181 protein-coding genes, 8 tRNA genes, 3 rRNA genes, 15 pseudogenes and 1 riboswitch (2 of these 208 running past the window's edge) are annotated in these 230,686 nt (G+C 52.0%); of the genes and pseudogenes, 93 read left to right on the top strand and 114 right to left on the bottom strand.

Annotation, left to right across the window (positions count from 1 at the left end; translation table 11 throughout):
• A protein-coding gene (gene pldB / locus RVY89_RS20665) for a lysophospholipase L2 (RefSeq protein ID WP_484826327.1) crosses the window boundary here: on the bottom strand, positions 1-858 show its 5' portion. 135 nt of this gene lie to the left of the window's left edge; only the first 858 of its 993 coding nucleotides appear in the window; the start codon lies at positions 856-858; the stop codon falls past the left edge of the window.
• 110 nt (positions 859-968) lie between these two features.
• Between pldB and rhtB the strand changes: the two genes are divergently transcribed.
• On the top strand, positions 969-1,589 hold the full coding sequence (gene rhtB, locus RVY89_RS20660; protein ID WP_111963537.1) for a homoserine/homoserine lactone efflux protein: 621 nt from the start codon (positions 969-971) through the stop codon (positions 1,587-1,589).
• Here rhtB and rhtC read toward each other — a convergent pair.
• The 3 genes from rhtC to pldA form a co-directional block, all read right to left on the bottom strand.
• Positions 1,586-2,206 (bottom strand): threonine export protein RhtC, encoded by a 621-nt coding sequence (gene rhtC, locus RVY89_RS20655; RefSeq protein WP_025757538.1) that lies wholly within the window; start codon positions 2,204-2,206, stop codon positions 1,586-1,588. The genes rhtB and rhtC overlap by 4 nt on opposite strands.
• 61 nt (positions 2,207-2,267) lie before the next feature.
• Entirely contained in the window at positions 2,268-4,097 is a 1,830-nt protein-coding gene (recQ, locus tag RVY89_RS20650; RefSeq protein ID WP_484826326.1) for an ATP-dependent DNA helicase RecQ, read from the bottom strand.
• A gap of 90 nt (positions 4,098-4,187) precedes the next feature.
• Positions 4,188-5,057: a phospholipase A gene (pldA, locus tag RVY89_RS20645; protein ID WP_133295316.1), complete on the bottom strand. Its 870-nt coding sequence runs from the start codon at positions 5,055-5,057 to the stop codon at positions 4,188-4,190.
• A 163-nt stretch (positions 5,058-5,220) separates the two neighbouring features.
• Here pldA and yigI point away from each other — a divergent pair, with 163 nt between their 5' ends.
• Entirely contained in the window at positions 5,221-5,688 is a 468-nt protein-coding gene (yigI, locus tag RVY89_RS20640) for an acyl-CoA thioesterase YigI (RefSeq protein ID WP_008501538.1), read from the top strand.
• Between the two features lie 51 nt (positions 5,689-5,739).
• Positions 5,740-6,636 carry an EamA family transporter RarD gene (gene rarD, locus RVY89_RS20635; protein WP_484826325.1) on the top strand — a complete coding sequence of 299 codons (897 nt, stop codon included), beginning with the start codon at positions 5,740-5,742 and terminating at the stop codon, positions 6,634-6,636.
• Between the two features lie 77 nt (positions 6,637-6,713).
• Here rarD and corA read toward each other — a convergent pair whose 3' ends face one another.
• The 8 genes from corA to lptM form a co-directional block, all read right to left on the bottom strand.
• A complete protein-coding gene (corA, locus tag RVY89_RS20630) occupies positions 6,714-7,664 on the bottom strand; it encodes a magnesium/cobalt transporter CorA (RefSeq protein WP_008501540.1) in 951 nt (316 codons plus the stop codon).
• A 151-nt stretch (positions 7,665-7,815) separates the two neighbouring features.
• On the bottom strand, positions 7,816-7,872 hold the full coding sequence (ysgD, locus tag RVY89_RS20625; protein ID WP_212743980.1) for a YsgD/CorL family protein: 57 nt from the start codon (positions 7,870-7,872) through the stop codon (positions 7,816-7,818).
• A 149-nt stretch (positions 7,873-8,021) separates the two neighbouring features.
• Positions 8,022-10,184: a DNA helicase II gene (uvrD, locus tag RVY89_RS20620; RefSeq protein ID WP_023333805.1), complete on the bottom strand. Its 2,163-nt coding sequence runs from the start codon at positions 10,182-10,184 to the stop codon at positions 8,022-8,024.
• A 76-nt stretch (positions 10,185-10,260) separates the two neighbouring features.
• A complete protein-coding gene (gene yigB, locus RVY89_RS20615) occupies positions 10,261-10,977 on the bottom strand; it encodes a 5-amino-6-(5-phospho-D-ribitylamino)uracil phosphatase YigB (RefSeq protein ID WP_484826324.1) in 717 nt (238 codons plus the stop codon).
• Positions 10,977-11,879, bottom strand: coding sequence for a tyrosine recombinase XerC (gene xerC, locus RVY89_RS20610; RefSeq protein ID WP_484826323.1), 903 nt, complete (start codon positions 11,877-11,879; stop codon positions 10,977-10,979). Before xerC ends, yigB begins: the two co-directional genes overlap by 1 nt.
• Positions 11,876-12,583, bottom strand: coding sequence for a DUF484 domain-containing protein (locus RVY89_RS20605; RefSeq protein WP_048989630.1), 708 nt, complete (start codon positions 12,581-12,583; stop codon positions 11,876-11,878). Before RVY89_RS20605 ends, xerC begins: the two co-directional genes overlap by 4 nt.
• On the bottom strand, positions 12,580-13,404 hold the full coding sequence (gene dapF, locus RVY89_RS20600) for a diaminopimelate epimerase (protein WP_008501545.1): 825 nt from the start codon (positions 13,402-13,404) through the stop codon (positions 12,580-12,582). The genes RVY89_RS20605 and dapF overlap by 4 nt, the downstream gene beginning before the upstream one ends.
• Before the next feature lie 35 nt (positions 13,405-13,439).
• Positions 13,440-13,643: an LPS translocon maturation chaperone LptM gene (lptM, locus tag RVY89_RS20595; RefSeq protein WP_024907980.1), complete on the bottom strand. Its 204-nt coding sequence runs from the start codon at positions 13,641-13,643 to the stop codon at positions 13,440-13,442.
• 135 nt (positions 13,644-13,778) lie between these two features.
• Between lptM and cyaY the strand changes: the two genes are divergently transcribed.
• Positions 13,779-14,099 (top strand): iron donor protein CyaY, encoded by a 321-nt coding sequence (cyaY, locus tag RVY89_RS20590; RefSeq protein WP_484826322.1) that lies wholly within the window; start codon positions 13,779-13,781, stop codon positions 14,097-14,099.
• Positions 14,100-14,190: 91 nt separating this feature from the next.
• On the opposite strand, the gene cyaA is transcribed toward cyaY, so the two are convergent.
• A complete protein-coding gene (cyaA, locus tag RVY89_RS20585) occupies positions 14,191-16,734 on the bottom strand; it encodes a class I adenylate cyclase (RefSeq protein ID WP_023309629.1) in 2,544 nt (847 codons plus the stop codon).
• Between the two features lie 350 nt (positions 16,735-17,084).
• Between cyaA and hemC the strand changes: the two genes are divergently transcribed.
• The 5 genes from hemC to RVY89_RS20560 all read left to right on the top strand — a co-directional run bounded on the left by hemC (position 17,085) and on the right by RVY89_RS20560 (position 22,572).
• Positions 17,085-18,026: a hydroxymethylbilane synthase gene (gene hemC / locus RVY89_RS20580; protein WP_032667978.1), complete on the top strand. Its 942-nt coding sequence runs from the start codon at positions 17,085-17,087 to the stop codon at positions 18,024-18,026.
• On the top strand, positions 18,023-18,763 hold the full coding sequence (gene hemD, locus RVY89_RS20575) for a uroporphyrinogen-III synthase (RefSeq protein ID WP_484826321.1): 741 nt from the start codon (positions 18,023-18,025) through the stop codon (positions 18,761-18,763). The genes hemC and hemD overlap by 4 nt, the downstream gene beginning before the upstream one ends.
• 20 nt (positions 18,764-18,783) lie before the next feature.
• Positions 18,784-19,986 carry a uroporphyrinogen-III C-methyltransferase gene (gene hemX, locus RVY89_RS20570; protein ID WP_484826320.1) on the top strand — a complete coding sequence of 401 codons (1,203 nt, stop codon included), beginning with the start codon at positions 18,784-18,786 and terminating at the stop codon, positions 19,984-19,986.
• A 2-nt stretch (positions 19,987-19,988) separates the two neighbouring features.
• The gene (hemY, locus tag RVY89_RS20565) at positions 19,989-21,188 is read left to right on the top strand and encodes a protoheme IX biogenesis protein HemY (RefSeq protein ID WP_334756097.1); all 1,200 of its coding nucleotides are present in this window, start codon (positions 19,989-19,991) and stop codon (positions 21,186-21,188) included.
• A 172-nt stretch (positions 21,189-21,360) separates the two neighbouring features.
• Complete coding sequence (locus tag RVY89_RS20560) at positions 21,361-22,572, top strand: MFS transporter (protein ID WP_484826319.1); 1,212 nt, start codon at positions 21,361-21,363, stop codon at positions 22,570-22,572.
• 507 nt (positions 22,573-23,079) lie between these two features.
• Here RVY89_RS20560 and RVY89_RS20555 read toward each other — a convergent pair.
• From RVY89_RS20555 to trxA, 17 genes are all read right to left on the bottom strand, one after another.
• Positions 23,080-23,156 (bottom strand) — tRNA-Pro (locus RVY89_RS20555).
• Positions 23,157-23,201: 45 nt separating this feature from the next.
• Positions 23,202-23,287 (bottom strand) — tRNA-Leu (locus RVY89_RS20550).
• A 22-nt stretch (positions 23,288-23,309) separates the two neighbouring features.
• Positions 23,310-23,385 (bottom strand) — tRNA-His (locus RVY89_RS20545).
• A gap of 67 nt (positions 23,386-23,452) precedes the next feature.
• Positions 23,453-23,529 (bottom strand) — tRNA-Arg (locus RVY89_RS20540).
• A gap of 102 nt (positions 23,530-23,631) precedes the next feature.
• On the bottom strand, positions 23,632-25,017 hold the full coding sequence (gene thrP / locus RVY89_RS20535) for a bifunctional threonine/serine APC transporter ThrP (RefSeq protein WP_032662815.1): 1,386 nt from the start codon (positions 25,015-25,017) through the stop codon (positions 23,632-23,634).
• Positions 25,018-25,214: 197 nt separating this feature from the next.
• Positions 25,215-25,955, bottom strand: coding sequence for a lipopolysaccharide N-acetylmannosaminouronosyltransferase (gene wecG / locus RVY89_RS20530; RefSeq protein WP_371899692.1), 741 nt, complete (start codon positions 25,953-25,955; stop codon positions 25,215-25,217).
• A 12-nt stretch (positions 25,956-25,967) separates the two neighbouring features.
• Positions 25,968-27,320 carry an ECA oligosaccharide polymerase gene (gene wzyE, locus RVY89_RS20525; protein ID WP_484826318.1) on the bottom strand — a complete coding sequence of 451 codons (1,353 nt, stop codon included), beginning with the start codon at positions 27,318-27,320 and terminating at the stop codon, positions 25,968-25,970.
• Positions 27,317-28,396: a TDP-N-acetylfucosamine:lipid II N-acetylfucosaminyltransferase gene (locus RVY89_RS20520; RefSeq protein ID WP_484826317.1), complete on the bottom strand. Its 1,080-nt coding sequence runs from the start codon at positions 28,394-28,396 to the stop codon at positions 27,317-27,319. The genes wzyE and RVY89_RS20520 overlap by 4 nt, the downstream gene beginning before the upstream one ends.
• Positions 28,393-29,643 (bottom strand): lipid III flippase WzxE, encoded by a 1,251-nt coding sequence (gene wzxE, locus RVY89_RS20515; protein ID WP_484826316.1) that lies wholly within the window; start codon positions 29,641-29,643, stop codon positions 28,393-28,395. Before wzxE ends, RVY89_RS20520 begins: the two co-directional genes overlap by 4 nt.
• A 1-nt stretch (position 29,644) precedes the next feature.
• Positions 29,645-30,775: a dTDP-4-amino-4,6-dideoxygalactose transaminase gene (gene rffA, locus RVY89_RS20510; RefSeq protein WP_484826315.1), complete on the bottom strand. Its 1,131-nt coding sequence runs from the start codon at positions 30,773-30,775 to the stop codon at positions 29,645-29,647.
• A gap of 3 nt (positions 30,776-30,778) precedes the next feature.
• Positions 30,779-31,456, bottom strand: a complete 678-nt coding sequence (gene rffC, locus RVY89_RS20505; protein WP_484826314.1) for a dTDP-4-amino-4,6-dideoxy-D-galactose acyltransferase — start codon at positions 31,454-31,456, stop codon at positions 30,779-30,781.
• Positions 31,453-32,715, bottom strand: coding sequence for a UDP-N-acetyl-D-mannosamine dehydrogenase (gene wecC, locus RVY89_RS20500; protein ID WP_484826313.1), 1,263 nt, complete (start codon positions 32,713-32,715; stop codon positions 31,453-31,455). Before wecC ends, rffC begins: the two co-directional genes overlap by 4 nt.
• Positions 32,712-33,842 carry a non-hydrolyzing UDP-N-acetylglucosamine 2-epimerase gene (gene wecB / locus RVY89_RS20495; RefSeq protein ID WP_484826312.1) on the bottom strand — a complete coding sequence of 377 codons (1,131 nt, stop codon included), beginning with the start codon at positions 33,840-33,842 and terminating at the stop codon, positions 32,712-32,714. The genes wecC and wecB overlap by 4 nt, the downstream gene beginning before the upstream one ends.
• A gap of 56 nt (positions 33,843-33,898) precedes the next feature.
• Positions 33,899-34,945 carry an ECA polysaccharide chain length modulation protein gene (wzzE, locus tag RVY89_RS20490; RefSeq protein ID WP_484827965.1) on the bottom strand — a complete coding sequence of 349 codons (1,047 nt, stop codon included), beginning with the start codon at positions 34,943-34,945 and terminating at the stop codon, positions 33,899-33,901.
• A gap of 13 nt (positions 34,946-34,958) precedes the next feature.
• Entirely contained in the window at positions 34,959-36,062 is a 1,104-nt protein-coding gene (gene wecA, locus RVY89_RS20485) for a UDP-N-acetylglucosamine--undecaprenyl-phosphate N-acetylglucosaminephosphotransferase (protein ID WP_024907962.1), read from the bottom strand.
• A gap of 242 nt (positions 36,063-36,304) precedes the next feature.
• Positions 36,305-37,564, bottom strand: a complete 1,260-nt coding sequence (rho, locus tag RVY89_RS20480) for a transcription termination factor Rho (RefSeq protein ID WP_008501566.1) — start codon at positions 37,562-37,564, stop codon at positions 36,305-36,307.
• 345 nt (positions 37,565-37,909) lie between these two features.
• Complete coding sequence (trxA, locus tag RVY89_RS20475; RefSeq protein WP_006179218.1) at positions 37,910-38,239, bottom strand: thioredoxin TrxA; 330 nt, start codon at positions 38,237-38,239, stop codon at positions 37,910-37,912.
• Between the two features lie 144 nt (positions 38,240-38,383).
• Between trxA and rhlB the strand changes: the two genes are divergently transcribed.
• Both rhlB and gppA read left to right on the top strand, forming a co-directional pair.
• Positions 38,384-39,652 (top strand): ATP-dependent RNA helicase RhlB, encoded by a 1,269-nt coding sequence (gene rhlB / locus RVY89_RS20470; RefSeq protein WP_023309646.1) that lies wholly within the window; start codon positions 38,384-38,386, stop codon positions 39,650-39,652.
• Between the two features lie 6 nt (positions 39,653-39,658).
• Positions 39,659-41,143, top strand: coding sequence for a guanosine-5'-triphosphate,3'-diphosphate diphosphatase (gppA, locus tag RVY89_RS20465; protein ID WP_484826311.1), 1,485 nt, complete (start codon positions 39,659-39,661; stop codon positions 41,141-41,143).
• Between the two features lie 57 nt (positions 41,144-41,200).
• Here gppA and rep read toward each other — a convergent pair whose 3' ends face one another.
• A complete protein-coding gene (rep, locus tag RVY89_RS20460; RefSeq protein ID WP_484826310.1) occupies positions 41,201-43,225 on the bottom strand; it encodes a DNA helicase Rep in 2,025 nt (674 codons plus the stop codon).
• Positions 43,226-43,337: 112 nt separating this feature from the next.
• On the opposite strand from rep, the gene ppiC (RVY89_RS20455) reads away from it, so the two are divergent.
• Both ppiC (RVY89_RS20455) and ppiC (RVY89_RS20450) read left to right on the top strand, forming a co-directional pair.
• A complete protein-coding gene (gene ppiC / locus RVY89_RS20455) occupies positions 43,338-43,619 on the top strand; it encodes a peptidylprolyl isomerase PpiC (RefSeq protein WP_004886860.1) in 282 nt (93 codons plus the stop codon).
• Between the two features lie 50 nt (positions 43,620-43,669).
• The gene (ppiC, locus tag RVY89_RS20450) at positions 43,670-43,951 is read left to right on the top strand and encodes a peptidylprolyl isomerase PpiC (protein ID WP_008501570.1); all 282 of its coding nucleotides are present in this window, start codon (positions 43,670-43,672) and stop codon (positions 43,949-43,951) included.
• A 93-nt stretch (positions 43,952-44,044) separates the two neighbouring features.
• On the opposite strand, the gene ilvC is transcribed toward ppiC (RVY89_RS20450), so the two are convergent.
• Positions 44,045-45,520 (bottom strand): ketol-acid reductoisomerase, encoded by a 1,476-nt coding sequence (ilvC, locus tag RVY89_RS20445; protein WP_484826309.1) that lies wholly within the window; start codon positions 45,518-45,520, stop codon positions 44,045-44,047.
• Positions 45,521-45,672: 152 nt separating this feature from the next.
• Between ilvC and ilvY the strand changes: the two genes are divergently transcribed.
• Positions 45,673-46,563: an HTH-type transcriptional activator IlvY gene (gene ilvY, locus RVY89_RS20440; RefSeq protein ID WP_008501572.1), complete on the top strand. Its 891-nt coding sequence runs from the start codon at positions 45,673-45,675 to the stop codon at positions 46,561-46,563.
• A gap of 45 nt (positions 46,564-46,608) precedes the next feature.
• Here ilvY and ilvA read toward each other — a convergent pair whose 3' ends face one another.
• From ilvA to ilvL, 7 genes are all read right to left on the bottom strand, one after another.
• On the bottom strand, positions 46,609-48,153 hold the full coding sequence (gene ilvA / locus RVY89_RS20435) for a threonine ammonia-lyase, biosynthetic (protein WP_025912232.1): 1,545 nt from the start codon (positions 48,151-48,153) through the stop codon (positions 46,609-46,611).
• Between the two features lie 2 nt (positions 48,154-48,155).
• Positions 48,156-50,006: a dihydroxy-acid dehydratase gene (gene ilvD, locus RVY89_RS20430; protein WP_484826308.1), complete on the bottom strand. Its 1,851-nt coding sequence runs from the start codon at positions 50,004-50,006 to the stop codon at positions 48,156-48,158.
• A 60-nt stretch (positions 50,007-50,066) separates the two neighbouring features.
• Complete coding sequence (gene ilvE / locus RVY89_RS20425; protein WP_023309654.1) at positions 50,067-50,996, bottom strand: branched-chain-amino-acid transaminase; 930 nt, start codon at positions 50,994-50,996, stop codon at positions 50,067-50,069.
• Positions 50,997-51,014: 18 nt separating this feature from the next.
• Positions 51,015-51,278, bottom strand: coding sequence for an acetolactate synthase 2 small subunit (gene ilvM / locus RVY89_RS20420; RefSeq protein ID WP_006179206.1), 264 nt, complete (start codon positions 51,276-51,278; stop codon positions 51,015-51,017).
• A complete protein-coding gene (gene ilvG, locus RVY89_RS20415; protein ID WP_484826307.1) occupies positions 51,275-52,921 on the bottom strand; it encodes an acetolactate synthase 2 catalytic subunit in 1,647 nt (548 codons plus the stop codon). Before ilvG ends, ilvM begins: the two co-directional genes overlap by 4 nt.
• A 2-nt stretch (positions 52,922-52,923) precedes the next feature.
• Positions 52,924-52,974, bottom strand: a complete 51-nt coding sequence (gene ilvX / locus RVY89_RS20410) for a peptide IlvX (RefSeq protein WP_166792073.1) — start codon at positions 52,972-52,974, stop codon at positions 52,924-52,926.
• An 86-nt stretch (positions 52,975-53,060) separates the two neighbouring features.
• Positions 53,061-53,159: an ilv operon leader peptide gene (gene ilvL / locus RVY89_RS20405; protein WP_001311244.1), complete on the bottom strand. Its 99-nt coding sequence runs from the start codon at positions 53,157-53,159 to the stop codon at positions 53,061-53,063.
• A 342-nt stretch (positions 53,160-53,501) separates the two neighbouring features.
• Between ilvL and RVY89_RS20400 the strand changes: the two are divergent.
• The 5 genes and pseudogenes from RVY89_RS20400 to RVY89_RS20380 all read left to right on the top strand — a co-directional run.
• Positions 53,502-54,637 (top strand): annotated as a pseudogene (locus tag RVY89_RS20400) (YifB family Mg chelatase-like AAA ATPase); the annotation flags it as partial.
• Positions 54,638-54,727: 90 nt separating this feature from the next.
• Positions 54,728-55,900, top strand: coding sequence for a tyrosine-type recombinase/integrase (locus RVY89_RS20395; protein ID WP_484826306.1), 1,173 nt, complete (start codon positions 54,728-54,730; stop codon positions 55,898-55,900).
• A complete protein-coding gene (locus RVY89_RS20390) occupies positions 55,887-57,893 on the top strand; it encodes a hypothetical protein (protein WP_484826305.1) in 2,007 nt (668 codons plus the stop codon). Before RVY89_RS20395 ends, RVY89_RS20390 begins: the two co-directional genes overlap by 14 nt.
• The gene (locus RVY89_RS20385) at positions 57,890-60,448 is read left to right on the top strand and encodes a hypothetical protein (protein ID WP_484826304.1); all 2,559 of its coding nucleotides are present in this window, start codon (positions 57,890-57,892) and stop codon (positions 60,446-60,448) included. Before RVY89_RS20390 ends, RVY89_RS20385 begins: the two co-directional genes overlap by 4 nt.
• Complete coding sequence (locus RVY89_RS20380) at positions 60,445-60,951, top strand: hypothetical protein (protein WP_484826303.1); 507 nt, start codon at positions 60,445-60,447, stop codon at positions 60,949-60,951. Before RVY89_RS20385 ends, RVY89_RS20380 begins: the two co-directional genes overlap by 4 nt.
• A gap of 153 nt (positions 60,952-61,104) precedes the next feature.
• On the opposite strand, the gene RVY89_RS20375 is transcribed toward RVY89_RS20380, so the two are convergent.
• Entirely contained in the window at positions 61,105-61,416 is a 312-nt protein-coding gene (locus tag RVY89_RS20375; RefSeq protein WP_426019219.1) for a helix-turn-helix domain-containing protein, read from the bottom strand.
• A 97-nt stretch (positions 61,417-61,513) separates the two neighbouring features.
• On the opposite strand from RVY89_RS20375, the gene RVY89_RS20370 reads away from it, so the two are divergent.
• Complete coding sequence (locus RVY89_RS20370; RefSeq protein ID WP_484826302.1) at positions 61,514-62,083, top strand: hypothetical protein; 570 nt, start codon at positions 61,514-61,516, stop codon at positions 62,081-62,083.
• On the top strand, positions 62,077-63,465 hold the full coding sequence (locus tag RVY89_RS20365; protein WP_484826301.1) for a DEAD/DEAH box helicase: 1,389 nt from the start codon (positions 62,077-62,079) through the stop codon (positions 63,463-63,465). Before RVY89_RS20370 ends, RVY89_RS20365 begins: the two co-directional genes overlap by 7 nt.
• Positions 63,466-63,867: 402 nt before the next feature.
• Here RVY89_RS20365 and RVY89_RS20360 read toward each other — a convergent pair.
• A pseudogene (locus tag RVY89_RS20360) lies at positions 63,868-64,046 on the bottom strand (transposase); the annotation flags it as partial.
• 811 nt (positions 64,047-64,857) lie between these two features.
• Here RVY89_RS20360 and RVY89_RS20355 point away from each other — a divergent pair.
• The 7 genes from RVY89_RS20355 (at position 64,858) to RVY89_RS20325 (ending at position 71,663) form a co-directional block, all read left to right on the top strand.
• Positions 64,858-65,700: a LysR family transcriptional regulator gene (locus RVY89_RS20355; RefSeq protein WP_484826300.1), complete on the top strand. Its 843-nt coding sequence runs from the start codon at positions 64,858-64,860 to the stop codon at positions 65,698-65,700.
• A 1,067-nt stretch (positions 65,701-66,767) separates the two neighbouring features.
• Positions 66,768-67,079, top strand: a complete 312-nt coding sequence (locus RVY89_RS20350) for a putative quinol monooxygenase (protein ID WP_484826299.1) — start codon at positions 66,768-66,770, stop codon at positions 67,077-67,079.
• Between the two features lie 369 nt (positions 67,080-67,448).
• Entirely contained in the window at positions 67,449-68,093 is a 645-nt protein-coding gene (locus tag RVY89_RS20345) for a helix-turn-helix transcriptional regulator (protein ID WP_484826298.1), read from the top strand.
• 323 nt (positions 68,094-68,416) lie between these two features.
• On the top strand, positions 68,417-68,878 hold the full coding sequence (locus RVY89_RS20340) for a lysozyme (RefSeq protein WP_484826297.1): 462 nt from the start codon (positions 68,417-68,419) through the stop codon (positions 68,876-68,878).
• A complete protein-coding gene (locus tag RVY89_RS20335) occupies positions 68,875-69,420 on the top strand; it encodes a DUF2514 family protein (protein WP_484826296.1) in 546 nt (181 codons plus the stop codon). Before RVY89_RS20340 ends, RVY89_RS20335 begins: the two co-directional genes overlap by 4 nt.
• Before the next feature lie 408 nt (positions 69,421-69,828).
• A complete protein-coding gene (locus RVY89_RS20330; RefSeq protein ID WP_484826295.1) occupies positions 69,829-71,052 on the top strand; it encodes a phosphoadenosine phosphosulfate reductase in 1,224 nt (407 codons plus the stop codon).
• Positions 71,025-71,663: an IbrB-like domain-containing protein gene (locus RVY89_RS20325; protein WP_484826294.1), complete on the top strand. Its 639-nt coding sequence runs from the start codon at positions 71,025-71,027 to the stop codon at positions 71,661-71,663. The genes RVY89_RS20330 and RVY89_RS20325 overlap by 28 nt, the downstream gene beginning before the upstream one ends.
• Positions 71,664-71,990: 327 nt before the next feature.
• Here RVY89_RS20325 and RVY89_RS20320 read toward each other — a convergent pair whose 3' ends face one another.
• The 3 genes and pseudogenes from RVY89_RS20320 to RVY89_RS20310 form a co-directional block, all read right to left on the bottom strand.
• Positions 71,991-72,668, bottom strand: coding sequence for a helix-turn-helix transcriptional regulator (locus RVY89_RS20320; RefSeq protein ID WP_484826293.1), 678 nt, complete (start codon positions 72,666-72,668; stop codon positions 71,991-71,993).
• 482 nt (positions 72,669-73,150) lie between these two features.
• Positions 73,151-73,315, bottom strand: a pseudogene (locus RVY89_RS20315) (DDE-type integrase/transposase/recombinase); the annotation flags it as partial.
• Positions 73,316-73,455: 140 nt separating this feature from the next.
• Positions 73,456-74,567 (bottom strand): annotated as a pseudogene (locus RVY89_RS20310) (IS3 family transposase); the annotation flags it as partial.
• Positions 74,568-74,645: 78 nt separating this feature from the next.
• Here RVY89_RS20310 and RVY89_RS20305 point away from each other — a divergent pair.
• The 3 genes and pseudogenes from RVY89_RS20305 to RVY89_RS20295 form a co-directional block, all read left to right on the top strand.
• Positions 74,646-74,747 carry a transposase gene (locus RVY89_RS20305; protein ID WP_484827964.1) on the top strand — a complete coding sequence of 34 codons (102 nt, stop codon included), beginning with the start codon at positions 74,646-74,648 and terminating at the stop codon, positions 74,745-74,747.
• Positions 74,748-76,800: 2,053 nt separating this feature from the next.
• Positions 76,801-78,474 carry an autotransporter outer membrane beta-barrel domain-containing protein gene (locus tag RVY89_RS20300; protein ID WP_484826292.1) on the top strand — a complete coding sequence of 558 codons (1,674 nt, stop codon included), beginning with the start codon at positions 76,801-76,803 and terminating at the stop codon, positions 78,472-78,474.
• 134 nt (positions 78,475-78,608) lie between these two features.
• Positions 78,609-78,857, top strand: a pseudogene (locus tag RVY89_RS20295) (transposase); the annotation flags it as partial.
• Positions 78,858-78,866: 9 nt separating this feature from the next.
• Here the strand turns inward: RVY89_RS20295 and RVY89_RS20290 are convergent.
• Entirely contained in the window at positions 78,867-80,018 is a 1,152-nt protein-coding gene (locus RVY89_RS20290; protein WP_484826291.1) for an IS30 family transposase, read from the bottom strand.
• A gap of 64 nt (positions 80,019-80,082) precedes the next feature.
• Here RVY89_RS20290 and RVY89_RS20285 point away from each other — a divergent pair.
• The 5 genes and pseudogenes from RVY89_RS20285 to RVY89_RS20265 all read left to right on the top strand — a co-directional run.
• Positions 80,083-80,681: pseudogene (locus RVY89_RS20285) on the top strand (IS3 family transposase); the annotation flags it as partial.
• 283 nt (positions 80,682-80,964) lie between these two features.
• Entirely contained in the window at positions 80,965-82,005 is a 1,041-nt protein-coding gene (locus tag RVY89_RS20280) for an IS110 family RNA-guided transposase (RefSeq protein ID WP_484826290.1), read from the top strand.
• A gap of 58 nt (positions 82,006-82,063) precedes the next feature.
• A pseudogene (locus RVY89_RS20275) lies at positions 82,064-82,360 on the top strand (integrase core domain-containing protein); the annotation flags it as partial.
• Between the two features lie 637 nt (positions 82,361-82,997).
• Complete coding sequence (locus RVY89_RS20270; protein WP_484826289.1) at positions 82,998-84,098, top strand: hypothetical protein; 1,101 nt, start codon at positions 82,998-83,000, stop codon at positions 84,096-84,098.
• An 88-nt stretch (positions 84,099-84,186) separates the two neighbouring features.
• Positions 84,187-85,389 carry a hypothetical protein gene (locus RVY89_RS20265; protein WP_484826288.1) on the top strand — a complete coding sequence of 401 codons (1,203 nt, stop codon included), beginning with the start codon at positions 84,187-84,189 and terminating at the stop codon, positions 85,387-85,389.
• A 100-nt stretch (positions 85,390-85,489) separates the two neighbouring features.
• Here RVY89_RS20265 and RVY89_RS20260 read toward each other — a convergent pair.
• Positions 85,490-86,588 (bottom strand): annotated as a pseudogene (locus RVY89_RS20260) (IS3 family transposase).
• 354 nt (positions 86,589-86,942) lie between these two features.
• On the opposite strand from RVY89_RS20260, the gene RVY89_RS20255 reads away from it, so the two are divergent.
• The gene (locus RVY89_RS20255) at positions 86,943-89,954 is read left to right on the top strand and encodes an autotransporter outer membrane beta-barrel domain-containing protein (RefSeq protein ID WP_484826287.1); all 3,012 of its coding nucleotides are present in this window, start codon (positions 86,943-86,945) and stop codon (positions 89,952-89,954) included.
• A 453-nt stretch (positions 89,955-90,407) separates the two neighbouring features.
• Here RVY89_RS20255 and RVY89_RS20250 read toward each other — a convergent pair.
• A pseudogene (locus tag RVY89_RS20250) lies at positions 90,408-90,929 on the bottom strand (transposase); the annotation flags it as partial.
• 138 nt (positions 90,930-91,067) lie between these two features.
• Positions 91,068-91,365, bottom strand: a pseudogene (tnpB, locus tag RVY89_RS20245) (IS66 family insertion sequence element accessory protein TnpB).
• Positions 91,366-91,637: 272 nt separating this feature from the next.
• On the opposite strand from tnpB (RVY89_RS20245), the pseudogene RVY89_RS20240 reads away from it, so the two are divergent.
• Positions 91,638-91,730, top strand: a pseudogene (locus tag RVY89_RS20240) (IS3 family transposase); the annotation flags it as partial.
• Positions 91,731-91,878: 148 nt separating this feature from the next.
• Here the strand turns inward: RVY89_RS20240 and RVY89_RS20235 are convergent.
• Positions 91,879-94,848, bottom strand: coding sequence for a S8 family serine peptidase (locus RVY89_RS20235; protein WP_484826286.1), 2,970 nt, complete (start codon positions 94,846-94,848; stop codon positions 91,879-91,881).
• Between the two features lie 107 nt (positions 94,849-94,955).
• On the opposite strand from RVY89_RS20235, the gene RVY89_RS20230 reads away from it, so the two are divergent.
• Positions 94,956-95,207: a DUF6685 family protein gene (locus RVY89_RS20230; protein WP_484826285.1), complete on the top strand. Its 252-nt coding sequence runs from the start codon at positions 94,956-94,958 to the stop codon at positions 95,205-95,207.
• A gap of 43 nt (positions 95,208-95,250) precedes the next feature.
• Here the strand turns inward: RVY89_RS20230 and RVY89_RS20225 are convergent, their stop codons facing one another.
• The 3 genes and pseudogenes from RVY89_RS20225 to RVY89_RS20215 form a co-directional block, all read right to left on the bottom strand.
• Positions 95,251-95,667, bottom strand: coding sequence for a hypothetical protein (locus RVY89_RS20225; protein ID WP_484826284.1), 417 nt, complete (start codon positions 95,665-95,667; stop codon positions 95,251-95,253).
• A gap of 298 nt (positions 95,668-95,965) precedes the next feature.
• Complete coding sequence (locus RVY89_RS20220; RefSeq protein ID WP_484826283.1) at positions 95,966-97,000, bottom strand: hypothetical protein; 1,035 nt, start codon at positions 96,998-97,000, stop codon at positions 95,966-95,968.
• Between the two features lie 255 nt (positions 97,001-97,255).
• Positions 97,256-98,244 (bottom strand): annotated as a pseudogene (locus tag RVY89_RS20215) (IS3 family transposase).
• A gap of 251 nt (positions 98,245-98,495) precedes the next feature.
• On the opposite strand from RVY89_RS20215, the gene RVY89_RS20210 reads away from it, so the two are divergent.
• Complete coding sequence (locus RVY89_RS20210; protein ID WP_484826282.1) at positions 98,496-99,176, top strand: hypothetical protein; 681 nt, start codon at positions 98,496-98,498, stop codon at positions 99,174-99,176.
• Positions 99,177-99,189: 13 nt separating this feature from the next.
• Positions 99,190-99,801 (top strand): hypothetical protein, encoded by a 612-nt coding sequence (locus RVY89_RS20205; RefSeq protein WP_484826281.1) that lies wholly within the window; start codon positions 99,190-99,192, stop codon positions 99,799-99,801.
• Positions 99,802-99,844: 43 nt separating this feature from the next.
• Here the strand turns inward: RVY89_RS20205 and RVY89_RS20200 are convergent, their stop codons facing one another.
• The 6 genes from RVY89_RS20200 to fimA form a co-directional block, all read right to left on the bottom strand.
• Positions 99,845-100,387, bottom strand: a complete 543-nt coding sequence (locus RVY89_RS20200) for a response regulator transcription factor (protein WP_484826280.1) — start codon at positions 100,385-100,387, stop codon at positions 99,845-99,847.
• 28 nt (positions 100,388-100,415) lie between these two features.
• Positions 100,416-100,973: a fimbrial protein gene (locus RVY89_RS20195; RefSeq protein WP_484826279.1), complete on the bottom strand. Its 558-nt coding sequence runs from the start codon at positions 100,971-100,973 to the stop codon at positions 100,416-100,418.
• The gene (locus RVY89_RS20190) at positions 100,973-101,986 is read right to left on the bottom strand and encodes a fimbrial protein (RefSeq protein WP_484826278.1); all 1,014 of its coding nucleotides are present in this window, start codon (positions 101,984-101,986) and stop codon (positions 100,973-100,975) included. The genes RVY89_RS20195 and RVY89_RS20190 overlap by 1 nt, the downstream gene beginning before the upstream one ends.
• 135 nt (positions 101,987-102,121) lie before the next feature.
• Entirely contained in the window at positions 102,122-104,707 is a 2,586-nt protein-coding gene (locus tag RVY89_RS20185) for a fimbrial biogenesis usher protein (RefSeq protein ID WP_484826277.1), read from the bottom strand.
• Positions 104,708-104,740: 33 nt separating this feature from the next.
• Complete coding sequence (locus tag RVY89_RS20180) at positions 104,741-105,463, bottom strand: fimbria/pilus periplasmic chaperone (protein WP_484826276.1); 723 nt, start codon at positions 105,461-105,463, stop codon at positions 104,741-104,743.
• Positions 105,464-105,545: 82 nt separating this feature from the next.
• A complete protein-coding gene (gene fimA / locus RVY89_RS20175; RefSeq protein WP_484826275.1) occupies positions 105,546-106,100 on the bottom strand; it encodes a type 1 fimbrial major subunit FimA in 555 nt (184 codons plus the stop codon).
• Between the two features lie 897 nt (positions 106,101-106,997).
• Between fimA and RVY89_RS20170 the strand changes: the two genes are divergently transcribed.
• Positions 106,998-107,159, top strand: coding sequence for a hypothetical protein (locus RVY89_RS20170; RefSeq protein WP_484826274.1), 162 nt, complete (start codon positions 106,998-107,000; stop codon positions 107,157-107,159).
• A gap of 57 nt (positions 107,160-107,216) precedes the next feature.
• Here RVY89_RS20170 and RVY89_RS20165 read toward each other — a convergent pair whose 3' ends face one another.
• Positions 107,217-107,471 (bottom strand): hypothetical protein, encoded by a 255-nt coding sequence (locus RVY89_RS20165; RefSeq protein WP_484826273.1) that lies wholly within the window; start codon positions 107,469-107,471, stop codon positions 107,217-107,219.
• Between the two features lie 32 nt (positions 107,472-107,503).
• Between RVY89_RS20165 and RVY89_RS20160 the strand changes: the two genes are divergently transcribed.
• Positions 107,504-108,400: a PAAR domain-containing protein gene (locus RVY89_RS20160; protein ID WP_484826272.1), complete on the top strand. Its 897-nt coding sequence runs from the start codon at positions 107,504-107,506 to the stop codon at positions 108,398-108,400.
• A gap of 1,466 nt (positions 108,401-109,866) precedes the next feature.
• Here RVY89_RS20160 and RVY89_RS20155 read toward each other — a convergent pair.
• Positions 109,867-110,979 carry a hypothetical protein gene (locus RVY89_RS20155; protein ID WP_484826271.1) on the bottom strand — a complete coding sequence of 371 codons (1,113 nt, stop codon included), beginning with the start codon at positions 110,977-110,979 and terminating at the stop codon, positions 109,867-109,869.
• A gap of 758 nt (positions 110,980-111,737) precedes the next feature.
• On the opposite strand from RVY89_RS20155, the gene RVY89_RS20150 reads away from it, so the two are divergent.
• The 3 genes from RVY89_RS20150 (at position 111,738) to RVY89_RS20140 (ending at position 114,246) form a co-directional block, all read left to right on the top strand.
• Complete coding sequence (locus RVY89_RS20150) at positions 111,738-111,908, top strand: hypothetical protein (RefSeq protein ID WP_484826270.1); 171 nt, start codon at positions 111,738-111,740, stop codon at positions 111,906-111,908.
• Positions 111,898-112,392 carry a transposase family protein gene (locus tag RVY89_RS20145; protein ID WP_484826269.1) on the top strand — a complete coding sequence of 165 codons (495 nt, stop codon included), beginning with the start codon at positions 111,898-111,900 and terminating at the stop codon, positions 112,390-112,392. The genes RVY89_RS20150 and RVY89_RS20145 overlap by 11 nt, the downstream gene beginning before the upstream one ends.
• Before the next feature lie 885 nt (positions 112,393-113,277).
• Positions 113,278-114,246 (top strand): HvnC protein, encoded by a 969-nt coding sequence (locus RVY89_RS20140; protein ID WP_484826268.1) that lies wholly within the window; start codon positions 113,278-113,280, stop codon positions 114,244-114,246.
• Positions 114,247-115,628: 1,382 nt separating this feature from the next.
• On the opposite strand, the gene RVY89_RS20135 is transcribed toward RVY89_RS20140, so the two are convergent.
• Complete coding sequence (locus RVY89_RS20135) at positions 115,629-116,096, bottom strand: hypothetical protein (protein ID WP_484826267.1); 468 nt, start codon at positions 116,094-116,096, stop codon at positions 115,629-115,631.
• 1,242 nt (positions 116,097-117,338) lie between these two features.
• On the opposite strand from RVY89_RS20135, the gene RVY89_RS20130 reads away from it, so the two are divergent.
• Positions 117,339-118,004: a helix-turn-helix transcriptional regulator gene (locus RVY89_RS20130; protein ID WP_484826266.1), complete on the top strand. Its 666-nt coding sequence runs from the start codon at positions 117,339-117,341 to the stop codon at positions 118,002-118,004.
• 135 nt (positions 118,005-118,139) lie between these two features.
• Here the strand turns inward: RVY89_RS20130 and RVY89_RS20125 are convergent, their stop codons facing one another.
• Entirely contained in the window at positions 118,140-118,790 is a 651-nt protein-coding gene (locus RVY89_RS20125) for a helix-turn-helix domain-containing protein (protein ID WP_484826265.1), read from the bottom strand.
• A 937-nt stretch (positions 118,791-119,727) separates the two neighbouring features.
• Here RVY89_RS20125 and RVY89_RS20120 point away from each other — a divergent pair.
• The 4 genes from RVY89_RS20120 (at position 119,728) to tnpC (ending at position 123,707) form a co-directional block, all read left to right on the top strand.
• Positions 119,728-120,129: a type II toxin-antitoxin system PemK/MazF family toxin gene (locus RVY89_RS20120; protein WP_484826264.1), complete on the top strand. Its 402-nt coding sequence runs from the start codon at positions 119,728-119,730 to the stop codon at positions 120,127-120,129.
• Between the two features lie 971 nt (positions 120,130-121,100).
• Positions 121,101-121,709 carry an IS66-like element accessory protein TnpA gene (gene tnpA, locus RVY89_RS20115; RefSeq protein WP_484825541.1) on the top strand — a complete coding sequence of 203 codons (609 nt, stop codon included), beginning with the start codon at positions 121,101-121,103 and terminating at the stop codon, positions 121,707-121,709.
• The gene (gene tnpB, locus RVY89_RS20110) at positions 121,706-122,053 is read left to right on the top strand and encodes an IS66 family insertion sequence element accessory protein TnpB (protein WP_484825540.1); all 348 of its coding nucleotides are present in this window, start codon (positions 121,706-121,708) and stop codon (positions 122,051-122,053) included. The genes tnpA and tnpB (RVY89_RS20110) overlap by 4 nt, the downstream gene beginning before the upstream one ends.
• Positions 122,054-122,072: 19 nt before the next feature.
• Positions 122,073-123,707, top strand: a complete 1,635-nt coding sequence (tnpC, locus tag RVY89_RS20105) for an IS66 family transposase (RefSeq protein ID WP_484825539.1) — start codon at positions 122,073-122,075, stop codon at positions 123,705-123,707.
• A 277-nt stretch (positions 123,708-123,984) separates the two neighbouring features.
• Here the strand turns inward: tnpC and RVY89_RS20100 are convergent, their stop codons facing one another.
• Both RVY89_RS20100 and RVY89_RS20095 read right to left on the bottom strand, forming a co-directional pair.
• Entirely contained in the window at positions 123,985-125,550 is a 1,566-nt protein-coding gene (locus RVY89_RS20100) for an EAL domain-containing protein (protein ID WP_484826263.1), read from the bottom strand.
• 81 nt (positions 125,551-125,631) lie between these two features.
• Positions 125,632-126,432, bottom strand: a complete 801-nt coding sequence (locus RVY89_RS20095; RefSeq protein ID WP_484826262.1) for a PhzF family phenazine biosynthesis protein — start codon at positions 126,430-126,432, stop codon at positions 125,632-125,634.
• Between the two features lie 658 nt (positions 126,433-127,090).
• Here RVY89_RS20095 and RVY89_RS20090 point away from each other — a divergent pair.
• From RVY89_RS20090 to RVY89_RS20080, 3 genes and pseudogenes are all read left to right on the top strand, one after another.
• The gene (locus RVY89_RS20090; protein WP_484826261.1) at positions 127,091-129,994 is read left to right on the top strand and encodes an inverse autotransporter beta domain-containing protein; all 2,904 of its coding nucleotides are present in this window, start codon (positions 127,091-127,093) and stop codon (positions 129,992-129,994) included.
• Positions 129,995-130,136: 142 nt separating this feature from the next.
• Positions 130,137-130,740, top strand: a pseudogene (locus RVY89_RS20085) (IS256 family transposase); the annotation flags it as partial.
• Between the two features lie 79 nt (positions 130,741-130,819).
• A pseudogene (locus RVY89_RS20080) lies at positions 130,820-131,878 on the top strand (integrase core domain-containing protein).
• Positions 131,879-131,973: 95 nt separating this feature from the next.
• Here the strand turns inward: RVY89_RS20080 and RVY89_RS20075 are convergent.
• A complete protein-coding gene (locus tag RVY89_RS20075; protein ID WP_484826260.1) occupies positions 131,974-135,129 on the bottom strand; it encodes an inverse autotransporter beta domain-containing protein in 3,156 nt (1,051 codons plus the stop codon).
• Between the two features lie 624 nt (positions 135,130-135,753).
• Here RVY89_RS20075 and RVY89_RS20070 point away from each other — a divergent pair.
• Positions 135,754-136,266, top strand: a complete 513-nt coding sequence (locus tag RVY89_RS20070) for a C40 family peptidase (RefSeq protein ID WP_484826259.1) — start codon at positions 135,754-135,756, stop codon at positions 136,264-136,266.
• Positions 136,267-136,497: 231 nt separating this feature from the next.
• Here the strand turns inward: RVY89_RS20070 and RVY89_RS20065 are convergent, their stop codons facing one another.
• The 3 genes from RVY89_RS20065 to RVY89_RS20055 form a co-directional block, all read right to left on the bottom strand.
• On the bottom strand, positions 136,498-137,376 hold the full coding sequence (locus RVY89_RS20065) for a hypothetical protein (RefSeq protein WP_484826258.1): 879 nt from the start codon (positions 137,374-137,376) through the stop codon (positions 136,498-136,500).
• A 1,028-nt stretch (positions 137,377-138,404) separates the two neighbouring features.
• Positions 138,405-138,614 (bottom strand): hypothetical protein, encoded by a 210-nt coding sequence (locus tag RVY89_RS20060; RefSeq protein WP_484826257.1) that lies wholly within the window; start codon positions 138,612-138,614, stop codon positions 138,405-138,407.
• Between the two features lie 688 nt (positions 138,615-139,302).
• Positions 139,303-139,611 carry a VOC family protein gene (locus RVY89_RS20055; protein WP_484826256.1) on the bottom strand — a complete coding sequence of 103 codons (309 nt, stop codon included), beginning with the start codon at positions 139,609-139,611 and terminating at the stop codon, positions 139,303-139,305.
• A gap of 457 nt (positions 139,612-140,068) precedes the next feature.
• Between RVY89_RS20055 and RVY89_RS20050 the strand changes: the two genes are divergently transcribed.
• The 3 genes from RVY89_RS20050 (at position 140,069) to RVY89_RS20040 (ending at position 142,424) form a co-directional block, all read left to right on the top strand.
• Positions 140,069-141,271, top strand: coding sequence for a hypothetical protein (locus tag RVY89_RS20050; RefSeq protein ID WP_484826255.1), 1,203 nt, complete (start codon positions 140,069-140,071; stop codon positions 141,269-141,271).
• A gap of 188 nt (positions 141,272-141,459) precedes the next feature.
• The gene (locus RVY89_RS20045; RefSeq protein ID WP_484826254.1) at positions 141,460-142,011 is read left to right on the top strand and encodes a hypothetical protein; all 552 of its coding nucleotides are present in this window, start codon (positions 141,460-141,462) and stop codon (positions 142,009-142,011) included.
• Positions 142,012-142,106: 95 nt separating this feature from the next.
• The gene (locus tag RVY89_RS20040; RefSeq protein ID WP_484826253.1) at positions 142,107-142,424 is read left to right on the top strand and encodes a phage holin family protein; all 318 of its coding nucleotides are present in this window, start codon (positions 142,107-142,109) and stop codon (positions 142,422-142,424) included.
• 244 nt (positions 142,425-142,668) lie between these two features.
• Here the strand turns inward: RVY89_RS20040 and RVY89_RS20035 are convergent, their stop codons facing one another.
• From RVY89_RS20035 to RVY89_RS19975, 13 genes are all read right to left on the bottom strand, one after another.
• Complete coding sequence (locus RVY89_RS20035) at positions 142,669-146,058, bottom strand: ImpA family metalloprotease (protein ID WP_484826252.1); 3,390 nt, start codon at positions 146,056-146,058, stop codon at positions 142,669-142,671.
• Positions 146,059-146,697: 639 nt separating this feature from the next.
• Complete coding sequence (locus tag RVY89_RS20030; protein WP_484826251.1) at positions 146,698-147,069, bottom strand: hypothetical protein; 372 nt, start codon at positions 147,067-147,069, stop codon at positions 146,698-146,700.
• Entirely contained in the window at positions 147,069-148,007 is a 939-nt protein-coding gene (locus RVY89_RS20025) for a type II secretion system protein L (RefSeq protein WP_484826250.1), read from the bottom strand. The genes RVY89_RS20030 and RVY89_RS20025 overlap by 1 nt, the downstream gene beginning before the upstream one ends.
• A complete protein-coding gene (locus tag RVY89_RS20020; RefSeq protein ID WP_484826249.1) occupies positions 148,004-148,804 on the bottom strand; it encodes a hypothetical protein in 801 nt (266 codons plus the stop codon). The genes RVY89_RS20025 and RVY89_RS20020 overlap by 4 nt, the downstream gene beginning before the upstream one ends.
• Positions 148,791-149,375, bottom strand: a complete 585-nt coding sequence (locus tag RVY89_RS20015; RefSeq protein WP_484826248.1) for a prepilin-type N-terminal cleavage/methylation domain-containing protein — start codon at positions 149,373-149,375, stop codon at positions 148,791-148,793. Before RVY89_RS20015 ends, RVY89_RS20020 begins: the two co-directional genes overlap by 14 nt.
• Positions 149,347-149,679, bottom strand: a complete 333-nt coding sequence (locus tag RVY89_RS20010; RefSeq protein WP_484826247.1) for a type II secretion system protein — start codon at positions 149,677-149,679, stop codon at positions 149,347-149,349. Before RVY89_RS20010 ends, RVY89_RS20015 begins: the two co-directional genes overlap by 29 nt.
• 22 nt (positions 149,680-149,701) lie before the next feature.
• Entirely contained in the window at positions 149,702-150,109 is a 408-nt protein-coding gene (locus tag RVY89_RS20005) for a type II secretion system protein (RefSeq protein ID WP_484826246.1), read from the bottom strand.
• Positions 150,099-150,473 (bottom strand): type II secretion system major pseudopilin GspG, encoded by a 375-nt coding sequence (gene gspG, locus RVY89_RS20000; RefSeq protein WP_484827963.1) that lies wholly within the window; start codon positions 150,471-150,473, stop codon positions 150,099-150,101. Before gspG ends, RVY89_RS20005 begins: the two co-directional genes overlap by 11 nt.
• 79 nt (positions 150,474-150,552) lie before the next feature.
• Complete coding sequence (locus tag RVY89_RS19995; protein ID WP_484826245.1) at positions 150,553-151,749, bottom strand: type II secretion system F family protein; 1,197 nt, start codon at positions 151,747-151,749, stop codon at positions 150,553-150,555.
• Entirely contained in the window at positions 151,746-153,215 is a 1,470-nt protein-coding gene (locus RVY89_RS19990) for a GspE/PulE family protein (RefSeq protein ID WP_484826244.1), read from the bottom strand. Before RVY89_RS19990 ends, RVY89_RS19995 begins: the two co-directional genes overlap by 4 nt.
• The gene (locus RVY89_RS19985) at positions 153,215-155,128 is read right to left on the bottom strand and encodes a secretin N-terminal domain-containing protein (RefSeq protein WP_484826243.1); all 1,914 of its coding nucleotides are present in this window, start codon (positions 155,126-155,128) and stop codon (positions 153,215-153,217) included. The genes RVY89_RS19990 and RVY89_RS19985 overlap by 1 nt, the downstream gene beginning before the upstream one ends.
• The gene (locus RVY89_RS19980) at positions 155,125-155,973 is read right to left on the bottom strand and encodes a PDZ domain-containing protein (RefSeq protein ID WP_484826242.1); all 849 of its coding nucleotides are present in this window, start codon (positions 155,971-155,973) and stop codon (positions 155,125-155,127) included. The genes RVY89_RS19985 and RVY89_RS19980 overlap by 4 nt, the downstream gene beginning before the upstream one ends.
• A 39-nt stretch (positions 155,974-156,012) precedes the next feature.
• Positions 156,013-156,450 (bottom strand): lytic transglycosylase domain-containing protein, encoded by a 438-nt coding sequence (locus RVY89_RS19975; protein WP_484826241.1) that lies wholly within the window; start codon positions 156,448-156,450, stop codon positions 156,013-156,015.
• A gap of 1,172 nt (positions 156,451-157,622) precedes the next feature.
• Here RVY89_RS19975 and RVY89_RS19970 point away from each other — a divergent pair.
• The 3 genes and pseudogenes from RVY89_RS19970 to RVY89_RS19960 form a co-directional block, all read left to right on the top strand.
• The gene (locus RVY89_RS19970) at positions 157,623-158,378 is read left to right on the top strand and encodes a prepilin peptidase (protein WP_484826240.1); all 756 of its coding nucleotides are present in this window, start codon (positions 157,623-157,625) and stop codon (positions 158,376-158,378) included.
• Positions 158,379-158,963: 585 nt separating this feature from the next.
• Positions 158,964-159,569, top strand: coding sequence for a hypothetical protein (locus RVY89_RS19965; RefSeq protein ID WP_484826239.1), 606 nt, complete (start codon positions 158,964-158,966; stop codon positions 159,567-159,569).
• Between the two features lie 751 nt (positions 159,570-160,320).
• Positions 160,321-160,704: pseudogene (locus RVY89_RS19960) on the top strand (magnesium chelatase subunit ChlI family protein); the annotation flags it as partial.
• Positions 160,705-160,734: 30 nt separating this feature from the next.
• Here the strand turns inward: RVY89_RS19960 and RVY89_RS19955 are convergent.
• Positions 160,735-161,073 carry a MaoP family protein gene (locus RVY89_RS19955; RefSeq protein ID WP_023309658.1) on the bottom strand — a complete coding sequence of 113 codons (339 nt, stop codon included), beginning with the start codon at positions 161,071-161,073 and terminating at the stop codon, positions 160,735-160,737.
• A 118-nt stretch (positions 161,074-161,191) separates the two neighbouring features.
• Here RVY89_RS19955 and hdfR point away from each other — a divergent pair, with 118 nt between their 5' ends.
• Positions 161,192-162,013, top strand: coding sequence for an HTH-type transcriptional regulator HdfR (gene hdfR / locus RVY89_RS19950; protein WP_484826238.1), 822 nt, complete (start codon positions 161,192-161,194; stop codon positions 162,011-162,013).
• A gap of 99 nt (positions 162,014-162,112) precedes the next feature.
• On the opposite strand, the gene RVY89_RS19945 is transcribed toward hdfR, so the two are convergent.
• The 9 genes from RVY89_RS19945 to btuB all read right to left on the bottom strand — a co-directional run bounded on the left by RVY89_RS19945 (position 162,113) and on the right by btuB (position 170,465).
• Positions 162,113-162,188 (bottom strand) — tRNA-Trp (locus RVY89_RS19945).
• Between the two features lie 53 nt (positions 162,189-162,241).
• A tRNA-Asp gene (locus RVY89_RS19940) sits at positions 162,242-162,318 on the bottom strand.
• Positions 162,319-162,374: 56 nt separating this feature from the next.
• Positions 162,375-162,490, bottom strand: a 5S ribosomal RNA gene (gene rrf / locus RVY89_RS19935).
• Between the two features lie 69 nt (positions 162,491-162,559).
• Positions 162,560-165,463 (bottom strand): 23S ribosomal RNA (locus RVY89_RS19930).
• Between the two features lie 171 nt (positions 165,464-165,634).
• Positions 165,635-165,710 (bottom strand) — tRNA-Ala (locus RVY89_RS19925).
• Positions 165,711-165,752: 42 nt separating this feature from the next.
• Positions 165,753-165,829, bottom strand: a tRNA-Ile gene (locus RVY89_RS19920).
• 69 nt (positions 165,830-165,898) lie between these two features.
• Positions 165,899-167,438: ribosomal RNA gene (locus RVY89_RS19915) — 16S ribosomal RNA — on the bottom strand.
• The 16S, 23S and 5S rRNA genes sit together here with 4 tRNA genes alongside, the layout of an rRNA operon.
• A gap of 383 nt (positions 167,439-167,821) precedes the next feature.
• Positions 167,822-168,673 (bottom strand): glutamate racemase, encoded by an 852-nt coding sequence (gene murI, locus RVY89_RS19910; RefSeq protein ID WP_484826237.1) that lies wholly within the window; start codon positions 168,671-168,673, stop codon positions 167,822-167,824.
• Positions 168,618-170,465 (bottom strand): TonB-dependent vitamin B12 receptor BtuB, encoded by a 1,848-nt coding sequence (gene btuB / locus RVY89_RS19905; RefSeq protein WP_484826236.1) that lies wholly within the window; start codon positions 170,463-170,465, stop codon positions 168,618-168,620. Before btuB ends, murI begins: the two co-directional genes overlap by 56 nt.
• A 66-nt stretch (positions 170,466-170,531) precedes the next feature.
• A riboswitch (cobalamin riboswitch) is annotated at positions 170,532-170,707 on the bottom strand.
• Positions 170,708-170,811: 104 nt separating this feature from the next.
• On the opposite strand from btuB, the gene trmA reads away from it, so the two are divergent.
• Positions 170,812-171,912 (top strand): tRNA (uridine(54)-C5)-methyltransferase TrmA, encoded by a 1,101-nt coding sequence (trmA, locus tag RVY89_RS19900; RefSeq protein ID WP_371899675.1) that lies wholly within the window; start codon positions 170,812-170,814, stop codon positions 171,910-171,912.
• Positions 171,913-172,002: 90 nt separating this feature from the next.
• Here trmA and RVY89_RS19895 read toward each other — a convergent pair whose 3' ends face one another.
• On the bottom strand, positions 172,003-172,362 hold the full coding sequence (locus tag RVY89_RS19895; protein WP_008501783.1) for a YijD family membrane protein: 360 nt from the start codon (positions 172,360-172,362) through the stop codon (positions 172,003-172,005).
• Positions 172,363-172,371: 9 nt separating this feature from the next.
• Complete coding sequence (gene fabR / locus RVY89_RS19890) at positions 172,372-173,010, bottom strand: HTH-type transcriptional repressor FabR (RefSeq protein ID WP_008501784.1); 639 nt, start codon at positions 173,008-173,010, stop codon at positions 172,372-172,374.
• 196 nt (positions 173,011-173,206) lie between these two features.
• Here fabR and sthA point away from each other — a divergent pair, with 196 nt between their 5' ends.
• Positions 173,207-174,607, top strand: a complete 1,401-nt coding sequence (gene sthA / locus RVY89_RS19885; protein ID WP_484826235.1) for a Si-specific NAD(P)(+) transhydrogenase — start codon at positions 173,207-173,209, stop codon at positions 174,605-174,607.
• Here sthA and oxyR read toward each other — a convergent pair.
• Complete coding sequence (gene oxyR / locus RVY89_RS19880) at positions 174,581-175,507, bottom strand: DNA-binding transcriptional regulator OxyR (RefSeq protein WP_484826234.1); 927 nt, start codon at positions 175,505-175,507, stop codon at positions 174,581-174,583. The genes sthA and oxyR overlap by 27 nt on opposite strands.
• Positions 175,508-175,995: 488 nt before the next feature.
• On the opposite strand from oxyR, the gene ppc reads away from it, so the two are divergent.
• From ppc to gldA, 4 genes are all read left to right on the top strand, one after another.
• Positions 175,996-178,647, top strand: coding sequence for a phosphoenolpyruvate carboxylase (ppc, locus tag RVY89_RS19875; RefSeq protein WP_047653049.1), 2,652 nt, complete (start codon positions 175,996-175,998; stop codon positions 178,645-178,647).
• A gap of 94 nt (positions 178,648-178,741) precedes the next feature.
• Complete coding sequence (locus RVY89_RS19870) at positions 178,742-179,506, top strand: helix-turn-helix transcriptional regulator (protein WP_484826233.1); 765 nt, start codon at positions 178,742-178,744, stop codon at positions 179,504-179,506.
• Positions 179,507-179,634: 128 nt separating this feature from the next.
• Positions 179,635-180,297: a fructose-6-phosphate aldolase gene (gene fsa / locus RVY89_RS19865; protein ID WP_484826232.1), complete on the top strand. Its 663-nt coding sequence runs from the start codon at positions 179,635-179,637 to the stop codon at positions 180,295-180,297.
• Between the two features lie 12 nt (positions 180,298-180,309).
• Positions 180,310-181,413, top strand: a complete 1,104-nt coding sequence (gene gldA, locus RVY89_RS19860) for a bifunctional L-1,2-propanediol dehydrogenase/glycerol dehydrogenase (protein WP_024909184.1) — start codon at positions 180,310-180,312, stop codon at positions 181,411-181,413.
• 83 nt (positions 181,414-181,496) lie between these two features.
• Here gldA and katG read toward each other — a convergent pair whose 3' ends face one another.
• The 3 genes from katG to argE form a co-directional block, all read right to left on the bottom strand.
• Complete coding sequence (katG, locus tag RVY89_RS19855; RefSeq protein WP_484826231.1) at positions 181,497-183,677, bottom strand: catalase/peroxidase HPI; 2,181 nt, start codon at positions 183,675-183,677, stop codon at positions 181,497-181,499.
• 209 nt (positions 183,678-183,886) lie between these two features.
• On the bottom strand, positions 183,887-184,777 hold the full coding sequence (gene metF / locus RVY89_RS19850; RefSeq protein ID WP_010436968.1) for a methylenetetrahydrofolate reductase: 891 nt from the start codon (positions 184,775-184,777) through the stop codon (positions 183,887-183,889).
• Positions 184,778-185,004: 227 nt separating this feature from the next.
• Complete coding sequence (gene argE / locus RVY89_RS19845) at positions 185,005-186,156, bottom strand: acetylornithine deacetylase (RefSeq protein ID WP_484826230.1); 1,152 nt, start codon at positions 186,154-186,156, stop codon at positions 185,005-185,007.
• An 88-nt stretch (positions 186,157-186,244) separates the two neighbouring features.
• Here argE and argC point away from each other — a divergent pair, with 88 nt between their 5' ends.
• The 3 genes from argC to argH all read left to right on the top strand — a co-directional run bounded on the left by argC (position 186,245) and on the right by argH (position 189,507).
• Positions 186,245-187,249: an N-acetyl-gamma-glutamyl-phosphate reductase gene (gene argC / locus RVY89_RS19840; protein ID WP_484826229.1), complete on the top strand. Its 1,005-nt coding sequence runs from the start codon at positions 186,245-186,247 to the stop codon at positions 187,247-187,249.
• 6 nt (positions 187,250-187,255) lie between these two features.
• Positions 187,256-188,032, top strand: a complete 777-nt coding sequence (argB, locus tag RVY89_RS19835) for an acetylglutamate kinase (RefSeq protein WP_090420882.1) — start codon at positions 187,256-187,258, stop codon at positions 188,030-188,032.
• A gap of 101 nt (positions 188,033-188,133) precedes the next feature.
• Entirely contained in the window at positions 188,134-189,507 is a 1,374-nt protein-coding gene (argH, locus tag RVY89_RS19830) for an argininosuccinate lyase (protein WP_484826228.1), read from the top strand.
• Between the two features lie 55 nt (positions 189,508-189,562).
• On the opposite strand, the gene RVY89_RS19825 is transcribed toward argH, so the two are convergent.
• A complete protein-coding gene (locus RVY89_RS19825) occupies positions 189,563-191,995 on the bottom strand; it encodes a bifunctional aspartate kinase/homoserine dehydrogenase II (protein ID WP_033146932.1) in 2,433 nt (810 codons plus the stop codon).
• A 2-nt stretch (positions 191,996-191,997) separates the two neighbouring features.
• Positions 191,998-193,158 carry a cystathionine gamma-synthase gene (gene metB, locus RVY89_RS19820; protein WP_484826227.1) on the bottom strand — a complete coding sequence of 387 codons (1,161 nt, stop codon included), beginning with the start codon at positions 193,156-193,158 and terminating at the stop codon, positions 191,998-192,000.
• Positions 193,159-193,434: 276 nt separating this feature from the next.
• On the opposite strand from metB, the gene metJ reads away from it, so the two are divergent.
• Positions 193,435-193,752, top strand: a complete 318-nt coding sequence (gene metJ / locus RVY89_RS19815) for a met regulon transcriptional regulator MetJ (RefSeq protein ID WP_015966498.1) — start codon at positions 193,435-193,437, stop codon at positions 193,750-193,752.
• A 48-nt stretch (positions 193,753-193,800) separates the two neighbouring features.
• Here metJ and rpmE read toward each other — a convergent pair whose 3' ends face one another.
• Positions 193,801-194,013, bottom strand: coding sequence for a 50S ribosomal protein L31 (gene rpmE / locus RVY89_RS19810; protein ID WP_003862040.1), 213 nt, complete (start codon positions 194,011-194,013; stop codon positions 193,801-193,803).
• A gap of 200 nt (positions 194,014-194,213) precedes the next feature.
• On the opposite strand from rpmE, the gene priA reads away from it, so the two are divergent.
• The 7 genes from priA to rraA all read left to right on the top strand — a co-directional run bounded on the left by priA (position 194,214) and on the right by rraA (position 202,179).
• Entirely contained in the window at positions 194,214-196,409 is a 2,196-nt protein-coding gene (priA, locus tag RVY89_RS19805; RefSeq protein ID WP_484826226.1) for a primosomal protein N', read from the top strand.
• A gap of 119 nt (positions 196,410-196,528) precedes the next feature.
• A complete protein-coding gene (cytR, locus tag RVY89_RS19800) occupies positions 196,529-197,554 on the top strand; it encodes a DNA-binding transcriptional regulator CytR (RefSeq protein ID WP_023309683.1) in 1,026 nt (341 codons plus the stop codon).
• Positions 197,555-197,647: 93 nt separating this feature from the next.
• Positions 197,648-198,643 carry a cell division protein FtsN gene (gene ftsN / locus RVY89_RS19795; protein WP_484826225.1) on the top strand — a complete coding sequence of 332 codons (996 nt, stop codon included), beginning with the start codon at positions 197,648-197,650 and terminating at the stop codon, positions 198,641-198,643.
• A gap of 94 nt (positions 198,644-198,737) precedes the next feature.
• Positions 198,738-199,268, top strand: coding sequence for an ATP-dependent protease subunit HslV (gene hslV / locus RVY89_RS19790; RefSeq protein ID WP_008501802.1), 531 nt, complete (start codon positions 198,738-198,740; stop codon positions 199,266-199,268).
• A 9-nt stretch (positions 199,269-199,277) separates the two neighbouring features.
• Positions 199,278-200,612, top strand: a complete 1,335-nt coding sequence (hslU, locus tag RVY89_RS19785; protein WP_484826224.1) for an ATP-dependent protease ATPase subunit HslU — start codon at positions 199,278-199,280, stop codon at positions 200,610-200,612.
• A gap of 68 nt (positions 200,613-200,680) precedes the next feature.
• Positions 200,681-201,601 (top strand): 1,4-dihydroxy-2-naphthoate polyprenyltransferase, encoded by a 921-nt coding sequence (gene menA, locus RVY89_RS19780; protein WP_484826223.1) that lies wholly within the window; start codon positions 200,681-200,683, stop codon positions 201,599-201,601.
• Positions 201,602-201,693: 92 nt separating this feature from the next.
• Entirely contained in the window at positions 201,694-202,179 is a 486-nt protein-coding gene (gene rraA, locus RVY89_RS19775) for a ribonuclease E activity regulator RraA (RefSeq protein WP_023309687.1), read from the top strand.
• A 567-nt stretch (positions 202,180-202,746) separates the two neighbouring features.
• On the opposite strand, the gene zapB is transcribed toward rraA, so the two are convergent.
• The gene (zapB, locus tag RVY89_RS19770) at positions 202,747-202,986 is read right to left on the bottom strand and encodes a septal ring assembly protein ZapB (RefSeq protein ID WP_010436935.1); all 240 of its coding nucleotides are present in this window, start codon (positions 202,984-202,986) and stop codon (positions 202,747-202,749) included.
• 410 nt (positions 202,987-203,396) lie between these two features.
• On the opposite strand from zapB, the gene RVY89_RS19765 reads away from it, so the two are divergent.
• The 4 genes from RVY89_RS19765 to fpr all read left to right on the top strand — a co-directional run bounded on the left by RVY89_RS19765 (position 203,397) and on the right by fpr (position 207,732).
• Positions 203,397-204,242 (top strand): MIP/aquaporin family protein, encoded by an 846-nt coding sequence (locus RVY89_RS19765; protein WP_014885705.1) that lies wholly within the window; start codon positions 203,397-203,399, stop codon positions 204,240-204,242.
• Between the two features lie 21 nt (positions 204,243-204,263).
• A complete protein-coding gene (gene glpK, locus RVY89_RS19760; RefSeq protein ID WP_311391547.1) occupies positions 204,264-205,772 on the top strand; it encodes a glycerol kinase GlpK in 1,509 nt (502 codons plus the stop codon).
• A gap of 106 nt (positions 205,773-205,878) precedes the next feature.
• Positions 205,879-206,889 (top strand): class II fructose-bisphosphatase, encoded by a 1,011-nt coding sequence (gene glpX, locus RVY89_RS19755; RefSeq protein WP_219940332.1) that lies wholly within the window; start codon positions 205,879-205,881, stop codon positions 206,887-206,889.
• A gap of 96 nt (positions 206,890-206,985) precedes the next feature.
• Positions 206,986-207,732: a ferredoxin--NADP(+) reductase gene (gene fpr, locus RVY89_RS19750; RefSeq protein WP_484826222.1), complete on the top strand. Its 747-nt coding sequence runs from the start codon at positions 206,986-206,988 to the stop codon at positions 207,730-207,732.
• On the opposite strand, the gene RVY89_RS19745 is transcribed toward fpr, so the two are convergent.
• Positions 207,733-208,152 (bottom strand): DUF805 domain-containing protein, encoded by a 420-nt coding sequence (locus tag RVY89_RS19745; RefSeq protein WP_023293600.1) that lies wholly within the window; start codon positions 208,150-208,152, stop codon positions 207,733-207,735.
• Between the two features lie 112 nt (positions 208,153-208,264).
• Between RVY89_RS19745 and RVY89_RS19740 the strand changes: the two genes are divergently transcribed.
• Both RVY89_RS19740 and tpiA read left to right on the top strand, forming a co-directional pair.
• Complete coding sequence (locus RVY89_RS19740) at positions 208,265-208,861, top strand: DUF1454 family protein (RefSeq protein ID WP_484826221.1); 597 nt, start codon at positions 208,265-208,267, stop codon at positions 208,859-208,861.
• Positions 208,862-208,972: 111 nt separating this feature from the next.
• Positions 208,973-209,740, top strand: coding sequence for a triose-phosphate isomerase (gene tpiA, locus RVY89_RS19735; protein WP_014172206.1), 768 nt, complete (start codon positions 208,973-208,975; stop codon positions 209,738-209,740).
• Positions 209,741-209,821: 81 nt separating this feature from the next.
• Here tpiA and RVY89_RS19730 read toward each other — a convergent pair whose 3' ends face one another.
• From RVY89_RS19730 to cpxP, 6 genes are all read right to left on the bottom strand, one after another.
• Positions 209,822-211,126: an SLC13 family permease gene (locus RVY89_RS19730; protein WP_484826220.1), complete on the bottom strand. Its 1,305-nt coding sequence runs from the start codon at positions 211,124-211,126 to the stop codon at positions 209,822-209,824.
• Positions 211,127-211,199: 73 nt separating this feature from the next.
• Entirely contained in the window at positions 211,200-211,943 is a 744-nt protein-coding gene (locus RVY89_RS19725; RefSeq protein ID WP_371899658.1) for a CDP-diacylglycerol diphosphatase, read from the bottom strand.
• Positions 211,944-212,051: 108 nt separating this feature from the next.
• Positions 212,052-213,041: a sulfate ABC transporter substrate-binding protein gene (locus RVY89_RS19720; RefSeq protein ID WP_024909198.1), complete on the bottom strand. Its 990-nt coding sequence runs from the start codon at positions 213,039-213,041 to the stop codon at positions 212,052-212,054.
• 231 nt (positions 213,042-213,272) lie between these two features.
• Entirely contained in the window at positions 213,273-214,235 is a 963-nt protein-coding gene (gene pfkA, locus RVY89_RS19715) for a 6-phosphofructokinase (protein WP_023309696.1), read from the bottom strand.
• A gap of 174 nt (positions 214,236-214,409) precedes the next feature.
• Positions 214,410-215,303 carry a CDF family cation-efflux transporter FieF gene (gene fieF, locus RVY89_RS19710; protein WP_252034499.1) on the bottom strand — a complete coding sequence of 298 codons (894 nt, stop codon included), beginning with the start codon at positions 215,301-215,303 and terminating at the stop codon, positions 214,410-214,412.
• Positions 215,304-215,456: 153 nt separating this feature from the next.
• The gene (gene cpxP / locus RVY89_RS19705) at positions 215,457-215,963 is read right to left on the bottom strand and encodes a cell-envelope stress modulator CpxP (protein WP_371899657.1); all 507 of its coding nucleotides are present in this window, start codon (positions 215,961-215,963) and stop codon (positions 215,457-215,459) included.
• Positions 215,964-216,113: 150 nt separating this feature from the next.
• Between cpxP and cpxR the strand changes: the two genes are divergently transcribed.
• Positions 216,114-216,812, top strand: a complete 699-nt coding sequence (cpxR, locus tag RVY89_RS19700) for an envelope stress response regulator transcription factor CpxR (protein WP_006179159.1) — start codon at positions 216,114-216,116, stop codon at positions 216,810-216,812.
• Positions 216,809-218,182, top strand: a complete 1,374-nt coding sequence (gene cpxA, locus RVY89_RS19695; RefSeq protein WP_023309731.1) for an envelope stress sensor histidine kinase CpxA — start codon at positions 216,809-216,811, stop codon at positions 218,180-218,182. Before cpxR ends, cpxA begins: the two co-directional genes overlap by 4 nt.
• A 36-nt stretch (positions 218,183-218,218) precedes the next feature.
• On the opposite strand, the gene yiiM is transcribed toward cpxA, so the two are convergent.
• Positions 218,219-218,893 (bottom strand): 6-hydroxyaminopurine reductase, encoded by a 675-nt coding sequence (gene yiiM / locus RVY89_RS19690; RefSeq protein ID WP_484826219.1) that lies wholly within the window; start codon positions 218,891-218,893, stop codon positions 218,219-218,221.
• A 70-nt stretch (positions 218,894-218,963) separates the two neighbouring features.
• On the bottom strand, positions 218,964-219,584 hold the full coding sequence (sodA, locus tag RVY89_RS19685) for a superoxide dismutase [Mn] (protein ID WP_004203668.1): 621 nt from the start codon (positions 219,582-219,584) through the stop codon (positions 218,964-218,966).
• A gap of 288 nt (positions 219,585-219,872) precedes the next feature.
• Here sodA and rhaT point away from each other — a divergent pair, with 288 nt between their 5' ends.
• Positions 219,873-220,907, top strand: coding sequence for an L-rhamnose/proton symporter RhaT (gene rhaT, locus RVY89_RS19680; RefSeq protein ID WP_484826218.1), 1,035 nt, complete (start codon positions 219,873-219,875; stop codon positions 220,905-220,907).
• Here rhaT and rhaR read toward each other — a convergent pair whose 3' ends face one another.
• Both rhaR and rhaS read right to left on the bottom strand, forming a co-directional pair.
• A complete protein-coding gene (rhaR, locus tag RVY89_RS19675) occupies positions 220,908-221,756 on the bottom strand; it encodes an HTH-type transcriptional activator RhaR (protein ID WP_484826217.1) in 849 nt (282 codons plus the stop codon).
• Positions 221,757-221,829: 73 nt separating this feature from the next.
• Positions 221,830-222,666, bottom strand: a complete 837-nt coding sequence (rhaS, locus tag RVY89_RS19670; protein WP_484826216.1) for an HTH-type transcriptional activator RhaS — start codon at positions 222,664-222,666, stop codon at positions 221,830-221,832.
• A gap of 301 nt (positions 222,667-222,967) precedes the next feature.
• Between rhaS and rhaB the strand changes: the two genes are divergently transcribed.
• The 5 genes from rhaB (at position 222,968) to rhaM (ending at position 228,144) form a co-directional block, all read left to right on the top strand.
• Positions 222,968-224,437 (top strand): rhamnulokinase, encoded by a 1,470-nt coding sequence (gene rhaB, locus RVY89_RS19665; protein ID WP_484826215.1) that lies wholly within the window; start codon positions 222,968-222,970, stop codon positions 224,435-224,437.
• Positions 224,434-225,693: an L-rhamnose isomerase gene (gene rhaA, locus RVY89_RS19660; protein ID WP_484826214.1), complete on the top strand. Its 1,260-nt coding sequence runs from the start codon at positions 224,434-224,436 to the stop codon at positions 225,691-225,693. Before rhaB ends, rhaA begins: the two co-directional genes overlap by 4 nt.
• Before the next feature lie 119 nt (positions 225,694-225,812).
• The gene (gene rhaD / locus RVY89_RS19655) at positions 225,813-226,643 is read left to right on the top strand and encodes a rhamnulose-1-phosphate aldolase (protein ID WP_484826213.1); all 831 of its coding nucleotides are present in this window, start codon (positions 225,813-225,815) and stop codon (positions 226,641-226,643) included.
• Positions 226,644-226,684: 41 nt separating this feature from the next.
• Complete coding sequence (gene fucO / locus RVY89_RS19650) at positions 226,685-227,833, top strand: lactaldehyde reductase (protein ID WP_484826212.1); 1,149 nt, start codon at positions 226,685-226,687, stop codon at positions 227,831-227,833.
• A complete protein-coding gene (gene rhaM / locus RVY89_RS19645; RefSeq protein WP_484826211.1) occupies positions 227,830-228,144 on the top strand; it encodes an L-rhamnose mutarotase in 315 nt (104 codons plus the stop codon). Before fucO ends, rhaM begins: the two co-directional genes overlap by 4 nt.
• Here rhaM and RVY89_RS19640 read toward each other — a convergent pair.
• Together RVY89_RS19640 and RVY89_RS19635 are read right to left on the bottom strand one after the other, a co-directional pair.
• A complete protein-coding gene (locus tag RVY89_RS19640) occupies positions 228,132-229,409 on the bottom strand; it encodes an oligosaccharide MFS transporter (protein ID WP_484826210.1) in 1,278 nt (425 codons plus the stop codon). The genes rhaM and RVY89_RS19640 overlap by 13 nt on opposite strands.
• Before the next feature lie 44 nt (positions 229,410-229,453).
• Positions 229,454-230,686, bottom strand: the 3' portion of a protein-coding gene (locus RVY89_RS19635) for an alpha-galactosidase (protein WP_484826209.1). Its footprint extends 891 nt past the window's final position; only the last 1,233 of its 2,124 coding nucleotides appear in the window; its start codon lies beyond the right edge, outside the window — the gene reads right to left on this strand; the stop codon is at positions 229,454-229,456.

Raw genomic sequence — 230,686 nt, 5'->3', positions numbered from 1 at the left:
AGCGCGCAGTTCACAATACCGGTCATGCATGCGGTTATCCACCACACGCTCTTCTTCCGCCTGAATCAGAAGCGTCGGCGTGTCATCATCGCCTACGCCCGCCAGCACCTGCTCACCGGCCAGAATACCCTCCCGCACCCAATGCCAGGTCGGGCCGCCGACGCGTAAGCGTGGTTCATCGGCATAAAAGCGCAGGTTGCGGCGATAACGCTGCCGACTGTGGGTTAAGACGTTGATGGCGAACGGCAGCGCGCGCCAGCGTCCTGTGCCTATGGCGTAACCTTCACGAATGCGCTGATAGCCCTCAGCCCAGTCAAGAAGATGACGCACCATCCAGTCGGGGAATCGGATGACGATACCGTACATCGGCGCGGTGAGCGCAATGGCGTCGCACTGATGCGCGTAACGCTGCAAAAACAGCGTCGAAATGGCGCCGCCCATGGAGTGCGCAAGGATGTACCGTTTACGCCAGGGACCGGGCTGAACGTCCTGCTGCCAGAACGCGGCAAAATCGTCGACGTAATCGCTGAAGCGATCGACGTGCCCACGGTGAGTGTCCGGAAGCATGCGCCCGGATAGCCCCTGCCCACGATGGTCGATGATCAATACATCGAACCCCATATGGACCAGGTCATAGGCCAGCTCGGCATATTTAACGTAGCTTTCAATACGCCCAGGGCAGACCACAATCACCCGGTCATTTTTTTCATTTCGGAAACGAACGAAACGCACCGGGATGCCCCCGACGCCCGTAAACTCATCTTCCTCACGCTGCCGCCAGAAATCGGTCAGCGGCCCCATAGAGAAAGCAGCAAAAGCGTTTTCTCGTGTTTCCCAGTCCTTTTTCTGCTGAAACATTGGGTTTCCACTCACGTAATCCAGGGAATATCGTTTTTTTCGTCACCGGTCACAAAATGACTCAATAATAGCGTATTGTGGCATAAAAATAGACGGTTCGGGAGTTTCAAATGACCTTCGAGTGGTGGTTCGCCTACCTGCTGACATCCATTATCCTCAGCCTTTCTCCGGGGTCGGGTGCTATTAACACCATGACGACCTCCATCAACCACGGCTATCGCGGTGCGGTGGCGTCGATTGCCGGTTTGCAGGCCGGGCTGGGCATCCATATCGTGCTGGTCGGGATTGGTCTGGGTACCCTGTTCTCCCGCTCGGTGCTGGCGTTTGAAGTACTGAAATGGGCCGGGGCGGCGTATCTGATTTGGCTCGGCATCCAGCAGTGGCGCGCGGCAGGCTCCATCAACCTGAATACGCTCGCGCAGACGCAAAACCGCGGCCATCTGTTTAAGCGTGCGGTGTTCGTCAACCTGACCAACCCGAAGAGCATTGTGTTCCTCGCCGCGCTGTTCCCGCAGTTTATCGTACCGCATCAGCCCCAGGTGATGCAGTACGTGGTGCTGGGCGCGACCACCATTATCGTCGATATCATCGTGATGATTGGTTACGCGACGCTGGCACAGCGAATTGCGGCGTGGATTAAAGGGCCTAAGCAGATGAAGGCCCTGAATAAAGTCTTTGGCTCGCTGTTTATGCTGGTCGGCGCGCTGCTTGCGTCAGCGCGTCATGCTTAGCGAGAAATGATGAGATGAATGCCGAAGCCGGCGAACAGCGCGCCGGCGAAGCCGTCAATCCACTTCGCGATACGCTGGTAGCCTCGGCGCATCGCCGGTAAGGCGAACAGGCTGGCCACGATGGTAAACCAGGCAAAGGTTTCCACGACGATCAGCAGGAAGATGCCCCAGCGTGCGCCCGCACCGACGCTATCGCCGACAAACAGCGAGAACACCGATCCGAAATAGATAATCGCTTTTGGGTTTGCCAGATTAGTCAGCAGCCCTTTTACAAAGCTGCGGCCGCCCGTTGCCAGCTCCACCTTTGGCTCTTGCGGTTTTTTCTCTTCTTTCTTCAGCGCCCCGCGCAGCATCTGGTAGCCCATCCAGCACAGGTACAGACCGCCGCCGACCATAATGATGTTATGCAGCCAGGCCATCTTCGCCAGGATAAGGTTCAGACCGAGCAGCGCAACGGCCGCCCAGACCATAACGCCCATGGTGATACCGAGCACGCCCATCATCGCCTCTTTGCGGGAGCGGCTTACGGCCGTTTGGGACACGAAGAAAAAGTCTGGGCCAGGGCTCATCAGCGCAACGATGTGCACTAATGCCACGGTGAGAAATAGCATTAACATAATTAGCTCGCGGGGAAATAATTTAGTGAGTCATCATCCTGACACTTTTTCGCCCGGCTGACTACTCCTCATCGTCTCCGTCGGCGTGAGAGCGGATGAGTGCCATAAACTCTTTACCGAAGCGCTCCAGCTTGCGCGTGCCGACGCCGTTGACGCTGAGCATCTCGCTGGCGCTGAGCGGCATCTGCTCGGCCATCTCAATCAGCGTCGCGTCGTTGAACACCACGTAAGGCGGGATGTTCTCTTCGTCGGCGATGGCTTTACGCAGCTTGCGCAGTTTGGCGAAAAGCTTGCGGTCGTAGTTGCCGCCGTAGGATTTCTGCATCACGCGTGGCTTCAGAGCGATGACGCGCGGCACGGCGAGCTTCAGTTCAACGTCACCGCGCAGCACCGGACGCGCGGCCTCCGTAAGCTGAAGCGCGGAGTGCTGAGCAATGTTCTGCGTGGCAAAGCCGAGGTGAATGAGCTGGCGAATGATACTCACCCAGTGCTCGTGGCTCTGCTCCTTGCCAATCCCATAAACCGGCAGCTTGTCGTGGCCCATGTCGCGTATACGCTGGTTGTTGGCACCGCGCAGCACCTCCACCACGTAGCCCATCCCGAAGCGCTGGTTCACGCGGTAAATGGTCGAGAGCGCCTTACGCGCGTCCATCAGGCCATCGTACTGTTTCGGCGGATCCAGGCAGATATCGCAGTTGCCGCACGGTTCCTGTCGCCCTTCGCCAAAGTAGTTGAGCAGCACCAGACGACGGCAGGTTTGCGCTTCGGCAAACGCGCCCATCGCGTTGAGCTTGTGTCGCTCGATATCCTGCAGCTGTCCCTGCGGTTTTTCCTCCAGACAGCGGCGCAGCCACGCCATATCGGCCGGATCGTAAAACAGCATCGCTTCCGCAGGCAGGCCGTCACGCCCGGCGCGGCCAGTTTCCTGATAGTAGGATTCGATATTGCGCGGAATGTCGAAGTGCACCACAAAGCGCACGTTCGGCTTGTTGATACCCATGCCGAATGCCACCGTCGCGACCACAATTTGCAGGTCATCGCGCTGGAATTTCTCCTGCACGTCGGCGCGGATGTGGTTCTCTAACCCGGCGTGATACGCGGCGGCGCTAAAGCCGCGGTTTTGCAGCCGCGCGGCGGTGTCTTCCACCTTTGCGCGGCTGTTGCAGTAGATGATGCCGGACTTGCCGCGCTGCTCCTGGACGTAGCGCAGGAGCTGATCCAGAGGCTTGAACTTTTCCATCAGCATGTAGCGGATGTTCGGGCGGTCGAAGCTGCTGACCTGAATATAGGGGTCGTTCAGCCCCAGCAGACGAACAATATCCAGACGCGTGGTGTCATCCGCCGTGGCGGTAAGCGCCATAAAGGGCAGCTCGGGGAAGCGCTGACGGAGCTGGCCGAGGGCGGCGTATTCCGGGCGGAAATCGTGTCCCCACTGGGAGATACAGTGCGCTTCATCCACCGCCAGCAGAACCGGATTCCAGTGCGCAAGATGATCGAGGAAGTTATCCAGCATCAGGCGTTCCGGGGCGATATACAGCAGGCGGATCTGCCCGGTGCGGCACCCGGCCATCACCTCTTGCTGCTGCTCCCGGGTTTGGGTCGAGTTAAGACAGGCCGCCGCGACGCCGTTGGCGAGCAGCTGGTCGACCTGGTCTTTCATCAGAGAAATGAGCGGGGATACCACGACCGTCAGGCCGTTAAGCACCAGCGCGGGCACCTGATAACAGAGGGATTTACCGCCGCCGGTCGGCATCACCACCAGGCAGTCACGGCCTTCCAGCACCGTTTCAATGATGGTTTCCTGGCCAGGGCGGAACTGCTGGTAGCCAAAGGTTTCATGCAAAACCTGTTTAGCCAGCGACTCCTGATTCAATACTTCCACCTGCGCCACGTTAACCCCATATGCCTGAAATGAAACAGGCGCTATTTTCAGCGCCTGAGAGAGAAACTTCAACGTTTAACGCAAAAACATTCGAGCAACTTAGAGAATATCGTTCAGCATCACGCCCACGCCGACGCGGGTCTGGTTGAAGTTGTAATCGATAAGCGACTCGCCGTAACCGCTGTAGACTTGCGTATAAAGGCGAACATGCTTGCTTACCGGATAGCTTAAGCCCACTTCCGCACCGCCGTAGCCGGTGTTCCAGTTGTACTGGCCTTTCGCACTCAGCACGGCATCACCCAACTGGTAGCCGACTTTAAGCTGGTAGTAGCCCATATATTTGGTGATATCCGGGTTGTCATCCGTGCTGCCGACCACATACCACGGCTTCACTTCCACCATCCAGTTACCGTTCTGCGCCATCAGGCGCGTATAGGCGCGGTTCCAGCTACGGGATGTCGGATCGGAACGTCCGTTAGAATCATGGTTAAAGCCCACTTCTACATCGCGAAGCGTCCACCCGGCAAATTCATAATCCGTTGCGAAGCCGAGGAAAAGCTGCGGCTCATAGTTGGTTTCGCGGAACGGCGAGGATTCCCCGCTGTTAGAGAGCTGCCACCAGGACTTCTGCGTATAAGAGGCACCAAACACCGAGTTCGGCCCCAGAATGCCGCGCCAGAACGGGAAGGCGAGGCTGAGCTGGAATTTCACCTCATCTTTACGCGCATTATCAGACCAGTTATAGGAGCTTATCGCCTCTTTGTTGAGATCGCTGGTCTGTGTATAAATCACGTAGTTGGTGTCATACGGATAGAGCGTGAACGGATTGTCATGCTCCTGAAGAAGGTTTGCGATAATGCTACCGTGAACGGCAGGCTTATCGTGCACCTCTTTGATTGTCGCTTCCTGCGCATATGCTGTGAGGGGCAGCGCAACCGCCGCCAGTAACCAGGCCAGATACGTCCGCATCGGTGGTGTTCTCCTGCAAAAGAGTAAAATTGATTGAATAGTTATGTGGCGGACATTCTACAGACTTCTGCGACAACTGCTGCATCCTCGTTTCTGAAAGTGGCATTCCTTGTTGCCGCGGCATAAAATCAACATTTCGTTAACAATAAGGATGTGATGCCTCATGTCAGCCATGCTTACCGCCGAAGAAGTGTTAAAACTCGTGGGCGAGATTTTTGTTTACCATATGCCGTTTAACCGCGCGCTGGGACTGGAGCTGGAGCGTTACGAGAAAGACTTTGCTCAGCTGAGCTTCAACAACCAGCCGATGATGGTGGGTAACTGGGCGCAAAGTATTTTGCACGGCGGCGTGATTGCCTCCGCGCTTGACGTGGCGGCAGGTCTGGTCTGCGTGGGCAGCACGCTGACGCGCCATGACACCATCAATGAAGACGAACTTCGCCAGCGCCTGGCGCGCATGGGCACCATTGATTTGCGCGTCGACTATCTTCGTCCGGGGCGCGGAAATCGCTTTACCTGTACCAGCAGCCTGCTGCGCGCGGGGAATAAAGTTGCCGTGGCGCGCGTTGAGTTACACAACGAAGAACAGGTTTATATCGCCAGCGCAACCGCCACTTATATGGTGGGTTGAGGCGGCAAAATCGGGTAAAATTGATTCACTTTTTTGTAACGGATTTTCCCGATGGATGCTAAACAGACGCGGCAGGGCGTTTTACTCGCCCTTGCCGCTTATTTTATTTGGGGTATCGCCCCGGCGTACTTCAAGCTTATCGCCTACGTTCCGGCTGACGAGATCCTGACTCACCGCGTTATCTGGTCATTCTTCTTTATGATTGCGCTGATGAGCCTCAGCCGTCAGTGGTCGGGCGTCAAAACACTGCTGCAAACCCCGAAGAAGATCTTCCTGCTGGCACTTTCTGCCGTGCTGATTGGCGGCAACTGGCTGCTGTTTATCTGGGCGGTGAATAACCATCACATGCTCGAGGCGAGCCTGGGGTACTTCATTAACCCGCTGGTGAATATTGTGCTGGGGATGATTTTCCTCGGCGAACGCTTCCGCCGGATGCAGTGGTTAGCGGTGATTCTGGCCTTCTGCGGCGTGCTGGTGCAGCTGTGGACATTCGGCTCGCTGCCGATTATCGCCCTCGGTCTGGCGTTCAGCTTTGCCTTCTACGGCCTGGTACGCAAGAAGATCGCGGTGGAAGCGCAGACGGGGATGCTGTTTGAAACCCTGTGGCTGCTGCCGGTGGCGGCGATTTATCTCTTCGGCATTGCCGACAGCCCAACCAGCCACATGGGCAACAACCCGTGGTCGCTGAACCTGATGCTGATGGCGGCGGGCGTGGTAACCACTATTCCACTGCTGTGCTTCACCGGCGCAGCGACACGTCTGCGTCTCTCCACGCTGGGCTTCTTCCAGTACATTGGCCCGACGCTGATGTTCCTGCTGGCAGTGGTGTTCTACGGCGAAGTGCCGGGTGCGGATAAGATGGTGACGTTCGCCTTTATCTGGGTAGCGCTGGCGATTTTCGTCGCCGATGCGATTTATACCCAGCGCAGGGTGCGCAAAGGGCTGTGATGTTGCCCTCCCCCTCTCCCACAGGGAGAGGGAATTCGATCGTAGGGCGGGTAAGCGCGGCGCCACCCGCCAGATTTTTACAGCCAGTTCCGGCGTTTGAAATAGAGATACGGCGCCAGGCCCGCGAGGATCATAAAGATAATCGCCCCCGGGTAACCAAAGCTCCACTTCAGCTCCGGCATAAACTCGAAGTTCATCCCGTAGCTGGATGCCACCAGCGTCGGCGGCAGGAACACCACGGACACCACCGAGAAGATCTTGATGATGCGGTTCTGCTCGATGTTGATAAAGCCCATCGCCGCCTGCATCAGGAAGTTGACCTTCTGGAACAGGGATTCGTTGTGAGGCAACAGGGATTCGATATCTCGTAAGATCTCACGCGCCTGCTCCAGCTGACCGCCCGGCAGACGCGCCTTGCGCACGAGGAAGTTCAGCGCGCGCTGGGTATCCATCAGACACAAACGCACCTTCCAGCCGATATCTTCCAGCTCCGCCAGCGTGGAAAGCGCTTCGTCGTACTCATCGCCCTGATGGCCTTCCATGATCACGCGGCTCAGCTTTTCCAGATCGCTGTAGATGTTTTCAATTTCATCCGCCAGCTGTTCAATTTTGGTCTCGAACAGATCGAGCAGCAGCTCGTACGCGTTGCCGTCTACCATCGCCTGGCTGCGGGCACGCATGCGGTAGAGGCGGAATGCCGGCAGCTCGCGCTCGCGCAGGGTAAACAGACGACCGTCACGAATGGTAAACGCCACGGTGGAGTTGCCCGCGTGGTCTTCGGCATCTTCAAAGAAGAAGAAGGAGTGAATATGCAGACCGTCTTCGTCTTCAAAAAAACGCGCAGAGGCTTCGATGTCTTCCAGTTCAGGGCGCGTTGCCAGGCTTTGCCCCAGCTCAGATTGTACGCGAAGGCGCTCATCGTCGTCCGGCTCGACCAGATCCACCCATACGGCATCAATGAGGGGCTGTGACTCTTCGGCTTCAAGCCGAGTCAGTCGGTTATTTTCGAGTTGAAATGCGCTCAACATGACCGGGACTCCCAATGCAAAAAAATATCGGACAGTTCGGTGGGCACACAGAAACAAATTGGGTTTCAGACCATTAAACAGCCTGACTCAGCGCGACGGGAATAGAGCAGTCGCTGACAACCACTAAGGCCATCAGCAAGAGGAGATAGCCTTAGGAGTTGTTCCTGGATGACAGGGAATTGAGCCAGTATCTACTGGGTGTGTCCAAGGCGAATGTCCTCTTAGCGTAATCGTGCGCGCATGTTACGCCAGCTATAACTGTGGCGTCAACACGCAACGGAACGCTGAAGGGCATTAATTGACCTTCACTGTATAAGGCTAGCAGATTATTGCAAAATAATGATATTTTTCTGAATGTTAGACTGTTTCCAGCTTCGCGTAGGCCGCCACCAGCCATTTGATCCCCTGCCCCTGGAACGCCACCTGCAGGCGGCTGTGCTCGCCGCTGCCTTCCAGATTCACAATGGTGCCTTCGCCGAACTTCGAATGGCGCACGCGCTGGCCCAGCTTGTAGCCGGTGTCGGTTTCCGCAATTGGCGAGCCCATGCGCTGATGGCTGACCGGACGGCTGATGCTCGCCCGCAGACGTACCTCTTCCACGCACTCTTCCGGCAGTTCACCGATAAAGCGCGACGGACGGTGATAGACCTCTTTACCGTACAGACGGCGGGTTTCAGCGTAGGTTAGCGTCAGCTTTTGCATCGCGCGCGTCACGCCCACGTAGGCCAGACGACGCTCCTCTTCCAGACGGCCGCCCTCATCCAGCGACATCTGGCTCGGGAACATCCCCTCTTCCATCCCGACGATGAACACCTGCGGGAACTCCAGGCCTTTGGCGGAGTGCAGGGTCATGAGCTGAACCGCATCCTGCCAGGTGTCCGCCTGCCCTTCGCCCGCTTCCAGCGCGGCGTGGGAGAGGAACGCCTGCAGCGGCATCAGGTCTTCGTCTTCTTCGTTGTAGCTGAACTGGCGCGTTGCCGTCACCAGTTCCTCTAAGTTCTCAATACGGGTCTGGCCCTTTTCACCTTTCTCCTGCTCGTACATGGTGCGCAGGCCGGAGTCTTTAATCACCCGGTCGGTCTGCACGTGCAGCGGCATGTCGGCGGTTTCCTGCGCCAGGGCGTCAATCAGCTCAAGGAAGCGCTGTAATGCGCTGGCGGCACGTCCGGCAAGGGCTTTTTCCTGCAGCAGCTCGCGGCACGCCTGCCAAAGCGTCAGCTGGCGATCGCGCGAGGCCTGTCGCACCACGTCCAGCGTGCGATCGCCAATCCCGCGGGTTGGCGTGTTCACCACGCGTTCAAACGCTGCGTCGTCGTTACGGTTGGCAATCAGACGCAGATACGAGAGCGCATCTTTGATTTCCTGACGTTCGAAGAAGCGCATGCCGCCGTAAATGCGGTACGGCATGCTCACCTGCAGCAGCGCCTCTTCCAGCACGCGCGACTGGGCGTTGCTGCGATAGAGAATGGCGCACTGCTCCAGCGCGCCGCCGTTGTCCTGCCAGGTTTTGATGCGGTTGACCACGAAGCGGGCTTCGTCGAGTTCGTTGAACGCACAGTAAATCGAAATCGGTTCGCCATCGACGCCGTCGGTCCACAGCTTTTTACCCAGACGCCCGTTGTTGTTCTCAATCAGGGCGTTAGCCGCGCTCAGAATGTTGCTGGTTGAGCGGTAGTTCTGCTCCAGTCGGATAGTTTGCGCGCCGGGGAAATCGTTGAGGAAGCGCTGGATGTTCTCCACCTGCGCCCCGCGCCAGCCGTAGATAGACTGGTCGTCATCGCCAACGATCATTACCTTGCCGGTATCACCGGCCAGCAGGCGGATCCATGCGTACTGGATGTTGTTGGTATCCTGGAATTCGTCCACCAGGATATTGGTGAAGCGTTCACGGTAGTGCTGCAGGATGTGCGGCTTGTTGAGCCACAGCTCGTGGGCGCGCAGCAGCAGCTCGGCGAAATCCACCAGACCGGCGCGATCGCACGCTTCCTGATAGGCCTTGTAGACGTTCTGCCAGGTCTGCTCGACCGGGTTGCCGAAGCTCTGAATGTGGTGCGGGCGCAGCCCCTCGTCTTTCTGACCGTTGATGTACCACATCGCCTGACGCGGCGGCCACTGCTTCTCGTCGAGGTTCATCGCCTTGATCAGGCGCTTCAGCAGACGGAGCTGGTCTTCGCTGTCGAGGATCTGGAAATCCTGCGGCAGGTTGGCGTCCATGTGGTGCGCACGCAGCAGGCGGTGCGCCAGACCGTGGAAGGTACCGACCCACATGCCGCCCTGGCTGGTGCCCATCAGCTGCGCGATGCGGTGGCGCATCTCCGCCGCCGCCTTGTTGGTAAACGTGACCGCCATGATGGAATACGGCGAGCAGTTCTCCACGCTCTGCAGCCAGGCGATACGGTGAACCAGCACGCGCGTCTTACCACTGCCCGCTCCAGCCAGCACCAGCAGGTTGGTGCGCGAGGCGGCAACCGCGTCACGCTGTTTGTCATTAAGGCTGTCGAGCAGGTAAGAAACGTCCATTGGCACCGTCACGTCATGTCGGGCAGGCGAATCGCATTCGCCAAAACCCTGTTAATTTATACAGAACAATTGATGATTATATCAGCGTCGTGAGGGATGCCAACCGCGAAATTTCCACGTGCGGCAGAAGACGGCTATCGTAGGCGATCATCAGGTCAGCGTTTTCCGGCTTGATCCAGCAGGCCTGCATGCCGCAGCGGATGGCGCCAGCCACGTCCGTGGTCAGGTCATCCCCCACGTGCAGGATCTCACCCAGCGGCAGGTTAAGCTTATCCGCCGCCAGATGGTACATGTCACTGAACGGCTTCGCGCGCCCGTGAGGACCCGCACGCAGCACGAATTCAAAGTAATCGCTGAGGCCAAACAGCTCCGGCTGGGCATTGCCGTTGGTGATAGCCACCAGCGGCCACTTTTCGGCAAGCTTCGCCAGCGTGTCGTGGGTTTCCTGCGGCACGTCGATACGGCTGCGCCATTTGGCGAAGTTTTCCATGGCCGCTTCCGCCCCAATGGCGGCATCCTGCGCGCTCAGCCCAACGTTCAGCATCGCCTGCTCAACCGCGCGACGACGCCATTCGGTCACGTCGTGGTAAATGTCCGGCTCGGTCTCCCGCAGGGACTGGCGCAGCTTCTGGAAGTCCTTGTTCTGTATCGCCTTCAGCGCGGGATGGTAGTTCTGCACAAACGCCAGCGACTCCTGCTCGGTACGCAGGATCACCTCGCGGTTGTCATAAAGAGTGTCATCAAGGTCAAACGTCAGGGCCGAGATCTGACCGAGTGGGCGGTAAAAACGCATTATTTCCCCCGTTTGGCGCGTGGATGCGCCGCGTCATACACCGAGGCAAGGTGTTGGAAGTCTAAGTGGGTATAGATTTGAGTGGTCGACAGGTTCGCGTGGCCAAGCAGTTCCTGCACGCCACGCAGATCGCCGCTCGATTCAAGCATATGTGTTGCAAAGGAGTGGCGCAGCTTGTGCGGGTGCACGTGGCTATTCAGCCCCTGCTTAATGCCCCACTCCGCAAAGCGCTTCTGCACGTTACGCGCCGAGATCCTTTTACCGAGTTTCGACAGGAACAGCGCATCCTCTTCGGTGCCAAACAGCCCGCGCAGGTCAAGCCAGTGTTCAATCCAGGAGACCGCATTGCGGCCAATCGGGAGGCGGCGCTCTTTGCTGCCCTTACCCATCACCCACACTTCACCCGATTCCAGATCGAGATGCTTGAGGTCAAGGTTGACGAGTTCAGACAGACGCAGCCCTGCGCCGTACATCACCTCCAGCATCGCGCGGTCGCGAACGGCCAGCGGATCGTTAAGGTCGATATCCAGCAGGCGGTTTACGTCATCGACGTCGATATTTTTAGGCAGATGGCGCGGCGCTTTCGGCGTGGCGATCCCCTTTGCCGGGTTGGCTTTTAAGCCACCCTTGCTGACCAGCCAGTCGAAGAAACTGCGCAGCGCGGAGAGCCTGAGCGCCAGGCTCGCCGGGCTGAGATTTTTTTTACGGCTACGCACGACGAACCCGCGTACCGTCGCAGCGTCACATTGTTGCCAGCTTTTCAGGCCGATTTCGTCGGCAATCTGCATGATGGCATCAAGCTGACGCTGGTAGTTGAGCAGGGTAATGGGGCTAAGCTGACGCTCCACGCCGAGATAGCGCAGAAAGCGCGAGACGTCAGTGGCGAGAAGTTCGTCCGTCATACGCGCTCAATCCAGCGCTCCAGCAGCTCGGGCAGCATCAGGGCGATCTCCTGCAGCAGGTGCGTGGCTTGCCCCTGCTCATAGTGATGCGCGTCGCGGCTGGTAAATAACATGACCCCCAGATCGCCATCGCGCCCCATCAGCGACATCGCTACCGAGCCAATCGCTTTGGCTTCAGGTAACACCACCAGCAGCTCAGGCCCGTTCAGCGGCCCCAGATAGTGGTGCTCATGGCCCAGACGCTGAATGCGCAGCGGTTCAAATGCCTGACGGCTGAGCGCCAGATGGGTAAACCCCGACGGCGCGCCAATACGCCAGCGGTCAGGGAACAGACGAATCGTTGCGCCTGCCAGCCCCAGCTCCCGGGCCCAGCGGTGAAAGCGGCTGAGGAACTCGTCAAGGCTGTGCGCCGACGCCAGACGCGCCTGCAGATGCAGCAGACGATAGAACAGGCTTTCGTTGGTGCTGGCCTGCTCCATCAGCAGAGTCATGTTCTCTTCAAGCTGATTGATATGGTTGCGCGCGCGCGCCATGTGCCATTCCACCAGCGACACGGTCCCGCGAACCGGATGCGGCACGCGCATCTCTTCGACGACGCGTGCATTGCGAATAAAAAACTCAGGATTGCGCAGCAGATAATCAACAACAGCTCTGTCGTCCAGTTCCGTCACTGTTTCCTGCAGTTCTTCCCCTGGTTGTTTCATAGATGGATAAACCCGTCATAGACATGTGCCGCCGGGCCAGTCATATACAGTGGATGACCCGGTCCTTTCCAGGCGATATCAAGCCGACCGCCCGGTAATTCCACGCGAACCTCTTCTGCCAGTAACCCCTGGGAGATGCCCACGGCCACCGCCGCACAGGCGCCGCTTCCGCAGGCCTGAGTCTCGCCCGCGCCGCGCTCGTAAACCCGCAGGCGAATGTGCTCGCGCTTCACCACCTGCATAAAGCCGATGTTCGCGCGCTCCGGGAAACGCTCGTGGCTTTCCAGCACCGGGCCAAGCGTTTCGACCGCGGCGGTTTCCACATCATCAACCTGAATCACGCAGTGTGGGTTACCCATTGAGACGACGCCGCACAATACTGTCTGCTCGGCCGCACGCATAATATAGGTCTTTTCCGCTTTGTTTGCGCGAAACGGCACGACGGAGGGCTCGAAGTTAGGTTCGCCCATGTTCACGCGCACCAGCTCATCATCGGTGACGCTGAGCACCATGCGACCATTGGCCGTGCTGACGCGAATATCACGCTTGTTGGTCAGCCCTTTCAGGCGGACAAAGCGGGCAAAACAGCGCGCGCCGTTGCCGCACTGGTTAACTTCGCTGCCGTCCGCGTTAAAAATACGGTAGTGGAAATCGAGGTCGGGATCGTACGGCGGCTCGACCACCAGCAGCTGATCGAACCCCACGCCCAGATGCCGATCCGCCAGGCGACGGATCAGTTCCGGGGAGAAAAACACATTCTGCGTTACCGCGTCGACGACCATAAAATCGTTGCCAAGGCCATGCATTTTAGAGAACTGCATCATTTGCTCCATTGCGCGGGTACAGAACGTTGTCGTCAGAGATTAACCTGAGTCGGGCCACCGTTGTCGCCACGGTCGTTAGTATTTGGCGTGGTAGACTCAATGCCGCTGTTAACCGGTTTCGTCGGCGGCGGTGCGGTTTTATCCGCAGGTGGGAAGTACAGTGGTCCCTTCAGTCCGCAGCCAGTCAGGCTAAACAGCGTGATGAGAACGGCAAGCGTTCGGAAAGCGTTTTTCATTATAAAGTTGCCCGTAAGTTCAAATCTGTTTCTATCATCGCAGGAGAAGACACAAAAGCAAGAGTTTGCCGCTTTCCTGCAACGGGAATTATTTAGGGTTATACTGCCGGCATCACGAAAAACAGGAACAAAACCATGAACGACAGTGAATTCCATCGCCTTGCCGACAACCTGTGGATGACCATCGAAGAGCGTATTGACGACTGGGACGGCGACAGCGATATCGATTGTGAAATCAACGGCGGTATTCTGACCCTGAGCTTCGAAAATGGCAGCAAAATTATTATTAACCGCCAGGAACCGCTTCACCAGGTCTGGCTGGCCGCGAAACAGGGCGGCTATCATTTCGATCTGAAAGACGGGAAATGGGTTTGCGACCGCAGCGGCGTAACATTCTGGGATCTGCTGGAACAGGCGGCGACCGCGCAGGCGGGTGAGGCGGTGAGTTTCAGGTAGTTTTGTCGCCCGGTGGCGGCTACGCCTTACCGGGCCTACCACGGTTCAAACCGTAGGCCGGGTAAGCGTTAGCGCCACCCGGTGAAAAGGCTCAGGAGAAATACTGCTGCAACAGCGGCGCGGTGTCCTGATTGGCAGGCGCGGCAGGCGTGACGGCCTGGGTACGGAACGGGATCACCTGCGTACGACCGTCGACGTTCACAATCTGGTAGAACTGCGGCAGGTTAAAGTTGATAAAGCTTGAGCCGTAGGTGAAACGGTCATGCGAAGAGGAGTAGAAGCGGCTGACGTCGCGCACCAGCTCCTCTTTACTGCCTTCACAATGGTGATACACCTCGGCGCGGTTGGTCTCATCCAGAATGTAGATGTTGAACCCGGCATCGTCGCCCGACTCTTCAAAGAAGAACTGAATAATCCCTTCGCTGGCAAAGCCGTCCACCACCTGCGGGAGCTTAACGTGGTTGGTTTCCACCTGCACCGACAGACCGTGCAGCTTGTTATGCGAAATCGCGCCGTAGAATTCGATGGCGTTTTCCAGCTTCTGTACCGACACGTTGAGACGCTCAAAGAACAGGCCCCAGGTCTGGCCGGAGACGCGCAGCGCTTTAAAGCGCCCGGTTTCCTGACGGGTACTGGAGAGACGCAGCTCGATACATTCCGAGACCAGCTGCTGCACGCGGGTACGAATCAACCCACGCAGATGCTGGCTGTAGCAGAACACTTCGACGCTATCCGGCGGCGCGGCATCCTGGTGCATCTTGCCGAGAATGGTTTTCAGCGCCTCGATCATCGCCTGCTCGCCGTTGAAGTGCAGGGTACGCACTTCGTTCCACGAGTTGCGGTAGAGCAGGTCCACGCTGCCTACCAGACAGTTTTGCTGCTCGCCAAAGCTAAAGACGTCCAGCTTGCGGAAGTCAAAATGGACCACCTGATTGCGGAAGGCCGCCGTCGGGTCGTATTCCAGGTTGACGATGATCGCCAGATGGCGAATCTCGCACGGGCTGTAGAGCGCTTTCGGCGTTGGGGCAGGCAGACGCAGCGGGAAGTGGTGCGACACATCCGCGACCATCTCCTGCAGCTTAGCGAGATCGACCACCTCGTTGCCTTTGATAAACAGGCGCGTGCGCGAGGTCAGCAGGCCGTTAAACCAGGCCCAGGCCACCAGCTTGTTCAGATAGCGGTTATATTCCAGCGGCTGATGGCTGATGATTGAATCCATGCTTGGCGCACGGTTGTACAGATACCACCCGGTGCGGTTCGCGCGGCCCGGCGGTACGTAGATAAAGGTCAGGTTTGGTTCTGACAGATCTGGCGAAATCTGCGGGTTAACCAGGGTGACTTTACCCGGCAGCGCTTCAAACGCGGCGTACAGCTTACGGGTCAATACCCCGATGTCCTGCGGGCTGGCGGAAACGCTGAGGTTGTTACGGCGCGCAAAGCGGATCAGGTTACGGTAGCTTTGCATCATCGCATCGAGCAGTTCGTTGTGCGCTTCACGCACCTGATCGATTTTCCAGTTGGCCCGGTTGTCGAGCATGGACAGACGCGCTTCGTCCCATCCCCACTCTTTCACTAACTGACTGACCACTTCACGACGCCAGCCCACGCAGGCGCGCTCGCGGCTCAATTTCTCACAGACTTTGAGATAGAAACATCGACGCACCAGGTCAAGACGCGTGGTGTCATCAATGGCTTTCAGGTACTCGGTTACGCGCTCAAGCATCATGCAGTAGGCGTCCAGCCCGAAGGAGACGATTTCCCCGTCGTGCAGGCGCTGCTTGATATCTTTCGCCAGCAGGCGCGGCGTAGGGTATTCCCATGAATAGGCTTCAAGCAGCAGCGTTTTCAGCACCGCTTTGTACGGTGAGTCGATACTTTTATAGAGCTGCCAGAGACTTGCGCCAAAGTACTCTTCTGCAGACAAAGAGCTCAGGCCGCCAAGGTCCAGCCATTCGTTTGGCGTCAGTACGCCCTGCGCATAAAGCGACATGACGTAGTCATCGTAATGCTCTTCTTCTTCGCACGGGACCATATTCCACAGAATACGCTTTCCGGCCAGACGCACAGCAGTACGGTAAAATTCATCCAGCAATAAGATGTGCTGAGTCGAGCCGCAGTCCTCACCACCCAGACTGCCGCTTTCGTTATGGCGGAAACGGTTTTCATCAATCAGGAAGAAGCTCACTTCCACGCCGAGCGATGCCGCCCAGCTCTCCAGCAGGCTGCATTTACGCTGCAGCAGCTGACGCTCGTCGTTATCGAGCCAGGACTGATGGCAGACCCAGATGTCCAGGTCCGAAGAACAGCTTTGCCCTACCGATGAGGTGCTCCCCATTGAATAAACGCCGGTAATCGGCAGTTCGCCTTTTGGGGACTCCTGTGGCGGCATGCCGCGGTAGAGTTCCAGCTCGTTAAGATAATGCTGTTGGGTTTCATCAGGCGTGAAAAGGCAAATGCCCTGGGGAACGTTACCATCAAGGTAGCCAGGCATCAGCGGGTGGTGATAGTGCAATAATGTCGGCAGCAGACTGTATACCTGCTGGAATGCAGGGCCCATAGCAGCAAGCGCGCGATCCACACGCAGTTGATTTATGGCATCCAGTCTCTGTTTCAGAGTCTCAATATAGAGGTACAAGACGTATCGCCTGATGTTTCCGGGTGTCGCAAGCTATTCAAAACACGAATGACAGCGGACCCGCAGTATTTCAAAAAGATAACCGTTACCCTTTTTCGCCCTTATCATTTTTGGTGGTACCGACGAAAAAATGGTCTAAAACGTGATCAATTTAACACCTTGCCGGTTGACCGTAAAGAAAGATGCACTACATACAAGTGTAGCACCGTTCTGTACGTGTAAATTCCTGAATACGGCTATGGCTGACGAATACGCCGCCTTGTCCCTCTCACGCTTCATCAACCGTAAAACTGCCATCCCAGAGTCAACAATGTTAGGATGGTTAGCGATTGATAATGACGGTAACAAGCATGTTAGACAATGTTTTGAGAATTGCCACACGCCAAAGCCCTCTCGCGCTCTGGCAGGCACATTATGTGAAGCAGCGCCTTGAAGCCTGCCACAGTGGATTGCGCGTCGAGCTGGTGCCGATGGTCACGCGCGGTGACGTGATCCTCGATACGCCCCTGGCGAAAGTGGGCGGCAAAGGCCTGTTTGTCAAAGAACTGGAACTGGCATTGCTTGAGAACCGCGCCGATATCGCCGTACATTCGATGAAAGACGTACCCGTCGAGTTCCCGGAAGGGCTGGGGCTGGTGACCATCTGCGAGCGCGAAGATCCGCGCGATGCGTTTGTCTCTAACCACTATGACTCCCTCGACGCGCTGCCAGAAGGTAGCGTGGTTGGCACGTCCAGTTTACGCCGTCAATGTCAGCTGGCGGAACGTCGCCCTGACCTGATCATTCGCTCGCTGCGGGGTAACGTCGGCACGCGTCTGGGCAAGCTGGATAACGGCGATTACGATGCCATTATCCTCGCCGTTGCCGGCCTGAAGCGTCTTGGGCTTGAGTCGCGCATTCGCGAGGCGTTGCCGCCAGAGCTGTCGCTCCCGGCCGTGGGACAGGGTGCCGTCGGCATCGAGTGCCGTCTGGACGATGCGCGTACCCGCGAACTGCTCGCACCGCTAAACCATGACGAGACAGCTATCCGCGTAAAAGCCGAGCGTGCGATGAATACCCGCCTCGAAGGAGGATGCCAGGTTCCGATTGGCAGCTATGCTGAATTAACAGAAGGTGAACTTTGGCTGCGCGCGCTGGTGGGCGCCCCTGACGGTTCGCAGATGGTGCGCGGCGAACGTCGCGGTAAAGCGCAAGATGCCGAGCAGCTTGGCGTGTCGCTGGCGGAAGAATTACTGGATAACGGCGCCCGCGAGATTCTGGCTGACGTTTACAACGGAGAACCCCCTGCATGAGTATTCTCGTCACCCGCCCTTCTCCCGCAGGAGAGCAGTTAGTGAGCCGTCTGCGCGCACTGGGGCAGGTGGCCTGGAGTTTTCCGCTCATTGAATTCTCCCCCGGTCGGGAGCTCTCTGCGCTCGCCGACCAGATGAATACCCTTCAGGACGGCGACCTGCTGTTTGCGCTGTCGCAACATGCGGTGGAATTTGCCCATGCGCAGCTGCAACAGCAGGGTTTGGCCTGGCCAGTTGCCCCCCGCTATTTTGCGATTGGCCGCACAACGGCACTGGCGCTGCATACCGTAAGCAGCGTGGACGTTCGTTACCCGTTAGATCGGGAAATCAGTGAAGTCTTGCTACAATTACCTGAATTACAAACCATTGCCGGAAAGCGTGCGCTCATTTTGCGCGGTAATGGTGGTCGCGAGCTGCTGGGCGAAACGCTGCGTGAACGTGGTGCAGACGTGACGTTCATTGAGTGCTATCAGCGCTGTGCAAAACACTACGATGGCGCGGAAGAGGCGATGCGCTGGCACGCGCGCGGCATTAATACGCTGGTGGTCACCAGCGGTGAAATGTTACAACAGCTTTGGTCGCTGATACCGCTTTGGTATCGCGAAAACTGGTTACTCCGCTGTCGGCTTCTGGTCGTCAGTGAGCGTCTGGCGAACCAGGCCCGGGAACTGGGCTGGCAGGATATTCGGATCGCTGATAACGCCGACAACGATGCGCTGCTGCGCGCATTACAATAACTCTCAAATGGGAAGCCATAATGACGGAACACGACAAATCCTCCGCCGTGGTTGAAGAGACCAGGGAGACTGTGGAGACGACGCCACAGCCAGAGACGACAGAGAAAACCGCTGAGAAGAAAAACGGCAGCAACAAAACGAGCCTCACGCTTAGCGCGATTGCCATCGCCATTGCGCTGGCTGCGGGGGTTGGCCTGTACGGTCTGGTGAAACAACAGGGCGCTAATCAGACGTCTACCAGCGATGCGCTGGTGAATCAGCTCACTGCCCTGCAAAAAGCGCAGGAGACGCAGAAAACCGAGCTGGAAGCCGTGATTAAGCAGCAGTCCGCCGCGCTTGCCGAAGCGAACAGCAAACAGGAAGAGCTGACCAAACAGCTGGGTGAAGTTCAGCAAAAAGTCGCTACCATTTCCGGCACCGATGCCAAAACCTGGCTGCTCTCGCAGGCTGACTTCCTGGTGAAGCTCGCCGGACGTAAGCTCTGGAGCGATCAGGACGTCACCACCGCCGCCGCGCTGCTGAAAAGCGCCGATGCCAGCCTGGCAGACATGAACGATCCAAGCCTTATTACCGCCCGTCGCGCGATTACCGAAGATATCGCCAGCCTCTCTGCCGTTTCGCAGGTGGATTACGACGGCATTATCCTCAAGGTGAACCAGCTTTCGAATCAGATTGATAACCTGCAGCTGGCGGATAATAACGACGACGACTCCCCGATGGATTCCGACGGTACTGAGCTTTCCAGCTCCCTGAGCGAATGGCGCATAAACCTGCAGAAAAGCTGGCAGAACTTTATGGACAGCTTTATCACTGTCCGCCGTCGCGACGAAACTGCCGTACCGCTGCTCGCACCGAACCAGGACATCTATCTGCGCGAGAACATTCGTTCCCGCCTGCTGGTGGCGGCTCAGGCCGTGCCGCGTCATCAGGAAGAGACCTACAAACAGGCGCTGGATAACGTCTCAACGTGGGTACGCGCCTACTACAACACCGACGATGCGACGACCACCGCCTTCCTCGAAGACATTGATAAGCTAAGCCAGCAGAACATCACCATGAACGTGCCGGACAAGCTGGCCAGCCAGCCGATTCTGGAGAAACTGATGCAGACGCGCGTACGTAACCTGCTGGCGCAGCCGGGCGTACCGGCAGAGCAGACGAGCGGAGCGGCACCTGCTCCGACTCCGACTCCTGCGCCTGAAAGCGCACCGCAGGGAGAGTAATGATGCTAAAAGTCCTCTTACTCTTCATCCTGCTGATCGCCGGGATCGTGCTGGGACCCATGCTTGCGGGCCATCAGGGTTACGTCCTGATCCAGACCGATAACTACAACATTGAAACCAGCGTAACGGGCCTGACGATCATTCTGATCCTCGGCGTGGTGGTGCTGTTTGCGATCGAGTGGATCCTGCGCCGTATTTTCCGTACCGGTGCCCATACGCGCGGCTGGTTCGTTGGCCGTAAGCGCCGCCGCGCCCGTAAGCAGACCGAGCAGGCGCTGCTTAAGCTTGCCGAGGGTGACTATCAGCAGGTTGAAAAGCTGATGTCGAAAAACGCCGACCACGCCGAACAGCCGGTGGTGAACTATCTGCTCGCTGCCGAAGCGGCGCAGCAGCGCGGTGACGAAGCCCGCGCCAATCAGCATCTGGAGCGGGCGGCAGAGCTGGCTCATGGCGACCCGATTCCGGTAGAAATTACGCGCGTTCGTCTGCAACTGGCACGTAATGAGAATCACGCGGCTCGCCACGGTATCGACCGTCTGCTGGAAGTCGCGCCGCGTCATCCGGAAGTGCTGCGTCTTGCCGAGCAGGCGTATATTCGTACCGGTGCCTGGGGTTCACTGCTGGACATCATTCCGTCAATGGCGAAGGCCGAGGTAGGCGACGATGAACATCGTGATGAGCTTCAGCGTCTGGCATGGATTGGCCTGATGGATCAGGCGCGCGCCGACCTGGGCAGCGACGGTCTGAAAGCGTGGTGGAAGAATCAGAGTCGTAAAACGCGCCAGCAGGTTCCTCTGCAGGTAGCGATGGCGGAACATCTGATTGAATGCGACGATCACGATACCGCACAGGAGATCCTCCTGGATGGTCTGAAGCGCCAGTACGACGATCGTCTGGTGATGGTGATCCCGCGCCTGAAAACCAATAATCCTGAGCAAATCGAAAAAGTGCTGCGTCAGCAGATTAAAACCGTCGGTGACCGCCCGCTGCTGTGGAGCACGCTCGGTCAATCGCTGATGAAGCACGGCGAATGGCAGGAGGCGAGCCTCGCCTTCCGCGCGGCGCTGAAGCAGCGTCCGGATGCGTTTGACTACGCATGGCTTGCCGATACGCTGGACAAGCAGCATAAGCCGGAAGAGGCGGCCGCCATGCGGCGTGATGGGCTGTTGCTGACGCTGCAAAACAACGGTACGCAGCAGTAATTAATCAGGAGGCCAAATGGCCTCCTTTTTTTATCGCCTTTCTCCTGCTACATTCTTTACACCCGCATCTGCAAACGAACCCGCCAATGTAACGATGTCTTTTCATTAACTTTTTTTCACACACGCGCACTTTCTGCAGCGTGGACTAAATCGTTTTTGAAAGGAAATCGTCATGAACTCGCTTTTATATGCGCTTATTGAAGCGCTGCGCTACCACCGCTGGCTGCGCCTGCTTGCCTGTGCTTTTATCTTTTCTTCGCTGGGGAATGGCTTAACCCAGGTTGTGGTCTTCGGCTTGCTGTTAGCATGGTCAGCTCCGCCCACCCTGCTAACCCTTGCTTTTCTTTTCGCTACGGTACCGGGATTTATCGGCAGTACGATCGGCGAAAAGCTGTGCTCACGCTGTTCTCCAATATCCCTGCTGATACTGACCGAAGGGCTGGGCCTGCTTGCCCTGCTCTTTCCCCTGCTTGGCGTGGGTTACCACAGCGTTACCGCGTTACTCGCCTTACAATCCACCGAGGCGCTGCTCAGCGGGATGAGCTGGCCCGCGTTGACGTTGCTCTTCAAGCGCGGGCTCAGCGAAGCAGAGTTGCCCGCTGCAACCTGTCTGGAAAATGTGATTTTTGCTTCTCAGGTTTTGTTAGGGACCGGCCTGGGCGTGGTGCTGTTTCAAAAGGCGTCCGTGTTTACCCTGCTGGCCATAGATGCCGCCAGCTTTCTCGCGTCACTGCTCATGCTATGGCTGGCTGGACGCCGCTTTTCTCCTGCACAAGGCTCCACCACTATGGAAAAGGGAGTTTCTGCAACATTACGCTGGCAGGCGTTGACCGTTCGGCAGAAACGCAGCCTGCTCATCCTGCCGGCGCTGGCTGCCGTCGGCTCACCGGCCATGGCGCTGCTTCCGGCACTGGCCCAGCAGCTCCGTCCTCAGGATGCGGCGGGCCTTGCTCTGCCGCTGCTTTTCGCAAGGAGCATGGGACAGCTTTGCGGCCCGCTGCTGCTAAGAAAAGAGAGCCTGACGCGCGTTGCGGCTCATACGCCGCAAATAATCATTTGCCTCAGCATCTTTCTGACCGCTTATGGCATGCTGCCGTTTTTGTCCGGGTGGACGGCATGTGCGCTGGGGGCGATCTTTATCGCGCATCTGGCCTCGAATATTCTCTTCGCAGCCGGGACGTTTGGGGTACTCAGTAGCTTTCATCTCACGCAAACCGCTTCAGCCAGTGGGAAAGCCTGGCGCTGGCAAACGCTCAGCGCCTCTCTTTTCACCGGCATTGCAGCGGCGGTGGCTTCAGGGTTTGGCTCAGTACAGGCGCTCTATGCTGTCTCTGCATCAGCCCTGCTAATGGTTGCCCTGATCATGCGCCTGTATCGGGAATAAGGCATAAAAAAACGCCTGCTATAAAAGCAGGCGTTAAAACAGGTCTGTAAGACAACATATTTGGTGCTTCACTCAACGTTGTGTCCATGGTGTCTGATGAGGCCGAAGCGACATCTGTCAGTGGACGATAAGCACCGTAAATGGCTCTGCGTCATTCCTGAGTTTATGAGGCACTAAGGCGAACATAAGAGATGGAATGAGCATCTACACGCATATTATTGCACGTAACGTGCCAACATAACACCCAGAACTTTTACATGACGCAACATTTTAAGATAAAAGGAAAATATGCTGTTAAGCGCCGTCTTAAGCTCTACAACGTATCGGGAAAAGGCAGGAATATGTCGCCAGGAGGAGACAGCAAAACCCATAAATGGTTATTTATTTAATTTTCAATGAGTTGTATGTCGCTGGATTGCGACAAAGAAAAAGGACGCTGTCGGAGAATGGCTACAGGGATGAGGAAGTACAGAAAACAAAAAACCCCGCCGAAGCGGGGTTCAAAATTGGTCGGCGAGAGAGGATTCGAACCTCCGACCCACTGGTCCCAAACCAGTTGCGCTACCAAGCTGCGCTACTCGCCGATGTACTGCTTTTTGAATTTTTAGTTCAATTCATTTAAAAAGTCGTGGTGCGAGGGGGGGGACTCGAACCCCCACATCCAAAGGACACTAACACCTGAAGCTAGCGCGTCTACCAATTCCGCCACCTTCGCAATTCACAACTCTTTCAAATAATGGGGTGGCTAATGGGATTCGAACCCACGACAACTGGAATCACAATCCAGGGCTCTACCAACTGAGCTATAGCCACCACTGTATTCTTTCACGCGGTACTGACTACTTCTCAGACCACCGCAGCTCTAGCGCCGGGACTAAAATGGCGCGCCCGACAGGATTCGAACCTGAGACCTCTGCCTCCGGAGGGCAGCGCTCTATCCAGCTGAGCTACGGGCGCTTAGCGCCGTTGCGGGGCTGGATATTACGTACCTCCGTCCCCGCTGTCTAGTGCTTTTTTGAAAAAAATGCGCGTTTGGTTATGGTTTGCACATTTTGCCGCTTATTCCTCCACTTTCTGCGTGGTGGCACGGCGACCCAGGCCAAAAAGCTTATATGCAGCCGTTACGGCCGCAAGGAAGATCACCCCGACAAACAGCGACATGCGGGTATCTTCATTAAAGTACATGCCGATTAATACGCAAATCAGAAACGCCATCGTCAAATAGTTCGCATAGGGGAACAGAATTGAGCGGAACGGATGGCTTTCAATCGCCTTTTTATGCGCATGACGGAAACGCAGCTGGCTGATGAGGATAACGAACCACGGCACCATGCCCGGCAGGACGCTGGCGCTATAGACGTAAACGAACACCCGCTGCGGGTTAGGAATGATGTAATTCAGGCAAGAGCCAATCAGCAGGATCACGATGGAGACCGCCACCCCCGCCACCGGTACCCCGGCACGTGAGACTTTGCTCATCGCCGCAGGCAGCTGGTTGTTCTTCGAGAGCGCATAGAGCATACGTCCGCAGCTGTACATCCCGCTGTTACAGCCTGACAACGCTGCAGTCAGGACCACAAAGTTGATGATACCCGCCGCCGCCGTGATACCAATTTTGGCGAAGGTTAATACAAACGGGCTACCGGTCGTGCCAATTTCGTTCCACGGGAAGATGGTCACGATGACGAAGATCGCGCCCACATAGAAAATCAGGATACGCCACAGCACTTTGCCTACCGCGCTACGCAGCGTGACCTGAGGGTTTTTCGCTTCACCGGCGGTAATACCGATCAGCTCCACGCCCTGATACGAGGCCACAACGATACACAGCGCCGTCAGGAAACCCTTCCAGCCTCCGGCGAAGAAGCCGCCGTTTTCGGTCAGATTGCCGAAGCCAATGGCGTGTCCGCCGTTGCCAAAGCCGAAGAAAATAACGCCCAGGCCGACGACAATCATTACGATAATCGTGGTGACTTTAATCATTGCGAACCAGAACTCAATTTCACCGTACAGGCGCACGGCAGCCAGGTTTGCCAGCGCCACCAGCCCCACGGCAATGAGCGCGGGTATCCACTGGACCATATCCGGGAACCAGAACTGGACGTAGACCCCTATCGCGGTGATCTCTGAGATGCCCACCGCCATCCACATAAACCAGTATGACCAGGCCGTCAGGTAGCCGAAGAACGGGCTCATATAACGGTGCGCGTAAACGGCGAAGGAGCCGGTTACCGGCTCCAGGAAGAGCATTTCGCCCATGGAACGCATAATGAAGAAAACAAACAGCCCGGCGATAATATACGCCAGTAATACGGAAGGTCCTGCCCACTTGAGCGTGCTTGCTGAGCCCATAAACAGACCCACGCCGATAGTGCCGCCCAGCGCTATCAGTTCAATATGACGAGCTTCCAGCCCACGCTGTAGCTCCGGTTTTTTCTCTGCCATAGATCCTCGATTGTGTTTGCTGTTTCCCGGCTTAAGACCGGGTATTGTTTTTTAGGGGTACTAAAATACGGAGCGAATGGTTTCTTAAAATCTGCCAAATGGCAAACGATGCATTAAAAAAATGAATGCATTGCACAGATTATCAGCAGTTTTGCAGGCGAGTTGCAGCGCGAATAGCATATCGCGCTACATTTTGATTACATTTTCCCGGTGTAATGCCAGGCGAGGTAGCGAAGCAGACGGATCTGTCGTTTAATGCGCGTCGGTTGCGATAGCAGGCGGTACAGCCACTCCAGCCCCAGATTTTGCCAGACCCTGGGCGCACGCTTAACGTGGCCGGTAAAGACGTCGTACGTGCCGCCGACGCCCATGTAGAGGGCATCCGGACAGACCAGACGGCAGTCACGCATCAGGATCTCCTGGCGCGGGGACCCCATCGCCACGGTGACAATTTTCGCCCCGCTGTCACGAACGCGCTCAAACAGAGCCTGCCGATCTTCCGGTTTAAAGTAACCATCCTGGCTGCCGACGATATTAACATTCCATTGACGACGCAGTTTCTCCTCCGTCTGGGCCAGTATTTCCGGCTTTCCGCCAATCAGGAACACGGGCGTGCCCTGCGCACCTGCGCGGGCCATAAGCTGCTCCCAGAGATCGGCCCCCGCCACGCGAGATACATTAGCGTCAGGATACTTTTTACGGATAGAGCGGACCACGCTGATCCCGTCCGCGTATTTAAATTCAGCCGCTTCAATCAGGCTTTTGACTTCAGCATTGTCCTGAACCGCCAGCATTTTTTCCGCGTTGATGGCCACCAGCGTACCGGATTTCATCTGGCCGTCGGCGAACAGAAAGTCCAGCGCGTGCTGCATGTCGCGCCAGCCAATAAGCTGCAGGCCACGTAGCGCATAGCGCGGTGCAGAAATTTTATCAGTCATTACTATCCTTACTCAGACTTGTGACAGCGTTGTGCTGCCTTGCCGCTCGCGCTTGTGCACAAGCCCTGCGCTGTCAAACAGCCAGTACAGCAGTTTGGCCAGTAACAGGCAGAGGCCGAAAACAACCATGAAGAACACCACGCGCGAAACGAACGAATCCAGCCCTTCGCGCGCCAGCACGATCATATTGAAAATGGCACCAAAGCAGAAACTGTGCAAAATGGCGGCTTTATAGCGGTTGGTCTCTTCATTGCCGCGCAGGTAAAGCCAGTCGAACCACTTGATAATCAGCCCCACGGCAACCGCACCGGGCAAAATGAACCACGCCCCCCCCATCACCACCAGGGAACCAATCAGCGTTGGGGAGATTGCCAGGCCGGAATGGTTGTTCAGCACTTCCCAGGTAAAGTAATTCGCCGTGTTAAGCACCACGCCGGGCCGGTCCGGCCATAGCCAGGAAGGGATAAAGACGTAGAAGTCGCGAACAATCGGCGCCAGCCCCTGGAAATCAATCTTGTCGTAGTTTTGCAGCAGTAACGCCAGGTTTTCCCACGGCGAGAAGGTATCGCGCGTCAGATAGAGGAACGTGTAAAACGCCTCATCACCCGCCACGTTCATCCCGTAGCGCTTCAGCGCCAGCCAGAACATCCCCACGATGCCAAACACGCCTGCTGCAACCAGCATCCACAGCGAGATCCAGCCGCGGATGATGCCGATAAACAGGAAGATGGCGAAGGCGATGATAATGTTCGCGCGCGTCCCGCCAACAATCATGTAGGTCAGGATGCCAAACGCGACGGTACTGACCAGGAAGAACAGCCACGCTTTGCTGTCCTGGCGCAGGAAGAAGATCACCAGCATCGCCGGAATGAAGAAGTAGAAGAAACGCTTAAGCGCCACGCCCGAGACTTCGGCCGAAAAGATCTGGCTATAGGAGTGGAGCTTAAACAGCAGAAAGCCGTTATGCATGAAGAAGATACCGACGCTGACCAGGGCGATCGTCATCAGCATCACCCACGTCAGGTGGGTTTCCACCCGATTCATGGTAAAGAGCGCCCGACGCGGGGCTGCGGCCTGCGCTGAACGCAGACGCGTTTTATAGGTGACGTAGTAAACCGCGTAGAAGCAGGTCGCCGCCAGAAGCGCCTGGAGCAGAATTTCCGGCGGCGCGACGCTCACGTCAAAACGGAAGACCAGAATGCTGGTGAGCGGGAAGCCGAAAAAGAACGTCAGTAGAAACAGTAACGAGAAGAAAACGTTAAAGTTGAAGCGCACGCGGCGGAATTCAAACCAGGTGAGCGTGGCGATAAACAGGGTGCTCAGAAGCCAGACAACCAGTAAGCCGCTGAATTGCAACTGACTCATGATTTGACTCCTGAAGCGATACGCAGCGCGCGGTGCCACGGCGTGAGGTAATTCGGGCTGAAAAAATCGATGCTATTTTTATCCACCAGCGTGAGCTGGCGCTGAGCTTCACGTACCACCTCGACGTTCAGGGTGTCTGAGGTAAACAGCACCGGAATATTCTGTTCGGCCATGTCCTGCCAGAACGGGTTGTCGCGGTTGAGCACGCACGGTATCCCCGCCTGAATCAGCAGACACAGCGTGCCAATTCCCTGCTGTCGGGCAAAAATGAAATAGCCGAGATCGCATTTTCTCAGCAGCGCAAGATATTCATCAAATTCCAGCTTATGGCTGAGGATGTGCAAATTTTCAGCGCAAAACAGCGCAAGCCCCTGTTGGCGAACTTCAGCAATATAGGCGTCGTTGTTGGCAGGATAGCCCATCGGCACTACCACGTTCACCGTGTCGCCAAACTGCTGATGCACCGCCCTGAGCGCCGCGACGTGTTCGTTACTGCGATCGCCGGAATTCCCCACCAGGATCGTCAGCTTGCCTTCACGCACCGTATCATTCGCCATGGCGTTCAGCGCCGGATCCATGCGGGTTGGGAAATAGAGGAGTTCTCCGCGCACGTTCGGGTGCTGTTTAGCAAAGTAGTTGAGATCGCCGCGGGTGGCAAACACACAGCCCACGCGCCCCTGCGCCATGCGGCGCAGCGGATAGAAAAGACGGAATTTCCAGCCGCGGGAGACTTCATAGAGATCGGCTCCCCAGATATGCCAGCTGCACTGGGAGGGTTTAATCCCCCCGCTGAGCAGTGCCAGCCACAGGCCGGTATTGAACTGTCCGTGGAAAAAGAAACGTTGCTTACGATCCGCTTTGGCTTTGGCAACGACCGCCTTCGCCAGCGCGGCCTTATCCGGCCAGAAGCGAATCGTCAGCGCCGGAAACGCCTCGCTCAGGCCCTTATCCTGACCTGCAACCATAAACTCACGCGCATCAGAATTACCCGATGCCAGCTCGTCGTTGAAGAACCGCAAAACGGTCTGGTTATGGTGTGGGATATCCGATCCCAGGATGTGAATCAGTGCAGTCATGCGCGTTTACGCCACAATAAAAATACGCCGCAACAGGCGGCGAAATAAACGATATAGGTTGCCATGTAGGCCTGAGCCGCCCCCAGCGCACCGTGTGCGGGTATCAGCCAGTGTGAAAATGCTGTCAGTAACGCAAACTGGCTTATTTCCGCCAGGATATACAGCCGCAGGGACGCTTTTGCTATCACCAGATAGCCGAAAACGTAAGCACCCACTTTCAGCACATCACCCACCAACTGCCAGGCAAAGAGATCGCGCATGGCGGTGAACTTCGTCGAAAACAGCAGCCAGATGGCGACATCGCGCAATAACCAGACGGTAAAGCTGGCCGCCGCGACGGCTGGCAACACAAAGCGCAGCGATCGGAAAATCTCGCGGGTAATATCCTGCCTGGACGTCAGACGCGATAATGTTGGCAGCAAATAAACGCTAAAGGAAGCCGTAATAAACTGGAGGTAGGCGTCGGAAATGCTGCTTACGCCCTGCCAGATCCCGACTTCATCCCAGCTATAATGCGCCGCCAGCAGGTTTCGCATCATCACGTAGGCCACCGGCAGCGTGACGGAGGTGATGAGCGCCATCAGGGTAAATTTACCCAGCTGGCTGGCAAGCACGTTATCCCATTGCGGCTTCAGGTAGCTCAGCGGGATGACGCCCCGACGCATCAGCATAAATGCCGCAGGCACAACAACCAGCGCCGGGACCAGCGCCAGCCCCAGCAGTGCGCCTTCATATCCACCCAGGCGATAGCAGAAATAATAGGCAATCACGCCGATAACGCTGCCCAGGATTAAGGCAAGCGCGTTCCCGGCAGCATCACGAAACCCTTTCATCAGCGCCAGCAGCAGGTTAGCCCAGGCAATACCCATCTGAACCAACGCGACCAGACGCACCAGCCCCTGATAATGGGTGTGCCCGAACAATCCCTGGCTGATGGGCACCGCCGCCAGCAGAAAGATAATCGCCATCAGGGTCGAAAAACCCGTGACCATCGCCGAGGAGGTACCCACTACCCTGCGCAGCTGAGCTGCATCATCGTGATACTGCGCAACGTATTTGGTCACGCCGTTGAAGATACCGGCACCTGCCAGCACTCCAAGGACGGTGACGAGCTGGCGGAAATTCCCCGCCAGCCCCACGCCAGAGGGGCCAAATGAGACGGCCAGCAGCTTGACGACCAGCAGCCCGGCGCCAATTTTTACAAGCGTGGACGCGGCGGTCCACACCGATGCTTTTGCCAGAGACATATCAGCCGAAATAACTCAGAAGGGTATTAATCACCGTACGCTGGTTAACTGGCGCGAGGTTGTAGAACAGTGGCAAACGCAGCAAACGCTCACTTTCTTTTGTGGTGTAACGGTCTTCACCCGCGAACACCCCAAACGCTTCGCCCGCCGGGCTGGAGTGCAGCGGGATATAGTGGAACACCGCCATAATTTCGGCTTCTTTCAGCCAGGCGATGAGCTCGCTGCGGTCGTCGTTGTCACGCAGCTTGATGTAGAACATGTGCGCGTTGTGGACGCAATCAGCCGGAATGGTTGGCAGCTCAATACGCCCGGCGTTGGCCAGAGGCTCAAGCGCATCGTAATAGGTTTGCCACAGGGAGAGACGCTGCAGGTTGATACGCTCCGCGGCTTCCAGCTGCGCCCACAGGTACGCGGCCTGGAGATCCGCCATCAAATAGCTGGAGCCGATATCGCGCCAGGTGTATTTATCTACCTGGCCCCGGAAGAACTGGCTGCGGTTGGTGCCTTTTTCGCGGATCACTTCCGCACGCTCCACGAGCGCCCGGTCGTTAATCAGCGTCGCGCCACCTTCTCCACCCGCCGTGTAGTTTTTAGTTTCGTGGAAGCTAAAGCAGCCGATATGGCCGATGGTGCCCAGCGCGCGTCCCTTGTAGGTGGACATCACGCCCTGCGCGGCATCTTCCACCACGAACAGATTATATTTTTTGGCGATGGCCATGATGGTGTCCATTTCACAGGCCACGCCCGCATAGTGAACCGGCACGATCGCGCGTGTTTTATCGGTGATCGCCGCTTCAATCAGCGTCTCATCAATGTTCATGGTATCCGGGCGGATATCCACAAAGACGATTTTTGCCCCGCGCAGAACAAACGCGTTCGCGGTGGAAACGAAGGTGTAGCTTGGCATGATCACTTCATCGCCGGGCTGGATATCCAGCAGCAGCGCCGCCATTTCCAGCGATGCCGTACAGGATGGGGTCAGCAGCACTTTGGCGCTGCGAAAACGCTGTTCCATCCACTGCTGACAGCGGCGGGTATAACCGCCGTCACCGCAGAGTTTGCCGCTGCCCATGGCAGACTGCATATAGTCGAGTTCAGTTCCGACAACGGGTGGTGCGTTAAATGGAATCATTTGTCACCTGTATAACCAGTAGGCGGTGGCGTCGATGTTGGCACCACTCGCAATATAACGTTTAAGCGCGGCGGTGTTGCCCAGTTGGGTCGCTACCCGCAGCGTCACAAGCTGTTGCTCTTGCGCCCAGTGCAGCGCCGCCTGCATGAGTTTCTCACCCATGCCGCGCCCGGCTAATAAGCCAATACGCGCCTCGCGCTCGTTGAGCTTACGCAGCGAGACGAACCCCTGGACCTGATCGTCCCCTACACGGAAAACCAGGCAGACGTGGTCAAAGGTGCCTTTGACCGCATTCTCTATCCACTGGGCATAGAAACGTCCGCTGTCGTCAGGTGCATACCAGGGCTCACGAAAGCGGCTCTGCGCAAATGCCTGGGCCGCCATCTTACGCAGCACGGGGATGTCCTGATCCGTTGCAATTTCCGCGCCGGACGCATCGTGTCGGGTGAGGGTAATGGAAAGGTCTACCTCACCTTCAACCAGCTGAAAGCCGTGTTGCTGGAGCGCGTCAAGCAGATCGGCACGCTCCGCCGGGATCTTAGCCTGCACCCGTCGCCAGGCGATAAAATCCGATTCAGCCAGCACCGGAGCGTCATCGCGCAGACGCACGATGGCCGAAGGCAGGCCGAAAAAGGCACTCTCCCACTGCAGGGACTCAAGCATCCCATTCAGGCTATTCAACGCCAGACACCTTTGGTATCCACAATATACTGCTGACGAACAGCATCACCGGACGTTGCTTTAAACTCTTTATGATCTACCAGCAGCACCAGCACGTCCGCCGTCGCCAGCGCGTCGTCCAGCGCCGTCAACGTGCAGTGTCCCGCCAGTTTTGCCGGCAATTCATGGATATTCGGCTCAACCACCAGCGTTTCACCCTTGTGCCATTCGGCAATCATCTCAGCAATTTCCATCGCCGGGCTTTCACGCAGATCGTCAATATTGGGTTTAAATGCCAGACCAAAGCAGGCAATTTTCAGCTCGCTGGCGCGCTTTCCGCTCTCCGCCAGGCAATCCGCTACCGTCGCTTTAACCTGGTTGAGCACCCAGTGAGGCTTGCTGTCGTTCACTTCACGCGCGGTGCGAATCAGACGCGCCTGCACCGGATTTTGCGCCACGATAAACCACGGATCGACGGCGATACAGTGACCGCCCACGCCCGGGCCAGGCTGGAGAATGTTGACGCGAGGATGGCGATTCGCCAGGCTAATCAGCTCCCAGACGTTAATCCCCTGATCGGCACAGATCAGCGACAGTTCGTTCGCAAAAGCGATATTGACGTCGCGGAAGCTGTTTTCAGTCAGCTTGCACATCTCGGCGGTGCGGGAGTTGGTCACCACGCACTCGCCTTCCAGGAAAATCTTGTACAGCGCGCTGGCGCGTTCGGAACAGACGGGCGTCATACCGCCAATGACGCGGTCGTTTTTAATCAGTTCGACCATAACCTGCCCCGGTAGCACGCGCTCCGGGCAGTAGGCGATATTGATATCCGCCTGCTCACCCGCCTGCTGCGGGAAACTTAAATCAGGGCGCGCGTCGGCCAGCCACTGTGCCATCTGCTCGGTCGCACCGACGGGAGAGGTCGATTCCAGAATCACCAGCGCCCCTTTCTTCAGCACAGGGGCGATGGACTTCGCCGCCGCCTCGACGTAGACCATGTCGGGCTCATGGTCGCCTTTAAACGGGGTGGGGACGGCAATCAGGTAGGCATCTGCTTCAATTGGCTTCGTGCTGGCACGCAGGAAGCCTCCTTCCACCGCCTCTTTCACCACGCGGTCAAGATCGGGCTCAACAATATGAATCTCGCCACGGTTAATGGTTTCTACCGCCCGTGCGTTGATATCCACACCGACAACCTGTTTCTGACGAGAGGCAAACGCGGCCGCAGTAGGCAAGCCAATGTAGCCAAGACCAATGACAGAGATGGTAGTAAAACTCATAGCGATACCCGATTGTGTTTAAGTGCATGCAAAATACGACCACAAGCCTGCCCGTCTCCATACGGATTATGGGCCCGGCTCATCGCCTGATACGCTTCATCGTCATGCAGAAGGCGCGTGACCTCTTCGACGATGAGCTGCGCGTTGGTGCCGACCAGACGCACCGTACCGGCTTTGACGGCTTCCGGACGTTCGGTCGTTTCACGCATCACCAGCACCGGTTTGCCGAGGGATGGCGCTTCTTCCTGAATTCCGCCGGAATCGGTGAGGATCAGCCAGGCGTGGTTCATCAGCCAGACAAACGGCATGTAGTCCTGAGGTTCAATCAGCAGAACGTTTTCGACGTGGCCCAGAATACGATTGACCGGCTCGCTGACGTTAGGGTTAAGGTGTACTGGATAGACAATTTGCACATCGTCGTTCTGCGCGGCGATTTCAGCCAGCGCATGGCAGATTTGCTCAAAACCCCGGCCAAAGCTTTCGCGTCGATGACCAGTGACCAGAATGGTTTTTTTGCCGTTGTGGAGGAACGGATAGCGGGCAGCGAGCTCTTTCTGGAGATCGCTGTTTGCCAGGACGCGGTCACGTACCCAAATTAACGCGTCAATGACCGTATTGCCGGTCACAAAGATTTTGTTATCGGAGATATTTTCACGCAGCAGGTTCTGACGAGAGTTTTCCGTTGGCGCAAAGTGGTACATCGCCAGATGGCCCGTTAACGTGCGGTTGGCCTCTTCCGGCCACGGCGAATAAAGATTGCCGGTACGCAGACCCGCCTCAATATGCCCCACGGGAATTCGCTGGTAAAACGCGGCCAGGCTTGTCGCCACGGTAGTGGTGGTGTCACCGTGTACCAGCACGACGTCGGGCTTAAATGACTCCAGGATCGGCTTAAGTTCTTGCAGAATGCGGCAGGTTATCTCCGTTAACCCTTGCCCCGGTTTCATAATATTGAGGTCGTAATCCGGGACGATGGAGAAGAGCGTTAAAACCTGATCGAGCATCTCACGGTGCTGAGCCGTGACGCAGACTTTCGCTTCAATATCAGGATCGCTGGCCAGCGCATGAACCAGAGGTGCCATCTTAATGGCCTCCGGCCTGGTGCCAAATACGGTAAGTACTTTCACATCGATTCTCTTCGATTAGGCGATGAAGGCCGCAGCCTTCATCGTAGACGGCGTTCTTAGTTTTTGCGACGACGCGTTAACGCCACGCCAGCGCCCGTCAGTGCGCCTACAATCCCCCACATGATCATCAGGAATGCACGACGCGGACTATCGCGTTTTACAGGTTCTTCAGGCGTTCGCAAATAACGATAGGTCTGAAAACGCGGGTCCAGGGATGGGCCAACATTAAGCGTATTTAGCATCGCACGATTTTGATCGTAATCGAGGTCAAAATCAGGCCCAACGGCCTTCAGGTTTTCCAGACGCGCCTGCAGCATAGGGCGGCCAAGAAGGAACATCTCTGAATCAGGCAGTTCATCGGCTGGCACGTCCGTCTCAGTGCGGGAAATATTGTGCTGTTCCGCAATTTTCAGCGCCTGCTCAATGTTATGCACGCGGCGACCGAAAATGGTATTCGCCACCTCTTCCTGACGTTTCACCTGTGCTTTCATCTGGATGGTACGAGCCGCCCAGGCACCTTTAAGCTCTTCGTTAAGATGGCTTGCGGCACGCTGGCTGGCAAACGCGACATACTGACGCAACAGGTTGTTGGCATCCGGCGCGGTTTCTGCAATGAGCTTGACGCTGTCATTCACGTTACGCAGCGCGTCGCCCGGCATAAACTGAATATTGTTTATCAGATCGTCCAGCAGGGCGGCATCGGCTTTTGTATTATCAACCCGACGCTGCTTGTAGTAATCCGTCTGGGACCAGAAATCGCGGCGGGTATCCCACGATGCCAGCTGCATCACAAACTCTTTATAGGCTTCATCCATAACGGAGGCCTGGTCAGGTGTGGCAAGACTGGCTTTGATATCCAGGTTTCGCAGGAATTGCTGCTGTGAAAAGTATCCCCCGAGCATGTTAACCGTTGGCTTGTCCGTGATTGCCGTGGCGCTCCACTCTTGTTTTGCAAAGAACGTATAGGCCAGCGCTAACAGTGCAAACCCCAGCGCGATCCCCACAATCCAAAGTTTGCCTGCCCATAACACGCGAAACAAACCCCGAATATCCAGTTCATTCTCAGTTACCACTGATTTCGCTCCCGCCAACGGTTGAGTCATCATAGTCCCGGTTTTACTTAGTTAATGTTGTATTTTTGCCACTGTTACGACGCATCCGGCGTTTAAGACGTTTAATAAATCGCGCCACTTTCCATGCGCGCTTAATGCAGTAGCCGTACAGGAAAAATGCCAGCAAGAATAATGCCAACATAACCCACTCAGGAATAATATGAGAATATTCTGCAGCTACACCAATCGCGGCCAAAATAGCGGCAGCCAGAGTAATCAGCACAAACGCCTGACGAGAAGTAAAACCCGCACGCATGATGAGATGATGAATATGTTGGCGGTCAGGAGAGAAAGGACTCATCCCTTTGCGCAAGCGACGATACATAATCGCCACCATATCCATCAATGGAATGGCAATGATCCACAGTGCGGTTACCGGACTTATCGGATGGGTTTGACCCTGTGTGGTTTCAAGCAGGATCCAGATAACCGTAAAACCAATCAGCGTACTGCCCGCGTCTCCCATAAAGACTTTATAGCGACGGCCCAGCACACCGAGGTTTAAAAGGATATAAGGCAGAATGGCGGCAATCATGGCGAAACACCACATTGCCAGACTGTACTGGCCATCAAACCATAAAATAATGCCGATAGCGGCGAACGAAACGGATGACAACCCACCGAGCAGGCCGTCAATGCCATCCACCATGTTGAAAGCATTGATTGCCGCCCAGACGGCAAAGAGTGTCAGGAAGAAGCCAAATGGACCCAGGACTAACTCCCATGGGCCAAACACATAGCCGAGGCTTCGCAGATACAGTCCGCCCACAACCATCATCACCACGCCAATGCCAGCCTGCACGGTGGCACGTATTTTCACCGCGATATCGAACCGGTCATCAAGGGCCCCGACTAACACCAGAACACCGGCGCAGGCAATGTAGAGGGCGGCATGCGGGATATAATAATCGGCGATACCAAACGTGAAGCAAATTCCTGCGTAAACAGAAATCCCGCCAACTAAAGGAATAAGTCCCTGATGGCGTTTACGAAAATTAGGCTTATCCACCAACCCTATTCGTTTTGCCACCTTGCGCGCAATGAACAAAAAACAGGTTGTGAATAAAAAAATACTGATCAGTTCAGTAACGGCGGTGAATAGATTCACAATGGATTGCTCTCAACAAATGTTAGTCCCGGAAGTATAACCATGAAGCCACATCCTCAGAAGTAATAAAGAAGGCTTCTTACAACTCCCTTTGTATATTTTTCAATCAATTATTTCTTGTGCTGCACAAACGGCCCTATTGTCGCACCGCCCGGTCAAAATTGGGAGTAGATGGTACTAGCGTATAGTCCATAAAAGAAAAACGCCACGTAAAAACGTGGCGTTCGCTGGCTTTATTTGCGTTACGAGCGTTTCATCATGTCGAAGAAATCGTCGTTGGTTTTGGTCATTGCCAGTTTATTAATGAGGAACTCCATCGCGTCAATTTCACCCATTGGATGGATGATTTTGCGCAGGATCCACATTTTCTGCAGCTCTTCCTGCGTGGTGAGCAGCTCTTCTTTACGGGTACCGGAACGGTTGTAATCGATAGCCGGGAAGACACGTTTTTCAGCGATTTTACGGGAAAGGTGCAGTTCCATGTTACCTGTACCTTTAAATTCTTCGTAAATCACTTCGTCCATTTTAGAACCGGTATCGATCAGCGCCGTCGCGATGATGGTCAGGCTGCCGCCCTCTTCCACGTTACGTGCGGCACCGAAGAAGCGTTTCGGACGATGCAGGGCGTTAGCATCCACACCACCGGTCAGCACTTTACCAGACGCCGGAACCACGGTGTTGTAGGCACGCGCCAGACGGGTGATGGAGTCAAGCAGGATGATCACGTCTTTCTTGTGCTCAACCAGGCGCTTCGCCTTCTCGATAACCATTTCCGCAACCTGAACGTGGCGAGATGCTGGCTCGTCGAAGGTAGAAGCAACCACTTCACCTTTAACCAGACGCTGCATCTCGGTCACTTCTTCCGGACGTTCGTCAATCAGCAGCACCATCAGCACGCAGTCTGGGTGGTTATAGGCGATGCTCTGCGCGATGTTCTGCAGCAGCATGGTTTTACCCGCTTTTGGCGGTGCCACAATCAGACCACGCTGGCCGCGACCAATTGGTGATGCCAGATCCAGAACACGCGCGGTTAAGTCTTCAGTAGAACCGTTACCACGCTCCATGCGCAGGCGAGAGTTCGCGTGCAGCGGCGTTAAGTTCTCAAAGAGGATCTTATTACGCGAGTTTTCCGGTTTGTCGAAGTTAACTTCATTGACTTTCAACAGCGCAAAGTAGCGTTCACCCTCTTTAGGAGGACGAATCTTACCTGAAATGGTGTCACCAGTGCGGAGGTTGAAACGGCGGATTTGGCTGGGGGATACGTAGATGTCGTCAGGGCCGGCGAGGTAGGAGCTGTCTGCAGAGCGGAGGAAACCAAATCCGTCTTGCAATATCTCCAGCACACCGTCGCCAAAGATATCTTCGCCACTCTTAGCGTGCTGCTTCAGGATGGCGAAAATGATGTCCTGCTTGCGCATACGAGCCTGGTTTTCCAGCCCCATATTTTCGCCGAGAGTGATCAGCTCAGAAACCGGCGTATTCTTTAATTCGGTAAGATTCATAATGGTGTGGGTTCTTAAACTCGGGGTGATTCTCGAACTTAATGTTGTGAATGGTATGGCAGGGTCATCCATGCCTGTTTAGCGGCCATCAACTCATGTCTGTTCGCTGTCTGGTCACAGGGAAAGAACGCAGAACTGAAACGACAAGACGGATTGAGTGACAAGCCCGGAATTTAGCCACTTCACGCACTGTTCATGTTAACAACGGGAAGTATCGGGTAAAACAAGATTCAAACAACAAGATATGTTTAAAACGAAGTCATAGCTAACTTAGCACGACTTAAGCCGGGCGTCCAGAGTTCCACATCATTTAGCCGGGAGCTCTGAACGCACAGCGGAGAAACCTTACGCCAGGTTAGCGTCCAGGAACTCTTTCAGTTGACCTTTGGACAGCGCGCCCACTTTGGTCGCCGCCACTTCGCCGTTTTTGAACAGCAGCAGGGTCGGAATGCCACGGATACCGTATTTTGGTGCGGTGCCCGGGTTCTGGTCGATGTTCAGCTTGGCAACGGTCAGTTTGCCCTGATATTCGTCGGCGATCTCATCCAGAATCGGGGCGATCATTTTGCAAGGACCACACCATTCAGCCCAGAAATCGACGAGGATCAGCCCGTCAGCCTTAAGTACGTCCGTGTCAAAACTGTCGTCAGTCAGGTGAATAATTTTATCGCTCATATATAACTCCACAGGAATAAGCCTGGTACGTTGGTTTTGTCTCCACCAACGACGTGTTGATGTCGCATTAACCAACTAAAGGTTGACTTTATTTCACCGGATACGCTTTCGTAAAGCAATAGTAAGCTGATATTCTACCACACTATGAGCAAAACACATTTAACAGAACAGAAGTTTTCCGACTTCGCGCTGCACCCGAAGGTGATTGAAGCCCTTGAAAACAAAGGGTTTCATAACTGCACGCCCATTCAGGCCCTCGCGCTGCCGCTAACGCTGGCCGGTCGCGATGTTGCCGGGCAGGCGCAAACCGGTACCGGCAAAACGATGGCGTTTTTAACGTCAACGTTTCATTATTTACTTTCTCACCCAGCGATTGCAGACCGCAAAGTTAACCAGCCGCGCGCGCTAATTATGGCCCCGACGCGAGAACTGGCGGTACAGATCCACGCAGACGCTGAACCCCTGGCGCAGTCTACCGGCCTGAAGCTTGGCCTGGCCTATGGCGGCGACGGCTACGATAAACAGCTGAAAGTGCTGGAAAGCGGTGTGGATATCCTGATCGGTACCACCGGCCGTCTTATCGATTACGCCAAACAGAACCACATTAACCTCGGCGCAATCCAGGTTGTAGTGCTCGATGAAGCTGATCGCATGTACGATCTGGGCTTCATTAAAGACATCCGCTGGCTGTTCCGCCGTATGCCTCCGGCTAACCAGCGCCTGAATATGCTGTTCTCTGCAACCCTCTCCTACCGCGTGCGCGAACTGGCGTTCGAACAGATGAACAACGCCGAGTACGTGGAAGTGGAACCGGAGCAGAAAACGGGTCACCGCATTAAAGAAGAGCTCTTCTATCCTTCCAATGAAGAGAAGATGCGTCTGCTGCAAACGCTGATTGAAGAAGAGTGGCCAGATCGCGCCATTATCTTCGCGAACACCAAACACCGTTGTGAAGACATCTGGGGCCATCTGGCTGCAGACGGTCACCGTGTTGGCCTGTTGACCGGCGACGTGGCGCAGAAAAAACGCCTGCGTATTCTTGAAGAATTTACCCGTGGCGATCTCGATATTCTGGTCGCAACCGACGTGGCGGCTCGTGGTTTACACATTCCGGCCGTGACGCACGTCTTTAACTACGATCTGCCAGACGACTGCGAAGACTACGTACACCGTATCGGTCGTACCGGTCGTGCGGGCGCAAGCGGTCACTCGATTAGCCTTGCGTGTGAAGAGTATGCGCTGAATCTTCCAGCCATTGAGACTTATATCGGTCACTCTATTCCGCAGAGCAAATACAATCCGGAAGCGCTGTTAAGCGAACTGCCGCCGCCTAAGCGTCTGACACGCCCACGCTCCGGCAATGGACCGCGTCGTTCAGGCGGCGCACCGCGTAATCGTCGTCGTTCAGGTTAAGAAAATATGCTCAGTTCCACCTCGCTTTATGCGGCAATTGATCTCGGTTCGAATAGTTTTCATATGCTGGTTGTGCGCGAGGTGGCGGGAAGCATACAAACGCTGACGCGCATTAAGCGCAAGGTCCGCCTCGCGGCGGGCCTGAGCAGCGACAATCACCTCTCACCTGAAGCCATGGAACGTGGCTGGCAGTGTCTGCGACTCTTTGCGGAGCGTCTGCAGGATATCCCGCATGCCCAAATCACCGTTGTCGCCACTGCGACACTTCGCCTGGCGGTTAACGCCGTGGATTTTATTGCCAGAGCGCAGGAAATTCTCGGTTGTCCGGTTCAGGTTATCAGCGGTGAAGAAGAAGCTCGCCTGATTTATCAGGGAGTTGCACACACCACAGGGGGTGACGATCGCCGCCTGGTGGTGGATATCGGAGGTGCCAGTACCGAACTGGTGACCGGCACCGGCGCACAGGCAACGTCGCTGTTCAGTCTGTCGATGGGCTGCGTGACCTGGCTTGAGCGCTACTTTACCGATCGTAATCTGGGGAAAGAGAACTTCGACGAGGCAGAAAACGCCGCGCGCGAGGTGTTACGCCCGGTGATGGACGAGCTACGCTATCACGGCTGGAAAGTCTGCGTGGGAGCGTCCGGGACCGTGCAGGCCCTGCAGGAAATCATGATGGCGCAGGGAATGGACGAGCGGATTACGCTTGCCAAGCTTCAGCAGCTGAAACAGCGCGCTATTCAGTGCGGACGCCTGGAAGAGCTGGAAATTGAAGGCCTGACGCTGGAACGCGCGCTGGTCTTCCCGAGCGGGCTGGCCATTCTGATCGCCATTTTCACCGAGCTGAATATTCAATGTATGACCCTGGCCGGCGGCGCGCTGCGCGAAGGTCTGGTCTACGGGATGCTGCATCTGTCGGTCGATCAGGACATCCGCAGCCGTACTCTACGCAACGTGCAGCGTCGTTTTCTGGTTGATATCGATCAGGCAGGACGCGTCTCGCAGCTGGCGTCACGCTTCGCCGATCGGGTCGCTAACGTCTGGGATCTTGAACCTCTGAGCCGGGATTTACTGCTGAGCGCCTGTGCGCTACATGAAGTGGGGCTGAGCATTGATTTTAAGCAGGCTCCTGCTCATGCAGCGTATCTGGTACGCAACCTGGATTTACCAGGCTATACACCCGCGCAAAAAAAATTGCTTGCCACGCTGCTGCTGAACCAGACTAATGCCGTCGATCTCTCGTCTTTGCATCAGCAAAACGCCGTACCGCCGCGCGTGGCCGAGCATCTGTGCCGCCTCCTGCGTCTTGCGATTCTGTTTGCCAGCCGCCGTCGCGATGATTTGCTGCCTGCGATCGGCCTGGTGGCCGATGAAGAAAAACTGTCGCTGACGCTGCCGGAAAACTGGATTGATCGTCACCCGCTTGGGGCAGAGATGATCGAGCAGGAGTGCCAGTGGCAGAGCTATGTGCACTGGGTGCTGGAAGTAAAATAACATTGTGAAAAAATGCCGGGTGGCGCTGCGCTTACCCGGCCTACAAGCCCTTAGGAGTTATCCTTTCTCTTTGGCTTTTGCCAGCATGGCGCGAATGTTCGCCACGTTAGCCTGCCCCTTATGCATCCGCTCTTCCGCGGTAATCACTTTGCGCTCCTGTTCCCAGATCAGGTCATCCTGCGGCAGCTCCAGCAGGAAACGGCTCGGCTCCGGGCGGACCAGTTCACCATACTGGCGGCGCTCTTTACACAGCGTGAACGTCAGCTCTTTCTGCGCACGGGTGATCCCCACGTAGGCCAGACGGCGCTCCTCGTCGACGTTGTCTTCATCAATGCTGCTCTGATGCGGTAACAGCCCCTCTTCCATACCGACAAGATAGACATACGGGAACTCCAGCCCTTTTGACGCGTGCAGCGTCATCAGCTGTACCTGGTCGGCCTCTTCTTCACTCTCGCCGCGCTCCATCATGTCGCGCAGGGTAAAGCGAGTAACCACCTGCGTCAGGGTCATCGGCTCGTCGATTTCAGAGCCTTCCAGCATTTCGGTCATCCAGCTGAAGAGCTGGTTAACGTTTTTCATGCGCATCTCAGCCGCTTTCGGGCTGGCCGAAGTTTCATACAGCCATGACTCATAGTCGATGCCGTGAATGAGATCGCGCACCGCCGCCACAGGCTCGCGCTCCGCAAGGCGCTGCACTTCGCCGAGCCAGTGGGTGAAGCGGGTTAACGAGTCATACCCGCGTCCGGTTAACGTCTGGCTTAGCCCCATGTCGAAGCTGGCGGTAAACATACTTTTGTTGCGCGTCATCGCCCACTCGCCGAGCTTTTGCAGCGTCGCCGGGCCAATCTCGCGTTTAGGCGTATTCACGATGCGCAGAAACGCGCTGTCGTCATCCGGGTTGGTGAGCACGCGCAGATAGGCCAGCAGATCTTTGATTTCTGGTCGTGAGAAGAACGACGTGCCGCCCGAGATTTTGTACGGAATGCGGTTTTGCATCAGCATCTTTTCAAAGACGCGCGACTGGTGATTGCCGCGATAGAGGATCGCGTAATCCTTATATTCGGTTTTGTTGACGAAGTGGTGAGCGATGAGTTCGCCCGTCACGCGCTCCGCTTCATGATCCTCATTGTTGGCGCTGAGCACTTTCAGCTCCGTACCGTAGCCCAGTTCGGAGAAGAGACGCTTCTCAAACACGTGCGGGTTATTGGCAATCAGGATGTTTGCTGCCTTCAGGATGCGCCCGGAGGATCGATAGTTCTGCTCCAGCTTTATCACCTGCAGAGCGGGGAAATCTTTGCTCAGCAGCACCAGGTTTTGCGGGCGCGCGCCGCGCCAGGAGTAAATTGACTGGTCGTCATCACCTACCACGGTGAAACGCGCGCGCTGCCCCACCAGCAGCTTCACCAGCTCGTACTGGCTGGTGTTGGTGTCCTGATATTCATCCACCAGCAGGTAGCGGATTTTGTTCTGCCAGCGCTCGCGCACCTCTTCATTGCGCTGCAGCAGCAGCGTAGGCAGCAGAATCAGGTCATCAAAGTCCAGCACGTTACACGCTTTCATATGTGCATCGTACAGACCGTAGCAGTGGGCGAAGATCCGATCCCGTTCGCCTTTGGCGATCGCCGCGGCCTGGGCCGGCGTCATCAGATCGTTTTTCCAGTTCGAGATCGTCGAGATCAGCTGCTGCAACAGCACCTTGTCATCTTCGATCAACCCCTCGGTGAGCTCTTTGAGTAGCGCCACCTGATCGGTATCGTCAAAAAGAGAGAAGTTGGACTTCATTCCCAGCGCCGCATACTCGCGTTTAATGATATCCAGCCCCAGCGTGTGGAAGGTGGAGATCATCAGGCCGCGCGCTTCTTTTCGCCCCAGCGTCTGACTGACGCGCTCTTTCATCTCGCGCGCCGCTTTATTGGTAAAGGTGACTGCCGCAATGTGACGCGCCTGATACCCGCAGTTGTGGATCAGATGGGCGATTTTGTTGGTGATCACGCGGGTTTTACCCGAACCGGCCCCTGCCAGCACCAGGCATGGTCCAGTAACGAATTCGACCGCTTGTTGTTGTCCAGGGTTTAAACGCATGGGAATGTTGCTCAATCTTCGAACGGGGTGTGGATTGTAGCAGAAAGCCGGGCGCAGATTTACCGGCTAATGATAAAGTGGAGAAATCGCGTTTAACCCGTAGAGCAGAACCATGAAAAAGACCGCAGCAGCCCTGCATATTCTGGTAAAAGAAGAGAAACTGGCTCAGGAGATCCTGGCCAAGCTGGAGCGCGGCATCAGCTTTGATCATCTGGCAAAGCGCTACTCTAAATGCCCATCCGGTCGCAATGGCGGGGATCTCGGCGAGTTTCAACAAGGTGCGATGGTCGGCCCGTTCGATCAGGCGGTCTTTAGCTGCCCGCTTCTGAAGCCCTACGGCCCGGTAAAAACCAAATTTGGCTACCATATCATTAAGGTGCTTTATCGCCGCTGACGCGTGGTATATTGCGCCCCGATTTATCTCAACCTATTCAAGGCACGATCATGGCAAAAACAGCAGCAGCACTGCATATTCTTGTTAAAGAAGAGAAACTTGCTCTGGACCTTCTGGAGCAGATCAAAAACGGCGCCGACTTCGGCAAACTGGCGAAGAAGCACTCCATCTGTCCGTCAGGCAAACGCGGCGGCGATCTGGGTGAATTCCGTCAGGGTCAGATGGTACCGGCGTTCGATAAAGTGGTCTTCTCCTGCCCGGTGCTGGAGCCAACCGGCCCGCTGCATACCCAGTTCGGCTACCACGTGATTAAAGTGCTGTATCGCAAATAAACAGCAAGGCCTTCTCTAAGAGAAGGCCTTTAAGGTTTGCACCCTCTCCCCGTGGGAGAGGGTCGGGGTGAGGGCATCAGCCCGCACCTGCTGTTAACCCGCTACCGCGATACGCTTCATATCGGTCATGTAGCCACGCAGTTTGTGGCCCACTTTCTCGATCTGGTGGCTGCGAATCGCTTCGTTAACATCGCGCAGCTGCGCGTTATCCACAGCACCTTCGGCAATCGCTTTACCCAGATCGCCCGTCTGCAGAGTAGTCATAAACTCTTTCAGCAGCGGTACGCAGGCGTAAGAGAACAGGTAGTTACCGTATTCTGCGGTATCAGAGATAACTACGTTCATTTCGTACAGACGCTTACGGGCGATGGTGTTCGCAATCAGCGGCAGCTCGTGCAGTGATTCGTAGTACGCAGACTCTTCAATGATGCCGGAATCCACCATGGTTTCGAACGCCAGCTCAACGCCTGCTTTCACCATCGCGATCATCAGGACACCTTTATCGAAGTACTCCTGCTCGCCGATTTTACCGTCATACTGCGGCGCGGTTTCGAATGCGGTTTTACCGGTCTCTTCACGCCAGGTCAGCAGGTTTTTATCATCATTCGCCCAGTCCGCCATCATGCCGGAAGAGAATTCGCCGGAGATGATATCGTCCATGTGTTTCTGGAACAGCGGTGCCATGATGGTTTTCAGCTGTTCAGACAGCGCGTAAGCACGCAGTTTTGCCGGGTTGGACAGACGGTCCATCATCAGCGTAATACCGCCCTGCTTCAGCGCTTCGGTGATGGTTTCCCAGCCGAACTGAATCAGTTTTTCCGCGTATGCCGGGTCGGTACCCTCTTCCACCAGCTTGTCGAAGCACAGCAGAGAACCGGCCTGCAGCATGCCGCACAGGATGGTCTGTTCGCCCATCAGGTCAGATTTCACTTCCGCAACGAAGGACGATTCCAGAACGCCCGCACGGTGGCCGCCGGTCGCCGCTGCCCATGCTTTGGCAATCGCCATACCTTCGCCTTTCGGATCGTTTTCCGGGTGAACCGCGATCAGGGTCGGCACGCCGAAACCACGCTTGTACTCTTCACGAACTTCGGTACCCGGGCACTTCGGCGCCACCATCACCACGGTGATGTCTTTACGGATCTGCTCGCCCACTTCAACGATGTTAAAGCCGTGGGAGTAACCCAGCGCGGCACCGTCTTTCATCAGCGGCTGTACGGAACGCACAACGTCGGAGTGCTGCTTGTCTGGCGTCAGGTTAACCACCAGATCCGCCTGCGGGATCAGCTCTTCGTAGGTACCCACTTTGAAGCCGTTTTCGGTCGCTTTACGCCAGGAAGCACGCTTCTCAGCAATCGCTTCTTTGCGCAGAGCGTAGGAGATATCGAGACCGGAGTCACGCATGTTCAGGCCCTGGTTCAGACCCTGTGCGCCACAGCCGACGATGACCACTTTTTTACCCTGAAGGTAGCTCGCGCCATCGGCAAATTCGTCGCGCTCCATGAAGCGACATTTGCCCAGCTGCGCCAGCTGCTGGCGCAAGTTCAGTGTATTAAAGTAGTTAGCCATGGGTGATACCTCGTGATGTTGTGTGTCTTATTGTTCGGTTCGCGTTTCAGCGAGAATGTACCCACATTACAACAGGAAATTTATTGCGGAAATTGATATATTCACAACGTCACATTGCAATTTTTGCAATGTAAAAAGAGGGAGTGGAATCGGTGGATTTACGCGATCTGAAAATGTTTCTTCACCTGGCGGAAAGCCGCCATTTTGGCCGCAGCGCGCGGGCGATGCACGTTAGCCCTTCCACGCTTTCACGCCAGATCCAGCGCCTTGAGGAAGACCTCGGCCAGCCGCTGTTCGTGCGCGATAACCGCACCGTCACCCTCACGGAAGCGGGTGAAGAGCTGCGCATTTTTGCCCAGCAGACGCTATTGCAGTACCAGCAGCTGCGGCACTCTATCGATCAGCAGGGGCCGTCACTCTCCGGCGAGCTGCATATTTTTTGCTCCGTGACCGCCGCCTATAGCCATCTGCCGCCCATTCTCGACCGCTTCCGCGCGGCGCATCCGTCGGTTGAAATTAAGCTCACCACCGGCGACGCCGCCGACGCAATGGAAAAAGTGGTGACGGGGGAAGCGGATCTCGCCATTGCCGGGAAGCCGGAAACCCTGCCGGGCGCGGTAGCGTTCTCGATGCTGGAGAATCTGGCGGTTGTACTCATTGCCCCGGCGCTGCCCTGCCCGGTGCGTAATCAGGTGTCGGTGGAAAAACCGGACTGGTCAACGGTACCGTTTATCATGGCCGATCAGGGGCCGGTGCGACGTCGCATTGAGCTGTGGTTTCGCCGCCAGAAAATCAGCAACCCGTCGATTTACGCCACGGTCAGCGGCCATGAGGCGATGGTGTCGATGGTGGCGCTCGGCTGCGGCGTGGCGCTACTGCCGGAAGTGGTGCTGGAAAATAGCCCGGAACCGGTGCGCAATCGCGTGATGATACTGGAGCGCAGCGACGAGAAGACGCCGTTTGAGCTTGGCGTATGCGCACAAAAAAAGCGGCTGCATGAGCCGCTTATTGATGCGTTCTGGACGATATTGCCGAACCACTGAAGCCGGGTGGCGCTGCGCTTACCCGGCCTATACGCATTTCAACCCTTAGCCCGCGAGGAAGAAACGGAACGCCGGGTTATGGGTTTCGTCGTGACACTCATAGCCCAGCTCGTTAAGCCGCGTTTCGAAATCCGGCTCATGTTCACCCAGTTCAAACGCCGCCAGCACTCGCCCGTAGTCGGTACCGTGGCTGCGGTAGTGGAACAGAGAGATGTTCCAGTGCGTGCCCAGCGTATGCAGGAACTTGAGCAGCGCGCCCGGCGATTCAGGGAACTCGAAGCTGAACAGGCGTTCCCTGAGCGGCTTCGATGGACGCCCGCCGACCATGTAGCGCACGTGCAGCTTCGCCATCTCATCGTCAGAAAGATCGACCACGCTATAGCCGCCCTCATGCAGCAGGCTGAGGATCTCTTTGCGCTCCTCCACGCCACGGCTGAGACGCACGCCGACAAAAATGCAGGCGTCTTTGGCATCTGCAAAACGGTAGTTAAACTCCGTCACCGAACGGCCACCCAGCAGTTGACAGAACTTCAGGAAGCTGCCCTTCTCTTCCGGAATGGTCACCGCCAATAGCGCTTCCCGCTGTTCGCCCAGCTCGCAGCGCTCGGACACGTAGCGCAGACCGTGGAAGTTCACGTTGGCACCGGAAAGCACGTGTGCCAGACGCTCGCCGCGAATGTTGTGCTGTGCGATGTATTTTTTCATCCCCGCCAGCGCCAGCGCGCCGGAGGGTTCCGCCACCGCACGCACGTCTTCGAACAGATCTTTCATCGCCGCGCAGATAGCATCGCTATCCACCGTGACGATATCGTCGAGATATTCCCGGCACAGGCGGAACGTTTCGTCGCCAATACGCTTCACCGCCACGCCCTCGGCAAACAGCCCGACCCGCGGCAGGTCGACCGGATGACCGGCGTCCAGCGCCGCTTTCAGGCAGGCAGAATCTTCCGCCTCCACGGCAATGACTTTGATCTGCGGCATCAGCTGTTTGATCAGCACCGCCACGCCTGCGGCTAAGCCACCGCCGCCCACCGGGACGAAGACGCGGTCGAGATGGGCATCCTGCTGCAGCAGTTCCAGCGCCAGCGTGCCCTGCCCGGCAATCACCATCGGGTGATCGAACGGCGGCACCCAGGTGAAACCCTGCTGCTGCGCCAGCTCGATCGCTTTGGCTTTCGCTTCGTCAAAGTTGGCGCCGTGGAGCAGTACTTCGCCGCCGAAACCGCGCACCGCGTCAACCTTGATGTCTGCGGTAGCAACCGGCATCACGATCAGCGCTTTTAGACCCAGACGAGCAGACGAGAACGCCACGCCCTGCGCGTGGTTGCCCGCCGAGGCGGTAATCACGCCGCGCGCTTTTTGCTCGTCGGTCAGGCCAGCCATCATCGCGTAGGCGCCGCGCAGCTTAAAGCTGTGCACCGGCTGCCTGTCTTCACGCTTCACCAGGATAACGTTGTCGAGGCGCGAAGAGAGTTTTTCCATTTTCTGCAGGGGTGTGACCTGCACGGCTTCATAGACTGGCGCGCGCAGCACCGCCCGGAGATATTCCGCCCCCTCGGGGGCGGCGGATAAGGGTTGCGACTCGGCCATCGTTAGCCCCCAAGTTTCGATTTATCGCGCACCGCGCCTTTATCTGCACTGGTGGCAAGACTCGCATAGGCGCGCAGGGCGAAGGAGACTTCGCGCTGGCGATCTTTCGGCGTCCAGGCTTTGTCGCCGCGCGCTTCCTGCGCTTCACGACGGGCCGCGATCTCCTGGTCGCTCAGCTTGAGCTGAATGCCGCGATTCGGAATGTCGATTTCGATCAGGTCGCCGTCTTCGATGATGGCAATGTTGCCGCCGCTTGCCGCTTCCGGCGAAACGTGACCGATGGAGAGACCGGAAGTCCCGCCGGAGAAACGCCCGTCGGTGATCAGCGCGCAGGCTTTACCGAGGCCCATCGATTTCAGGAAGGTGGTTGGGTAGAGCATCTCCTGCATGCCCGGGCCGCCTTTTGGCCCTTCATAACGGATGACCACCACGTCGCCTTCCACCACTTTACCGCCCAGGATAGCGTCTACCGCTTCATCCTGGCTTTCGTACACTTTCGCCGGACCGGTGAATTTCAGGATGCTGTCGTCCACGCCAGCGGTTTTCACGATGCAGCCATTTTCCGCAAAGTTACCGTACAGCACGGCCAGGCCGCCGTCTTTGCTGTAGGCGTGTTCCAGCGAGCGGATGCAGCCTTCGGCGCGGTCATCGTCCAGGGTATCCCAGCGGCAATCCTGCGAGAACGCCTGGGTGGTACGAATACCGGCAGGGCCAGCGCGGAACATCTTTTTCACCGCCTCGTCTTTGGTCAGCATCACGTCGTACTGGTCCAGCGACTCAGGCAGCGTCAGGCCAAGCACGTTTTTCACTTCACGGTTCAGCAGCCCGGCGCGGTCCAGCTCACCCAGAATACCGATTACGCCACCGGCACGGTGCACGTCTTCCATATGGTACTTCTGGGTACTCGGCGCGACCTTACACAGCTGCGGCACTTTGCGGGACAGCTTGTCGATGTCGCTCATGGTGAAGTCGATTTCGGCTTCCTGTGCGGCGGCCAGCAGGTGCAGAACGGTGTTGGTGGAGCCGCCCATAGCAATATCCAGGGTCATGGCGTTCTCGAACGCCGCTTTGCTGGCGATGTTGCGCGGCAGCGCGCTGGCGTCGTCCTGCTCGTAGTAGCGTTTGGTCAGCTCAACGATGCGCTTACCGGCGTTAAGGAACAGCTGCTTACGGTCGGCGTGGGTCGCCAGCAGCGAGCCGTTGCCCGGCTGAGACAGGCCCAGCGCTTCGGTCAGGCAGTTCATGGAGTTCGCCGTGAACATCCCGGAACAGGAGCCACAGGTCGGACACGCGGAGCGTTCCACCTGGTCGCTTTGCTCGTCAGAAACCTTCGGGTCCGCGCCCTGGATCATCGCATCGACCAGGTCGAGCTTGATGATTTTGTCGGAGAGCTTGGTTTTCCCCGCTTCCATTGGGCCACCGGAGACGAAGATCACCGGAATGTTCAGGCGCAGGGAGGCCATCAGCATCCCCGGGGTGATTTTGTCGCAGTTGGAGATACAGACCATCGCATCGGCGCAGTGGGCGTTAACCATGTACTCCACCGAATCGGCGATCAGCTCGCGCGACGGCAGTGAATAGAGCATGCCCCCGTGGCCCATCGCGATACCATCATCCACCGCAATGGTGTTGAACTCTTTCGCCACGCCGCCAGAGGCTTCGATTTGCTCGGCAACCAGCTTACCGAGATCGCGCAGGTGCACGTGGCCCGGTACGAACTGGGTGAAAGAGTTCACTACGGCGATAATCGGCTTGCCGAAATCGGCGTCGGTCATCCCGGTGGCGCGCCACAGTGCGCGGGCACCCGCCATATTACGGCCGTGGGTGGTGGTGGCTGAACGATACTTAGGCATGCTTTATTTACTCCCGTCTGACTATTTAATGGGACGGTGCGTGCCGTCCCAAATTTATGCTTAGTGATTAACCTGATCCAACCAGCCGTATTTATCTTCTGTTTCGCCGGTGAAGAGGCCAAAGAACGCTTGCTGAATACGTTTGGTGACCGGGCCACAGCGGCCTTCGCCCACCTGGATACCGTCTACGCTGCGCACCGGCGTGATTTCAGCCGCCGTACCGGACATAAACACTTCATCCGCCAGATACAGGGATTCGCGGGACAGCACCTGCTCGCGCACTTCGATACCCAGATCTTTCGCCAGCTTGATGATGGCGTCGCGGGTAATGCCCGGCAGCGCGGACGAGGTGAACGGCGGCGTAAACAGAATGCCGTCTTTCACTTCAAACAGGTTTTCGCCCGCACCTTCAGAGATGTAGCCGTTTACGTCCAGGGCGATACCTTCCTGATAGCCGTGACGGCGCGCTTCGCTACCGACCAGCAATGAAGAGAGGTAGTTACCGCCTGCTTTAGCGGCAGTCGGGATGGTGTTTGGCGCAACGCGGTTCCAGGAAGAGACCATTGCGTCGATCCCCTGCTCCAGGGCTTCTGCACCCAGGTAGGCACCCCACGGGAACGCGGCAATGATCACATCTGTGGTATAGCCAGCGGGCGGGTTAACGCCCATACCGACGTCGCCCACGAAGACCAGCGGACGGATATAGGCGCTGGTCAGGTTGTTCTTGCGAATCACGTCGCGGCAGGCTTCCATCAGCTCGTCGACGCTCTGGGAAACCGGGAAACGATAAATTTTGGCTGAGTCATGCAGACGCTGCATGTGTTCGCGATGGCGGAACACCACTGGCCCTTTGTGAGAATCGTAGCAGCGGATGCCTTCAAATACGGAGGTACCGTAGTGCAGCGCGTGGGACATCACGTGGACCTTCGCGTCCTCCCAGCGAACCATCTCACCGTTGAACCAAATGTAATCAGCTTTTTTTGTAGTCATTTTTTCGTCCTGTCGCGCTTAAGCGCGGATTTGTTGTGATGTGGTTGTGCTCTGGCAGATGGCAACATGGGCAACGTCTACCAGCTTTGATAACTGACTAAACAGTAAGTCGACCGACCGCGGGCTGGCAACGGTTAATTCGATACTGATGTTTTGGGCGTCAGTGGCCGTCTCCATATTCATAGAGCAAATCTGAAAACCACGATGACGCACTACACGCAAAACGCGTTCTAAGGTTTCCGGGTTGAAGCGAGCCTGTACGGCGACCTGATGCTGCATCATGATAATTTCTCCATCATTTGTGAGTTACTGGCACCAGGCGGCACCAGCGGCCAGACGTTCTCGAGTTCATCGATTGAGACATGAAGCAGGTAAGGCCCATCGCTGTTCAGCATGGTGTCGAGCGCCGCTTCAACCTGATCTTTACGGGTGATGTGCTGGCCAGGGATGCCGAAGGCGCTGGCCAGAGTGAGGAAATCGGGGTTATCGGTGAGCGTCGTTTCGCTATAGCGCTCCTGGAAGAACAGCTGTTGCCACTGGCGAACCATCCCTAAACGCTGGTTGTCGAGCAATACGATTTTCAGCGGTAACTGCTTGCGCTTAACGGTGCCGAGCTCCTGAACGTTCATCATGAAGGAGCCGTCACCGGAGATACAGATAACGGTATCGTTCGGGCGGGCAACCTGCGCGCCAACGGCGGCAGGCAGACCGAAGCCCATCGTCCCTAACCCGCTGGAGGTGATGAAGTTTTCCGGGCGCGTGTAGGTCATGTGCTGCGCGGACCACATCTGGTGCTGACCGACGTCGGTGGTGACGACGCTGTCAGCCGGTTTACGGTCCGACAACTGCTTCAACAGCAGCGGCGCGTAGATGGCCTCGCCGGGATGGTCATAACGCCAGGCGTGCTCGGCGCGCATATCTGCGGTGTACTGACGCCATGCGTTGATATCCAGCGGCTGCTGCAATGCCGGTAACAGCGCGTTGAGATCGCCCTGCAAGGCGACATGCGCCTGACGCAGCTTGTTCATCTCCGCTGGGTCGATATCCATATGGATGACTTTGGCGTTCGGCGCAAAGGTATTCAGCTTGCCGGTGACGCGGTCGTCAAAACGGGCCCCTACGGCGATGAGCAAGTCGCACTCCTGCACCGCCAGGTTTGCCGCTTTGGTGCCGTGCATCCCCAGCATGCCCAGATAATATGGGTAATTCGCGTCGACAGCACCGAGACCTTTCAGCGTGCAGGTCGCTGGCATCTGCGTTGTTGCGATAAATTCACGCAGGGCTGGAACGGCCTGTGCCATGCCTACGCCACCGCCGACGTACAGCATCGGCTGTTTCGCCTGCGCCATCATCTGACGGGCCTCTTCAACTTCCGCATCCGGAAAAGCATCGTCGCTTTCAACGGTAGAGAAGTGCGGTTCCAGATCGCCGACTGCCACCTGGATATCTTTCGGGATGTCTACCAGAACCGGACCAGGACGGCCGGAGCTTGCCACTTCGAAGGCTTCTGCCATTACGCGCGGCAGCTCTTCCAGAGACTGGACGAGGAAGCTGTGTTTGGTGCAGGCCAGCGATAAACCGAGGACGTCCACTTCCTGGAAAGCATCGGTACCGATGAACGGAGACGCCACCTGCCCGGTGATGGCGACAACGGGAACGGAATCCAGCAGCGCGTCAGCCAGGCCGGTGATGAGGTTAGTTGCGCCCGGGCCTGAAGTCGCCATACACACGCCGGTTTTACCCGTCGCTCGGGCATAGCCGATGGCTGCCATCGCTGCGCCCTGCTCGTGTCGGCACAAGAGATGTTCCACGCCGCCGTCATACAGTGCATCGTAAATCGGCATAATTGCGCCACCCGGATAACCGAATACTGTTTCGACTCCCTGCGCGCGCAACGCATGTACTACCCACTGTGCCCCATTCATAGTTAGTTCCCCGTCATAAATCGGGAGAAACAGAATTTTGTGCTAGTCGTCATTCTCTGCTCCTCATTTACGTTTTTTAGTCATAAAAAAACCCCCGGACCTTTCGGTGCGGGGGTCTTAGTTCGTTAAGGCTTGATTTCTAAGCCTTTCCTCGTCCAAGTGCAGCCCCGCACGGTGGGATAATAATCACCACCACGCTAATCACGACCAGGCTAATCACTCGTAGAAGGGCTGTCATTTTCAGTTCTTTTTGCATCTTGTTCGAAGGAATACCTAAAGAGTTATCACAGTTTTTAAATCAAACACAAGATTTATTTATGACGGATTTGATTAGGCAGCGAATCACATTTCTTAAAACCGTTGTTTTATATACAGAAATTAGAAAATGAATATTTTTCATTTTTTTACAGCGGTTCTTATCGTCAAAACGGGGGCTTTTTACGTTCTGCGAGGAGGCTTCCACGGTTATGCAAGGGTTTCAGTATGCGCTTAAAATCTCTGAACAGGCGGTGTAAATCCGCAAAATGACGCTAAACAGAAAAAACAGGCGCTGGCATAGTCACACCAGGAGGTAGTGCAAATGTCACTGTCAGTTGTTTATACGCGTGCGGCTCTCGGGGTAAAGGCACCGCTTATTTCCGTCGAGGTTCATTTGAGTAACGGGCTACCCGGACTCACGCTTGTCGGGTTACCTGAAACGACGGTTAAAGAAGCCAGGGATCGCGTTCGCAGCGCAATAATAAATAGCGGTTATGCCTTCCCCGCGAAGAAGATCACTATCAACCTTGCGCCCGCCGATCTGCCTAAAGAGGGGGACGATACGATTTACCTATCGCAATTGCCCTTCTGGCGGCTTCTGAGCAGCTTAATACGACACGGCTAGGCTCGTATGAGTTCGTGGGTGAACTCGCGCTCACAGGCGCGTTAAGAGGCGTTCCCGGTGCGATATCGGGAGCGCTGGAAGCCATACGTGCAGGGCGGCAAATCATTGTGGCCAATGAAAATGCATCAGAAGTGAGTCTTATCGCGGAAAAAGGATGCCTCATCGCGGGGCATTTACAGGAAGTTTGTGCCTGGCTGGAAGGACGACATGAACTGTCCGAACCTGAGGAGTGTGACGAGGTTTTAGCCGACGTTCCGGAGGATCTCAGCGAGATTATGGGGCAGGAGCAAGGGAAGCGGGCGCTGGAGATTACGGCCGCAGGTGGACACAATCTTCTGTTGATTGGTCCGCCAGGGACGGGGAAAACGATGCTGGCGAGCAGGCTGAGTGGGTTGCTTCCACCGCTCAATAACCATGAAGCGCTGGAAAGCGCCGCCATATATAGCCTCATCAGCTCTGCCTCGTTGCAAAAACAGTGGCGCCGCCGTCCTTTTCGTTCCCCACATCATAGCGCTTCACTGACGGCAATGGTCGGCGGCGGGTCTATCCCCGGGCCGGGTGAGATCTCACTGGCACACAATGGCATTCTGTTTCTTGATGAGCTGCCCGAGTTTGAGCGCCGCGTGCTGGATGCGCTGAGAGAACCTATTGAATCTGGCGAAATACATATCTCGCGCACGCGGGCCAAAATAAGCTATCCCGCGCAGTTTCAGCTGGTCGCTGCGATGAATCCCAGCCCGACGGGTCACTACCAGGGAAACCATAACCGCTGTACGCCAGAGCAGACGTTGCGCTATCTGGGTAAGTTATCCGGCCCGTTCCTCGACCGTTTCTATTCCTCATATACATCTAAAAGTGAAAATATGTAGTGCCAGCAAAAGACGTCTAAAATAAGTGAACAATGTCTTTTGGAACGCAAAAAGATGATGAAAATTATTGGGCTTACCGATTGTTTAATCGGGGGTAATCACCTTCCGAGGCTTTACGTCATCAAGGAAGACAACTGGCAGCTCCCGCTCCTTCCGCTACTGTACTCTGTGTACACAACGCTATACGGCACCGTTTATGAAATTTTCACTGATGCTTATCAATCTGAACATAGCTCAAATACCCATTTCACTGAACGATATGTGACTGATAATACGATCAGAACGTACATATATTGCCTGGCAAAATTTTTCGACCACCTAAAACTAACCACTAGTGGGCCCAGCTACACCGTCTCAGACTTCACCGTCAGCCACTACCTGAACAACGAACTCCCCACCAGGAACATCTCACGATGCTCAGCCATGACGCACAGAGCTGCAATCACTTCCTACTGTAATTTTCTGACGTATTTCGGGCTATCACCTTACATAAAGCTGAGGCTATATCGAAAAACAATTCAGCTAATCGAAAGCAATGACAGTACTCCTTTCCATATAAACTACATATCCTCATATAACAGAACGCAGTTATTGATGGCGTGCAAGACACTTGCCGAAAAACTCATCATCAGACTCGGATATGAAGTAGGCCTTCGGACTTCTGAAGTCGCAGGCCTTTGCCTCCAGGGTAAAGATGAACTTATCTCTCTCTTTCAGAAGCTCAACAGCAGCACATATGCAAATCAGGATTACTTCTCTTACTGGCTAAAAGGACGATATACCAAAAGAGGCCGCTCTCGCTGGATATACTTCTCTCGGGAACTCCTGACGGATATGGAACGTTACTACAATTCAGAGAGAAAGTTACTTTTACAGTCCACTGATATCGATCCTGACAACCTTTTTTTGCGTACAGATAAGCGGTTTTGCGGCACAGCAGTCGGCAAAGAATACGCATCAAGAATTTTTCGTCGTCGGGCCATGGCCGCAGGTCTGTCACCAGTGCTTAGCTTTCATGACCTGCGACACACCTTCGCCACTGAGCTCTACCACCAGGAACTGACCGGTCATTCCGGCAGGGAAACCCGGTCGGAATCTGCTGCGTTGCTCGTTGTTGCCCAGCGCCTGGGTCATAAACTGAGTCGCAACGGAACACCGCAGGCAACTACAGTGCGCTATATCCGAATGCGCCTGGAAATGCTCGAGGTGGAAAATGGTTCATCGTAAATCCAGAGGGGGAACCAGCGCGCTGAATCTGAATATCAGCCAAGACGAAATCAGCTGGTACAGGGGAAAATCTCAGGCAAAAACAACAACCGTCACGTCCATTTCCGAAGGATTTTACCATCGGGCAATATTTAACTGCATTGCCGGAGCATTACAGTCCGAATGGTTTTCGGAGCACGGGCTACACACACAGACCGGGCGATTGTATAAAGTACGGCATTTCTTCGGATGGCTCCGGAGTGAGGGCTATAAGATAACCGAGGAGAAGAAATACCTGCCCCTGAAAGATTACGCTAAATATAACGCTCAACTAAATTCTACAAATGAAAATGCACGCGCTGTCAGGCTCATTCTAAAAATAGGGCTGACCTCAGATTCACTTTCCACCCGGGAATATCAGTACATATCGCGCCTTATAAAAGTGAAGCTGGATATACCTTTTCTGACTCCCCGAAGTTATACACTCACCGACTGGTTTTCTGCTCCGCAGTTAAAGAATTTGTTAACCGAAGATGAAATCCTCAGTCTTGAAAGCCCCAAAAAGCTCATTCTGAGTATGAAAGTCACGATTGCAGCTACGCTGTTATTTCTGCACTTGTGTCGTACACAGTGGACAGGTTCTGACATCGCACCCCTATCATGGCCGCGCAGAAAGTATTGCTGGCATTTTGACTGGAACCTTTCACAGATGCGACAGTATGCTAAGTTTGATAACTCAGGTCGTCCTTGTGATTTCCTGTCAGAGCTGATGATTATTGATTTCATCAACCCTGCAGTAAAAGCAAAAGCCCTGCAGGATCTTCCCGAAAAAATCCGTTCATCATACCGAATGCCTTCCGTTGATGGCGGGAAACGTCTGAACACATGGTGGATGCCCAATTTCTTTCATCCGTCATTTATTAATGCTCACTCTGCTGTTGAAGAGAGGCTTCTTTCGTGGCTGATTGCTTGTGAAGCAGTCCAGCCATGGTGCATTCATAAGCTCACTAAACGTAATTTCATTACAGAACGTACCCAGGGAGGGGAGTTGAAGATGATGCAAATAAAGTACTTCAAGGGACGGTCCGGTACGCTAAAAGAAACAGGTTTCATGCCCGGTAATGCGCTGTGGACAAAAATGGTTGATCTCTATGTCACGCGCTGTCCGGATGACGGTCCGGTATTTAAAACCGCTGTCCAGTCGCCCCTGAAAACGGTAACCATGCATGACTCATCGACATGTAATAACGAAATATCCCTGATGAGATGCATCTGGAGCCTTAATTCATTTCAGGCACTGCTATCTGATGAGCTGGCTAAGCATAAAGCATCCAATATTTTCCATCGTTCGATGATGATGATTTACAAATATCTCAATGAAAACATCGATACCGTGCGTTCTGACCCTTCATTTCCCTGGTTAATATTCAGGCTTTCACACATAAAAACCAGCGCAGTACATGCCGGAAGCGACACCTATCGTGAAGGCGATCTTATCAATCATCACTCTCACTCCTCGCTGACGGAGAAGATAAGTTATCTTACGGATGCAAACAAAGACTGGGTTAATCGCTTAGGCAGGATCACCCGCAGTATTCTTAATGACCTTGAAAAAGCGGCGTTCAGACCTTTTACGGGAGACATCCTCAAAGAGCTCCACCAGCGGGAAACCCGGACACGGATTGTCGGGCAGGCATCGGATAATAATCTTGTCCTGCCTTCAGCGAGTGAAATTCATTCAGGCCTGAATTATGAAGGCAGAGAAATCATCATTCATGACTGCATCGATACTGCCCTGATTTTTCTTCATTACCTTTCTGAAGCCGAAAAATACTTTCCGGTTTTAGTGGAGCGCAGACCTGACTTTGTTGAAAAAACATTACTGGTAAATGTGGAGTGGATATCCCGCCTGCTACCGCGTATGCGATGCACATATGATGCAAAGAAACAATATCAGCGATTAAAAAACCACCTACCCTCTCTCTTTGATCACCTTCTGGAAAGCATTATATGAAGAGTGCACATTTGTCAGACAGTCATTTTACTCATACGGAGTTACAGGCGCGCCTTAACGCTGTTGCCGGCTCAATGAACAACCAGATTGAGAGCCACGAGTGGCGTTTCAGCGATGAACGAAAAGGCCATACCATAACCATTGATTTCAACGTATTCAGACATATCTGGCCTGAAACCATGCTGAATTACTTCAGCTCTTCGGAGCAGTTTATTCTATGCAATAAAATCCTATGGCTTGGTGCAGCGAAATCTAACTCCCCTCATCATCTCCGAGAGTCGTTTATTGGGCTGACATTGTTCTGGAACACATTTCTTGGCGCGAACACAGGCTGTCTGACACGTGTAAAATTACCTGAATTCCTTCATCACTTTATGCTCAGTAGCCTCAACAATTTCAGCGTTTCGCGAAGAAGAAGCATTATGTCATTCAGCCACTTTAAGCTTTTGTGGCTCATTGATGACTGGAGAATGGCAGCACAGGAAATATGCTTCAGCATTATCGCTCCCGGAATTTCCGGTGCCTTTTGTTTCCATGTACTGAAAACGCTGATACCGCAATTTACCCATAACGAACTGACATACGCTGACTGGGTGGAAGGTGCCTCATTCAACTCACTGACTCTGGACACCGGGCAGTACTACACTGAACACTGTATCAGCTATTTTGAAAAACATATCGCTACAGCCATCGCGCTCAATGATACCATTCAGAATGGCCATCGGCTGTTCACTCACCTCCCGATTAAGCAGGACACGCTGAAGAAGTATATTTCCCTGGTTACATCAGGGAAGATACACTTTTCCGGCAAAAACGCCCCATCTGACAACAGATACAAAATCAGCACCATTGCGCAGGAACTGCTTAAGTATTATCAGGCCGTAAGTAAAAAAATAAACGCAATCCTCCTCATGCAGACATCAGAAAACATCAGCAGACTTGCAGTACTTCTGAACCTGGATAATGACCAGCCCGTACTGGACAGGCTACAAATCATCCTGTGGGAATGGTCGCAGGGTGAAAACCGGGACGAGGTTATCGCACAACTCGCGTCTTTCAGACCCGCCATTTCGGGGGATTCTTTTCAGACAGCGTTGAACGCTTTACAACTCGAATCAGATAAGGCGGCCACGATTAAGACGCCATATGACTTTGCATTACCTGAAAACGCCGGACTGACTGCTGCAGTATCAGCGCCTGAATTTATCAGAAATGTTCAGGCTGCCGGACTCGTCGGGTTTGTTGCATTAACAGGGTGGAGAAGAAGTGAATATGATTTCCCCTATTCTGCACTCAGGAAATCGGAAAACAACGATATCCTGGACAGGTTTGCATTCCCATGGCGATATCAAATCCACGGGTTCACCCGTAAAACAAGTGGAGATATTCCCGTACTGCGCGAAATCACATTCTACTGCGCGCGACTGATGACACTCATGAATATTCTGTCGGCGCCTCCGGCAGACGCTCCCTGTCTGTTGCCTGCGGGAAAAAAATCAGCCTGCGCAGGGACGACGGGCTACCACATTACTCAGGCCGTCCGGCTTCTCTGGGCGCATCATATTACGCACTATGAGCCCTTCATCGCACTTGAGAAAGGATTTTATCGCGACAATCCGACCCTGGCACGTGCCAGTCAAACTGGCAAAACTGAGCTCCCTGCACTCATTTTTTACTTCACGCCATCAGTGCATGAGAAAAAGAAAAACTGGCTCGCCCGATATGCCAGGGGGACACTGGATGCTGAATGGAAAACGTTGCTGGATGCCGGACTCTCTACTGAGACCAAAGCCTGGGTCAGTACACTCTCTGATGCGGAATTGTGCTTTAATATTAATTCCCGGAAGGTTGCTTCTGAGCTGGTTGCCGGATTTACTTACCCTACACCTCATGCTTTCAGACATATGTGGGCGGAAGCAATATATCGTCGTTTCGATGGTGACGTCGGCTGGATGATAAGAAGCCAGTTTAAACATATATCGAAAAATATGTGGCTAGCATACATTAAAAATAAGGACAATCAGAATCTTTGTCTGGCGGCCCGACAGGACATAATCAGCTCACTGGTGAAGAACTACCTGTTCAGAAAAGGGGAAGGCTATGCCGGGCAAATGACGGTCTGGCTCAGAAAATTAATAAACATGACGGTGCTGGCCGATCCTCAGGAACAACAAAGAATTATCAACGAGATTTCTCAGGCAGAAATTACCGGCATTAAGGCTAATCCCTGGGGCTATTGTCTTCTGAGAAAACGCTCATCGGCCAAGGCCAGATGTGCGAATCAGGGTATCCCCCGGCGTTACAACGCGGCCCCTGGACTGTGTATGTCCTGCACACACAATCTTATGGGAAAAGAGAACGTTAGCTGGATGGTCATGTACATTCAGTCTCATTTATCAGCCCTGCAGGATCCTGCAGTTCCCCATCCTTTCAGGCAGGCATCCTTTGAACTGCTGACGAAGGCATTTATGAACATCCGGCAATACGATAAAAATCACCCTGCACTGCAGGAACTTCAGGAAGCGCTGGATTCTTACAGGAAGACACCGTCATGATAATGAAATATCTGCTTGAACAGCCACCTCAGGGGCCGGAAGAAACCCCGCCAGACTGGGTGTCAAAAAATAATGTCTCCTGCAGGGCATGGCAGCTGACCTTGAAGGTTTACGCAGAAAAGCGAGAATACATCGATCGGTGTCATCGTAAATCTGAACTCTCACGCAAGAACAGCTTTTTCATTTCAGGGGCCTGCCTGGCGAAAGAGCTGGGAATAAAACGAACAACGCTGATGCACACCTCCTCTTATTCCTCCTCGTTCACTGCATTTCTCAACCAGATTAATGCCGAGCTGCTGGACATAGCAAATAAGCGCATTGGTGCATTCCACAAACCCTCTGCCAGAGGCACGATAAGGGACAGAAAGGACGAATTACTCAACGTAAATAAGGCCCTCAGGAAAAGCCTGGAGGAACTGGAGCAGCTTAAGGTTGCTGAAATCGTCAACACAACACTTGCTGCATTGCCTCTGAATATCAGGCGAAAACTGGGCCTTATGTAGAAGCAGACTAACGTATGCTTGCTCCGGTTTATTTTGCGCCGCGATAGTCATATCCTGCCGCTATCGCAAAACACTCATTTGGCCATGAGTGTATTCGGATCAGGTGAACAAACACATGCCTACCACACCGGTTTTACATGTTCCGACCTGGCGCTACGACTGATTTTTCTTCAACGTTGCAATCAGTTCCGTTTGCTGAGCTTCTGTCAAACCCGCAATCAGGCAAGCCAGTTCAGCAGTCGTTTCATTTTCACAAAAGAAGTAGTTCAGGGGTACACCCAGTTCATCCGCCATTCGCTTAAGCGTATCAATATCGGGTATATGTCTTCCTTTTTCGTAATGGTTCATACGGCCACTCGCTGAACCAGGTTCCATGCCAATACGGATCCCCAGTTCACGCTGAGTAATTCCGGCTTTGGTTCTTGCCGCTTTGAGTCGGTCTGGTATTGGATTTGGATGAGCCACGTATTCATCATCATTGTCCTGAAGTGCTTAGATTGTCTAAGTTTCATCTGTTTCTGTATACTTAGCAATCCTAAGCTTTGATTTTCAGGATTTTTTGATGAAATCTGCCGTAAAACTACACCCCTACATCTATAATTTATTGATAGAAAAGAATTTTGATAAGTTCAGCTCTGCACTTCTGTTGGATGCACTGATTAAACTACCGGATAAATATTTATATGTTGCAGAAGCCAGAAAGTTCATTCGCCGGCAGTTAATCAGGCTTGAAAAATTAGGATTTTTACAAAAAATTGAACACCCCGGCGGACGGACAAAAGCGCTGTATGAAAAAACGGAACAGTTTTATTCGACAACTTTCACGCCTGGCAAAATTCCAAAGAACTCCCGTCTGAACAGCATCACTGAAAGCGGAGAGCTCTCTGCCTCCGATATTGACGCTTTCGTGACAGATTTAAGTAATGAAAGGATAAGTCATGAGGCCAGGCTTGCAGTAGTACTGAGCGAAATCGAAGAATACACTTCTCTGATGCAACGCTTCCCGAACAGAAAAAGAGAGCTAATGGATCTCTATGAGCAGGCCAGAAATCAGTCAGCGACATTACTGGGACGGGTAACAGCATTAACAAAAGCGCTCAAGTTGCATACCAGCAGGGAGCTTACATGCTGAGAGAATGGCAGAAACGCTGTACTGATGCAGCACTAAAAAAGTATCTGTCAGGCTCCCCACATTTCCTGTGCCTGGCAAGCCCCGGTGCCGGAAAAACCATAATGGCAGCTGAAGTCGCGAAGAGAATGCTCGCACGCGGACTGGTTGATCTCGTACTGTGTTTTGCTCCCACATCCGCGGTGGTTTCATCAATTGAAAGCACATTTTCTCGTGTATTAAGCCACAATTTTAATGGCGGCCTGGGGGCAGTTGGTGCTGCATTTACATACCATAGTCTGATGTACTTAGATAAGCGCTTCTGGGACGCCCTGCGGCAGCACAGACTACTGGTCATTTTCGATGAAATTCATCATTGCTCCGGCAATTCACTGGATAATGCAAACGCGTGGGGCAGCGAAATACTGACACAGGTTCAGCATTGCGCACGATACACTCTGGCATTAACAGGAACACCCTGGCGAACAGACAATGTACCGGTAGCCCTTGCCAGTTATACCGATCCCGGGGGTAAAATTTGCTGCGATTATGTGTATGGCCTGCATGACGCCATCATTGATGGTGTTTGCCGAAAACCGGCAATAGTATTAATTAACAGCCAGAATTTATGCTATGCATCAGAGGGAAAAAACGAACATTTCGGATCCATATCAGATTTACTGAACACGAGTCTGGTGACCTATCAGTCGCTACTCTGGCACCCGGAAACAATGAAATATGTCATTAATGCAGGCTGCCAGAAGCTGAGTGAGATAAGGCAAACAAATTCTGATGCCGGTGGGCTTATGATCGCATCTTCGGTTGAACATGCATATGAACTCCTTAACATCCTTAAAAATGAGTTTGCTCAGACTGCAACCATCGTGACATATAAGGATAAAGATGCGCTTTCTAAGATTGCCCTCTACAGACAAGGCTCCACCGAATGGATTGTCAGTGTTGGAATGATAAGTGAAGGTACGGACATTCCCCGACTTCAGGTCTGCTGTCATCTCAGTGCTGTCAAAACTGAGCTGTATTTCAGGCAGGTACTGGGGCGAATATTGCGGGTAAATCAGGATAAAAACCAGGAGGCCTGGTTATTTACTCTGGCGACGGATGAACTGACGCTCTTCTCAGAGCGACTGGCTGAGGACTTACCTGCAGACTATGAAATACTGTACCTTAAATCCTTCAACACTCCTTTTTCTATCGATGCCCCCTTTTCTTCATCCTGTAATTACGAAAATCATTGTGAAACAGAAAATTATGATGAAATCGACCTGAAACTTAACTTATCCAACAAACCTGAAACAGTATACACACATTCAGAAAAATCAACGAATTTAGATATTGGTGGATTATATCAACGTGTAATTGATGCATTCCTGTTTTCTAATATATGACTCAGCCATGCTATCTATAACTCACCTTAAATATCATCGCATCATTCAGGCTATCACGCTCTGGACCGTGTGAGGATAATGCATTAGTTTGAGAAAAATGGGATTCGGCTCTAAGCTGTCATTTAGTAAAATGAGCCTGAAATATTACCGATTCAGTCATCATTAAGTGGTCAACTCTGCCGCAATTCGGATGACAGTGCACAAGCAAAATACAGTCTGTAGGCTGTATTAATGCAAATACAGCCTGCAGGCTGTTAATCTTTATACCAGAAGGCGGGTAGCGCAATGACGTTCTTTATCGCAGCACTTTCTCTTACTGAGAGCAGGTATAACCACTGGAGTGATAGCTTTCACAGTCATAGTGGCGGCGAGAATGTGTACTCTGGCGGGGTTTATCCAGCACTTCGCTACATGAAAGCGGTCGAATGCGATTTTTTAACCGCGCAGGGTAAGAGGATACTTACTGCCATGTCCATTGAGAGCGTTTTGATGGCCTGTAACTGTTCGTCAGAGAGCGAACGAAGATAGCCTGCATGATTCTTAGTGCCTCGATCATCAATTAATTCCAGCGACCGGAGGTCACCGTATTGAAATGATGTCCTTTTCTAAAACGCGACCTCAACCGCATTACAGTTGAGCTTAAGTTGTTTACTGAAGCATCTGCGTTGCTGATTCTTAGCCGGGTAAATCTGATACTTTCAGCGATCCAGATAGTGACATTAGCTGCTCCTGATAGCCTCCGATATTTATTTCAAAAGACTGAATTACACACCTTCAAACAAATCACCGTCACCTGCCTTTCAATACCATCTATAGATTATCACATACCATGTTATTAATATGCTAAAAAATGGTTTATGCAAAAAAAAGAGAAAGTAAAACAAAATGTGTAATTTACCAACACTATGGCAGTGTGCATAGTTTACAGATTGAAACAAATCGAGGCAGTTCACACTGATAGGTATAAATGTTCAAAACATACTGATGAGGGTCAATGCGCACTAAAAAAGTGATATACATCACTTTTTATATGTAACCAAAAAATTTTTCATTAGTTTTATGAGCAGCAGACCACCAGACATGTGTAAAAAGATAAGTATGTCTACTTAGTACAATTATGAGGGCAAAAATTGAAAATCACCGGAGCAGCGATGACTAAAAACGCATGTAAAATCGGGGAAAATCTACATATGTGCATACAACCCTATCATTTGCATACAAACTCGAGTATTTATGCACAAGTGGGGGTGGCTATAAAGCGTGAGAGAATTCAACTTTTCCGCGAAATAAGATTCTCCTAATATGAAATGAAAAAAATCACCGATATCATTTCCTGCAATGTGTTAAAACTTTGATGTCAGGAATAGTACTTTTTAAGCAGAAGGACACGATATGTTTATCTCCAAGAAAATCAAGTATTTTATGATTGTTGCCCAGGAACGCTCTTTTAAAAATGCATCAGAAAAATTATTTTTGTCAGTTACTCCTGTAAGCAAAGGGGTCCATGATTTAGAAGATTTTCTTGGATATAAACTTTTTAATCGAGCAAAAGACGGTGTACATCTAACCGACAAAGGCTCACAACTTTACAAAACATTACTCCCTATATTCAATGACCTCAAAAGCTTACAAAAAAAATCAAGAAACACCATCCCGGAATCAATAACTGTAGGAACCGACGGATATTATTTCAGGGGAATGAATGACTTTATCAAGAACATATATGATTCAACTGGTCTGAAAGTTGACGTTGTTGTAGGATCCACATTAAATCTGAAGGAATGGCACGAAAAGGGTGAAGTCGACATATTAATATCTAACACCACCAATCCACACGAGTGCATTATCGAAGAAGATTTTTTTGATGCAGGCAGCGATTATCTTCAGTTAGCCGTATCCGGAAAATTATACAAGCAAGAACCTGATGTAATAAAATTATTGAGCACAAAGCCACTTATTCAATTAACCAGTACAATTGAACACCCAGTCTTTGAAAAAATAATTGATTATCGCAAAGAGCATAAAATAAGCACACCTATATTTTCCATGCCAGAAATCCCAAACGTTACAGGCTTGATTCGTAAGGGGGTGGGTGTCGCCTTCGTTTCTTCAACTATAACAGACAGTCCTGAATATCAAAATAATGACATTGTGGTATTACCCTCTCCCATAAAAGACCTTGCTGTACACCGAAAATTTTACCTGGGGAAAATTAAGCTTGATTGTTATGTATAGATTTAGCAGGGATGTATATGTAATATCGGATTACTTTCACGTATTTCATTGATATCCGGGTAATGGACGCCTAAAATCTCAGGGACTTTTATATCTAAAAGTAGCCCTTATCGCGATGGCTAAAGTTATGACAATGTTTTTTACATCGCCAGAGGTCGCTACTGTGGACAAAAAGGCCCTTTCTTTTAGTGTCCAACCTGAGTAACTGTTTTACGGTCTGAGTTACCTACTGAGTCCTCCCTTCATCCTGCTGGTTGAACGATGGTTCAACCCTGAGTATCGAAGCTTGTTTGCATGACGTTGTCAGCCAAGACCTGAAGAACAATGACATCATGTTACGCTGAGCTATCTGGCAAGTTAGCGCAGGGGCTGTTATTTTTTTCCGTAAACCTTGTAATTACTGCTTCTGAGATCCTGCATAAAGAACGCACTATGCCAGCGGCCTGTATAATTCATACCAATTTAACGGGCAAGCAAGCACAAAACTCAACAAGCAGAGCGCTCAATGTCAATCCAGAAGGAACAAAGGTGGCTGTGCCGGCAAGGATAATCGTTATCCTCACCTGATGACCGTACATGGCTTATTGGTTTATACCTGTATCACATGGCGATCATCACGCCTCGGGCGTCATTACCACAAGTAAAAATGTTTCAAACGTTGATAAGCGAAGTTGAATTGAGTTAACAAATTTATTCATTATAGTTACGGTCCGTGACTCATGATTCAAAACAGATCATTAATATAAGCAACACATCAGCAACATTTACATGCATTATGCCTTTCAAAATATTAACGACACAACAAATTCTTTATGAAAATTTAATTTATCTCAGTGAAAATTTCATCATCATAAATATTACAGCGCTAAACCCGAAAAAAAAATAACTCAAAACGAGAAGCATAGTGTTAAATATCTTTTCCTGGACTTTTGAAATTCGTATTTAGAGCCTGCATTCTTTTTATTGTTTGATGGGAATAATATGCTACTATGCCGCTGCAGCGTTACTTTATATACGTAACACTGCAGAATAACACAAGATAAACTTCACTATGTGTGAGTATCGCAATGAGCCCAACAAAGAGTAAACCTTTACAAGCAGTGACAGTGGTCGCAACAATTAAATGCCACCCTGAATATATGTGTTTTATTCAGCAAATTCTGGAACAGACCGTATCAAAGGTACAGGATGAACCTGGATGTGAAAACTATATGCTTTATCAGGATATTTCTGATAATCAGAAATTTGTTATGCTTGAAAGATGGACGTCAAAAGCGCATCTGGATGAACATACCCGTAAAACACCTTTCAAAGAGCTGCTGACTCAACTCGAGGACCGGGCTACACTCAATGTGGCCATTTTGCACAATGTCAGCTAAATTGCTGCCAGAACCTTATCCGACCTGTTTCAGGCAATGTATACAATTACGATATTGAGTTACAGCATTATTCGCTGAATCAGTAAACATCCCAAAACAACACAGAAATGTATCAATACGCCCTTTATCTTAAGCCATCAACCTCTATACAGGATGCTGGTTTTTATCCTCCCATCAATAAAGGGCGTGCGGCAAACAATACGCTGTTTAAACCTGATAACGTAAAAAGGTACAGAATCCTGATTCTTAATCTCGACTCAGTAATGTTCTGTTTTTTATTTTTCAGAATACATTTCTTTCTTTTCCGTATCACATTGAACGAAAAGTTATACAACCGGGGCAACAATGATAAAACATGACGAGAACAAAATGAAAAAGTCTGTTATTGGCGTACTTAAAGCTGCACTGTCCGCACTCGAAGCAACACTTCCATCTAATATTGAAGTTGTCATACACGATTTGAGTCAGCCTGACAGTTCAGTTGTGGCTATCATTAACGGACATGTCAGTGGCAGACAGGAAGGTTCTGAATTGTTGTCAGGGCCGGATAAAGACATTGGCTTTCTGGCATTTACACGACAGCGTACATGTGAAGGCACTGACATTTATAAGAATTATTTTACAGTGACCAGTGATGGCAGAAAACTGAACAGCGCATCGGCCATTTACTTTGATGATGATAATCAGCCATTGGTGGGATTTTGTATTAACTCTGATGTCACTCAGTTTGACATGCTGAAAAGCACACTATCTCAAATTCATCCCGGAGAGACTGACGATGTGTTACAAAAAAGTCATGTTTCGGATGAAATGAAAATTGCTGTCGATAAAATCATCTCAGCCAGTATTTCAGAAGGTGAAAATCTGCGAGCCAAACGCACAAGAATAAAAATCGTTTCGCTAATTAAATCAAAAGGTCTTTTCAAAATCAAAGGGTGCGTTGGTTACACCGCCGATTCGCTTGGCGTCAGTCGTCACACAATTTACAATGACCTGAAAATAAATCAGATATGAGCATCCTGTTTTCAATGGATAATGATAGCTCCTCTGAATGGCTGAAGAACACCAGATCCAGTTTCACCGAATCCGGTGTTCATTCAAAACCATACTGCTGCATTTTGCCTGTTAAGGCATCATTTGCATGAGCGCTGGTGCGGCCATTTTTTTTCGCGCTATCGACACCACCTGCGTCAGCGCTCAGCCGAATGATGTCTTCCTACATCAGCAGATAAAACCTATAAACAAGTTTCTAAGCCCTACATTTTAGACTCCCCTTCCTTCGTCAAAAATGAAATCCTTACCGCAGAAGACTCAAAATGAGAGTAAGGAGAAATACAATGCGCATAAGTGAGAAAGGCATTGCACTTATAAAACACTTTGAATCCTGTCGCCTGGTCGCCTACCCCGATCCAGGGACAGGGAATGCGCCCTGGACCATCGGCTGGGGACATACGGGTCAGGAGGTTAAGCCCGGGCTCATATGGACGCAGGAGCAGGCCGACCACACCCTGCTCCTTGACCTGAAACAATTCGAGAGAGACGTCCTGTTTCTCGTTAACGTTCCCCTGACGCAGGCTCAGTTCGATGCCCTTGTCAGCTTTGCATTTAACGTTGGTAGCGATATCGATGAAGATACACTTGCCGAAGGTCTGGGTGACAGTACGCTGCTAAAGAAGCTCAATGCGGCTGATTATGCCGGTGCATCCCGTGAATTTCTGAAGTGGAACAAGGCAGGTAAGAAAGTATTACCCGGTCTGACACGCAGGAGAAGCGCTGAAATGGCGATGTTTCTGTCATGACAGCCATCATTAATACCCTGTATTCACGTAACATTCTCTTACCCGGGGTTGCATTACTACTTTTATGGGGAGTAGGCCACTGGCAGTTCACTTCTGGTCAGGCCGCTGCAGACATGCGCTGGTCAGTAAAATGGGCGCAGCGTGATGCGGCAGAGCATCAGGCGCGCACCAGGCAAGAGGCCAGAGCCCGGGAAGAAGAATCACGCCGTCAGCAAATCATCCAGGAGGAACAAAAAAATGCGTATGAACAACTGGCAAATGCGCAGTCCAGTGCTGCTGATGCTGAGCATGCTGCTAACGGCCTGCGGTCACAACTATCGATCCTGCAGCGGCAACTTGCCGGAAGTGAAACAAGCAAGCTTTCCGCCGCTTCCTCCGCACGCGCAGCAAATTCCCAGGCAGTCCTTATGCTTGCCCGACTGCTCCGGGAATCTGATGAAATGGCGGGAAAGTTCGCAGCGCAGGCTGACCGTGCATACATTGCCGGAAAAGCCTGTGAAGAAACCTATCGCAGAATGAGTTCGCCTTCTGACGACCATTGACCCTCACTTGTGCCAGGTGTATTCACCTGGCCTGACAAGCGGGATTAGCCCGATAAACCCGGGGACAAATGGAGCGAAAAAGCGTATAATCCACCAGCATTTCTGGTGCTAATTATGGTGGTTTGTTACTGTAGCTTTGGACGCGCCAGAAGTGCAACTCACTGAACGTTTCTGCCCGCTTAAAAATGCCCGTCACTGCATGACGAAATTGCACCGGGACTGACTCACAACGCGCTGCCTGCCACGGCCGCAACCATCTTTACGGTCGTTACCTGCCCTCATCGCGTCAGAGCAACAGAAGAAAATTCTGATATTTCATGTTATTAGCCTAAACCTGAAACAGGTCAAAATGCAAAACATCAGTATCTGATTCAATGCGCTTAATTAATCTCTGAAGTACATTCCGGAATGTCAGCTATCAAAATCCCTCTTGGGAAAAATGTACTGGATGCTGCAAATGAGCGCATCCAGTGGGCGCTTGAAAATCTCCCCAGAATATGTGTCTCATTTTCTGGAGGCAAGGATTCCACAGTCATGCTTCACCTGACGGCTCAGTGTGCCCGCCTGTTTAAACGAAAAATCCATGTGCTGTTCATCGACTGGGAGGCACAATTCTCCATCACCATAGAGCATGTTGAGTCATTACGCACACTCTACGCCGATGTTATCGAGGAGTTTTACTGGGTCGCACTGCCCCTGACCACGCAAAACAGTCTCTCACAGTTTAACCCCGAGTGGACATGCTGGGAGCCCGGGGTCATGTGGGTTCGTCAGCCCCCGGATATAGCGATAACAGAACATTCCCAATTTCCCTTTTACACTCCGGATATGACATTTGAAGCATTTGTGCAGGCTTTTGCTGAATGGTTTTCACAGGGAAAGCCGGCAGGTGTAATGGTGGGCATCAGAACGGATGAATCCTTTAACCGGTTTCGGGCTATCTCATCCAGAACAAAGCTTCGCTTCGCGGATGACAAGCCCTGGACAACGGCAACGAAGAAAGGGCATGCATGGTATTTATACCCACTTTACGACTGGAAAACTGCAGATATCTGGACGTGGTTTGCCCGCTCTGGTCTTCGCTACAATGCGTTATATGACCTGATGTACCAGGCCGGAGTGCCTCTTCGGGCTATGCGTATATGTGAGCCATTTGGTCCGGAGCAACGACAGGGCTTATGGCTTTATCATGTTCTTGAGCCCAGGCGCTGGGCGGTCATGTGCGAGCGAGTCAGTGGCGCCTCGGCCGGGGGGATCTATGCGGGTCATGAAAATAGTTTTTACGGACACCGCAAACTACGAAAGCCTGAGCACCTGAACTGGAAATCCTACGCCATGCTTTTGCTGGAAAGCATGCCCGAGGTCACTGCAGAGCATTACAGAAATAAAATTGCCGTTTATCTGCACTGGTACCAAAAGCAAGGTATGTCTGATATTCCCGATTCGCAGGAGGGGGATACCGGGGCAAAAGACATCCCGTCATGGCGACGGATATGCAAGGTGTTGCTGAACAATGACTACTGGTGCAGGGCACTGTCATTCAGTCCTAACAAAGCATCCAGTTATAGCCGGTACCGGGAAAAAATGAAAGCAAAGCGCAAGGAATGGGGGATATTATGCTCAGAAGAGTGATTGATGAGGTGAAGGCATATCTGGGTGATCTGAATGAAACCGATCGCATTAATGCAATTAATGAAATCCGACAAGCCATTCATGAACTAAGTCCATTCAGTGAACACCCTGTAGATTGTGTTCTTTGGGTCAGACAGGAGGATGTGATGGCCAATGATTACAACCCGAATAATGTCGCGCCACAGGAAATGCGCTTGCTCGCAAAGTCACTCGAAGCTGATGGCTTCACCCAACCGGTCGTCGTCAGTCGGTTGCGCTCATCACGGCAAACCTATCAGATTATTGACGGCTTTCACCGCCATGAGCTCGGAAAACGTAAGAAATCCCTGATGCTGAATGGGTATTTACCTGTAACCTGCCTCAGGGAAGGGAAAAAAATGAAAGGTGACCATATGGCTGCCACTATACGCCATAACCGGGCACGTGGGCGCCATCAGATTACGGCCATGTCCGATATTGTTCGGGAGCTTTCATTACAGGGTTGGGATGATAAAAAAATTGCGCAGGAACTGGGAATGGACAGCGATGAGGTTCTTCGCCTGAAACAAATAAATGGATTACTTGAGATGTTCTCTGGCCGCCACTTTTCTGAAGCCTGGACAGTAAAATAATCGTCCGAATTCTCCTTTCCCGCCAGCAGAGAATTTACGTATAACTACTGCAATGGATAATAAAATAATTAATTTCCGCTCTACTGTGAAGCATAGCAGTATGCTCCTCCATATTTTTACTGAAGAACATACAGAAGGAATAAGTATCTTCTTCGACATGCAGTGAAATGCTTCGTATTACACTCCCTTCGCCTAAAATGACGGACTCGTCATAAATCTTAGCCCCCTCAATAAAAAGCACATATTCTGAATTATTCAACACCATTTCCACCCACCTCACTAAAATAACATATATGTATAACTTCACTCAATTAAAATAACCACAACTTAATCTTTACTATTGCTTTTTAAATCGTTGTATACAGTATGCCGACTAACCCCCAGCTTTTCAGCAACATATCCAACGCATCCTTTTACCTTAAATAATCCATTAGTCCTGATAATGCCAATAATTATTGCTCGCGCCCTCTTCCCTCGAATACTTTCATTATTAGACAGATATTCAGAGAAAATGTTGTCAACGATATCTCTCATTTCATCGGCCACATTATTCACTTGGGGATGGTCATTGAGGACAAGGGGCTGCATCATGGATAGTACAGCTTTAAGCGATTCAATATTCGTCAAATCAGTATTAATGCAAAATCCTATTACAGGCCTTCCATTTTTACCATAAAAAATTGTTGATGCACTGCAAAGCCTTTTTCCATCCGATGAAAGTGTATAATAATTACTATAAAGCTTTGATTTTTCTCCTGATATCAGATTATCGCTAAGTGATAACAATCCGATGTCATTGTCGGGACCTGATAACAATGTATCTCCTTTTCTTCTACCACTCACATGTCCATTGATAATGGCCACAACCGAATTCATTGGCTGCTCAAGATCATGGACAACAATTTCAATATTTCGAGGTATTGTTGCTTCAAGAGCTAACAACACGGCCTTAAGCACTCGAAATGTTATTGATTTTTCATCGAATTTGATATCAGAAATGGTCATATTAATCCTTGTCCATATAGAGTTAAAAAGATCCCAAAAATCATTTTATCATTCAAAGACCATGAGATCGCTCAACTATAACTATAGTAGATTTCAAGAAAAACACCTCGCATTCATGGAAATTTTTATCTCTCAAAAAACGATATCTAAGTATGATTAAAAATAAAAATACGTAGTTCAGTACTGCTTATAAATCCCCATTGCACATCGTTAATCCGTATTTGACAAAATTACTTCACAACTGCCTCTACGTTATAAATATATAGAGTATATTACATTTTTTAAATATAAGTTCTCGTCTGTTTTTCAAATGCATACCTTGATAATCAAGGCATTGTATCTAAAAACCTCTCTCCGACGTCGTGATATTAGCATTGTCTTAATACAACCTAAAGGAATTATCATAGAATGAATTTCCGTCGAAGACGATGATCAGCATTATCCGTGAGAACGATGTAAATACATTTATTATAGTTCCGCGTACTTTTTGAGATAAACTCGCTACCGTTATCTGTATGAATACGTACCGGCAGACGCTTACCCAGCCCCCGCACCCCTTCCATCACACCGACCACATCCTCGCCCTTCAGCGACTTTTCGGCGTGGATAGCCAGACACTCCCAACTAAAATTATCGACTACAGTCAGGCCAGCCAGCAGCGGATTAAAGAACTGGACGTGCGTCTTGCAAACATTAGTCAGCAAAATGAGGATACTCTCCGGCTGGAAAGCATTCCTTGTATCGGGCCGCTGGGTGATCCTACCCACGTAATATGGACACAGCCCTTAGCGAGGTTTTCGTTCTCAAATAGTTCCGGGCTGAGACTGCCACAGGCACTGTGACAACACCACCAATTGTAATCACACTCGATATAATTAAACACTGTCGTCCACATAATTTCACGGTCAGTAAAACACTCTCCGCGGATACACTCCACTTTCAATGAATGAAAGAAGCTTTCCGCGCACGCATTATCGTAGCAACAACCTTTTGCACTCATGCTGCCATGCAGACTGTGCCGCTTCAGCAATGCCTGATAATCCACTGAACAATACTGCCCCCGCCGCGATCTGTGCGAACGATAACGCTTTTCGGGTGTTTACGCCGCCAGAGTGCCATCTGTAACGTATCGCAGGCGAGTTTCGCTTTCATTCGTGAGGACATCGACCAGCCAATAACTGCACGAGACCCCTGCTCAATCGCCACCGCCAGATACAGCTAGCCTTCATCTTTACGTAAGTAAGTGATGTTACCCGTCCACTTCTGGTTCGGGCCGCTGGCGATAAAGTACTGCTTCACCGGGTTTTCCGATACCGGCAAACCATGTTCACGGTAGCTAGCCGGGCTGAATTTGCGGCTGGCTTTCGCACGTAATCCCTGACGACGCAGACTGGCAGCGATGGTTTTGATGTTGTATTCCGGCAACTCATCAACAAGGTAAGGCGCACCATAGCGCTGCTTTGACTCAGTGAATGCCTGACTGACAGCAGTATCACAGATGAACCGGAACTGATGGCGTAGGCCGGGTTGATGGCCAACGTTTGCGCCAGGCATATCAGCCGCCTCGGGCAACCCAGAGCACACGGCACATGGTTTTGACGCTGAACCCAGTCTGATGCTTTTCAATGAAGACATAATTCATTTCAGGCGCTTCGCAAAGTATGTCGCGGCCTTTTGGAGAATGGCCAGTTCTTCATCGCGCTCCGCCAGTTAATTCTCGCGCCCTGAAGAGGTCATCTGCTGTCGTTGTTTAGTGCGCCAGTTGTAGAGTTGGGATTCATACAGGCTGAGCTCGCGGGCAGAAGCACCGATACGTTCGGCGAATTTCAGTGTTTCATCGCGGAATTTGGGTGTGTACTGTTTACGGGCCGTTTTGCTGTTTGATGCTGGTTTTGTCATGAGTAATCACCTCTGGTTGAGAGTTTATTCACTTAGTCGCGTGCCACTAATGATGGGTAGGATCAGGGAGCATTAGCCCTGACAGCCGCTCTGGGTGACATCAACGACTTTCATAATAGTCGACACTTTGCGAGTTATCTGGGGTTGGCGCCAAAAGAACAAAGTAGTGGGGCAAGGTGAGGATTCATGGCATAGCAAAACGTGGAGATGAACATTTGCGGGGCTATTTATTCATGGTGCCCGCTTGGTAGTCTATTGCATCATTAACCACCCGGAAGATCGGTGTAGCAGCCTCCAGCGTTGGTGGTGTCATTGCCTGGGGCGGTGTAAATAAGGCTGTGGTGGCGCTTGGCGCTAACCAACAAAAATGCCCGAATTGTGTGGGCGCTGATAAATCAGAATACAGAGTAAATGATCAGATAACTAACTGATTTTAAACAGCCCAGAGAGTTGATGTGCTGACAGGTAGAACCAACTCTCTGTGAACCTGGCAAATAGCCGTATTGTAATAAGCCATAGCGCCAATGAACTCAGAGAGTACGGATGTTCATCAGAGCTCACGAAGCCGAATATAGGTGTGTAGCTACTTTGTCAGAAAAAGAATTGCCCGAACTTGCATCAGGGAGGTATCCAGATAGCTATTTAGGTCAAAAACCATGATGAACAAGCGCAGAAGTTGGACAGTGCTATGCAAAGCATGTATTTCAGTTCACCATCAAACAACCTACTCCAAAGCCTTTGCACTTGCTTCTCTTCATCCGCCACAGAGTTCTCTGTTCATTAACCACTATCTTAGTATTATTGTTTGCAATATCATCGTCAGATGAGGCATCCGAATCCATTTTGTGATTAATTTTTATTAAAATGAAATGAATATGTAAATAGACACAGATTGAATCATTTTCTACAAATCCATTTTTTTCACTTGTGTGAAAATGGAAATTATAAAATAGCACAATAAATTCAGCCTCTTCCCTTCCCTACCACTTACGCTCATTACTTCCCGAGCGCACGGTGTTGAGTTAAATAACTAAAATCACCAATCCACATACCTTGGCCACTCTACGCATCTGATTATAATTCCCGCAAATCGACAGAGAATATTGCATTCCTGCCTGTCTTTCATTTTATCCCCGAGGGTTATTTCATGCACTACCTTAAAAAAAGCGCGATTTCAGTCCTTGTCTGCGGTGTGGTTTATCCCGGCTATGCCCTTTCGTCTGTGTCAGCAACACCCGTTAATCCACTGACTGTACTTGATACTATCTCAGGCCAGACAGTTAACAATGGTTTCACTCTGTCAGGTAGTGATTCCCTGACCATCGACCAGGGGTCAACCATTACCAATACTGTCAACAATGACCGCGCTGCCACTATTGACAATGCCAGTGGTTCAACCTTGACCATTGACGGCTCCACGATTGATGGTGGGTCACATAATGGTATTAAAGAAATCACATCAGATGCAAACAGTCACAACACAATTAATATCCAGAATGGTTCAACGGTAAAAGGTAACTATGGTGTTGTGCTGGGTGGAGATGGCTCTGCCGTGAATATCACTGGTGGGTCAACAGTAAACGGCAACAAGAACTATGGTGTTACTTTTGAAGGAAACAATGAATCTGTACTGGTTGATGAAGCTTCAGTAAAAGGAATGCACTCGGGAATACACTCGACAGGAAATGGCAGCAGTATCACTGTAAGTAATGGAGGAAATATTGCGGGCCTGGTAGATAATGGCATAGAAGCCAGTGGTGCCAATACGGTTATCAGTGTAACTGGTGGTTCCGCCATTAATGGGAATACAAAAACGGGCTATGGCATCCAGAGCTCTGGTGAGAATACGCAAATTACTTTTGACAACTCAACAACTTATGGTGCTGGTGGAATAATAACTACAGGAGGCGGAGCAGTTATAAGCATATCTGGCGGTTCTTCAGTCACCTCCAATACAAATCATGCGGCAAACTTGTTTTTCAGGGCTGTTGAAGCCGAAGGTGATAATACTGTCATCAACATTTCTGGTGGTTCTACAATACATGGTAGTAATAATACAGCTGCAATTATAGTTTCCGGTAATGGTTCTGTAATGAATATTGCAGGAGGGGTTGTAAATGCTGGCCCCAACAGCGGCTCTGCCTTAGATGCGGATGGCGATAAATTTAGATTTAATGTCTCTGATGGAGGGATAATTAACGGTAATATACGTATGCACGGCCAGGAACCCTCCATGTTTGTTAGCGGAAATGGAACCATTATTAACGGCTCAATAAAAAGTGAGTATGGTCAGGTGGATTTAGGTAATTTAAGCGTCTGGAATAATACTTCTGGCTCCATCGTTAGTGGCCTCGGCCTCGCGAGCGGCAGCACCATCAACATGATGGGCGGAGATATTATGACCGACACCCTGTCTGATTCCATCCCTTCCACTGACGGCAGCAGCCGCAATGCCGGCTCCGGCGTCGCAGACCTCGACGGCACCATTCTCTCTAACTGGAGTATGGGTAGGGTCAATATCCTGACCGCCAAAAAAGCAACAGGCAGCTTTAATGCCGGTCTGGGCTCCTCCACCAGTGGTGAGGCCGGTGACATGCACGGTAGTACCATTATCCATGTGGATAACGGCACCGGTGCAACCTTCCATGGTCTTCTGTCTGATGTCGGTGTCTACCGCTATCGGGCCACTGAAGTTAAAAATGATGACGGCTCCACCGATGTTATCCTTGGTGATGCTGATGCCATGGTTACTGACCCGGACAGCCCGGGACACGATAAAGACCCGGTGGCCCCGGGTAATCCTGACAACCCGGGCAATCCTGACAACCCGGGCAATCCTGACAACCCGGGCAATCCTGACAACCCGGGCAATCCTGACAACCCGGGCAATCCTGACAACCCGGGCAATCCTGACAACCCGGGCAATCCTGACAACCCGGGTAAGCCTGACAACCCGGGTAAGCCATCCCAACCGACGCTGTCCACCGGCGCCCAGGCCGTTGTGGATTCACGGGCCGCAGCCACCAACCTGTGGCGCGATGAGGATGATGCCCTTAACCTGCGTATGGACAACGAACGCCGCACCGGCATCGCACAGGACATCGCCGGTGTCTGGGGCAGTTACTACGGCGGCAGCCACCGCCAGCTGATGGACGGTGCAAGCTCTGCCTATGACCAGACCACCCACGGGGCTATGCTGGGTGCCGACACCCGTATCACCACTGACAGCGGTAACTGGCTCTTCGGCGGTGCCCTGATGCGCGGTACCTCTGACATGAACGTGCATGATGTCGGTGATGTGGGCGGCAGACTCGACAGCTACGGGGCCTCTGCCTATGCGTCATATCGCATGAACAACGGCCTCTTTGTGGATACCACAGTGAAGGCCTCCCGTCTGAAGAACAGCGTGGACGTCACCTCTGTGGACGGTGGACGCTCAAATGGCCACTATCGTACGAATGCTGTGGGCGGCTCAGTGAAGGCGGGCTATCACTGGGCACAGAGCGAACATCTGTATGTGGAGCCGTATGCGAAAGTCTCCTACCAGCACTACAGTGGGGTGGACTACGCTCTGTCTAATGGCCTGCACGCAAAGGACAGCGGCTACAGCTCTCTTCGGGCTGAAGGTGGCGTGAACGTGGGTACCGCATTCAGCTTTAACAACGGCACTCAGGTGAAACCGTACATCCATCTGGCTGCGGAGAAGGAGCTGAAGGACAGCAACAGCATGGACATCAACGGTGTGCGTATTGATGACAGCGTGGGTGGTACCCGCGGGATTGTCGGGGCGGGTGTGGATGCGAAGCTGACGAAATCCCTGGGGGTGTATGCAGGCGCGAACTATGCGAAGGGTCACAATCAGGAAGACCCGTGGCAGCTGAATGCCGGGCTGAGCTATACCTGGTAAGGTTAATATGCTGAATGACAGGGGCCTAAGCGGGCCCCTGTTCATTTATAGTGATTGGTAGATCAGAGAACTGAATCGCCACGGGTTTAACAGACACCTCAGAATTATTTAAGATGACTTAAAGAGAGGTGCCTATAAGCGGTAAGCGTTATCCTGAAGAGTTTAAAATTGAAGCCGTCAAGCAGATTGTTGATCGTGGTCATTCTGTTTCGAGCGTTGCAACACGTCTCGATATCACTACCCACAGACTTTATGCCTGGATAAAGAAATACGGGCCGGACTCTTCCACCAACAAAGAGCAGTCAGATGCTCAGGCCGAGATCCGCCGTCTCCAGAAAGAGCTGAAGCGAGTTACCGACGAACGGGACATATTAAAAAAAGCCGCTGTAGATTCAATCTGTCAACGCAGCACCCTTTTCAATTATCTCTTTCGGTGTTTTAAACTTCAGTGTCTTTCTCGGTCTGTTGTTTAGCTGGGCTGCGACTTGATTCAGCTCATGTTGAGTATAATGGGCAAGGCATGTCTTTTTGGGAAAGTACTGTCGGATTAGCCCATTAGTGTTTTCGTTTGTTCCCCGCTGCCAGGGACTCTGAGGATCGCAGAAGTAAACTTTAACCCCTGTGCTGCCAGTAAATTCCAGATGCCCGGCCAACTCCATTCCTCTGTCCCATGTCAGTGATTGCCGGAGTTCAGGCGGCAAGCTCAAGAATTTATCTGTAAGTGCCTGATTCACCGAGATAGCATCTTTGCCCTTAAGTCTCAGGATGATCGTATAACGTGATTTTCGGTCTACAAGTGTGGCTATATGAGAGTTTTTTGTGCCCGATACTAAATCGCCTTCCCAGTGACCCTGAGAGCGCCTGTTATCGATATGTCGGGAACGTTCGTGGATTGGCGTTCCGTTCACTATGTTGATCGTGCCTCTTTCACCTTTGCGAGTATGGCGTTTGCCATGACGGAGGCTGTGCGAACGGCGCAGATGCTGCACATTCAGGTGGTGTAGCGCTTCACGACTACGAAAGTACAGCGTCTTATAAATTGTCTCAGGTGATATTTGCAGCGTTTTTTGACGAGGTTTCGTTCGCCTTAACCACCCTGATATTTGCTCTGGAGACCACTTCATCTCCAGCTTTTCCAGAACAAGCTCCCGCAACGGTATATTCTGATCCAGTAAGCACGGTTTTGGTCTTTTAGCCATCCTGTTGGCTCGGTTATTAGCATCAACGGCTTTGTAATAGCGCCTGCCACGATTACGCTGAACTTCCCGAGAGAGCGTTGAAGGGCTACGATTCAGCATTGTAGCGATGGCTCGAATGCTCATTTTAGCTGACAGGCCGGCTCGTATTTCCTCGCGCTCAGACAGCGTCAGGTGAGCAACAGCTCGCTTGCGCTCATTGGGTTTTATGCCGCCAGTATCTCTTAACATCGTGAAGATGGTTCCTGGTTTCGAACCCAGGATATTAGCTATCTCACTGAAGCCTGTTCCGTTCTTCCACAATTCAAAAACAAATGCTTTTTCCTTTGCTGTAAATGTCCATTTCATCCAACAATCCTCCGCAACTACATGTTTTCACATGACTGTTGCGTTGACTAATTGAATCTACAGCGGCGTACTTCGCAAAACTGTCCGACTGAGGTACGCCTTTATCCGTGACAACTCCTGTTGTTGGCCCGTTCGTCTGCTCTGTCGGGCGCTGGATGTTCACCCCAGTGGCTTTTACGTCTGGCTTCAGCAGCCGCATTCACCACGGCTTCAGGCGGATCTCAGACTGACAGAACAAATCAAACAGTTCTGGCTGGAGTCCGGCTGCGTTTATGGCTATCGCAAGATCCATCTCGACCTGCGAGATAGCGGGCAACAATGTGGGATTAACAGAGTCTGACGGCTGATGAAGCGTGCCGGGATAAAGGCTCAAATCGGGTATCGAAGCCCACGGACACGTAAAGGCGAAGCCAGCATTGTGGAACCCAACAGGCTCCAGCGACAGTTCAACCCGGAAGTACCGGATGAACGTTGGGTAACAGACATAACTTACACCGAACCCACGAAGACTGACTGTATCTAGCCGTAGTTGTTGACCTGTTATCGCGCAAAGTTATCGGCTGGTCAATGCAACCCCGGATGACAAAAAATATTGTTCTGAATGCGCTTTTGATGGCCGTATGGCGACGTAATCCCCAAAAACAGGTGCTGGCTCACTCTGATAGTAAGAATGTCGGTGTCAGTTTTCATCATCATGCTTGCTGTTTTGCCTGACCGGTGAGATCACTGATGCAGTGAAGACTTCCTGGTTTCCTGACTCACACTCTGAACGACCTGTAATGTGTCTTTCCCTGGACCCGTCGGTAACCGGGAAGTACCTCATGCGAGGCTTCTCCTCACCGATGCGCGTGACTCAAGAAGGGCCTGACGGCTTGTCTCTTTACTGTCCTGTCCGGGTTATCGTCAGGAGAATTGACGAATAATTTCTGCAGCAGGGAAACGACCTATGGCAAAGGCAAAAACTGTTCATTCAACAATTGTCGTTGGTGGTGTAGATACGCATAAAGATTTACATGTCGCAGCTGTAGTTGATCAAAATAACCGGATTTTAGGCAGCGAGTTCTTCTCCACAACTCGTCAGGGATACCGACAAATGCTGATCTGGATGGCTTCTTTCGGAACGGTTGAGCGTATCGGTGTTGAATGCACGGGTTCGTACGGTGCAGGTCTTCTGCGCTACCTTCAGAAGGCTAAAATCGAAGTTCTGGAGGTCACGGCAACAGATAAAATGGAACGCCGTAAGCGGGGTAAAAGCGATACGATCGATGCAGAAAGTGCCGCTCACGCTGCTTTCTCACGTATACGCACCGTCACACCAAAAACGCGTAGCGGAATGATTGAAGCGCTACGAGTCCTGAAAGTCTGCCGCAAAACAGCTGTTGCGGCACGACGTATTGCACTTCAAATGATCCAGATGAATATTGTCTCTGCTCCGGACGAGCTCCGGGACCAGATACGTCATCTCACAAGGATGCAGTTGATCCGTACTTTGGCTTCGTGGCGGCCTGATGTTACCGCATATCGTCATTTTCAGGATGCCTACCGTATAGCCCTGAAATCGCTGGCCCGCAGATATCTTGAGCTCCATGATGAAATAGCCGATCTGGACGTCATGATAACGTCAATAGTCGATGAGCTGGCGCCTGAGCTTATCAAACGTAAAGCGGTGGGATATGAATGTGCTTCGCAGTTGTTGATCACTGCAGGTGATAACCCCCAGCGTCTGAACTCTGAGTCCGGCTTTGCCGCGCTATGTGGCGTAAGCCCTGTCCCGGTATCTTCCGGAAAAACAAACCGGCACCGACTTAATCGTGGAGGTGATCGCGCAGCCAATAGTGCCCTGCATATTATCGTGATCGGTCGATTACGGGCAGACGCGAGAACACAGGAATATGTGGCAAGGCGGGTAGCAGAAGGTCATTCTAAAATGGAAGCACTGCGTTGCCTCAAGCGCTATATCTCACGTGAAGTCTATACGCTGTTGTGAAATCAAAATCGGCAGATCAACAGTACCCAAATAATGTCTTGACTCTTAGAAGGGCGTCCAGGGTAGTCAATACACAAGCCATGAGTGGCAGTTGTTCCTGAAATCACACGGCCTGGAGGGCAGTATGAGCCGTCGTGGTAACTGTCACGACAACGCAGTTGCAGAAAGCTTTTTCCAGCTGCTGAAGCGTGAACGGATAAAGAAAAAGATCTACGGAACGCGGGAAGAAGCACGCAGCGATATTTTTTATTACCTCGAAATGTTTTATAACAGTAAGCATCGGCATGGTTCGAGTGATCAGATGCCACCGACGGAATATGAAAAACAATATTATCAACGACTCGGAAGTGTCTAGATTATCTGTGGCGACTCACCGTGTCAGGCTAACTGGTGGTTAGCCCCTAAGGCCATATTGTTTGTGATGGTAACAATCCCTCTCCGGGAGTAAATTAATTCTTCTCAAAAACAAATTGCTTCTTTGCATGTCGGATGAAAATTTTCAACGCAAATATTTCTGAAAATAGCCTCTATTCTCAGCCAGCTAAAAAGCCATAATAATTGACGGTAATTGAAATTCGTCATAAGTCTTAGAAACAGTTAAGGTTCTCACAAGCAAAAGGATCTAATAATGATCTTTTTGCGTAGCTTATCATAAGCTCTTAGCGTGAGTTTTCGTTCCACCGAGCGTCAGACCTCGAGCAACATCCACATTACGTGAATAGGTTCAACACGAACGGTGAGAAAAGTCGTGCATACCGTGAAAAATCAATCATAGCATCCGCAATAACATAAAAAACTTCCCAAGTTATAAATTTTGGGATGTACATAAGACTGCCTTAACCGTATTATTTAGCCAACAAATATATGGCACAGACTGGAAAACATTGTCTTAATAAAATCAATCTCTTGGATTGACAAACGGCTTATTCACTTTTGACAACAATGAAAGTAATAAGTGTGTATTCCATCAAATATTAAATGCTAGGTGATTTATGAATAATAGTGAATTTATTCGCAATGTAGCTACCGTGAAAAACAAGGCCGGCGAACCCTTTTATTTTTATACTGCAAGCGACCTAAAAAATAACCTCTGTTCACTCTATGGTCGTAAAGGAACATCGGCGGCAAGCATGGCTGTCTACTCGACCAGCCAAAATATGATTGAAGATATCCGTTCTGTGGATTTTTCAGAGGACTTAACAGGCGTGCTGATTTCTACAGTCTGGTGTGAACGTAAAGGAATATCTTCTTTTACCAATCTGAATTATGCAGAGATTGATGAAAACCTGAAAATTATTCGTCAGGTCACACTCAATGATACGCTTGCCTCAGAAGAACACATACTGGTACGGGCAGTTGTTGTTGACAATATGCTTCTGGTTAGCTGGCTCGACGGATTGACACAAAATATCAAGCTGCGCCTTTATGCCACAGAAACCTTACAGCCGATTTCGGCAGAGCTGGAAATTGATGAATATCTGAGCCTGAATTATTTTAATGGCGCCTATGCACGTACGGCTAATCTGACGCTAACGCCGTTGGGAGCAAACACCTTCTTTCTGCAGTTCTTGCTTGAGACAGGCTCTATTTGTACTTATCAGATAGCTATTGCTAACGATCGGCTTATAGCAACGCACCTTTTTGAACAGGGCGGGGAAAACGTTGGCTTTCATGAGACGCTGCTCGATAAAGATCAACAACAGCTTTTAACGGTTTATTCTGAAGATAAGGTTACCAACACTAACGTTATTAATAGCATTTATATTATCAATCAGCCAATATTTACAGAGGCATCTCGTAAGGATGTCAGAGGGACACCACAGCGTGTTAATCAGTCCACCGGATTTTATTTGCGCCCGGCAATTGTTAAATATCTCGATCAATACATTGTTATATGGGAAGGGGATAAGATTTTTTATACCGGACTGAACAGTGAGCTTAATGTTCAGACTCCGGAAGCTTCACTGGACGTTATCAATCCAGCAAACATTGCCATTTTGGAAAAAGGAACATTGCTGATTTCAGCACAGCAGGATAACTGGCGTACACTCGATTGCGGTGAGTCATTGTTTACCACTGAATTACCACTCTAAACGCTCGACCAGACGATATTTCCGTTATCTATTTATAAGTCCCTAATCTGTAGCCATGTATTAAACCTCATAAACAAAAGGATATAAAATGAATACCAATTATCATGAAGGTCTGCAAATTCTCTTCAACGACACGGCTGCTAACCACATTTGTAGCGTGGTGAAAACCAGTCTGAGCAACCACCTAGTCAGCGTTTTTACCTCGACGTCTTCAACGTCGACGGCTCCACTTAACGCGATTGTAATGAGTAACAAGGGTATTCTGAATCCAGCTTTCCCGGTGCCGGATATGACGACCAATATTCAAAAAGATGCTGATATTGCTCCGGTTGACGAGACGGATAAATTTATCGCCGTCTGGGCCAGCAACGCAGTGGGCAGCAATTATCATATTTTTATGCGCAGCTTCTCCCTGGATACAACGGGTCAACTTATCAGTGAAGGGATTACTGTGCAGGTGAGCCAGTCTAACGGTAATTATGTTGCGCCGCGCGTGGTTTACAATAAAACAACCCAAACCGTTATGGTGATGTGGATTTCGGTTGCGGATAAGCAAGTACAATTCAAAGCCTTTAAAATGGATGATAATGGTGTCTTCACCGATGCGTCCTATCAGCAAAATTTTACGGACACGTTCTCAACCGAATATTTTTCATCAAGCCTCGATCTGCATAACAGCACTAACCTGTCGCTGGCATTTTTAAATATTGGTGATAAGGTTCTCGCCGTGCTTAAGAAAGATGCAAACACGCTTGGCTTCTATAGCCTTGCCCCGGCGTCTGGCGGAATCATTAACCAGACCCATCTCATCGACTACTCTGCTTCCAAAATTGGGTCTTTTAGCGTGGCTTATGATAGCGCAACGCCTGCCTTTAAAATTGTCTATGTACAGAACACGAAAGGAGATGTTTACGGCGATACTATCGCTTACTTCCCTGGCCTGCGTGGGGGACAGGTTCTGGCTAGTCCGATTGTCCTCAACCAGGCAAACCATGCCTGCAATCGTCCGTTTATTAAGCGTACGCCTGCGATTGACTCAAGCGGTGAGCGCTATTTTATCGTGGCATGGGAGACTACTAGTGCAGGCACTTTCTATAACGAATTTACCTCTACCTATGCGCAGGTGAGCACGGAGCAGGAGATCAATCCGGGGAATGACGCTACGGATAAGCCGCGTATTGTTACAACGGATAACCAGACTGTGATTGTTGTAGATGCCATCAAATTCAATGGCGAAGCTCTGTCAAAGACGGGGATTTTGTATAGCGTTGAAACGCGCCAGTTGGCATAACATCCTCTCCCTCTGCTCGGCAGGGGGATTTTTCTATGCCCTTTACCTGCTCTGACCCTGCCCCCTAATATGCTCCAGTCATAATCAGGAATAACCGGCTTTATGTTGGCTGCATATTCTGGCAACCGGCAGATTTCTCGGCAAATTCAGATGGCGTCATCCAGCCCAGCGCAGAATGGGGACGCTTCTGGTTATAGTGTATGCGCCAGGCCTCGATTTTGCACCGCGCGTCCTCCAGGGACATGAACCAGTTCTCGTTCAGGCATTCCTGTCGCAGCCTGCCGTTGAACGACTCCACTGTGGCATTGTCCGTTGGCGTTCCCGGCCGTGAGAAGTCTATTCGGATCCCTCTTTCGTACACCCACTTATCCAGCATTTTCCCTGCAAACTCAGAGCCGTTATCGGTTTTCAGTAACTGGGGTAAGGGGCGTCTGAGTGCAATGGTGTTCAGCATCTCTGCGACCTCTGTTGATCGCAGATTCTGGCCCACGCAAATTCCCAGACATTCGCGCGTGTAGAGGTCAATGACTGTCAGCAGGCGCAACCGACGCCCGTCAAATAAGGCATCAGAGACAAAATCCATACCCCAGACATGATTCGGATACAGCCCCTGAGGCTGGGGCTGTCGCCGCTGTGCCGATTTATTCCGGCGTGGGTGTTTAAGGCGCAGGGACAGGCCCTGTTCGCTGTAGAGCCGGTAAATGCGTTTATGATTATCCCGCCAGCCCTCCCGCCTGAGCATGACGTGAACTCTGCGGTAACCATAGTGGACTCGGGTTTCGGTGATTTCACGGATGCGCAATCGCAGTGCGCTGTCGTCGGCGGCCACAGAACGATAGCGAAACGAACTGCGGCTGACTCGCAGCGCAAAACAAACCTGCCTCTCGCTGGCCCCGTAGCGGGCCAGCAGATCCCGGACCCATTCGCGCAGGCGTGCCAGCGTCAGTTCTTTTTTGCCAGCACATCCTGCAGCATGGCTTTGTCAAGGCTCAGATCGGCAACCAGCTTCTTCAGCCTGAGGTTCTCTTCCTCAAGCTGGCGCATGTGCTTCAGCTCAGAAGGAGAAATCCCGCCGTATTTCTTGCGCCAGGTGTAGAACGTGGCATCGGAAATCCCCAGCTTTCAGGCACCGGCGTACCCAGTTCAGCCTGCTTCAGGGTAAAAACAATCTGCTCTTCGGTGAATCGTGATTTTTTCATCGGCACCACCTCCGTTCAGGGAGTGTTGATTATGCCGGCATTCGGTTTCTGAATGCCGCAGGATTTCGGGTCAGGATTAATCTAACTTCACTCTGGCAATATCATTCCCCCCATAATCGACGTCATTGTTCATGCGACAGAAAACCGAAGTACCAGCATTGGCCAAACGCGGAGAACACTACAGAGCGTCAGCTCCCTGAGGATGGATTTAAAACATACAAATGCTACATTTTGAAACAATATTCACATTGTTTGCAATTTCTTGTTTTTTTAATCAAATTAAATTTAATTTAATCATTCTAAATCACGCGGTTATCTGCTCGTTGAGCGTTAGCATTTTAATCAAAATCATTTTTGCTAAATTTCCACACATTCATTTTTCATCTTTTTTCTCACCAATACTCTTATTTTAAATACACTGCGCAACAAATTGTTACCCGCAAGAATGTTTTGTTTCTTTTATATCAGCATCAAATAGAGAATATTGTTATGAACTATATAAAGAGAAGTGCAATTTCGGCCCTAGTCTGTAGTGCTATTTATCCGGCCACGGCGTTTTCCGCTGTGACTGATACGCCATTCATCCCTGAAGACATTCTCGATACGATTTCAGGCCAAACGATTAACGACGGTATAGTTTTGTCAGGGGATGACTCTCTGACCATCAACCAGGGATCGGTCATCACCAATACAGTCCATGATGACCGGGCTATCATTTTCAACAATGCCAGTGGTGCGACATTGACAATTGATAACTCCACAGTAGAAGGTGGGGCCCGTAATGGTATCAAGGAGCTCACTATTGATACCAACAGCCATAACATCATCAATATTCAGAATAGCTCAACGATTAAGGGTAACTACGGTGTGGTACTGGGCGGTGATGGCTCAAGTGTGAATATTATGGGGGGATCGACTGTCACAGGTGACAAATACTATGGTGTTGATTTTGAGGGAAATAATGAATCTGTTCTGGTTGACGGGGAAGGTACTCTTGTTGCCGGCGCGCAGTCAGGGATTTATGCTGTTGGGGCTGATTACAGCACCATTACTGTCAGCAACGGGGCACATGTTGAAGGCTGGAATCAGAACGGCATTGAATCCGAGGGGCTGAACAAAGTTATCAACGTCACCGGTAATGCATCGGTGCAGGGAAGTGATACAGTGGGATCGGGCATCAAAAGTAGTGGCGATAACGCGCAAATCATCGTTGATCACTCAACGGTAACAGGCGCAGAAGATGGCATTGTAGCCAGCGGTAATGGCGACATTCTTATGGTCAGAAACGGAAGCTCTGTGACAGGCGGTGGTAATGGTATTGCAGCCGACGGTAACTACAATACTATTACAGTAAGCCGTGGCAGCGCCGTGAGTGCTACCGCCAGCGACTCAGCAGCCATCAGCAGCAGTGGCGATGCCAACACCATCAATATTACAGGAACAGATACTGTTGTATCAGGCGTAGGTGTTGGTATCCGTGTTGATGGAAGTCGTTCATCAGTAGTCATTTCTGATGGAGGAACTGTTGACGCAAATGAGGCTGTAACAATGAGTGGAAATGATACGAATGTTGCAGTGTCAGGCGGTAAAATTATGGCTGATAGCGGATATGCTTTCAGTGATTCGGGACTAAATAACCGGATGACTATCTCTGAAGACTCGGCTCTCACCAGTAATTTCATTGTTTTTGGTGTGAATGAGGGTAACGGCGGCAAGAGTATTATTAATATCAATGATTCTTCAGCAACAGGCCCAACCCTGCTGGTCGTCGGCAATGGTGCATCTGTTGACTTTACATCCGAGAACTCGGTGTTGCAGGGAAATATTGATATGCATATGTTTGCAAATTCTTCAGACATTATAATGAACAACACCACATGGACCGGTACGCTAAGCGACCATCTACAGAAAGCTACGCTAAGTTTAAATAATGGCAGCACCTGGAACAATTCCGGCTCCGGGGAGACCTCTTTCGGCACACTAAATCTTGCAGGTGGTAGCACTGTTAACATGACTGGTGGGGATATCACCATCAGTACCCTGACAGATTCAGTACCTTCAGAGAGTAAACCCACGAAAGGTCAATATGCTACCGACCAGGCCGGAACTATTTTGTCAGGCCTGACCCCTGACCAGGGGAGGGCCTACACTCTGACTGCTGGCGAAGCATCGGGGAGTTTTAATGCGGGTCTTTCTTCATCCGCCAGTGGCGCTGCAGGAGACCTGACCGGAAATGTCATTGTCTATGTGGGTGACGGCACCGCAGCAACGTTCACGGGGCTGCTTACTGATGCCGGGGCGTATCGGTACCAGGCCACTGAAATGAAAAATGATGACGGCTCCACCGATGTTATCCTTGTTGCTGTTGACGGTACCATCATGACCATTGCCAACCAAGGGACTCCGGGTAACCCAGGCAAGCCATCTCATCCAACCCTTTCTACCGGCGCCCAGGCCGTTGTGGATTCACGGGCCGCAGCCACCAACCTGTGGCGCGATGAGGATGATGCCCTTAACCTGCGTATGGACAACGAACGCCGCACCGGCATCGCACAGGACATCGCCGGTGTCTGGGGCAGTTACTACGGCGGCAGCCACCGCCAGCTGATGGACGGTGCAAGCTCTGCCTATGACCAGACCACCCACGGGGCTATGCTGGGTGCCGACACCCGTATCACCACTGACAGCGGTAACTGGCTCTTCGGCGGTGCCCTGATGCGCGGTACCTCTGACATGAACGTGCATGATGTCGGTGATGTGGGCGGCAGACTCGACAGCTACGGGGCCTCTGCCTATGCGTCATATCGCATGAACAACGGCCTCTTTGTGGATACCACAGTGAAGGCCTCCCGTCTGAAGAACAGCGTGGACGTCACCTCTGTGGACGGTGGACGCTCAAATGGCCACTATCGTACGAATGCTGTGGGCGGCTCAGTGAAGGCGGGCTATCACTGGGCACAGAGCGAACATCTGTATGTGGAGCCGTATGCGAAAGTCTCCTACCAGCACTACAGTGGGGTGGACTACGCTCTGTCTAATGGCCTGCACGCAAAGGACAGCGGCTACAGCTCTCTTCGGGCTGAAGGTGGCGTGAACGTGGGTACCGCATTCAGCTTTAACAACGGCACTCAGGTGAAACCGTACATCCATCTGGCTGCGGAGAAGGAGCTGAAGGACAGCAACAGCATGGACATCAACGGTGTGCGTATTGATGACAGCGTGGGTGGTACCCGCGGGATTGTCGGGGCGGGTGTGGATGCGAAGCTGACGAAATCCCTGGGGGTGTATGCAGGCGCGAACTATGCGAAGGGTCACAATCAGGAAGACCCGTGGCAGCTGAATGCCGGGCTGAGCTATACCTGGTAAGCGCTGACCTAGCTGCAGTGAAATGAAATCCGGGCTCATGGTTATCATGGGCCCTTTTTGCTGGAAATAAAGTTCGGCTGTGGCCGTATGCTCCGGTGAGCTAATGGAGAAGAAACTGGAGATAAAGATACCGCCCGGTTATCTACCTCACCCCTGCCATCGTCTGCCAGTCGTTCAGTGCATATGCAAACATCGTTGACAATGCTGAGTGTCGCGACGGAGCTATTATCTGGACTGACTCCACGACAGTAGACAAATTCCGTCCTCACGACGAGGTCAGTTCGAAGGCCTCCGGACTGACGCCGCCGAGATGACTGTGGCGCCGGGCCCGGTTGTAGAACACATCGATTTAATCGAAGATACCGGGGGGGCCCCTATAAAGTTGTCAAGCATGTTTATGATGCCGCAGGGATATAAACGCATCATGGCGAACAGAACGTCACAGCGGCGTCATGCCAATCCGATAAGTGCCTGATTATGTTGCTTTCCCTGGCTCATTTTACGTGTGTAGTAAGCTCTGGATAGCGGATCTCTGAGCGCGGCGAAGGCGGACAAGAACAGCGCCCGTTTGAGGGTTTTATTGCCCCGTCTTGACGGATGTTCGCCACGTATCGACGAGCCGGAGCGCCGGGTTACCGGTGCAAGGCCAGCATAAGCAGCGAGATGTGCGGCAGAAGCGAAGGTGCGACAGGAAACCTCCGTGAGGAGTCTGGCTGCGGTCCTGACACCGACTCCGGGCATGCTGGTCAGGACCGGGTAAAAAGGACCCGCAGTGCTACCTCAAGGGCAACCTCGTCTCTTTGCTTACGCAGTGTGATGAGCTGGAGAGCCTGCCGCGGGAGGAGCATCCGTGCCGGGAACAACGACGGTTTGCTCTGTCAGTGCCTGTGTGATGTCAGTAGTAAGGCGCTTTCCCAGACGGGGGGCGAGTTTGCTGAGCTGGGTTGCCAGTTTTTTCTCTTCAGAGCGGGCCAGCGCCGAACGCAGGAACGACTCAGTCTTTGCAACGAGGCTGAGCTGGCTGTCTTTCTGGCGAAGCGCGTCTTCCAGCACGGTGATACGGGCGAGATAGTCCTGACTCATGGCCTCATTTATAATGCGCTCATGTTCTTTTTACAACATTGTCAGTGAGTTAAGGCGTGCTGTTTTGGGCTGACGCCAGTCCAGCTTATCGAGGAGCATGGCAAGTTGTGAGCGGGTGATAGCGATTTTGCCATCGCGTATAGCAGGCCAGATGAACTGACCTTCTTCCAGCCGTTTGGTAAACAGACACAGGCCATCCGCATCAGCCCAGAGGATCTTCACTGTGTCACCTTTTAGGCCACGAGAGATAAACAACATGACCGGAGAATGGATTTTCATCAAGTGCATGCTGAACCAGCTCGCCCAGACCATTGAACGATTTACGCATATCCGTGACGCCAGCAACCAGCCAGATACGGGTGCCCGACAGGGGGATATCATTGGCTTCTCCCGGTCAGCCCAAGCAATAGCACAGCATGCGACTCCGGCGAAATATTATCGAGGCTTATTTTACCGTGGCGGAACTCAACGCTGCAGGAGGAGACGTTCAACGGACACTGCCCGGAACCGGTATCTGATATTGCCGGGGCAGGTACGATCTCCACAGGCAGCAGTGACAGCTCTGAAGACGAGGTGATGGTCGCAGGCAGGTGACGTAATATCCACTACTACAACAACGAACGAATCAAGCTAAAACTAAACGGCCTGAGTCCGGTACAATACCGAACCCAGGCCATGTCAGCCGCCAGTTAAGAAAGTGTCCAATATATGGGGTTCACTTCACTCTGAGGCGGTTTTTTTGTGGGTATATGGATAAGAGTTCGTCTGCCGGCAGGTGGAGTCGCAACACCTGGGTACTATTCCTGATGTTCCCGTCCGCTACTGCAGCCCATCAATGCCGTTATGCCGTTACCTGATAGAACGCAGGGAGGCCCTCCGGCAACTCTCCGGATTGGGTGAAAATAGCCGGTCTTATTTTCAGGTGGCCGGGCTGCAACGCTTCCGTCCTGACTGTAATGATCGGTCCCTGGTTAAATTCACAGAGAAAATACACCGCCTCCCCCTCATCGTAGGAGGCCACCACGGCTGATGCGGTACTCTGAACAACATCGTCCCTCTCTGCCGACAGGGTGATGACATGGATGGCATCGTTTCCGCTCAGAGAAATCGTATCTCCACTGGCTTCATACACGGCGGCAATCAGTACCCTGGCTGGCGGCTGTATCAGGTACCCCACAATGTCACTCGCCATAAAGGGAATATCCCCTCTCTGTAAAGTGGTACGGAGCATGATCCCACCACCGGCAAAAGGCGCCACATGCACGGCAGAATCCAGTACCATAATAAGTGAGCCCTGGCTGATATCGTCCTCGGTCAGGGTCTGGCTGATCACAGGAAGTGCCGTGACGGACGATGCGCTGTCAAACCCCCGGCAGTCGAGCGTCAGCGTGTCACCTGCCCTCATGGTGTTATCCGTCAGGATCCTAACCACCTGATTCTGGTTCAGGTCCGTAATAGTATTCCAGGGTAAAGGCACTGACGGTACGGCCAGCGTCATTGTACCGTTGCCGATGGACAGGACAAGCTCCCCGCTCCGGCGGCCATTCACCTCATAAAATACCCGGGCCGTCCCACCCGCGAAGGGTGACAGGAGCGATGAGCCGAATACAATGAATGTCAGGGATCCGTTGTCAACTGACACCAGAGCACCATTCATATAACCCTGCTCAGCCCCGCTGACATCAACAGACTGCCAGGTCAGCGTGACGTCATTGTCTGCACTGAACCCCAGATAGGGCACCTCAATATGCACGGTGCCAGTGAGCGGGGCTATCGTAAGTCCTTTCGCTTCTGTCACCCGAGGTGGAGGCAGCACGGGAAGTCCGGTGAGTGGACCCAGCGTTACAGCAACCGTGGACGATTTGCCTCCGGCCGAACAGGTAAACAGGACAAGTGGCATGCCGGAGGCCGAAATTGAATACAGGTCCGTCACGGGAATGTTGAGTGTGGCCACACCAGCGGGCACTTCATCCCGGGTGACGACGTGGGTCAGCTCATAAAATCCTGCAGATGGATTGCCGTATGACAGGGTGATGTTTTCCCCGGCATAGAGTCCCGTGTGACTGATGTCAGCATGGGCAAAATAATCTGTCAGGATATCCAGGCTGAGGATACCGTTTTCCGCTTCTCGAATAACAGGAGGAGGCATATCGTCTGGCAGGCTGTGCCAGACACAGGCCGCATACACATCGGGCCGGGTGCCAATCCCGGCATCCCGGGCCTCACGATATCCGGTGGCCGTAATCAACTCACGCATATCCCGGTAATTGAGATTAAGGCCCCGGGCCAGGGCTTCCGACTGCACCAGCGCCAGCGCCCCGGCACACAGGGGAGTTGCCGCAGAAGTGCCACCAAAGCTGTAATTGTAACTGCGCAGGTTTGGCAGTTCCGGATCGTCCCACATCGAACCGATCCCGGTGGTAACCACATCAGTCCCCCACGAATTATACAGGCTGGTCGCATGGCCATAATTCGATTCACCTAATATTGATCCGTCAGGATTACATCCGCCCACCAGAGTACACCCGCTGTCCCCGTAATCGATCATGACATCCGCAAGGTTAGCTCCGTTGTTCCCCGCCGCTGTAACCGAAATAACGCCAGCTCCTGACAGGGCGTGAAGTTTATCCCAGTATGATTTGACTGCAGTTATGGGGGCCTGAATACCATTGTAAATAAAACCCATGTTTACACTGACTATATCACCCGGCAAGGCATGCTCAATCACGCTGTCCAGCCCGTCGGTATTATAGGAGAAGCACTGACTGTTGTAGGCCACGCCGGTGACGCCAAACGTGTTTTCTGTCGCTCCTATTATACCAACTGAGCACGTGCCATGACCAGGGGACAAGGTGGAGTTGCTGATGACAAGGATATTGGCGAGATCTTCATGTTCCGCATAAATGCCAAAATCGATATGGTGAACGGAAGCGCCACGTCCGTTGATGCCGAGCTCCTGCCAGGCACGGCGAACGTTCATCCCGTGGGTCATGCCGATACCGTCCAGATATGTCTGAATATGACTAAAATCCGGTGTTTCACCAGAAGCTGAGAGGGATACAGCATTCTTCTGGAGGAGCTGAATGTCTTCTGTTACCGCATGACGCATGTCCGGAGTGACAGAGCAATAGGCCACGTAATCTAGGCTTTCGAGCTCTGTGGCAATGGAGATAAGCTCCGGAGGAGTGAGCGGTAATACATCAGTGCCTTCGGTACGATACAGATAGCGGAACCGGGAATACGCCGGTTGATTCGTTACCGCAGAAGTAAAAACGGGCACGAAACTGAGCTGGGTCCGGTAACGCTCGTACAGCGGAAGGTAGGATGCACCTTCCTGGTTAAGTAAATCCAGTTTGTCACCTTCAAGGCGAAGTTCGAGGTAATAATGCGGTACGTTATCAAAAAGAGTATGGTTGCCTTTAAAACTCGGCGGAAGGGGTAAGGAAGCTGATTGCGCAACAACAGGACCAACAGAGATGGGCGCAGACTCGAATGTGCGAGTTGAACCGTCTTTCAGGGTGATACAAACCTGTGCATAGAAGGTGCTGTTGCTGAAACCGGTAAACTGGGTGTAATAACGCTCGGAACGGCAGTTTGCAATCATTTGATTATCGCGTAACAGGGCGAAATCATAGTAAAGGGCATCGGAAGTATGGGTGACACGACAATGAATGAAACCATCATAATGCCTGGATGTATAAATAATGAGCTCAGGGAACATAATAAACCTCATAATTAGCAATGCAATTAATAATTTCAACACAATGATATTAAAGATTGAAATAAAAATGGCTACTATCGATATGTACATGGTAACTATTAATAATAGTTAAAAATAAACTTCAATTTTATTTTTTAGCAGAAAAGCAATATAAATTATAATCATTTTCATGATTGCGCTCATTTGAGCGAGAATGGATGTGTATAATTCATCCCCCTGTTGAACTCTTCGGCAGCTTTTTCGACGCCATGTACGCCTTTGAGTGTCCGTTTAGTAATTCTGATTTGCCGCATCATATGCATGATACGGAGACATCAGGTGTTGCTCTCAAACTCGTCTGGCTTAAACGTAGCCACCCCAGAGTCAGTGCTGTTGCTGATGTACTTTCCGCTGCGGGTTTCCATGATTTTGGTAAATCACCTGACGCTACTGGAAACACAAACAACTGAAAAGCATCCCGATAAAGTACTTAAATCCGGCAGAGTTTATCTCTTACGGGCCAATCATGATGGGTCTACTCACCTCAAACCGCAACAGGTGCATGTTTCCAATTTCTACAAAATATTTGCCCCCGGCACGAGTATCATAGGCGTAGTTAAAATATACGTTCGCCATCATTCTGCATTGCATTCGAGCTTTCTTCAATTCAGCATAATTTTCTTCGGAAATCTCTTTTAGTACACTTCGGCGCGTACTTACCAGCTGTACAAAATCAGTTTCATGAGTATGTGGCCAAGTTGAGTATCCTGGTAATAGATATCCCCGAGCAAGTCGTCGATTAATTTCGCGGGCCTCCTTCAATAGGTCTTTAACAAGAAGTGCAGGGGCTATTTTTACTGGGCGACGTTCAAAGCCGCGTAAAGATTCCTGATAAGCAAACTCTAGACCATTAAAAATATCAAATAACAAAGCCGTACTGAGTGCGTCTCTATGCGCGATAATCTAAGCTCATTCATTGTTTTCCCTCTGGGTATTGGACCACAGCTCTCTTAATAAATACCGCACGCTAGCTACTAGTAGTGTCAAAGAGCACCGACACGAGGAACATCAGCAAGGTTTCAGGAAAGATGAATGGGCGGCAAATCAAGCCCATTCCCCGGAGGGGGGCATGGGCTGGCTAAAGTGTAGTGGTATTAGGATCGGTTATTTAGCAGCCCAACACTGAACTATCTCAAGTGAGACAGTTCAGTGTATGTAATTATAATCTTTACGAAGCAAGTAGCTTCATATTTCTAATGTCCATGTTTTTGATTCCCCATGTTGAAAAACCAACTGGAACCAAATCAAAATCAAATGCGTAAACAAAAGTATAACTTTGCAACTCCCATACACCCAATGTAGGCGTTACCAGGCTATTTTCGCCAATACCAGCAGCGCCAGCTGTAGTCATTCCGAGTTGGATTTGGTTTACATTACTTGGGGATGAATAAAATTCATTAGCCTTTGCTTCAAATGAGAGCGTGTATTTCTTCCCCTTTTCTAATGTCATTGATTGGTGTAATCCAAGATGACCATTCGCTTGATTGAGTGAAAAGTTAGTATATTCGGGGTAATAAGCAACATGCTGGTCAACTCCAGTATCAAACCACATATCTGCGTTATATTTCATTTCAGGATTGTAGAAAAGATTTTCATCTGCTGACGCCGATATAATTTTTGTTTCTGCGATAGCTTTTTCCCCATAACGCCCAGTACCTGTAACGTAAAGAATACGATTCCCCTTGAAACCATACGGAAGTGTGAATTTAAATTCACCCGTCGCTTCAGGTGTTTGTTTTGAAAGATTAACGTAGTCCCCACCTAAAGTAAACTCTCCTTCATTTAAGTACACATCCGAAATTTTTGAGCAAAAACCGCTTAGTTCAGGGGAAGAGCTAACCATCTCTGATGGAGAGTCAATTTTTAAATAGTCTGAAAGAATATAATTCAGTTTATCATTACTGACTTCAATCAAGCAGCTTTCAAATGTTGTGATATCAGCAACCATAATATAAGTGGAAATAATTTCATTGTGCTCACTTGTTAGCTGATTTAAATCGATATGAAAGCCGATGGTTTGGTTGTCATACTTAAAAGCAGAACCTAGGAGCATGTTATTTGAAGAATTAGTGTTATACAGCAAGCTGGCGATATATTGTTCCGGCACTGGGTTAGTGATCAGTACATCCATCAAACCATTCCCTAAAGTCACAATATCGGAGATTTCAGTGCTAAATTCAAAGCAACTTTCTTTAAAATTCATGTTATTTCCTTTTTTAACGATTGAGTAACCACTTAGTATTTACACACTGAACCTTTCGCATTACACATTCAATTTCAAAAATGATAGCTCGCATTATATTATTTGGTTGGAAAAATTCTTTTTGCCTTTGAACGCATCTAAGGATAAGTTAGCGAGAAGATGACCAGAAAACAGTTTATACTGAATGAGGGTGACCTGCCCTTTGGATTAGATACAACCTTCAGTTAGTAATGTCAGAATGTCAGTTTAATTACCTTAAAATTTTTCATTTCTCCACCGTGCTGCAAACTCTGATGGTATCTGATAATTCAGTGCTGAATGTGGGCGGTACTCGTTGTAATCCTGCCGCCAGTCATTCATTATTATCCGGGCATGAAGAATATCGCTGAACCCGTGCTCATTCTGACATTCATCGCGAAATCGTCCGTTTAAACTCTCAATAAATCGGTTCTGTGTGGGCTTGCCCGACTGGATTAAGCGCAACTCAACATCATGTTCAAAGGTCCATTAATCCAGTGCGCGACCAGTGAACTCCGGCCCCAGGTTAGTTCTTATCGCCGCCGGGTAGCCTCGAAACAGAGCAATGCTGTCCAGAATTCGCGTGACCTGAACGCCTGAAATCCCGTATGCGATGGGAATTGTCAGACACTCCTTCGTGAAGTCGCCCACACAGGTCAGGCGCTTGTTCCTGCGACCGGTAGTCAGCGCGTCCGTGACGAAATCCATCGACCAGGTCAGGTTGGGTGCCACCGGGCAGAGTAGCGGCAGACGTTCTGTTGCCAGCCTTTACGACATCGCCCGCGCTTACTCCCTGTCCGCTCAGATAACAAAGGCGGTAGACGCACTTGTGATTAACATGCAGGCCTTCACGGCGCAGTAACTGCCAGATGCAGCGGTAGCCAAAACGCCTGCAGGCACGACGTTGCGAAAGACCAGTTGCATCACACATAAACTCAACGGTTTCCCGCCAGTGGTCTGTCGTCAGTACTTTCGCCCCAGAGTCACCTGAAGCACCTCCTTCTCCAGCATAGCTTAGGCAAGCAGCTTCTTGAGTCTGGCGTTCTCTTCCTGATGCGACTTCAGTCACTTAACCTCGGGCACATCCTTACCGACATACCTCTTACGCCTGGTGTAAAAAGTGGCGTCGGAAATGGCGTGCTTACGGCTGAACTCCGGGCAGAGACCCCGACTTCAGCCTCGCGGAGGAGACTGATGATCTGTTCAGCGGAAAAACGCTTTTTCATGGGAATGTCCTCATGCGACTTATGAAGACATTAATGACATTGCGGTGTATTAATCAACGGGGAGGGGGGAGCAGGTCAATTACAGCTAATTGTATGAAGAATAATTTAATAACAGAAGACAGTGCACGGCAAATACCCAGCGTGCTCTCTGAATTATATCACTGGCATGGCAATTTTTAGTGTTGAAAAATATGCCATCGAGCCATATTTTATGGCTAATAATATTCCTCCCTATGTAGTGGACAACGACGATGATAATTGTTTCAGTTCTGAGATCAGGCCCGGAATATCAACCCGGCCATGCACGGTGGCTTCATCGACAGCTGAACGACTATGATACGGTCTGCATAACGGACTGTCAGAACATACCCGGAGTCAGGACAACACCGCTGCTTTATGACTTTCCGGCCTGGTGGTCAAAATTAGAGGTATTCAATCCGGACCATCCCTGTCTCGGAAAAGAGGATTTACTCCTGCTTGATATTGATACCGTTGTTATGGGCGATTTGACACCCTTTTTTAAGCAGCCCTGTATGACTACGCTTACCGATTTTTATCATGAGCAGTCACCTCTTCGTCCTGTAGGCAGTGCTGTAATGTACATCCCGGCAGACATTAAGACATATATCTGGACGACGTTCATGGCATCCCCGCCTGAATGGATAAACCGCAGGCAACAGCCGCCCTTCCATGGCGACCAGGGCTTCCTTGCTTCAATACTCTCCCCGGCCAGATGGCAGGATGTGCTTCCCGGCGCGGCTGTAAGCTATAAAAAGGATATTGCCAGTCAGGGTATGCCCGGCTGGCATCCGCAACGCTCACAGGGGAATGGCGATATCCCCGCTGGCGCCCGACTTGTCTGCTTTCACGGAAAACCGCGTCCGTGGGATACCGGACTTGAATGGGTTCCGACTTTTGATGGCATACTTTAAGGAGAGATGCCTCATGAATCACGGTAATGTAAAGCCATCCGAAAGAAGAGCCATTATTGTCGCATCCGGGCCATCAGCATCAAACTTTTCCCCTCCCCCCGACACGACGATTATTGCAGTTAACGGAGCCATTGAATGGCTGTCGCATGCTGACTACTTTTTTACACTGGATCCTTCTGCTGCAAACCTCAAACGCCTGTCGCACCGGCGAAGTGGTGTCAGATATTGCGTTGCGGGCTTTCAGGCTGAAGACGCGCAGATCTTTGAAAGAGTCTGCCAGTTGAATACACCTGAACCCACAGAGACCTTATCACCAGAATGGTGGATGTGGAGATTAAAAGCTGTCCCGGGGTTATGTAGCACACCCGGAAAAATTCACACAGGAAATAGCGCCTGGGGAGCGTTGGGCCTGGCATATCACCTCGGCATGAATCATGTTGCACTTATCGGCGTGGATGCAACAGATGAACCACGAATAGAAGGAGGAAACAGCAAATGCCTTTCACACTTACCACTATTGTTTGCATCCGCCAGATCGCAAATTAACGTTGTTTCTCTGGGAAAGCTTAATTCCGTACCGCAGTACCAGCTGCATGACTGGCTGGAGATAACGACGCCAGCGTAAAACATCCATGTCAGAATTACAGGCACGATGATTGTCATACTGGTTAATGCATTCTGTATTCACTCAGCAGATGAAAAAATTTCTTGGCTCCTCGCTTATGTGCAATCCGCATTCTGTGCGCATAAATTGTTTTCTCACTGCAGTTCAGGTGGTTTGCAATTTTCTCGACCGACCATTGTTTCATTAATAGCGCAAAAATCTGGCGCTCCCTGGGGGAGAGAGGCACAGGAGTGAATGCTCTGTAACTACTGTAGTCTGAAAAAATTAAATCATTCAGGTTTCTTTTCACTTTTCTGACCGGTCCTGAGATATCAACCACAGGACCGAACTGAGCAAAGCGCGCACTCTCTTTTATTGAAAATGACAGAATTGCAATTGGATCATCCCTTAAAAAACTGGCAGCGATATTCCCGGATAGCCTGTCATCAATCAAATATAAGACATCATCAGATTTCGACTTTGATACAAACGGAACATCATTGCCGGTTGTAACTACGAATTTAAAAACCCCCAACTCCTTTATAACAGCAATCAACGCAGAGGCAAGAAACATGTCATCAGTCAGTATATTCAGTACATTTGGCATGAAGGTCACTCGTCAGCTATGTTTGGTATTACTCATACAATACGGTGAATGTTGCATCCGCATTCGCGCTTCCGGGAGAGACAGAATCAGTGACAACGACATAATCAGCATAGAATCTAAGTAAAGCATTGCCCTCACTGTCTGTTTTGCTTTGTATGCCCGGAGGCCCTAGTGGGATGCGATTGTGTTCGCCATCCTGAATTTCTATTGCCACACCCGATGCCGTACTGTCCTTAGTCAGAGCGAGTAAAGTGTTATCAGCCGGGCTTCCGTCCCCCGTAAACACAGTTGTTAACATGCCAACGGGGCATCCGGTTAAAGCCAGCGAAAATGCGACAGGCATTGACGTATCACCTGTCTTATTTAACTGCTTCGTCGCCCAGTTACCAAGGTCCACGGTTTTATTTTTATCTTCAGCGCTGATATTACAGGTTGGTGCAATGACGGTCCCATAGACATTCATTTCCTGAATACTTCCAGCCCCCAATGCATTCCTGCCTGAAAACAAAAACAGCGTTAGAAAACATAGCAACAGTCCGCTGGAAACCTCGCGTGCTATGCTGTGATTAAGCTGGTGAAGGCGCATTATTCGAAATCCACTCTGAGATAGCCTCGTGACGAAAACTTCCCTTCTGCAGGTCGATTGCCCGTCATACTCACTGGATAAACAGAAATCATTGCTACTGTATTTCCATCTTGATCCGGAGACATAATCTCAGCAACACTGCTCATATCATTTGGCACCAGTATTTTTTGGGACGACGCTTCCTTAACAACAATACCGATATCATTATTATTGGTCAGCAACTTATCACCCTGCGCATTTTCGCTCAGCAGACGTATGGATATAAGCGTCGAGGTACTTATTGTCCCGCCCTGACAATGAACTGGAATCATTTTCCTCACTGGTCCCGGACCCGCTGGCATATTTCCGGCACCCGCACTGCTAAATGCAGCAGCAGAATAATTTCCTAAATCAACATCAATAACCTGTCCGGCATTTATCTCACAGTTCTCCGGAACATCAATGTGTCCAACAAGTCGGTACTGCATTTCGACGCCTCCCTGAGGTTCCCCCTTAAGCGCGTTTGCGCCTTTTTGGTAAACTATCGGGGTCGAAATATCCATCGTTCCTATAAATCGCTTACGTATCCTTACTCGCATTACGCTTCCCCCGCCACCGGTTTTAGTTAAAACATTACAAACTTCCTTCGCAACGGAAGCGGTATGCTGAAAATTATCATAGGGTATCCATCTTGGATTCTTCGAATCTCCAGCCAGAACAGCAATGCTAATATAGTCATTAACAATACCGTATGTAGTCCCGCTGATATCCTCGGTAGGAAGACTAAATGCAGTCCAGTCATAGGTAGATATTGAAGATTCTCCAGGAGCACAGAAACACATCGCAGGGAGAGAGTTAACCACACTGGATATTGGTATATCTTTTGTCAATCCATCAACGTTGTCACCAGGGTTAGCAAAAGATGGTGATATATTAACAACGCCCTCAGAAACCTCTCCGGTTGGATGACCATCGACATCTACAATAACGCAAGGGCCTGCCGTTGCCGAAAAAGAATAAAGTAAAGCCATCATAAATATGCAGCCTGACATCAGACGATTTATTCTGTATACAGTGCAAGACATTCCGGAACCCGAAAACATTGCACACAGCACATTTGAAAACATATATATACCCTGCGGTTAGTTACAGCGTAGCCTGGAAAAATATCAGGAATGGCAAGTCAGATTCATTTGAGAAACTGACATCTCGGTCTCACGAGCATCAAAGCGATAAGGAATGACACAAGACTGTCCGCTTCTGTTACCCCATTTAGACTCCAGTGTGCCCGAGACAGGCAGACCACTCATATATACCTGCCCGTTGTCACCCACTATCCCCGTCACGCCACTGGCTTTTTCTGTTACTGTTGCGCCGAATGGAATTACACCACTTAGCGATTTGAGGGAAAACAGCGCCCGTATTCCGACATGCGAATTAAATTCCGCCCGAACTATCGCGCCTTCAGTCGGAACTACATTACGGACATTTTCATCCAGATCGATGTGTTCATCCATGGTATTGGTATTAAGTGCAATTCGGTTTCTGCGATAGACTGTCGCAAAAGGAACAACAGCATAACCTCGCCAGTCAGTCCTGATACCCGTGGAGTTCTCTACGCTGACAGATTTTGCGCCGGGAGCCTTAATCAGGACGTTTGTATTACCCAGTGGCTGACTGAGCGTAACGCCATTAGCATGGGCCACCATGCCACCTGCCAGCTGATATGACCACTGATGTCCGGTGTTATCATAGCTATACCCGATACCACCGTTTGCATACTGACTGTTGTACTGAACGTTAGCGCTCCCGGTATTCCCGTAGCGTCCACTATGCCCTTCATAGAGACTGTAGGCTAAATTTCGCTCCTTAAGAAGCGTACCGGATATGCCGGTCTGAATCGAAGAAGAGCCACTGGTAGAATTACTGTACCTTGTTGTTGAATAGGTGCTTCCTGCAATCCCGGGGATGCTGTTATGATTTTCAAAAATTGACAGAGGAACAGAAACCATAAAGGAAACATTACGCTCTGCCTCATCACGCCCTGAATTTTTGTTGTAAGCCAGGGAGAAATTATATCCCACGCGTCCCAGCCTTCCCGAATACCCCAACTGATACCAGGCATCCTTTTCACTCGTATTCCAGTAGGTTTGCTGACTTCCTGTCAGGTAAACTGACCCCATGGAACCAAGCTGCTGAGAAATATTAAGCTGTAGTCGACCTTTTTTAGATTTATAAAGATTGTGATAGTCAATAAGAGACGGAACATCGTGTGCATGATCCGGATGGTCGTACTCATACCCCTGCATGGTTTTATAGACAACATCATCCAGGGAATAGAACCCGTGAGTCGAATACCGATATCCCAGCAGCTGGAAGTTAGTCCCCATATTGGTCAGCGACTTCGCGTACAAGAAACGCAGGGACTGCCCCTCGTACACATTTCCGTCAGGCAATTCGCTTCGGGCATGCGTCAGATCGAAGGAGGATGCTCCCCACACACCATAGTTTTGGGCGACCCCAAATGCGACAGACTGATATTGCTGCATCAGCTGCGTACCACCATAAACCGTTACGCCATGACTGAGTCCCGCGCTGACCACCCCCTGAGTAAAGAACGGATCGTTCTGCTGGCTTTTACCGCTTCTGAATGTACCTGCTGCAACGTCATAACTGTATCTGCCTTCACGCTGCAGGACCGGCACACTCGAATAAGGGATCGTGTATTTCAGTACCTTACCGTTAGCTTCTTCTATAGTGACCTCCAGGTCACCATTTGAAGACGCCGGATTCAGGTCCGTGATTTCAAACGGGCCGGAAGACACAGACATCTGATAAACAATATATCCATTTTGCCGCACCGTAACTTTTGCACGGCTGTTTGCTATGCCCCGAACAACGGGTGCATAACCTCGCTGACTGTCAGGATACATGCTGTCGACAGAGTACATCCGCACCCCCCGCAAACCTACACTGTCAAACAGCATGTTATCACTGTTTGTATCACCAATAATGAGTTCGCTTTTCAGTGGGATAATTGCGCGTTCGACATACGTATTTATATTATCCCAGCGAGTTGTACGGGAATCGTTGCTTTTGTTATAGCTGAAGCCACTGTTATTGCGCAGGCGCCATGGCCCCAGGTTGAGCCCACTCTGGAGACTTAAAAACGCGTTTGAGCTGTCGTAACCGTTACTGCCGGTCAGGTTGTAATTTAATAGTCCACCGTTTATCCCTTCATCCCATTCTGCGGGCGGGATATAGCCGTGCACGTTACTGTCCATGTAAATCTGTGGAATACTGATATTCATGCGCTGTGATTCAAAATCAAAAGCGATAACTGAATCGGGAATAATTTTCTCAACCGGAATGCACTGGTTTGCCTGATAACCTGACAATGCCGGTAATGCTGAAAACCTGACATTCATCTGATGTAAACTGGCCGTCGTCAGACACGCTTCAAGCCCGGTGTCATCTGCAGCATTGTTAGCGAGCACACGCCCTGTTCCTGCTGCCTTCTCTTTAAATACCACATCGCGCGTCGTGACGTATTCACCGTTAATATAAATGTCAACGTGATACGTTCCGGCTGGCTGGTTATTGCCGGACTCAAATCGTGATAAATCTGCCACAGCAGCGGTATCATCTTTCAAAAATGCAGAGTTAAAATGCGGCTTGCCGTGGCAAAAAAATGACACTGTCAGCGCAAGCGACGACAACGCGAACCTTGCAATTAGATGCGATCGATTATTCATTTTCAGCTCAGTGTAGATGAACACAAAAAACAATTAGATTTCAATTCCTTTTTGGGCAGGAGTAATACCGCCATAATCATTAATTGTGCTGAATTGTACCGGACCGGATCTTCCAGCTTTATTATTTACACGAACCTCTCCTTTCGGTGGCACCATTGTATTTGCCAGTGGTGCTCCACCCACGGAAAGCTTTACAATATTTATATAAAACGGCGTTGGATTAGATATTATCAGTGACTGTCCGCTTCGTTTAAAACGCAGCTGCGCAGGTGCTTCATCAACGTTAGAATCCAGCTTTTCAGGACGAACAAAAATTTTAATTCTTGTCAGAATTGCCAGCTGCAGGGTGTTCTTCCCTTCCGTTTTATCGGTATCAATTTCAGGAATGGATTTTGCGTTCAGCCAGTAGACGGACTCTCGGTCTGTTGGTAACGGTTTGCCAACATACATAATTCTCAGTGCATTTTCACTTTTTGATTTGCTGACAAACAGCGGAGGAGTAATGATAAAATCTGAAGTTTTTTTTCCGGTTTTATCCTCTACCCAGGACTGTACGAGAAAACGAGTATCGGGTGATGTATTCGCTACCGGGAGAGAGGTTGCTTTTGCATGCTCAGGATAAATTACACGCGTGGCACCCAGCGATATTCCACTGGCGTGAGCAATACCAGATTGCATCAGCATAGCTGTTAGCAACAATGCAGCACCCGCTGCTTTTACCCTATTAGTATCTACACACCAAGCCAGAGCTTTCATGTTCCCTCTCATTGATTCGAATATAATTTAGGTACGGTCACATTTCTGTTTCCGTACCCTTTATTCACTTGACTGAGTAAACTTAGTTATAAATCATAGTGAAGGTTGCATCAGCATCTGCATCACCTTCCGTTGCGCCACCGAGAGAAACATAGCGAGCAGAGAATGACAGGGTATTTTCACCATTAATCAGCGTGTGCGCCGTAGTTGCGGTTGAACCATCGAGTGGAGCTACTTTTCCTGCCTCATCCAGGATCTGGATACCAACATTACTCGCAGACTGTTTGTTAGTGTGAGAACCCACCATCAACAGGTCCGAGCGCCCGTCAATGTGTTGTCCACTGAAAGCCACGGCTGCCGTTGGAGACGTAGCAATATCGCAATCTTCAAGAACGATAGTAAATGGGATCTGAGCAGTCATTGAATCTGGGTCAGCCAGGCTTTGCGTACGGTACTGACCCAGAACCACTTCTTTATCGGCTGATTCATTGCTGACAGAACATGCTGCATTCACCAGGCTACCGGTAAAGTGCACAACACCACCCGCAACGGTAGTAGTATCAGCCTGTGCGCTGGTTACTGCACCAGTCATGCTCATTGCTGCGATTACTGCTAAAATTGATTTGTTAAATTTCACTTAAATGTTCCTTGCTACTGTTGTTTAGAAGTCAGGTATCAGGCAGGAATAATTTTTATTCACTCTGCTCTGCCATTACATTTCAACAATCTGTTGCCAATTTTCAAAATTGTTATTTTTTTTCCAATTTCAAAAAACGATTGTCAATACCGATTTATTAGAAAATTCTTATTTATTCCTTGTTGATTTTAATTGTTGGTGTTATGTAACATAACTGTTTACATTATTTTTCATCTCATGAAAATAACCCTAAATATTATGTAAATAGCCTCTTTAAATTTATTCCCTCTGAGCTTCAGATAAATCCCCCTTCCAGGTTCCCTTGAGAGTCAGCAAATCACAAAGAGATACTTTTTGAAATATCTTGCAATTTTATTTTTTTTATAATTTTTCACTTTAAAAGTGAATGCATTTTCCCTTTATAAAATCCATGAACTTTGTTTGATTTGCATTTTATTCAGATCTTTCTCTCCTCAAATAGAGAGCACCAAAAATGACACCCTCCGCAAAGTCTGGCAAAAAGGCATTGCACCCCACTCAATAGAATAGGAGTTTTCTTCATTCTACCTTTACAACAATGCCCCCCCCTATTCATTTAAGCGATAATAAAACTGCGACCGGGGATGTGTCGCGCAGCTCGTTATCCTGAGTGACATATTACTTGCTCAGCCCTTCAGGTGAGCGTGAAATGATAATGATTTGTTGATTTTCATTCTTTAATTATTTACAAATTTTCCCATACCTGTGGGCATATGCATTAATCCATTTCGCAAAAAAGTTATTCAAATTCAGGATGGCGTAGTCACTTCGCGCTGGCATTGCCTGACAGAATGATGCCTCTTAAAGGCCTCTTTAGCATTTTCACTATTCGTTTTTCAACGCAATGAAGGAACACCTATGGAAGCGTATTACAATAACGAACTCTCACCGCAAGTATTGTCCTCTCTGACAAGCTCCTTGCTTAGTGAGGCCGATTACGCATCGATGGATGTGGAGATGGTGACGTTTTTAAAAGCCCGGGAGGAATACATCAAAAGTCATCCTGTGATTGCAATATGACGACAGGCCACTTTGGGCAGCCTGACGCGTCCTGGTAGAACAGTGACGTCTGCCAGTTCAGAGGGGCAAGTGGTGGGCAGTGATGGAAATCTGGTCAGCTTCGCTATGATGGGAGATATTGTTACCTACCCGGATGGCACCTGCGCCCGAATCATCACCGGCTCCGATAGCATACTGCATCACGATGGCAAAGGGTTTGCGCTGGCAGGAAGCCCGCTTGACAACGGTGACGAAATCATCAGCACGCCTCAGGAACATGCTCTCCTGTGCTGCCGGGCAGGAGAAACGATGCCCGAGGATTTCCTCAGTCACGGATACGTCGTCTCTGGCAGGAAGTGAATGCTGTGATCAAAGGTTTCTGGATAGTAAAAGGTGACAAAACCAGCTGTGGTGGCACCGTTCTCGAGGGCGCCAGGACAAGTTCCTTTGGTGGCAAATTTCTGGCCCTCAATGGAAGTAAAGTGTCCTGCGGGGTGCATCCCGGCGTTTATACGATTACAGGTGGCCATCCTGACCACATCCATCACGGTGTAAATGAAGCGAGCCCCCTTTACAGCCACTCCACCTGTCCCTGCAAAGCCAGATTCATACCGTCGCAGACGTGGGCAAGCCATGGTCTGACGCCGGCATCATCTGGTTCGGGAACGGTGCAGAACCCCGTCAGGAAAATTTCACTCACGGCTGGCGTGTTTTTTGACGGTTATGACAGCCAGGTCATCGCGTCAGAGCCAGTACCTGAGCCCTGTACCGCCAGATATCATAATGTGTCGGATTTTGAGGCAGTGGCAATCCTGACGGAATGCGCACAAGATAATTTTAGCACCAATGGCCCCGATAATGACGTCGCAACGGCTTCTCCGACAAACATCCACTGGATGCATACACTTTATAAGCACAAGTTTGCAACCGAAAACGATAATGCCCGGTTCAGTTTGTTTATTAAGGATGGCAATTATGCCGGTGCTGGTAATGAGAACTCTTCAGAGGCAAGACGGAGAACCAGTTACGCTTTAGCCACAATGAAAGAGGCGTTCAAAAGTTACTTTTTATTGCTAAAGGGATCACACCCCGGTGTCCGGCTCAGCATCACCACTGTTCAGTTTGACCTCTTTGGTTTAGGACGCGGTGCAGTAGCAGCACGCCACTTTGCAGTACAGCTTCACTCCCGGGATGAGGCGATAAATCAGGTTATCCATGAATGCCCGGATGCGTCCGGTTTATTGGTATTTTCGATTCCGTGATATTAGCGGATATGCGCCAGAAGAGTGGCAGTCCTGACCACGGTTTTACCGGAGGTGAAGATACATTGCTTTCACGAGATGTGGCTGCTCATGTTTTCCACATCACTGCTGCGCACGAGTGCAGATTTAATTACGCGCTGGACATATAACTCCGTACTGGCCGGAGCTTGCACTTCCAGGTTCGCACAGTAATATTGGCGGCGGATATTTGCCTGTTGTATCAGAAACACATTTTCTGTCGCTCCCTGTTACTGATAATGCTGACGCTAATTTGTCAGTTAAAGAGCACGAGTCGGGGTTTGCATCCTGCCAGGCCTTTCTTATTAGGGTAAGCAAAATCAGCAATGAATACTGGTATGCCAGGTCTGAAGCCACAAGCGGTGATGATGCCCTGCCAGGGCACACATTCTTCTCAGCGTTATCGATGCGCAACAGAATAGTGAAAAACGACTGGTCAAAAGTCGCACTGCGGGTCACGATTGACGTAGCCAGCAGTGCCGGGGTGGAACTCGAAATGTCCGGAGTTACAAAGAACTGCCATTACCTGATGAACTGCAACAATTGTGTAAGAAAGCCCTCAGAATGGGGAAAGATGTTCGCTCAGGGCGCGTCCCGGAAACTTTTTCTTATGATGAATGTGATTTCCTGACAACACATTATGTCCACTGTTCCGCAAACTGAAACGCAACAATTGCAGGAACGACAGGTTCTCAGCTAAGGGCATCGGATATTATTAGCTTTATTAATCGTCCGGATGAATACTGGCAGAGAGCCATTGTTATCTCTGAATATGAGTGATTCAGAACAGACCGTTTTTCTTCATCAGGCAACGGTCTGTTTCTTTCGCTACCAGATTCAGCCCCACCCTGGCATTCACCGGACTTTCAGGACCGTTGATAAATATGCAGATGTGTCATTCACGTCAATGTGACGGATCACAACGCTACAGCAACTCTCTGGCGGTGATGCTCTTTTATGTCAACTTCAACTGCTGACGGGCTTCAAGCTGGAACTGATTATACTGACGCCTGCATGTTGGCTCGAAGTACTGAGGCATAATACCGTGATTGGTAAGCGAAGAAATACTGCGGGGCAAGCTGTTTGGGGCGGACTGACCGGATGTGCGTAACTGGACTCCGTTTTTTTGACCAATGCGGGCTGTCAGCCCAACTGTATTGCGCGCCAGTCGCTATTTCAACTTAAATATGCCGTATTCTTGCGGCTTCCGGGGCACATTTTCGCTTATATCTGATATTTACTGAACTTCGGGTTGTCGGGTACATCAGATGAAGCACCAGACGATCAGAGCAATACACTGACGGAGAGTTCATTACAATTCAAATTTCATGTTATTCTTCCGACAATATTCAGAAAATCATCATGCACGTGAATAAGATAAAGCCCTGCACATTTCAGGGCTTTTATTCATTCTATCCAGGCGATACAGAAATTCAATATTTCCTTATCTATGCTCGCTCAAGGCAAAAAGTAATCTCACTTAATACAGAAACAGTATCAAAGCAAATAATATATCCATTTGAGGAAGCATTCAAATCAGATGACTCGAGAGTGAAATATGCAATTTTTCTTTCAGAGTTTGGGTCAACAGTAACAAGATAATCTGGTTTACCACTAGCACAAATTCCAGCGACATCATCAAAATAAAACCCATCATTACAATTGTGGAATAAAACTGAATCATTTGGTGTGAAAGCGGTCATTTTATACCGGACACCCGGAAAAACATTAAATGCTGATAAAAAGTGATGTAATGAATAATAACCCGATTTAACATCTGTAAAATTTATACATTCTTCGTCGACAGCAGAATTGAACTGAAGAAGAGTTGAAGCCGTAGCTCCTCCATTACCAAGACTTACCGTAGCGGTCACCCCCTCAGCCAGTCTGTCAACATAATTCAAAGATGATGGCAGCGTGATCTGCGTGGTCTCTGCCTCCAGACCATTTACATTGATCAGCGCACTCCCTGTCACGCTGGCCGTTGCAGTCAGCCCCGAAACTTCAGCCCCGGTCTGGTTGGTGGCTGTCCATTTCACTTTATTGAATGAAGCCCCATCTGCAGGGGCGTTATTCGCTACAATGACTGAATGAATCGTATATGTTTCACTGCCTTCAGCGCCGTGAACAGCAAAAATAGTTTCCGGAGAGCGAAGGCCATTCACTGTGTAAAACATCACCAGAGTGCCATTTTCACCAACATGTCCATTTTCACCATACACGCTAATGTCAGATTTGCTCACCTCAAATACCAGTTTTTGCCCGACATCAATGCTGTTGAGCGTATGCTGCAATACTTTATCTGTTACCAAATCACCGGCAGCATCCCGGCCACTGAGTGTGAGCTCAACAACATCTCCATCCACCATTTCTTCCCAGGGGAAAATATCAACCAGTACAGGGTCAGTTAAATCAACAACCCAGATGGTATTATTATTGACACCTTCAACCGATGGCCCAAATAATTTTGGCATCATAGCTGGATTATTTCCAACACTGGCTTGCGAACATGTCCTGGCACTCATATTTACTTCAGAAGAAAACATGGAATTTTTTTTCATTTATATAGCCCTCTGTGATTTCAAGATTGAAAATATGTCTTTAACTCGCCCCTTTTATACACTCAAGGTGAAAACAGTACACGAATAAACATTGAAACATCAAAGTTAAAATATAAAGTTGTCTCCGGTAACTAGACTTGTCGGGTGACTGACTGCAACAGTGAGTCGCAACAAATATCCCGGTCATTTACGAAGTGCTGATGGTACAAGCTTCCAGTTTCCACAAGTGAAATCTGATTGCCAGTGTCATGCCGCCGCTACAGCCCTAATACAGATCCAGCTAATAATGCAAATCGACAGCCTACTCCGTACCTTTCCAATATCCTGTATTCATTTTTGGGACTGTTACAGCGAAGACCCATACTTCGCGCTGCTCCGTAGATATCAGAAACAATTACCTGCCATATCTAGTGTCCGGGCCGTTCAGGAAAGGGGATGAACCGGAAACAAGGATGACCATTATAACTGGCATAGAAGAGGAAACTCGCTATGCCTCGGGCTGAGACCCGACCTATGCAACGCCCTGGTTTTATCCGTGTCTGCCATGCAGGTTCGGAGTCTTTTTCAGCCCTCTGCCGTCTCTTCGGCATCAGCCGAAAAACCGGTTACAAATGGCCTGAACGTTTTGTCCCTTCTGACCTGTCATCTCTCTCTGAGCGCTCGCGTGCTCCGCACTCCCGGACGGTTCCTGATGCTATCGCCGGGCGGCTTACGGCCCTGAGGCAAAAACACCCTGACTGGGTTCCCAAAAACTGAGGATGTGGCCCCTCAACCATCATGTCGATTTTACCGTACCTGCTGCCAGTACTATCGGCGATATCCTCAAGCGTGAAGGCCTGGTCCCGGATAAAAAAGTGAAAACGCAGAACACGGGGAAACCGTCAGCCCCTGACGACCATCAGCGAGTACAATCAGGTCTTGAGCACTGATTTCAAAGGTAAGTTCAGGCAGCTGAGTCGGCAATACTGCCATCCCTTCACCCTGACCGACAATCACAACCGGTATCTTCTGAGCTGCCGGGGAACGGACCGGAAAAGCAAGCCCTTCGTCAGAAAGTGTCTCACGAATGCGTTACTGGAGTGCAGTCTGCCGAAAGTCCTGAGAACGGATAATAGTAAGCCTTTCGCAGGAACCGGTATCACCGGATTAAGCCGCCTTGCGGTCAGGTTAATCAAACCTGGCCTCAGACCGGAGCGTATCAGAAAGGGGCATCCGGAAGAATACGGCCGCCATGAGCGAATACACCGTTCGCCGAAGGGTGCAGTGATTACCGGGAAGAGTTTAACCACGAAAGGCCGCATGAAGCCCTGGCGGGAGCAACGCCCGGAACGGTGTGGCACCCCTCCGGCCGACACTGGGATGGCAGAGTTCCTGAATACGTTTAGCCGGCAGGGGGTATGGTCTACAGTGTAAAATCGAGGGGAACACTCCATATGGGTAAAAAGGGACGTTATTCCTGAGCGAAGCACTGACTGGCGAATACATCATCTTTAACGGAATAACGCTTGCTTACTACGACTGAAAAACCGGGCGTGTGATCCGTACAGACTAAAAACTGTTACCTATGTTCCCGGTCTCATCTGTCACCTATGTATCCGGTCATACAAAAGAGTTATCCGGATAAGCAGTTATAAAAAATCTGAACAGACAGGTTCAATGGCCATTTCCTGTATCAATTTTAAATTTTTCCGGATAAAACTTACCTCTCATGGCCATAGTCATTTTAAGTCAACCGCTATGGCCCGGAGGTCTCAGTTAAACTTTCAGCGATTCAGACACGGCTTACCTTTACGAGGAATGTTCCGTGCCGGCAAACAGTGGAACCGTAATATGCATCCACGGTTTCTGATACGATCTGCAAGTGGATTTGCCGGGAACGTTTCAAAGAACGTATCGCGGGTAGCGCTATACTGGTTCATTCTTCATCAGAAGTAGTGGGTTAGCGAGACCTGGCATAAGAAGGGTAAAAAACAGCCTGCTCAGTAATAACTCACTACAGACCAGGGTGATACTCATCGGACAGAGGAAAGTTCACAACTAATACATTAATTGCATTTAAAAAATCGAGTACCCGCGAGTGGTTTGACTGAAGGAGAAGTTAAAATAAATGCTGTCCATCAATATCCCCGTCCAGCCTGACTTTACCCCTCAGAACAGATACTAACTTTAATTAATTTCAGAAGACAGCTCATTTTTATTATAACGCGGATAAAACTTGTCGTTGCCGCGGTTCAAATCAATCATTTAAATTCCGATCCTACCTGATTTTTCCTTAGTAATTTTAATGATGAGATTTTTATGAAACTAAAAAAATGCGTCCTTCTTTTTACCCTACTGAATAGTTCTTCTTGCGTGCTGGCCAACCAGACATCAGATACTGAGAATTACGTTCAGCAGCGTGTTAGTAAAGCCATTACAGGCCAGCAAATGGCCGACTATCTGAATTCAGATTATGCAAAGACAGTTTCAAATTGTGGCTCCGCAACAAGCCCTGCATTTTTATGCTCAGGTGTCCTTTTCAGAGCCACGAACCCCGATACTGATTATAACTCATGGGACCCAAGTCCCGGCTCTGTTTCCTCTGGCGGTGTTTCATTTTCTTACCTGCGCAAAGACTCTAAATTTAGTAAACTTGCATATGGATACCTTAATGGATTCATACTTTACCCGTACTCTTATGCACCCGCAGGAAAAAATACTAACATTGATGTAGCCTGTATTTTTCCGGTCGACGCAGATACAGTTAACCGAACAGCCCACGGAAATGGATGTGGAGCTCATATAAACTATCCGGCTGATAGCGGCCCCTGTCAGGAACAAGGGATTACGACAGCGGCAAAGTGGAAAGAACACTACAAGGCCGTAACGGTTAATCAGCATCAACATCAATGTGGCTTTGAAACAACCGAAAATAGTGCTTATGACGGTACAGTTGCATTTTATCAGGGCATATTATCCATGAGCGAGATAGCATCAGAATCAATTAATGTTCAGAATGAACTTCGTCTGGCGACATGGGACACCAGTGCTGTTGGTTATCCGGGGAATTTCCCCATCGAAGCATTCTTTTATATCTACAAGCAGAATCGGGAGCGGACACCTGTTGAAAAAGGACTGGTAGCTGCTCAGCATGACCAGAGTTCATATTATCAACAGACAGGGATCTGGCTCCCGATTATCAGAATGTCTTTACCATTAACACTTTCTGAAGACGCATACTTCACCTACTCCGAAACGGACCAAAAAATACCTGAACCATTAAATTAAACACAATGTCTTGATAAATCTTGGAAAGAGGGCATATCAGTAATTAATGCGACGTCATGGTAAATTTCAGAATATCTCTGATATAAGTCCACAGCACTGTCTGCTCCTCTTTTCTCCTCCTTCGCAGATCCTTTCCAGGTTAGATCCTGCATGTTAAACAAGCACTAACTTCTGTTAACATATTTGCAAAAATTGAGCATAGATCCGCAAGTTAACTCTCTGTTTCTCAAATTTAAGCGTCACTCGCTGCAGCTTCCTGTGCGCCGGGCTTGTTGACATCAAAACTGATGCCTGAAATCGGCATCAACGCCATTATGATATTTACATGGCACCAGAGGTGGCGCGAAGTGATGCTGATATTTACTTCCTTTGGATCTCTAAACTCCTTATTGTGATTCGCGATACCACCGTCGTAAAATCAGAACCGCGCGAAGATAAGCCTGAGACGTTCTGTATCACCTGTGAGATATCGCTTTGGCCCGGGACGGTACCTCTAGCGACGCCAGTCAGCAAAAAGAGCCTGATTCTGCTGATAAATGAACTGAAGCTATCCTCCTTTTACCTTCGGGGACAAATATCAGGCACATTACTGATACCATTGATATTCGCAATGTCTTCAATTATTCCCCGACAAAGGTGCAGACGTCGTGGAATAACAATCTTATGTCCTGCCACGTCTCCCTCTTTTGTGGACGAGTGATCTGCAACTATGGCGACAGACTATTCCCGATGACAATACGGCTGAAGCAGGATCGCCTCGCCTGACCGTCAGCCCGCGCTGAGGCAGGTTACAACATAGCTGAAAATGCCCTGTGGAAGCTTAGCCCGGGGCCTGGAAGTATTTGCTCTTCAGCTTTGACCACGATGGTGAGCGAAAACACTGCCGTACAGCCCGATCGGATCGTGTAAAGTGAATCACATGGCCCCAGAAAACTTCTGCCGCCATTCACTTTACATCAGAGCAGACCGGCCGGAGATCCGGGTGAGAGACCTGACCTGCTGACCTGGCGAGTCACGCTTCCTTCCAGATAACCAGTGCTCATCAATACGTTTCGCTCTGTACGCTGACTCAGACACGAATAGTTCCGGAAAATCTGACCATTCAGGGAAGCTGATGTAAACAGAATGAGTGTAAATTCGGCGGCACCGCAAAAAGATAAATGCAGTACTACCTGTGGCACAGAAACCTTCATTTATGACCGGCGGCATCATATTTAACGGTCATTGAGGTCCAGGCTATTCAGATTCAGAACGCCTTGAAAAATCTTCAGACATTGCGGCTAATCCAGAATCGAAAAGACCGCACTGTCTGTTGAAATCCATCTGAAAACAGGGAGTGAAAACCTTTTAGCAGATTAACAATCCAACCATTTTTCTAACGGTTAAATGCCGGTTTCGTGACTCAGGCTCCCATGAACATCAAAGACAGATTCCGGAGAACGCAGGCCATTGACCGTATAAAATAAAATGAGAGTTCCCGTTTCACCAGTATGCCCATTTTCGCCGTACATACTGATATCTGCTTTGTTGACATCAAAAACGAGTTTTTGCCCGATATCCAGAGAGCTGAGAGTATGCTGCACTACCTGATCCGGAACCACATCGCCTGCGGCATCGCGGCCACTGAGAGTAAGAACCACCACATCTCCATCCAGCATTTCATCCCATGGGAAGATATCAATATATACCGGGTCGGTCAAATCGCTGCTCCAGACAGTATTGTTGTTCACGCCTTCAATAGATGGTCCAAATAATTTTGGGGTGACTGCAGCAGTGCTTTCAGCATCAGCCTGAGTGCGCTTAACGGTGTTTACATTTGCATCGATGAAACATGCTTCCGTTTTATTCATTTAAATATCCTTTATCGTAAATGTTTATTTAGTGATAGCGATTAGAACAGCTCTATTTATACAACCCTGATAAAAATATAGCTCGAGCAAAAACTAGAGCATCAACAATAAAATATAGCCACCCATCGCAGAGACAGTACACAGATAAACAGCACTGACGTTTATTATCCGATGGTTTTCATAGCATCAACCACGTCATTGCTATATGAATATAATTTCCCGCCAGGTACAACGTTAACCCCAAATGCCTGCACAGACATGCCCGTGAGGTGGTAAAAATAAAGCGCTCATGATGGAACTTCATGTAAGTTCAACATTTAAGTCAATTAGCCCTGAAGGAATGTCTGAAACTATCACACATTACAGGTAATACACTTACCCTGAAATAAGTTTTTCTTTATACTTCATTTCATAGTGACTTTGGCTATATGTAGCGAGATGATAATATAAATGATAAATAATTGTAATAAGTGTATTGTGTGTGGGCGGTTAAGTAACATGAAAGGCAGTGTATGTAATGAATGCGCTCCGGAATCCTTATTTATGCAAGGAAAGCCAGGACTAAAACGTGCTTTGTTTATTTTTTTTATATTAATATTGGGTGCTCTGGTAGTTGAAGGACTGTGGGCTGCAGGCGTCTTTTCGCCTCACTATCAGCGTCGCGTGAGAGCCTCATCAGCACCGAAATTTTATCAACGCTGTTCTGATCAGCCTTGCCATCTTACAAAAGCAATCATACCCGCGAAATAGTGACATGGCTGAGGTTCTATAACAGCCATTTGAGGTCAAATTCCCCAGTCTGATATGACTTCATAAAAAATGCTGATACTTAAAAAGAGAGGCGCATTAGCGCCCGAATTACCTCACGGCAACTAAAATGGATGTTTTTTAAACTGCACATGAATTATGTGATTTGTACAGAGAAAAGGCATGATGTGTTTTTGTACAAAAAACCACAAAAAAGATAACAAAAAAACTCAACGTGTAAATATTTTTATTAATTAGGAGTTTTCTTGCTTATCTTATTTTAGACCCTAAACTTAAAGACTCCCTCAGTATTCATACATGAATCAACAAAAATCTGGATATCCAGAAATCATCCGCAGACGGTATCAGGGCGAGCTGTGTTGCTATTTTTTACATTATTTCGCCTGATAATCGCTCAAAATGATGGTTTGTCTACCCTTATGGCTGATACAATATTACAAATTTATTTAAAGAATGATAGTAGATGAGATTTTAATGGACAAATCCGATGTTATTGATATTTTTGAAAAAATCATTGAGACTCTCAATGGCACTATAGCAGCAAGCCACGAAGTCGTGCTTCACGATCTCGCCCGCCCGGAGCGTTCTGTTGTCAGGATCATAAACGGTCATGTGAGTAATCGTGACGCCAGCGCACCTCTTCTTTCTGGTCCTGATGATGATCAGGGTTTTATCGGGCTACTCAGCAAACCTGACAATGGAAGCCAGTTCAAGATTGTAAAAAATTACGAGGCCACGACGAAGACAGGCAAAGTACTGAAAAGCGCCTCACTCATCTTTTACGATCACGAAGGAAATCCAGCAGCTGCATTTTGTATGAATGTCGATACTGAGGGGCAGGATTTACTCAGGAGACTGGCGTCATTCATTACGCCAGTGAGTAGTGAGTCGGGTTCACCTGAGGAAGATAGTGTCACGCCGCAACTTTCGGCTTCAACCGACGATGTTATTAATGCAATTATTATGCAGTATCGGAAGCCTTACAGTAAACTGACTAAAGACCAGAGACGGGTGATCGTTGCCGAAATTAATGCCCGCGGGATTTTTAAGCTAAAAGGCGGTCTGGTTATGGCAGCTAAAGCACTCGGTGTTACCCGATTTACCGTGTATAACGATCTTGAGGCTCTGGGATTAAAGTGAGTGGCCATCAGTAAATCAGAGAAAAAATTCCTTTAGCATAATTATGATATGTGAAGTTATGGTTAACCTGCTATCCAGGATTTGATAAAAATGCGTATCTGCCATCATTTCTTAATGAAGTCGGCATCAACACAGTCAAAGAGTTTCAGGCAGGTCGTCTATAAATATCAATTTCCCTCGCAATATCGTTATATATCCTCTTTTATTTAAAACTGAAAGTATGTTCATTACACTACTTCTTGAGAGTTGCCCCCGAAGTTGTATGTATGTCGCAACAGGTATTTTGCCTTTTGCTACAGGATGAAGATTATTATATTCAACGATTAATTCTTTAACGACTGAATAATTATTCTTCTTAAGCACTTTCCTCTGAAAATTCATGGAAAAAAGCAAATTAGCCGCAAACAACTTAGCAAGATTCTCCCATTGATTTTCTTTCAGGATGAAATGATGAAAATCAGCAACTTCCATAACCAGAAAAAAACATTTTTCAATACAATTGATAACAACATCATTCCTTGACTTGAAGAAAATTTTCGAGGCGCCAATAATTGAAGGTGATGAAATTATGTTTGACAATATTGTCTCATCACTGTCATACAAAGCGCATATCCCTCTGGTTAAAATATAAATACTATTTTCCTCCGGAGGAAAGGATACGCCCTGCTTGATCTCAATCGACTGATGTAAAGAATAAATAGCTTCAGGGATAGAGTTTATTATTTTATCAACCACCTCTATATAATCACCATAGAATGCTTCTGCCCCTGTACTGAGCTTACTCATGCATCATCTCCTTCGCACAAATATTATGCCACATAAATGTGGCTTATGACTTCCAGACCTATACGCTGCTACTATACGAATATTAAAACTCACCTATTCAAAGACAGGTTTTTGCCAGAAAAAGCGCAATTTAGAATTGCGTTCAACATCGGGCCATGATTTAAGATTAGTGCTTGTTCCAAAGTTTGCAAACTCACACTACACTTTGATTTATAAGGCTTTAACAATCAAACACGGCTTAAATGCAGCAATTTTCAAAATAGAACAAAGCGTTAAATTTCAACTTTATGTTTATTATCATTATTTTTTGTCAGGATACTTCAATTAGTTATGAATTCTCTATTTTTGGACATTGAGATAATATCCTTTCAATTCAGCATGTTAATAGAAAATGCGCACATACAAATCATAAGACTTTTCTCACATATTTACACTTTGTAATATTTCACTTAAGAATCGTTCTGCATTAATTTGTCCACTCTATTTATGCCAGATAATCCTCAGTGTGTATGTATATGCCTTCCAGTGGCTGCGTCTTCATGCGCAAGCGTAAATTAACATCTGTGTGCAGTATCTGAGATACCCATCTCATGTATCTGGCTGCCGGAAGACCCGTGCCAGCGATAGCATTGCGCAACGGTGAAAGGCAAGCGGAAGCAAGGTTTGAGAGGGCTATCTTTTATTGAAGTGGTCGAAGCAAATGAAAACCATGTCTTGCATTACAACATTGCCTTTACATAAGGCTGTTGTGCAAGCCACGGATGATGGAATATAGAGCCTGTAAGAAAACGAACCCGTCACCGGGCATTTTTTAAGGACGTAAAGGGGTGACAGTTTGCATTTACCTGAGTGTTTATACCTTTTTTTCGATTAGCAATGCATTCATGAATTTGTTGGGATAAAATTTGCATATAGTCATCATCAGGTGAATAAATTTATGGGATTAAAATTCCAACCTCAGGTTCGCTCTGTTTTGATGTGTGATTTTAGGGGGCTGATTGTTCCTGAGATTGTTAAAATTCGTCCAGTTATAGTTGTCGCAAGAAATCGATACAACAACCAGCTAGTAACCGTTGTACCGATAAGCACAACAGCGCCGACTTCTGTAAGAGAATGTCACCATAATCTTTCAGAGAATCTCCTCCCCGGCAATGAACATATTTCATGCTGGGCTAAGTGTGACATGGTCATGACGGTATCACTTGCGCGCCTGGATCGAATCAAGACCAGATCATGGGAAGGCCGTAGTTATGTTGTGCCTCAGGTAACCGCAGAAGAATTTGAGCGCGTTAAGCGGGCAATTTTGCATGGCATGGGATTGTCTTACTTGCTCAGATAGTGCTGCTCATAGCTGCCAATTGTTGACTTATGTTTAGCCTTCGCTAATACTGGCTCCGTACCCTTATGGGACTTGTGAGACTTTCGAGAGAAAGCCAGGAGCGGTAAGATGGTGATGACAAACCTGCTGCCCCTGTGTTAGGGCACCTTAACCGGTGCCTCTGTCATTTCTGTTACATCTCCATAATTTAACCACTAAAATCTGTAAAGCAATTTGGCGTTGTCTGTTCCTTCGGCTTGGATTTCTCTGATTATCAGGCGTTTTCACCCCTCCCTGAGGGGATTAATTGAACCACTCGGCAGGCAATGGATTTTTACATCCCGGGACATGCCTGATACACCATCCATATACTCAGTATCAAACCTGACCGGCCCCACTGGAGACATCATTAACGGTACGTCCGGTGCAGCAACTTCAGAATGGCAATGACCTGGTGTTCGGTGAATAGCGCGTTACGCATGGTAATCTCATCAGAAGACATGGTCAGTATTTCGGGGCTTTTAAAACTGAAGGGTAATTTTAGCAGGGTGACTTACAGACATATCGTTAGCACACAAGAAATCGCTTTTAAGCGTCACTTTAATGTACTGATTTGCAATAATTTCATTTAAAATCAATGTCGAATATATCCGCGACAAACACTGGTCTGACGTCTATAACATCGCTACCCACCATGGATAAGGTGCGTTTTACAGGATTTTTCCTTATATATTACGGGGCCTGGCTGATGTCGGCAGGTTCCCGGATTTTCATTCAGGCATTAACCCTCATCAACCATGTCGAACTTCTGTCGGGCCTCACCTGGCAGGATATTCAACTCTCTTTATGCGCGAGTAAAGTATTTGGCAGTGTACTTTTAATCGTTGGTGATCTACTTCATGTCGTAAGCGCACCGTCCCCGACGTCTGGATAAACTGATTCATCCTGGTAACGATAATGTCCACTATTTTTTCGGATAATGGACACTGAACATGAATGAGCGGACGTGGATAAATGAAGCGCTGCAGCTTCGATTTGATAAAAAAGTTAAGCTGGAACAGATACGTAGGAAAGTCGATGTTCCCAGAACCACCCTGCACAGCCTTTTTGACCGCTTTACCCGTTCAGCTCTGAGTTGGCCCATCCCTGCTGACATATCTCCGGAGCAACTTGAACAGCTTCTCTACCCCGGGAAAAACCAGCAATATAAACAATCCCCTCCCGCTAATATGCCTGAAAAACGCCGGCGACCGAATTATGCTCCTGAGTTCAAACGTCATCTCGTCGAGCTGTCAATGCAACCCGATGCTAATGTCGCACGCCTGGCCCGGGAGCACGGTATTAATGACAACCTGCTGTTTAACTGGCGCCATCAGCATAAGCAGGAAAAACTGCGCTGCGCGGATAACCCATCAACAGAACTGGTGCCGGTGAGTATCATCTCTCCTTCCGTTGCACCGGCGTCCCTGTCAACGCCGTTACCCGACGATACACTCCGGTGCTCCGTGGAGTTACCCGGCGGCACGCTGAAACTACATGGCGCAGTCACACCGGCGTTGTTACGTGTGTTGCTCAGCGAGCTGAAAGGCGGTGCCCAGTGATAATGCCGCCAGCCAGCACCAGAATCTGGATCATCGCGGGTATTACGGATATGAGATGTGGGTTCAACGGCCTTGCCTCAAAGATCCAGAACACGCTGAAAGACGACCCGTTCTCCGGCCATATCTTCGTGTTCCGTGGCCGCAGTGGCAGGATGGTAAAAATCCTGTGGGCCGATCGCGACGGGCTATGTCTCTTCGCCAAACGCCTGGAGCGGGGCCGCTTCGTGTGGCCGGTCGCGCGGGAAGGTAAGGTTCACCTGACTCCCGCCCAACTGTCCATGCTGCTGGAGGGTATATCGTGGCAGCATCCAAAACGAACAGAACGACCTGGCATACGGATATAACGCGTGATAAAACAGGGAAATGGATGACACTCTCCCTGATGATATCGAACAGCTAAAAGCCATGCTGCGTGAGCAGCAGGCTGCCCTGCAGCAGCAACATGCCGTCATGAAAAAACAGCAGTCCCGGCTTCGTCAGTATACGGGACAGGTCGCAGGCTACGAACTGGAAATCAGCCGCCTGAAAGCGCAGCTGGATAAACTGCGGAGAATGCTGTTCGGTCAGAGTTCAGAAAAGAGCCGCCATAAGCTGGAAAACAAAATCCGTCAGGCAGAGAAACGCTTGTCAGAGCTGGAGACCCGTCTGGAGGCGGCAAAAAACTGCCTGAACGACAACGAACCAGCGCCCGATGTGCCAGCAGATGCTGTGACAGCACCAGGAACGACGTCAGAAAGAAACGCCCGTAACACCTCCCGAAAACCACTCCCCGCCGACCTGCCACGGGAAACGCAGACCCTCCTGCCGGCGGACAGCGTCTGCCCGTCCTGTGGTGGAGAACTGAAGGTGATGGGCGAAACCCTCTCTGAGCAACTGGAAATCATCAACACCGCCTTTAAAGTTATCGAAACGGTCCGGCCGAAGCTGGCGTGCAGCCGGTGCGACGTTATCGTCCAGGCACCGCTCCCGGCTAAACCAGTAGAAGGCAGTCGTGTGGGCAGCAGCCTGCTGACCCGCATCCTGGTCGGCAAATATGTGGAGCATACGCCGCTGTACCGACAGTCTGAAATCTACGCCCGTCATGGACTGGCGCTGAGCCGTAACACGATGGTCCGCTGGGTGGCGATGATGGCCAACCGGCTTCGTCCGCTGTACGAGGCTCTTAACCAGTACGTTCTGCAGGCGGGCAAGGTGCACACTGATGACACGCCGGTGAGGGTGCTCGATCCGGGGAAGGGTAAAACGCGAACCGGCCGGCTGTGGGTCTACGTCCGGGATGACCGCAACGCCGGGGCGGCAGAACCACCGGCGGTCTGGTTCTCGTACTCAGCGGACCGGAAAGGGGAACACCCGCAGCGGCATCTCTCCGGGTACAGAGGCGTACTTCAGGCCGATGCATACGGAGGGTATGACGCGCTGTATGAGTCCGGGCACATCAGAGAAGCGGCGTGCATGGCGCATGCCAGACGAAAAATCCATGACGAGCATGTGCGGCGACCGACAGACATGACGAATGAAGCCCTGAAACGCATAGCCGCGTTGTATGCTATCGAAGCCGAAATCCGTGGGCTATCGCCAGGTGAGCGACTGACAGCCAGAAAAGAGCGGACGGTACCGCAGATGCAGTCGTTGCATGACTGGGTCCTGGAGCAGATGAAAACGCTGTCGGTTCACGCGGAGATGGCGAAGGCGTTCACGTACATGCTGAAACAGTGGGATGCGCTGAACGAATACTGTCGCAATGGTATGGTGGAAATAGACAATAACATAGGGGAAAACGCGCTGCGCTCAGTGGCGGTTGGCCGAAAAAATTATCTGTTCTTCGGCTCTGACAACGGTGGTGAGGCCGCAGCAATCATCTACAGCCTGCTCGGCACCTGCAAACTGAACGGCGTGGAGCCGGAAGGCTGGCTGCGTGAGGTTATAGACAAGATCAACGACTGGCCTTCAAACCGGGTAGGTGAGCTGCTGCCCTGGAACCTCTCCTCCGTAAAATAACCCTTACACTACGTTCATGACGGAGCGCTTACTCATGTCGGCTGAATAATCATCAGCAAGGGTAGTTCGGGATTTTATGCATGATGTATATGCCCTGTAGGGTTGTGTAATAAATATGATTTCAGAGGAACGGGTTGAGAAAACTTTCATGGAAAGCAGATCGTTGCCACATGTGTGCTTACAAAGGGCGTCGGGATAGTTCCAGCTAACGCTGCTCAGGGCAGGTTCATCCGTCCCAGCCTCTGGCAGGACCACAGAAAGTGGATCGGTATTGCACTCAGTTGATTTCGGTGCCGACGAAGCGCTTATTCTGCAATACTGCCAGACGGATAAATGCAGATGCCGTCAGAGGACGGGAAAAATGGTATCCCTGCAAAAATGCTACCTGATGTGAAGCCAGCCAGCTGGCCTGATACGGAGTTTCCACACCTTCCGCGACAATTCCCAGCCCTAGCGTTCTTGCCATACTGATAACACAGCTCACCAGCTTGTCAGAGCCGGGGGCGTTCGAAAGTCGGCTTACAAATGACCGATCGATTTTTATGTAATCAATCGGGAGAGTATTGAGATATCCCAGATTTGAATACCCTGTACCGAAATCATCAAGTGCGATCTGTACGCCATGCCCACGTAAATTAAAGAGAAGAGCATCAAGGTCCGGGGACTGCTCAAACGGCTCCCGCTCTGTAATCTCAGCAACCAACTGGATACTTCCCTCCAGGAACGCATCCTTAAAGCGTCTGAAATCGTTGACAGTCAAATCCCCGGCCCTCAGATGAGCAGCGCTGACATTAAAGGCTATGTGAAAAGGCTGCCTCATACGCTTCACAACAGGAGCCAGATCGGTAACAGCCTGTGCCATCAGTAACCGGGTAAGCGGTATGATCAACCCGCTCTTTTCTGCCTGAGGAATAAACACATCCGGCGGAATATACATGCCTGACTGATGCTTCCACCGGGCCAGAACCTCCACTCCGTATATTTCCCCCGTGCGGCTACACACGACAGGTTGATACCAGGGCACAATTTCCCGCTTTTTAATGGCCTGAGCCAGGTAGTCATAGGGTGTTGGCAACCTGAACGTCTGACGCCAGACCTGGGCGCCCCCCAACAGACCAAGCAAAGCAAACAGGGCGATCAATACCTGACCCCGCTCCATAATCTGCCCAAATGAAAGGGTAGCTGGCGCAGTATACTCCACCGAATATGGGTACACGGAAAAAGACGAGAGTACATTTCGTTCTTTCTGACCGGATGCGAAACCGTTAATTTCCCCCATTGGTGATAAATAGACCGATCCAACCCTGAAGTGCATTGCTGAGCGCGTACTCAGTAAAGATAAAACATCAGCAATGTGCGTTGCACCGATGCTGGTTGCAATGGTTCCCTCAGGGAAATGCGTCAGCAGAATGAGGAGGGGATCGTCTGGCGTAATGACACTCCCTTCCCGCAAGCTTAACCGGCCTCCGGTATAGTGACTGAGGTCCACCGTACGCGGTGACGATGAGCCAAATGACGAACATACCAGTTTGCTGTCGTGCAATAAACTGACTACCCGCAGATGAGGCTGCTGAATGGTGAGGCGATTCAGCTCGTTTCGTACTTCCGACGTGCAGGGTGCCTGCAAATATTTTCTTGCTGCAAGTGCGGCACGCTCAGCTTCGTCAAGCAAGCGATCGGTTCTGACCACGGCATTTCGGGCAGATAAGGCCATTTCCTCGCGTTCCGCCTGGTGCAGCTGATATCCTGTCGCCAAAAATCCTGCAATCAGAATACTCAGCCCCGTCAGAAACGCGACACATGCTCTGATCAGAATACGGGGAAAATGCGGCTCCTGATACATGAGGCACTCCTTACTACTGATGTGAAAAATAGTTAACGTCTCATCGCAGGCAGGGCAGCAACAGCGCATTCCCGCTATCCACTATGGCAGAATGAATTCGCCTCTGATAACCAGCCTGGCCTCACCCACCAGTTCCACTCTCCCGTCACCGGTAATACGACAGGTTAACCGTCCTTTTCGGGCCCCTCCCTGAACGGCACTGAGGGTAGTTTTTCCTAGACGTACGGCCCAGTAGGGTGCAAGAAACGTGTGAGCAGAGCCCGTAACAGGATCTTCATTTACGCCCACCTGCGGACCAAACCACCGGGAACGAAAACTGTCTTCTCCCGATTTAGCGGTCACCACGACTCCGCGGTGAGGGCTGGTAGCCAGCCGCACAAAGTCAGGCTGGAGCGAATCCAGTTTACTTTCATCATGAAGAACGACAATGAGGTCCGATGCCACCAGAACGTCATCCACATCGCCAGATAACAGTCCCAGCGCCCCTTCCAGCCCCACAGGCCTGTCGGTGACTGAGGCATGTACAGCGGGAAAATTCATGCTGTAAAAATGTCCTTCACGCCTCACAGAGAGAAGTCCGCTACGCGTATAAAAGGCCAGTTCATCCACACCAGAATGGTGTATCTCAAAGAGCACGGCAGCGGTGGCAAGCGTGGCGTGCCCACAGAGGTCAACTTCCGTCGCTGGCGTAAACCAGCGGAGGTTGTGTGTGCCCTCAGCGGCATTGTTAACATAGAATGCGGTTTCAGACAGGTTGTTCTCCTGTGCGATTTTCTGCAGCACGCTGTTATCCGGCCAGGATGTCATCAGACACACGGCGGCAGGATTTCCTGTAAATGGTCCATCAGAGAAAGCATCAACCTGGTAAAAGGGAATATGCATGTCACTTCACTCACTGGTTAGTTTATGGAATAAACTGCCTCATGCTGCCATTACCTCAGCGTCCTGTACAGAAAGCAGCATACGCGTTTCATCAGGCACGTCTGACGGCATATGACAACGGCCCCTTTCTTCTGACATTTATTAATCTGGTAGTATCCCTTTCTGTTTTTGCGTAAAGGCAATATTCATTATGTCAAAGAATACCATTCAACTCTGACAGTTAACGGCATTCTGTCAGGATATTCACACAATTAAAATAAGACATTCTGTTGAATGCATTTTTAGATATTGATACACCCTGCTGAAACAGCATTCCCACACCACAAAAGTAAGTCAGTTGTTAAAAAATGAAATGATATCTCATTCAGCCTTTAAAAGCGGACTTTCTTAGCACGCTAACGCTCTGGCGGCGTCATTCATTTCCCTGCAACCCTCGTCGCATTTATTTATCCATAAATGGACAGCTTTCATCACTGCAGACACAAAAACCCCATCAACCATCTTATTTTCATGAAGTTTATTTCATGAAAATATTTTTGTTACGCACTAGCATTTTTTGTAAACAATTCTATATTCAGAATGAGCAGCCAGAATAACACTTTCTATTTATCCGATACCTGCCGACCATTTTGTTATACTTTGCCTCAAAGGGTAATTTATGCATATAACTGCAGCAGTAAGCCGTTTGCGCGCGATTTTCGTATTTCTGACCGCACTGTGGTCAGTCGCCATAGCTCCGGTCTTCCCGGCCTATGCCTCACTCCTCCTCCCCGACCTCGGGGCCCCCGCCGCGCACAGCGCGAAGGGTAAATCTGCCGGCGACGCCGACGCGCAGAAGCTGGCCGATGATGCCGCTGCCGCTTCAGTCGCCAGCCAGGCTCAGTCCCTCGCCAGCATGGCCGCACAGGGGGCCAGTGAAGGTGAGTTCGCCGACATGGCCAAAGCTCGCGCGCTCGGCATGGCCACCGGCCAGGTTAACTCTCAGCTCGAGCACTGGCTCTCCGGCGTCGGTAACGCCCGCGTCCAGCTCGACCTCGACCAGGATTTTTCCATCCGCAACTCCGAGTTCGACATTCTGGTGCCCTGGTACGAGTCCGCCGACAATCTGTACTTCTCACAGCACAGCATCCATCGCACCGACGACCGCACCCAGCTCAACACCGGGGCCGGTATCCGTCACTTTGGCAAGACCTGGATGACCGGCGCCAACATGTTCCTCGACTATGACCTCTCCCGCGGCCATACCCGTATGGGCGTCGGCGGTGAACTCTGGCGTGACTACCTCAAGCTCGGCGTCAACGGCTATATGCGTCTTAGCAACTGGAAGAGTGCCCCGGAGCTCAACAATGACTACTATGCCCGTCCTGCTAACGGCTGGGATGTGCGTGCTGAAGGCTGGCTCCCGGCCTATCCGCAACTCGGCGGAACTCTGCGTGTTGAGCAGTATTACGGTAAGGAAGTCGCCCTGTTCAGTAAAGATGAACGTCACGCTAACCCGATGGCCGTCACGGCAGGTGTTAATTACACCCCGGTCCCTTTGCTGACCTTCAATGCCGAGCAGAGTACCGGCAGCAGCGGTATTAATGAAACCCGCGTGGGCATACAGCTGAACTGGAATCCGTCCATGAACTGGTCACAGATGCTGGACCCGGATGCCGTGGATGGCACCCGAACCCTTGCCGGCAGTCGTCTGGACCTGGTGGACCGCAACAACAATATCGTTCTTGAATATAAGAAAAAAGAACTGTTACGTCTTGACCTCTATCCGCATACGGAAGGGCGTGGTGGTGCCATCTTCCCGCTGGTCCAGTCACTGAAAACCAAATATCCACTGAAAGAAATCCAGTGGGATGCAGGTGAGTTCCAGGCGGCTGGCGGAAAAATCACCGGCACCGGAACTGCCACACGCATCACCCTGCCGGCCTACCGCTCACCGACTGCTGCCGGCGGCAATGCGTCCGCGCAGAATACTTATGTAATCACTGGCACGGCCTGGGATACGAAAGGAAATGCCTCCTCGCCGGAGCGCGCAGAGGTAGTGGTTCTGGCAAGCGTCATCTCGGAAGCTAACTCCACACTGAAGGCCAGCCCGGAAAGTATTATCGCTGACGGTAAAGCCCGTTCAGTCATTACACTGACGCTGAACGATGCAGACAAGGCTCCGGTTGCTGGTGAGGATGTGGCATTCACCGTCAGTGGGGTACAGGGAACCACTCTGAGCGCCGTGAAGGACAACGGAGATGGTACCTATACTGCAGAACTCTCTGGTACGCAAACCGGGCTGGCGACCATCAGCGCCTCTGCGAACGGTGTGGCCCTGAGCTCGCTGAGTGCTAAGGTTGCCCTGGGGAAAGAGATAGCAGGCAATGTCTACAGTCTGAACGCATCGCCAGCGAATATCTCAGCAGACGGAATCGAAGCGTCAATTCTGACACTGACTATACATGATAAAAATGGAAAGCCTGCTAGTGGTCAAAAAGTTGCCTTCAGAGCCAGTGGTGTTGATGGAACAACACTGGGAAATGTAAAAGACAACAATGATGGAACGTACAGCGCCGAATTAAGAGGTACACAGATGGGTCAAGCCATAATAATGGCATACGTGGACAGCACAGAATTAAGTGCCCTTAGCGCAAAAGTAACCCTGATGGCAGTAGTATCAGAAGCTAATTCTAACCTGAAAGCATTACCAGAGAACATTGTAGCAAATGGAACAGATACATCGACACTGACACTGACTATAAATGACAAGAACGGAAAACCGCTCAGTGGTCAGATTGTTACTTTCAGGGTCGGTGGACTGAATGGCACAACACTGGAACGAGTGAAGGACAATAACGACGGAACATATAGCACGTTACTGCGAGGCACACAGGCGGGGAGTGTCGTCATTACTGCAGTAGTAAATAATAAACCATTAAACTCCCTGAATGCAAAAGTAATACTCACTGCGGTACCAGTATTTACTGACATTAGTACACCAGTCAACAATTATACTTTTGCTTTAGGTGCAGGCTTCCCTCAAACTGGGTTTAGCGGTGCGAAGTTCAGATTAAATATATCCGGCGCGCAATCAGACTACATCTGGAGCACTAATCAAAGCTCAGACATCGTTTCTGTCGATAATGTCGGGCTGGTGACACTCCATGGAATACCGTCAGGGACCGTAGTAGTTACAGCACAAACAAAATCCGGACCGGCGCAGGCTATTTCTTATCGTTTCACTTTGAAGGGATGGTATTTCCAGACCAGTGGTGCTGCACTAACCTTTTCTAATGCCAAAGCATTTTGTAGCAACCGTTCAGCGGTAACACCAACTATTCAACAACTAAATGGAAACCCGGGATACGGAGCCGGTAGCCGGGGAACTATTGGAGGTCTATGGAGCGAATGGGGAAATATATCGAACTATAAAGCAAACTGGACCAGCACCAGTGGATGGTATTGGTCATCAACAAAGGGAACTTCTGGAGTGGGAAGTATTGTCAGGCTAACAACAGGTACAGTTAACTCTGCGTCTGGTGGAAGTACATATAAAGGGGCCTGCAGACAAGAGTTATAGCTCAAGCCTGCGCCGAAACATCAGAATTGATAATATTATCTGGAGCGGGAGACTGTAATTAAAAATGTGTAATTGCCTGTTTTTGATATGTTCACTCCAACATCGGAGACAGGCAAATTATGGACAAAAATAGCTCAATGCACTGGCTGCGGAACTGGCTAAAGGCCCTAAAAGCGAAGCTGATCTTAACCAGTTTTCCCGGATGCTGGCGAAGCTTATCGTCGAAACAGCACCAATGCTGAGCTGACAGACCATCTCGGGCATGAGAAAAATGCGACCAAAACGGGCTCAAACACCCGCAATGGCTACGAGACAAAGACGGTGTTATACGATGAAGGCGAGATAGGACTGAACACACCGCGTGACCGTACCCGCAGCTTATTAAAAAGTACCAGACGTGCATTACGCAGAAGGACAGCCAGATTTTATCCTTCTACGCCACAGGCATGACCGCGCACGAAATCGTCGCCACCTTCAAAGAGATGTACGACGCAGATGTGTCCCCCACGCTGATATCTAAAGTCACTGACGCCGTAAAAGAGCAGGTTTCTGTGTGGCAAAACCGACCGTTGGATGCGCTGTATCCCATTGTTTATATGGACTGCATTGTCGTCAAAGTTCGTCAGAATGGTAGTGTAATCAACAAAGCTGTCTTCCTGGCACTGTGTATCAACACCGGAGGCCAGAAAGAATTGCTGGGTATGTGGCTGACCGAAAATGAAAGCGCAAAGTTCTGGCTGAGCATGTGTAAGTATCCCGCATAATCGTGCCATTCACATTTAGAGATCATCCGGCATAATCAATCTGCCAGCGAAGGAGATCGCTATGCGTAAAGCCCGTTTTACTGAGCATCAGATCATCGCTGTGATTAAGTCGGTTGAAGCCGGACGAACCGTTAAAGATGTCTGCCGGGAGGCTGGTATATCTGAGGCCAGCTATTACAACTGGAAAGCGAAGTTTGGCGGGATGGAAGCCTCTGATATTAAAAAGATCAAGGACCTTGAGGACGAGAACAGGCGTCTTAAACAGATGTTTGCCGATCTCAGTCTTGAGAACCGGGCGCTGAAAGATGTTATCGGAAAAAAGCTTTAAAACCAGCCTTTAAGCGTGAGCTGGTCACTCATCTGATAACGACGTTCGGACTCAGTATTCGTCAGGCCTGCCGGAGTCTCAATCTGAGCAGAACGGTTTACCATTACCGCCCGGATACCACGCGTGATGAGCCTGTTATTGCCGCATTGCAGGCGGTGGCTGAACGATACCCACGATATGGTTTTCCGAAGCTTTACCAGGTTCTGCGGCGGCAGGGATATCCGTGGAATCACAAAAGGCTCCACCGTATTTACTGTCTGCTGAAGCTGAATTTTCGCCGTAAAGGCAAGCAACGGCTGCCGGTACGCAATCCCTCACCACTGGCTGAATGGGCAGAGAATCATGCCGTAAAACTGGAGTTTATCCAGCCGGGTAAGCTGACGCAGAACGCTTTCATCGAGCGTTTTAACAGGACATACCGTACAGAAATACTCGATTTTTATCTGTTCAGAACGCTGAATGAAGTGCGGGAAATCACGGAAAGATGGGTGTCAGAATATAACTGTGAACGCCCGCATGAATCACTGAACAATATGACGCCAGAGGAATATCGGCAGCACCATTATTTGACCGGGATCTCAAAAAATGCATGGAACTAAGACGGGTCTATTTACACTGAATGAACACTGGCTCAGCGATATTCTTCATGCCCGGAAAACGATTAATGACTGACGGCAGGATTATAACGAGTGCCGTCCCCATTCATCGCTGGATTACCAGACACTAGCTGAATTCTCAACAGACTGGCGAAACAGGAAATATGAAGAAAAACCAACCGACATTACTAACTGACGGTTGTATCTAATCCTGGGGTAGGTCATCTAAGCCGCATCCCTCCCTACAGGCGAGATGCGGCTAATCTTTTAGTCATGCAAGAAAATCAGCAATTATGAAACGGGCTCCATGCATGCCGCTGCGAATGTTGCGCCTGAACCCCCAGCCCCAGCGCCCCCAAAGTATACGTTAGCAGTTTTATTAGTTACTGAAGTCCAATAATACCCAGATGTACTAGACCAACCTGGATATCCCTTCATGGATCCCCACTCACCGCGCAAAGAATTAAGCAGTTGCTCGGGAGTTGGTGTTTTAGCAGGGCTTTTGCACGCAGCTATTGCATCAGACTGTCTTAGCGGCTTGCCACTGATTTGATAATACCACTCTTTTACGGAGAAACTGTAGGATACCATCAAACGAGGATTAACCTTTAATCTTGCTTTAATCGTAACGACTCCTGATGGCTTAGAGCCTAATGACACAACACCACTGGAATCGACAAGAACAGCACTTTGGCTTGAACTCCAGGTAAATTGTTCCGGTTTCAACGCAAAAGTCCCGCTACTGCTAGCAATAGTAAACCCGAATTTACCCCCCTTAGTTCCTGTGCTCGGGAATCCATCCTCCGGGGAATAAGAATCGGATCCGGTCTCCACCCCAGTAATCATAATGTTATCAAGAGTTACCTTAGTATTTAGGTCTCCCAATATTGCACCATCTGCCTGGACCGTAATGGTAGCTTTTCCGGGTTCCCTACCACGCAACTTTGCAGTGTAAGTACCGTCTTTGTTATCTACTACATTGCTCAAAGTTGTATCATTCACTCCAGATACAATAAATGTAACGGGCATTCCCGACAAAGGCTTGTGAGCAATATCTGCACTCACCAGGTACAAAGTCAGATTAGACTCTGTTATTCCGTCTGCGAGAATAACAGAGTCAGAGGATAAGGTTGATTCAGTAGGTGATGGAACCAACTTATCCAGATTCACTTTAGCAATCAGGCCGTGCAGTACAGTACCACCAAGACTCACGGTGATGATAGCTTCACCCGCCTTAGTACCTTTCAACTTCACGGTGTAGGTACCATCTGTATTGTCAGTCACATCACTCAGAGTTGTATCTGACACTCCACCCACAGAGAACACCGCCTTCTGCCCTGTTACTGGCTTGCCGTCAGCATCCTTCAGCGTCAGTTTGATTGTGGACTCCGTTGCGCCGTTAGCCGGAATATTAGACGGACTAACCTCCAGGCTGGATTGCCTGTGCAACAATTCTCCCGACACAAAATGCACGGCTGTGCTTTTGGTAATGGTATTTACCGTGGCCGTAATGATGGCTTCACCTGCGGTTTCACTTGTCACTGGCAGAGTGATGACACCGTCTTTATCTGTCTTCTCAGTCTTCTTGATGATTGCTCCGTTATTCGCAGAGAAACCAACACTAACCCCTTCCAGGGGATTACCGCTACTGTCTGTAATCGTGGCTTTGATGGTGTCCGTTGCAGTACCATTTGCGTTAACATAATCCGTTTCTGTACTCAGCCTGCCAATTTGTATCGCAGGCAACAGAGTAACCTTAGCACTCAGCGAACTCAGGGCCACACCGTTCGCAGAGGCGCTGATGGTTGCCAGTCCGGTTTGCGTACCAGAGAGTTCTGCAGTATAGGTACCATCTCCGTTGTCCTTCACGGCGCTCAGAGTGATTCCCTGTACCCCACTGACGGTGAATGCCACATCCTCACCAGCAACCGGAGCCTTGTCTGCATCGTTCAGCGTCAGTGTAATGACTGAACGGGCTTTACCGTCAGCGATAATACTTTCCGGGCTGGCCTTCAGTGTGGAGTTAGCTTCCGAGATGACGCTTGCCAGAACCACTACCTCTGCGCGCTCCGGCGAGGAGGCATTTCCTTTCGTATCCCAGGCCGTGCCAGTGATTACATAAGTATTCTGCGCGGACGCATTGCCGCCGGCAGCAGTCGGTGAGCGGTAGGCCGGCAGGGTGATGCGTGTGGCAGTTCCGGTGCCGGTGATTTTTCCGCCAGCCGCCTGGAACTCACCTGCATCCCACTGGATTTCTTTCAGTGGATATTTGGTTTTCAGTGACTGGACCAGCGGGAAGATGGCACCACCACGCCCTTCCGTATGCGGATAGAGGTCAAGACGTAACAGTTCTTTTTTCTTATATTCAAGAACGATATTGTTGTTGCGGTCCACCAGGTCCAGACGACTGCCGGCAAGGGTTCGGGTGCCATCCACGGCATCCGGGTCCAGCATCTGTGACCAGTTCATGGACGGATTCCAGTTCAGCTGTATGCCCACGCGGGTTTCATTAATACCGCTGCTGCCGGTACTCTGCTCGGCATTGAAGGTCAGCAAAGGGACCGGGGTGTAATTAACACCTGCCGTGACGGCCATCGGGTTAGCGTGACGTTCATCTTTACTGAACAGGGCGACTTCCTTACCGTAATACTGCTCAACACGCAGAGTTCCGCCGAGTTGCGGATAGGCCGGGAGCCAGCCTTCAGCACGCACATCCCAGCCGTTAGCAGGACGGGCATAGTAGTCATTGTTGAGCTCCGGGGCACTCTTCCAGTTGCTAAGACGCATATAGCCGTTGACGCCGAGCTTGAGGTAGTCACGCCAGAGTTCACCGCCGACGCCCATACGGGTATGGCCGCGGGAGAGGTCATAGTCGAGGAACATGTTGGCGCCGGTCATCCAGGTCTTGCCAAAGTGACGGATACCGGCCCCGGTGTTGAGCTGGGTGCGGTCGTCGGTGCGATGGATGCTGTGCTGTGAGAAGTACAGATTGTCGGCGGACTCGTACCAGGGCACCAGAATGTCGAACTCGGAGTTGCGGATGGAAAAATCCTGGTCGAGGTCGAGCTGGACGCGCGCGTTACCGACGCCGGAGAGCCAGTGTTCGAGCTGAGAGTTAACCTGGCCGGTGGCCATGCCGAGCGCGCGGGCTTTGGCCATGTCGGCGAACTCGCCTTCGGTGACGCCCTGTGCGGCCATGCTGGCGAGGGACTGAGCCTGGCTGGCGACGGAAGCGGCAGTGGCATCACCGGTGGCCTTGTCGGCCTGCTTCTGCGCGTCGGCGTCGCCGCCGGACTTACCCTTCGCGCTGTGCGCAGCGGGAGCCCCGAGGTCGGGGAGGAGGAGTGAGGCATAGGCCGGGAAGACCGGGGCTATGGCGACTGACCACAGTGCGGTCAGAAATACAAACCACTTGCGTATATTTTTAGATAACTGTTTCGTATCCACGAGACACCTGTAATTAATGATTATTCAAATAAAAACCAATCCCCCCGGTGCGACTTCACGCACCGGAAACAGGTTTTGCAAACATAAAATTCAATAAGGGAAAACTGCGGGGATTATATTCAGGGTGAATTCAGGCACCGAAATGTGACTGTAATTAATCCATTTGTGGACAATTCAACTTATTGTTGAATATATAATAAAAACAATATTTTGGGATTTTTCAATTGTAACATTTTGAAATAAGATCTTGAATGCACCCCATTTTACCTGTTATTTAATATCGCCCCTTGTTAACGCGATGTTTTATTTTTCAGCAAAAAAACCAGAGATAAATAACAATCACAAAAATTCAACAAAATGCCATTTTTTCGCTTTGCCATCGGCACGCTGATACATTTGCCGATAGATTTTCATTCGAAACCCCGACATAACTTCAGGTCAAATAAAGTGCTGTTAAGTCTGTGCTTTTTAAAAACCTTGCGTATTTTCAGAGTGTAGAATCCCTGACGACTGCGATAACAGAAAACAGAAACGAACAAAAAACACACAAAAAAAAGCTTGATTTCAGCAAGACGACCGGACAGAATTTAAACACATTGTTTAACTTTCACCCAGGTATTAACTGTGTTTCGTCTTATTCTCGTCAGCTCGATAATTTTTATTTCCCTGTTTTATCTCTCATTTCCGTCTCATGCGAAATTTATACAACCGGAGTTGGGGTTCAGTAATAAAGCCCTGTATATGGATGATGCATCCTTTTCCACAAAATCGAAGCAGGAAGGATTAATGCTCATGTTCAGAAAATGGAAAGGCGTGAAATATAAATGGGGAGGGACAGATTTTAACGGAATTGACTGCTCCGCACTGACGCAAAAATTATATGCCAGAGTCATGCATCAGAAGCTCCCCAGAACGACCGGAGAACAAATTAAAAAGGGCCGACGTATCCCGGTCAGCGAGCTTGCTCCAGGGGACCTGGTGTTCTTCCAGACCAAAAAATCCGTGCGGCATGTCGGCGTTTATGTCGGGCACGGTCAGTTTATGCATGCGTCCGGCAGCAGAGGTGTCACATTATCTGACCTGCAGAATGCCTTCTGGAGTGAACATTTTGAAACAGCAAGACACATTGCCGGATAGGGGCATCAGAAGCCAGGCTCTTTCCCGCGACAGGTAGATGTCCGTGAACAGCGGCAACGTATTGTTATCGCTACTGTGCAGCCCCGATCTCATGCCTTCCCCTCCTGATAAGATTTATTCTGAGGGAAGCAACCAGAAGCCACATGATAATGACTTCTGGCTGGCGTAAAGCGTAGCGGAGTTAAAATATGTCAATGCATGAGAGCATTTACGCAAATAACAATCCTGGCATCAGGGTAAAACGGCCTGGTCACTATCAGCATAACTGAATGGAGTATCAGGGTTGGTATCGTCGACTGCCACGATCGGCAACCAGCTACCGGTTAGTTCTTTATATGCAAGCTGCTCACTTTGTGCACCACTGAGCCCGAACAACGGATACTGACCATTATCACCATCCGCATATTTATTGTAATACAGTGCCTGAATGAGCCCGTTAGCCGCCAAGCTATTATCCCAGCCATCTGGGGAAGCATTTACGATAAGCTCATTCCACATAGGCGCATCAGGGCTGTCGGGATATTTTAGATGATATAAATTTTGCGTTTTCAGTGCTTCGATGAACTGAAGCGCAGAATGTGTGCTAAATGAGCACGGGACATCATACTCCTCCGTTGATGCCGCCATCCATTGTTCGGCCGTTGAAATGCCCGCAGCGGAACACGTGCTGTTATCTTCATCTGATTTAGGTGTAACCATCGGGGCGCCACACCCGTGCTCGCTGTTATAGCTTGTCAGACCGTTAATGGGGAAAATGCAACGCGTATAGTATTGTTTCTGATTTGACGGGTATAAAATGATGCCAAACCCAATTCGGTGATTTCTGAATACAGAATTTGCCCCATCACTGATATCTGCCCTGATAAAGCTGGTCGAGAATTTTTCCTTTTCCAGGCTATTCTGAGATACAGTCCAGGTATAGGGCTTTCCCTCATTGCTTCTCAGGACAATACCGGAGCAAACGTATGCAGCCTCCCCTTCACAATCTGGCGAAGTATCGGAGAAGCGCTGATTAAAACTGCCTGCTGTTTCAGGGCCTGTTGCCGCGTGTGTAGGGTTTAAGAAAAGCAACACTAAAGACAACAGTAAAAAATTATTTTTCATGTTCATAACAATTCCTTTGCATTTTCTGTGGACGAATGAAATCTAAAATTTGCAGACCGAACCATATACATTAAGTTAATTACGAATTGAAATTGCAATTAGAGTCAGCCAGCAACATCCACACTAAACTAAAATCATTTCAGATTAAATTTCAAAAAAAAGAAGAAGGAAAACATTTGATGCACATTTAAAGTTTCACACACAAAACACGAATTCTTCTTTCTTGGTTTATCGGATCAGTAATTCAGTGAATATATACAGAAATGCTGCCATAAGACAGCATCGAATTATTATTATCTTCAGTTAACTGAGCGGCATTACTGTCAAATGAGGAGATCGACTGATCTCATATTCCGTTCCTCCCTTGCATCCGGAGAAATGTTTAACTGAGTTCCATCAATCAAAGAAGATGAAATTCAGTTTGCTCGCCCGAGCAGCCCAAACGTAAGTTAAAGCGCCAACGGAAACATGCTCTTAGTCAGGCCACCACTCATGCAATTCAATAACCAGACCGGCTTACCATGATGTCAGGCTACCGGGGACAATGGCTACTGACTGCACTTGTCACGGCATCGCGACAATCAGAGAGGAAACATACCGACTCTTAAGACAGGGTCCTTGAAACGACAGTGGGATGAAGATTTTCACAAATTGTCACCTGTGAAATGACAGTACCCGAAGAAATCTGGATACCACAATGCAAGCCGGATCTTAAAATGCCGGTGACACAGAAGAGCGGCATGAACCGGGAACGAGAATTTTTTCAGCCGCAAAAATGTCGTGCTGACGAGCATGAGGAAGAAAAAAAAGGCGCATGATTTTCATCTGCGCCGAATAAGCATATGAAGTAACGATCAGAGTAAACACAACACGTCAACAGCCTGAATGGGGGTCAGGCACAATGCATATTAACCCTATCATCAAGATAGGATTTATGCATTGAGTTGTTACCAGTACCAATGAAAGTCGGCAAACTGAAAACCAACGTAACAAATTAATAATATTGAGAATTTTCTCACAAATATCAGCTTTACTTAAATGATGGCAACCTGGTGTATGTAATGTTCAAATTGCCAGGCTGCAAGTGCTATCCAGAGCAGGAAAAAAGTGACAATGCCCGACAGAATGTAAGAGCGATGGCAAAGCATGGTGATATTAACAAACAGCAAAACACTTAGTGTCACGGGCCAGGCGCTAATCAGAAACAGATAGATAACAATCAGATAGTCGGTAATTAATTGCATCGTATTACCACAAAACAGGGCTTACGCTGAGAGTATACAGACGATATACTGCATGCATTATCTGAAGTGCCCAGCCTTAGAACCACCAGAGTAGTTTTTACCGGAACGATATCGCGCAAAAAGAATAGTGATTTTCTTTGTTCAGGCTGGTTGTCCCAATTGTGGATCTGGCCGCCACTTTTACACGTCATTTGTTATCAGAAATTCGATGAACTCTGCACTAACACTCTCCTCGCAAAGGAGGGATAAGAAGGGCGGGAACAACATTTAATAAATGCATACCAACCGTACTCTCATCAGGTACAAACCCAACACAAAATCTGGCAGCTGTTCATGCAAGTCCGTCATGCCGGTATCTGAACTTTGCCCTTCCCCAGTCAGTGGTGAATAACTGAGAGGAGCATCTCCCGTGGCCAGATCAATACAGGCAAAAATGAAAAGTGTTTATGTCGATCGTAACAGCGATATATGTGCAAAATATCGACTTGTTCACCTCTGTAAGATATCGTCACTTTGTGTTCTCTCGTTAAGTTAATACGGTTTTATCACGTCATGTCAACGCCCTTCGTCAGGGCATAGCACAGTTGAGCTCAATGCAGGAAGTACATCCGGCAAAGACACCCTGCCGGGTATGAGTCACCTCGCTGTCAGCGTAATATACACGTTATCTTTTCTGGTAAAGATCTCATCAATTCCCGTAAATATCTTCAAATACCACCACGGTGCCGTACTCTTCCTCACGAGGCTCTTCGCAAAGTTCAACGCCTCTTAATTTCATAGCGCTGTAGTCTCGCCAGAAGTCATCAGTCTGGAGAAACAGGAATACCCTTCCTCCACATTGATTCCCGATAAACCCCATTTGCCGTTCATTTGAAGCTCGGGCAAGAAGAATGTTACAGTCACTTTCTTTATCAGGAGTCACGATCACCCAGCGTTTATCCTGCAGCGGCGTATCCTCGATAAGCGTAAAGCCCAGCTTATCAGTGTAATACCACACATCCTATGCATCGCTTATGCGCTTTCATTTTAACTCCGTAAGGTAACATGCCAGACTAACGGCAAATTGACTTCTTAGATTACCACGCCTCATACGCTTTCTGAACAATCCTGATTATTTTCAACGCCTTTTCTCTGTAGCCAGGCGCAACGCTGTTCGTCTGTAACTCATTTTAAGGGTGTAATGATAGTCCACGGTTCAGTCACCACCACCAATTATATCATGCTTAATAAAGCATTCAGTTACCGGAGTTAAAACGGTGTAAAATGGTCTCCCTTAAAATAAGGAATGAACAATCGATTATTATTTTTAACCGGGTGCAAGTACAAAATAAATTTTTATTAACCGCTAAATTTTAGGCCTTCTTAAACAGAATACACACTCCAGCCCCGGGTAAAGACATGCTAGCTTCACTGTTGTCACAGATATACTAATTAACTATTTCTGGAGTATTAAGATGGACACAACTTATCATGAAGGCCTGCATATCTTAGTCGATAGTGACTATCAGGATCGTAATTGTATTGTCGTGAAGACAAGCCTGAGTAACCATATGGTTTGCGCATACACCACAACCAGGTCCTCCACCGAACAGTTGCTGAGCGGCGTGGTAATGAGTAATAAAGGGATCCTGAATCTCAGTTTCCCCATTGCTGACCTTGCAACACATATCCAGCAGGATGCTGATATTGCACCAGTCGATGGTACAGATTCATTTATTGCAGTATGGTCCAGCAATGCGGCAGGAAGTGGTTTTCATATTTATATGCGCAGTTTTACCCTGGGTACAACGGGTGAACTGATCAATGAAGCGATTACGGTGCAGGTCAGTCAGTCAAATGGTAATTACTTTGCACCTCGCGTTGTTTACAACAAAGCGACGGACACCGTGATGGTCATGTGGATCTCCGCAACGGACAAAGCAATTCAGTATAAAGCGTTCAGGATGAACGCAAACGGTTCATTCTCGGATGCTTCCTATGAGGCCAGCCTGAATGATGAATTTAAACCTGAGTACTACAGCTTAGCGCTCGATCTGCGTAACAGCGAAAGCCTGTCCATCGCATTTCTGAATGCAGGAGATAAGGTACTCGCTGTTGCTCAAAAGGATGCAAATACACTTGGACTCTATACGCTTCAGCCAGGAGACGGTGGAGTGATCGAGCAGGCTCATCTCAGCGATTACTCAGCAACGGATATCCGTACGTTCAGCGTAGCTTACGACAGTGCAACACCCTCAATTAAAGTCGTTTATTCAACCACCGGTATGACGGATATTTACGGCGATTCAATTGCCTATTTCCCAGGCAAAATGCCCCTGATTATTCGCGCAAATCCTGTTGTGCTGAACCTCGGAAATCAACGCTGCTCTCGTCCGATGATCAAACGAACCGATCCGATTGACAGTGCTGGCAACCGCTACTTTATTGTGGCCTGGGAAACAATGAATGCAGGTGTATTTTATAACGAATTTACCTCAACCTGGGCACAGGTCGGCGTTGAGCAGGAAATCAATCAGGGGGATGTCGCAACGGCCAACCCGCATATTGTGGTGACATCAAATCAGAGGCTCATTGTAGTAAATGCCTCTCACTATAACGCGGAACCTTTATCCGGCACTGGTATTCTGTACAACGTTGAGACCCACCAGTCAGCGTAACGTACTCCTGTCTTCTGTGGTGGCAGAAGACGGGGCTGTAATGCATGAAGATACACTCTGTGCTGTATGAGTTATTGGGACTGGATTTTTAAGGCTAGTTGAGCCGGACTGAGACTCTAATGAAGCAGCCGTCAGCCGCACCGGTATGCAGACAGTTGCAGTTTCTGGCGATAAGCAGGTAACTGAATATGACCTGGAACAGGGTAATATGTATTGCCAGCGGCCCGTCACTCAACAGTGCTGATATTGACAGGGCACGGCACTCAGGCTGGCCACTGATAGCGGTAAACAGCACATGGGAGGCCATTCCTGACTGTGATGTCATTTATGCCGGTGACTGGGCATGGTGGAATGAATTTCACAATTTGGTGCCCTCTCAACCGGCACCCTGGACATGCAGCAGGAAGGCTAAAGAGGATTTCGGTATCAATTATTTTCCTCGTGGAGGGGCCTTCAATTCCGGGCAGCGGGCTGTCCAGTTTGCGATATGGCAGGGTGCAAAAACAGTTTTGCTGCTGGGGTATGATTGCTCAATTGAGCAAGGAAGCCACTGGCACGGGGACCATACAGCACTACGCAATCCGGATGTATCAAGTGCAGCAAAATGGCAAAGGCATTTCACTGTTCTTGCTGAAGAAGCTCAGACAGCAGGCGTAAAGGTGGTGAACTGTTCTGCCAGAACGGCAATTCCTGACTTCCGAAGACAATGTCTGCAGACTGCACTGGAAGAGTATCAGTGACGCGCAGCAATTCGGTAGAGACAAACGAATTACACAAACTGGATGAGCTAACCCATAAGGAAAATCACTAAATAAGGCCAGAACAGGAGACAACTATGGCGAGTATACTTTGTGTGGAATCATTTTCGCTCTGGATGAATATCGGTCTGTTTTCGGTATGGGGCGGTATTGTGCGCTATCTTATGAAAATCCGGGGAAGAAGACGAAAGAAATGGTTTATGTCCTTGTTATCCCAGCTTATCGTTTCGGGTTTCGCAGGCTATTTATCCGCTGTTTATGCTCTAGAACAAGGATATAGTGACAATATGATAATGTTAACAGCAGCATCAAGCAGCACGCTAGGTGGAACACTACTGAGGCATGTATGGCAATTTATAAGTAAGCGATTCGCTTCCTGGGAACGCAACAACTAAATAGCAGTAATGCCAGTGCTGTTTGACTCAGCAAAGCAGAAATAAGCAGGCTGCGGAAAATAATTGCTGACGGTATATTTCAACATTTATCATCTAGATAGTGATATTTATAGAAACAGTCATTAATTAAGTTCATTTAATTATACGGGGGTAGAAAAAATTAAATACAGTTTCACTCAGCATTTGCAATCTGTATTGTCATCATTACGTCTGCTGACCTGAACAGGCCAGCAGACGGCAGTCATTAATACGTTGAAGGTTTAAGGCATTGTAAATCGGCTCCTGACGGCAATACGGTCCCGGCAGGCAGTTCTGTATTTTTATCGCTCAGATCAATTTGAACAAAACTCGAATCTGCTGACAGTTTTTCGTCAGGAAATGCATCAGGATCGTTTGGATTCAGCCAAATGATCTTCTTGACTGAATCGACAAACCCGTTGACATCTACCTGCCTGCTTGCCATATCCGTATAGTGCAGACCAAACATATCAAAATAAGGTCTCCAGTCATGGTTAGTAATATAGCTTAGCGATATCAGCATAAAGTCATTCCCGGGAATATTCATGACGATGTGACCCTGGCCACCATAGGTTGACTCGTCCGAGTACGGAAATTCGCTGAAACCGAGCGATGATTTATGGCTTTCCCAGTCCGTTTTATTCGCATATTTGTCGAAAATTCGGGCATGTTGATATAAAAGAGTGAAAATATCAAACCCTGAGGTAAGGCTGCTGTCGCCCCTCATTTTCATTTTATCCGCATGAAATGCCATCTGGATATAGAATGCTTCCCGGTAACTGTTATACACAGCATAGTCGTTTGACTGCCACGGAGCAGTATAACGTGATACTGGTGTGCCATCCGTTACCTTATAAGGCGTGCAGTATACGTCGTAAATTACGGGATTACCGCTACCGTCTTTAAGACCTCTCAGATCAGACATCACTACCGAATAAACATCCTCACCAGAATAATGTGGCCCCTCAGAAATATCCTCTGTTTTACGATCTGGTAAGTTTTTGAATTTCCAGATATTATAGTACGGGAAGATATTATTCGAGTTTTCACCCGCCCTGCTGCTGTACTTTGTCCAGTTTTGTTTATCATCGACAGGTACATACTGCACATTCAATTTATTTATTTGTAAATTGTGTCCCTCTTCATGATTGATTAACCAACCGTAAGGATTTGCAGTACCCTGACTGTCAAACGGATTTCCCCCACATCCAATCCCGCAGTTAGCATACTGGTCAAAATTGGCATGCTGAATAAATGATTTTGAGTGTAATGTTTCATCTGTGCAATCTGCTTCACCAAACAGGTTCTGGCACGTCAGTAAATCCCCTGGGGTTAGCGTCTCCTTCAGAGATTTCCCGGTTTCTTTAAACCCACCAAGACTGTTGAACCAGTGAAGATAATTTTTATAGGCTTTAATGAGTGTTTTGGTGTCATAGATATCGTCATTCATTTTAGTGAGAATACGGTCTCTTCGTGCATGTATTTCCGTTCCCTCATCAACAACCAAATCAACATGAGGCAGAGCATTGCTGCCTGCAAGCGAATCAAATTCATCAATTTTAGCGTCATCATTGACATCCATTAATGCCGGATGGCGGGCTACATTTTTGGCAGTAAGCACGACCTTCGTTTTGGCATCATCGTTGAATTGTATGTAAATGGGGGCACCGTAAGGTGTTGAGAACGTGATCTCCTCACCAGGACGCAACGGAATACGGGGATGCTCAAGCATGCTAAAATCGGCAGGTTCGAGGTAGGTCTTTTCTGTTCCAACTCTCGTAGCCCCTCCACGCTTATACCCGAGCTGAATATATACTGCCGCATTATCCAGGGACTCACTCTTTATGGTGATTTTATCGCCTGGTTGCGCATACCAGCCTGATGTTGTCCATTGATTCGCAGCCACGACGTTAAACGTTACGTTGTGGTAATCTCCTGTTGCCGTTTTCTCATATGAAGACTGAGCCCCGTTCAGGACATTCTTTTTATCCTGAACCAGAGTACCAAGATCGGGTTGTGCTATATTATCGTGCCGCGCGTAGTTAACAACCCAGTCCGCAAACATAGCATGTAGAAATTCCCCCGGTGAATCATCGCTTTTAACCGGATAATCAATTTTCATTTTGTATTTATCAGCCAAAAGCACTCCGGCAGAAATGATCCCACTAAGAGGATCGTTCGCCAGAGAATCGATATGCTGTAAATCGAGTTGGATCAGTTGATCGCGGAAGAAATCAGCGCCATTCCTGAATTCAGCATCAAATGCATCTGAATGACAATACGTGATATTTCCGCATCCAGGTAAAGAAGACGATGAGAAATTGTTATTAAGAAGATTGTCCATCAGGTGCGGCACACCGGAAAAATAGACTTCCATTTTCAGATGGTCGGCAACAGGCACATTTATAGACTTATATTTGTCCCAGTAATTATTATAACTCTCTACGCCATACTCTCTGTAAAATGTCTTCTGCATGCTGTCTTTATCACCGTAAGTCTTATCTGTATCACCATGACTGACAGACATCAACGGTATTTTTTGATTTTTAGCGTATTCAATCCCCTCCTTTACCGCGCTATAGCCCCCTTTAGAAGGATCTGGATCATAGCCACCGAAAACAAGCAGATCTATATCATTATTTTTTAGGCATGTCAGGAGATCACCATAACTACATGTCCCTTCCTGGTTGATTTTATAGCCACCAGGGTATTCTGAATCCAGCCATTTAACAATATCACTATAATCATCGTAGTAATTTTTACTGGGCTGTGAAACCACGACATTCATTACCGGTAGCGCTTTATGAGCCAGTCTGTACGTATTCACCTTCCTGAGATTGTTTTCAGTCAGCCAGGAGACAACATTATTCATTAGCGGATATGCCTCTGTTCCGCGGGCAATACCACCCCCAAAAAAGATATATCTTTGCCCTTTTCTTTCTCCAGCCTGAATAAGAGCATACTGTTTATTTTTTTCACTCAGAGCATTACCACTGCCATCAACACTGGAATACAGTACGGGCCATGTCAGTGCAGATACACTCTTCAGCGTCTGAGAGTTGCCTCCAGGATCCCAGCTATAGGTGTCGCCCAGATCTTTATAAATGGTACTGATAGCGTTTTGCTTTTTCTGTTCCGTAACACGCTGAAGGCTCTTCATGAGACAATTATCCAGATCTATCAGCTGCTTTTCTGTCGCTAAATTAGCATTACGCTGTTTAAGTGCATCATGTGCGGCAGTAAAAGCCTCTCCCTGACACGGCTTTTGTGGTACATCCGGATTTTCGGGATCCACCGACATATCCGGGGTATCTGGATCCAGAGGTATTGCAGGTGGAACCTGAGCTAGAGGTAACTCAGGATCTTTTGGTACCGGGATATGAGATTCCGGCATATTCGGGTCTTTTGGTACCGGGATATGAGTTTCCGGCATATTCGGGTCTTTTGGTACCGGGATATGAGATTCCGGCATATTCGGGTCTTTTGGTACCGACAAACCTGGATGAGTCGGTGTATCAATTAAGCCTTCAGAACTTGAAGCATTATTATCACACCCCGATACAAACAATGTACCAGAAACCATCAATGCTGAAACCATGCGACTAATTTGACGCATATTTTTTCCATTCCTTTCCATAGATAAGTTAAAAGCCTCGGCAAATCAATATTTTAAACGCATAAAAAGGGGTTGAAACACACAGAAAATATATTTACAAGCCTCCTTTAATTTATAACTGAATGATTAAAGATAAGTCCTTAAAAAATCGAAAGCTATTACTTTCCTTTCGACACCCGGTGATTAGCAAGGTATCCATTTAAGAGCAATAAGTATTCAAGACAATTGTTAACTTGAGTTTTTGAAAATGAAATTCATTCAGCAATGTGAAACAATGATCGGCTCGCTACTCTCCACACCTCCCGTCCACTCTAGCCGGTACCTCCCGCCTGAGGCCACGTGCTGGATTATTTCAGGCTGCTGGCATAGCTGGTGAGCGTACTCCTTCATATAATATTCAGATATCTTATGGGAACTGTCTGGATAAAGGCTGAGAACGAGTGTGCGTCCCTCTGCCCGGGCATGGACAAGGCTTATATTTGAGACAGTAACAGGCAACCCCTGATTGATTTCACGAGCCTGATATTCCTGCATCTGACTGACTGGATCAGGCTGTGGCTTTTCTGCAGTGCTGCAACCGGATAACAGGCAGAACGATACGGGCAGGATCGTCGTTATAAAATGTTTAATTTTCATTCTTTACTCAAATTTCAGTTTCGCGAATTTAACTTGCTCATTTTCACCGGCTGCCCGGATCTGAATGTCATGTGGCACGAGTCCGTCGCCATACAGCCCTCCCAGGAATTGATTGAATGTTGTTACACTTACCGCCCCGGCAGACTCCAGCGCAGCAGGATCTGAAGCGTCCTGCCGAATAGCAATTTTTTCCTGTTTAGCCCGTTGCAGTACCTGCTGACGTGACGTTTTTACCATATGTTCATTCTTTTGCTTTCCCTCTCTGACAGAGCTGAGCTCAGGCCAGGTACGCATCACTGCGTTTTTATTACCTGCATATGCCCCCCACAACAGACAAATCATAAAAAGTGCGACAGTCCTCATTTTATGACCCATTACACATTACCTTCGATTTTTATACTGCACAGTTCTTCACGTTGCCTGTATTCAACATGAAGCCGGAATCGCGTCAGGCGCGCTTTCAGGGTTGAGCATGGCAGTTCGCTTGTAAGCGCGTACTGGACATGATGAGAATGCAGAGTCATGTCTTCCAGCTTCACTGGTCCCTGCTGTTGAATGTCGTTCAGTAACGACATTGCCCCGGGAAATGCGGAATGCTCCTGAAAAACCGGAAGCGCCGGTTTTGGTACGCTATCGGGCGATATCCTGGTCGAGAGGAGCCAGCCATATTCAGCGGTTTGTGCAACACAAAATGCAAGACTGATTGCGAGTAGCGCAGCAGGTATCCTTCTGACCGAAACCCGCCCGGGCCACAGATTCAGGTAACGACCATACGTCCTTACCTGATTTCGGCAGAAGGTATGTGAAAGCGGATACCCTGCTTCTTTCGTCGACAGGCTAAACCACCGGGGTTGCAATGGCGTCAACAATTCGGCCATTTCGACCGGTAATGACCCTCCACACCATACCGAGTGCCGGAAAAGTATCGTATCGTCCATCTGTAAAGCACTCACTCCACCGTTAACCGGGGGAGGCAGCAACATCCAGTCAGGTATCCAGCGCTTCATGCAATGCCCTGACATAAGCGAACACCAGTATAACCAGAGTGCATGGCTGACCGCCCAGTAATGGCAATATTCACCGTCACTGTGCAGAAAAAGTAACTTTTCCTTGTCCGGGTTCCACTGACAAACCTCCGGATTAGCCTGCATCCATTGTCTTATGCGCTTTTTACCCTTTAATCCCGATGGGATCGCCACAGATTCGCTCAGCAACACATCGCCAGGGTAAAGCAGGATGAGTTCATCCCCGCCCCCACAAGACCAGGATGTCGTAGCGCCGTTCAGGGATGATGGCAGACGTAAAAAATTCATAGCGCGTTGTCGTCCAGTAAACGGCGCCGGATCAGCAATCCTTTTCTCTCATCTATCCGTATCAAATCATGCACATGGAGATGCACATCTCCCTCCATCATATTCATATCGAGCCAGTAATACTGGCTTGCTGTGAGCAATACGTCATATCCGGACGCCTTTGCTATCGCCTCTCTGTCTGCCCCCCTCAGCCCTTTTGCCAGCATTCGCCTGAGTTGCTTAATGTTAACGCCTGGCAACAACAGGGCCAGCAGAGGACTGGAGTCTGGCGTCAGCTGCGTCATATCCCAAAACTGCCCTGCCCCAGGGAGATTACACACCCAGCGCTGCAGTTCTGCGGGTACAACGATATGTTCAGGATCCTGCTTAAGCCTTTCCAGAAAGCCACCTCCATTCGGAAACTGATTTTTAACCAGACGATTAAGCAAAATCCATGTCAGACCCTTTTGCTGGCTATCACTTTCTCTTAAGGGCGCGAGGTTGAGACACTTCTGCGCACTGGTAAGCGTTACGTTCACCCCACCGGAAGGATAAGGCAGTGTAATAACGACCGGATCGTTGTTTTTTTTCCCCTGCAACCGCTGATAGATGGGGATATTTATTGCAGGCAGCATCTGTAAAACAATGTCCTCAACGCTAAATAGCGTGCTGTTCAGCCTGCTGCGCATCGCCAGTTCTCTACCCGTATGCCGCTGCTGCTCAGAAAGGCTGAACAGTCGACCAGACATGACGATTAGCATCGTCAGAAGCAGCATCATCACAGGCAAAATCATGCCCTGTTGTTTATGGCGCATCATAAGACAGATCAACAGGCCACAGACGTTCTACCGTTGGCCCCTCTGAATGTATTGTGACACTCACACCCCGTATCCTTCTGTCAGGCAGGGGATCATCCAGCCATTTATTGGCCTGGAAGAAGCGAAGATGAACGCACCTGACCCCGTTTAACAATAACCGTGTGGACGATAACTGCAGATTGTCATCAACAATATCCCGCCAGAGCCCTCCGGCTTCGACGCGATAGCGTAGCGTTTGAATTGCCGTTCCGGCATCGGTTAACTGTGCTTTGTTTTCTGAGGTAAACGTCCAGGTCGTCATACAACTTTCCGGCTCAAGTGACCCTTTCCCGTACCAGGGCAGATCCCCCCGAATTTGTAAGATATCGTTCTCCAGCCACTGGAGAGCAACGGGCAATCCTGCTCCGGCTTCATGCTTTGCGCCTGAAAAATGCTTAAGCTGGAGGAGTGTCGTTCCTGTCATCCCCTGTGCAGCCAGCACCATAAGCGCAACGATCACCATCACAATCAGCATTTCAGGCAATGTAAATCCTTGCTGAAACTTACAGAGCACGAAGCGTTTTCCTTTCAAGCAACACCAGTCCGTCATTGTTTTCCAGTTGCAGCGTAATCATCCAGAAGCGGCTGTCGGTTTGCTTCTGACGGGTGATACGCCAGTTCCATGTTCGATCACACTGCATCGCCCGACCCGTTTCATCAGGCAGGTTACGTGTCGATGCCTCCAGCAGCTCCCGGGTCAGCAGATTTTCCGCCAGCCAGCTAAGACACTGATTACGCTGTAAGTGCCCGTGCTGAGTTACAGCCAGTGCATTAACATTCAGCAAAGCCAGTCCGACGAGCAAAAGCATTGACAGCGCCAGCAACGCTTCGAGCATAATCATTCCTTTCTGGCTGCCTTCAGAAGTTGATTTGAAAATGGACATTGTGAATAAAGTCATCGCTATTGGTATTTAACGGTTCGCTGCAACGCTTTCCTGACACATCGAACGTCACGCCCTGAGGAGGGATGTATGTGACAGAGGTGTTATGCCAGCCCTTTGACGGCTGATAGTATTCGCCCGTGAACCTTTTCCCGTCAGTGCAAATCCGGTGCAATCTGGACTCATAAAGCGCGCTTTGCTGAACAGAGACATACCAGCCAGCAAAATCGTCCCTGGCATGGGAAACAAGAGAACGAGACTTCAGCCCTGTCAGCGCAGGAGAGAACAGCAGGCCACAAAGCAGCGAGATAATGGTCAACACAACCAGCATTTCAAACAATGTCATCCCTCGCTGTCGACGGATTTGATATTTATCAGAACGCATCGGTATTCCAGTTACCGATATCACGTGCCGCATTTTCACCGCCTTCAAGACCGTCTTCACCATAAGTAAAGATATCGACGTTGCCATGGGTACCGGGTGACGTGTAGTGGTACTCTCTTCCCCACGGATCTTTTGGTATACGTTTGATATACCCCTGCTCCCCCTTGCCGGGAGATACGAGAATATTCAGCCCCTCTTCTTCAGTAGGATACCGGTTGTTGTCCAGCTGATATAAATCCAGTACCCCTTCCAGCGCAACGATGTCAGCTACTGCTTTTTTCTGGCTGGCCTTTTCTTTATTGCGAAGCAAATTGGGAACAACCATCGCGGCAAGCATGCCAATGATCATGACTACGACCATCATTTCCAGCAGAGTAAATCCTGCCTCCTTACGCCGGCGACGGGCGTACACCTTAGACACTGAGTACACTCTATTTTCTCTCTTAAATTGCCATTGAATTCATATTCAGCATGGGCTGAATAATTGCCATAAACACCAGAAGTACAATGCCCCCCAGAATCAGGATCATTACGGGCTCCAGTAACTTAACCATGCTCAGTAAACGCTGCTGCAGGGCCTCCTGCTGTGTGCGGGCAACATAGTCCAGCGCGTCGGCAAGCTTCCCGCCCCGCTCACCGGCGTGAAGCAATGCCAGGACATCAGCAGGGAGCAATGATTTGCCATTCAGGGCCTGTGTGAATGACTGTCCCTCCGTCAGTCCCTGAACGGCTGCTTCCCCTCTTGCCTGCAGCCACTGATTCGTTAATGCCCGGCACGACAATCGAAGCGCGTCCGCAACCGGAACCGCCGTAGTGCACAGTATGGATAGCGTCATCAGTAATTTGACCTGCTGGGTCTGTTGCAGGAGCCTGCCCAGAACAGGAAGCCTCAGGAGGTTGCCATCAAACACACGACGCCGCGCCGGGTTTCGCATAAACCAGCACGCCAGAGCCACGCAAATCGTAGCCATACCTGCTGCAGGTAATGAATAATTTTTGATCCCTTCACCGATGAGGAGCACCAGTTCGGTACTCCATGGCAGCGCAACGCCAGACAGACTCAGCTGCGATACAATCTGAGGAACCGCAACCGTTAAAAGAAGGCTTACAATCAGGCAAGACACCATAAGCAGCAGTAAGGGATAGCTTAGGGCCTGCTTCAGGGAACGACGTAACTGATGCTGTTTATCCAGAAATTGCGCATAACCGTTTAAAACCGCAGCCATTTCACCACTTTGTTCCCCGGCCGCGATTGTTGCGCAGCACAGTGCATCAAAATAGCGGGGTTGCTGCGCCATCGCGGCCGACAGCGTAACGCCTTCACTAACCTGCTGATAAAGCGTTTCCATTGTTGAACGCATCTGTCCCTGCACCTGCTCTTTAACAATCAGGGCAAGACTTTCACGCAACGGTAAACGAGCCCCCGTCATAAGCGCCAGTTGCTTAATGGCTCTATGTACGCTGACGGTTTGCCTGAATACAGTGGGCAATGTGAGAGAAAACGCCTGCTGATGTAAGGACAGCAGCGTGCCCTCACGATGACTCAGACGCTGGCGCGCGTCAGTGATATCTTTAGCTATCAGGGTTCCGCGGAGTACCTTTCCATCCGGTTGTAACAACCGATACTGGTAATGAATCACTCACTTTCCTCCACAACCCGCATCACTTCTTCGCAGGAAGTCAGCCCCGCCAGAACCTTCTGACGGGCATCCTCTTCAATCCCCGGTAATGTCTGACGTGCGCACTCAACAAGCGACGCGCCTGAAGAATGTTGCTGAATTTGCTCTCGCATCGCGGGAGTGATGACTACAAGCTCATAAATACCCGTACGCCCCCGATAACCACGTCCTCCACAGGCATTACAGCCTTCGGGTCTGAAAATTACGGTACGTGAGGCCTGTTCATCATCCAGCCTCAACCAGCGTTGTTCTGCTTTAGTGGCTAAACAGGCCTTACGACAATGAGGACAGAGCTTCCGGACCAGTCTTTGCGCCAGCAACGCAGACAGCGATGAGGCCAGTAGCCAGGATTCGACCCCCATATCACGCAGACGTGCAACACCGCCAATCGCGCTGTTGGTATGCAATGTTGAGAATACAAGGTGCCCGGTTAGCGAAGCCTGTATTGCCACGCGTGCGGTTTCCGTGTCACGGATTTCACCTATCATGACAATATCGGGATCCTGACGGAGCAGGGCTCGCAGTCCCTGAGCAAAATCGAGGGCTATACGGCTGTTAACCTGGGTTTGCCCCACCCCAGGCAGCTTGTATTCCACGGGATCTTCGATAGTCAGAATGGTGTGATGCCCCTGGCTTAGCTGCAACAGAGTTGCATACAACGTACTGCTTTTACCCGACCCCGTCGGGCCGGTTACCAGAATGATCCCGTTGGGTTTGTGGATGAGGTGCGACAGATGTTGACTGATATAAGCCGGGATCCCTAAAGAGCCGTAATCCGCAGACAAATTGCGCGGGTCCAGTAAGCGCAAGACCGCTCTTTCCCCGTGGCTGACAGGGATAACCGAGAGACGTACGTCAATATCCTGCGTTGCCATGGCATGGATAAAACGACCGTCCTGGGGACGCCGCCGTTCAGCAATATCAAGCTTAGCCATTATTTTGAGCCGCGAAATCAACGACGCCGCAAGGCGGACATCTCCCTGAGAAACGTTTTGCATCTCGCCGTCAATACGATAACGAACCTGGAAAAAATGCTGGAAGGTTTCGATATGTATATCTGAGGCACCCGCTGCACTGGCCTCTTCCAGCATGGCGGTGACCAGACGAATTACCGGAGCATCGCTGTCTTCAAGCGAATGAAGACTGTCCTGCGGTAATGTCTCAAGCAAGCCAGAAAATGAATGTGTGGAAACCATATTTTCCACCGTTTGCGCAGTTATCCCGCGACCTTCGTGGACTGATGCCAGAAAGGCATCAATATCGTCACAACTCGCCTCCCGTAATGTCAGGGGAAGGGCTATCATTCTGGATACATAAGCATAAACCCAGGGCAGCAGCGGAGGCTGAAAATTCAACTCGACAACATCGTCGTTACGCTGAGTAACAAAAACTCGGTGCTTGCGGCAAAAAGATTCTGGCAACATCATTAATTCTTAAGCGTCATGTTTCTGAATGCTGTAATTTCAGGCATTTCACGACGGCCGCCACCGATTTTTGCATCAGCGTTGTCTGCATCGTGTTCAAAATCTTCAATAAAGCCGTATTTCTTTCGTGTCACCGCGTCGCTGGCAATGCCATCATGTAAAATCGTGGGACGTAAAAAAATCATGAGATTGCGCTTTTGTTCTTTTCTGGCATGTGATGAAAACAGATGCCCTATCACCGGAATATCGCCCAGAACAGGCACTTTATAATCACTTTCATCTTTCTGCGTATCAATCAGACCACCCAGCACAATCATCGAACCATCACTGACCAGCACAGACGTATCTAACCGTCGCTCCGCAAAAGTGACGTCTAAGCCAGTGTTGCCTTCAATTTTGGAGACTTCAGCTGAGATTTTCAGCTGTACGACCTTTCCATCGTTGATCTGAGGCAGGATAGTCAGTTTCGTGCCGATATCACGTCGCTCAACGGTCTGAAAGGGTGTCTTATTGTCTGCACTGGCGGTTGACCCCGTAAGAATGGGAACATTTTCCCCGACGAGGAAAGACGCGGACTGGTTGTCCAGGGTAGTCAGACTCGGGGTTGACAGTATATTGGCATGACTGCTTCCTTTCATGGCCTGAACCAGTGCCATCCAGTTGCCCTTGACGATACTGAGCGCTGCACCATTATATCCGCTCATCAACGCCATCAGCGTTGATAGGTCGCCCGTTGTTTCAGGATTATTCGTTGTACTGCCGTTGTCACTTACCACCGTCGAACCCGGCTGGGGCTTTGCCTGTTGCATTGCCCCCTGAAGAACGCCGAGTGGGATCTGAGACCCATTGGTAAATTGCATCAGTGAGCCTTTACTGTCTCCCCACTGAACACCAAAATTGATCCCTTCGCTGTCAGCCACTTCAACAATCATCGCTTCAACATGAACCTGCGCACGACGAACATCGAGTTGATGGATAAGTTCGATAATGTCGTCTTTACGTTCTTTTGCAGCGGATACCACGATGGCATTAATGTCCGGTACGGAGACTAAAGAAATATTGCTGAATCTGGGGTCCTTTGCCTGAACCAGTTTATTCAGCGCTTTTTCGACGACATCGGATTTTGTATACCGGAGATAGACCACCCCCTCGGAGCCCGCCGCTGATTGAGATTCATCAAGATGCGCAATAATGCTGGCCAGACGATCCCGGGCCTCTGCGTCGCCATTGATTATCAGGCTGTTAGTGCGGCCGTCAGCTGTTACACCAGGTTTAAGGCTGCCATGTGCAAAGTTGCCATTAACCACAACATCGCTGAGCGTTTTAGCTGCATCCTGCGCACTGGCATTCTTTAGGGGAATGACCTCGCTGCGCCGGGCCTGTCCGTTATCCAGCATTTCTGCCAGCGCCTGCAACTTTTCAACTTCATCGGCATAGCCGCTTAACAACAGCACATTACCGCTGGTCAGACCGCTGAGAGTGGCGCTGGATTTTCCTTTACTGAGCGTATTCAGCTGTGCGATCACTTCTGATACAGGCAGAATTTTTAACTGCATCGTACGGGTGATTTTGTTACCGGCAGCACTCCTGTTCTGCTCCTGAGGGAAAACGCCATTGCTGTCCTTTTCTTCAACGATGGTAAGGATGTCGCCCACTTCCTGCACACCGTATCCGTTGGCACGCAATATCACGCGCATCATGTCAAGGTACTGCTCGCGGCTCAGGTCCTGTGCATTGAGTGAAACAACACCTTTTAAAGGCTGATGGATAATCTGGGTATGCGTTGAACGTGATACTGCATCGACAAAAACACTTAACCCTACATTCTGGAAATCAACATTGATCCCCTGAGCCATTCCCGATAAAGAGAAAGCCCCAAGACTTAATCCCATAAGGAGCGGATGCAATTTAATCATGATTTCGCCCCCGGGCTGACAAATGTCAGTAAAGACGACAGTACATTTCCTGGAATAGTCTGAGTTAGCGGATGTCCGTCACGAACCAGAGTAAGCGTAATGCCCTGCAGGTTATCTTCAATCAGATGAGTGAGCTGCGAACGGTTCATCTCTCTCACTGGACGCCCCTCAATTGTCTGGATAACGTCCCCTTCCTGCAGCGAGACCATACGCAAAAGCCAGCAGTAGCTACGACAATTCGTTATCCGATAGCCTGAATCCGTCACACCGGAAGTTGCTTGCTTAGGCTGTATTTCCGAAGTCACTTCTGTCGTGGCACTCTTAAGTGGTGCTGTTGATGAGGCAACAGGCACCGAAAAGTGGGATGGTGTCACCACGATATCTGGAGCCAGTGGCTCAGCCTTGCTTATCGAAGCAGAAATCGCAGAATATTTATCAGTATCTTCGTGACAAAGAACCGCAATACTTCTGGTGTTTCGAAGAATCAGATGCTGTGGATCCATCCATATGATCCGCTTATCATCAGGCACAGAAATACTGTCACCTGGAGTGAAGATATTTTCAAACCCCTGTCCCTGAATGATCGCAAATTGCCCACCGGGCTTGCCTGAAAAGCCGATGTACTTCACCCCGGATGCCATACATCCAAGCCTACGGTGTAAAGCAGAAGCTGAAAATGGCAACACATCAAGAGGAAGTTGCACATAGCTCTCATCTGACCTGACAAATGGCTCTGAGCGTAACAGACTGCTGCTACCTGTTTCTGACAGAGGTGTGTAGGCATTAACCTGAAAACAAACCGTCAGCACGAGCGTTAAAAGAAACAATATCAGATTTACTTTCAAGATGATTTTCTCTGTGCGGCAAATTCTGTGGAGGAAGTATCAACGGGCAGTGGCATTCCGTAGTTCCAGATTTAAGGAAGTCATCTGCAGGAACGTCTGGCGTATTTTATCCGTATAAGCATCACGCAATTCCGGCGTAGAGGAATGATAAATGCCTACACCACGCCAGATATCGCCCTGTGCTTTAACAATGCTTTTCTTAAGTAGCCATGTTCCGAAAAGGATATTCTTACAAGGATCGAAGAGGTCATTCAGCGACAATCCGACGGAAGATAAATCATCCTGATGTACGGAATTAATCTGCATAACTCCAATATCAACGCTATGATTTTTATTGAGATTTGTAGCGAGAGGGTCGAGGTTAGACTCTACGAAGGCTATAGCGATAATGATATTCGGGTCAATCCCAAACGTCTGTCCCGCAGTATCGAAGCAGAATGCATTGGCACCATTCGCTATCATGAGTGGAAAAAACATGATGATATAGAATCTTATATTTAACATGAATCGAAAAACCCGAAACAACCAATACCAACGCCCTACCTACCCATGAGATGAGTAGATAACAAAGAACCGTAATAAAAAATCAAGACAACCAATAATAAATAGTTATTTAAATGTAGTATGGATTGGTAACTTCCATTGATTGGCAACTTCCATTTTTATGCTTAACACTGAAATCAGTCAGAATAATAAAAAGACCGTTAAACAGGTCTGATATTAGTATACGGATACGGTCTTAACTGGATAGCTTTTTTATTCGCTTTCCTGACATCCGACAATCAACAAAAACACCTGCACAATAACTGTTTATCACAGCAACCACCGCTAACCAATTGATATTTAATGCATCAAATTATCCAGCAAAATAGAGATAAGCTTAAAAGTGAAAGTAATTTCAAAATGTAATGCATCATTTTACCAACGTTTAATTAACGTTATTTACACCAGACAATGCATTTTTTATCTATTTAGTGATAGCAGTATCAGCCCCTGCTAAACTACACTTGAATGGCTAAAACAAAACCGTGTATCTGAAAGTAACCATAGTCAGATACCCGTTGATTCGAGTATCTGTCACCCCCAGAAGGCGTGAACTGAGCGCGCAGGAAATACTCAACAGCGCATTCCAACAACGCTTAAGCCAGCGACTTTATCGGGTACCAGAGAACAAAAATTTAATTTTCGCACCAGAAAGGCTTTCGGATAGAGATCGCCACAAGGAACAGAGAAATTTGATAACGATGAGATAAAGAGCAGACAACAGCAGGAGTGGATAATTCGTTACCAGACCACATCCGAACGATGACCGCTACGTTTGACTGCGCGATTAACAGAGGCCCGACAACTAAGGGAGGAAATAATACTTGATGTTGCTTTTCTGTCGATTATCATAGAACAGCTTTCGTTGCTAAATGGTATCAGCACCTGAGGATTTAAAAATAGGAGCAGGTGACAACATTAAGAACTTCACACGGTCTTGTAACAAGATATTATCACTGAAGCTGCTTTTTCATAATGTTCAGACAATCATCATGCAACCAAAATGGTTACGCCATGAATCTTCAGACAACGATACGTAACGCCTTGCCAGACACATTCATATTGAATGCCGGCGATATTACATCGTATTGTGTAAGAGAGTTTTTATGTCAGTGGTTTATATAATAGCGGGCCTGTTCATCGGCAGTGTATTAAGGATTATAATTAATCAGTTGCCATTATCAATTCTTAACCAGGATGATGACAGTGGTACTAGCAATGAAGAAAAAAAACATCATTGCACAAATTCACTACTGATTCTTGATTCTGTAAAGGGAACATTGCAGGTTTTGCGCCAGGCGATGTTGGCTGTCAGACAAAATCCATCCCTGGAAATCATTAACAGTCTGCTATACGCAATAATTTTTATGATTTGGCCTGTAACCGCAAAGGCGGTTCCACTGTGCCTTTTGGGAAGTTCAATGATAGCGCTGGCTCTGATTGACTACAGATATCTGTTATTGCCCGATGCGATCACGCAACCCGTTTTGTGGGCCGGTATTCTCTGGAGCAGCTCAGGTTCAGGTTTTGTGCCTTTGTCTGACGCAGTATGGGGGGTTGTTTCAGGATATATGGTCTTGTGGATCACAAACATTCTGTTTTTCGCCTTTACTGGCAGGCACGGACTGGGTCAGGGGGATTACAAGTTACTGGCAATGTTTGGCGCATGGTCAGGAATCGCGAATGTTATATGTGTTTTATCCATAGCACCGGCAATTGCATTTCTTTTTTTGTTGTTAAGCCGGCCAGCCAACTGTACTAAGTTAATTCCTTTCGGCCCATCCCTCGTCATTGCTGAAACTATCAGCATTATACTGTTTCATACTGATATTCTGGAATATGGATTTGAAGTTTTTAGTTAAGTGAAACAAGGGCACTATGTTGAAAATATAATCGTGCTACTGCTTTATTGCTATGTATAAAATCTTGCCTTTAAAATGATTCATTCTGTTCGACATATTGGTACTTACAAATCATTATCATCAATAGAATAAAAAACCAGGAGTCCTATATAAGTGACAGGATCCCTATGTAAGCGAAAGACCATATGCCAATACATATAGACTTCGGACAACAGACGAACTGATATAATTTAAATATTGGATGATGAATATTCACGCCGCACAGGAAAACTACTCGGGCCGTATTTTGTAATAAAATCGTTAAAAATAAGAAAAAAGTTACTTGTGGTTCAATTCACACTTTGAATCAATATTCACAAGTGCCGATAACGCAATAACGTCCATTTATATTTAGTGCAAACAGCCAGATTTATCGCATCATTACTCACTTTCACAAAACAGATCTTTACGTTTTAGTGAATGCACGAAGAGTATGTAATTACTATTGCAGCTTGAGTTTTCAACCAATCAATATCATCATATTATTTTTTTACATTAATTTTATTTGGCTGGACAGATAAGCAATTATTTTGTTGAAGGTAAGATATGAATACGGTTGTTTGTGTTGTTAGTAAGAATCATTTGATCACAGGGGCTGTAGTGTTTCTCCTGGAAAAATTGCATAACCTCAAAATCCAACACTTTTATTCAATAGAAGATTTGGTTTCCACATTAAAAATGGAACCGGCACTAAGCTTCAGAAAAATTATTATAAATTACGATTATTATTATCATGACAGACTCATTGAAAGTATTATTTTTCTAAACAAAAGACATCACAATTCTAGAGATGTTTTATTCCTGACATCTAAAATGTTTCATCCAGCAATAAATGCTTTAGGGTTTGACACTATAGATGTCGACGCACCAATAAGCATGATAACGATGAGGCTACGTTTTGCCCTTAGGCCATCCCTGCCAGATTCAGAAAACACTCGAAAGAATCAATTGACTTATATGGAAAAGCTCGTCATAAATGATTTTTTTAGAGAAGGTAACAAATTAACAATCCCTGATAAAATTAAGTCCGTTCATAAAGGACATGCATTAAAAAAAATGGGAATTCATAACAGCGCAATGTATTTCCAGGTCTTCCGATATGGCATATCGGATGTATTGTCATATGCATTCCATCACAATATTTTATGCTGAACACCATATAAGCCTCACCTAACCTCAGATAATTAAAGGATTAATAATTTAAAAATCACCCTAATCAGCGCAGGACATTTCAATGTGACAAGAAAGTCAGTCCAATTTCAAGTCTTTCTTACAATGGGCTTACTGAGTCTCTCGTATGCCCTCTGCGTTCGAATTATGGCCAGTTAACGTCGATAGCGATACCTACACAGCATTAATTTTGGCGACCATAAGGCAGGTACAAGCTGGCACAATACAATTTTAAGGGGTTGCATTCTGTGTTACTCCTGAGCTTCAGTGTATGACACGGCACCTGATACAAGCCTTGAGGAGCACTACAGTGCTCTGGCAAGGTCAGAAACTACTAGCTTATCCACAGGATAAACCAAGCTCAGCACTTGAGTGAATGTACCTTCAGAAGGTTAATGCAAGGGAAAAACATATCGTATGGTCCCCCTGAATTCAGAGTATTGTCCAAGATCCATATTAAATGTTCTCTAAGCGCTTCAGACTATCTCTGAAGCGACTTAAACAACGTCAGAACCCGTTACCAAGGGGATAATAAAAAACACGTCTAAAAGTCGTTACAGAGAGGAATTTGCAATTCATCCCTCCTGTTGATTCTCATGCATGTAATCATTTCCCGCGGCTCAAAAAAGTAGTGAGTAATCAGTAGTGCTTAATAATTTATATCTTATTGTTTTTAAAGTATTTTTAAGACATTAGCTACAAATGTTCTAAATGTATATTCGTATAATAAAACGATTTATCCCTCGAAATCCCCCTTCCGCCGCCGGGTCTGCTAAGGCAAACGGGCATAACGGGTGAAAGCTCAGCAGAGGTACGCAAGCGGGTGATTGCGGCCCAGACGCGGCAGTACGCTCGTCAGAACAAGTTGAATGCACGGCTGGATAATGCCGGGATCCGGCAGTTTTGTTCTCTTAACGTTGAGGATGCGGGATGGCTGGAGGAGACGTTGACGCGGTTCGGACTGTCCATACGTGCGTGGCAGCGTTTGTTGAAAGTGGCCAGAACCATTGCTGACGTGGAGGGGTGCACTGACATTGAGAGGAAACATTTGCAGGAGGCGCTGAGCTACCGCGCTATCGATCGTTTACTGCTGCATTTGCAGAAATTGCTGGCATAAAAAAAGGGGCCGTAGCCCCTTCTTTTCATTTTAGTCATCAGACTCGGTGTAGTCTTCTGCACCTTCCATCTGCGGCTTGCCGCCAGACAGCGTATGGAAGCGCTTTGGACGCTTAATGCGCGCCATGTACTTGATCCATACACGTTCCGCTTCAGACTCCGGCTCACGCTCACCACGGCAAACAGAAACAAACTGTTTTTCGTCTTCGGTAGCAGGTTCACGCTTACCCAGATCCAGCTCGTTAAAGGCATAACCATGGCGCTCAAGCAGTTGAGCTTCTTTGATGGTGAAATCGCCGTGACGAGAGAACCCGCGCGGATAATGTTTATTGTCGAAAAAACGATTAGTCGTCGTAAAGCTTTCCGCCATCCTACACGCTCCTAATTCTTTGGCCGAGCTATTTATGGCGCGGAGTATTAGTTACGCTTGACAGAGTGTAAAACAAAACATTTAAATCATAACGACAAATAATTTTGCGGAGAAAGATGTGGATACGGAATTGCTTAAAACTTTCCTTGAAGTGAGCAGAACACGCCACTTTGGGCGAGCAGCTGAAGCCCTTTACCTGACGCAGTCAGCCGTCAGTTTTCGTATTCGACAGCTGGAAAATCAATTGGGTGTGAATCTTTTTACCCGCCATCGTAACAATATTCGCTTAACGCCTGCCGGTGAAAAACTGCTGCCGTACGCAGAAACGCTGATGAATACCTGGCAGGCGGCACGTAAAGAGGTGGCACATACTTCGAGGCATAATGAGTTCTCGATAGGGGCCAGCGCTTCTCTGTGGGAATGCATGCTAAGTCAGTGGCTTACCCGGCTATATCATTCACACGGGCACCTGCAATTTGAGGCCAGAATTGCACAACGGCAGTCGCTGGTTAAGCAACTTCATGAGCGCCAGCTTGATCTTCTGATCACCACCGAAGCCCCCAAGATGGACGAATTTAGCAGCCAGATTGTGGGCCAGTTTGGCCTGGCACTTTATGCGTCTGAACCTTCGATGATGAAGGCAGACCTGACCTATTTACGCCTTGAGTGGGGGCCGGATTTTCAGCAGCATGAGACGGGGTTGATTGCACCTGATGATGTTCCGCAGTTAACGACCAGCTCGGCAGAGATCGCCTGTCAGCAGCTGTCCCTGCTGAAAGGTTGTACCTGGTTACCTGTTCGCTGGGCAGACGCTAAAGCGGGGCTACACACCGTGATGGATTCCACCACGCTAACCAGGCCGCTGTATGCGATTTGGCTGCAAAACAGTGATAAGCAATCGCAGATAAAAGATATTCTAAAAATCAATGTAATGGATTAATACATCAGCCAGCAGGGATGCTGGCTGAAAATTAAGAAGAGCGTTTTCTGCCGTGTTTCAGGCGAAAAAAAATCCTTTGCCGAAGCAAAGGATTCTATATGGCAGGGGCGGAGAGACTCGAACTCGCGACACCCGGTTTTGGAGACCGGTGCTCTACCAACTGAGCTACGCCCCTAAAGTTTTTTGCCATTAAGCCTGCCAATTAGGCAGGCTTAATGTCTTAATAAGTGGCGGAACGGACGGGACTCGAACCCGCGACCCCCTGCGTGACAGGCAGGTATTCTAACCGACTGAACTACCGCTCCACCGAAGACTGCTTGTAACCACCGGATTAATGCACCGGCTTACTACTTAATTTGATGCCTGGCAGTTCCCTACTCTCACATGGGGAGACCCCACACTACCATCGGCGCTACGGCGTTTCACTTCTGAGTTCGGCATGGGGTCAGGTGGGACCACCGCGCTAAAGCCGCCAGGCAAATTCTGTTAAATCTGTATCAGAGCTGAAAATCGCGTCTCTCTTCGCCGAAACAGCTTCGGCGTTGTAAGGTTAAGCCTCACGGTTCATTAGTATCGGTTAGCTCAACGCATCGCTGCGCTTACACACCCGACCTATCAACGTCGTAGTCTTCAACGTTCCTTCAGGACCCTTAAAGGGTCAGGGAGAACTCATCTCGGGGCAAGTTTCGTGCTTAGATGCTTTCAGCACTTATCTTTTCCGCATTTAGCTACCGGGCAGTGCCATTGGCATGACAACCCGAACACCAGTGATGCGTCCACTCCGGTCCTCTCGTACTAGGAGCAGCCCCCCTCAATTCTCCAGCGCCCACGGCAGATAGGGACCGAACTGTCTCACGACGTTCTAAACCCAGCTCGCGTACCACTTTAAATGGCGAACAGCCATACCCTTGGGACCTACTTCAGCCCCAGGATGTGATGAGCCGACATCGAGGTGCCAAACACCGCCGTCGATATGAACTCTTGGGCGGTATCAGCCTGTTATCCCCGGAGTACCTTTTATCCGTTGAGCGATGGCCCTTCCATTCAGAACCACCGGATCACTATGACCTGCTTTCGCACCTGCTCGAGCCGTCACTCTCGCAGTCAAGCTAGCTTATGCCATTGCACTAACCTCCTGATGTCCGACCAGGATTAGCTAACCTTCGTGCTCCTCCGTTACTCTTTGGGAGGAGACCGCCCCAGTCAAACTACCCACCAGACACTGTCCGCAACCCGGATTACGGGTCTACGTTAGAACACCAGCCATTAAAGGGTGGTATTTCAAGGTCGGCTCCACGCAGACTGGCGTCCACGCTTCAAAGCCTCCCACCTATCCTACACATCAAGGACCAGTGTTCAGTGTCAAGCTATAGTAAAGGTTCACGGGGTCTTTCCGTCTTGCCGCGGGTACACTGCATCTTCACAGCGAGTTCAATTTCACTGAGTCTCGGGTGGAGACAGCCTGGCCATCATTACGCCATTCGTGCAGGTCGGAACTTACCCGACAAGGAATTTCGCTACCTTAGGACCGTTATAGTTACGGCCGCCGTTTACCGGGGCTTCGATCAAGAGCTTCGCGTTGCCGCTAACCCCATCAATTAACCTTCCGGCACCGGGCAGGCGTCACACCGTATACGTCCACTTTCGTGTTTGCACAGTGCTGTGTTTTTAATAAACAGTTGCAGCCAGCTGGTATCTTCGACTGATTTCAGCTCCACCCGCAGGGGCTTCACCTACATATCAGCGTGCCTTCTCCCGAAGTTACGGCACCATTTTGCCTAGTTCCTTCACCCGAGTTCTCTCAAGCGCCTTGGTATTCTCTACCTGACCACCTGTGTCGGTTTGGGGTACGATTTCGTGTTACCTGATGCTTAGAGGCTTTTCCTGGAAGCAGGGCATTTGTTACTTCAGCACCGTAGTGCCTCGTCATCACACCTCAGCGTTAAAAGGTACCGGATTTACCTGGAACCTCCGCCTACATGCTTAAACCGGGACAACCGTCGCCCGGCTAACATAGCCTTCTCCGTCCCCCCTTCGCAGTAACACCAAGTACAGGAATATTAACCTGTTTCCCATCGACTACGCCTTTCGGCCTCGCCTTAGGGGTCGACTCACCCTGCCCCGATTAACGTTGGACAGGAACCCTTGGTCTTCCGGCGAGCGGGCTTTTCACCCGCTTTATCGTTACTTATGTCAGCATTCGCACTTCTGATACCTCCAGCATGCCTCACAGCACACCTTCAACGGCTTACAGAACGCTCCCCTACCCAACAACACATAGTGTCGCTGCCGCAGCTTCGGTGCATGGTTTAGCCCCGTTACATCTTCCGCGCAGGCCGACTCGACCAGTGAGCTATTACGCTTTCTTTAAATGATGGCTGCTTCTAAGCCAACATCCTGGCTGTCTGTGCCTTCCCACATCGTTTCCCACTTAACCATGACTTTGGGACCTTAGCTGGCGGTCTGGGTTGTTTCCCTCTTCACGACGGACGTTAGCACCCGCCGTGTGTCTCCCGTGATAACATTCTTCGGTATTCGTAGTTTGCATCGGGTTGGTAAGCCGGGATGGCCCCCTAGCCGAAACAGTGCTCTACCCCCGAAGATGAGTTCACGAGGCGCTACCTAAATAGCTTTCGGGGAGAACCAGCTATCTCCCGGTTTGATTGGCCTTTCACCCCCAGCCACAAGTCATCCGCTAATTTTTCAACATTAGTCGGTTCGGTCCTCCAGTTAGTGTTACCCAACCTTCAACCTGCCCATGGCTAGATCACCGGGTTTCGGGTCTATACCCTGCAACTTAACGCCCAGTTAAGACTCGGTTTCCCTTCGGCTCCCCTATACGGTTAACCTTGCTACAGAATATAAGTCGCTGACCCATTATACAAAAGGTACGCAGTCACACCACGAAGGTGCTCCCACTGCTTGTACGTACACGGTTTCAGGTTCTTTTTCACTCCCCTCGCCGGGGTTCTTTTCGCCTTTCCCTCACGGTACTGGTTCACTATCGGTCAGTCAGGAGTATTTAGCCTTGGAGGATGGTCCCCCCATATTCAGACAGGATACCACGTGTCCCGCCCTACTCTTCGAGTTCACAGCCTGTGTGCTTTCGTGTACGGGACTGTCACCCTGTACCGTGCGACTTTCCAGACGCTTCCACTAACACACAAGCTGATTCAGACTCTGGGCTGCTCCCCGTTCGCTCGCCGCTACTGGGGGAATCTCGGTTGATTTCTTTTCCTCGGGGTACTTAGATGTTTCAGTTCCCCCGGTTCGCCTCGTTAACCTATGTATTCAGTTAACGATAGTGCAACGAATTGCACTGGGTTTCCCCATTCGGACATCGCCGGGTCAAAGGTTCATATCACCTCGCCGGCGCTTTTCGCAGATTAGCACGTCCTTCATCGCCTCTGACTGCCAGGGCATCCACCGTGTACGCTTAGTCGCTTAACCTCACAACCCGAAGATGTTTCACTTCTGATTGCGAAAATTTGAGAGACTCGAACACACCATTAAAGATGTGTCGTTTCAATTTTCAGCTTGATCCAGATTTTTAAAGAGCAAAACTTCGCAGTGCACCTTTTCAGGTTCACTCTGAAGTTTTCTTGTGTTCGCAGTAAAAGATGGTGGAGCTATGCGGGATCGAACCGCAGACCTCCTGCGTGCAAAGCAGGCGCTCTCCCAGCTGAGCTATAGCCCCATCGTTTGTAATCTCTGTACCGCTCATCCTTTAAAAGGAGTTTGGTAGGCCTGAGTGGACTTGAACCACCGACCTCACCCTTATCAGGGGTGCGCTCTAACCACCTGAGCTACAAGCCTGCAGAGATTTTTACTGCTGTTTTTCATCAGACAATCTGTGTGAGCACTACAAAGGCAGGTTCTTTAAGGTAAGGAGGTGATCCAACCGCAGGTTCCCCTACGGTTACCTTGTTACGACTTCACCCCAGTCATGAATCACAAAGTGGTAAGCGCCCTCCCGAAGGTTAAGCTACCTACTTCTTTTGCAACCCACTCCCATGGTGTGACGGGCGGTGTGTACAAGGCCCGGGAACGTATTCACCGTAGCATTCTGATCTACGATTACTAGCGATTCCGACTTCATGGAGTCGAGTTGCAGACTCCAATCCGGACTACGACGCACTTTATGAGGTCCGCTTGCTCTCGCGAGGTCGCTTCTCTTTGTATGCGCCATTGTAGCACGTGTGTAGCCCTACTCGTAAGGGCCATGATGACTTGACGTCATCCCCACCTTCCTCCAGTTTATCACTGGCAGTCTCCTTTGAGTTCCCGGCCGAACCGCTGGCAACAAAGGATAAGGGTTGCGCTCGTTGCGGGACTTAACCCAACATTTCACAACACGAGCTGACGACAGCCATGCAGCACCTGTCTCAGAGTTCCCGAAGGCACCAAAGCATCTCTGCTAAGTTCTCTGGATGTCAAGAGTAGGTAAGGTTCTTCGCGTTGCATCGAATTAAACCACATGCTCCACCGCTTGTGCGGGCCCCCGTCAATTCATTTGAGTTTTAACCTTGCGGCCGTACTCCCCAGGCGGTCGACTTAACGCGTTAGCTCCGGAAGCCACGCCTCAAGGGCACAACCTCCAAGTCGACATCGTTTACGGCGTGGACTACCAGGGTATCTAATCCTGTTTGCTCCCCACGCTTTCGCACCTGAGCGTCAGTCTTTGTCCAGGGGGCCGCCTTCGCCACCGGTATTCCTCCAGATCTCTACGCATTTCACCGCTACACCTGGAATTCTACCCCCCTCTACAAGACTCTAGCCTGCCAGTTTCGAATGCAGTTCCCAGGTTGAGCCCGGGGATTTCACATCCGACTTGACAGACCGCCTGCGTGCGCTTTACGCCCAGTAATTCCGATTAACGCTTGCACCCTCCGTATTACCGCGGCTGCTGGCACGGAGTTAGCCGGTGCTTCTTCTGCGGGTAACGTCAATTGCTGAGGTTATTAACCTCAACACCTTCCTCCCCGCTGAAAGTACTTTACAACCCGAAGGCCTTCTTCATACACGCGGCATGGCTGCATCAGGCTTGCGCCCATTGTGCAATATTCCCCACTGCTGCCTCCCGTAGGAGTCTGGACCGTGTCTCAGTTCCAGTGTGGCTGGTCATCCTCTCAGACCAGCTAGGGATCGTCGCCTAGGTGAGCCGTTACCCCACCTACTAGCTAATCCCATCTGGGCACATCTGATGGCAAGAGGCCCGAAGGTCCCCCTCTTTGGTCTTGCGACGTTATGCGGTATTAGCTACCGTTTCCAGTAGTTATCCCCCTCCATCAGGCAGTTTCCCAGACATTACTCACCCGTCCGCCGCTCGTCACCCGAGAGCAAGCTCTCTGTGCTACCGCTCGACTTGCATGTGTTAGGCCTGCCGCCAGCGTTCAATCTGAGCCATGATCAAACTCTTCAATTTAAGTTTGATGCTCGTGAATTAAACTTCGTAATGAATTACGTATGTTCACTCAGAGACTTGGTATTCATTTATTGTCCGAAGACATTAAGAATCCATGTCACTTTGAGTGCCCACACAGATTGTCTGATAAATTGTTAAAGAGCAGTTGCAACGCGGCGTTAAGCTCACCGTTGCGAGGTCCCGTATATTACGTTTTCCTCATTCAGAGTCAAGTGATTATTTTCGCTTTTCTCTGCTGGCGTTCATCTCTGAACCCCGCTAACCCGGCGGCCTGTAAGCCGTTGTTCCGTGTCAGTGGAGGCGCATTATAGGGAGTTCTCAGACGTTGACAACCCCTCTTTTAAAAAAAACTTTCAACCGTCTCTTTTTTGCTCAAAACCGTGCTACAGCGCCAGTTTTTCGAGCGTTTCAAAGCCATAACGGCGTAAAACGGGTAAAAGTTGCTCAGTCTCTTTCGTGATGGCCATACAAAACGCGATATTCGCATCGGTAGATTTCGCATCGGGTGCTTCGTGCTCCAGCAACCAGGCCGTACGACGGGCGATAGCCGCACCGGAATCCACCAGGCGTGTGCCCTCCGGCAGCACTTCTAATAGCTCTTCCTGTAATAGCGGGAAGTGGGTGCAGCCCAGCACAACGGTATCCGGGGGTTCTGGCATCCGCAGCCACGGACGAAGAATACGACGCAGCTCGTCGAGTGATACCGCCTTGCCATGCAGCTTCGCTTCCGCCATCTCCACCAGCTCAGCCGAACCCAGCATTGCAATCTGGCATTCGTGGGCAAAACGGTCGATTAGCTCGCGGGTATAAGGACGCTTTACCGTACCCCGCGTGGCCAGCAGGCCCACAATGCCGTTCGCAGTCAGGCGGGCGGCAGGCTTTATTGCAGGAACGACGCCCACAACCGGGAACTGGAATTTTTCACGCAGGGCGGGAAGAGAAACGGTGCTCGCCGTATTACAGGCGATGACGGCCAGCGCAAGGGGATAGCGCTTTTGTACCGCGGTGACGATTTCAACCACACGCTCAACAATAAAATCTTCGCTCTTTTCCCCATACGGGAAAGCGACGTTATCGAAGGCGTAGATGTAATGGAGATCCGGCAGGAGATGCCGAATCTCATCATAGACCGAAAGCCCACCGACGCCGGAATCAAACACCAGCACGGTGGGACGCGGATTAGAAGGTGTAGCTGCCAGACAAGGTGTATTCCCGTCCTGCAGTTTGGTAGCCATAAACTGTCTCGTAATCTTTATCGAACAGGTTGGCTATTTTACCACGAACTGTGAGATGTGAGGTGACAGGATACGAAACTGCGACATCCCACAGGCTGACACCGCCCAATTTTACTTTCTCAGACGGATAAGTGCCAAAGTCGGTGTCGTAACGCGTACCGAGATAGTGATAAGTCAGGCTCCAGTCGAAATCATAGATCTGCGTATCGAGCTGATATTTCACCTGCTGTTTAGCACGACGGTCCAGAAGCTCGTTGGTTGCGGCATTGCGGGCATCCACATAGTCGTAGCCAACGGTATGCGTCAACGGGCCCGTATCAAATGATGCAGTCGCTTCCACACCTTTAATGCGTGCTTTACCGACGTTGTAATATTGCTGGAGGTTATTATCGAAGTCGATGAGATTATCAACGTCATTACGGTAGCCGGATACGCGCCAGCTCACGCCCGCCGTCAGGCCTTCAAACGCACCTTCCCACTGCTTGCTCTCTTCTGGATCAAGATGGTCATTGCCATAAAAACCATAGAGCTGACCCAGATTCGGTGCTTTATAGGCCGTACCATAAGAAGCAACGAAGCGGTAACCCTCCACGAACTCCCAGGCCGCACTACTTTGCCAGGTGCCATGGCGACCGAACTGAGAGTTGTCATCGCTGCGAACCGCCCCTTCCAGGGTGAAGTCACCAAACTGCTGCAGCCCGGTCAGGTAGACGCCGGTGTTACGCAGGTCGTAGCCGTTGGTCACGTAGTTTGTACCCGGCTCGGTGCTCTGCTTCTGCCAGTCAACGCCCGCGCCAATGTTCCCATGGCCAACATCAACGGAGTTGAGCCACTGGACGTTGTACTGTTTGATTTCATCCAGCGTGGCTGTCGAATCGTAACGCCCCAAATTTGGATCGTAGTTATAGTCCTTGCTGTGGCTATAGCTGGTGAGCAGCTGTGAATGGAAGATGTCATCGTTGAAGCGCAATCCTGCATCCCAGGTCTGACTATAAAGCTGGCGGGTATCGACCAGTACGTCAGGAGTAAATGAGCTGTAGTAACCGTCGTAGGCAGTACGGTTGCTGTAGCCAAAGCCGCGAACAAATCCGCTCCACTGGTCTGAGAATGCGTGTTCCAGTGCACCGTAGAGCGTTTTATTCATAAAGCCGTCGCGATCGGTCTGGGCAAGGCCACCATTATTGCCGTCTGCAACCACATCAAACCCTTTGGTATAGGTGTAATCACCCGCAAGCGTGACGCGCGTGCTGTCGCCCAATGTTTGCTGGGTACTGCCGCCATAATTCTGGTAACCATGCGACCCGACACCTGCATTCAGCGTGGTACCGTCCTTCGCGCGAGTGGTAATAATGTTTACGACTCCGCCGATCGCGTCCGAGCCGTATACCGCCGAACGCGGTCCACGAACATATTCGATACGCTGCACCAGAGAGATCGGGAACTGGCTGAGATCGGACGACCCCGTAACGCCCGCCTGGTTAAGGCGGATCCCATCAACAAGGATCAGGACGTGGCTGGAGTTTGTGCCACGGATAAAGAGAGAAGAGAGTTGCCCCATCCCGCCATTTTGCGCCGTATCCACACCGGGCAGGCGACGCATAACATCCAGGACCGAGGTTGATTGCCAACGGTCAATATCGGCACGCGTAACAACCGTGTTTGCAGCCAGGATAGTTTTTTCAGGTTGTTCAAAACGATTTGCCGTCACCACCAACGAGTCTGCGCTATCCTGCGCCCAGCCCGAAAATGCCGTGACGGACAACGCCGTCAACAGCGATACTTTTTTAATCATTGTTAAAGCATCCACAATATAAGAAGGATGCCGCAGGCCTCATCGATAGCACGCGATGATGAAACCAAATGCGACGTGATCCCGGCAGGTCTTCGGGCTAGGTGGCTATATAAGGATGAAGACTTCCCATTTTCACAGTGTCTACAACGCTCATCCCGCCAGTCTTTACCGCTGCGCGTCAGCTCCAGATTTACACTGGATTCCCTTTTCACTCTCAGGAGACCGGAAACAGAATGCTACAATTAGACACGTATGGATGTCCAGACAGCTATTGCCCATTAAATCTGGACATCCCCTGAACAATGCCTACAATCCCCGCGTAATTCTTTATCACTCAGGACGCATCATGACCCCAGAACACCTCCCGACAGAACAGTACGACGCGCAGCTGGCAGAGAAAGTCGTCCGCCTGCAAAGTATGATGACGCCTTTCAACGCGCCCGTTCCCGAGGTGTTCCGCTCTCCTGTCAGTCACTACCGCATGCGCGCCGAGTTCCGCATCTGGCACGACGGCGACGACCTGTACCACATCATTTTCGATCAGCAGACGAAGTCCCGTATTCGCGTGGACAGCTTTCCGGCGGCGAGCGAACTCATTAACCAGTTAATGACGCTGATAATGGACGGCGTGCGCAACAATCCGGTGCTGCGTAACAAGCTGTTCCAGGTTGACTACCTGACCACGCAAAGCAATCAGGCGATTGTCTCTCTGCTGTACCACAAAGCGCTCAATGACGAGTGGCGCGAGCAGGCAGAAGCGCTGCGCGATGCGCTGCGCGCGCAGAACATCAACGTTCATCTGATTGGCCGCGCGACAAAAACCAAAATCATGCTGGATCAGGACTACATCGACGAGCGTCTGCCGGTAGCGGGCAAAGAGATGGTTTATCGTCAGGTCGAAAACAGCTTCACCCAGCCGAATGCCGCGATGAACGTGCAGATGCTGGAGTGGGCGCTGAACGCAACGGAAGGATCAACGGGCGATCTGCTCGAGCTCTACTGTGGTAACGGCAACTTCTCGCTGGCGCTGGCGCGTAACTTCGACCGCGTTCTGGCAACGGAAATCGCCAAACCGTCGGTTGCCGCCGCGCAGTACAATATTGCCGCTAACCATATCGACAACGTGCAGATCATTCGTATGGCCGCAGAAGAGTTCACGCAGGCCATGAACGGCGTACGCCAGTTTAACCGCCTGGAAGGGATCGATCTCAAGAGCTACCAGTGCGAGACAATTTTTGTCGACCCGCCGCGCAGTGGCCTGGACAGCGAAACCGAGAAGATGGTGCAGGCGTACCCGCGCATTTTATACATCTCCTGTAACCCGGAGACGCTGTGCAAGAACCTTGAAACATTAGGCCAAACGCACAAGGTTGAACGTCTGGCGCTGTTCGATCAGTTCCCGTATACGCACCATATGGAGTGCGGCGTACTGCTCACGGCGAAGTAATGTGGCCTTGTAGGGCAGGTAAGCGAAGCGCCACCTGCCAAAAAAAGCCGGATGGCGCTTCGCTTATCCGGCCTACAATGACAAAACTCTTTACTCCGGTAACTGGCTTTTACGGCTACGCATGCGCGAGCCAATCCAGAACACCAGCGCCACAGACAGTACCGCAGGGAAGAAGTTAGAGCCGATATCCGGATATTCCGCGCGAACCACCGTGCTATACAGCAATACGCCCAGAATAAAGCAGGCAGCGGCCAGCCCCGGTAACCCCACCGGCATGGTGCGGTTCAGGTAGCGTTGATGCAGGCAGTAAACCGTCAGCACCAGCGCAATAAGCGGGAAAATCGAAAACGGCACGATGGAGCTAAAAATAGCGGCGAACGTACCATTAATGGATAAGCCAGCGATCAATGCCAGCAACAGCGTCCCTTTATCCTGACCTGACTGTTTCATTACTCACCTTCACTCTTCGGTTTGATGTGCCAGTTTCTCTTGTTCACGGCGATACCAGTAGTACGCGCCTTTGGAGATCATCCTGAGCTGCAATACCAGTCGCTCTTCAAGCTGCTTGCGTTGTTCAATGCTGACATCCAGCGCTTCGGCACCCGCGCTGAACACTATCGTCACCATCGCCTCAGCCTGTGCTTCAGTAAAGGCACGCGGCATATGGTTTTCGAGTTCAAGATAGTCGGCAAGTTCCGCGATGAAGTGCTGAATTTCACGCGCGACGGCGGCACGGAACGCTGCCGATGTGCCCGAACGTTCGCGCAGAAGCAGACGAAACGCGTTAGGGTTATTGCCGATAAACTCCATAAATGTCGACACGGAAGTGCGGATCACGCTGCCCCCTTTGGCGATACGCTGACGCGCCTGGCGCATCAGCTGACGCAGCATCAGACCGCTCTCGTCCACCATAGTCAGGCCCAGTTCATCCACATCACGGAAATGACGATAGAAGGACGTTGGCGCAATCCCGGCCTCGCGTGCGACTTCGCGCAGGCTCAAACTGGCAAAACTCCGCTCAGCACTCAGTTGACTGAATGCGGCTTCCACCAGCGAACGCCGGGTTTTCTCTTTTTGTTGTGCTCTTACGCCCATCACGATAGTTGAATCCTTCCAAAGGCCTGATGGCACTATACCAGAGAATAAAATTAATCTGTTTGCCTGGCTTTGTGAATGATTGTTTACGTGCGGTTTGTGCTCCACTGCCGGAAAAAAGCACAACGATAATTGGGTTACCCTAGCAATGATGTTATGATTCTGTTGCTTTTATGTATAAGAACAGGTAAGCCTTGCCATGCCACATTCCTACGATTACGACGCAATAGTTATTGGTTCCGGCCCCGGCGGCGAAGGTGCTGCTATGGGTCTGGTGAAACAGGGAGCCAGAGTAGCGGTCATCGAGCGCTACCATAATGTCGGCGGCGGTTGCACCCACTGGGGCACCATCCCTTCGAAAGCCCTCCGCCACGCCGTTAGCCGCATTATCGAATTTAATCAAAACCCTCTTTACAGCGACCACTCCCGACTTCTTCGTTCATCCTTTGCTGACATCCTGAATCACGCGGATACCGTTATTAACCAGCAGACACGCATGCGTCAGGGATTTTATGAGCGTAACCACTGTGAAATTTTGCAGGGCAACGCGCATTTTGTAGATGAACACACACTTGCACTCGAATGCCACGACGGCTCGGTTGAAACCATCACGGCTGAAAAATTTGTGATCGCCTGCGGCTCACGTCCGTACCATCCGGCAGACGTGGACTTCTCGCACCCGCGCGTCTACGACAGCGACTCGATTCTGAGCCTGCACCATGAACCCCGCCACGTCATTATCTATGGTGCAGGGGTCATTGGTTGCGAATATGCGTCAATCTTCCGCGGAATGGACGTCAAAGTTGACCTGATCAACACCCGCGACCGCCTGCTGGCGTTCCTCGATCAGGAGATGTCGGACTCCCTCTCCTACCACTTCTGGAATAGCGGCGTGGTGATTCGCCACAACGAAGAGTACGAGAAAATCGAAGGCTGTGACGACGGGGTGATCATGCACCTGAAGTCCGGCAAGAAGCTGAAAGCAGACTGCCTGCTCTACGCCAACGGCCGTACCGGCAACACCGATTCCCTGCAACTGGGAAATATCGGGCTTGAAACCGACAGCCGCGGTCAGCTGAAGGTCAACAGCATGTATCAGACCGCCCTGCCGCACGTTTACGCGGTCGGCGACGTGATTGGCTACCCAAGCCTGGCCTCAGCCGCTTACGACCAGGGACGCATAGCCGCACAGGCGCTGGTAAAAGGCGAAGCGACGGCGCACCTGATCGAAGATATTCCGACCGGCATCTATACCATCCCGGAAATCAGTTCAGTCGGCAAAACCGAGCAGCAGCTGACGTCAATGAAGGTGCCTTACGAGGTGGGTCGTGCGCAGTTTAAACATCTGGCGCGGGCGCAAATCGTGGGGATGAGCGTGGGAACGCTGAAAATCCTGTTCCATCGCGAGACGAAAGAGATCCTCGGTATTCACTGCTTTGGTGAACGCGCGGCGGAAATCATTCATATCGGCCAGGCGATAATGGAGCAGAAAGGCGGTGGTAACACCATTGAGTACTTCGTTAACACCACCTTTAACTACCCGACCATGGCGGAAGCCTACCGGGTAGCGGCACTAAACGGCCTGAACCGCCTGTTTTAACGCGCTGTCGAAATGGCCATCCATCGAACCACGGATGGCCTCTGCCAGCTGCTCATAGCGGCTGCGCAGCGGTGAACCCGGGCGATAAACCAGGCCGATAGTGCGACGCGGCTCTGGCTTGATGCACGGCAAATAGACCACGCCATCACGTTTACGCTCGTGCGGCACCGCCAGCGCAGGCAGCAGCGTAATACCGCTTCCCGCCGCCACCATATTACGCAGCGTTTCCAGGCTGGTTGCGCGGAAATGGGTATCCTCATCCGCACCCGCTTCAAAGCAGAAGCCCATCGCCTGATCGCGCAGGCAGTGGCCATCTTCCAGCATCAGCAGCTTTTCACCGGCCAGATCGGCCATCGGCACGCGATCGCGGTTCGCCCACGGGTGATCTTCGTAGATCGCCAGCATCATTGGCTCATCGAACAGCGGCACTTCAATAAAAGCTTCACTCTCTTTTACCAGTGCCAGAATGGCGCAGTCGAGCTTGCCGCTGTCCAGCTGCGCCAGCAGCTGATGGGTTTGCGCTTCATGCAGGTACATTTCGAGTTTCGGGAACGTCTGGTGCAGCATCGGAATGATGTGCGGCAACAGGTACGGGCCAACGGTTGGGATCAGGCCAATATGCAGCGGGCCGGACATGGCCTCCCCCTGCTGGCTTGCCATTTCCTTGAGCACTTTGACCTCGCGCAGCACGGTGCGCGCCTGATCCACCAGCAGAAGACCTGCCTGTGTGAACAGAACCTTACGGCTGGTGCGCTCCAGCAGCATCACGCCCAGCTCGTCTTCCAGCTTGCGGATCTGGCCGCTCAGCGTGGGCTGGCTGACGTGGCAGGAATCTGCCGCGCGGCGAAAGTGACGATGCTCGGCTAACGCTACCAGGTATTCAAGATCACGAATATTCATTATTCATCCTCCGTCGCCACGATAGTTCATGGCGATAGATAGCATAGCAACGAACGATTATCCCTATCAAGCATTCTGTTGAATAATACACCACATAGACGAGGCGGCACGTGTTTGACCCTTGACGTCCCCGCACCGTCAACGAGTTTCTCTCAAAACTCGAACAACTAAAGCCAACGTGAACTTTTGCGGACCCCATGGTCCGCTTTTTTTTTTGCGTAAAAAACCGGAGATAAAAGCAAAATGGCAATCGCAGTTGCCATTTTTAGTGATTAATCCCTTTCCCCTGAAGATTTTCATAAGCATCTCTTATCTGGCGCAATGCGAATTAAATTTCGTAAATTGCCCTCATTTATTCGTTTGCTGAACCGTTTTCGCAGCAATTGACGACGGGGGTTTTACGTGGCTTTATAAAGGGAGATGACAAAATAATGTCCAGAAAATTTTCGCCTGGGCATAAACAAAAATGATGGGGTGACTGGGTTTTTATGAACGAACAATATTCCGCGTTGCGTAGTAATGTCAGTATGCTCGGCAAAGTGCTTGGAGATACCATCAAAGATGCGTTGGGGGAGAATATCCTCGACCGCGTTGAAACCATCCGCAAGCTGTCTAAATCTTCTCGTGCCGGAAACGAGGCTAGTCGTCAGGAGCTGCTCACCACCTTGCAGAACCTCTCTAACGATGAGCTGCTGCCCGTTGCACGCGCATTCAGTCAGTTCCTGAACCTGGCAAATACCGCAGAGCAATACCACAGCATTTCGCCAAATGGCGAAGCGGCCAGCAACCCGGAAGTCATTGCCCGCACCCTTCGTAAACTGAAAGACCAGCCGGACCTCAACGAAGCCACCATCAAAAAAGCGGTGGAGTCGCTTTCGCTGGAGCTGGTGCTGACCGCACACCCCACCGAAATTACCCGTCGCACCCTGATCCACAAAATGGTGGAAGTGAACAACTGTCTGAAGCAGTTAGATAACAAAGACATTGCCGACTACGAACGCAACCAGCTGATGCGCCGTCTGCGCCAGCTGATTGCCCAGTCCTGGCACACCGATGAAATTCGTAAGCATCGTCCAAGCCCGGTCGACGAAGCCAAATGGGGCTTTGCGGTGGTGGAAAACAGCCTGTGGGAAGGGGTGCCGAACTACCTGCGCGAGCTGAACGAACAGCTGGAAGAGAACCTTGGCTACCGTCTGCCGGTCGACTTTGTTCCGGTTCGTTTCACCTCCTGGATGGGCGGCGACCGCGACGGCAACCCGAACGTGACCGCGGAAATTACCCGTCACGTCCTGCTGCTGAGCCGCTGGAAAGCGACCGACCTGTTCCTGAAAGACATTCAGGTGCTGATCTCCGAGCTGTCGATGGTTGAAGCGACGCCTGAACTGCGCGCGCTGGCCGGTGAAGAAGGCGCCAGCGAGCCGTACCGTTTCCTGATGAAAAAACTGCGTGGTCAGCTGATGGCCACTCAGGCCTGGCTGGAAGCGCGCCTGAAAGGCCAGCGCCTGCCAAAACCAGAAGGCCTGCTCAGCCAGAACGAACAGCTCTGGGAGCCGCTGTACGCCTGTTATAAATCACTCCAGGCCTGCGGGATGGGCATCATCGCCAACGGCGAACTGCTCGACACCCTGCGTCGCGTGAAGTGTTTCGGCGTGCCGCTGGTGCGTATCGACGTACGTCAGGAAAGTACCCGTCATACCGAAGCCCTGGGCGAGCTGACCCGCTATCTCGGCATAGGCGATTATGAAAGCTGGTCCGAAGCCGACAAACAGGCCTTCCTGATCCGCGAGCTGAACTCAAAGCGCCCTCTGCTGCCACGCAACTGGGAGCCAAGCAACGAAACCCGCGAAGTGCTCAACACCTGTAAAGCGATCGTGGACGCACCGAAAGGATCGGTCGCCGCCTATGTGATCTCTATGGCGAAGACCCCGTCCGACGTACTGGGCGTTCACCTTCTGCTAAAAGAAGCGGGAATCGACTACGCTCTGCCGGTCGCCCCGCTGTTTGAGACCCTCGACGACCTGAACAACGCCAACGACGTCATGACCCAGCTGCTGAATATCGACTGGTACCGCGGCTTTATTCAGGGCAAGCAGATGGTGATGATTGGCTATTCCGACTCCGCGAAAGATGCGGGCGTGATGGCGGCGTCCTGGGCGCAGTATCAGGCGCAGGACGCACTGATCAAAACCTGTGAGAAAGCCGGTATTGAGCTTACCCTGTTCCACGGACGCGGTGGCTCGATTGGCCGTGGCGGCGCACCCGCTCACGCAGCGCTGCTGTCACAGCCGCCGGGAAGCCTTAAAGGCGGCCTGCGCGTCACCGAGCAGGGCGAGATGATCCGCTTCAAGTACGGCCTGCCGGAAGTGACCATCAGCAGCCTGTCGCTCTATACCAGCGCGATCCTGGAAGCAAACCTGCTGCCACCGCCGGAGCCGAAAGCATCCTGGTGCCATATCATGGACGAATTGTCTGATATCTCCTGCGATCTGTACCGCGGCTACGTGCGTGAAAACAAAGACTTCGTCCCTTACTTCCGCTCGGCCACGCCTGAGCAGGAGCTGGGTAAACTGCCGCTGGGATCACGACCTGCGAAGCGTCGCCCAACCGGTGGCGTAGAGTCTCTGCGCGCGATTCCGTGGATCTTCGCCTGGACTCAGAACCGTTTGATGCTGCCCGCCTGGCTGGGTGCCGGTGCCGCGCTGCAAAAAGTGGTGGAAGACGGCAAACAGAGCGAACTGGAAACCATGTGCCGCGACTGGCCGTTCTTCTCTACCCGTCTGGGCATGCTGGAGATGGTCTTCTCGAAAGCTGACCTGTGGCTGGCGGAATACTACGACCAGCGTCTGGTGAAACCAGAGCTGTGGGCGCTGGGTAAAGAGCTGCGCGAACTGCTGGAAGGCGACATCAAAGTGGTACTGGACATCGCCAACGACTCACATCTGATGGCGGACCTGCCGTGGATTGCCGAGTCTATTCAGCTGCGTAACATCTACACCGACCCGCTGAACGTCCTGCAGGCAGAGCTGCTGCACCGTTCGCGTCTGGCGGAAGAAGAAGGTAAAGAGCCGGATCCGCGGGTTGAACAGGCGTTGATGGTAACGATTGCAGGCGTTGCGGCGGGTATGCGTAACACCGGCTAATACTATATGCCTGACGGCGCCGCGCTTTCCCGGGCCTACGTTAAGTAGCCCGGGTAAGCGTTAGCGCCACCCGGCACATTTCGGTAGTCTTCTCATGCATTCCGACATCATCCGAATTTTGGCAGACCTGGTAAACCGCACGTTACCGCTGGGTCAGATTCATTTCTCAGCTATGGCTGAACAGCATCCCCGAACATCTCCCTGCCTCGTCATTACCCTTGATAACCCCTGTGAGGCGATATTTTCATCCTTTGGACACTTAACGCATCCATCGCCAAACGCCCTGAGCATACATTTCGGTAAGCAGCTGCTGACAATCGAGTTACAGCATGACAATACGCTTTTGCAGCAGCTCCAGGTTGCCCGCCGCGGTCCACGAACGGGTGCTTTTCTTCTGCAGACGCTAACCGAATTACAGATGCAGCCGGATGAGCAAAACACCGCGATACTGGTGGTATTAAGCTTGCTCAGCCACTGCAGGGATCTACTTGGCAGCGATATCCACACCGCCAGCCGCAGCCGCGCGCTGTTTGAGGCCATTCGCCGCTTCATCGAAGAACATCATGCTTCGGCGTTAACCCGTGAATCTGTGGCGCAGGCGTTCTACATCTCGCCAAACTACCTTTCCCACCTCTTTCAGAAGACAGGCAACGTGGGGTTCAACGAATATCTGACGCGAACGCGACTCGAACACGCCCGCCAGCTGCTGAAAGGCTACGATCTTAAAATCAAAGATATCGCCGCAACCTGTGGGTTTACAGACAGCAATTACTTCTGCCGTCTCTTTCGCAAGCACACCGAACGTTCCCCCTCCGAATATCGTCGCCAGTATCACAGCGAGCTGATCGCTAAAAAATAGCATTGTGATCGCTCTCGCACTTCGCTAAGGACATTACATTTATCCAGTATTTGGCAAAATTGGCCTGTATCCGCCCTGCCTGCCCGCGCCTTATCCTTGATTCAACCTTTCTGACTTAAGGAAAAATAATGGAACTGTACCTGGATACCGCCAACGTGGCGGAAGTTGAACGTCTGGCCCGCATCTTTCCTATTGCGGGCGTCACCACCAACCCGAGCATCATCGCCGCCAGCCGTGAATCCATCTGGGACGTGCTGCCGCGTCTGCAAAAAGCCATCGGACCGGAAGGCACGCTGTTTGCTCAAACCATGAGCCGCGATGCCGAAGGCATGGTGGCGGAAGCCAAACGTCTGAGTAACGCCATCCCGGACATTGTGGTGAAAATCCCGGTGACGGCTCAGGGGCTCATCGCGATTAAGGCATTGAAAAAAGAGGGCATAACCACGCTGGGAACCGCCGTTTACAGCGCGGCGCAGGGCTTGCTCGCCGCACTCGCAGGGGCGAAATATGTCGCGCCGTATGTAAACCGCGTTGACGCTCAGGGCGGGGACGGCATTCGCATGGTCCAGGAACTGCAGTCCCTTCTGGAGCTGCACGCGCCGGAAAGCAGGGTGCTGGCCGCCAGCTTCAAAACGCCGCGTCAGGCGCTGGACTGCCTGTTGGCGGGATGCGAGGCAATCACGCTTCCCTTAGACGTAGCGCAACAAATGCTCGGCACGCCAGCGGTAGAGTCAGCCATAGAGAAGTTCGAGCAGGACTGGAAAAACGCGTTTGGTAACCTCAACCTCTAAGGGAGAACTGTTATGGACCGTATCATTCAATCGCCGGGAAAATATATCCAGGGCGCTGATGTGCTTACCCGTCTCGGCGACTATCTGAAACCCCTGGCCAATCGCTGGCTGGTTGTTGGCGATAAATTTGTGCTGGGTTTTGCCGAAGAGACCCTGCGTCAGAGTTTTAAAAAAGCCGAACTGCATGCCGAAATCGCGCCGTTTGGTGGCGAATGTTCACAAAATGAAATCGATAGACTGAAAAAACTGGCCGACAGCGCCGACTGTATGGCGGTGCTGGGCATTGGCGGCGGTAAAACGCTGGATACCGCCAAAGCGCTGGCCCATTTTATGGACGTTCCCGTCGCTATAGCCCCAACCATTGCCTCCACCGATGCGCCGTGCAGCGCCCTTTCCGTCATTTATACCGACAGCGGTGAGTTCGATCGCTACCTGATGCTGCCGCACAACCCGAACATGGTTATCGTCGATACCAAAGTGGTAGCGGGTGCACCGGCACGCCTGCTGGCTGCCGGGATTGGCGATGCGCTGGCGACGTGGTTTGAAGCACGCGCCTGCTCGCGCAGCGGCGCGACCACCATGGCGGGCGGCAAATGTACGCAGGCTGCACTCGCGCTGGCCGAGCTGTGCTACAACACGCTGGTTGAAGAGGGTGAAAAAGCCATGCTGGCCGCGGAACAGCATGTGGTTACCCCGGCGCTGGAACGCATTATCGAAGCCAATACCTATCTCAGCGGCGTAGGCTTTGAAAGCGGTGGTCTGGCGGCGGCACACGCTATTCATAACGGCATGACGGCGGTACCGGATGCGCATCACTTCTATCACGGTGAAAAAGTGGCGTTTGGCACGCTGACGCAGCTGGTGCTGGAAAACGCGCCGGTTGAAGAAATAGAGACCGTCGCCGCGCTTTGCCACAGCGTTGGGCTGCCGATCACGCTGGCACAGCTGAACATAAAAGAGGATATCCCGGCGAAAATGCGTCTGATCGCCGAAGCGTCCTGTGCGGAAGGAGAAACCATCCACAACATGCCCGGCGGCGTCACGCCCGATCAGGTCTATGCGGCGCTGCTGGTGGCCGACCAGTATGGACAGCGATTCCTGCAGGAGTGGGAATAAATTGCGTGAATAAAAATCCCCGCATAAGCGGGGATTTTTTTGCCCGTAGGCCGGGTAAGCGTTAGCGCCACCCGGCACAACGGTTACTGCAGGTCAAACCGGTCCAGATCCATCACCTTCGCCCATGCGGCAACGAAGTCGCGGACAAACTTCTCATGCGCATCATCGCTGGCATAAACCTCTGCCAGCGCGCGCAGCACGGCGTTAGAACCGAAGACCAGATCGGCGCGGGTGGCGGTATATTTCACTTCACCGCTGGCACGATCGCTTCCGGCAAACAGCTCATTAGATTCGTCGGTTGCCTTCCACTGAGTGTTCATATCCAGCAGATTCACGAAGAAATCATTGCTCAGCACGCCTTCGCGGTTGGTGAACACGCCGTTCTTACTGCCATCAAAGTTTGCACCCAGCACGCGCAGGCCACCAATCAGCACCGTCAGCTCCGGCGCGGTCAGCGTCAGCTGCTGGGCTTTATCAACCAGCAGTGACTCCGTGGTGGACACATCCACCTGCGCACGGTAGTTGCGGAAGCCATCGGCAATCGGTTCGAGCAGATTAAACATCTCGATATCCGTCTGATCCTGACGCGCATCCACACGCCCAGGCGTAAACGGAACGTTAACGTAAACGCCTGCCGCTTTCGCCGCCTGCTCAACGCCCACGACACCCGCCAGCACGATGATATCGGCCAGAGAGGCTTTGTTGGTGGTGCGCTGGATAGCTTCCAGAGCCGGTAACGCGCGAACCGCAGCGGCGTTCACATCCCAGTCACGCTGAGGCGCCAGCGCCAGACGCGCGCCGTTGGCGCCGCCGCGCTTATCGCCACCGCGGAAGGTTGAAGCCGACGCCCAGGCAACGGAAACCAGTTCGCTCACGGTGAGGCCAGATGCAGCAATCTCCGCCTTCAGGCTTTCAATGTCTTCTTTCGACGGATTAAACACCGCCTGCGGCAGCGGGTCCTGCCAGATCAGATCTTCTTTCGGCACTTCAGGGCCGATGTACCGCGCTTTTGGCCCCATATCGCGGTGGGTGAGCTTGTACCACGCGCGCGCGAAGGCCTCGTTGAAGGCCTGCGGATCGTTCAGGAAGCGGCGGGAAATTTTCTCGAATTCCGGGTCAAAACGCAGCGTCAGGTCGGTGACCAGCATGGTAGGTTTGCGTTTTTTCGACGGGTCGAACGGATCGGGCATGATTTCCGGCGCATCCACGGCTTCAAACTGAATCGCACCCGCAGGGCTGCGGGTCTGCACCCATTCGTATTTGAACAGGTTCTCGAAGAAGTAGTTGCTCCACTGGGTCGGGGTTTGCGACCAGATGACTTCCAGACCGGAGGTAATGGCATCAGCGCCCACGCCCGTGCCGAGCGTGCTCGCCCAGCCCAGGCCCTGCGCTTCAATCGGAGAGGCTTCCGGGTCGGTGCCGACGTGCGTGGCTTCACCTGCGCCGTGGGTTTTGCCGAGCGTGTGGCCGCCCGCGATCAGCGCAACGGTCTCTTCGTCGTTCATGCCCATGTTGCCGAAGGTCGCGCGAATTGCCGCCGCAGCAGAAAGAGGTTCACCGCTGGCGTTTGGCCCTTCCGGGTTGACGTAGATCAGGCCCATTTCGGTGGCGGCCAGCGGACGCTTCGCCAGCGCCTCCGGGTCACGGTGGGTCAGCCAGGCTTTTTCATCACCCCAGTTCACGTCCAGATCTGGTTCCCAGACGTCTTCACGCCCGGCGCCAAAACCAAAGGTACGGAAGCCGGAGTTCTCCAGCGCCACGTTACCCGCAAGGATAAACAGATCGGCCCAGGAAATTTTTTGTCCGTATTTTTGCTTGATGGGCCACAGCAGTCGGCGCGCCTTATCCAGGCTCACGTTATCCGGCCAGGAGTTCAGCGGCGCAAAGCGCTGTTGACCGCGTCCAGCCCCACCGCGTCCGTCAACGGAGCGATAGGTACCCGCGCCGTGCCAGGCCATTCGGATAAACAGGCCCGCATAGCTGCCCCAGTCGGCAGGCCACCACGGTTGGGAGTCGGTTAAAAGTGCTTTGAGATCGCCTTTCAGCGCGGAGTAATCAAGCTTGCTAAATTCTTTGCGGTAGTCAAAGTCTTCACCCAGTGGGTTCGAACGATTGGAATGTTGGTTAAGAAGATCGATGCGGAGTTGTTTTGGCCACCAGTCGCGGCTGCCTGTACCTGCGCCCGCGCTGTGATCGACGCCGCCCTGATGGAACGGGCATTTGCCGACTGATGCCGCTTTATTGGTCTCGTCTGACGTGCTCATCGCTATGCTCCCTTTTACAGTGTTACCGTTACGATATACGCCCTTGTTGATAAGGTATAGTTGAGATAACCCACAGATTCGATAGTTAAATCCGTTTAATTTCCCATGGAAAATACATGAGTTTTATACGTCAAAGGCAGCATTGCTGATATGGCAGGAAAATAAAACCCTTATAAATCAAAAAACCCTCCGAAGAGGGCTCTTTTTTGTTACACGCCTGGTCTAACGCCGAGCGTATGGCATATGGCGTAACTCATCTCAGCACGGTTCAGCGTGTAGAAGTGGAAATCCTTCACCCCTTCACGACTTAAGATCTTCACCATGTCCATCGCGATATTTGCGCCCACCAGCTTGCGTGTTTCCGGGTCATCGTCCAGCCCCTCGTACATTTTAGACATCCACAGAGGAATACGCACATTGGTCATATCGGCAAATTTCTTCGCCTGTTTGAAGTTAGAGACCGGCAGAATACCCGGGATAATTTCAACGTCGATGCCCGCGGAGACGCAGCGGTCACGAAAGCGCAGATAGCTTTCCACATCAAAGAAGAACTGGGTAATGGCGCGGTTCGCGCCGGCGTCCACTTTACGCTTGAGGTTAAGCAGATCCGCCTGGGCGCTTTTCGCTTCCGGATGCACCTCTGGATAAGCAGCAACGGAGATATCAAAATCCGCCACGTCTTTCAGCAGCGCGACCAGATCGGCGGCATACATGTCCGGCTTACCGCTGCCCGGCGGCAGGTCACCGCGCAGTGCGACGATATGACGGATGCCGTTATTCCAGTAATCCTGGGCGATAGCCCGCAACTCGTCGCGGGTCGCGTCGATACAGGTAAGATGCGGCGCAGCTTCCAGACCGGTACGATCTTTAATGCCTTTAATGATGCTGTGCGTACGGTCACGCTCGCCCGAGTTAGCACCGTAAGTCACGGAGACGAACTTCGGTTTCAGGCTGCTGAGACGATCGATAGAGCTCCACAGGGTTTGCTCCATTTCACTGGTGCGCGGCGGGAAAAATTCAAAAGAGACGTTAATCTGGCCGTTTACTTCGGCCAGGCTCTGATTCAGTGCTTCCCGCTGGTTGGCGTGAAAAAAGCTCATACCTTACCTCTATCAATCGCATGTCGTTATCTATTGTGTTGTGAACTTCTATACGTTTAGACGTCCAGATGTAAAAATGACGGAAAAGCGGAGGGACGTCAACATAAATAATCAACAATAACGGTGAGGTTTGCTCAGGAAAGATGAAGAAAGTTCATGATGGGGAGTGAGACATCCCCTCCCCAGGACCGAACACCCCTTTGGGTAAAGGGGTGTTCGGTGCGGGTTTAATGCCAGCAGAAGTGATGCACAACCTGGGTAATCAATTCGCGGGTTGGCTTGATGAATCGGGTTTCCAGATATTCATCCGGCTGGTGCGCCTGGTTGATGGAGCCAGGGCCAAGGACCAGCGTCGGACACAGGGTCTGAATAAACGGCGCTTCGGTGCAGTAGTTCACCACGTCGGTTTTCTCACCCAGCAGCTTTTCCACCACTTCAACCAGCTGATGGTCCGGCGGGCATTCGTAACCCGGGATGGGCGGATGCAGTTCGGAGACCGTCAGGCGGCCCGGCCAGCGCTCGCTCACCGGGGCCAGAGCTTCATTCAGCAGGCCGTCGAGATCGCTGAGGGTCATGCCCGGCAGCGGGCGGATGTCCATATGCAGTTCGCAGCAGGCGCAGATGCGGTTCGAGGCATCACCGCCGTGCAGGCTGCCGAGGTTTAGCGTTGGATACGGCACGGTGAACGCGTCGTAGTGATAGCGCTCTTTCAGATCGTCGCGCAAGGTCATGATGCGGCCGATGGCGTCATGCATCAGCTCAATGGCGTTCACCCCGCGCGCGGGATCGCTGGAGTGGCCGGACTGCCCCAGCACGCGCACGGCGGTAGAGATATGGCCTTTGTGCGCGCGAATCGGCTGTAGAGACGTCGGCTCGCCGATGATCGCGCAATCCGGGCGAATCGACGTATTTTCAGAGAAGTAGCGCGCGCCCGCCATGCTGGTCTCTTCATCGGCGGTCGCCAGAATATAGAGCGGTTTTTTCAGTTTCGTCACGTCCACGTCACGCAGCGCGTCGAGGATAAAGGCGAAGAAGCCTTTCATGTCGGCGGTGCCCAGACCGTAGAGCTTGTTGTCGTGCTCGGTCAGGGTGAACGGATCGCGCGTCCAGCGGCCATCGTCAAACGGCACGGTGTCAGTATGACCGGCCAGCAGCAGGCCGCCCGCACCGCTTCCGGTGCTGGCGAGCAGGTTAAATTTGTGGCGGGTTCCGGGAACAGGCTGAACCTCAACGTTGAACCCAAGATCGCTGAACCAGCCCGCCAGCATATTGATTAAAGACTCATTGCTCTGATCCAGCGCTTCTTCCGTTGCGCTGATGGACGGTGTGGCAATCAGGGCGCGGTAGATCTCGATAAATGGCGGTAAGTTCATTTTCATTGTTGACACACCTTAGGTCGTGATAGTATCAATATTCATGCAATAAATGTGAATAAAAATACACTAACGTTGAGCATAAAGGAACCCGATGTTGAATACGCTGATTGTAGGCGCTAGCGGTTATGCGGGCGCAGAGCTTGTAAGCTACGTGAATCGCCATCCACATATGACCATAACCGCTTTGACCGTGTCAGCGCAAAGCAATGATGCAGGAAAGTTAATTTCCGATTTGCATCCGCAGCTTAAGGGCATGGTTGATCTGCCGCTGCAGCCCATGTCTGACATCAGCGAGTTTACCGACGGCGTCGACGTGGTGTTTTTAGCCACCGCGCACGAGGTTAGCCACGACCTGGCGCCGCAGTTCCTGGCGGCTGGCTGCGTGGTCTTCGACCTTTCCGGCGCGTTCCGCGTGAACGACGGTGCGTTTTACGAAAAATATTACGGTTTCACCCATCAGCATCCGGATCTGCTGGAAAAAGCAGTGTACGGCCTGGCGGAGTGGAGCGCAGACAAACTAAAAGAAGCGGACCTGATTGCCGTTCCGGGCTGCTACCCGACGGCGGCGCAGCTTTCCCTGAAGCCGCTGATCGACGCAGGCCTGCTGGATCTGAGCCAGTGGCCGGTGATCAACGCCACCAGCGGCGTGAGCGGTGCAGGTCGCAAGGCCGCTATCTCCAACAGCTTCTGCGAAGTGAGCCTTCAGCCGTATGGCGTGTTTAATCACCGTCATCACCCTGAAATCACAACGCATCTGGGCGCCGAGGTGATTTTCACCCCGCACCTGGGCAGCTTCCCGCGTGGGATCCTCGAAACCATTACCTGCCGCCTGAAACCGGGCGTGACCAAAGAGCAGGTGAAAGAGGTCTTCACCCAGGCGTATGCGGATAAACCGCTGGTGCGCCTGTACGACAAAAGCGTGCCGGCGCTGAAAAACGTGGTTGGTCTGCCGTTCTGCGACATCGGTTTTGCCGTTCAGGGTGAGCATCTCATCGTGGTGGCCGCAGAAGATAACTTACTGAAAGGCGCTGCCGCACAGGCAATGCAGTGTGCAAATATTCGTTTCGGCTTCCCTGAAACGCAGGCTCTTATTTAAGGTGTGATGATGAACCCATTAATTATCAAACTCGGTGGTGTACTGCTGGACAGCGAAGAAGCGCTGGAGCGTCTGTTTACCGCTCTGGTGAACTATCGCGAATCACATCAACGTCCGCTGGTGATTGTGCACGGCGGTGGCTGCGTGGTGGATGAGCTGATGAAAGGGCTCAACCTGCCGGTGAAAAAGAAGAATGGCCTGCGCGTGACGCCTGCTGACCAGATTGACATCATTACCGGCGCGCTTGCGGGTACGGCGAACAAAACGCTGCTGGCGTGGGCGAAAAAACACCACATTGCGTCCGTTGGCCTCTATCTGGGCGATGGCGACAGCGTAAAAGTGACCCAGCTCGACGAAGAGCTCGGCCACGTTGGACTGGCGCAGCCAGGTTCGCCTAAGCTGATTAACACGCTGCTGGAAGGAGGTTTCCTGCCGGTGGTGAGCTCTATCGGGGTGACCGAAGAGGGCGAGCTGATGAACGTTAACGCTGACCAGGCGGCAACCGCGCTGGCGGCAACGCTGGGCGCGGACCTGATCCTGCTCTCCGACGTGAGCGGCATTCTGGACGGCAAAGGCCAACGCATTGCGGAAATGACGGCTGAGAAAGCCGAGCAGCTGATTGCGCAGGGCATCATCACCGACGGCATGATCGTCAAAGTGAACGCCGCGCTGGATGCCGCACGCACGCTGGGCCGCCCGGTGGATATCGCCTCCTGGCGTCACGCGGAGCAACTGCCGGCGCTGTTTAACGGCACGCCGATTGGCACGCGTATTCTGGCTTAAGATTTACTGCCCGGCGGCGCTCTGCTTGCCGGGCCTACAAGACTGCAGGCCGGGTAAGCGAAGCGCCACCCGGCGGAACTAACGAATAAAGGAACGATGTTATGGCACTTTGGGGTGGGCGTTTTACACAGGCAGCGGATCAGCGGTTCAAACAGTTCAACGACTCTTTGCGCTTCGACTACCGCCTGGCCGAACAGGATATTGTCGGCTCTGTGGCCTGGTCCAAAGCGCTGGTGACGGTGGGCGTACTGACCCCAGAGGAACAGCTGCAGCTGGAAGAGGCGCTGAACAATCTGCTGGAAGAAGTGCGTCTGGATCCGCAGCAAATTCTACAGAGCGATGCCGAAGATATTCACAGCTGGGTGGAAGGCAAACTTATCGACAAAGTCGGCCAGTTGGGTAAAAAGCTGCATACCGGGCGCAGCCGTAACGACCAGGTCGCCACCGACTTGAAGCTGTGGTGTAAAGATACCGTCGGCGAACTGCTGGCGGCCAACCGTCAGTTGCAGACCGCGCTGGTGGAGGCCGCGCAGAACAACCAGGACGCGGTGATGCCGGGTTATACCCACCTGCAGCGCGCCCAGCCGGTGACCTTCGCGCACTGGTGTCTGGCCTACGTAGAGATGCTGGCGCGTGACGAAAGCCGTCTGCAGGATACCCTGAAGCGTCTGGACGTCAGCCCGCTGGGCAGCGGCGCGCTGGCGGGTACCGCTTACGAAATCGACCGTGAACAGCTGGCAGGCTGGCTGGGCTTTGCCTCCGCCACCCGTAACAGCCTGGACAGCGTGTCCGACCGCGACCACGTGCTGGAGCTGCTCTCCAATGCCTCTATCGGGATGGTGCACCTGTCGCGGTTTGCGGAAGACCTGATCTTCTTTAACTCTGGCGAAGCGGGCTTCGTCGAGCTGTCCGACCGCGTGACCTCAGGCTCATCCCTGATGCCGCAGAAGAAAAACCCGGACGCGCTGGAGCTGATCCGCGGCAAATGTGGCCGCGTGCAGGGCGCGCTGACCGGCATGATGATGACCCTGAAAGGGCTGCCGCTGGCGTATAACAAAGACATGCAGGAAGACAAAGAAGGACTGTTCGACGCGCTCGACACCTGGCTGGACTGTCTGCATATGGGCGCGCTGGTGCTGGACGGCATTCAGGTAAAACGTCCGCGCTGCCAGGAAGCGGCGCAGCAGGGCTATGCGAACTCTACCGAACTGGCGGATTATCTGGTGGCGAAAGGCGTACCTTTCCGCGAAGCGCACCACATTGTGGGTGAAGCGGTGGTGGAAGCTATTCGTCAGGGTAAACCGCTGGAAGACCTGGCGCTGGCCGACCTGCAGAAGTTTAGCGCGGTTATCGGGGATGATGTGTATCCGATTCTTGCGCTACAGTCCTGCCTGGATAAACGTGCCGCGAAAGGCGGCGTGTCGCCGAAGCAGGTGGCGCAGGCGATTGCGGATGCGAAAAACCGGCTGGTTTAATCTGTCCTGACTGGTGCCCTCTCCCACTGTGCAGGGAGAGGGTTAGTGTGAGAGGTTACAGCAGCTTAGCCAGACGGTTGATGTCGGACTGAATTGCTCCAGCGGTGACATCGCGGCCCGCACCCGGACCGCGGATCACCAGCGGGTTATCGCGATACCAGCGGCTTTCGATGGCGAAGACGTTATCACACGGCAGCAGTGCCGCCAGCGGATGTTCAGGACGCACCGCCTCGACGCCGACTCGCGCTTTTCCGTTAGCCTCGAAACGCGCCACATAGCGCAGTACCAGCCCCATCTCGTTCGCCGCCTCCAGACGCTGTACCATCTGCTCGTTCAGCTCTTCACCATTTTCAAAGAAATGGTCCACAGAACCTTCTTCACAGCCGGCAGGCACCAGCGATTCGACGCGTACGGAATCCGGTTCAATGTCGTAACCGGCTTCACGCGCCAGGATCACCAGCTTGCGCATCACGTCTTTACCGGAGAGGTCAACGCGCGGGTCGGGCTCGGTTAAGCCCTGCTGCCACGCCTGATCCACCAGATCGGTGAACGGTACGGTGCCGTCAAACTGCAGGAACAGCCAGGAGAGCGTACCGGAGAAGATACCGCTCAGCGCCAGAATGCTGTCGCCGCTTTCAATCAGGTCGCGCACGGTGTGGTTTACCGGCAGGCCTGCCCCCACGGTGGCGTTATAGAGCCAATGGCGCCCCGTTTTTTCGAACGCGTCGTGGATTTGACGATATTTGTCGGTGCTGCTTGCTCCCGCCAGCTTGTTGGCGCTAATGACGTGGAAGCCGTGGCTGGCGAAATCAAGGTACTGATCGGCAAGCTGTTCGCTGGCGGTAACGTCCAGCACCACCAGATCGTCATACGGGTGCGCACGCATCCACAGGAACAGCGACTCTTCATCCTGCTCGACGGCTTCATCATTAAAGAAGGCAAGCGCGCGGCTGGCGTCCAGCCCTTCGTAGTTCAGCAGGCTGCGGCGGCTGTCCACCACGCCTGCGAGAATGAATTCAAACCCGGTACGCGCCGAGAGCGTCACCTGTTCGCGGGCAAACAGCTCCAGCCAGCGGGAACCGATGTTGCCTTTCCCGAACAGCACCAGGCCGATGCGTTTTTCCGCGCGGAACAGGGAGGTATGCAGACCCTGAATCAGGCTCTCGGTTGGCCCTTTGCGCAGGACGGCGACCAGGCTGATACCCTCTTCCGACTGCCAGGTGAACTCCACCGGCTGGCCTTTCAGCTGCTGCCAGAAGCGATGGCAGTGCAGCGGGTTTCGGGTGACGCCCGCGCCCACCATCGCCACCAGCGCCAGCCCCTGACGCAGGCGAAGCTCGCCCGGCAGGCCTGCTTCATCCAGAATTTTCAGCGCGCTGTCCGCCACTTCAGCGGTATAGCAGAACTGCAGCAGCTGACGATCGTTATGCACGCCAACGGCCAGCGGACGCACCTGGGCGCGTTTCAGGATCGTGTCGATATCTTTATGCGCCAGCTTGAAGTCCTGTCCCGCAGGCACCTGGAACTCAATCAGGCAGATGTCGTCGTGGCTGGTGACAATACGCGCCCCGGTACCGGACGCCAGCACGCGCTCAATGCGAGTGGAGCCTTGATCCGGGGTATAGCTGCAGCGCAGCTGGAGATCGATATCGCTGCCGGAAACCGGCTGCAGCGTGCGCGCATGAAGTACCGGCGCGGCCAGACGCGCCAGCTCGCTGGCTTCGTCGAGACGCAGCAGCGGCAGCAGACAGGCATCCTTCACTTTACGCGGGTCCGCGCTGTAAACACCGGCCACGTCGCTCCAGATGGTGACGCGGGATACGCCCGCCAGGGCACCGATTTGCGTTGCCGAGTAGTCCGAACCGTTACGGCCCAGCAGCACGGTTTCACCCGCGTTGCTGCGGCTGATAAAGCCGGTCACCACAATGCGCTTGCCCGGATGCTGCACCAGCAGCTGTTGCAGCAGCGGGTAGGACAGGCCTTCATCCACCTGCGGCTGCGCGGCGCGTTCGGCGCGCAGGAAATCACGCGCATCGAGCCAGGCCGCTTCCACGCCCAGGTGTTGCAGAACCGCAGCCATCAGGCGCGCGGACCACACTTCACCGTGGCCAACCACTTCGGCATACACCGCGTCGGTAATCCCGCTATCCAGCAGGGCGGCCAGACGCTCAAGGTCATGCGTGAAGGCGCTAATCAGCCCGTCCGCTACGTCCGCAGGCAGCAGGCCGGCAATCAGCTCGCTCTGGTAACGGCGTAAGGACTGTTGCACCTGATGCGCAGAGAGGCGATCGGTCTGGCTCAGTTTCAGCCAGCTAATCAACTGGTTGGTGGTGCTGCCCGCCGCCGAGACAACCATCATGTCACCCGGCTGTGAATATTCCGTCATGATCCCTGCGACACGCAGGTAACATTTCACATCAGCAAGACTACTACCACCAAACTTGTGCAGCTGACGACCCTTCGCCCCTGCCTGCGCTATCACACTCATGATTACCCCTTGGCTGCGATCCGGAAGGCATTTTCCAGATCGGCAATTAAATCTTCAGAATCTTCAATGCCGGTTGAGATACGCAGCAGCGTCTCAGAAATTCCGGCGGCGGCACGTGCTTCCGGTGCCATACCTGCGTGCGTCATGGTCGCGGCGTGGGAGATCAAGCTTTCAACCCCACCTAAGGATTCCGCCAGCGTAAACAATGACAGCCCGCCCAGGAAGCGACGCAGCGTTTGCTCGTCACCGTCCAGTTCAAAACTTAACATCGCGCCAAAGCCTTTCTGCTGACGCGCGGCAATCTCGTGCCCCTGATTTTCCGGCAGCGACGGGTGATAAAGCTTTTTCACCAGCGGCTGGGTTTGCAGGAAATCGACAATCGCCTGGGCATTGCGCTGGGCCACGTCCATGCGCGGCGATAGCGTGCGGATGCCGCGCAACAGCAGATAGCTGTCGAAGGCCCCCGCGGTGACGCCAATATTATTGGCCCACCATGCCAGTTCGGTGACAACGTCAGGATCTTTGGCAATCACCACGCCCGCCACCACATCAGAATGGCCGTTCAGATATTTAGTGCATGAATGCAATACCAGATCGGCACCCAGTGCGAGTGGGTTCTGAAGGGCCGGACTGAGGAACGTATTATCCACTACACTTATCGCTCCCGCATCCCTTGCGAGCTGACAAATTTTCGCAATATCGACAACGCGCAGCAATGGATTGCTTGGACTTTCCACCAGAACCAGCTTCGGTTTCTCTGCCAGGGCCTGTTTCAACGCCTGTTCGTCGTTTTGATCGACAAACAGTACGCGATAGCAGCCGCGTTTTGCCAGGCTATCAAACAGGCGGTAGCTGCCGCCGTAGCAATCGTGCGGCGCAACCAGCAGGTCACCAGGCTTCAGGAACACGGTGGTCACCAGGTGAATGGCGGACATCCCCGTGTTGGTTAATACGGCGCCTGCGCCACCTTCCAGCTCGGCCAGCGCTCGCTGGGTCACGTCACGCGTAGGGTTGCCACGGCGCGAGTAATCATGCGCGCGGGGTTCATTAAATCCGGTGAAATTGTAGGTACTGGAAAGATGAATGGGCGGGACAACGCAGCCGTACTGCTCGTCATCATTTAATCCGCTACGCACTGCGATAGTGGCCTGTTTACGCGTCATGGTGAGGGCTTCCTGGCGAATGAGGTGAAAAGTCAGGCACCAGAGTAAACATTGAAAGTATGGACGTCAATACATCTGGACATCTAAACTTCTTTGCGTATAGATTGAGCAATGCGCAAATAGCCGTTAAAATTATATGCTTTAGTGCACGCTGCAGCGGCAATATCCGTGCCACGGTATCGTCTCTACGGTAAACTAGACAAGATTGCGGTTCAAAACGGGTGGTTACAGGTTTTGCACCTTTAAATAAATGACTGAGAGGATTAAAGGTATCTCATGGCTGAATGGAGCGGCGAATATATCAGCCCATACGCTGAGCACGGTAAGAAGAGTGAGCAAGTAAAGAAAATTACGGTTTCCATTCCTCTGAAGGTGTTGAAGATCCTCACCGATGAACGCACGCGTCGTCAGGTGAACAACCTGCGCCACGCGACCAACAGCGAGCTGCTGTGCGAAGCGTTTCTGCATGCGTTTACCGGTCAACCGTTGCCGAACGATGAAGATCTGCGCAAAGAGCGCAGTGATGAAATCCCGGAAGAGGCGAAGGTGATCATGCGTGAACTGGGTATTGACCCGGAGACGTGGGAATACTGAGAAGCGGATACAAAAAAGGCACCTTGCGGTGCCTTTTTTTCGGGAAACTTATTTAGCGCCCGGGATGCTGAAACGCTTGTTGAAGCGGTCAACACGGCCACCGGTTGCAACATCACGCTGCTTACCAGTGTAGAACGGGTGGCATTTGCCGCACACGTCCAGGTTCAGATCGTGACCCACGGTAGAGCGGATCTGGATAGAGTTACCGCAAGAACAGTTTGCAGTAATCATTTCGTATTTCGGGTGAATATCTTTTTTCATGGGAGAACCTCAGTTAAGGCCGCGTCGCTCTTCCAGCCCTAACGCCAGACACCACGCGATGTTGATTGTAAGTTCTTTGGCGTAAAGTACACCAAAGGCGGCGAATCATACAGAATTTGACCAACGTATGCAAACTGATCCGCACGCCGCTTTTACTAATGTGTATACTAACGCGCCACTTTTCAAGTCAGGAAGATTCGATGCCCGTCGCTCACGTTGCCCTGCCCGTTCCGCTTCCCCGAACCTTTGACTACCTGCTGCCCGACAGCATGAGCGCCAAAGCGGGCTGCCGCGTGACCGTGCCGTTTGGTAAACAGCAGCGCGTGGGGATTGTTGTCTCCGTCAGCGATAAAAGCGAGCTGCCGCTTAATGAACTGAAATCAGTCGTTGAGGTACTGGACAGCGAGCCAGTGTACTCCACCAGCACCTGGCGACTGCTGCTGTGGGCAGCAGATTACTATCATCACCCGATTGGCGACGTCCTGTTCCACGCTCTGCCAATTATGCTGCGCCAGGGCAAGAGCGCCAGCCACGCGCCGATGTGGTACTGGTTTGCTACGGAGGAAGGCCAGGCCGTCGACATCAACAGCCTGAAGCGCTCGCAGAAACAGCAGCAGGCGCTGGCGGCGCTGCGCCAGGGGAAAATCTGGCGGCATCAGGTCGACGAGCTTGAGGTCAGCGAAACGGCGCTACAGGCCTTAAGAAAGAAAGGGCTGAGCGAACTGGCCAGCGAAGCACCCGCTCTTTACGACTGGCGGGAGAGTTTCTCCGTTTCCGGGGATCGCCTGCGTTTGAATACCGAGCAGGCCACCGCCGTGGGCGCGATTCATAGCGCCTCCGATCATTTCTCTGCCTGGCTGCTGGCAGGGGTGACGGGTTCCGGCAAAACTGAGGTCTACCTGAGCGTGCTGGAAAACGTGCTCGCGCAGGGCAAACAGGCGCTGGTGATGGTGCCGGAAATTGGCCTGACGCCGCAAACCATCGCCCGATTTCGCGAGCGCTTTAACGCGCCGGTTGAGGTGCTGCACTCCGGCCTGAACGACAGCGAACGCCTCAGCGCCTGGCTGAAAGCGAAAAACGGCGAAGCGGCGATTGTGATCGGCACCCGCTCGTCGCTGTTTACGCCATTTAAAAATCTTGGCGTTATCGTGATCGACGAAGAGCACGACAGCTCCTATAAACAGCAGGAAGGCTGGCGCTATCACGCCCGCGATCTGGCTGTTTATCGCGCCCACAGTGAGCAAATCCCAATTATTCTCGGCTCCGCCACGCCTGCGCTCGAAACCCTGCACAACGTGTGCCAGCGTAAATACCATATGCTGCGCCTGACGCGTCGGGCGGGGAATGCCCGTCCGGCCATTCAGCACGTGCTGGATCTGAAAGGTCAGCAGGTCCAGGCGGGGCTGGCGCCCGCGCTTATCACCCGCATGCGCCAGCATCTGCAGGCGGGGAATCAGGTCATTCTCTTCCTAAACCGTCGTGGATTTGCCCCCGCCCTGCTGTGCCACGACTGCGGCTGGATTGCCGAGTGCCCGCGCTGCGATCACTACTATACCTTCCACCAGGCCCAGCGGCATTTACGCTGCCACCACTGCGACAGCCAGCGTCCGGTGCCGCGCCAGTGCCCGTCATGTGGTTCAACGCATATCGTGCCGGTGGGTCTGGGAACGGAACAGCTGGAACAGGCGCTTGGGCCCTTCTTCCCGGACGTGCCTATTTCGCGTATTGACCGGGACACCACCAGCCGCAAAGGCGCGCTTGAGCAGCAGCTTGCGGAAGTGCATCGCGGTGGCGCGCGCATTCTGATTGGCACCCAGATGCTGGCCAAAGGCCACCACTTCCCGGACGTGACGCTGGTCGCCCTGCTGGACGTAGACGGCGCGCTGTTCTCGGCAGATTTTCGCTCAGCCGAACGCTTCGCTCAGCTTTATACCCAGGTGGCAGGACGCGCCGGGCGCGCGGGTAAACAGGGCGAAGTGGTGCTGCAAACGCACCACCCGGAGCACCCGCTGCTGCAAACCCTGCTGCATAAAGGCTATGACGCCTTTGCCGAGCAGGCGCTGGCCGAACGACAGACGATGCAGCTGCCGCCGTGGACCAGCCACGTCATCATCCGCGCGGAGGATCACAACAACCAGCAGGCGCCTCTTTTCCTGCAGCAGCTGAGAAATCTCCTGCAGGCCAGCCCGCTGGTGGATAATCAGCTGTGGATTCTGGGCCCGGTGCCGGCTCTCGCGCCAAAGCGCGGCGGACGTTTCCGCTGGCAGATTTTGCTCCAGCACCCCTCACGTGTTCGCCTGCAGCATATCGTCAGCGGCACGCTGGCGCTCATCAACACGCTGCCAGAAGCGCGAAAAGTGAAGTGGGTACTGGACGTCGATCCCATCGAAGGCTGAAGACGGATCGAAAAATTTAACGCTCCTCACACTTTTTATGAAAATTCTGTAACCGATTCCATTAACTATCTGTAAAAATGGTGATGTCAGAAGTTCGGTGTTCAGGCGAGGAGAAGACGTTGAAGTCCAGGAAAGAGGTCGCACCGGCGACCATGAAAGACGTTGCCCAGAAAGCACAAGTCTCTACGGCAACGGTATCCCGCGCATTGATGAACCCGGATAAAGTCTCCCAGGCGACCCGTAACCGGGTGGAGCAGGCTGCGCTTGAAGTGGGCTATTTCCCACAGGCGATGGGGCGTAACGTCAAACGCAACGAGTCGCGCACCATCCTGGTGATTGTGCCGGATATCTGTGATCCTTTCTTCAGCGAGATTATCCGCGGTATTGAAGTCACCGCAGCGGAACAGGGTTACCTGGTGCTAATTGGCGACTGCGCTCACCAGAACCAGCAGGAAAAAACCTTCATCGATCTGATTATCACCAAGCAGATCGACGGCATGCTGCTGCTTGGCTCTCGCCTGCCGTTTGATGCCAGCATTGAAGAGCAGCGTAATTTACCGCCGATGGTCATGGCCAACGAGTTTGCGCCTGAGCTGGAGCTGCCGACTGTCCACATTGATAACCTCACCGCCGCGTTCAACGCCGTAAACTATCTCCAGGAGCTGGGGCACAAGCGCATCGGCTGTATTGCCGGGCCGGAAGAGATGCCGCTGTGTCACTACCGTTTGCAGGGCTACGTTCAGGCGCTGCGCCGTACCGGCGTCACCGTCGATCCACACTACATTGCGCGCGGTGATTTTACCTTCGCGGCGGGCGGACAGGCGCTGGAGAAACTTCTGGACCTGCCTGAGCCACCAACCGCCGTATTTTGTCACAGCGACGTGATGGCGCTGGGCGCATTATCGTATGCCAAACGCCGCGGTCTTCGCATACCGAAAGATTTATCGATCATCGGTTTCGACAATATTTCGCTTTCGGAATTTTGCGATCCGCCGCTCTCAACGGTCGCTCAGCCGCGCTACCAAATCGGCCGCGAAGCGATGCTGCTTCTGCTGGATCAGCTTCACGGTCAAACAGTTAGCAGCGGCTCAAGGTTGCTGGACTGCGAACTGATCGTCCGCGGCACTACCCAGGCATTGACTTAAAGTAAACGTCTTTCGGATACCCTTATCTGGTCAAAGCCCCGCCGCTTAAGTAACATGGCGGACTGACGAACGAATAAATACAGCGAAACGATAGTGGCACAACGAGATTATGTACGTCGCGGCCAGCCGGCACCTTCGCGACGCAAAAAGAGTAGCTCAAGGAAAAAGCAACGTAACCTGCCTGCTGTCTCGCCAGCAATGGTCGCTATTGCTGCGGCTGTAGTCGTCGCCTTTATTGGTGGCCTGTACTTTATCACGCACCATAAAAAAGAAGAGTCTGAGGCGCTTCAGGCCAGTAAAGTTGCCGGAAATGGTCTTCCTCCGAAGCCTGAAGAGCGCTGGCGCTATATCAAAGAGCTGGAAAGCCGTCAGCCTGGGGTGCGTGCGCCAACCGAACCTTCTGCGGGTGGTGAAGTACAGAATGCGAATCAGCTGACGGATGAACAGCGTCAGCTGCTGGCCCAAATGCAGGCCGATATGCGCCAGCAGCCTACGCAGCTGAACGAAGTGCCGTGGAACGAACAGACGCCGGCGCAGCGCCAGCAAACGCTGCAGCGACGTCAGGCGCAACAGCAGATCCAGCAGCAACAACAGCAGCAATGGGCGCAAACCCAGCCGGTGCAGCAGCCGAAAGCACAGCCGCGGGTAACGGAACAGCCATACCAACAGCAGACGCGTACGGTGCAGTCTCAGCCTGTCCAGCAGCAGCCGAAAACGCAGCCGCAGAAACAGGCGGCTCAGCCGTATCAGGATCTGCTCCAGACGCCAGCGCATACCACCGCGCAGCAGCCGAAAACGCAGCAGGCCGCACCGGTCACCAAAGAGACCGAAGCGCCGAAGCAGACGGCGGAGAAAAAAGACGAGCGCCGCTGGATGGTACAGTGCGGTTCGTTCAAAGGTGCCGAGCAGGCGGAAACGGTACGTGCTCAGCTGGCCTTTGAAGGGTTTGATTCGCGTATTACCACCAACAACGGCTGGAATCGCGTCGTGATTGGTCCGGTCAAAGGCAAAGAAAATGCCGATGGCACCATTTCGCGTTTGAAAATCGCCGGCCACACAAACTGCATTCGACTCGCCTCCGGGGGTTGAAACCCCCAAAATCCCCCCCATCTATCATTTAATTCAGCCCTGAGCACAGGCTCAGGGCTTCTGTTTCCCGATTCTGTAACCAGGGGGTCTGCTCGTGACAACAATAGTAAGTGTACGCCGTAACGGCCATGTGGTAATCGCCGGTGATGGCCAGGCCACGCTGGGTAATACCGTCATGAAAGGCAACGTGAAGAAAGTGCGCCGTCTCTACAACGACAAAGTGATCGCCGGTTTTGCAGGCGGCACGGCGGATGCCTTCACGCTGTTTGAACTGTTTGAACGCAAACTGGAAATGCACCAGGGTCATCTGGTGAAAGCTGCCGTTGAGCTGGCAAAAGACTGGCGTACCGACCGCATGCTGCGCAAGCTCGAAGCGCTGCTGGCGGTAGCCGATGAAACCGCTTCGCTTATCATCACCGGTAACGGTGACGTGATTCAGCCGGAAAATGACCTGATTGCTATCGGCTCTGGCGGCCCTTATGCCCAGGCTGCTGCCCGCGCGCTGTTGGAAAATACCGACATGAACGCGCGTGATATCGCGGTGAAGGCGTTGGATATTGCAGGTGATATCTGCATCTATACCAACCACAACCACACCATCGAAGAATTGACCTCCAAAGCGTAAGGATCTCCCATGTCTGAAATGACCCCACGCGAAATTGTCAGCGAACTGAACAAACACATTATCGGCCAGGATAACGCCAAGCGCTCCGTGGCTATCGCCCTGCGTAACCGCTGGCGTCGTATGCAGCTTGACGAAGAGCTGCGCCACGAAGTCACGCCGAAAAACATTCTGATGATCGGCCCGACCGGCGTCGGTAAAACCGAAATCGCCCGTCGTCTGGCGAAGCTGGCCAACGCGCCGTTCATCAAAGTTGAAGCCACCAAGTTCACCGAAGTGGGCTACGTGGGTAAAGAAGTGGACTCCATCATCCGCGATCTGACCGACTCGGCGATCAAAATGGTGCGCGTCCAGGCGATCGAGAAAAACCGCTATCGCGCGGAAGAGATGGCCGAAGAGCGCATTCTCGACGTGCTGATCCCACCGGCCAAAAACAACTGGGGTCAGGCTGAACAGCAGGCAGAACCGTCTGCTGCACGTCAGGCGTTCCGCAAAAAACTGCGTGAAGGCCAGCTGGACGACAAAGAGATTGAGATCGATCTCGCTGCCGCGCCAATGGGTGTGGAAATCATGGCGCCTCCGGGCATGGAAGAGATGACCAGCCAGCTGCAGTCCATGTTCCAGAACCTGGGCGGCCAGAAGCAGAAAGCGCGTAAGCTGAAAATCAAAGACGCGATGAAGCTGCTGATTGAAGAAGAAGCGGCGAAGCTGGTGAACCCGGAAGAGCTGAAGCAGGACGCTATCGACGCGGTTGAGCAGCACGGCATCGTGTTTATCGACGAAATCGACAAAATTTGTAAGCGCGGCGGCAACAGCTCCGGCCCGGACGTGTCCCGCGAAGGCGTTCAGCGCGACCTGCTGCCGCTGGTTGAAGGCTGCACCGTCTCCACCAAGCACGGCATGGTGAAAACGGACCACATCCTGTTTATCGCTTCTGGTGCTTTCCAGGTAGCCAGCCCGTCGGATCTGATCCCCGAACTGCAGGGGCGTCTGCCTATCCGCGTTGAGCTGCAGGCGCTGACCACCGAAGATTTCGAACGTATCCTGACTGAGCCAAACGCCTCTGCTACCGTACAGTACAAAGCGCTGATGGCGACCGAAGGCGTGAACCTCGAGTTCACCGAAGACGGTATCAAACGTATTGCCCAGGCTGCATGGCAGGTGAACAAAACCACCGAAAACATCGGTGCGCGTCGTCTGCATACCGTGCTGGAACGCCTGGTGGAAGATATCTCTTACGACGCGAGCGATCTGAACGGTCAAACCGTTACCATTGACGCAGAATATGTGAGTAAACATCTGGATGCGTTAGTGGCAGATGAAGATCTGAGCCGTTTTATCCTATAATCGCGGTTACTGGATTCTCATCACGTTTAATGGGGGCTAATGCCCCCATTTTTATTGGCTAAATACTTATGACTGACATCAGCCGTACTCAGGCGTGGCTCGAAAGTCTGCGCCCTAAAACACTCCCTCTGGCCTTTGCCGCGATTATCGTCGGCACGGCGCTTGCCTGGTGGCAGGGTTATTTCGATCCGCTGGTCGCCGCGCTGGCATTGATTACCGCCGGCCTGCTGCAAATCCTCTCCAACCTCGCCAACGACTACGGCGACGCGGTAAAAGGCAGCGACAAGCCGGACCGCATAGGGCCACTGCGCGGAATGCAGAAAGGGGTGATTACCCAGGCGCAGATGAAACGCGCGCTGATTATCACCGTGGTGCTGATCTGCGTATCCGGCCTCGCGCTGGTGACGGTGGCGTCTAAGACTACCAGCGATTTCATTGGCTTCCTGGTGCTGGGTTTACTGGCCATTATCGCGGCCATCACCTACACCGTCGGCACGCGTCCTTACGGCTACATTGGGCTCGGGGATATCTCCGTACTGGTGTTCTTCGGCTGGCTGAGCGTGATGGGAAGCTGGTACCTGCAGGCGCATACGGTGATCCCTGCCCTGTTCCTGCCCGCGACCGCCTGCGGTCTGCTGGCGACGGCGGTGCTTAACATCAACAACCTGCGCGACATCGACAGCGATCGCGAGAACGGCAAAAATACCCTGGCGGTTCGTCTGGGGCCGGTCAATGCTCGCCGCTATCATGCCTGCCTGCTCATTGGCGCGCTGGTTTGTCTGGCGCTGTTTAACCTGATTTCCTTGCAGAGCGTGTGGGGCTGGCTGTTTGTGCTTGCCGCGCCGCTGCTGATTAAGCAGGCCCGCTTTGTGATGCGTGAACTCAGCCCGGCCGCCATGCCGCCAATGCTGGAGCGCACGGTAAAAGGCGCGCTGCTGACTAACCTGTTGTTCGTCATCGGGATTGTCTTAAGCCAGACGCTGAGTTAGCTGACAAATATCAATTAACAATTGATGATTTTGCCAACAACGCATTTCGCACGATATACTGAACACATTCGCAGCAACTGAGCGTTAAACCTATGAAATACGATACCTCCGAGCTTTGTGACATCTACCAGGAAGATGTCAACGTCGTTGAACCGCTGTTCTCCAACTTTGGTGGGCGGTCGTCGTTTGGCGGACAGATCGTCACGGTGAAATGTTTCGAGGACAACGGGTTGCTGTACGATCTGCTCGAACAGAACGGCCGTGGCCGCGTTCTTGTGGTCGATGGCGGCGGTTCCGTGCGTCGCGCATTGATTGATGCTGAGCTGGCCGGCATTGCCGTGCAGAACGAGTGGGAAGGCCTTGTGGTGTACGGTTCCGTGCGCCAGGTGGACGATCTGGAAGACCTGGATATCGGGATTCAGGCCATCGCGGCCATACCGGTAGGGGCGGCGGGTGACGGCATCGGCGAAAGCGACGTGCGCGTCAATTTCGGCGGCGTGACCTTCTTCTCCGGGGACCATCTCTACGCCGATAATACCGGCATTATCCTTTCCGAAGATCCGCTGGATATTGAGTAATAAAACCGTAAGCGTGGACCATAAAAAAACCGCCAACAGCAATGTGGCGGTTTTTTTGTCCCTCGGGATTCGCGGTCCGTTGGGAGGATTTACAGCTCCACACCAGGGACTTTTATCATACCCCTCAATAAATGGCAGGCAATCCCTTAAACCCTTTATAAAATCCTAATTTAATTTGCACATCTTAACGGCGAGGCTGATGTTAACTATGATGCTGCGTCCCTTTCCGCCATCTCGCAAATGGGCATCGGTCCAGGGAAAGGTGTACCCACAACCGTAAAGCAGCCTTTAACCAGGCTTGTGTCCACCGACTTATCACCGGTGGTGAACGGTGGAGCGGTTAGCCGCATGGACCGCATAATGAAACGCTATTTATGTATCGCGTTCATTGTCGCCAGCGTACTTGTTGTAAAGAGTGATGAGCCGAATGTGTTCGTTGCTTTTGCTATGACAGCGCAGGACAAGTAGCGTTAAGGCCGCCTCTGGCGGCCTTTTTTACAACTGGCATAAAAAAAGCCGGGTAGCGGCATCGCCTTACCCGGCCTGTTCAGTCTATCCCAATGGGAATCAGACTTCTTCCATACGTCCCAGCAGCGCCTGCAGGCGATCCTGCCAACCGTTCTGCTGCTCGCGCAGCTGGTTGTTTTCGCGCTCCAGTTCTTCGCGACCGTGCTGCGCGTTCTGTACTTCCTGCGCCAGGCTGTTGTTCTTCTCTTTCAGCTCTTCAATTTCCATCTGCAGCAGAGTGATGGTGTCAATCGCCTGCTGTACTTTCGATTCCAGTTTCTCAAACACTTCTAAAGACATGATGCTACCTCTCCTGAATTGCAAGGCGACGCTTTAACATAAACGCGCACGACATATACCGTCGATTGTATGGAGCGCGGCGCTCTGTGTCCAGCGACACACCGCGCAGATCGCGGTTTGCAACACTTTTAGGTCTGGTCCTGGTGCGTTCGCGTCATATACCCCTAAATTGTTAAATGATTGGTTAATGAAATGATTCAGCTCACATTCTTGTACCCATCCTGTACTGTTGCAAAAATGTGCTTTATGGCGCGAAAACGCTCATTTTATTGACGCAGACCACACATTTTGATTTCGATATTTCTCGTTTTTGCTCGTTAACGATAAATTAACACTATGTCTACAGGGCATCGTGGCTGTCACGGGCGGCCATGCTAACAATAAACATTAATTTCTTCAGGATTCCGATTATGAGTCAGACATCAACCTTAAAAGGCCAGTGCATTGCCGAGTTCCTTGGTACCGGGTTGTTGATATTCTTCGGAGTGGGCTGTGTCGCTGCACTGAAAGTGGCGGGTGCCAGTTTTGGGCAGTGGGAAATCAGTATCATCTGGGGTCTGGGCGTGGCGATGGCCATCTACCTGACCGCAGGAGTGTCTGGTGCACATCTTAACCCGGCGGTGACAATCGCACTGTGGCTGTTCGCGTGCTTCGACGGACGCAAAGTTGTTCCTTTCATCCTTTCTCAGTTTGCCGGCGCGTTTTGCGCAGCGGCGTTAGTTTACGGGCTTTATTACAATCTTTTCATCGACTTCGAACAGACGCATCATATGGTACGCGGCAGCGTCGAAAGTCTGGATCTGGCAGGCATCTTCTCAACCTACCCTAACCCGCATATCAATTTTGTGCAGGCGTTCGCAGTTGAAATGGTGATTACCGCTATTCTGATGGGCGTTATCCTGGCGCTGACCGACGACGGAAACGGCATTCCGCGCGGCCCGCTGGCCCCTCTGCTGATTGGCCTGCTGATTGCGGTGATTGGCGCTTCCATGGGCCCGCTGACCGGCTTCGCGATGAACCCGGCACGTGATATCGGACCTAAAGCGTTCGCCTTTATCGCAGGCTGGGGCGACGTTGCCTTCACCGGTGGCAAAGACATTCCTTACTTCCTGGTACCGCTGTTTGCGCCGGTTGTCGGGGCTGCGCTGGGTGCGTTTAGCTATCGCAAATTAATTGGTCGCCACTTACCGTGCGACACCTGTGTGGAAGAGGAGAAGGAAACGACTTCTACCGCACAACAAAAAGCTTCGCTGTAATCTGACTACGGGACACATACCATGACCGAAAAAAAATATATCGTTGCGCTCGACCAGGGCACTACCAGCTCCCGCGCTGTCGTAATGGATCATGACGCGAACATCGTCAGCGTGTCACAGCGCGAATTTGAGCAAATTTACCCTCGTCCAGGCTGGGTAGAGCACGATCCGATGGAGATTTGGGCGTCACAAAGCTCCACGCTGGTCGAAGTGCTGGCGAAAGCCGATATCAGTTCCGACGAGATTGCCGCGATTGGTATCACCAACCAGCGTGAAACTACCGTGGTCTGGGAACGCGAAACCGGTAAGCCTATTTATAACGCCATCGTCTGGCAGTGCCGCCGCACCTCAGAAATTTGCGAAAAACTGAAGCGCGAGGGCATGGAAGATTACATCCGTAGCGCAACAGGCCTGGTGATTGACCCGTATTTCTCCGGCACCAAAGTGAAGTGGATACTCGACCACGTGGAAGGTTCACGCGAGCGTGCTAAGCGCGGCGAGCTGCTGTTCGGCACCGTTGACACCTGGCTTATCTGGAAGATGACCCAGGGACGCGTTCACGTCACCGACTATACCAACGCCTCGCGTACCATGCTGTTCAACATCAACACCCTGGAGTGGGATGACAAGATGCTGGACGCGCTGGACATTCCGCGCGCGATGCTGCCTGAAGTGCGTAAGTCTTCAGAAGTGTACGGCCAGACCAACATCGGCGGTAAAGGCGGCACCCGTATTCCTATCGCCGGTATCGCCGGTGACCAGCAGGCGGCGCTGTTCGGCCAGCTGTGCGTCAAAGAAGGGATGGCGAAGAACACCTACGGCACCGGCTGCTTTATGCTGATGAACACCGGCGAGAAAGCGGTGAAATCAGAAAACGGTCTGCTAACCACCATCGCCTGCGGCCCGCGCGGCGAAGTGAACTATGCCCTGGAAGGTGCGGTGTTCATGGCCGGTGCGTCTATCCAGTGGCTGCGTGACGAGATGAAGCTGATCAGCGATGCGTTCGACTCCGAATACTTCGCGACCAAAGTGAAAGACACCAACGGCGTGTACGTGGTGCCAGCGTTCACCGGTCTGGGCGCGCCGTACTGGGATCCGTATGCACGCGGCGCGATTTTCGGTCTGACGCGCGGTGTGAACTCTAACCACATTATTCGCGCCACCCTGGAATCCATCGCCTACCAGACGCGCGACGTGCTGGAAGCGATGCAGGCGGACTCCGGCATTCGTCTGCACGCCCTGCGCGTGGACGGCGGTGCGGTAGCGAATAACTTCCTGATGCAGTTCCAGTCCGACATTCTGGGCACCCGCGTTGAGCGCCCTGAAGTGCGTGAAGTGACGGCGCTGGGCGCGGCGTACCTTGCCGGTCTGGCGGTGGGCTTCTGGCAGAACCTGGACGAGCTGCAGGAGAAAGCGGTTATCGAACGCGAATTCCGCCCTGGTATCGAAACCACCGAGCGTAACTTCCGCTACAGCGGCTGGAAGAAAGCGGTGAAACGCGCCCTGGCGTGGGAAGAGCACGAAGAGTAAGCCCCCCTCACCCCGGCCCTCTCCCCAAAGGGGAGAGGGTGTTTTTAGTCCCCTCCCCACTCTGTGGTAAACTTCGTGCAATTCCTTTTGATTGCACGAGTACCTCATGAAACGTGAACTTGCTATCGAGTTTTCCCGCGTCACTGAAGCAGCCGCCCTTGCAGGCTATAAATGGCTGGGTCGTGGCGACAAAAATACCGCAGACGGCGCAGCCGTCCATGCCATGCGCATTGTGCTTAACCAGGTCAACATCGACGGTACCATCGTGATCGGCGAAGGCGAGATCGACGAAGCGCCGATGCTCTATATCGGTGAAAAAGTCGGTACCGGTAAAGGCGATGCCGTGGATATCGCGGTTGACCCGATCGAAGGCACCCGCATGACGGCAATGGGTCAGGCCAACGCCCTGGCGGTGCTGGCCGTGGGCGATAAGGGCTGTTTCCTTAACGCGCCGGATATGTACATGGAAAAGCTGATTGTCGGTCCTGGCGCGAAAGGCGCAATCGACCTCAGCCTGCCGCTGGAAGAGAACCTGCACAACATCGCCAAAGCCCTGGACAAACCCCTTAGCGAACTCACCGTGACGATTCTGGCAAAACCGCGCCACGACGCCACCATCGCGCAGATGCAAAAGCTCGGCGTGCGGGTGTTTGCCATTCCGGACGGTGACGTTGCCGCCTCGATCCTGACCTGCATGCCGGACAGCGAAGTGGACGTGCTGTACGGCATCGGCGGCGCACCGGAAGGCGTAGTCTCTGCGGCGGTGATCCGCGCGCTGGACGGCGATATGCAGGCCCGTCTGCTGCCCCGCCACGAGGTGAAAGGCGACAGCGAAGAGAACCGCCGCATCGGGGAAAACGAGCTGGCGCGCTGCGAAGCGATGGGCATTGAGGCTAATAAAGTGCTCGCGCTGGACGAGATGGCGCGTAGCGATAACGTCGTCTTCTCGGCGACCGGCATCACCAAAGGCGATCTGCTGGACGGCATCACCCGCAAGGGCAATATGGCGACCACCGAAACGCTGCTGATCCGCGGTAAATCACGCACCATTCGCCGCATCCAGTCTATCCACTATCTCGACCGAAAAGACCCGGACGTACAGACGCACATTCTGTAAAACCGTTTGATCGATAGAGCTTTCCGGCCCTGACGGGCTGGAAATTGTCACCACAAGTACGGAAGATAGAACAGAGAAACAGCACAGGAGAAGATCATGGCGGACTGGGTAACAGGTAAAGTCACGAAAATAGAGTTCTGGACCGATGCGCTATTTAGTCTCACCGTCCATGCTCCCGTTCACCCGTTTAAAGCCGGGCAATTTGCGAAGCTGGGGCTGGACGTCGACGGTGAGCGCGTGCAGCGCGCCTACTCTTACGTTAACGCGCCTGATAACCCGGATCTCGAGTTCTATCTGGTCACCGTTCCTGACGGTAAGCTCAGCCCGCGCCTTGCCGCCCTTAAGCCCGGCGACGACGTGCAAATTGTGAGTGAAGCGGCAGGCTTCTTTGTGCTCGAAGAAATCCCGGATTGTGAGACGCTCTGGATGCTGGCAACCGGTACGGCCATCGGCCCTTATCTCTCTATTTTGCAGTACGGCAAAGACCTCGAGCGTTTTAAAAACATCGTGCTGGTTCACGCCGCGCGCTACGCCGCAGATCTGAGCTACCTGCCGCAGATGCAGGCGCTGGAACAGCAGTACGGCGGAAAGTTAAAGATTCAGACGGTTGTCAGCCGTGAAACCGTAGCAGGAACGCTGACCGGTCGCGTGCCGGCGCTTATTGAGAGTGGTGCCCTGGAAGAGGCGGTCGGTTTGCCGCTGAACGCTGAAACCAGCCACGTCATGCTGTGTGGCAACCCGCAAATGGTGCGAGACACGCAGCAGCTTCTGAAGGATACCCGGCAGATGACGAAACATCTTCGCCGCCGACCGGGCCATATGACCGCCGAACACTACTGGTGATCAGCGGTATTTCACCTCAACGGTGTCTTTACCGTATTTGTTTTCGCTCTGGGTGCCAATAAACGCGCCCAGATCGACAATCATCATTACGAAGATGACCGACGGCAGCAGCCTGCCCACTACCCACGGCAGGATGGACGGAAGCATCGCCCAGTTTCCCGCCACCAGCATCCACGCCAGAATAATCAGAAATGCCCACGCGCCGGAACGTCCGCGATCGTGCAGCCGTTTTACGACCACGGCCGCCGTTGGCCATAGCAGGCAGACCAGCGCGAAGGCCGCCGTTTGCGTGCTCAGCCATGCGTTGTAAGCGACGAAAAACAGAAGCAGCATGGCGACAACCCACGTCACCATCCAGATCCAAAAATCACGGCGTCCAATACGCCCTTTGAATGAAAACAGCCACTGCTGTATGGTCATGTAAGGTTCCTTATTATCGTATAGCGCGCATTTTACCCTGGAGTTGTGACCTTTTGACAAGCCGACCAGATATCGTTTTAATCATGAGCACTTACGGCCAGGGGCAATGTTGATGAAAAGTTCGGCACGTTCTCTCTTCCTGTGTTTAGCGCTGCTCAGCGTGGGTTTTCCCCTGCACGCCGCCGAAACCACTGCCCCGACCACAGCGCCGTATCTGCTGGCGGGCGCGCCGTCGTTCGATCAGTCCATCAGCGAGTTTCGTGAAACCTTCAACCAGTCCAATCCAACGCTCCCGCTGGATGAGTTTCGCGCCATTGATGGCCCTCGCGACACGCCTACCCTGACCCGTGCGGCAAGCAAGATTAACGAGAATTTGTATGCCTCCACGGCGCTTGAGCGCGGGACGTTAAAAATTAAAAGCATGCAAATCACCTGGCTGCCGATACAGGGGCCAGAGCAGAAAGCCGCTAAGGCGAAAGCGCTGGAGTACATGAGCGCGGTATTGCAGGCCTTTACCCCTGCGCTGACGAAAAAGCAAAGCCAGCAAAAGCTGCAAAAACTTCTTACCGCCGGGAAAAACAAGCGTTACTACGCCGATACCGAAGGCGCGATCCGCTATGTTGTGGCGGACAACGGCGAAAAAGGACTGACCTTCGCTGTTGAACCGATTAAGCTGGCACTATCTGACACTCTCGGCGGGGCGAATTAATGACAAAAAGCAAAGCCTTTCGAGGGAAAATCTCTATACTGATTCACAGACCATGCTGCCCGACAGGGTGGCCATATTCCTTAATTCGCTTATTTAGCGTGGAGAATTGAAATGCGACATCCTTTAGTGATGGGTAACTGGAAACTGAACGGCAGCCGCCACATGGTAAACGAGCTGGTTGCGAACCTGCGTAAAGAGCTGGCTGGCGTGACGGGCTGCGCGGTTGCTATCGCTCCGCCGGATATGTACCTGGATCTGGCTAAACATGCCGCTGACGGCAGCCACATCATTCTGGGCGCGCAGAACGTTGACGTTAACCTGTCTGGCGCGTTCACCGGTGAAACCTCCGCTGAAATGCTGAAAGATATCGGCGCGAAATACATCATCATCGGCCACTCCGAGCGTCGCACCTATCACAAAGAATCCGACGAGTTCATCGCGAAGAAATTCGCCGTGCTGAAAGAGCAGGGTCTGATCCCGGTTCTGTGCATCGGTGAAACCGAAGCGGAAAACGAAGCGGGCAAAACCGAAGAAGTATGCGCACGTCAGATCGACGCAGTGCTGAAAACCCAGGGCGCGGCAGCGTTCGAAGGCGCGGTTATCGCATACGAGCCAGTCTGGGCGATCGGTACCGGCAAATCTGCAACCCCTGCGCAGGCTCAGGCGGTTCACAAATTCATTCGTGACCACATTGCGAAAGCTGATGCCAAAGTCGCTGAGCAAGTGATTATTCAGTACGGCGGTTCTGTAAACGCTTCTAACGCTGCTGAGCTGTTCACCCAGCCGGACATCGATGGCGCGCTGGTTGGCGGTGCATCCCTGAAAGCGGACGCTTTCGCGGTGATCGTTAAAGCGGCAGAAGCGGCTAAACAGGCGTAATTGCCTTTGTGGCGGGTGGCGCTTCGCTAACCCGCCCTACGGTTCTGTAGGCCCGGTAAGCGTCAGCGCCACCGGGCTTTTTTACAGCCGTCCCAGCAGGCTGAACCACAGATAATCCAGCGGCAGCAGCACCAGATACGTTGCAATAGCCAGCGCCAGACAAAGCACCATCCCCGCCCTGGCAGGCACCTTTCCTAGCCCCATCGCCACCACGATCGGCGACGCCTGATACGGCAGCAGCGGCGTGGAATAGCCCAGCACCTGAATCATGATCACCGACAGCAGCGGGAAACCGGTCGCGTCCGAGAAGCTTTGCGCCAGGGTGGTATACAGCGCCGGAACGCCGTTGGCGGTCATAATGAAGTTGAGTGCGGTGGTAATACCGGTCAGCGCCAGGAAACTGGTGAACGGTCGGTCTGCATCCAGCGGCATAATGCGGAGCAACGCCTCGCCCACCGCCGTTCCGATGCCGGTTTGCGTCACCACGATCGCCAGCCCAAGAATGCCCGCGACGTAAATGCAAGTGCGCATATTCACCCCCGCTGAAAATTCTTCCCCGGTGATAAAGCCAACGCGCGGCAGCATAACGATGATCGACGCCGCCAGCCCCGTCCAGGCGGGCCCCACGCCGTGCCAGCTCTCCGTCACCCACATCCCCAGCACCACCGCCAGCAGCCAGGCGAGACGCTTTTCGTCCCGCCCCATAGGCTCAGACGGCGCCTGTTCCTTCGGCGGTTTTGGGCTGCCGGGAAAAAGCCAGCAGATCAGGCCAATCAGAATCAGGCCCTTGAGAATGCCCAGCACCGGCGTGTGCAGCATCAGATACGGGACATAGTTCAGATGGATGCCATACGAGCCTTCCGCCGCACCGCTCATCACCAGGTTAGGCACGTTAGCGGGCAGAATCGTCGCCGAAAGCTGGAACGTCCCGAACCCTACCGCCAGCGCCAGACCAAACCAGGCGCGTGAGCCGTCGACGATACTGGCGCGTTTTGCCATCGCCGCGACAATCGGCATCAGCAGCGCAATACGTCCCATATTCGACGGCATCACAAACGCCAGCGCATAGCTCAGCAGCACCACGCTTGCCACCATCAATACCCAGGAGTCGGTGAGCTTTGCCGACAGCGCCCGGGCGGCCCTGTCCGCCAGTCCGGTTTTACGGATCGCCACGCCGAGCACGAATCCGCTGAAGACCAGCCAGAAGGCCGACGAAGCAAAACCGCCGAAAATCACCTCCGGCGGGGCGATCTTCGCGGTCATTGCCGCCGTAAAGAACAGCAGCGCGGTGATGAATTCCGGCAACAGCGACGTCGCCCATAGCACGATAGTGACGCCAACGATCAGTGAAGGCAGCAGCAGAGGATACGTTGACCAGAGCGACATACCTGTCTCCTGTAGAATTTTTCAGCAAGTCTACGGCGACAGGCAGGCCGAGTAAACGCTATTTATGGTGGGGTCAATTCAGGATAGCGCATTGATGATCCTGCAGTTCCTCAGCCGACGCGCGGTTAAGCATCAGCAAGTTACGTTCGGTTGCCAGCAACACAAACGAACCATCCGACTGCTGCGCCATCGCCAGGGCAAAGCGCCCCATATGGTCGCGCGCTTCCGGAAGCTCTTCAGCCAGCATTATGAACGGGCTGCGCTGCACCAGCTCATTTTCCGTCACTCGACGAGCAAGATACTCATGCCCTTCCAGCCCGCCGGGAAGAGGCAGCCACTGGGTACTGATTTCTCCCTGTGCCGCATTGAGCTTCTCGCGCACGTCCGGGCGCAGGCAGGAGATATGAATATGAAAATGGTTCTGCGTGCGGCCAGTCGGCGAGTTAATCGTCAGCGAAATGGCGCTGTCGGGCACCTCGGATCCGCGCTTCATGGTCATAAAGCTGCGCGACTGCCAGGCCAGCCAGAAAAAGTTCGGCGTATGCGCCTCGGTCAATAGCGGGCTCTCGGTGCCGTTGATGCGATATGTCGGCATCAGCAGGTATTGCAGCGGCCCGTTGCGATCTTTAAATACCACGTAGCCTGCATCCGTTTTCACCTGCGCACAGGGTGCCGGGTTGCGGTTCTGGATCTGATTCGGCACGCACTGGTCGAGAACGATGTGTCGCAACGCATTCGGATTACCCGCTTTCATCCAGTACACGCCGCCAGCGGCAAGGGCGATGACAATGAGGATCAATAAGATAATTTTTTTCACAACGCGTTCCCTGTTTTCAATAGAGGCAAAAGAGTAACGCAAAATGATGACCAAATAAAAAACCCGGCGGATTTCTCACGCCGGGTCACCGTGTCATTGGCTAATGGGTTAGCGCTGGCTAATCTGGTCGAAGGTGCCGCCGTTAGAGAAGTGCTCTTTCTGCGCTTTCGTCCAGCCGCCGAACTCGTCATCAATGGTGAAGAGTTTCAGTTTAGGGAAGACGCTTTCGTATTTCTTCGCAACGGCCGGATCGCGTGGACGATAGAAGTTTTTCGCCGCAATTTCCTGGCCTTCTGGCGAGTACAGATACTTCAGGTAGGCTTCCGCCACCGCTTTGGTATCTTTCTTCTCAACCACTTTATCGACAACAGAGACGGTTGGCTCAGCAAGAATCGATTCGCTTGGGGTCACGATCTCGAACTTGTCTTTACCCAGTTCATTGGTAGCCAGCAGGGCTTCGTTTTCCCATGCGATCAGCACGTCGCCAATCCCGCGCTCGACGAAGGTGTTGGTGGCGCCACGCGCGCCGGAGTCCAGCACCTCAACGTTTTTATACAGCGCTTTCACAAATTCCTGCGCTTTGGCCTGGTCGCCGTTGTTGTGATGCAGCGCGTAGCCCCATGCGCCCAGGTAGTTCCAGCGAGCGCCGCCAGAGCTTTTCGGGTTAGGGGTGATGACTGACACGCCCGGCTTAATCAGGTCATTCCAGTCATGGATCTGTTTCGGGTTGCCTTTACGGACCAGGAAAACGATGGTCGAGGTGTATGGTGCGGAGTTATCCGGCAGGCGTTTGATCCAGTTTTTGTCGATACGGCCACGCTCGGCGATCGCGTCAACGTCGTAGGCCAGCGCCAGGGTCACCACGTCGGCTTCAATACCGTTGATGACGGAAGTCGCCTGCTTGCCAGAACCACCGTGAGACTGGCGAACCACGACGTTGTCGCCGGTTTCCTGCTTCCAGTGTGCCGCAAACGCTTTGTTGTATTGCTCGTACAGTTCACGCGTCGGGTCGTATGACACGTTCAGTAACTGGATGTCCTTAGCCAGAACGCTGGTCGATGCCAGCAATAATGTTAAACCCACGCCCCATTTATTCATCGCCCAGCTCTCTTGTGTAGTGTTTTGATGAATGCAGCGTGCCAGAAAGCGAATCGAGGATTAAAGAATAAAAAAAGATTGGCTATAACGTAGTGGAATAAAAGAGAGGTATGAGCAGCCTGATGCCCTCACCCCAGCCCTCTCCCACGGGAGAGGGAGCAAACATAAAAAACGGTAACCCAAGGGTTACCGTTTTGCATTTACCTTGCCGCCACCGGGCAGCAGAGCGGATCAGTACAGTTTTTTCGCGCAGTCCAGCCAGTCACCTTTGAACGGACGCTTCATGTTTTCAATCGCGTCGATGATGTCGTGGTGAACCAGTTTTTCGTTCTGAATACCGACGCAGCGGCCGCCGTGACCCTGCAGCAGCAGATCGATAGCGTACGCGCCCATACGGGACGCCAGAATACGGTCGTAAGGGCCTGGGGAACCGCCACGCTGGATGTGACCCAGTACGGTCGCGCGGGTTTCGCGTTTGGTTTCGGCTTCGATGTACTTCGCCAGCTCGTCAACGTCACAGATGTGCTCGGTGATAGCCACGATCGCGTGTTTTTTACCTTTCGCGATGCCCGCTTTGATTTCAGCCACCAGATCTTCACGGCTAAATTCGACTTCTGGCACGACGATAAATTCGCAACCGCCCGCAATGGCTGCCGCCAGCGTCAGGTCGCCACAGTAACGGCCCATCACTTCAACGATAGAGATACGCTGGTGAGAAGACGAGGTATCACGCAGACGGTCAATCGCTTCAACAACGGTACCCAGTGCGGTAAAGAAGCCGATAGTGTAGTCAGTACCTTTGATGTCGTTGTCGATGGTGCCCGGCAGACCGATGCACGGGAAACCCATTTCGGTCAGACGTTTTGCACCCATGTACGAGCCGTCACCACCGATAACCACCAGGGCGTCCAGACCGCGTTTCTTCATGTTTTCGATAGCCACTTCACGAACGTGTTCATCGCGGAATTCCGGGAAGCGCGCAGAACCGAGGAAAGTACCGCCACGGTTGATCATGTCAGACACGCTGTAACGGTCGAGCTGAACCATACGATCTTCATACAGGCCCAGATAACCGTCATAAACGCCAAAAACTTCCAGGCCTTCCGTCAGCGCTGCACGGACAACACCACGAATTGCCGCGTTCATGCCCGGCGCATCACCGCCGCTTGTCAACACACCGATTTTCTTAATCATGACTACCTCTGAACTTAGGAATGCAAAATTGAAATCTGTTGCCGGAAGAAACTTATCGACCAACGAATACTGCAAATAGTATATCAATCCCTTCCAGCTGAATTGATTCAGGTCAGACCAAATGGCGGTAATTTATACACAAAATGCTGGCCTGGCTCACTTTTTTACAACGAATTACGAAAGCCCAACATGACCGGGTACAACCGAGCAGGGATCCTGGTGAATGATGACGTCTGAACCAGGAAAACGCTGCAAAATCGCCTGCTCGACCTGCTCAGCTATCACGTGAGCCTGAACCAGTGGCAGGTTGTCTTCCATTTCAATGTGAATCTGAATAAAGCGGGTCGGCCCTGACTGCCGCGTTCGAAGATCGTGTGCACCGCTGACGCCGGGCCAGGAGGTCACGATAGAAAAAATTTCATTACGTTCTGAGTCCGGGAGGGCGCGGTCAAGCAGTGATTGCACCGCTTCATACCCCATCCGCAGGGCGCTATATAAAATATAGATACCAATCCCTAACGCAAACAACGCATCGGCGCGATGCCAGCCATACCAGGCCAGACCGAGCGCAATAAGAATAGCCCCATTCATCATAACATCAGATTGATAATGAAGCATATCCGCCCGTACAGCCTGGCTTTGCGTTTTGCGAACAACCCAGCGCTGGAACGTTACCAGAACAAGTGTGCATATAAGCGCAACGACCGTCACAATCACGCCCACGCCGGGATCGTTCATCGGTGTCGGCGAAACGAGATGCTGAATGCCGGTTAAAAACAGGAACAGCGCAGAGCCGGAAATGAACATACTTTGCGCCAGCGCGGCCAGCGACTCCGCTTTGCCATGCCCAAACGTGTGCTCTTCATCCGCTGGCTGCAGCGAGTAACGCACCACCAGCAGGTTGGTCAGCGAGGCGGCAATATCCACCAGCGAGTCCACCAGCGCCGCCAGAATACTGACCGAACCGGTATACCACCACGCGAAAACCTTGATGACCAGCAAGCACGACGCCATTACCGTCGCGGCCATTGCGGCCCGGCTTACCAGTCTTCCATAGGATTGATTCATAAACGCTCCTGTCATGTCATGCCGCTATTATAACGGAAGCATGCGGAGTCGAAGGATGAATAAACGGTTAACAAAAGAGAATGACAGGCAAAAAAAACCCCCACATCATGTGGGGGAAGACAGGGATGGTGTCTATGGCAAGGAAAACAGGGTTTACTGGTTACTACGGGTACTGCTATTGCTACTGAAAAACGTCGTTTCTGAGCTTCGCTGCATCCGTGCAACCTCACGCAGCTGGTCCATTCGCTGCTGATGTCTGGCATTCAAAACCGCTTGCTGCTCGGGCGTTAGCAGATGGAACATCTGGTTGCGGACCTTCGCCATCTCTACCTGGCGGGCAACCTGTGCCTGTGCCATTTTTTCGGCCTGAGCGCGTACAGCGCTTTCGTCAAAATTTTCTGCGGTGACAAGGCGATGCATTGTCTCCATTTCGCTAACATTAACAGGGGGCTGGTCGTGTCGTGCCCTCTGCATCAGATCTCGCATCTGTTGACGCTGATGTTCGGTTAAACTTATGCCGTCAAACATATGGCTTTGGCTGCTGTTCTGCGTTGCGCCCTCTTGTAAGGGACTGTTATCGCTGATGATAGCTTCAGCAGCCTGGCTAAACGCACTGAACGCCAGCGTTGAGGCCATGACGGCAGCGGTAACTTTGCGCATCACTTGCTCCCAAAATCTTTCGTGTCGCGATTCAACGAGAGACAGTCTACGATTCAGGCTGCAAACATGCGTCAGGGGGTGTAAAACAACGTAAAGTCATGGATTAGACAGCCTTGATGTCGTAATTTCTGCCTCGGAGGTATTTAAACAATGAATAAAATCCTGTTAGTTGATGATGACCGAGAGCTCACATCCCTTTTAAAGGAGTTGCTCGACATGGAAGGTTTCAACGTCCTGGTTGCCCATGATGGCGAGCAGGCGCTGAGTCTCCTTGACGACAGCATCGATTTACTTTTGCTCGACGTGATGATGCCGAAGAAAAACGGTATTGATACGTTGAAAGAACTTCGCCAGACACACCAGACACCCGTTATCATGCTGACCGCGCGCGGCAGCGAACTCGATCGCGTACTCGGCCTTGAGCTGGGCGCGGATGACTATTTACCGAAGCCGTTTAACGACCGTGAACTGGTTGCCCGTATTCGCGCTATCCTGCGTCGTTCCCACTGGAGCGAGCAGCAGCAAAATACCGACAACAGCTCACCTACCCTTGAAGTCGACTCCCTGAGCCTGAACCCGGGCCGTCAGGAAGCAAGCTTTGATGGCCAGACGCTGGAACTCACCGGCACGGAGTTCACCCTGCTGTATCTGCTGGCGCAGCACCTCGGCCAGGTGGTATCGCGTGAACATTTAAGTCAGGAAGTGCTGGGCAAACGTCTGACCCCGTTTGACCGCGCCATCGACATGCACATTTCTAACCTGCGCCGTAAGCTGCCGGAGCGTAAAGACGGTCATCCATGGTTTAAAACCCTGCGTGGTCGCGGTTATCTGATGGTTTCCGCTTCATGATAGGAAGCTTAACCGCCCGCATCTTCGCCATCTTCTGGCTGACGCTGGCACTGGTTTTAATGCTCGTACTGATGTTGCCAAAACTCGACTCACGCCAGATGACGGAGCTTCTCGACAGCGAGCAACGTCAGGGCGTGATGATCGAGCAGCACGTGGAAGCCGAGCTGGCAAACGATCCGCCAAACGACTTAATGTGGTGGCGCAGGCTGTTTCGCGCTATCGACAAGTGGGCGCCGCCCGGACAACGCCTGCTGCTGGTGACCAGCGAAGGCCGCGTCATTGGCGCCGATCGCAATGAAATGCAGATTATCCGCAACTTCATTGGCCAGGCGGATAACGCCGATCATCCCCAGAAGAAGAAATATGGCCGCGTAGAGATGGTGGGGCCTTTCTCCGTCAGAGATGGAGAGGATAATTATCAGCTCTACCTGATCCGTCCGGCGAGTAACTCCCAGTCTGATTTTATCAACCTGCTGTTTGACCGCCCTCTCCTGCTGCTGATTGTCACCATGCTGGTCAGCTCGCCGCTGCTGTTATGGCTGGCGTGGAGCCTGGCAAAACCGGCGCGTAAGCTTAAGAATGCCGCCGATGAGGTGGCGCAGGGTAACCTGCGACAACACCCTGAACTGGAAGCTGGACCGCAGGAGTTCCTTGCCGCAGGGACCAGTTTTAACCAGATGGTGAGCGCTCTCGATCGCATGATGACCGCACAGCAACGTCTACTGTCGGATATCTCGCACGAGCTGCGAACACCGCTTACGCGCTTGCAGCTTGGCACCGCGCTGCTGCGCCGCCGCAGCGGTGAGAGCAAAGAGCTGGAGCGTATTGAGACGGAAGCTCACCGCCTGGACAGCATGATCAACGACCTGCTGGTGATGTCGCGCAATCAGCAGAAAAACGCCCTGGTCAGCGAAACGGTGAAAGCCAATCACCTGTGGCACGAGGTGCTGGACAACGCGGCGTTCGAAGCTGAACAGATGGGTAAATCCTTCACCGTCAACTTCCCGCCGGGCCCGTGGCCGCTGTACGGTAACCCCAACACGCTGGAAAGCGCGCTGGAGAACATCGTGCGTAACGCCCTGCGCTACTCGCATACGAAGATTGAAGTGGCGTTCTCGGTGGATAAAGACGGGATCACCGTCATTGTCGACGACGATGGTCCTGGCGTCAGCCCGGAAGACCGCGAGCAGATTTTCCGTCCGTTCTATCGTACCGACGAAGCGCGCGACCGGGAATCGGGCGGTACGGGACTGGGTCTGGCGATTGTTGAAACCGCCATGCAGCAGCACCGCGGCTGGGTGAAAGCCGACGACAGCCCGCTGGGTGGGCTACGGTTAACGCTGTGGCTACCGTTGTATAAGCGTTCATAGCTGTTAGTGCCGGGTGGCGGCTTCGCCTTACCCGGCCTACTTCCCCCACAATCTCCGCGAATTGTCCTCGATCTTGTTGCTTAAACGCCGCTTCTGCATCGTTCTTGTCCAGCTGGTCGATAGCCCCGCCGCCGACAGCAGGCGGTGATACTGCTCGTCGTCAAACGGCATATGCCAGGCAATGGCGCAGGCGTCATAAACAGACACATCGCTCAGGCGCGACGCCAGCTCAAGCGGCGCGTCCGCAGAAACCTGCCCAGCCAGCACCACGCGGTACAGCCAACCGGTTTTGCCTGCTGTTTGCAGCTGGGCAGACATATCCTGAATACCGAAATGGAAGTTGAGCTTAAAGCACGGCGAGCGTGGCTGCGTCACCTGAATCAGGGCATCGCCCCAGCGGTAGATATCACCGATAAAAACGTTCTTTTCGGTGAGCCCTTCGGTGGAGAGATTCTCGCCAAACGCGGGGGCGACGAAAAGATCCGCCTGCTCGGGGAACTCGGTTTTCCAGTGCTGATAGTGTTCGCGCGGATAGTGGCACAGCGCGCGCTCGGGCCCGCCGTGGATTTTCTTTTCGGCTTGCTCGTCGCCCGCAAGCCCGAGGTCGGTTAACGTCAGCTCACCGTCGACCTGAATTTTGGCGATGGCACTCGGGCGGCTGCCGTCGTACTCCCTTACCTTGCCTGTAAATACATTCACCGGATAGTGCATCGCTGCTCCTTTCTGCAGATACAAAAAAAGCGAGTCATAAGACTCGCTTCTCACAGGCGTCAATGCAACCTTATTTTTTAGCGGCGAAACGCGCTGCTGCTTCGTCCCAGTTCACCACGTCCCAGAAGGCTTTGATGTAGTCCGGGCGACGGTTCTGGAACTTCAGGTAGTAAGCGTGTTCCCACACGTCCAGACCCAGGATTGGGAAGCCGGATGCGCCAGAGATCGCTTCACCCATCAGCGGGGAGTCCTGGTTAGCAGTAGACACTACCGCCAGCTTGTCGCCTTTCAGAACCAGCCACGCCCAGCCGGAGCCGAAGCGGGTTGCAGCGGCTTTTTCGAATTCCGCTTTGAAGTTGTCAACAGAACCGAAGTCGCGCTCGATAGCCGCTTTCAGGTCGCCCTGCAGGGTGGTACCGGTCTTCAGGCCTTTCCAGAACAGGCTGTGGTTAGCGTGGCCGCCAGCGTTGTTACGCAGAACGGTTTTCTTGTCCGCTGGCAGCTGGTCCAGCTTGGTGATCAGCTCTTCAGCAGAGAGGTTAGCGAACTCAGGCAGGCTTTCCAGCGCGGCGTTCGCATTGTTCACATAGGTCTGGTGGTGTTTAGTGTGATGGATTTCCATCGTCTGCTTGTCGAAATGCGGTTCCAGTGCGTCGTAGGCATACGGCAGGGATGGCAGTGTATAACTCATAATCCTCTCCATTATTGTCGGGCGGCACAGCTGTTAATGCCGCGTAAGCAGTTGGTTCATTATAGTTAATTAAATGATATTGAAAATGATTATCAATGCCGTAGTTTTTATAAGGTTATTCATTTTTCGATTAATAGCGGAATTGTGAGTCTGCTCACGCGGTTAACGTGCTGATTGCCATCCAGAACAAAAGTGCGGCAACCTTCTGAAGGTTCCGAAACCGCCTAATTTTTACACTCATCAAGTCGGCGGGAAGCCACCGACTATAAAAACGATGAGGATGTAAAAATGAATCATGCGATTACGATGGGTATTTTCTGGCATTTGATAGGCGCGGCCAGTGCAGCCTGTTTCTATGCCCCGTTCAAAAAGGTTAAAGGTTGGTCATGGGAAACCATGTGGTCCGTTGGCGGTACGGTCTCCTGGCTGATTTTGCCGTGGACCATTAGCGCCATGCTGCTCCCGGATTTCTGGGGCTATTTCTCCTCCTTCAGCGCCTCTACCCTGCTGCCGGTCTTCTTGTTCGGCGCGATGTGGGGCATCGGCAACATCAACTACGGCCTCACCATGCGCTATCTCGGCATGTCGATGGGTATCGGCATCGCGATTGGCATTACGCTTATCGTCGGCACCCTGATGACGCCTATCCTCAACGGCAACTTCGACGTGCTGATTAACTCGCAGGGCGGGCGAATGACGCTGCTGGGCGTGCTGGTCGCGGTGATCGGCGTGGGTATCGTCACCCGCGCAGGCCAGCTGAAAGAGCGCAAGATGGGCATTCGGGCCGAAGACTTCAACCTGAAAAAAGGCCTGATGCTGGCGGTGATGTGCGGCATCTTCTCGGCGGGCATGTCGTTCGCCATGAACGCCGCCAAACCGATGCACGAAGCCGCTGCCGCGCTGGGCGTTGACCCGCTGTACGTTGCCCTGCCAAGTTACGTTGTGATCATGGGCGGCGGCGCGCTGGTTAACCTTGGCTTCTGCTTCATTCGTCTGGCAAAAGTGAAGAATCTGTCGGTAAAAGCCGACTTCTCGCTGGCAAAACAGCTCATCATTACTAACGTGCTGCTCTCTGCCCTCGGCGGCCTGATGTGGTATCTGCAGTTCTTCTTTTACGCCTGGGGCCACGCCAGTATTCCGGCGCAGTACGACTACATGAGCTGGATGCTGCACATGAGCTTCTACGTGCTGTGCGGCGGGCTGGTAGGGCTGGTGCTGAAGGAGTGGAACAACGCCGGGCGTCGTCCAGTCGGCGTCCTGAGCCTGGGCTGCGTGGTGATTATTATCGCGGCCAACATTGTTGGCCTCGGTATGGCGAACTGACTAGGCCGCCTTTCGACTACGATGACGCCACTGAACCGGCGTCATCCCCACCTCGCGGTTAAACACCACCGAAAAGTAGTTACTGTCCTCAAAGCCGCAGCGCATCGCCACTTCACTCACCATCAGCTCCGTATGCTGCAGCAGATACTGGGCGTGGCAGATGCGCAGCTGGCGCAGGTAGTGGTTTACCGTCATCCCCGTCTGGGTGCGGAACTGCTGGCGCAGCGCGCGTTCGCTGCACTGCTCCTGCTCGCAAAATTTCTCCAGCACGAAGCTTCTGTTCAGGCTGCCCGCAAGCGTAGTGATGAGCTTATCCAGCAGCGCTTCCTGCGTCGTGGCGGAGGGGTTATCGGTGGCGTAACGATGGCGCTTCAGCGTCATCACCAACTGGGCAAAAAGCAGCTCTGCCATCTGGTTAGCGACGGGATCGCTCTTCTGGCTCTCCTGCTCCAGCTGAGAGATAACCTGCCGAACCTGGGTCATGCCGCCGCTGCTTAAGCGCCAGTGCGGTTCTCCTCGGGCATCAAGAAAACCGGGAATGTTGGCCACCCAGTCGACGTTAAGCCTGAGCCTGTCCGGGCAGTAGATGACGTTCTGCAGCACCAGGTCGTTAACCGAGGCGTAGGAGTGTTTATCTTCCGCGCGGATGTAGAACAGATCGCCGCGCGTGATGCGGTAGGGGCGATCGTTGAGGACGTGCAGACCGTTGCCGCGCCACACCAGCACCAGCTCGCAAAACTCGTGGGTGTGCTCGGCAAAGACGTTTTGCGGGTAGCGATCGGCCACCGCAACGGCCTGACCGGCGGAGGCAAAAAAATCATCTTTGCGAAGAATTAACTGAGCAGCCACACCACAACCTCTACGGCGAATAACCGGACACTATTAGCCTTTTTGCGGCATAAAAACGGTGACTGCCCTCGCGTTACTGAAGCAACGCGTCTTTTCCCTGACGAATATCGCGCGGCGACCAGCTAAACTCCCGACGGAAAAGCGTCGAAAAGTGGTTACTGTCGCCGAAACCGCAGCGATAGGCGATATCCGTGACGCTTTCGTCAGTATGGCGTAAAAGATGACGCGCTTTGATTAACCGCAGGCGGTTAAGGTAGCGCTGGGGCGTCAGCCCGGTGTGCTGCTTCAGCTGGCGATGCAGAGTGCGCAGCGACAGCGAAAAATCATCCGCCAGCGTTTCCCAGCAGACATCTTCGGCGAAATGGTCTTCCAGCCAGGCCATCAGATGGTTCAGCCGGGCCTCGTTGTTTTCCAGCCCCTCCACCAGACTACTGCGGCGCAGCAGCACCAGCAGCTGCATGAACAGCAGCTCGCGCGTGGCAATGACGTGCGTCTCCTGCCCGTCCTCGCTCTGCTCCATCTGGCTCACCAGCTGTCGCACCTGCTGTAAGGTGGACTGGTTCACCCGCCAGTGCGACGGATAGTGTCCGTCCTGCTCCTGCGGCAGCAGCTGATTCAGCCCGGAGAGAAACTGGAACGCGTCCGGGGAACGATAGAGCACGTTGGTCAGGCACAGGTTGTCGGTATGTTCATACAGGTGCCTGTCGTGGTCCCGCACGAAGCACACGGTGCCGCCGCTGATGGTGTACGGCTGGCCGTTAAACACGTGAATGCCGGTCCCGTGCTCAACAATCACAATCTCATGAAAATCATGATGATGCTCCGGGAACGCGGCCTGAGGGAGCCGCGGCTCAATCGCGACGGGCGACCCTCCCGCAGGGAAAAAATCCACGCTGTGTAGTACGGTCATAACGGCCCCCACCAATGAGAAATTTTCTCAAAATAGTAATTAAGGCCTTGCGCCCTCACCTTAAATTTTCGGCAGCAAACCTCGCAAAAGCTGTCCGTTTTTCAAGAAACCGGCGGAAAGATCGGGAAATGCGGTAAGCGTCACACTGCCTGAAAACCCCGCTATTACTGGAAACTGTGAACTCCCTCACGTTCATCTTTGCTTTCTTGCCAGCGCCGGATTTGGCCTGTCAGTGGCGAGAAGGTGCCTTTTTCTTCCCTTTCTTACACTCACCGCTAATGAATTAAGAAAGGATCCGACCATGACTTTTCGCCATTGTGTCGCTGTCGATTTAGGCGCATCCAGCGGCCGCGTAATGCTCGCCACCTGGGACTGTAGCCAGCGCACACTTTCGCTTCGCGAAATGCACCGTTTCGCCAACTGCCTGAAAAAGCAGGACGGTGTTGAGACCTGGGATATCGATGCCCTGGAGGCGGAGATCCGCACCGGGCTGAACAATGTCTGCAACGACGGCATTCGTATCGACAGCATCGGTATTGATACCTGGGGCGTGGACTATGTGCTGCTGGACGGTAACGGCGAGCGCGTCGGCCTGCCCGTCTCCTACCGCGACAGCCGCACCGACGGCCTGATGGCGCACGCCATCGCCCAGCTTGGCAAGGACAACATCTACGGGCGCAGCGGCATTCAGTTTCTGCCGTTTAACACGCTGTACCAGCTGCGCGCTCTCGTCGAGCAGCAGCCGGAGCTGGTCGCGAACGTGGCCCACGCGCTACTGATCCCGGATTACCTGAGCTACCGCCTGACCGGCAATATGAACTGGGAATACACCAACGCCACCACCACCCAACTGGTGAACATCAACACCGATAACTGGGACGAAAACCTGCTGGCGTGGACGGGCGCATCGCCGTCCTGGTTCGGCACGCCAACGCACCCCGGAAATGTGATCGGTCAGTGGATTTGCCCGCAGGGGAATGAAATCCCCGTCGTTGCCGTCGCCAGCCACGATACCGCCAGCGCGGTCATTGCCTCGCCGCTTTCCAGCAAAGACGCGGCGTACCTTTCTTCCGGCACCTGGTCGCTGATGGGCTTTGAGAGCAAAACGCCGTACACCAGCGATACCGCGATGGCGGCGAACATCACTAACGAAGGTGGAGCGGAAGGGCGCTATCGCGTGCTGAAAAATATCATGGGCCTGTGGCTGCTTCAGCGCGTGCTGAAAGAGCAAAACGTTACCGACCTGCCTGCGCTTATCGCAGAGACCGAAAATCTGAAGGCCTGCACCTTCCTGATCAACCCGAACGATAACCGCTTTATCAACCCGGCGCACATGAGCGCCGAAATCCAGGCCGCCTGTTTCGCCGCCGGGCAGCCGGTGCCGTCCAGCCCGGCAGAGCTAGCGCGCTGCATTTTTGACAGCCTCGCCCTGCTGTATGCCGACATCCTCAGCGAGCTGGCCGATCTGCGCGGTAAGCCGTTCAGCCAGCTGCACATCGTGGGCGGCGGCTGCCAGAACCAGCTGCTGAACCAGCTTTGCGCGGATGCCTGCGGCATCACCGTGGTGGCGGGCCCTGTAGAGGCTTCCACGCTCGGCAATATCGGCATTCAGCTGATGACGCTGGACGAACTCTCCAACGTTGACGACTTCCGTTCGGTGGTGGCGGCGAACGCCAGCCTGACCACCTTCACCCCCAATCCCTGCCATGAGATTGCCCGCTACCGGGCACAGTTTCAGCAAAAACGACTGACTAAGGAGCTTTGCGCATGACCACTCAATTAGAACAAGCCTGGGACCTGGCTAAACAGCGTTTCGCCGCCGTCGGCGTGGATGTCGAAGAGGCCCTGCGCCAGCTCGACCGTCTGCCCGTCTCTATGCACTGCTGGCAGGGCGATGACGTCGCCGGTTTCGAGAACCCGGGCGGTTCCCTGACGGGTGGTATTCAGGCCACGGGTAATTATCCGGGCAAAGCGCGTAACGCGACCGAGCTGCGCGCCGATCTGGAGCTGGCCCTGAGCCTGATCCCGGGGCCAAAGCGCCTGAACCTGCACGCGATTTACCTCGAGTCCGACGAGCCGGTGGCGCGCAACGAAATCAAACCGGAGCATTTTAAGAACTGGGTGGTGTGGGCAAAAGCCAATAAGCTGGGCCTGGATTTCAACCCATCCTGCTTCTCGCATCCGCTGAGCGCGGACGGTTTTACCCTCGCCCACGCGGACGATGAAATCCGTCAGTTCTGGATCGACCACGTGAAGGCCAGCCGCCGCGTGTCTGCGTACTTTGGCGAGCAGCTCGGCACACCGTCGGTGATGAACATCTGGATCCCGGACGGCATGAAGGACATCACCGTCGACCGTCTTGCTCCGCGCCAGCGCCTGCTGGCCGCGCTGGATGAGGCCATCAGCGAGAAGCTGGACCCGGCGCACCACATCGACGCCGTGGAGAGCAAGCTGTTCGGCATTGGCGCCGAGAGCTACACCGTCGGCTCGAACGAGTTCTACATGGGGTACGCCACCAGCCGCCAGACCGCGCTGTGCCTGGATGCCGGTCACTTCCATCCGACCGAGGTGATCTCCGACAAAATCTCCGCTGCCATGCTCTACGTGCCGCGCCTGCTGCTGCACGTCAGCCGTCCGGTGCGCTGGGACAGCGACCACGTAGTGCTGCTGGATGACGAAACCCAGGCGATTGCGAGCGAAATCATCCGCCACGACCTCTTTGACCGCGTCCACATCGGCCTCGACTTCTTCGATGCCTCCATCAACCGCATCGCGGCGTGGGTTATCGGCACCCGCAACATGAAGAAAGCCCTGCTGCGCGCCCTGCTGGAGCCGACTGCCGAACTGAAAAAGCTGGAAGCAAACGGTGACTACACCGCGCGTCTGGCGCTGCTGGAAGAGCAGAAATCTCTGCCGTGGCAGGCGGTGTGGGAGATGTACTGCCAGCGTAACGACGCCCCGGCGGGTAGCCAGTGGCTGGACAACGTGCGGGCGTATGAGGAAGACGTGTTGAGTCAGCGCGGGTAACTGCCCCCTCACCCCTGCCCTCTCCCCAAAGGGGAGAGGGAGCAAACCATCCCCTCGCCCCTTTGGGGAGAGGGTTAGGGTGAGGGGAAACTCTCACCGCGATAACTGGAAATGAAACTATGCAGACCATCACCACCTCCTGGTTCGTCCAGGGCATGATCAAAGCCACCACCGACGCCTGGCTGAAGGGCTGGGACGAGCGCAACGGCGGCAACCTGACGCTGCGCCTGGACGACGCGGATATCGAACCCTTCGCGGCCGATTTCCACCAGAAGCCACGCTATATCGCGCTGAGCCAGCCGATGCCGCTGCTCGCCAACACGCCGTTTATCGTCACCGGCTCCGGGAAGTTCTTCCGTAACGTCCAGCTCGACCCGCAGGCCAACCTCGGCGTGGTGAAGGTAGACAGCGACGGCGCGGGCTACCACATTCTGTGGGGCCTGACCGATGAAGCGGTACCCACCTCTGAACTGCCAGCGCACTTCCTCTCCCACTGCGAGCGCATCAAGGCGACCAACGGCAAAGACCGCGTGATCATGCACTGTCACGCTACCAACCTGATCGCCCTGACCTACGTGCTGGAAAATAGCTCGGATTTCTTCACCCGCAAACTGTGGGAAGGCAGCACCGAGTGTCTGGTGGTGTTCCCGGACGGCGTGGGCATTCTGCCGTGGATGGTGCCGGGTACCGACGAAATTGGCAAGGCAACCGCAACGGATATGCAAAGACACGCTCTGGTGCTGTGGCCGTTCCACGGCGTGTTCGGCAGCGGCCCTACGCTTGATGAAACCTTTGGCCTGATCGACACCGCCGAGAAATCAGCGGAAGTGCTGGTGAAGGTGTACTCCATGGGGGGCATGAAGCAGACTATTTCCCGGGAAGAACTCATCTCCCTCGGCAAGCGCTTTGGCGTGAGCCCGTTGCAGTCCGCGCTGGATTTATACGCATGACGCCTTCGCAGGAAAAACGTTGATCGTTAAGGAAAATTATCATGAGCTTTATGTTGGCACTTCCAAAAATTAGCCTTCACGGCGCGGGCGCAATCGGCGATATGGTCAACCTGGTAGCGAACAAGCAGTGGGGAAAAGCGCTGATTGTTACCGACGGCCAGCTGGTGAAGCTGGGCCTGCTGGACGGTCTGTTTACCGCGCTGGATGCGCATCAGATGTCATATCAGCTGTTTGACGCGGTCTTTCCCAACCCAACGGAGGCGCTGGTACAGAAGGGTTTCGCGGCATACCGGGAAGCCGCGTGTGATTACATTATCGCCTTCGGCGGCGGCAGCCCAATTGATACCGCCAAGGCGATTAAAATCCTCACCGCCAACCCCGGCCCGTCAACCGATTATTCCGGCGTCGGCAAGGTGAAAAATGCGGGCGTGCCGCTGGTGGCGATCAACACCACCGCAGGCACGGCGGCGGAGATGACCAGCAATGCGGTGATCATCGACTCCGCGCGACAGGTGAAAGAGGTGATCATTGACCCGAACATCATCCCGGACATCGCCGTGGACGATGCCAGCGTGATGCTCGATATTCCCGCCTCCGTGACCGCCGCAACCGGTATGGATGCGCTAACCCACGCCATTGAAGCCTATGTATCCGTTGGCGCGCATCCGCTGACCGATGCCAACGCGCTGGAAGCGATTCGCCTGATCAACCTGTGGCTGCCGGAAGCAGTCGACAACGGTCATAACCTTGAGGCGCGCGAGCAGATGGCGTTTGGTCAGTATCTGGCGGGCATGGCGTTTAACAGCGCCGGTCTGGGTCTGGTACATGCCCTGGCGCACCAGCCGGGCGCGACGCACAACCTGCCGCACGGCGTGTGCAACGCCATCCTGCTGCCGATCGTTGAAAGCTTTAACCGCCCGAACGCAATCGCGCGTTTTGCCCGCGTGGCGCAGGCGATGGGCGTCGATACCCGCGGCATGAGCGATGAAGCCGCCAGCATGTCCGCCATTCAGGCGATTCGCGACCTGAGCGCTCGCGTCGGTATCCCTGCGGGCTTCAGCCAGCTCGGCGTAACCAAAGCCGATATTGAAGGCTGGCTGGATAAAGCCCTCGCCGACCCGTGCGCGCCGTGCAATCCGCGCACCGCCAGCCGTGAGGAAGTACGCGAGCTCTATCTGGAGGCATTATGATCCGCAAAGCGTTTGTGATGCAGGTGAACCCGGACGCGCACGAGGAGTACGCGCGTCGCCACAATCCGATATGGCCCGAGCTGGAAAAGGTGCTGAAAGATAATGGCGCACACCACTACGCCATTTATCTCGATAAAGCCCGCCACCTGCTGTTTGCGACCGTAGAGATTGAATCTGAGGAGTGCTGGAGCGCGGTAGCGAATACCGACGTCTGCCAGCGCTGGTGGAAACATATGGGCGACATCATGCCGTCGAACCCGGATAACAGCCCGGTGAGTGCGGAGCTTAAAGAGGTCTTTTACCTGGACTGATGTGTTAACGCCGCTGCCCCCGCGGCGGCGGCAATCTCCCGCCTGCTGCTGAGCGTAAACGCCGACACCACCGTAATCGCCAGCACGAAACAGCCCAGCATCAGATACGTCTCCTGGAAACCGATCCGGTCATACATATTACCGGCAAACGCGGAGAGGAAGATCGCCGCCGACTGTTTGGCAAACTGGAAGCCAATCAAATAGATAGTCGCCGAAAGACGCGTATCAAACACCCCGGTGATGTACTTGAAGGCCCCCACCAGCAGGAACGGCACTTCAAGCGCGTGCAGCATCTTCAGGGCAATCACTTCTACGGCGGTGGTGGCAAACGACGAGCCGATAATGCGCGTCGCCATGATCACCCCGGCGATCAGCAGCGTGTTTTTCGCACCGATGCGGTTAATGATCCACGGCGAGCAGAACATTATGATGGCATTACAAATCTCCCCGGCAGTCGTTGCGAAACCAAAGGCGCGAGTCCCCTCCTGCGGCGTGGCGAAGAACGTTTTGAAGAAGGTAGCAAACTGCTGGTCGAATACGTCATAGACGCAGGCCACGCCAATCACATACAGAATAAACATCCACATTCTGCGCTGGCGGAACAGGCTAAAGACCGTTTTCGCGGTGATCTGCGGCTGGTTGGCACCCAGCGCATTCATCACCTGCGCCGTCTGGTTGGGTTTTGGCTTCGCGACCACCAGCAGCAGCATCAACAGCAGCGCCGCCGCCGAGCCCATCCAGAAAACATACGACGGATCGATGCCGAACAGGATCCCGCCCGTGGAGGCGCACAGCCCCCAGCCGAGGCAGCCAAACATGCGCGCCTTGCCGTACTCAAAGTAACTGTTACGGCTCACGCGTTCAATGTAGGCCTCAATGGCCCCTGAGCCCGCCGAAAAGACAAAGCCGATAAAAATGCCGCCGCTCAGCGCGCCCAGCCAGATGTTGGCTTTCAGTAACGGCGCAAAGACGTACAGGAAGAAAGGGGCAAACAGGAAGAGCAGCACGGAGATGATCCACAGCAGATGTTTTTTCAGCCCCAGTTTGTCCGAGATCACCCCAAGCACCGGCTGGAAGGCAATGGCCGAGAGTGAGATGCAGGAGAAGACAATGCCGGTATGGGTTTTGTTGAGGCCGATGATATCCGACAGCCAGATCGGCAGGAACGGAAAGCAGGTGGCCATGATGAAGAAATAGAGAAAGAAGAACAGCCCGAAAATCCAGAAATTGGGGTTGTCTTTGTGGGTACAGGTTGTTGTGTTCATTATTTTTATCCTCAACGGAGGGCCAGTTTCCCGGCCCGTCACCTTTACACGCTTTCCACGCCAATCAGGATGGCGCTTTCCGGATCGAGAATCGGCAGCGTTATGCCCGCCTGCATCAGCCACTCACCGCTCACCGTTTGCGGTGTCTCCATCCATGCCGGCAATTTGCGCATGGTATGGCCTCCCTCACCGGTGATGTGAATATCAGGGTGATCGAGCAGCGAAATACGATACTGCGCGCTGGCCTCAAGCCCAGGCATGCGCAGCGGCATCATCAACGTGTAGTCCGGCATGGCGAGCTGGCTGACGATAAACAGTCCCTGCGTTTTATCTTCGCTCACAATACCCTGTGCCAGCGTAGCGGCATCCGGCATATCCACGCGCCATTGGGTTCCCTGATGGATAACCTCGCGCCACTGCTTATACAGCGCGGCGTAACGGCGATAACCTTCACGCTCCTGCTCATCGACGGTGAGGGGATCCAGTTCCAGACCCATATGACCAAACAGCGCCGTCAGACCGCGAAATTCAATGCCGTGCTGGCGAAAGGTGGCGTGGCATTTATGATGACCGATATGCGCCCCCACCACCTCCGGCGGGAAGAAATAGCTCATGCCGCGCTGGATAGCGTTTCGTTCCAGCGCATCGTTGTTGTCCGAGGCCCAGAAGCGGTGGCAGCGCGTCAGCACCTCATAATCAATTCGCCCCCCGCCGGAGGAGCAGGATTCAAATTCTACGTGCGGGAAACGCTCGCCCAGCACGTCCAGCAGGCGATAAAACTGGCGGGTTTGCGCGTCGGCGGCGGCCTTTCCGTCGTGACCCGGCTGCACCAGCTCACGGTTCATGTCCCACTTCACGTAGTCGATCTCATGTTCACCCAGCAGCCAGCTCATGCGCTCCACCAGGTAATCAAACGCCTGCGGAATGTTCAGGTTAAGCACCAGCTGGTGCCGCCCGGTATGTTGCCTGTAGCCGGGCAACGCCAGCACCCAGTCGGGATGCGCACGATAAAGATCGGAATCCGGGTTAATCATCTCCGGCTCAACCCAGATGCCAAACTCCATGCCGAGCTGTTTCACATGGCTGATGACCGGCGTGAGGCCGTTCGGGTACTTCTTCTCGTCCAGATACCAGTCACCCAGCGCGGCGTAGTCGTCGTTGCGACCTTTGAACCAGCCGTCGTCGATGATAAAGCGCTCCACGCCCAGCGCGGCCGCCTCGTCGGCCATGCGCATGATGTAGTCCGGGTCGTGGTTAAAGTAGATGCCTTCCCAGGT

Source organism: Enterobacter sp. 3U4, assembly GCF_057224565.1.
The sequence above is the reverse complement of the archived record's forward strand: the minus strand, read 5'-3'. Positions and strand labels throughout refer to the sequence as shown.

Excerpts from the sequence above, each read along its gene's own strand:
- RVY89_RS20030 (WP_484826251.1), bottom strand. The coding sequence starts at position 147,069 with ATGGGTCATAAAATGAGGACTGTCGCACTTTTTATGATTTGTCTGTTG.
- RVY89_RS20130 (WP_484826266.1), top strand. The coding sequence starts at position 117,339 with ATGGACAAATCCGATGTTATTGATATTTTTGAAAAAATCATTGAGACT.
- RVY89_RS20320 (WP_484826293.1), bottom strand. The coding sequence starts at position 72,668 with ATGACCATTTCTGATATCAAATTCGATGAAAAATCAATAACATTTCGA.
- rhlB (WP_023309646.1), top strand. The coding sequence starts at position 38,384 with ATGAGCAAAACACATTTAACAGAACAGAAGTTTTCCGACTTCGCGCTG.
- ilvD (WP_484826308.1), bottom strand. The coding sequence starts at position 50,006 with ATGCCTAAGTATCGTTCAGCCACCACCACCCACGGCCGTAATATGGCG.
- RVY89_RS20125 (WP_484826265.1), bottom strand. The coding sequence starts at position 118,790 with ATGAGTAAGCTCAGTACAGGGGCAGAAGCATTCTATGGTGATTATATA.
- rep (WP_484826310.1), bottom strand. The coding sequence starts at position 43,225 with ATGCGTTTAAACCCTGGACAACAACAAGCGGTCGAATTCGTTACTGGA.
- ilvM (WP_006179206.1), bottom strand. The coding sequence starts at position 51,278 with ATGATGCAGCATCAGGTCGCCGTACAGGCTCGCTTCAACCCGGAAACC.
- trmA (WP_371899675.1), top strand. The coding sequence starts at position 170,812 with ATGACCCCAGAACACCTCCCGACAGAACAGTACGACGCGCAGCTGGCA.
- metJ (WP_015966498.1), top strand. The coding sequence starts at position 193,435 with ATGGCTGAATGGAGCGGCGAATATATCAGCCCATACGCTGAGCACGGT.
- sodA (WP_004203668.1), bottom strand. The coding sequence starts at position 219,584 with ATGAGTTATACACTGCCATCCCTGCCGTATGCCTACGACGCACTGGAA.
- RVY89_RS20025 (WP_484826250.1), bottom strand. The coding sequence starts at position 148,007 with ATGAATTTTTTACGTCTGCCATCATCCCTGAACGGCGCTACGACATCC.
- RVY89_RS19985 (WP_484826243.1), bottom strand. The coding sequence starts at position 155,128 with ATGATTAAATTGCATCCGCTCCTTATGGGATTAAGTCTTGGGGCTTTC.
- rffA (WP_484826315.1), bottom strand. The coding sequence starts at position 30,775 with ATGATTCCATTTAACGCACCACCCGTTGTCGGAACTGAACTCGACTAT.
- RVY89_RS20020 (WP_484826249.1), bottom strand. The coding sequence starts at position 148,804 with ATGATGCGCCATAAACAACAGGGCATGATTTTGCCTGTGATGATGCTG.
- rhaA (WP_484826214.1), top strand. The coding sequence starts at position 224,434 with ATGACCACTCAATTAGAACAAGCCTGGGACCTGGCTAAACAGCGTTTC.
- priA (WP_484826226.1), top strand. The coding sequence starts at position 194,214 with ATGCCCGTCGCTCACGTTGCCCTGCCCGTTCCGCTTCCCCGAACCTTT.
- RVY89_RS20390 (WP_484826305.1), top strand. The coding sequence starts at position 55,887 with ATGGTTCATCGTAAATCCAGAGGGGGAACCAGCGCGCTGAATCTGAAT.
- rhaS (WP_484826216.1), bottom strand. The coding sequence starts at position 222,666 with ATGACCGTACTACACAGCGTGGATTTTTTCCCTGCGGGAGGGTCGCCC.
- argE (WP_484826230.1), bottom strand. The coding sequence starts at position 186,156 with ATGAAAATGAACTTACCGCCATTTATCGAGATCTACCGCGCCCTGATT.
- RVY89_RS20005 (WP_484826246.1), bottom strand. The coding sequence starts at position 150,109 with ATGCGTTCTGATAAATATCAAATCCGTCGACAGCGAGGGATGACATTG.
- tnpC (WP_484825539.1), top strand. The coding sequence starts at position 122,073 with ATGGATGACACTCTCCCTGATGATATCGAACAGCTAAAAGCCATGCTG.
- RVY89_RS20180 (WP_484826276.1), bottom strand. The coding sequence starts at position 105,463 with ATGAAAGCTCTGGCTTGGTGTGTAGATACTAATAGGGTAAAAGCAGCG.
- wecC (WP_484826313.1), bottom strand. The coding sequence starts at position 32,715 with ATGAGTTTTACTACCATCTCTGTCATTGGTCTTGGCTACATTGGCTTG.
- thrP (WP_032662815.1), bottom strand. The coding sequence starts at position 25,017 with ATGGCAGAGAAAAAACCGGAGCTACAGCGTGGGCTGGAAGCTCGTCAT.
- wzxE (WP_484826316.1), bottom strand. The coding sequence starts at position 29,643 with ATGTCTCTGGCAAAAGCATCGGTGTGGACCGCCGCGTCCACGCTTGTA.
- RVY89_RS20035 (WP_484826252.1), bottom strand. The coding sequence starts at position 146,058 with ATGCGTCAAATTAGTCGCATGGTTTCAGCATTGATGGTTTCTGGTACA.
- fpr (WP_484826222.1), top strand. The coding sequence starts at position 206,986 with ATGGCGGACTGGGTAACAGGTAAAGTCACGAAAATAGAGTTCTGGACC.
- gspG (WP_484827963.1), bottom strand. The coding sequence starts at position 150,473 with ATGATGGTCGTAGTCATGATCATTGGCATGCTTGCCGCGATGGTTGTT.
- yigI (WP_008501538.1), top strand. The coding sequence starts at position 5,221 with ATGTCAGCCATGCTTACCGCCGAAGAAGTGTTAAAACTCGTGGGCGAG.
- RVY89_RS20120 (WP_484826264.1), top strand. The coding sequence starts at position 119,728 with ATGGGATTAAAATTCCAACCTCAGGTTCGCTCTGTTTTGATGTGTGAT.
- cpxP (WP_371899657.1), bottom strand. The coding sequence starts at position 215,963 with ATGCGCAAAGTTACCGCTGCCGTCATGGCCTCAACGCTGGCGTTCAGT.
- wecG (WP_371899692.1), bottom strand. The coding sequence starts at position 25,955 with ATGACTGATAAAATTTCTGCACCGCGCTATGCGCTACGTGGCCTGCAG.
- rarD (WP_484826325.1), top strand. The coding sequence starts at position 5,740 with ATGGATGCTAAACAGACGCGGCAGGGCGTTTTACTCGCCCTTGCCGCT.
- pfkA (WP_023309696.1), bottom strand. The coding sequence starts at position 214,235 with ATGATTAAGAAAATCGGTGTGTTGACAAGCGGCGGTGATGCGCCGGGC.
- hemY (WP_334756097.1), top strand. The coding sequence starts at position 19,989 with ATGCTAAAAGTCCTCTTACTCTTCATCCTGCTGATCGCCGGGATCGTG.
- ilvG (WP_484826307.1), bottom strand. The coding sequence starts at position 52,921 with ATGAATGGGGCACAGTGGGTAGTACATGCGTTGCGCGCGCAGGGAGTC.
- cyaY (WP_484826322.1), top strand. The coding sequence starts at position 13,779 with ATGAACGACAGTGAATTCCATCGCCTTGCCGACAACCTGTGGATGACC.
- RVY89_RS20265 (WP_484826288.1), top strand. The coding sequence starts at position 84,187 with ATGAATACCAATTATCATGAAGGTCTGCAAATTCTCTTCAACGACACG.
- oxyR (WP_484826234.1), bottom strand. The coding sequence starts at position 175,507 with ATGAATATTCGTGATCTTGAATACCTGGTAGCGTTAGCCGAGCATCGT.
- RVY89_RS20210 (WP_484826282.1), top strand. The coding sequence starts at position 98,496 with ATGATAATTGTTTCAGTTCTGAGATCAGGCCCGGAATATCAACCCGGC.
- RVY89_RS19720 (WP_024909198.1), bottom strand. The coding sequence starts at position 213,041 with ATGAATAAATGGGGCGTGGGTTTAACATTATTGCTGGCATCGACCAGC.
- pldA (WP_133295316.1), bottom strand. The coding sequence starts at position 5,057 with ATGCGGACGTATCTGGCCTGGTTACTGGCGGCGGTTGCGCTGCCCCTC.
- RVY89_RS20040 (WP_484826253.1), top strand. The coding sequence starts at position 142,107 with ATGGCGAGTATACTTTGTGTGGAATCATTTTCGCTCTGGATGAATATC.
- RVY89_RS19730 (WP_484826220.1), bottom strand. The coding sequence starts at position 211,126 with ATGTCGCTCTGGTCAACGTATCCTCTGCTGCTGCCTTCACTGATCGTT.
- RVY89_RS20060 (WP_484826257.1), bottom strand. The coding sequence starts at position 138,614 with ATGCAATTAATTACCGACTATCTGATTGTTATCTATCTGTTTCTGATT.
- RVY89_RS20270 (WP_484826289.1), top strand. The coding sequence starts at position 82,998 with ATGAATAATAGTGAATTTATTCGCAATGTAGCTACCGTGAAAAACAAG.
- RVY89_RS20200 (WP_484826280.1), bottom strand. The coding sequence starts at position 100,387 with ATGCCAAATGTACTGAATATACTGACTGATGACATGTTTCTTGCCTCT.
- RVY89_RS20605 (WP_048989630.1), bottom strand. The coding sequence starts at position 12,583 with ATGAAACAACCAGGGGAAGAACTGCAGGAAACAGTGACGGAACTGGAC.
- RVY89_RS20350 (WP_484826299.1), top strand. The coding sequence starts at position 66,768 with ATGAGCCCAACAAAGAGTAAACCTTTACAAGCAGTGACAGTGGTCGCA.
- xerC (WP_484826323.1), bottom strand. The coding sequence starts at position 11,879 with ATGACGGACGAACTTCTCGCCACTGACGTCTCGCGCTTTCTGCGCTAT.
- yigB (WP_484826324.1), bottom strand. The coding sequence starts at position 10,977 with ATGCGTTTTTACCGCCCACTCGGTCAGATCTCGGCCCTGACGTTTGAC.
- RVY89_RS20045 (WP_484826254.1), top strand. The coding sequence starts at position 141,460 with ATGACCTGGAACAGGGTAATATGTATTGCCAGCGGCCCGTCACTCAAC.
- rhaM (WP_484826211.1), top strand. The coding sequence starts at position 227,830 with ATGATCCGCAAAGCGTTTGTGATGCAGGTGAACCCGGACGCGCACGAG.
- ppc (WP_047653049.1), top strand. The coding sequence starts at position 175,996 with ATGAACGAACAATATTCCGCGTTGCGTAGTAATGTCAGTATGCTCGGC.
- RVY89_RS19870 (WP_484826233.1), top strand. The coding sequence starts at position 178,742 with ATGCATTCCGACATCATCCGAATTTTGGCAGACCTGGTAAACCGCACG.
- RVY89_RS20050 (WP_484826255.1), top strand. The coding sequence starts at position 140,069 with ATGGACACAACTTATCATGAAGGCCTGCATATCTTAGTCGATAGTGAC.
- rhaT (WP_484826218.1), top strand. The coding sequence starts at position 219,873 with ATGAATCATGCGATTACGATGGGTATTTTCTGGCATTTGATAGGCGCG.
- katG (WP_484826231.1), bottom strand. The coding sequence starts at position 183,677 with ATGAGCACGTCAGACGAGACCAATAAAGCGGCATCAGTCGGCAAATGC.
- RVY89_RS20280 (WP_484826290.1), top strand. The coding sequence starts at position 80,965 with ATGGCAAAGGCAAAAACTGTTCATTCAACAATTGTCGTTGGTGGTGTA.
- trxA (WP_006179218.1), bottom strand. The coding sequence starts at position 38,239 with ATGAGCGATAAAATTATTCACCTGACTGACGACAGTTTTGACACGGAC.
- RVY89_RS20205 (WP_484826281.1), top strand. The coding sequence starts at position 99,190 with ATGAATCACGGTAATGTAAAGCCATCCGAAAGAAGAGCCATTATTGTC.
- rraA (WP_023309687.1), top strand. The coding sequence starts at position 201,694 with ATGAAATACGATACCTCCGAGCTTTGTGACATCTACCAGGAAGATGTC.
- metB (WP_484826227.1), bottom strand. The coding sequence starts at position 193,158 with ATGACGCGTAAACAGGCCACTATCGCAGTGCGTAGCGGATTAAATGAT.
- RVY89_RS20380 (WP_484826303.1), top strand. The coding sequence starts at position 60,445 with ATGATAATGAAATATCTGCTTGAACAGCCACCTCAGGGGCCGGAAGAA.
- uvrD (WP_023333805.1), bottom strand. The coding sequence starts at position 10,184 with ATGGACGTTTCTTACCTGCTCGACAGCCTTAATGACAAACAGCGTGAC.
- RVY89_RS19745 (WP_023293600.1), bottom strand. The coding sequence starts at position 208,152 with ATGACCATACAGCAGTGGCTGTTTTCATTCAAAGGGCGTATTGGACGC.
- RVY89_RS20520 (WP_484826317.1), bottom strand. The coding sequence starts at position 28,396 with ATGACTGCACTGATTCACATCCTGGGATCGGATATCCCACACCATAAC.
- RVY89_RS19965 (WP_484826239.1), top strand. The coding sequence starts at position 158,964 with ATGAATACGGTTGTTTGTGTTGTTAGTAAGAATCATTTGATCACAGGG.
- hemD (WP_484826321.1), top strand. The coding sequence starts at position 18,023 with ATGAGTATTCTCGTCACCCGCCCTTCTCCCGCAGGAGAGCAGTTAGTG.
- argB (WP_090420882.1), top strand. The coding sequence starts at position 187,256 with ATGATGAACCCATTAATTATCAAACTCGGTGGTGTACTGCTGGACAGC.
- glpK (WP_311391547.1), top strand. The coding sequence starts at position 204,264 with ATGACCGAAAAAAAATATATCGTTGCGCTCGACCAGGGCACTACCAGC.
- RVY89_RS20170 (WP_484826274.1), top strand. The coding sequence starts at position 106,998 with ATGGAAGCGTATTACAATAACGAACTCTCACCGCAAGTATTGTCCTCT.
- RVY89_RS19975 (WP_484826241.1), bottom strand. The coding sequence starts at position 156,450 with ATGTTTTTTCCACTCATGATAGCGAATGGTGCCAATGCATTCTGCTTC.
- RVY89_RS20095 (WP_484826262.1), bottom strand. The coding sequence starts at position 126,432 with ATGCATATTCCCTTTTACCAGGTTGATGCTTTCTCTGATGGACCATTT.
- murI (WP_484826237.1), bottom strand. The coding sequence starts at position 168,673 with ATGGCTACCAAACTGCAGGACGGGAATACACCTTGTCTGGCAGCTACA.
- RVY89_RS20345 (WP_484826298.1), top strand. The coding sequence starts at position 67,449 with ATGAAAAAGTCTGTTATTGGCGTACTTAAAGCTGCACTGTCCGCACTC.
- argC (WP_484826229.1), top strand. The coding sequence starts at position 186,245 with ATGTTGAATACGCTGATTGTAGGCGCTAGCGGTTATGCGGGCGCAGAG.
- cpxR (WP_006179159.1), top strand. The coding sequence starts at position 216,114 with ATGAATAAAATCCTGTTAGTTGATGATGACCGAGAGCTCACATCCCTT.
- RVY89_RS20335 (WP_484826296.1), top strand. The coding sequence starts at position 68,875 with ATGACAGCCATCATTAATACCCTGTATTCACGTAACATTCTCTTACCC.
- rhaB (WP_484826215.1), top strand. The coding sequence starts at position 222,968 with ATGACTTTTCGCCATTGTGTCGCTGTCGATTTAGGCGCATCCAGCGGC.
- RVY89_RS20155 (WP_484826271.1), bottom strand. The coding sequence starts at position 110,979 with ATGAAAAAAAATTCCATGTTTTCTTCTGAAGTAAATATGAGTGCCAGG.
- RVY89_RS20135 (WP_484826267.1), bottom strand. The coding sequence starts at position 116,096 with ATGAATAAAACGGAAGCATGTTTCATCGATGCAAATGTAAACACCGTT.
- yiiM (WP_484826219.1), bottom strand. The coding sequence starts at position 218,893 with ATGCACTATCCGGTGAATGTATTTACAGGCAAGGTAAGGGAGTACGAC.
- RVY89_RS20185 (WP_484826277.1), bottom strand. The coding sequence starts at position 104,707 with ATGAATAATCGATCGCATCTAATTGCAAGGTTCGCGTTGTCGTCGCTT.
- hemX (WP_484826320.1), top strand. The coding sequence starts at position 18,784 with ATGACGGAACACGACAAATCCTCCGCCGTGGTTGAAGAGACCAGGGAG.
- RVY89_RS19970 (WP_484826240.1), top strand. The coding sequence starts at position 157,623 with ATGTCAGTGGTTTATATAATAGCGGGCCTGTTCATCGGCAGTGTATTA.
- RVY89_RS19895 (WP_008501783.1), bottom strand. The coding sequence starts at position 172,362 with ATGAAACAGTCAGGTCAGGATAAAGGGACGCTGTTGCTGGCATTGATC.
- RVY89_RS19765 (WP_014885705.1), top strand. The coding sequence starts at position 203,397 with ATGAGTCAGACATCAACCTTAAAAGGCCAGTGCATTGCCGAGTTCCTT.
- sthA (WP_484826235.1), top strand. The coding sequence starts at position 173,207 with ATGCCACATTCCTACGATTACGACGCAATAGTTATTGGTTCCGGCCCC.
- dapF (WP_008501545.1), bottom strand. The coding sequence starts at position 13,404 with ATGCAGTTCTCTAAAATGCATGGCCTTGGCAACGATTTTATGGTCGTC.
- btuB (WP_484826236.1), bottom strand. The coding sequence starts at position 170,465 with ATGATTAAAAAAGTATCGCTGTTGACGGCGTTGTCCGTCACGGCATTT.
- wzzE (WP_484827965.1), bottom strand. The coding sequence starts at position 34,945 with ATGACTCAACCGTTGGCGGGAGCGAAATCAGTGGTAACTGAGAATGAA.
- hemC (WP_032667978.1), top strand. The coding sequence starts at position 17,085 with ATGTTAGACAATGTTTTGAGAATTGCCACACGCCAAAGCCCTCTCGCG.
- glpX (WP_219940332.1), top strand. The coding sequence starts at position 205,879 with ATGAAACGTGAACTTGCTATCGAGTTTTCCCGCGTCACTGAAGCAGCC.
- fucO (WP_484826212.1), top strand. The coding sequence starts at position 226,685 with ATGAGCTTTATGTTGGCACTTCCAAAAATTAGCCTTCACGGCGCGGGC.
- RVY89_RS20090 (WP_484826261.1), top strand. The coding sequence starts at position 127,091 with ATGCATATAACTGCAGCAGTAAGCCGTTTGCGCGCGATTTTCGTATTT.
- rhaD (WP_484826213.1), top strand. The coding sequence starts at position 225,813 with ATGCAGACCATCACCACCTCCTGGTTCGTCCAGGGCATGATCAAAGCC.
- ppiC (WP_008501570.1), top strand. The coding sequence starts at position 43,670 with ATGGCAAAAACAGCAGCAGCACTGCATATTCTTGTTAAAGAAGAGAAA.
- RVY89_RS19825 (WP_033146932.1), bottom strand. The coding sequence starts at position 191,995 with ATGAGTGTGATAGCGCAGGCAGGGGCGAAGGGTCGTCAGCTGCACAAG.
- RVY89_RS20235 (WP_484826286.1), bottom strand. The coding sequence starts at position 94,848 with ATGTACATATCGATAGTAGCCATTTTTATTTCAATCTTTAATATCATT.
- RVY89_RS19955 (WP_023309658.1), bottom strand. The coding sequence starts at position 161,073 with ATGGCGGAAAGCTTTACGACGACTAATCGTTTTTTCGACAATAAACAT.
- ilvL (WP_001311244.1), bottom strand. The coding sequence starts at position 53,159 with ATGACAGCCCTTCTACGAGTGATTAGCCTGGTCGTGATTAGCGTGGTG.
- RVY89_RS20385 (WP_484826304.1), top strand. The coding sequence starts at position 57,890 with ATGAAGAGTGCACATTTGTCAGACAGTCATTTTACTCATACGGAGTTA.
- rhtB (WP_111963537.1), top strand. The coding sequence starts at position 969 with ATGACCTTCGAGTGGTGGTTCGCCTACCTGCTGACATCCATTATCCTC.
- fieF (WP_252034499.1), bottom strand. The coding sequence starts at position 215,303 with ATGAATCAATCCTATGGAAGACTGGTAAGCCGGGCCGCAATGGCCGCG.
- rho (WP_008501566.1), bottom strand. The coding sequence starts at position 37,564 with ATGAATCTTACCGAATTAAAGAATACGCCGGTTTCTGAGCTGATCACT.
- ilvA (WP_025912232.1), bottom strand. The coding sequence starts at position 48,153 with ATGGCCGAGTCGCAACCCTTATCCGCCGCCCCCGAGGGGGCGGAATAT.
- RVY89_RS20365 (WP_484826301.1), top strand. The coding sequence starts at position 62,077 with ATGCTGAGAGAATGGCAGAAACGCTGTACTGATGCAGCACTAAAAAAG.
- tnpA (WP_484825541.1), top strand. The coding sequence starts at position 121,101 with ATGAATGAGCGGACGTGGATAAATGAAGCGCTGCAGCTTCGATTTGAT.
- RVY89_RS20560 (WP_484826319.1), top strand. The coding sequence starts at position 21,361 with ATGAACTCGCTTTTATATGCGCTTATTGAAGCGCTGCGCTACCACCGC.
- RVY89_RS20230 (WP_484826285.1), top strand. The coding sequence starts at position 94,956 with ATGTGTATAATTCATCCCCCTGTTGAACTCTTCGGCAGCTTTTTCGAC.
- RVY89_RS19640 (WP_484826210.1), bottom strand. The coding sequence starts at position 229,409 with ATGAACACAACAACCTGTACCCACAAAGACAACCCCAATTTCTGGATT.
- RVY89_RS19740 (WP_484826221.1), top strand. The coding sequence starts at position 208,265 with ATGAAAAGTTCGGCACGTTCTCTCTTCCTGTGTTTAGCGCTGCTCAGC.
- lptM (WP_024907980.1), bottom strand. The coding sequence starts at position 13,643 with ATGAAAAACGCTTTCCGAACGCTTGCCGTTCTCATCACGCTGTTTAGC.
- ppiC (WP_004886860.1), top strand. The coding sequence starts at position 43,338 with ATGAAAAAGACCGCAGCAGCCCTGCATATTCTGGTAAAAGAAGAGAAA.
- rhtC (WP_025757538.1), bottom strand. The coding sequence starts at position 2,206 with ATGTTAATGCTATTTCTCACCGTGGCATTAGTGCACATCGTTGCGCTG.
- gldA (WP_024909184.1), top strand. The coding sequence starts at position 180,310 with ATGGACCGTATCATTCAATCGCCGGGAAAATATATCCAGGGCGCTGAT.
- tpiA (WP_014172206.1), top strand. The coding sequence starts at position 208,973 with ATGCGACATCCTTTAGTGATGGGTAACTGGAAACTGAACGGCAGCCGC.
- RVY89_RS20330 (WP_484826295.1), top strand. The coding sequence starts at position 69,829 with ATGTCAGCTATCAAAATCCCTCTTGGGAAAAATGTACTGGATGCTGCA.
- RVY89_RS20065 (WP_484826258.1), bottom strand. The coding sequence starts at position 137,376 with ATGAACATGAAAAATAATTTTTTACTGTTGTCTTTAGTGTTGCTTTTC.
- metF (WP_010436968.1), bottom strand. The coding sequence starts at position 184,777 with ATGAGCTTTTTTCACGCCAACCAGCGGGAAGCACTGAATCAGAGCCTG.
- RVY89_RS20190 (WP_484826278.1), bottom strand. The coding sequence starts at position 101,986 with ATGATGGCTTTACTTTATTCTTTTTCGGCAACGGCAGGCCCTTGCGTT.
- zapB (WP_010436935.1), bottom strand. The coding sequence starts at position 202,986 with ATGTCTTTAGAAGTGTTTGAGAAACTGGAATCGAAAGTACAGCAGGCG.
- fsa (WP_484826232.1), top strand. The coding sequence starts at position 179,635 with ATGGAACTGTACCTGGATACCGCCAACGTGGCGGAAGTTGAACGTCTG.
- RVY89_RS20150 (WP_484826270.1), top strand. The coding sequence starts at position 111,738 with ATGTGGCCCCTCAACCATCATGTCGATTTTACCGTACCTGCTGCCAGT.
- corA (WP_008501540.1), bottom strand. The coding sequence starts at position 7,664 with ATGTTGAGCGCATTTCAACTCGAAAATAACCGACTGACTCGGCTTGAA.
- wzyE (WP_484826318.1), bottom strand. The coding sequence starts at position 27,320 with ATGAGTCAGTTGCAATTCAGCGGCTTACTGGTTGTCTGGCTTCTGAGC.
- gppA (WP_484826311.1), top strand. The coding sequence starts at position 39,659 with ATGCTCAGTTCCACCTCGCTTTATGCGGCAATTGATCTCGGTTCGAAT.
- cpxA (WP_023309731.1), top strand. The coding sequence starts at position 216,809 with ATGATAGGAAGCTTAACCGCCCGCATCTTCGCCATCTTCTGGCTGACG.
- RVY89_RS20290 (WP_484826291.1), bottom strand. The coding sequence starts at position 80,018 with ATGAAATGGACATTTACAGCAAAGGAAAAAGCATTTGTTTTTGAATTG.
- argH (WP_484826228.1), top strand. The coding sequence starts at position 188,134 with ATGGCACTTTGGGGTGGGCGTTTTACACAGGCAGCGGATCAGCGGTTC.
- RVY89_RS20370 (WP_484826302.1), top strand. The coding sequence starts at position 61,514 with ATGAAATCTGCCGTAAAACTACACCCCTACATCTATAATTTATTGATA.
- menA (WP_484826223.1), top strand. The coding sequence starts at position 200,681 with ATGACTGACATCAGCCGTACTCAGGCGTGGCTCGAAAGTCTGCGCCCT.
- RVY89_RS20195 (WP_484826279.1), bottom strand. The coding sequence starts at position 100,973 with ATGCGCCTTCACCAGCTTAATCACAGCATAGCACGCGAGGTTTCCAGC.
- rpmE (WP_003862040.1), bottom strand. The coding sequence starts at position 194,013 with ATGAAAAAAGATATTCACCCGAAATACGAAATGATTACTGCAAACTGT.
- ilvC (WP_484826309.1), bottom strand. The coding sequence starts at position 45,520 with ATGGCTAACTACTTTAATACACTGAACTTGCGCCAGCAGCTGGCGCAG.
- RVY89_RS20300 (WP_484826292.1), top strand. The coding sequence starts at position 76,801 with ATGTTTGTTAGCGGAAATGGAACCATTATTAACGGCTCAATAAAAAGT.
- RVY89_RS19990 (WP_484826244.1), bottom strand. The coding sequence starts at position 153,215 with ATGATGTTGCCAGAATCTTTTTGCCGCAAGCACCGAGTTTTTGTTACT.
- RVY89_RS20100 (WP_484826263.1), bottom strand. The coding sequence starts at position 125,550 with ATGTATCAGGAGCCGCATTTTCCCCGTATTCTGATCAGAGCATGTGTC.
- RVY89_RS20325 (WP_484826294.1), top strand. The coding sequence starts at position 71,025 with ATGGGGGATATTATGCTCAGAAGAGTGATTGATGAGGTGAAGGCATAT.
- hslU (WP_484826224.1), top strand. The coding sequence starts at position 199,278 with ATGTCTGAAATGACCCCACGCGAAATTGTCAGCGAACTGAACAAACAC.
- RVY89_RS20010 (WP_484826247.1), bottom strand. The coding sequence starts at position 149,679 with ATGCTCGAAGCGTTGCTGGCGCTGTCAATGCTTTTGCTCGTCGGACTG.
- RVY89_RS20220 (WP_484826283.1), bottom strand. The coding sequence starts at position 97,000 with ATGAATTTTAAAGAAAGTTGCTTTGAATTTAGCACTGAAATCTCCGAT.
- RVY89_RS20140 (WP_484826268.1), top strand. The coding sequence starts at position 113,278 with ATGAAACTAAAAAAATGCGTCCTTCTTTTTACCCTACTGAATAGTTCT.
- RVY89_RS20355 (WP_484826300.1), top strand. The coding sequence starts at position 64,858 with ATGTTTATCTCCAAGAAAATCAAGTATTTTATGATTGTTGCCCAGGAA.
- ilvE (WP_023309654.1), bottom strand. The coding sequence starts at position 50,996 with ATGACTACAAAAAAAGCTGATTACATTTGGTTCAACGGTGAGATGGTT.
- RVY89_RS20340 (WP_484826297.1), top strand. The coding sequence starts at position 68,417 with ATGCGCATAAGTGAGAAAGGCATTGCACTTATAAAACACTTTGAATCC.
- RVY89_RS20395 (WP_484826306.1), top strand. The coding sequence starts at position 54,728 with ATGATGAAAATTATTGGGCTTACCGATTGTTTAATCGGGGGTAATCAC.